This window comes from Prodigiosinella aquatilis (assembly GCA_030388725.1).
Taxonomy (GTDB): Bacteria; Pseudomonadota; Gammaproteobacteria; order Enterobacterales; family Enterobacteriaceae; genus Prodigiosinella; species Prodigiosinella aquatilis.
The window spans coordinates 3,399,880-3,630,565 of sequence record CP128857.1 but is presented as its reverse complement, the minus strand read 5'-3'; the positions used below and the strand labels follow the sequence as shown (position 1 = coordinate 3,630,565).

Below are 230,686 nucleotides of genomic sequence, written 5' to 3'. Positions count from 1 at the left end.
AGAATTCATTCCATGTCCAGATAAAGAGCAGCAGAGAAAGAGTGGAAAGCGTCGGCCAAATGGCGGGGACCAGAATACCCCACAATATTTTTTGTCGTTTGGCGCCATCCATCACCGCCGCCTCAATCAGTTCTTTAGGTACTTGCTGAAAGGCGGTTGCTACCATCAATGTGCTGAAAGGAATAGACAGTGCCACCTGTGGCAGGATTAACGCCAGATAAGTGTTGGTTAGTCCCATCCAGTGCAGTTCATGGTAGAGCGGAATAATAAAGGCTTCAGTGGGCAGTACCATGCCAAGTGACAGCAGGAACCCTAGCCATTTTTTACCCGGCAGACGTAAGAATGCAAAAGCAAAACCTGACAAGATGCCTGCCAGCATGCTGATGATAATCACGGGGAAGACCACCAAAACCGAGTTAAGGAAATACACCTCAAAATGGCCTTCACGCCAGGCGGAGAGATAATTGGCAATGTGAAAACTGCCTGGCAGCGTAAATACACCCTGAAACAGCTCGCTCTGGGTTTTGAATGAAGTAATCAAGGCCAGCAAAAACGGCAGGATGGTCATTATCGCGACAATCCAAATCACTGCACGTGAAAAACGCGATGTCTTATGCATCAGTGGCGCTCCCTGAGAACCAAATGAATCAATCCATTAAGAATAAACACCATCACCATACCGATAATGGCCACAGCGGAAGCGTAGCCAAAATGATGCAGGTCGAAGCCTTGCTGGTACATGTATATATTGGTCACCAGCGTTGATGTGCCTGGGCCGCCATGGGTCATTACATACACCAGATCAAAGGCTTTGATTCCTGCAATCACCGTAAGAAGAGTGGCGACACGAATTTCTGGACGAAGTGCCGGCAATGTAATGCGCATGAACTTCTGGCGTCTGCTGGAGCCATCCAACTCAGCCGCTTCCAGCAAAGAAGGATCCATGCGTTGCAGTCCTGCCATAAAGAGCACCAAACAAAAGCCGAAGAAATACCAGGTGGCAACCAGCCCTACCGCAGGGAGTGCCCAGTCAAAATCGCCCAACCAGGATAAGGCCAGCCAGGATTGACCCATGGCCCGCAAGATCTGATCGATAGGGCCGAAGGCGGGATTATAGAGCCAACGCCACACGACACCGAGCACGGCCATGGGCATGATGTATGGCAGGAAGAAAAGAATACGTAGCAGACTGCGTTCCACGCCACTGCGCGTATCGTTGAGAAAACTACAGAGTGTCAGACCAACGATGATCGGAAACAGGGTGTAAAACAGGAGCAACAGGGCGTTATTGCTGATGGATATCCAGAAGGTAGCGTCTGCAAACATATGCGCAAAATTCTGTAGCCCGACAAATATTGGCCATGAGGTTCCATCCCATGCCGTAAAGCTTGCCCATAACGAGAAAACCAGCGGCAGCAAAAGAAACACGGTATAGAGCGTCATTGAGGGCAAAATGAACAGCAGATTTCGCATCCTGGACTTATTAAGCATTAAACCGCCTCATTTCAGCATTCACTCTGAGTGCGCACGATGGCGCACTATTACAATGAAAAAGGTGAAATCTATTCGGTGCAACAGGTTATCTGGCACGTTATTAATGTTTGACTGACTTGAGATACTGCTGGTAATTACTGTCAAGTTTTTCAGTCAGCTGTTTCGGTGTCAGGCGATTGGCCAGCAAGAGCTGCACGTCGGCCTTGAGCGCATCACCCATTGTTGGTGTAGCCCAGTCGACATAATGGCCTAACCCATTATTGGCATTGACGTTGACCCACACGTGATAGACATCTGCCAATAGCGGATTATTGGTGGGTATTTTTGCATCCTTGTTTGTCGATGCAGGCAGGAATCCGGCTTTTAACCAGGCATTGGCGACCGTATCTGACACAATATAGTTAATGTATTTTGCAGCGATATCTCTCTGTGCCTTGGTTTTTGCAGTGACGGTAATGGAAAATGGGAGATCCGTTCCGCCTACCATCAACGGTGCTTTCACCCCATCGAAAGGCGGTAACGCCGCGAAGTGAATATCTTTATTGGTTTTAAATTGCCCCATATACCAGGTACCACTGATGAAAAATGCCGCCTGGTTGTTACGAAATAACGATGCGGCATCATCGCTCGCTATACCCTCATAGCCGGGAAAGAAGTAACCTTTTTTGTTCCAGTCCTGCATCATCTGTGCAGCTTTCTCGAGTTTTGCATCTTTAAATGTGCCGCCTACGTCATAGATCAAATTGTCCAGTGTCTTACGATCCGAGCTCTCAATCTGGTCTTCCCAGAGCGTAGACAGCAATTGTGGACCCACTGATCCAGCCAGTAGACCAAGCATCATGGGAACCGTGCCTTGTGCCTTGAGTTTGGCCATGGCAGCTTCCAGCTCCGTCATATCTTTGGGCACCGGTATGCCGGCTTTATCCAGCAGCGCCTTGTTATAATAAAGACCGACCATTTCGCCCAGGCTGGCGACGCCGTAAAGTTTACCGCTGCCAAAATCCTGTGTGTCAGACCAACGGTTGCGTTTGAGAATGGCACTTGGGAAGCGTGTGTCCCACCCATACTGTTTGGCATAGCTATCCATTGGGAACAGCAATTTTTCTTTGACCAGCGCCCCCATATCACCGCCGCCCTGGTTGACCTGTGCAACCTGAGGGCCATCTCCTGAGGAGAGCGCCAGTTTCAGTGGAATGCGAGTATCTTCAAACGCGTGTACAGAGCGGGTGATTTTCGCTCCAGGGTTTTGTGCCTCAAAGTTTTTAATGGCTTGTTCAATAACCGCCGTTTGTGCCGGATAGTTATAGATGTCCCAAACGGCGATATTTTCTGCTTGTGCACTGCCAATAGTAATTGCACTGGATAAGCTGACAGCCAGCAACGAGAAAACCAGGTGTAGTAGATGTTTGTTCCGTGGCGGGCGTGACATGTTCAAAACAAGCGTGGTTGTAGACATGGTGTATCTTTCCTCCAACACAGGGTTAGCATCCCTTTTTCTGGTGGCAAAAGCGTATCCTTTGCTTTGCAAAGAGGTGAATGTTTGAACACTACCCATCCACCATTCAATACTTACTTTATATATAAAATAAAGTCAAATGGCTTATTTGCTATGCTGGTAATGTTAATTTTCGCATCTAATCGCTGTTTTTAACTGAATTCTCAGTGTTAAATACCAGTTTGGTGAGCTATGTCATCAGGATGTGGTCTATCGGCCCTCGTAATCAGATAACTATTCTCTTTAATAATCTTATTTTAATCAACTATATGTTTTTAAATATGAAAATCTTATCCCTGAAAAGGATGTTAAATCTGACGCATCAATGGTTCAAGGAGAAGATAACGGGCCTGGCACGGTTTTTCTCATAAAGAGTGAGGAAAAATAATTCGTTTTTATTTTGTTCAGGAATGTGATCTGATACCAGGTTAAAAAAATGTGAATTGTTGGAGTTATTATATATTGCAAACTAAGTCATCATTCTTTAGTTTAGAAATTCGTATTTTTTGCTCATATTGGACGGGAGGTTACGATGGTCTCATCTTCTCTAGTGATACGACACGCCGAGGAAAATGATTGGGATGCACTCTATGACATTTGTCTCAAAACAGCAGATGCCGGACAGGATGCCACTGCGCTTTACAGTGATCCTCAATATCCAGGGTTACGTTTCTCAGTGCCTTATGCCGTTTTTGAGCCTGAACTGGCTTTTGTACTCTGTGAGGATGCTCAACCGTTGGGCTATGTGGTCGCGGCGCGCCATACCGTTCATTTTGAGCAGCGCCTTGAGGCGGAATGGTGGCCTCTGTTGCAGGAAAAATACCGTGACCGCCTGGCGACGAAACCTTTGGATGAAAATACTCTGGCGTTTATCCGCCAGCCTGAACGTGCTTCACCGCAACTCACTGATGCCTATCCTGCACATTTGCATATCAATATTCTACCCTCTGCACAGAAAAGCGGGCAGGGGCGAAAAATGGTAGAAACTGAACTTGATGCATTGCGAGCCCAGGGGGTGGCCGGTGTGCATCTGGGCGTAAGCCTAAGAAATGAACAGGTTTGTGCTTTTTACGAGAAGATGGGCTTTCGGATGCTGTTTCGCAGCAATGCCCTTTATATGGGACTCACCTTGTAAGCGGAAAGATTATGGCGAATGTAGCGCTCAACTCTATCAAAAAATCTTATGATAACGTCCATGTTATTCATGGTATCGATCTTGAAATTCAAAGCGGTGAGTTCATCGTTTTCGTCGGGCCCTCTGGCTGCGGCAAATCCACTCTGTTACGTATGATTGCCGGTCTTGAAGAGATAACCGCCGGTAAACTCAGCGTTGATGATGTCGATATGACCCATCAACCAGCGACGGAACGCGGCATCGCGATGGTATTCCAGTCTTACGCCTTGTACCCGAATATGACGGTGCGCGGTAACTTGAGCTATCCGCTGGAAGTCGCCGGGCGGCCTAAATCCGAGGTGAGACAACAGGTAGAAGCCACGGCGGAAAAATTGCATTTGACAGAGTTACTGGACAGGCTGCCAAGGGCCTTATCTGGTGGGCAGCGCCAGCGAGTGGCCATTGGCAGGGCGATTATTCGCCAGCCGCGTATTTTTTTATTCGACGAACCTTTGTCGAATCTTGATGCTGAACTGCGCTTACAGATGCGTATTGAGATCGCCAAACTCCATGAGTCGTTGGGTAATACCATGATTTATGTTACGCACGATCAGTTGGAAGCGATGACGCTGGCTGACAGAATTGTGGTGTTGCGATTAGGGAAGATAGAGCAGGTAGGCTCACCGTTAACGCTCTATCACGATCCGGATAATATGTTTGTGGCGGGATTCATTGGCTCGCCAAAAATCAATTTTATCAAAGCGATTGTCGCCTCGAATCATGAGAGCCATGTTGGATTACGGTTACCGGAGTTGAACATTGATAATTTGTTATTACCACTCAGCCATACTCTGCAAGAAGGACAGCATGTGTGGTTGGGTGTCCGACCTGAACATTTTGTCGAGCCGATGGGCGCCGATTGTCAGTTTACGGCATCGCTGACATTTGCTGAGCGATTGGGTCATACCAACTATCTGTATCTGGATATTGGTGTGGAGAACACGCTGGTTATTGAGCAACGAGAAGCCAAACGCTATGAAACCGGCGACAGCGTATCACTGGGGATCAACGCCAGTCAGTGCCTGCTTTTTGCAGACAACGGAGAGCGTGTTCGCTAAATATGATGCTGATTTTTCCCCTTTCAATCGGTCGAGAGGGGGAACCGTTTATTCTCCATCGGCATTTGCCGCCAGAATATCAATGAGTTTGTTAACCGCAAAACCAGCGGCACCCAATGCCCACATACGGTTTGACTCTGTCAGGAACATCAAGGGCGTCAATTGTGGCGTGAGCTTCAGGCGGTACGCCTGGAAACTCATCGTGACGCGTTCCAGTAATATCCGTGATGCCATTTGTGGCTCCATCGCTAGATAAACCACATCCGGATCCAGGGCTATCGACAGATTCGCCAATGATACACCAATGTGATGCCCGGCATTAGCCAGGACATCCAGCATGTGGGGGGATGGTCGTTGATCGACTTCGAGTAAGTTCTTCGGCGGTGTTTCGCCTGTGGGTGTCTGGTGTGCAATGGCATTCAAGATCGCGCGCGATGAGGCAATGTCTTCAAGATTTCCTGCCGTCCCGTCACCAATCAGCGCCATGCCTATTTCCCCCGCGTTACCGTGACGTCCGCGATACAACTGGCGCTCCAGGATAATACCTGCACCAATACCTTTACCGAAGGTGGCGATAATTGCTGATTGCGCACTGCCCAACTGACCAAATACGAGGGTCGCCAGTGCCATAGCATTAGCATCATTTTCGATATAGACCGGAATGTTAAAGCGCTCTTCCAGCATGTTGGCAATAGGTACATTGGTCCAGTCCAGTGCTTTAGAACGCACACAGTAGCCGTTTGCTGGGTCAACGATACCTGAGAGTGCTACACCGATAGCGCTGACTTTTGCGGCATCCACAGTCTTGAGGAACTTGGTCAGTGCATCACTTAACTGTTTAGGGGTTAATGCGCCGGTTGGGATCAGCTGTTCACCAATCAGTTTGCCATTTAGATCCGTCATAACGATCAGATTGCGTTCCGCATTAAGCTGAATACCCACGACAGTGGCATGATCGGGATTCAGACCCAACAGGATTTTGGGTCTGCCCATGGATTCCCGTCGAAGCCCGAGTTCATGAATGATTCCTTTGCTTAATAGTCTGTTCGCCGCCTGAGAAATGGTGGACATGCTCAGGCCGCTGCGTACTTTCAAGTCCGACTGGCTGATCGGAGAATTTTCAATAATAAGGCGCAAAATACGCGCTGAAACATTCGGAACAATCATAGGGTTTTGAATCATCTTATGGTTTCATGACAGAGAAATTGCTGCAATTATTGTCGATTATTGCGTCGCCAGACGCAATGCGCCTTGTAAAGCATCCGCTTTGGCGCTAACCAGACGTTCACGCGTCACTGTGGGCAAATAGGGTAATATCGGTTTAGCGATACCACCCATTAATGCCACGTCACCCTGACACGCCTTGAGTAACCAATTCAGCATTAAATCAATATCTTCGGCTAATTGACTAACCAGAGTGAGCCCTTGTGGGTCTGATGCCTGTGCGGCCTGGAAAATCTCAGGAGCAAAACGCCCCCAGTCTGCTGGCCTGGCGGACAGTGACCAGTTGAGCAGTGTTTCTGGTGAGTCAGAAAAGTGCGCCATCAGCGAGCGCGTGAGTGGGGTATGTGTGAGAATGTTGTCGTGCGCCAGTAGTGCTGAGCGCAATGCACTGCGACCAAGAATGGCCCCAGACCCCTGATCACCAAGGTTAAATCCCCAGCCACCGATAGCATGAAAGTGATGCCCGTCGAATGCGGCCCCCTGACTTCCTGTCCCGACAATGAGCACGGCACCCGGAGAACCAGAATGTGCACCAAGACAGGCAATCTCAACATCCGATGCGACGTGAACTGCTGCAAAAGGCAGTACTGACTGTGTGACGCGATGGCGAAGTTCAGTGATATTCGCCCCGGCAAAGCCAAAACCGGCCACGGTATCAGATAATGCGGAAAGTGGCAGTCCGGCATTATAAAACGTCTGTTCAACGGCAGACATCGCCGTAGACAGCGCACCGTTAAAATCTGAAAATAGATTAGCGGCGCCGAGGCACGCTTCAGCCAGAATGGTGCCTTTCTTGTCGGTCAGTCGAGCACGGCATCGTGTACCACCGCCATCCACACCCACGAAGTAATCTGGTTGCAACCTTGCCTCCTTCTGGCTCTGAATCACCGGCTTTTAACACCATCAAGTAACAGCCTAAACCTGTGGCTTTTCACTCCAATGAATGGTGTGACCGGTATAGAGCAAAAAAGATAGGGTAAAAAAACATAAATCGCAATGATAAAAAAATTAAGAAAAAATAAATTTATAAAAAATCATTAAAAACATAATGATAATAAATTATTTCATTTTAACTTGAGCTTCATTTATTGACATTAGTTTTGCTATCGTAATAAGTTCTTGATGATTGTCAGAGCAATGTAAGCCTGGTCAGGGCCGTGCATCATTACACCATTTCGCAAAGCATCTCTTTCAGAGACGGGCAGGGGACATAACATGAAAGTAGGCATTGTCGGACTCGGTTTTCGCATGTCAAATGTGGTTAACGAGTTCAGTAAAGTTGATCCGGATTTCAGCATTACCGGATATTTTGATCCTGCACCGGCAGGGTTACCGAATCTGAAAGCGTTCAATATCGATGCCGGTTACGCTTTCGACTCTTTTGATGCACTATTGCGGGCTGGTGGCTTTGATTTGCTGATGGTCGGCTCGCCAAATTATATGCATCTTGAGCATATCCGGGCGGGGCTGGCTGCTGGCGTGCGCGTCTTTACCGAAAAACCGGTAGTCATCGACGAAGCACAAAGCATGGCGTTGGCTGAACTGGTTAAAGAGTATGGGGCTGACAACATCATCGTCGGGTTGGTATTACGTTATTCGCCCTTGTATATCGATTTGCTCAAAGCGAAACAAGACAACCAACTGGGTGAAATCACTTCCATTGAGGCCACCGAGCATATCAAGCCTTATCACGGTGCTTTCTTCATGCGCGACTGGCGTCGCTATGAGAAATATGCCGGCCCTTACATTCTGGAAAAATGCTGCCACGATATCGATCTTTATCAGGGTTTGGTCGGTGAGCGACCTGTTCGGGTTGCCAGCTTCGGCGGGCGGAAATCCTTTACTCCGCAGCATGAGCCACAGGGAAAAATCACCACTGATTCCGAGGTGTATCACATCAAACCCAGTGGCTGGTCCAGCACCGATGCGGTATTTAACAGTGATGCGGATATTGTGGATTATCAGACAGCTATTATCGAATATGCAGGTGGTGCCACGTTAGCCTTCCATGCCAATCTGAACGTACCGGATGAATTTCGTCGTTTCTGCGTAATAGGATCCAATGGTATGGCGGAGGGCGATTTTGTCCGTAACTATTTTCGTGTACATGATGCCCGTACGGGGGACAAGCTGGTTTCTACCGAATATGAAGGTAATGCGTATGATGGTCATTATGGTGCGGATGCATTAATGGTCGAGGAGATTGTCAAGCATTTGAAAACTGGCAGTCCATTGAAAGTGTCTGTCGTTGATGCGCTGGAAGCCGGGTTAACGGCGATTAAAATTGATGAGGCGAGAAAACAGCGTACCGTTATCGATCTAACTGAATGTTGGCAACGTTTTGATCGGGCATTAGGCCGTGAGCTCTGTTAAACGTTCATTGCCTACCGGCGTTAATCGGTCATAAGTGGCAGTGTTAGATGTTAAAGGCGCATCTCTCAATACTACGGTATGACTGGGTATCCAGGGGATTAAACGCAATCTGGCATTAAATTTAAGGGAGCGTATATCCGCTCCCTTGTCATCAATAATACCAATACGGTTATTACAGGCTTTCTGTGAAAGTACGAGTAATAACGTCGCGCTGTTGTTCTGGTGTCAGTGAATTAAAACGTACAGCATAGCCAGATACACGGATAGTTAGCTGTGGATATTTTTCTGGATGTTTGACCGCATCTTCCAGCGTTTCACGGCGCAGAACATTCACATTCAGATGCTGACCGCCTTCAACGCGAACTGTTGGTTTGATATCTAACGGAATTTCGCGATATTCAAACTGGCCCAGCTCACTGACTGTCACGATTTGGTCTTCGCTATAGCCGGATTTTGCACATACACAGCGAGCCTGGGACTTCTCTTCATCCAACAGCCAGAAAGAATTAACCAGGGTATTGTTGTTTGCTTTGGTGATTTGAATACCAGTAACCATAATTGCCTCCGTAAAGCGGCGTTATATTATCTAAAATAAAAATGCGGGCAGTCAGTAACAAACCAGCGGTTTGTTTTTAACGATAAAGTAAAATTGACTGAATCTGTCTTCCTGTATACCAGCCAATTTACTGTGTCACTTTGATATAAATCAATTTTCAAAGAGCGCCGTGGTCACAGCTATTAGCAATTATTTGTTTTATATCAATTTTAGCCTCTTTTGGTAAATGCAAAAAAATTTGTAAATTTTCAATTATTTTTCAAGTGTGTGGTCGATAGCCACCAATATGTCGGTTATGGTTTTACCTGACAGTGATTGACCGGTAAGCTACATAATCAGGATTCACTGATTGGATAACGGATGCATGATGGAAAGCTCCTTTACCTGGCACGATGTGCTGGCCCAAGAGAAACAACAACCTTATTTTATTAATACGCTCAAATTCGTTAGTCAGGAACGCGCTACTGGCAAGGTGATTTATCCGCCGCAAAAAGATGTTTTCAACGCATTTCGTTTTACCGAATTTAATCAGGTCAAGGTCGTTATCCTGGGGCAAGATCCCTATCATGGACCTAATCAGGCGCATGGACTGTCATTCTCGGTCCGTCCTGGAGTACCTGCGCCACCTTCATTGATGAACATCTATAAAGAACTGGCGAATGACATGCCCGGATTTAAAATACCGACACATGGGTTTCTGCAAAGCTGGGCACAGCAGGGTGTGTTGCTCCTTAATACTGTTTTAACGGTTGAAGCGGGTAAAGCGCACTCCCATGCCAATCTGGGATGGGAAACATTTACCGATAAGGTGATTGAAGTATTAAATGCCCATCGGGAAGGGGTGGTGTTTTTGCTATGGGGATCTCATGCGCAAAAGAAGGGCAATATGATTGATTGCCAGCGTCATCATGTTTTGAAAGCGCCTCACCCGTCACCACTTTCTGCTCATCGTGGCTTCCTGGGGTGTCGACATTTTTCGCAAGCCAATCAATTTCTTGAGCAACAAGGCATTACGCCCATAGACTGGATGCCGAGTCTGTCTGAAAATCAGGAATGATTGATACCGCCTTCGGGTAACGAGGGCATTCTGATAGAAGTGTCGTGGTGGCAGACAGATAATTTAATGAGCAAGAGAGATACAACAAGGAATTGGTGGAGCTAAGCGGGATCGAACCGCTGACCTCTTGCATGCCATGCAAGCGCTCTCCCAGCTGAGCTATAGCCCCACATATGTGGATGGTACTTCAGGAAATCCAGACCGTGATTTGGTGGAGCTAAGCGGGATCGAACCGCTGACCTCTTGCATGCCATGCAAGCGCTCTCCCAGCTGAGCTATAGCCCCATTCCTGACACAATATCCGTGTGAACGGGCCGCATGATATGCAACCGCATGTATAGTGTCAACGGCTAAATCCATTTCTGCAACTGACCGCTGAAAAAGGCGTCAACGTTTTGTTTGCAGGCAATTTCATCCTTTGGTTTGAACTCACATAAAGGAAACACGAGGATAGTGTTTTTGAAAGACACCATTCCTCGTGTCAGGCACAACTGTATATTACGGCTTCTGGTCAAGCATGATGACGCAGCCAACTGAGTTGTTTAATCCGTTTTTATAACTGCGCTTCGCGTGCGGCGATAAAGTCCAATGCGCGGTCGATTCTCGCCAGAGTGCGCTGTTGTCCCACAGCATGAACCGTCACGTCTACGCCGGGAGACTGGCCTGCGCCCGTTACGGCCACACGCAGTGGCATGCCCACCTTTCCCATCCCCTGCTGCAATTCATCTGCCGTTCCCTGGATGGCATGATGAATGTGCTCTGGTGTCCATTCGCTGATCGCCGCCAGTTTGGCGCGTACCCGCTCTAATGGTTGACGTGCAACTGGGCGCAGATGTTTCTTGGCCGCGTCGGCATCAAATTCGTCGAATTCCTCATAGAAGTAACGGCATGAAGCTGCCATTTCTTTTAGTGTTTTGCAACGTTCGCCCAACAAGACCACCAGTTGGCTGAGTTGTGGACCGCTACGAGTATCAATCCCAGCTTGTTCGATATGCCAGGACAAATGTGTTGCGACATACTCTGGCGGTAGATGATTAATATAATGATGATTCAGCCACTGCAATTTCTCAGTATTAAATGCACTGGCGGATTTGCTTACCGCATCTAGCGAGAACAGTTGCTTCATTTCCTCAATGGAAAAAATTTCCTGATCGCCAGAAGACCAACCCAGGCGAACCAGATAGTTCAGCAGAGCTTCCGGCAAATAGCCATCATCACGGTATTGCATTACCCCAACCGCACCATGACGTTTGGATAACTTTTTGCCGTCGTCACCAAGAATCATGGAAACATGAGCATATTCCGGTACCGGTGCACCTAACGCTTTCAGAATATTAATCTGTCGAGGCGTATTATTGATATGGTCTTCACCACGGATAACATGGGTGATTTCCATATCCCAGTCATCAATCACCACACAGAAGTTATAGGTTGGCGATCCATCGGTTCGACGAATGATCAGATCGTCCAGTTCCTGATTACTAAACTCAATTGGCCCGCGAATGCGGTCATTAAAAATAACCGAGCCCTCTTGCGGATTGCGGAAACGAACAACGTGTGGCTCATGCTCATCATGATGTTGGTGAGAGTCACGACAACAACCGTCATAGCGTGGCTTTTCACCATTTGCCATTTGCTGTTCGCGTAATGCTTCAAGACGGTCTTTAGAGCAATAGCATTTATATGCGGTTCCATTTTCCAGCATCTGATCGATGACAGCATTGTAGCGGTCAAAGCGTCGAGTCTGATAGTACGGCCCTTCATCCCAGTCCAGGTTCAGCCAGTTCATGCCATCCATAATGGCATTAATTGCTTCCTGGGTAGAACGCTCCAGATCGGTATCTTCAATACGTAATACAAATTCGCCATTATGATGACGGGCAAAAAGCCAGGAATAAAGAGCGGTACGAGCACCGCCGACATGAAGATAACCAGTAGGACTGGGCGCGAAACGGGTTTTTATTTTCATTGGAATTACGGCCTTATTACGCGATGGCTGTTAGTGAATCGACACAAGTTCATAATTAAAAGTGAGCAATATTCTACCACTCTACCTTAATTCCTCAACGCTATAACACACCTGGGTGACGCCTATATTTGACAAAATAGGCGAGAATTCTACGGCAATGTCCAGAAATACGACATCTTGTTTAATTTTACAACGAACAGCTATTTTCGTTTTAAAAAGCGTTGACTCACTTTGAACTATCCCTATAATGCGACTCCACACAGCGAGGGTGATTAGCTCAGCTGGGAGAGCACCTCCCTTACAAGGAGGGGGTCGGCGGTTCGATCCCGTCATCACCCACCACACTTTTATAAAGTGTTCCCCCTGTGTAAGAGATTAAAAATATTGAGAAGTGGGTGATTAGCTCAGCTGGGAGAGCACCTCCCTTACAAGGAGGGGGTCGGCGGTTCGATCCCGTCATCACCCACCACTTCTCAAGCAGTTCAAATCTCTGAATGTATTATCAGAAGTGGGTGATTAGCTCAGCTGGGAGAGCACCTCCCTTACAAGGAGGGGGTCGGCGGTTCGATCCCGTCATCACCCACCATTTCTGCGGGTCGTTAGCTCAGTTGGTAGAGCAGTTGACTTTTAATCAATTGGTCGCAGGTTCGAATCCTGCACGACCCACCAATTCTATATGTGGCCTCTTTCGTTATAAATTCACTGTTATTCCATAGTGCACGTGTCGTGCGGGTGAGAAGCTGCGCTCAGGTTCGAGCCGAGCGGATGCGAGACAACAACGCGCCAGCGTTGGCCCGTAGGGTGAGGCCAGAGGCCGAATTATCCTGCACGACCCACCAATTCTATATGTGGTCTCTTTCGTTATAAATTCACTGTTATTCCATAGTGCACGTGTCGTGCGGGTGAGAAGCTGCGCTCAGGTTCGAGCCGAGCGAATGCGAGACAACAACGCGTTAGCGTTGGCCCGCAGGGTGAGGCCAGAGGCCGAATTATCCTGCACGACCCACCAGTGCCATATGTGATCCCTTTTGTTATCAATTCGCTGCCACCATTCTTAATGTTCTGTTTCCTGTCATTCTTTGTGTTTTTTCTCAGCGGCTATTTTTCAACTATTATTCTCTATGACACAGTTTTTTTGACTAGCTATATCAAATATATTGGTTTTTTATCTGAACAGGAAATGACGACACTAGTGCTGTTTATACAAACCCATTTCCCTCATAAAGGATATAAAAATGATTTCTCAAGCCAACAAGTGGTTCTCTCAGTTAACCGATCATCCTGATGCGGGGAAATTATTGCTGCGTTTAACTATTGGCATACTGCTGCTTTTCCACGGGGTTGCCAAGATTGAACACGGTGTGAGTTGGATTGTGGGAATGTTGCAGGAGAATGGTCTACCCGGCTTTATTGCTTATGGTGTTTATATCGGAGAAGTTGTTGTTCCGGTACTCATTATTCTTGGTTTGTTTACCCGTGTTGCGGGTGCTATTTCCGCTATAAATTTGTTAGTGGCCACGTTGTTGGTGGGGATGGGAAGATTTTTCACCATAACTCAGGTTGGTGCTTGGGGATTGGAAGTTGAAGCACTTTACTTCCTGGCCAGCCTGGTCATTATGCTGATGGGTAGTGGGCGTTACTCAATCACGTCAAACGAAGATTATCGATAGGCTGGATGAGGGAAACGCTCGTTTAGGCCGGTTTCTAATTGCTGACAAATGCGTAAGCGGATTATAAAACGTAGCAAGTACATCCTTGTAAGCTTAAGCCGCGCCATCCCTCTGGCGCGGATACTTTACTTCTATCACTCATTATCACCGTTCTGATTCGGCACATAGATTGATCAACGGTCTGAAGGGAGCATCGGCTCCCTTTTATTTTTATGGCTATAATGATCAACTTTCAGTCGGTTTTTCCATCTTGTCAGCGGGCTGACGACGTTTACCAACATTTTTACTATCGCGGTGGCGAATTTTTACCTTTACTTTCTGCTTATCTTTCTCTTTCTGTTCTTTGCGTTTGGTCAACACTTTTTTGGATGGCTTTCCGGTCACGTTGTCGTTTGGTGCCCGTGTGCTGGGACGTAGTTCATCCACCACGCGAGGCTTTAACGGTTCATTCAGATAACGACTGATTTTTCCCAGCAGCAGGTGATCGTGGGCTTCAACCAGCGATATTGCACATCCTTTGCGACCTGCACGGCCAGTTCGGCCAATGCGGTGTAGATAGGTATCTGCGGTGCGTGGTAAATCGAAGTTAAATACATGGCTGACATCGTTAATATCGATGCCTCGAGCAGCAATGTCAGTTGCAACCAGTACATTTACCCGCCCCTCGCTTAAACGCTTGATCGCCTCGTTTCTTTTGGCCTGGACCATCTCGCCTTCCAGATAACAGGACTGAATACCGGCTTCATGCAACCATCCAACCAGCTCATGAACACGTTCACGTTTGCGCACAAACACAATAGAACGAGTAACATCCGGTTGTTGCAACAAGTGGCGTAACAGGGCGGTTTTGTGTTCAAGATCATCGGCACGGTAGTACCATTGCAGAATCTTTTTACGTTCCCGGCGTGAAGGATCGGACTCTATTTCTATCGGATCATTCAGCAGACGTTCGGCAAAATCCTGAATGGCGTCGCCTTCCAGTGTGGCCGAGAACAGCAGCGTTTGCTTGCGCCAGCGTGTTTCACCGGCAATGTGCTCGATATCCTGTGCAAAGCCCAGTTCCAGCATGCGATCAGCTTCATCCAGGATCAGCGTTTCGACTGCCCGGCAGTCAAAATTTTCTTCTTTAATGTATTGCAGCAATCGCCCGGTGGTCGCAACCACAATGTCCTGATTTTCACTAAACACTTCGGCGTGGTTCATATAGGCGACGCCACCAGTGATCGTGGCTACATCCAGATGCGTATGTGCAGCCAGCAGGCGAGCCTGGTCAGCAACCTGCATCGCCAGCTCGCGGGTTGGCGTCAAAATTAGAACCCGAGGCGGCCCTGATTTTTTCCGTGGAAAATCGAGTAGATGCTGTAGAACCGGCAACAGATAGGCAGCGGTCTTCCCTGTACCTGTTGGTGCGGAGCCCAGTACATCTCGCCCTTCCATCGCTGGGGGAATAGCGGCAGCCTGAATTGCTGTCGGGCGCTGAAAGCCTATGTCACGCAAGGCATCAAGCAGGCTTTCGTCAAGATCAAACTCGGAAAAATTGGTTGCAGTCATTGTCTACCTCTGTTCGGGGCGGTGATTATAGACGCATTGGCCTGGTTGTTCATCTGTTTAAGCTGCGATGACTACTTTTCCTCGACTTGAGATTCTCTTATGCTACCCCGGTTTGGTACGGAATGACGAATAATGAAGCATCAAGACAGTAAATCAGGATTGCGGTCCGGTGGTTTTACCTTTAAGCAATTTTTTGTTGCGCACGATCGTTGTGCGATGAAAGTCGGAACCGATGGCATAGTCCTGGGCGCGTGGGCACCGTTGCGATCTGTGGGCAGAATATTGGATATTGGCTGTGGTTCTGGCGTGATTGCCTTAATGCTGGCTCAGCGTAGTGGGGGAGCCGTCCCTGTTGATGCAGTTGAACTGGATGCAGTGGCCAGTCAGCAGGCAATGGACAATGTATCTACATCACCGTGGTCTGACACGATTAATATTTATCATGCTGATATTACTCGTTTTATGCCTGCTACTACTGCGCCATATTCGCTGATTGTCAGTAATCCGCCGTATTTTGCCCCTGGTGTGTCCTGTCGAACGGAACAGCGTGCGCAGGCGCGTTATACCACAACGTTGACGCATGCAGACTTATTGAACTGTGCTCATCGACTCTTGGTTGATGACGGATTGTTTTGTGTCGTATTGCCCCACCAGGTTGTCGAGGAATTCCTGAATAATGCCCGTGATGGCGGCTGGTATCTCAGACAGCGCACGGATGTGGCGGAATATGCATCTCGGGCTGCTCATCGAGTGTTGCTGGCGCTCTCTCACCAGCCGGGTGCCGTGATAGAAACATCACTGGTCATCCGCGATGACCACCAATGTTATTCCGTCGCTTTCCGAACGCTGACCCAGGATTTTTATTTGTTTATGTAGGTTGAGAACAGCGAGGCTCAATGCCCCGCCTTTCTCTCTACAAGGGGATTATGGATGCAAAATCGTAGGTTGTGGTGTGTCTGAGCGCTCGGGGTAATCGAGCGTATAATGCAATCCGCGGCTTTCTTTTCTTTCCAGCGCACAACGGACGATCAACTCGGCAACCTGAACCAGGTTACGCAATTCCAGCAGGTTGTTGGAAATACGGAAATGTGCATAGTATTCATTAATTTCATGCTGTAACAGATTGATGCGGTGTAATGCCCGTTCCAGTCGCTTGGTGGTTCGAACAATACCGACGTAGTCCCACATGAAAAGCCGCAGCTCATGCCAGTTATGCTGGATAATGACCTGCTCATCAGAGTTGTCCACCTGACTTTCATCCCACGATGGCAGCTGATCGACTAATTGCTTGCTTGGCAGACGCTTAAGAATGTCTTCAGCCGCTGACCAGCCATAAACCAGACACTCCAGCAGTGAGTTGGAGGCCATCCGGTTGGCGCCATGCAATCCGGTGTAGCTAACTTCACCAATGGCATAAAGTCCGTTCAAATCGGTTCTGCCTTGCTGATCTACCACTACGCCACCACAGGTATAGTGTGCGGCGGGAACTATTGGGACCGGTTCTTTGGTCAGATCGATACCCAGTGACAGTAATTTTTCATAAATGGTTGGAAAATGATGAGTAATGAATTCCGCAGATTTATGGCTGATATCCAGGTACATACAGTCAGCCCCCAAGCGCTTCATTTCGTGATCGATAGCGCGGGCGACAATATCTCGGGGGGCCAGTTCGGCACGTGAATCAAAGTCGGGCATAAAGCGGCTGCCATCAGGACGTTTCAGGTAAGCACCTTCACCACGTAGGGCTTCTGTAAGCAAAAAATTCCTGGCTTGCGGATGAAACAGGCAGGTGGGATGAAACTGGTTGAATTCAAGATTGGCGACCCTGCATCCTGCACGCCATGCCATGGCGATACCGTCACCGGAAGAAACATCTGGATTGGTAGTGTACTGATACACCTTGGCGGCACCACCACTGGCCAGTACGACTGTTTTAGCCTGGCAGGACTCGACGACTTCCTTTTCCCGGTTCCAAATGTAAGCGCCTACCACCCGTTTATGGCCTGCTAGCCCCAGCTTGCTGGACGTGATCAGGTCAACCGCATTACAGCGCTCCATCAGCGTGATATTGGGATGTGCGAGAGCTTTACCAACCAATGTCGTTTCGACTTCTTTGCCCGTGGCATCGGCAGCGTGCAGAATGCGTCGATGACTGTGACCCCCTTCCCGGGTTAAATGGTAACGAGCTTCGCCATGAGGGGAGTTTTCAGTATCAAACAATACACCCTGGTCAATCAGCCATTGAACACAGTGTTTGGCGTTGTTGGCAATAAAGGATACTGCCTCGCGTTCACACAGACCATCACCAGCAATCAATGTATCTTCAATGTGGGAGTCGATACTGTCTGTTTCATCAAAAACAGCGGCGATCCCGCCCTGGGCATAAAAGGTGGCGCCTTCGTTCAATGGCCCTTTGCTGAGAACCATCACTCTGGAATGCGGGGCGAGGCGAAGTGCTAGCGAGAGTCCCGCTGCTCCGCTGCCGATGATGAGGACATCGCAGTCGTGTTCAGTAGTTGAATTCATGATGAGTGTTGTTTAGTTTATAAAACAGTAAAACGAATCCTAGCACTAGATAGGTTATTTATGCAGCCTTTTTGTTCATTTTGTTAAACATACTCTGAATGTGATGCTAACCCTCTATCGCAGCGTGACTTATGGTGCCAGAACTGTGGTTTTGGCGTATGATTCGCTCTGAAATGGGGTGCAAATGAGAAAAGATAGTGTGAACTATTGTGTATCCCAGAAAATTCAATGAAGTAGTCATTAAAATAAACGTCATAGCGCGGAACTTTATTATTCAATTACACTCCAAGCGTGAGCTTGCTCTGATTTCAGTGAATAGCTGGCAGTACTTAACATAGGCGTGGAGACGGGTTTGGGGAGATATTACCTCGGATGAGCGAGCAGTTAGCGGATCAGGTTCTGGTTGAGCGGGTCCAGAAAGGAGATCAGAATTCGTTCAATTTACTGGTTATTCGTTACCAGCATAAAGTGGCGAGTCTGGTATCCCGTTATGTTCCTCCGGGAGACGTGCCGGACGTAGTGCAGGAATCCTTTATCAAGGCCTATCGTGCGCTGGAGTCTTTTCGTGGCGATAGTGCTTTTTACACTTGGTTGTACCGTATCGCGGTGAATACGGCAAAAAATTACCTGGTAGCGCAGGGTCGGCGACCTCCCTCTAGCGATGTGGACGCCAACGATGCTGAAAATTATGAAAATGCCAGTGCATTGAAAGAAATATCGAACCCTGAGAATTTAATGTTGTCAGATGAGTTGCGAAGAATTGTTTTCCGTACCATAGAGTCACTGCCTGAGGATTTACGTTTGGCAATTACTCTGCGTGAACTGGATGGACTAAGCTATGAAGAGATAGCGTCCATAATGGATTGCCCGGTCGGTACTGTTCGGTCGAGGATTTTCCGCGCTCGGGAAGCGATTGATAATAAAGTACAACCACTTATTCAGCGTTAGCTTGTTCTTGGCGCTAACAATGGCGGGTTTGACAAGGTAAGGGTGTAAGTATGCAGAAAGAGAAACTTTCCGCTCTAATGGATGGCGAAGTAGTTGATAATGAACTGCTGAGTGCTTTGTCGAAGGATGACAAGTTACAGCAAAGTTGGCAGAGTTATCATTTGATCCGCGATACATTACGTGGTGATGTCTGTGATAACGTAGTGAACATTGACATTGCCGAACGGGTAGCCGCTGTGCTGAAAAAAGAGCCGCTGCGTCTTATTTCTCACACAGTACCTGATGTTCAACCACATCCACAAACCTGGCATCGATTGCCGTTCTGGCACAAGATTCGTCCGTTTGCCAGTCAACTGACTCAAATTGGTGTTGCCGCCTGTGTTTCTCTGGCAGTGATTGCTGGTGTGCAACACTATCAGCAAGGTAATGTGACGCCAGAAAGCACTGGAGGGACACCGGTGCTGAGTACGACACTGCCCATGTTAGGTGCCGCATCACCAGTAAGTCTAAGTGTCCCGGCTGAAAACGGTGTCGCACATGGCGGACAGCGTCAGATGCAGGCGCAGCATGAGCGTATTAATGCGCTGTTGCAGGATTACGAATTGCAGCGTCGGGTTTATTCCGATCAGCTTCAGCAACCTGACGTTCAGCAGGCCGCAGTGCAAGTACCTGGGACTCAATCATTAGGAATGCAACCGCAGTAATGAAGCGCTTTTGGTTTGTCGCATGCATTTTTTTTGGCAGTCTGTCTTATTCTTCTATCGCTCTGGCGCAGAATGACTCCAGAGCGATATTGCAGCAGATGAGCAGTGCCAGTCAGTCATTAAATTATGAAATGTATTTCATCAATGTTTCCCACTTGGGAATTGATTCCCTGCGTTATCGCCATATTATTCAAGACAAGGATACACTGGCACAATTGATCCACCTCGACGGCCCTCGTCGGGAGATTCTGCAACGTGGCAATAGTATTATCTATCACGAAGCTGATATGGAACCTTTCACGTTGTCGGGTGAACATATTGTGGATTCTCTACCTGCCTTGATGTTCGCTGATTTCCAGCATTTGTCCGGATACTATGATTTCATTCCCACTGGGCGTATACGGCTTGCTGACCGTCAAGGGGACGTTATTCGTATTGTATCCCGTGATGGTACGCGTTTTAGCTATGTAGTCTGCCTGGATTCTGAGACAAAATTACCTCTGCGTGTCGATTTGCTTGACCAGAATGGTGAGATGCTGGAGCAGTTCCGGGCCATTTCCATTGTCGTGGGTGACAATATTCAAAAACTCATGGCACCATTGAAAAATCTTAAGCAGCCACCATTACTTAGTCTATCGACTAAAACGTCGGCAAATTTTAACTGGGTGGCTGAATGGTTACCGATGGGAGTAGAAGAGATTTCTCGTAATCAACATCTGTTGTCAGGTGTTAATGTTCCTGTTGAGTCGCGGTTTTACAGTGATGGTTTGTTCAGTTTTTCTGTGAATATCAGTCCGGCTAGTGAAACAGCTCGCTCTGAGCGAAATGCATTCGTTGGCCGTCGGACAGTGCATACAGAAATCCGTGATAACCATGAAATTACCGTCATTGGTGAGCTACCGTTGGCTACGGCTAAACGTATCGCAGATAACATTATTTTTAAGGCACAGTAGTAATGATTAAAGAATGGGCGACTGTGGTTTCATGGCAAAGTGGTATGGCGCTTGTGCGTTGCGAACCGCGTTCTGGCTGCGGTAGCTGTCAGTCGCGCACGGGGTGTGAATCGGGGGCGTTGAAGGCACTGGAGAGTCCAGAGCACCAATTACTCATCCCTTATCAACAGCCGCTTCAGTCGGGACAACGCGTGGAAATTGGTGTCGCAGAGAGTAGTTTGCTTCGTTCCGCCGTATTGATGTACCTGTTTCCCTTGCTGGGATTAATGGTCGGTGCGGGTGTGATGCAAGCATTGTATGGCAATGACATACTGTCTATCACCGGAGCATTGGCAGGTGTGATGATGAGTTTTTGGGCAGTACGGCTCTGGGCTGACAAAATAGGTGAAAACAGCGATTATCAGCCGGTGATCCTGCAAGTCTCCTTGCCGGAATCTTTATTGCGGGTTGAATCTTTTCCCACCCTTTGAATACAAGAGATGGAATGCTTGTATGACATGCATCTTCGGTATTAATTTCAACAGCCGCTCAGTTTTTTACAGCTTCTTTCATCTTATAACTCGGGTATCTTCGATAAAGCAGTCATAATCGTGGGTAATACTCAGTCCATGACTAGGTTTTCTACCATCCGACATGTAGAATGCTGCGGTTCAGGTATAGGACAACGGCTATGGTTGTCACCTAATGCACGTGCCATCGGCAAGAATTTCAGGAATACCAAGGTAGAAAAACTTTTATAATGAAGCATATACGAAATTTCTCCATTATTGCTCACATCGACCACGGTAAGTCGACGCTATCTGACCGCATTATTCAAATTTGCGGTGGCTTGTCCGAACGAGAAATGGCGGCACAAGTACTGGATTCTATGGATCTGGAACGTGAACGTGGTATTACCATCAAAGCCCAGAGTGTGACGTTGGATTACAAAGCATCCGATGGTCAAATTTATCAGCTTAATTTCATCGATACGCCTGGACACGTTGATTTTTCTTATGAAGTTTCCCGCTCATTGGCAGCCTGTGAGGGCGCCTTGTTGGTGGTAGATGCCGGACAAGGGGTAGAGGCACAGACGCTGGCCAATTGTTACACGGCAATGGAAATGGATCTGGAAGTGGTTCCGGTCTTGAATAAAATCGATTTGCCTGCCGCCGATCCTGATCGTGTTAGTGAGGAAATTGAAGATATCGTGGGCATTGATGCTACCGATGCGATTCGTTGTTCTGCCAAAACCGGTGTGGGCGTACCTGAAGTGCTGGAACGTCTGGTGCGGGATATTCCCCCGCCAGAAGGTGATCCGGAAGCAGCGCTGCAAGCGCTGATTATCGACTCCTGGTTTGATAACTACCTGGGGGTAGTTTCACTTATACGCATCAAGAACGGTATGTTGCGTAAAGGTGACAAGGTCAAAGTGATGAGCACCGGTCAGGTTTATAACGCTGAACGGCTAGGGATCTTCACACCGAAGCGGGTTGACCGGGAAGTATTGAACTGCGGTGAAGTTGGCTGGCTGGTTTGTGCTATCAAAGATATTCTCGGCGCACCGGTCGGAGATACCCTGACTCTGGCCCGTAAACCGGCAGAAAAGGCACTGCCGGGTTTTAAAAAAGTAAAACCACAGGTTTATGCCGGACTTTTCCCAATCAGTTCCGATGATTATGAAGCTTTCCGTGATGCACTGGGTAAACTCAGTCTGAATGATGCGTCATTGTTCTATGAGCCGGAAAGTTCCACTGCACTGGGCTTTGGTTTCCGATGCGGTTTCCTCGGCCTTCTGCATATGGAAATCATTCAGGAACGTCTGGAGCGTGAATACGATCTGGAGTTAATTACTACGGCTCCGACCGTTGTTTATGAAGTTGAAACCACTGGTAATGAGGTCATCCACGTTGATAGCCCTTCCAAGTTACCGCCGGTGAACAATATCCAGGAATTACGCGAACCTATCGCCGAGTGTCACATGCTGCTGCCACAGGAATATCTGGGCAATGTGATCACATTGTGTATCGAGAAACGTGGTGTACAAACCAACATGGTGTACCACGGCACTCAGGTAGCTTTAACTTATGACATCCCGATGGCAGAGGTGGTGCTGGATTTCTTTGACCGTCTGAAATCAACCTCGCGTGGATATGCCTCTCTGGATTATAGCTTCAAGCGTTTCCAGGCCTCTGATATGGTGCGGGTGGATGTGCTGATTAACAATGAACGTGTGGATGCGCTAGCGTTAATTACCCATCGTGATAATTCTCAGTATCGGGGGCGCGAACTGGTGGAAAAAATGAAAGAACTCATTCCCCGCCAGCAATTTGATATTGCTATTCAAGCTGCAATCGGTAACCACATTATTGCGCGTTCTACGGTTAAACAGTTGCGTAAAAACGTGCTGGCCAAATGCTATGGTGGTGACGTAAGTCGTAAGAAAAAACTGCTACAGAAGCAGAAAGAAGGTAAAAAACGCATGAAGCAGGTCGGTAACGTTGAACTGCCGCAGGAAGCGTTTTTAGCCATTTTACATGTTGGTAAAGAAAGTAAATAAATTCTGAGGAGTTGGCATGGCCAATATGTTTGCCTTGATTTTGGCATTGGCGACACTGGTTACCGGTGTTATCTGGTGTTTTGAACGCTTTAGATGGGCGCCGGCGCGGCGTGCAAAAGTGGCGGCATTGAGCCATTCGTCCGATGGTACAATCGATCAGAAAACGTTATCAAACAACTTGAAACAGCCAGGTTGGATTGAAACTTGTGTGTCGGTCTTTCCTGTACTGGCATTGGTATTTATTGTTCGTTCATTTATTTTAGAACCGTTTCAGATCCCGTCAGGTTCGATGATGCCGACGCTGTTAATCGGCGATTTCATTCTGGTCGAAAAATTCGCTTATGGAATTAAAGATCCCATTACGCAGACGACATTAATTGAAACGGGTCATCCTAAGCGTGGTGATATTGCGGTTTTTAAATATCCCAGAGATCCTCGACTGGATTATATCAAACGAGTGATTGGTTTACCGGGTGACCGGGTTAGTTACGATCCGATTACCAAGCAGGTAACAGTACAGCCAGCCTGCTCTGGACAGCAACATTGTGACAAGGCGTTGGCAATTACATACAGCGATGTTCAGCCGAGCAATTTCGTTCAGACATTCAACAGTACCGATCATGAAGTAAGTAGCGGTTTCTATCAGATTCCTGTTGGTGAAAGTAGTGACGGTATTCGTATGAATACCCGTGAAGAAACGTTGGGTAAGGTAACGCACCATATCCTGACGGTGCCAGGTGCTCAGGATCAACTCGGCCTTTATTATCAGCAGCCACATCAGCCTTTAGGAACCTGGGTTGTTCCTGCCGGACATTATTTTATGATGGGCGATAACCGTGATGACAGTGCTGATAGCCGTTATTGGGGATTTGTGCCTGAGAAAAATCTGGTTGGCAAAGCAACGGCTATCTGGATGAGTTTTGAAAAACAAGAAGGCGAATGGCCAACGGGTGTCCGTTTAAGCCGTATTGGCGGTATTCATTAATTCAACGAGATAAACACACAGCATATTTGTGTGTTCCGTTGTAGAATATTCCGAATAAATAAACGCAGGCTCCCGGTCGGGAGCCAATGCAAACGAAACAGTTTTGATTATATATTCTCAGTAAAGCAGGATTGTTCCGTATGCTGTTGTTTTAAAAGTATTATTGAGCTATTGGTAACACATGAACCCCATCCTCATAAATCGTTTACAAAAAAAACTAGGCTATACTTTCCAACAATATGACTTGTTATTGCAGGCGTTGACTCACCGTAGCGCCAGTAGCAAACATAATGAACGGCTGGAATTCCTTGGGGATTCTATCCTGAGTTTTGTTATTGCCAATGCGCTTTATCATCGTTTCCCTCGTATAGATGAAGGGGATATGAGTCGGATGCGGGCAACATTGGTACGTGGTAATACACTGGCGGAGATTGCCAGGGAATTTGAATTGGGCGAATGCCTGCGTTTAGGCCCTGGAGAATTAAAAAGCGGTGGTTTCCGGCGTGAATCCATTCTTGCCGATACGGTTGAGGCACTGATCGGTGGTATATTCCTGGACAGCAGTATCCAGATGATAGAACAATTGATTCTTCAATGGTATCAGACCCGTTTGGATGAAATCAGTCCAGGTGATAAACAGAAAGATCCCAAGACCCGGTTACAAGAGTTTTTGCAGGGACGGCATTTGCCACTACCGACCTATCTGGTTGTGCAGGTACGTGGTGAAGCACATGATCAGGAATTCACCATTCATTGTCAGGTGAGTGGGTTTAGCGAGCCGGTGGTTGGCACCGGTTCAAGCCGCCGAAAGGCTGAACAGGCTGCGGCAGAGCAAGCGTTGAAAAAGCTGGAGATTGAATGAGTGAAGAACAGACATACTGCGGCTTTGTCGCTATTGTTGGACGACCCAATGTAGGTAAATCAACCTTGCTGAATCAATTATTGGGTCAGAAGGTGTCCATTACCTCGCGTAAGCCACAGACTACCCGCCACCGTATCATGGGCATTCACACCGAAGGCCCTTATCAGGCGATTTATGTCGATACACCTGGACTTCATATTGAAGAGAAACGGGCCATCAACCGTTTAATGAATCGTGCTGCCAGCAGCTCAATCGGTGATGTTGAGTTGATCATTTTCGTAGTGGAAGGTACTCACTGGACAGACGATGATGAAATGGTTATCAATAAGCTGCGTGATCAAAAAAATCCGGTAGTGCTTGCCATCAATAAAGTGGATAACGTGACGGATAAAACCAAACTGTTACCTCATATTCAAATGCTGAGCCAGAAAATGGATTTCCTTGATGTAGTACCGATTTCTGCGGAAAAAGGGACTAATGTTCAAAATATTGCCAGCGTTGTTCGTAAACACCTGCCAGTTGCTGAACACCATTTCCCTGAGGACTATATTACTGACCGCTCTCAACGTTTTATGGCATCAGAGATTATTCGTGAAAAACTGATGCGTTTTCTCGGTGAGGAGTTGCCTTATTCAGTTACGGTAGAAATTGAGCGTTTTGTGACGAATGAGCGAGGCGGCTATGACATCAATGGCCTGATTCTGGTAGAGCGTGAAGGTCAGAAGAAGATGGTGATTGGCAGCAAAGGTAGCAAGATAAAAACGATTGGTATTGAGGCTCGACAGGACATGGAACAGATGTTTGAAGCCAAAGTTCATCTGGAACTGTGGGTCAAAGTGAAGTCGGGCTGGGCGGATGATGAACGTGCGCTGCGCAGCTTGGGCTATACTGACGACCTATAAGGGCCTTGCCTATGGAGGGCTGGCAGCGCGCATTTGTCTTGCATGGGCGACCTTATAGTGAAACCAGTTTGTTGCTGGACCTGTTTGCTGAACATGATGGTCGAGTCCGGGTGTTGGCCAAAGGCGCTCGCGCTCGACGTTCAAATCTGAAAGGCTGTCTTCAGCCTTTCACTCCTTTATTGGCCCGTTGGAGTGGGAAGGGGGAAGTGAAAACGCTGCAAAGCGCCGAACCCGTTTCGCTGGGATTACCCTTGACTGGCAGCATGTTGTACAGCGGGTTATACGTTAATGAATTACTATCCCGTGTTTTAGAGCATGAAACTAATTATTCATCGCTTTTCTTCGATTACCTTCACTGTCTGCAACAATTGGCCTCATTAGCGGGGTCTCCCGAACCTGCACTTCGTCGTTTTGAATTAGCGCTATTAGAAAGTCTGGGATATGGTGTCGATTTCCTGCATTGTGCAGGAAGTGGCGAGTTTGTGGCAGAATCAATGACCTATCGTTATCGCGAGGAAAAAGGGTTTATTGCCAGCCTGATTATCGATAACGCTAGCTTTACCGGCAGAGAATTACAGGCACTGGCTGCAAGGGAATTTCCTGATATAGCGACGTTGCGTGCGGCAAAGCGTTTTACTCGTATGGCGCTAAAACCCTATTTAGGTGCTAAGCCGCTAAAAAGCCGGGAACTGTTTCGCCAGTTTATTCCCAGGTCTTCTACACCTCCTGTACATGGCGGTGAGGACGAGCAAAAGTGAACAGGTATTCTTGGTGTGCAACATAGGTGTAAACTCTGCTTTCTGTTATGTACTATTTTTCAAGGATAAATCATGGCTGAGTTGTTGTTGGGCGTAAATATCGATCATATTGCCACGTTACGTAATGCCCGGGGAACGCCTTACCCCGATCCGGTTCAAGCCGCTTTTATGGCAGAGCAGGCTGGTGCCGATGGTATTACTGTTCACCTGCGGGAGGATCGTCGTCATATATTGGATCGTGATGTTCATATTTTGCGGCAGACTATCCAGACCCGGATGAATCTTGAAATGGCTGTTACAGAAGAAATGCTGACTATCGCTTGTGAGCTGAAACCTCATTTTTGTTGCCTGGTGCCGGAAAAACGTCAGGAAGTGACAACTGAAGGTGGTTTAGATGTGGCTGGTCAGCAGGAAAAAATGGTTGATGCGGTAGCCAGACTGAGCTCCGCTGGTATCTTGGTTTCTTTGTTTATCGATGCTGATCATATGCAGATCGATGCAGCAGTTGCCTGTGGTGCACCTTACATTGAAATTCACACTGGTGCCTATGCGGATGCCGAAGAGGACGCAATACGTCAGCGTGAATTTGCAAGGATCCGCGAAGCGGCTACTTACGCTGCCAGTAAAGGATTAAAAGTGAATGCTGGCCATGGTCTGACTTACCATAATGTGCAGCCTATCGCCGCACTGCCCGAAATACATGAGCTGAATATTGGTCATTCAATTATTGGCCGTGCAGTGATGAATGGTTTGTCCGCTGCTGTGGTGGAAATGAAGACCCTGATGCGGGAAGCCCGTCGTTAATGGCTATTCTGGGACTGGGGACGGATATTGTTGAAATTTCGCGCATAGAGGCGGTAATTGCCCGTTCAGGTGACCGTCTTGCCCTGCGTATTCTTAGTGCGGAAGAGTTGAGTAATTATAAGACACATTATCATCCAGCCAGATTTCTGGCTAAACGCTTTGCTGTAAAAGAAGCAGCGGCGAAAGCATTCGGTACAGGAATTCGTAATGGGTTGGCATTCGCCCAGTTTGAAGTTTTTAATGATTCATTGGGGAAACCTGGGTTGCGCTTTCGTGATCGGGCCGCAGGCCTGGCGATACAAATGGGGATTAAGCAGGTTCACGTTTCATTGGCGGATGAGCGCCACTATGCATGCGCTACGGTAATTATTGAAGACTGACTGACGGATTGCCATTCTATATTTTATCTGCGTGATGTAACTGTACAAATTTTTCCCAGAGTTGCTCGTTACTTTCCTGATTAGCCGGATCTTTAAGGATGGTATTATCGATGGGGCATACTGTTTGACAGGTCGGTGTTTCATAGTGGCCTATGCATTCCGTACAGCGTTCAGCTGCGATTTCATAAATATCTACCCCCATAGAAATAGCTTGATTAGGGCACTCTGGTTCACACATATCACAATTGATACATTTCTTGGTAATCAGTAAAGCCATCTTTTTTCCCTTTCTTCGATCTGGGCGCAGATTATACTCTGCCTGAACCGGACTGCACACGTTGAACTTTGTTTACGGAATGAGTAGTGGTCGGTCAACGGAGGAAAGTAGTCATTATTTGCGCAACTAATATATGCATTATTCTGAATTGTTACTATGATTCGATGTATAACACATGCTTGTGTATAGCCGTTTGATATGGTTAACTAATTGTTTTACATGCAATGTGTCCGTCATGTTATCAATGTAATGTAAATCACATTATGGCTGTATCCTGAATCAAGTTTTTCAGAATAGGGTCGATAACTTTATATATTTATATAGTCTCTTTTTATAGTTAAAACGTATGTCTAATGGCGGAGTACATAGTGCGGCAAAAAAGTCATGTTGAGCAGGTAGGCTTATCTTTCTCTAATGTTGGGGAGGAAAATTTGGTCGATACTGATTGTTGGCGTTGCTGTGAAAGACAGTATACTTTTCAACCGATTTACCGAACTTCTGGAAGGTTGATGGGGATTGAATTACTTACCGCCGTTTTTTATCCGTCTACGCCACAACAGGTTATTTCTCCCGAAGCTTATTTTAAGACTCTTGATGTTGAAAAACGGTTGCAGGTTGTCATTGAACAGTTGCAACTATTAAATCAATGGAATCAGCGGTTTATACAGGATGATCTGTTGGCTTCTGTTAATATTGATGGCCTGACATTATTGGCTTTGCAGAAAAGTCGAAAGGCAAAAAAACTAATTACATCAATGCCATGGTTACGCCTTGAATTAGTTGAAAGTCTGGAAGGTCTTTCTAAAGATACATTGGTCAATTTGCCCGAAGCTCGAAGATTATGGCTTGATGATTTTGGCTGTGGTGTTGCCAATTTTTCATCTCTGGTGCTGACTAAATACGATTGCATCAAGATAGCCCGTGAACTGTTTGTCATACTGTTACAAACGGAAGAGGGCAGACAGCTTTTTCCTCTGCTTGTCACCTTGATAAGTCGTTACTGTAATTATGTTGTGATCGAAGGTGTAGAGACTAAAGATGAATGGACAGTAGTAAAACAATCCAATGCGACCGCAGCTCAAGGGTATTATCTTGCCCGGCCTCAATCGTTTGATCATTTCGATAGTCTACAACTGGAGCTGTAGACATCTCTCTCAAACTTCCTGCATCCCTGCAATTTCTCTCTCTATTTCGCATCTGGTATGCTTTTATGCCTGTTTGTGCTTATGCTACAAGGGCAAAAGTACAAAACTTCATTTGGATAACAATCAGATGATAATCTAGTAAGTACGCTAAATTAGTGTAATATCGATTTTTTTGGATTTAAATATTGTTTGTTTTATTTTTTCAGTATTTTATACCAAAAATAATGATATTTGCAAATTAAGATATATTTTGACATCTTATCAGCAAAATATCTCAATATTAAGCGATTAACTGTAATTATTTGTTTATAATTAGCTGATTATAAAAGACAAAAAAGAAAATCATTTGATTACAACGATCAAAAATCACTTAGTGATAGATTTTTTTGATTAAAACGGTACTGCTTATTGGTATAATTGATTTGCTTACGAAAATTTGGTGGTCAAAATACAACACACACAAAGTACGTAAGGCATTGTTTAAAATAGTAGACAGACTTATAACCAAACTAACTACTCATATAGTAAATAAGCTAACCCTATTGATTTTATTATCTTATTCTCACACAACGATATATGGAGGCGTTATGCTGGTGTTTCTATGTTTCTGAACTATCCTGCAGACCGGATAGGTTTTTCTTTCATTCAATCTACTCTCCGGAAATGCACCAGCCCTGAAAACTCAAGCAAGGGGATGTTATTACCGAGATTTTCCGTTTTCAGTGATGTGATTTGTACGATCAGGACCACATGGGCCTGAGGAGAGTATTATTGTGTATGAAATTATAATAACTCTGTTAGTCGTTCTTTTAGGGGTTTCTTCCGCTAGGAACAGGAAATATCAGCAGAAAGTCAGTATAGAGCAAAAAAAACAAGACTTTCTCAATATGGTTTTTTTCGCTACGGAATATAGTCCTGCATCAATTATGATTGCAGATGAGAATTGTGAAATTATCTATGTGAATCGACAGTTTATTACCATGTCAGGATATGATGCCGAGGAAGTGCTTGGCAATAATCCGAGAATGCTGAGTTCCGGCATGACGAACGCCAGTGTTTATGAAGATCTCTGGGCTACTATGAGTCGAGGGAATATATGGAATGGCGAATTTATTAACCGTAAAAAGAATGGGCAGTTATATTGGGAAAAATCCAGCATAGTTAAGATATATAATAAGGCTAGCAACTCTATTCAGTATGTTAGTGTGAAAATGGATATTACGGAAAGGAAAACACAAGAGCATCATGACAATTCTTATAATCGCGCGTTGGAACTATTATCCAGTGGGGCACCGCTGAAAGACATTCTCGATGCCATTGTATTTAGTATTGAAGAAAAAAATCCAGGCCGAATTGTTTGCTCTATTTTACTGGTTGATAAGGAAAAGAAATGTTTGACGCTAGGTTCTGCACCTAGCCTACCGGGTTTTTATAAAAATGCTATTCATAATGTGAAGATAGCAGATGGTGCTGCATCATTTGGTACAGCAGCTTATGCTGGTAATCGAGTAATTGCAGATGATATCTCTACACATCCACACTGGTCTCTTTATAAAGGTCTGGCATTGTATGCGGGTTTGCGTTCATGTTGGTCAGAGCCTATTTTTGGGCAAAATAAGGAAATATTAGGTGTCCTTAGTATTTATCACCGTAAAGTATATTCTCCGACCGAAGATGAAATTACTTCTATCGAAAAATCAGCTCAATTGGTGTCGGTAGCGATCGAGCGATATCGGGCAATTGATATGCTGCGCCGTAGCGAAGAGCATTATCGTCAATTGGCTCATTATGATTCCCTGACATCTTTGGCAAATGGCCTGACATTTGCCGAGCAGATGGAGCAGGCTATTCAATTATCCAAGCAAACAGGCAGAAAGATAGCTTTGATGTTTCTTGATCTGGATAAATTTAAACAAATCAATGATACCTTCGGCCATGCTGTTGGTGATTTACTCTTAAAAGAAGCCGCTTCCCGTATGCGTGCGGCCGTCCGGGATACAGATACGGTATATCGTCGCAGTGGTGATGAATTCATTATTTTACTGGAAGGAATTAAGGAAATCGCCAATACACTTTATGTTGCTGATAAAATTCACAACGCGCTGAATGAAACTTTTGAGATTGGGGGGAAAAAGCTCGATATATCCTGCAGCATCGGCATTGCGCTTTATCCGGAACACGGTACCGATTCATTAACACTGGCAATTAATGCCGATGCGGCCATGTATCAAGCCAAAGCATTGGGCCGTAGCCAAACGCAGATTTATCACGATTTAAACACCCATCAATAAATAAGGGTGTTTTTATCTTTCATGTTGTAACGCTATTGATTATTTCAACGGTTATCTTTCCCGTAATGCCTCTGCTCTGGCTCGCAGAATAGGTTTTAAAAGGTAGCTGAGTATCGTTTTCTTCCCCGTCATTATATCTACTGTAGCAACCATGCCTGGAATAATTAACAAGGGCTTTTTTGCTGTGCCCAAATAATTTTTATCAGTTCGCAACCGAATGATATAAAAGCTGTTTCCATCTTTATCCGTCACGGTGTCCGGGCTTATCTGCTCCAGATGTCCTTTGAGTCCGCCGTAAATCGTATAGTCATAAGCCGTAAATTTAATGACTGCATTCTGGCCTGGGTGCAAAAAAGCGATATCCCGAGGACGGATTCGAGCTTCAATCAGCAGCTTGTCATCCAAAGGAACAATTTCGACCAGATCGCTGCCTGGTTGAATAACACCACCAATCGTATTAACTAATATCTGCTGCACAATACCTTTCACTGGTGAAACCACCAGTGTGCGATTAACCCGATCTTCAAGTGCCTTACCAGTAGCTGTAATCTTGTTGAGATTAGTCTGCGCTTCATTTAGTTGTGATAACGCATCACTTATATAGCGACCTTGAGCTTCCTCGATTTTATTGTTCACCTCTTTGAATGCGGCTTCTGCCCGTGGAATGGAAAGTGTTACAGAGTTAAGTTGACCAAGGGTTTCTACTTCTGAACGGCGCAGGCGTAACACTTCTACTTTTGAAATCGCACCTTCGGCAATCAGGGGTTCCGACATCTTGATTTCCTGTTGCAGTAGCTTGAGGCTGTCACGGAACTGTTCCTGCTTGGCGATAAAATCGCGCAGTTCTTGCTGGCGTTGAATCTGTTGCTCTTTCAGGCCGGATATTTCATTGTGGAACTGTTTACGTCGGCTGTTATAGAGATTTTGTTCACCTCTGGCAACTTCAGGGGCATGTTGGATAACATCCTTTGGCAGATTAAGCTCTTGATTATTAATTTCCGCATTTAAACGTGCAATCCGGGCCACAAGAGTCAGTCTGTCGGCTTCGGTTTCACCTACGTTGGAAGCAAAACGGGTAGCGTCAAGTTGTAACAGCGGTTCTCCCTTGCTGACGATTTGCCCCTCATGAATAAACATCTTGCTGACAATACCACCTTCGAGGTTCTGTATTTTCTGCAATCGGGAAGAGGGGACCGCTTTACCTTCGCCCCGAGTGACTTCATCAATATTGGCCAATGCTGCCCAAAGAAAGAAAAAGATAAAGAAGGCCAGAATCGCCCATAGTGATAAGCGGATAATCCGAGGTGCGTCTTCTATCATGGCCCGACTAACTTCCGGCATGATTTGCTCTTCTTCTTCATTATGCGCAAAAAAATAGGCTAAAAGGCGTTTGGCGTTTTTAACGAGGTGCATTGATTTGCCCTTTTTTTAGTGCATCCATCACAATAGCCTTTGGACCGTCGGCAATGATGCGTCCTTTGTCGATGATCACCAGTCGATCGACCAAACCCAGCATTGATACGCGGTGAGTGACCAGTAACAACGTTTTATTCGATAGTTCGGGGAGTAATGCATGTTTGAGCCTATCTTCACTGCTGTTATCCATTGAGCTGGTGGGTTCATCCAGAACCAGGATAGGTGGATCCAACAATAGGGATCGGGCGATGGCTACAGCTTGACGTTGACCACCAGATAACTGCAGCCCTCTTTCACCCACTTGCAGGTTGTAACCGTCGGGATGAAGGCGGGCAAATTCATTTACGCCAGCAATTTCGGCGGCGCGCAGCATTGCTTCATCCTCAACATATCGGGCACCGGAGAGTAGATTATCACGCAGAGAACCACTGAGCAGTTGGACATCCTGCGGAACATAGCCAATGTTATGACGCAAATCGCTTACGTCGAGTTGGCGGATATCAACACCATCAATTAGTAAATTGCCGGATGTGGGCTGGTAAAGATTGACGACCAGCTTTTCCAGGGAGCTTTTACCAGAACCGCTGCGCCCGATAATACCGACCTTTTCACCCGGAGTGATGGAGAGATTAATTTCCTGAAGGGAATGGTTTTTTTGCTCAGGATAATGGAACGTTACATTGCGAAATTCAATGCCGCCAGAAATGCTTTCACGCTTGAGTGGACGCTCTTTATCGCTGCGTTCCTGCGGTAATTGCATCATCTGTTCGGTCGTCGCCATGGTGAGTTTGGCTTGCTGATAACGGGTTACCAGCCCGGATAATTGTCCCAACGGCATGAGAGCCCGGCTATTCAGCATATAGCTGGCAATCAGCGCCCCCATGCTGAGTTTTCCATTAATCAGGAGATAAACACCAAAAACGATCAGCACCACGCCGGAAAATTGCTGGAACCATTGTGTCAGGTTTACGGCCAATGAGGAGAGCGCTTTGGCCCGCATTTCCAGCCGGGTAAGGGTACCAATGGTTTGTTCCCAGTGGTATTGCTGTTCACTCTCTGCATTATTGACTTTAATGGCATCCAGCCCGCCCAGTGTTTCTATTAAGGTCGCCTGACGTTCGCTGGCGAGCTGCATTGTTTTTTCAATCGTTTCCGATAACGGTTTTTGTAGCGCCCAACTGAACAACAGTGCAACAGGGAAAGCCAGTAAAGGTACCCAGACCAGTGGGCCACCGATGATGCCAATCACGAGCAGCAATAATAAAGTGAACGGGAAATCAATCAGGGTAGTTAAGGTGAGAGAAGAAAGAAAGTCCCGCAGAAACTGAAATTCATGAATATTCTGCGCGAAATTGCCCACTCTGGCTGGCCGGGCTTTCATAGCCATGCCGGTAATACGTTCAAACAATGTGGCTGAAATAATCAGATCGGTTTTTTTACCCGCCATGTCTAAACATAAGCCGCGCAGGGTACGTAAAATCAAATCAAATATGAAAGCCCCTGTCACTCCTATCGCCAGCACCCATAAAGTTGATGTTGCCTGATTAGGCACCACCCGATCATAGACGTTCATGACAAACAGCGGGGTAGCTAGTGCGATAATATTGATTAAGAAACTGGCGATAACGGCATCCAGATACAGGAACCTGGAAAGCTTCAGGGTATCTTTAAACCAGGCATTGGTGCGTGGAATTAGCGAGTGTTGTTGTAATTCAAACCGATGACGCGGATGAGCAAACATCACCAGTCCCAGGTAATTCTGCTGTAATGTGTTGTGATCGATAGAAATCTCACCACCTTCTGTTTCACTGGGCATGATTTGTGCGCTGCCATCCTCGTTCCAGCTGAGCAGTATTGCCGCTCTTCCTTCCCGTAATAGCAGCATTGCAGGGAGCGACATCGCTGGAATACTGGACAGCGAACGTTTGAGTATTCGCGCCTGTAACCCTGCACGGGCCGCCGCTCTGGGGAGGAGCTTGATGGACATACGTTGTTCAACAAGAGGGAGGCCTGCCGTCAGGGTAGAACGACTGGCTGATTTGCCCTGTAATGAACACAATATTAATAGACTATCCAGTAGCGGATCATCATGACGGCTGCGTGGATCGTTGTGCAATGGTACAGTGGTACTTTCCTCGTTACTGGTTGGTTGTTCGCTATGTGAATTCATATAACCGAACTTTTCCTTACTTAAGATGGTTTCCGGCCTGCGTACGAAAAGCAATTAGCCGGTTAGTTTAAACTAGGCAGTTCGACTTGGGTTTTAACCTCACTCAGGCTTTGGCTTGCTGCAGGTGCGGGAATGGACAGGCTTGCTAATAAATTTCCCATACGGGCTTTTAAACGGTATTCGCTGAACATTTCAATAAACCGAATTTCAACCATGCGGCGCTGTGCGGTAAAAAGCTCATTTTCACTGTCCAGCACGTCCAGCAGAGTGCGTTCCCCCAGACTGAACTGTTTTTGATAGGCATTACGTACCTGTTGGCTACGTTCGGCGTATTCTGTCGCTATGGGCAACTGTTGTCGTGCATTATTTACTGCGGACCAAGCCAGCCGAAGCTCTTCATTCAGTAAACGAAGGGTATTATTACGCACATCCTGAGCTTCTTTTACCTGATAAGCTTTTGATTCCATATTGGCTTTATTGCTCCCGCCTTCATACAGGTTGTATCGCATTCTCAGCATAGCCTGCCATTCATTATCTGTCCCACGAGCACCATCAATGTTGTCACCCATCGAACGAGATAATTCAACGTTAACGCGGGGGTAAAACCCAGCTTTGGACGCCTGATACTGTTTCTCTGTGGCGATAATATCTGCTTCTGCTGATTTCAAAATTGGACTATTAGTCAGCATGATTTTACGGGCTTTATTCAAAGATGCAGGCAGTTGCAACGAACTCTGGGTTGGTATCTGTAGATTTTCCGGCTCTTTACCAATGGTACTGTAATAGGTTGTCTGGGAATCGGTAAGGTTGGTCTTTTCTGTCAAAACATTATTACGTGCCTGCGCCAACCTGGCTTCAGCCTGTTCCAAATCCGCCAGCCTTCCGACACCTTGTTCTGTCCGCAACTTGATTTGATCGTAGATACGTTCATGGCTGAGCAGATTTTCCTCCGCCAGGCGGACATATTCCTGACGTTGCAAGACATCCAGATATGCCTGGATAGCGTCCAACGCCCGGTTTTCACTGGTATTCAATACTTTATAAGCTCGGGAATTGACGGTGGCTTTTTGCCGGCCGACTTCACTGGACGTTGCAAAACCATCAAATACCATCTGGCTCAGACTAATACTGGATTCACGACGGTTGAGTTTATCTGAGTCAGTCCCTAACGCCCGGGTAGAAGCACTGTCTGTATTCTCTTTACCTATTCCAGCGTTAACAGAAATGTTGGGTAGATAACCACCTTCGGCTGAACGCATATCCTGCTCAGCAGATAGCCGGCTATTAATGGCAGCACTGACTTCGGGATGTGTATGCAGTGTATCCTCAACGGCCTCTCGCAGCGTGTCGGCGAAAGACATGGATGAGGCCATTAGTAAGGGTAGCAGAACAAACGAGTATTTATGTGGCATCAAAACTTTTTCCTCTACGTATACTTAGGTTAAAAATATCCTTACACTTTCAATAAATAGTTACAGAAAGTTATTCCTTAATTAAAAAATAAAACATATTAATATCAATGTATTGAGAGTTTATTGGAAATGATCGCTGCGAATATCGCGTGTTAGTTGTTTTAAAAAAGTAAATTTTAGTAAGAATATTCCGAATTTTTTATTATATTAGGCAGAGAGTCAAGTGGTTGACGCTGAGAAAATAGCATTACACATATTGAATTAATTAGTTTTTATTACCAATGTGCTGGTGTGACTTCTTGACTAAATCAAATTGTTCAAAAAATAATTGGATATATCAAGGGGATACTATGGCTAGTAGTGTTATCGGCACCATCAGATTTGTTATTGGTCAAGTATTCGTTGTCGCTTCAGATGGTACACAGCGCCAGTTAGTCGCAGGCGATCGTATTTACAATGGAGAAGAGGTTGTTACCGGAAATGCCGGTGCTGTTTCCATTTTGTTACCTGATGGCCATACGCTTGATTTAGGACGTGATAGTCGATGGGGAGATGGAACCGATATTACGCCACAACAGCCAGATCCCACTGCGGACGTAGCGGCGCTACAGGAAGCTATTGCTCAGGGCGCGGATCCTACACAGGTGTTGGAAGCCACAGCTGCTGGTGCCGGTAATGGGGATATCGGCGAGGCTGGTGATGGTGGTGGTGGACATTCAACAGCTGACATCATGCTGAACCTGACAGGTAAAATTGTCGATCCTACGGCTGGTTTTGATACGACAGGTATTACCAATCCTGCAACGGATATTCCCAGGCTGACTGATCCTAATTTGCTGGCTGCACAAATTCAGGGAACATCAATTCCCAGTGATACAACATCTCCTTCTGTTGTCATTACATTTAATCGCGATGGTTCCCTCAATTTTCAATTTACTGAAGCACCAGTCGGTTTTGACCTGAGTGATATTACCGTTAATAACGGTATTGTCTCTGATTTATTGCAGGATCCCAATGACCCAACGCACTGGACGGCAGTATTGACGCCGAGTTCCAATTTTGAAGGGTCGGTGACGGTAAGCGTCGCAGATGGCAGTTATACCGACCAAGCGGGAAATGTGGGAAGTGGCGGACAGGTAACCACGCAGGTAGATACATTACCACCGGAGGCCAGTATTACCATCGATACGTTGACCGCCGACAACACCATTAATGCCGCGGAAGCCGGACAGAACCAGACCGTCAGCGGCACGGTGGGCAACGATGTGCAGGTCGGCGATACCGTCACGGTGACCATCGGCAGCCAGAGCTACCAGACGCAGGTGACTACGGCCGGTGATGGCAGCCGGGTGTGGAGCGTCAGCGTGCCGGGCAGTGTATTGGCCGGACAGAGCGCCATTCAGGCCACCGTCACGACTGCCGATGCGGCAGGCAATCCCGCTACCGCGACGGCTGACCACAGTTATCAGGTCGATACCCGCGCGCCGGAGGCCAGCATCACTATTGATGCGCTGACCGCCGACAACACGATTAATACCGCCGAAGCCGGACAGAATCAGACCGTCAGCGGCACGGTGGGTAACGATGTGCAGGTGGGCGACACGGTCACGGTGACCATCGGCAGTCAGAGCTACCAGACCCAGATCACCAGCGCCAGTGATGGCAGCCGGGTGTGGAGCGTCAGTGTGCCGGGCAGTGTATTGGCGACGAATGCCGCGATTCAGGCGACGGTCACGACTGCCGATGCGGCGGGTAACCCGGCCAGCGCGAGTGCCGATCATGCCTATCAGGTGGATACCAGTGCACCGGAGGCCAGCATCACTATTGATGCGGTGACCGCCGACAACACGATTAATGCCGCCGAAGCCGGACAGAACCAGACCGTCAGCGGCACGGTGGGCAACGATGTGCAGGTGGGCGATACGGTCACGGTGACTATCGGCTCGGCGACCTACCAGACGCAGGTCACCAGCGCCAGTGATGGCAGCCGGGTGTGGAGCGTCAGCGTGCCGGGCAGTGTGCTGGCGACGAATGCCGCCATTCAGGCCACCGTCACGACTGCCGATGCGGCAGGCAATCCCGCTACCGCGACGGCTGACCACAGTTATCAGGTGGACACCAGCGCGCCGGAGGCCAGCATCACTATTGATGCGGTGACCGCGGACAACACGATTAATGCCGCCGAAGCCGGACAGAACCAGACCGTCAGCGGCACCGTCGGCAACGATGTGCAGGTGGGCGACACGGTCACCGTCACCATCGGTAGCCAGACTTACCAGACCCAGGTGACTACGGCCGGTGACGGCAGCCGGGTGTGGAGCGTCAGTGTGCCGGGCAGTGTGCTGGCGACGAACGCCGCCATTCAGGCCACCGTCACGACTGCCGATGCGGCGGGTAACCCGGCCAGCGCGAGCGCTGATCACGCCTATCAGGTGGACACCAGCGCGCCGGAGGCCAGTATTACCATCGATGCGCTGACCGCAGATAATGTTCTGAATCAGGCGGAAGCCGGACAGAACCAGACCGTCAGCGGCACCGTCGGCAACGATGTGCAGGTGGGCGACACGGTCACCGTCACCATCGGCTCGGCGACCTACCAGACGCAGGTCACCAGCGCCAGCGACGGCAGCCGGGTGTGGAGCGTCAGCGTACCGGGCAGCGTGCTGGCGACGAACGCCGCCATTCAGGCCACCGTCACGATTGCCGACACCGCCGGTAACAGTACCAGTGCGAGTGCCGATCATGCCTATCAGGTGGACACCAGCGCACCAGAGGCCAGTATTACCATCGATGCGCTGACGGCAGATAATGTTCTGAATCAGGCCGAAGCCGGACAGAACCAGACGGTGAGCGGCACGGTGGGTAACGATGTGCAGGTGGGCGACACGGTCACGGTGACCATCGGCAGTCAGAGCTACCAGACCCAGGTGACTACGGCCGGTGATGGCAGCCGGGTGTGGAGCGTCAGCGTGCCGGGCAGCGTGCTGGCGATGAATGCCGCCATTCAGGCCACGGTGACCACCAGCGACACGGCGGGTAACCCGGCTAGCGCGAGCGCTGATCACGCCTATCAGGTGGACACCAGCGCGCCGGAGGCCAGTATTACCATCGATGCGCTGACCGCAGATAATGTTCTGAATCAGGCGGAAGCCGGACAGAACCAGACCGTCAGCGGCACCGTCGGCAACGATGTGCAGGTGGGCGACACGGTCACCGTCACCATCGGCTCGGCGACCTACCAGACGCAGGTCACCAGCGCCAGCGACGGCAGCCGGGTGTGGAGCGTCAGCGTACCGGGCAGCGTGCTGGCGACGAACGCCGCCATTCAGGCCACCGTCACGATTGCCGACACCGCCGGTAACAGTACCAGTGCGAGTGCCGATCATGCCTATCAGGTGGACACCAGCGCACCAGAGGCCAGTATTACCATCGATGCGCTGACGGCAGATAATGTTCTGAATCAGGCCGAAGCCGGACAGAACCAGACGGTGAGCGGCACGGTGGGTAACGATGTGCAGGTGGGCGACACGGTCACGGTGACCATCGGCAGTCAGAGCTACCAGACCCAGGTGACTACGGCCGGTGATGGCAGCCGGGTGTGGAGCGTCAGCGTGCCGGGCAGCGTGCTGGCGATGAATGCCGCCATTCAGGCCACGGTGACCACCAGCGACACGGCGGGTAACCCGGCTAGCGCGAGCGCCGATCACGCCTATCAGGTGGACACCCGCGCGCCGGAGGCCAGCATCACTATTGATGCGGTGACCGCCGACAACACGATTAATACCGCCGAAGCCGGACAGAATCAGACCGTCAGCGGCACCGTCGGCAACGATGTGCAGGTGGGCGACACCGTCACGGTGACCATCGGCAGCCAGAGCTACCAGACGCAGGTCACCAGCGCCAGCGACGGCAGCCGGGTATGGAGTGTCAGCGTGCCGGGCAGCGTGCTGGCGACGAACGCCGCTATTCAGGCGACGGTCACGACTACCGATGCGGCGGGTAACCCGGCCAGCGCGAGCGCTGATCACGCCTATCAGGTGGACACCAGTGCACCGGAGGCCAGCATCACTATTGATGCGCTGACGGCGGATAACACCATTAATGCCGCGGAAGCCGGGCAGAACCAGACCGTCAGCGGCACGGTGGGCAACGATGTGCAGGTGGGCGACACCGTCACCGTGACTATCGGTAGCCAGACTTACCAGACCCAGGTGACTACGGCCGGTGATGGCAGCCGGGTGTGGAGCGTCAGTGTGCCGGGCAGTGTGCTGGCGACGAATGCGGCCATTCAGGCCACGGTGACCACCAGCGACACGGCCGGTAACAGTACCACCGCGACGGCTGACCACAGTTATCAGGTCGATACCAGTGCACCGGAGGCCAGCATCACTATTGATGCGCTGACGGCGGATAACACCATTAATGCCGCCGAAGCCGGGCAGAACCAGACCGTCAGTGGCACCGTCGGCAACGATGTGCAGGTGGGCGATACGGTCACCGTGACCATCGGCTCGGCGACCTACCAGACGCAGGTGACTACGGCCGGTGACGGCAGCCGGGTGTGGAGCGTCAGTGTGCCGGGCAGTGTATTGGCCGGGCAGAGTGCCATTCAGGCCACCGTCACGACTGCCGACACCGCCGGTAACAGTACCAGCGCCACCGCCGACCACAGCTATCAGGTGGATACCAGTGCACCGGAGGCCAGCATCACTATCGATGCGGTGACCGCCGACAACACGATTAATGCCGCGGAGGCCGGACAGAACCAGACGGTGAGCGGCACGGTGGGTAACGATGTGCAGGTGGGCGACACCGTCACCGTCACCATCGGTAGCCAGACTTACCAGACGCAGGTCACCAGCGCCAGCGACGGCAGCCGGGTGTGGAGCATCAGCGTGCCGGGCAGTGTATTGGCCGGACAGAGCGCCATTCAGGCCACCGTCACGACTGCCGATGCGGCGGGTAACCCGGCCAGCGCCACCGCCGACCACAGTTATCAGGTCGATACCACGGCGCCGGAGGCCAGCATCACTATCGATGCGGTGACCGCCGACAACACGATTAATGCCGCGGAGGCCGGACAGAACCAGACGGTGAGCGGCACGGTGGGTAACGATGTGCAGGTGGGCGACACCGTCACCGTCACCATCGGTAGCCAGACTTACCAGACGCAGGTCACCAGCGCCAGCGACGGCAGCCGGGTGTGGAGCATCAGCGTGCCGGGCAGTGTATTGGCCGGACAGAGCGCCATTCAGGCCACCGTCACGACTGCCGATGCGGCGGGTAACCCGGCCAGCGCCACCGCCGACCACAGTTATCAGGTCGATACCACGGCGCCGGAGGCCAGCATTACCATCGATGCGGTGACCGCCGACAACACGATTAATGCCGCGGAAGCCGGACAGAACCAGACCGTCAGCGGCACCGTCGGTAACGATGTGCAGGTGGGCGACACGGTCACGGTGACCATCGGCTCGGCGACCTACCAGACCCAGGTCACCAGCGCCAGTGATGGCAGCCGGGTGTGGAGCATCAGCGTGCCGGGCAGTGTGCTGGCGACAAATGCGGCCATTCAGGCCACCGTCACGACTGCCGATGCGGCAGGTAACCCGGCCACCGCGAGTGCCGATCACGCCTATCAGGTGGACACCAGCGCGCCGGAAGCCAGTATTACCATCGATACGTTGACGGCAGATAATGTTCTGAATCAGGCGGAAGCCGGACAGAACCAGACGGTGAGCGGCACGGTGGGTAACGATGTGCAGGTGGGCGACACGGTCACGGTGACCATCGGTAGCCAGAGCTACCAGGCGCAGGTCACCAGCGCCGGTGACGGCAGCCGGGTGTGGAGCGTCAGCGTGCCGGGCAGTGTGCTGGCCGGGCAGAGTGCCATTCAGGCCACCGTCACGACTGCCGACACCGCCGGTAACAGTACCACCGCGACGGCTGACCACAGTTATCAGGTCGACACCCGCGCGCCGGAGGCCAGTATTACCATCGATGCGGTGACCGCCGACAACATGATTAATGCCGTGGAAGCCGGACAGAACCAGACCGTCAGCGGCACCGTCGGCAACGATGTGCAGGTGGGCGACACCGTCACCGTCACTATCGGCAGCCAGAGCTACCAGACCCAGGTGACTACGGCCGGTGACGGCAGCCGGGTGTGGAGCGTCAGTGTGCCGGGCAGTGTATTGGCGACGAACGCGGCCATTCAGGCGACGGTCACAACTGCCGATGCGGCGGGTAACAGTACCAGTGCGAGCGCTGATCATGCCTATCAGGTCGATACCCGCGCACCGGAGGCCAGCATCACTATTGATGCGGTGACCGCCGACAACACCATTAATGCCGCGGAAGCCGGACAGAACCAGACGGTGAGCGGCACGGTGGGTAACGATGTGCAGGTGGGCGACACCGTCACCGTCACCATCGGCAGCCAGACTTACCAGACCGAGGTCACCAGCGCCAGCGACGGCAGCCGGGTGTGGAGCGTCAGCGTGCCGGGCAGTGTATTGGCGACGAATGCGGCCATTCAGGCCACCGTCACGACTGCCGACACCGCCGGTAACAGTACCACCGCGACGGCTGACCACAGTTATCAGGTCGACACCAGCGCACCGGAGGCCAGCATCACTATTGATGCGGTGACAGCGGATAACACCATTAATGCCGCGGAAGCCGGGCAGAACCAGACCGTCAGCGGCACGGTGGGCAACGATGTGCAGGTGGGCGACACGGTCACGGTGACTATCGGCAGCCAGACTTACCAGACCCAGGTCACCAGCGCCAGCGACGGTAGCCGGGTCTGGAGCGTCAGCGTGCCGGGCAGTGTGCTGGCGACGAATGCGGCCATTCAGGCCACGGTGACCACCAGCGACACGGCGGGTAACAGTACCAGTGCGAGCGCTGATCATGCCTATCAGGTGGACACCAGCGCACCAGAAGCCAGTATTACCATTGATGCGCTGACCGCAGATAATGTTCTGAATCAGGTCGAAGCCGGGCAGAACCAGACGGTGAGCGGCACGGTGGGTAACGATGTGCAGGTCGGCGATACCGTCACCGTCACTATCGGTAGCCAGAGCTACCAGACGCAGGTCACCAGCGCCAGCGACGGCAGCCGGGTGTGGAGCGTCAGCGTGCCGGGCAGTGTGCTGGCGACGAACGCCGCCATTCAGGCCACCGTCACGACTGCCGATGCGGCGGGTAACCCGGCCAGCGCGAGCGCTGATCACGCCTATCAGGTGGACACCAGCGCGCCGGAGGCCAGTATTACCATCGATGCGCTGACCGCAGATAATGTTCTGAATCAGGCGGAAGCCGGACAGAACCAGACCGTCAGCGGCACCGTCGGCAACGATGTGCAGGTGGGCGACACCGTCACGGTGACCATCGGCAGCCAGAGCTACCAGACGCAGGTCACCAGCGCCAGCGACGGCAGCCGGGTATGGAGTGTCAGCGTGCCGGGCAGCGTGCTGGCGACGAACGCCGCTATTCAGGCGACGGTCACGACTACCGATGCGGCGGGTAACCCGGCCAGCGCGAGCGCTGATCACGCCTATCAGGTGGACACCAGCGCGCCGGAGGCCAGTATTACCATCGATGCGCTGACCGCAGATAATGTTCTGAATCAGGCGGAAGCCGGACAGAACCAGACCGTCAGCGGCACCGTCGGTAACGATGTGCAGGTGGGCGACACCGTCACCGTCACTATCGGCAGCCAGAGCTACCAGACCCAGGTGACTACGGCCGGTGACGGCAGCCGGGTGTGGAGCGTCAGTGTGCCGGGCAGTGTGCTGGCCGGGCAGAGTGCCATTCAGGCGACGGTCACGACTGCCGACACCGCCGGTAACAGTACCAGCGCCACCGCCGACCACAGCTATCAGGTGGATACCAGTGCACCGGAGGCCAGCATCACTATCGATGCGCTGACCGCCGACAACACCATTAATGCCGCGGAAGCCGGACAGAACCAGACCGTCAGCGGCACCGTCGGCAACGATGTGCAGGTGGGCGACACGGTCACGGTGACCATCGGCTCGGCGACCTACCAGACCCAGGTGACTACGGCCAGTGATGGCAGCCGGGTGTGGAGCGTCAGCGTGCCGGGCAGCGTGCTGGCGACGAACGCCGCTATTCAGGCGACGGTCACGACTACCGATGCGGCGGGTAACCCGGCCAGCGCGACGGCTGACCATAGCTATCAGGTGGATACCAGCGCGCCGGAGGCCAGCATCACTATTGACGCGCTGACGGCCGACAACACGATTAATGCCGCGGAAGCCGGACAGAACCAGACCGTCAGCGGCACCGTCGGTAACGATGTGCAGGTGGGCGACACGGTCACGGTGACCATCGGCTCGGCGACCTACCAGACCCAGGTCACCAGCGCCAGTGATGGCAGCCGGGTGTGGAGCATCAGCGTGCCGGGCAGTGTGCTGGCGACAAATGCGGCCATTCAGGCCACCGTCACGACTACAGACACGGCCGGTAACAGTACCAGTGCGAGTGCCGATCATGCCTATCAGGTCGATACCAGCGCACCAGAAGCCAGTATTACCATCGATGCGGTGACCGCGGACAACACGATTAATACCGCGGAAGCCGGACAGAATCAGACCGTCAGCGGCACGGTGGGCAACGATGTGCAGGTGGGCGACACCGTCACCGTCACCATCGGTTCGGCGACCTACCAGACCCAGGTGACCAGCGCCGGTGATGGCAGCCGGGTGTGGAGCGTCAGCGTGCCGGGCAGTGTATTGGCGACGAATGCGGCTATTCAGGCCACCGTCACGACTGCCGATGCGGCGGGTAATCCCGCTACCGCGACGGCTGACCACAGTTATCAGGTCGACACCCGCGCGCCGGAGGCCAGTATTACCATCGATGCGGTGACCGCCGACAACACGATTAATGCCGTGGAAGCCGGACAGAACCAGACCGTCAGCGGCACCGTCGGTAACGATGTGCAGGTGGGCGACACCGTCACGGTGACCATCGGCTCGGCGACCTACCAGACCCAGGTGACCAGTGCCGGTGACGGCAGCCGGGTGTGGAGCGTCAGCGTGCCGGGCAGTGTGCTGGAGACGAATGCCGCCATTCAGGCGACGGTCACGACTGCCGACACCGCCGGTAACAGTACCAGCGCCACCGCCGACCACAGCTATCAGGTGGATACCAGTGCACCGGAGGCCAGCATCACTATCGATGCGGTGACCGCAGATAATGTTCTGAATCAGGCCGAAGCCGGACAGAACCAGACCGTCAGCGGCACCGTCGGTAACGATGTGCAGGTGGGCGACACGGTCACGGTGACCATCGGCAGTCAGAGCTACCAGACCCAGGTGACTACGGCCGGTGATGGCAGCCGGGTGTGGAGCGTCAGCGTGCCGGGCAGCGTATTGGCCGGACAGAACGCCATTCAGGCCACCGTCACGACTGCCGATGCGGCGGGTAACCCGGCCAGCGCCACCGCCGACCACAGTTATCAGGTCGATACCACGGCGCCGGAGGCCAGTATTACCATCGATGCGCTGACGGCAGATAATGTTCTGAATCAGGTCGAAGCCGGGCAGAACCAGACCGTCAGCGGCACCGTCGGCAACGATGTGCAGGTGGGCGACACGGTCACGGTGACCATCGGTAGCCAGACTTACCAGACCCAGGTGACTACGGCCAGTGACGGCAGCCGGGTGTGGAGCGTCAGCGTGCCGGGCAGCGTATTGGCCGGACAGAGCGCCATTCAGGCCACCGTCACGACTGCCGACACCGCCGGTAACAGTACCACCGCGACGGCTGACCACAGTTATCAGGTGGATACCAGTGCACCGGAGGCCAGCATCACTATTGATGCGCTGACGGCGGATAACACCATTAATGCCGCGGAAGCCGGGCAGAACCAGACCGTCAGTGGCACCGTCGGCAACGATGTGCAGGTGGGCGACACGGTCACCGTCACCATCGGCTCGGCGACCTACCAGACGCAGGTCACCAGCGCCAGTGATGGCAGCCGGGTGTGGAGCGTCAGTGTGCCGGGCAGTGTATTGGCGACGAATGCGGCCATTCAGGCCACCGTCACGACTGCCGATGCGGCGGGTAACCTGGCCAGCGCCACCGCCGACCACAGTTATCAGGTGGACACCAGCGCACCGGAGGCCAGCATCAGTATTGATGCGGTGACCGCGGACAACACCATTAATGCCGCGGAGGCCGGACAGAACCAGACGGTGAGCGGCACCGTCGGCAACGATGTGCAGGTGGGCGACACCGTCACCGTCACCATCGGTTCGGCGACCTACCAGACCCAGGTGACCAGCGCCGGTGATGGCAGTCGGGTATGGAGCGTCAGCGTGCCGGGCAGTGTGCTGGCGACGAACGCGGCCATTCAGGCCACGGTGACCACCAGCGACACGGCGGGTAACCCGGCCAGCGCCACCGCTGATCATGCCTATCAGGTCGACACCCGCGCGCCGGAGGCCAGCATCACTATTGATGCGGTGACCGCCGACAACACGATTAATGCCGCGGAAGCCGGGCAGAACCAGACCGTCAGCGGCACCGTCGGCAACGATGTGCAGGTGGGCGACACGGTCACGGTGACCATCGGCTCGGCGACCTACCAGACCCAGGTCACCAGCGCCAGTGATGGCAGCCGGGTGTGGAGCGTCAGCGTGCCGGGCAGTGTATTGGCGACGAATGCGGCTATTCAGGCCACCGTCACGACTGCCGATGCGGCGGGTAACCCGGCCACCGCGACGGCTGACCACAGTTATCAGGTCGACACCAGCGCACCAGAAGCCAGTATTACCATCGATGCGGTGACCGCCGACAACACGATTAATGCCGTGGAAGCCGGACAGAACCAGACCGTCAGCGGCACCGTCGGCAACGATGTGCAGGTGGGCGACACGGTCACCGTCACCATCGGTTCGGCGACCTACCAGACCCAGGTGACTACGGCCAGTGATGGCAGCCGGGTGTGGAGCGTCAGCGTGCCGGGCAGTGTGCTGGCGACGAATGCGGCCATTCAGGCGACGGTCACGACTGCCGATGCAGCAGGCAATCCCGCTACCGCGACGGCTGACCACAGTTATCAGGTCGATACCAGCGCACCAGAAGCCAGTATTACCATCGATGCGGTGACCGCGGACAACACGATTAATACCGCGGAAGCCGGACAGAATCAGACCGTCAGCGGCACCGTCGGCAACGATGTGCAGGTCGGCGACACGGTCACGGTGACCATCGGCTCGGCGACCTACCAGACGCAGGTCACCAGCGCCGGTGACGGCAGCCGGGTGTGGAGCGTCAGCGTGCCGGGCAGTGTGCTGGCGACGAATGCCGCCATTCAGGCCACGGTGACCACCAGCGACACGGCGGGTAACAGTACCAGTGCGAGCGCCGATCATGCCTATCAGGTGGACACCAGCGCACCGGAGGCCAGTATTACCATCGATCCAGTGACGGCGGACAATACGCTGAACGAGGCGGAAAGCGGGCAGACTCAAATCATCAGTGGTTCGGTAGGGAAAGATGTACAGGCGGGGGATACGGTTATTGTCACCGTTGGTGACCGGACTTACGCCACTATAGTGAATGCCGATGGTATCAGTTGGAGTGTTAGCATACTTGGCAGTGTGCTGGCAATGCATAGTCAGATTAGTGCCGCGGTAACCATACAGGATGAAGCGGGTAACACCATGACCGCTACTGCCGATCGATCTTATATGGTCGATACTACCGAACCCGATGTCGCTATTACTGAATTTGCTGGTAATGACGGTTATATCAGTCAGGGTGAATTGGCTAATACCGCAGTGGGTGGCACCAGTAGTGAGAGCGCCGTCGATCTGGTGTTTACCGATGCAAATGGTAAATCGGTGACAGTAAATAATGTACAGGTCGTAGAGGGGCAATGGAGTCTTCATGCTGATCTCAGCACGCTGGCTGAGGGTCAGGTTACCGTGATGGCGACAGCCACTAGCCCGTCAGGTAATCACGCTAGCGATACGGACAGTGCCACCCTGGATATTACCGGACCAGTGGGACATGACCAGATAGTAACGGGTACAGAAGATACCCCGGTCTCCATCAGTTGGAGTGATCTTGGTACGTCCGGTGATACCAGCAGCATTGTGATCTCTTCTCTTCCTGACGCCAGTACAGGAACGCTGTATTTTAACGATCATGGGCAATGGAAAGCGGTTTCTATCGGGCAGACCTTTACGTCGGCAGATTTTGAACTGCGATTTGTCCCTGCCGCCAATATTTCTGGTGCTGATCTGACGGGCATGGCGTATCAGCCAGTAGATGATGCGGGAAATCATGGGGATACGGCCACACTCTCCGTTAATATCACGCCGGTGGCCGATGCCCCGGATGTCTCTTTGACGATTACCAATGGTGATACCGTTGGAGAAACGCCGACTTACATCAAGGTTAATGGCGGCAGCGAACAACCCGGTGGTTTTGATGTACAGGATGGTGTGATTGTCAGAATCGGTGATGGGGTGCGGGTCTGGCTTTCTCCTGGTGATCCGGTGCCGGAAATTGTGGGCAATGGTGAAGTGGTTTACTACAACCAGGGGAATGTCAGTGGTAGCCGAGACTATACCGACATCTTTGTGGTGCATGAGGGTAGTGGATATGTGCAAGATGGCAATTATCGTACCTTAAATGCGGTGACAGGGAATACCGGGAGTGAGTCGTCAGGGGTCAAGTCGGACTATATTTTCATCCAAGGCACACAAGCTGACGGTTATAACGACACTGTCGGGACAAATAATAATGCCGATACGTCGGTGAACACTTTTGATTCCGTCAATGTGACTTATCACGATGTAGTGCTAATCGGTGGTGCTAATAAACTTGACGGTATTATTTATGGTGACGGTACTATCAAGAGCGCCGATGCTTCCTCGACTTCTGAGGAAACGGTAACGGGTCAGGCCGGCTATCAGGAACATGCCATCACGGTCTCTGCGGCGTTGACGGATACGGATGGCAGCGAGAGCTTGTCGGGAATCACATTGACAGGCATTCCCGAAGGAACGGTGTTAATTGATCATATCAATAACGTCACGGTAACGATCGGTGCTGATGGTGCCTATCTGATCCCCAACTCATTGCACGCCGATTCGCTTGCCGGCCAGATAACGCTACAGGTGCCGGTAGATGCGGGGCAATTTGATGTTGTTGCCCAGGCAACGGCAACTGAGCAGGCGAATTATGATTCCGCCACCGGCTATTCGTCTCAATCGGTAGAGCAATATGCTGTCACCGTAGGTACTTCCGGTAGTGATACCATAACTGGTACACACAGTAACGATATAGTTGTGGGTGATGTGTCCGGACTGCAAATCGTTGAGGGTCAGAATTACAATATTGCGTTTCTGGTGGATTCCTCTGGCAGCATGTCGACAGAGAACGTGGCTAAAGCTATCACATCATTAACCGATGTATTTAACAGCCTGATTCATAGTGCCAGCGGTAGTTCTGCGGGGACCGTCAATGTCTTTTTGGCTGATTTTGATTCGCAGGTCGGGCAAACGGTATCAGTAAACCTGGCTGATCCTAATGCGTTGTCCAGTCTTACGGCTGTGTTAGGTTCGATGGTTTCAGGCGGCGGGACCAATTATGAGGATGTGTTTAAAACCGCCGCCAATTGGTTCCTGAGTGATACGGTGACCCATAATCAAGGCACCAATCTGACCTATTTTATTACCGATGGTGAGCCAACATTCTATCAGAGTGGTGAAACGGATTCTGCTGTTGTCAGTAATAGCTGGTGGCAAACACAAACACTGAACATCGACAATATTGATTACCAGCAAGGGCAGTCCTATTCCATGAATATCATGGGGGCGGCCCGAGAAGTGATTGACACTAACGGCGATGTTTATTCGTACTCTCAGGGATGGGGTAACCAGGTCTATCGCTCGGTTATTGGTCATGTCAATGCCGAAGGAGATGGTACTTATGAAATATCTTATCTGGATGGCACCGGAAACAGCACGACGCATTCAACAATAACCAACTCTCAGGACGCATTTGCACTGCTGCAGAATGTCTCTACGGTAGAAGCGATCGGCATCGGGGATTCTCTGAATGCGGCTAGCTTGGTGAATTATGATTCGGATGGCGTAGTGCAGGATCACATTGATCCCACTCAGTTAAATGATGCGATTCTCGGTAGTAATCAGCCTGCAATGGCGGGCGATGATACGTTATCCGGTGGCAGCGGCAACGATATACTGTTTGGTGATTCGATTACCTTTGATGGGATTGAAGGAAATGGGCTGACGGCGTTGCAGCATTATATTGCTGGTAAGCTCAATACCTCCACGGGAGAATCATTGACGGTTCAGGAAATGCATAACTACATTTCCGGACATAGCGCAGAGTTCGATCTTTCATCATCACATGACGGTAATGACATTCTGAATGGTGGTGTGGGAAACGATATCCTGTTTGGTCAGGGTGGTAAGGATGTGCTTAATGGTGGTATGGGTAATGATATCCTTTACGGCGGCTCTGGGGATGATATCCTGATTGGCGGCTCCGGTAATAATATTCTGACCGGTGGTGCTGGCGCAGATACCTTTACCTGGCAATCTGGTGATACCGGCCATGATGTGATTAAAGATTTTAATCCTGGTGAGGGTGATCGGATTGATCTGAGTGATCTGGTAGGGGAACTGAAATCAGGAACTGATATTAGCCACTATATTCGTATTACAGAGAGTGATGGTTCACCTACCATTGAGGTGAGCACGCAAGGGCAGTTTAATGGAGCAAGTGGTGGTACGCCGGATGTCTCTATCACGTTGGATCACTATCATGGCGTACTGCCTTCAGTAGAGAGTTTGATTAGCAAACCAGAACCCAGTGCGGCTTGATTGTGCATTGGATACAGAGAGCATCGTACGGTATGTGCGGCGCTCTTCTCTGAAAATAAAAAAGGGTTGTCTATGTTCTATATTTTGCGAGACAGCAATAGCAATTTAATCAGGGTTGAAGAGTCACCGTTTCCTGAAATGAATGGCGAACTAGCGGAAGATTCTGTGGAAGCAATCGCATGGCTGAACAATCAGGAAGTCATTTTGTCCAGTCTACAGAAGTTGCGCAACAGCGATCTGGAAATGGTTCGTGTGCTGGAAGATTTAATTCAGGTCTTGATCAATAAGGGTCAAGTGAATATCACGGATTTTCCTGTCGCAGCACAGATAAAATTGATTAATCGATCGCAGGCACGTGAAGTGCTGGGTGGGTTGGATGCATTGATCCGTGAAGATGAAGATAAAATGTTTTGACGATATATGGCTGTATATTGAGACGGCTTGCCGGGGAAACCGACAGGCCGTTTTTATGTTGCTCTATTCTGCGGCAACCGGGCTACCCAAAAGGCGTCCCATCGCACCCTGAATACCCATTTCCTGCAATACCTGCAATTCTCCCTCTGTTTCGACACGCTCGGCAATGAGTGGGAGATCGATATTGTTGGTCGCACGATGCAGCGCTTCAATAAACATTTTTTTGTCTTCTTCTTGATCAATATCGCGGATGTAACTTCCATCAATTTTCAGATAGGCAAGTCCCCATTGAGATAGGTTGCCGATCATCATAAAGCGCCCGCCAAAGTGTTGTAGACCTAACTTGCACTTGTACTCGTTCAGCAGTTTTACCAACGACTCCATATGGGCGGGGTCTGGCAGTTGATTTTCATCGAGTTCCATAATCAGACGTTTGGCCAGTGCAGGTTTAGACTGTAACGGTTTTAGCAACTGTTCCATCACTTGCAGGTCCAGTACGGTACTACCGGATAAACTCAAAGCCAGAGTACCTTCATGTTTTTCCAGGTGGGCAAGTGCATGCTTCACCATGATTTGATCCAGCCGGGTACTCCAGCCAAAACGTTGTATCCACGACAGAAATTTTCCGGCGTTAATCTTATTGCCCCGTTTATCAGTAATGCGGGCCAGCACTTTTTGGTGCATCACCTGTTCAGGGTGCAGGCAGTTAACGACGGGTTGCAGGAAGAGCTGAACCTGTTCCTGGTCAAGCAGTGGTTTCAGCAAACTAAACCAATAGTGTTGATCCTCGACCCATTGCGGGGACTCCTGATTGTTATCTTCCGATCTGATATCGACATTATGCTCAGCACGGGTGAGTAATTGATCTCCCTGGATAAACAAGGATTGAACGGTATCTCCGGTGTGGAATGGAACCAATACAACATGTGCAACCGGTGATATATCGGTTTCGTCGGCTAAAAACAGGGCTTCAATGCTTCGGGATAACGTGTCGGCCAGTATAGCGGCTTCTTTTTTTATCAGACCGGGACAAAACAAAGCGAATTCACCACCACGGATACGGGCGGTAACGCTATCGGGGCCAATAGTGTGTTTTTTGCATTGATGGATAATATTCGCCACTGAAATCAGTAATTCATCGGTTCTGGTACCACCAAGACGCTGGTTCATCTTGCCCAGGTCTTGTAACCGAATCATGAGGAGATAACCGGGAGCTGTATCCTCAGCACTAAGTTTTGTTTTTAGTTGGGTATCGAATGCGCGGCGATTGGCCAGACCGGTCTGTGGATCCTGATAGGCTTCCTGTCGTAATTGTTCACTGCGCTGAGCTTCTTCTTCGAACAATGTTTTAAGCTTGGTGACCATGAAATTCATGGCCTCAACCACCCGACGTAGCTCCGGCGTTTTCGGCAGATCAGATAAACTTAAAAATTCGTGACGACTGATGGCCATTGATTGTTCCACCATGTAGTCCAGGGGACGTAACTGACGGCGCAGAAAGAGAGCTCCGAGAGTCAGACCAATGGCCCCGCAGGCTAGCAACCAGACAAATGTGGCGACTGTACTTTGCCAGAGACGGGCGACAGCAAACATCGGATGACTGATGACTTTAACCCGGGCTGCCTGTTCCCAGCCACGCATGATGGTAGCTTCCCCGATACCCGGCTGCAAATTCACCAAATGGACAAACCAACTGGGAACATCCGGGATTTCAGGTGATGCGGTACGTTCCAGTATCACTTTATGGGTTGCTATATTCAGGACACGAATGCTGGAAAAATAGCCACTGTCAAAGATAGAACTGACCATGAGTTCTACCATGACAGGATCGTCAATATTGGGTGTGAGTGCTAACCCCAACGCTGTTGCCGAATCTTGTGCATGTGAGTTCAACTGATTGTTATATTGCTCACGGGAGCTTTCCAGGTTGGCAATGAAACCGCCACTGAACAGCACCAGCATAAACAAGCAGATGGCTATCAATAATTGTTTAAATAGCGACATAGCCTCGTCCTACTCTTCAATTGAAAATCCTTCAGCGCGCATCTTGATGAGTAAATCCTGCCAGCGCGAAAGGCGTTTACTGTCTCCGGCGCGTTTGTTACCGCTTGCGCCAGGCAGCCATAATCCCTCACCATTGAATGAATAAACTGGTAATAAATCAGTGCGTTGTGTGGCTGGCTGAATCTTATTGATCAAGCTATCCAGCACCAATGGAATAGCATTCGGAGTAGGGTAGTAACTCAGCACCATATGTGCACGGTTTAAACGCAGCGCCTTAACATAAGTGATACGTAATTTTTCTCGATCAACACCCAGATGGCGCAGTGTTATATATTTGGCGATGGCATAGTCTTCACAGTCACCTTCGCCTTTACGCAATGCTTCAATCGGTGTGGCCCAATAATCCACCTGGTGCCAGACATCAATATCTTCCTGATAAATAATTTTGCTATTGAAGAACCGGTTAACGGCGTCCAACTTCTGGTTTTCGGTTGTATTCCGCTGATTCAGCAACAGCGACTGCCACTCTTTTATTCGTTTGCGTGCATCAGGTGTGGCGGGGCCGTAAAGCTGGTCGGTGCGCTGTTCAATAGTAGCGAAATTCCAATTGGCATACAGAGAATCGGCCAGCAGCAGGAATACGCCAGTAAATAAATACAGCAATACTCTAAGGCATGATTGACAACGCCACTGGTATTTCAATCTGGCTTCTCTGCTTACCCAAAGGAATATCATCTAGCATTATTGCCCTGATGAATCTGACATTATAGACCGTCGCAGAATATCTTACTTTTAACATGCTAAAAAGAGCGTGTGTGGTGAAAGGGACGAAGGGGATAAAAAGGGATTAATATGGCACCAACGACGATACCATCATGGTTAAAAAGTGGGAAGAATATGGAATTAGGGTCATTGGTTTCAGAAACTCGCAACCCGGCGACGATGAATTTAGACCAGTTGTCAACGCTGGATATGATGACGGTATTTAACCAGGAAGATCAAAAAGTACCCGAGGCGATCAGTCAGGTACTGCCGGCGATTGCCCAGGTCGTTGAGGTTACCGCGGCCTGTCTGAAATCTGGAGGACGGTTGATTTATCTTGGTGCGGGAACCAGCGGAAGGCTGGGTGTGCTGGATGCATCAGAATGTCCACCTACCTTTGGTGTGCCTCATGGGTTGGTAATCGGTCTGATTGCTGGCGGACCCGGTGCCTTGCTAAAGGCGGTGGAGGGCGCGGAGGACGATCCCGGGTTGGGTGAAGCCGATCTGGTTACTTTGTCCCTGCAACCGGCAGATATGGTCATCGGTCTTGCGGCCTCGGGTCGTACACCGTATGTGCTCGGTGCATTACGTTATGCGCATCAGCTGGGATGCCATACTGCCGCGATCTCCTGTAACCCCCAGTCTCCGATTGCTCGGGAAGCGGAAATCGCGATTTCACCACTGGTAGGTCCCGAAGCGTTGACAGGATCAACCCGGTTGAAGTCAGGTACGGCACAAAAGCTGATTTTGAATATGATTTCTACCGGTGTGATGGTGAAGCTGGGTAAGGTTTATCAGAATCTGATGGTGGATGTGAAGGCTACCAATATCAAGTTGATGGATCGCGCCTGCCGTATTGTCATGGAGACAACCGGCGTAAGTAGGGCAGAGGCGCAGTCGGTGCTGGAACAGACCGACTACGATGTTAAACCGGCTATTGTGATGATCCTGGTCGGTTGTGACGCTGAAGAAGCACAACGGAAGTTGAGCCATCATAATGGTTATCTGCGTGCAGCGATCAGCGATTGATCGGTGTGAGAGCCGTTGCCGGTTACCGCTGAAATATTTCCCGCCGGGATGGCGTGTGTATAATGCCGCCCTCGGTATGGTTGTAAACGGTATCAAGAGGAATTATGAACCGCATAGTAGACGATGAATACTGGATGCGTCATGCTCTGACACTGGCACAGAGAGCCCAAAATGAAGGGGAAGTCCCGGTTGGTGCGGTTCTGGTGTGCAATGACCAGGTGATTGGCGAGGGTTGGAACAGACCGATAGGCAAGCATGATCCTACCGCCCATGCCGAAATGATGGCGTTGCGTCAGGGCGGACAGGTGTTACAGAATTACCGGCTGTTAAATACGACACTATATGTCACTTTGGAACCGTGTGTAATGTGTGCGGGTGCGATGATCCATAGTCGTATTGGGCGATTGGTTTATGGCGCGGCAGATGAAAAGACTGGTGCCGCAGGATCGTTGGTGGATATTCTGCATCATCCAGGGATGAATCATCAGATACAGATCACCCGTGGTGTTCTGGCGGAGGAGTGCGCTGCTATGTTGAGCGCCTTTTTTCGTATGCGGCGGGAACAGAATAAAGCGCGCCGAGTTGCGGGAAAAAGAATACTTCCTGAGTAACGGCGATGAGAAACGTATCTACCGTGGAAGTTTTTCTGGCGGTATAACCGGATAAGCCTGCCCGGCCAGCTTCTGCTGTTGCAATTTACTCTCTTTTTCTGACAAGTACCCGACCAGGCTAACCATATAACGCCGGATATTCTCGACATAGTTATAGGCTTCGTGACCGCGGGCATACCCGTTGGCCGTCTGGGTGTAGTAGCGTTTCTGGCTTAGCATCGGTAGCCGCATTTTTACATCAGCCCAACTGTCCGGATTCCCTTTCTGTTTTTCTGTCAATTTACGGGCATCCATCAGGTGGGCATACCCCATATTGTAGGCTGCCAGCGCAAACCAGATTTTTTCATCTTCGGGAATGGTATCTGGCATTCTTTGCATCATGTTCGACAAATATTGAGCACCACCGCGGATGCTTTCTTCTGGATCGAGTCGATCAGATACGTTCAGACTCTCTGCGGTATTGCGCGTCAGCATCATTAAGCCACGAACGCCTGTGGGTGAGGTGGCCAGCGGATTCCAGTGCGATTCCTGATAGGAAATCGCTGCCAGGAGTTTCCAATCGATATTCGTTGCGTATTTTTCAAACAGTGAACGCAAGGCCGGTAGCGTGTCATCAATGGCGGAGAGGAACGTCGTGGTATCTACATAATCAAATTCTCCCACATGACCCAGGTATTTCTCTTGCAGACGAGCAAGGGTACCGTCTTCCTCTATCTGGCTGAAAAAATCAAGAAGTGCCGCTGACAGACTGTCGTCGTGAGTACGTCGCATATACCAGGTTACGGGTTCTTCATCACTGATATCGGCTGCTACTGCCAGTTGGGGATGAATCCGCTGCATTAAACCAATAGTGACCGAGTCTGCCAATGTGTAATCAAGCTTACCATCGGCCACTTGTTTGAGCAGGTCTTGTGTGGAGATATTCGAGGTAACTTCCCATTTCAATTGTGGGTATTTATGAGCCTTCAAATCGCGGAGGGTTGCTGCATGGGCGGAGCCGGACAGGACAACCAGCCGGCCCTGAAGTTTATTCAGTGACGTCGGACGAGGCGTTCCCAGTCGATACACGAGCTGTTGAGACACCGAATAGTAGGTCGGTCCGGCTTTGAAACGCTTCAGGCGTTCATGATTGTAGATCAGACCAGCGGCCAGCAAATCGGCATTACCGTTATCAAGATCGTTGAACAGACCGTCAATGTTCTGGCGTGTCGAAACCACCAGCTGAACACCGAGGTAATCGGCGAACCGTTTTGCCAGTTCGTAATCCAGTCCTGCGGGGGAACCATGATTAAGGTAGTACGTCAAGGGGGAGTTGATAGTACTGACTCGCAACTCACCACGTGAAAGAATCTGCCTGAGCTGGACGTCCTGGCTGCTACGCCAGGGAATATTTGGCCATAGTGCCAACATCAACAGCAGAGCGATTACCCCGATGAAAAAATAATTTATCGTTAGACGCTTCAAATAGTTGTCTCTCGGCGACCTGATGGTCGGTCTGTCTGTAGCGGCAGTTTTTTATACGAAAAACCCGAGTCGGGGCATTTTGCGTAACAAATCGTCACTGTGCAACTTTTATTGACTTGGTTACAAATTGAGCTTGTCCGGTCGTGGATGTTGAACAATAGCGACGCAAACGGTTTCGTCGCGCGTCAGGATTCACTATAATAACGTGCGTTTCCCCCCTGTAGCGCCCATGACGCACTGCGGTCAGTGCATCGAAGATGAGAGAATTTTAGATTATGGAAATACTGCGTGGTTCACCTGCTTTATCGGCTTTTCGTATCAATAAACTGTTGGCGCGTTGCAATGAAAACTATCTGCCTGTCAGTGACATTTATGCTGAATATGTTCATTTCGCCGATGTGAGTGCCCCGTTAAGTAGCGATGAACAATCACGACTGACCCTCCTGCTGAAATATGGCCCTTCTCTCACGGAACATGAACCTTCGGGACATCTGATTCTGGTTACGCCTCGCCCAGGCACTATTTCTCCCTGGTCTTCCAAAGCAACAGATATCGCCCATAATTGTGGTTTGCAGAAAGTCCTGCGGCTGGAACGCGGTCTGGCATTCTATATTCATGCCCCGACACTCAGCGAAGCACAGTGGCAGGAATTGGGTGCTCTGTTACACGACCGGATGATGGAAAGCGTGTTCGATGATTTGCAACAGGCGGCACAACTGTTCACCCACCATCAGCCGGCACCGCTAAAACGAGTGGAAATTCTGCTACAGGGACGTCAGGCACTGGAGGCGGCTAATGTTCGTCTTGGCCTGGCATTGGCTGAAGATGAAATTGATTACCTGATGGATGCGTTTACCACACTGGAACGCAATCCGACTGATATTGAGTTGTACATGTTTGCTCAGGCGAATTCAGAGCACTGTCGCCACAAGATTTTTAATGCCGATTGGGTTATTGATGGGATTAAGCAGCCGAAATCGCTGTTTAAGATGATCAAGAATACCTATGAGCATACCCCGGATCACGTGTTATCAGCTTACAAAGATAATGCGGCGGTCATGGAAGGTTCGGCAGTCGGTCGCTTTTTCGCCGATACGAAAAATGTGTATGACTACCATCAGGAAGAAACCCACATCCTGATGAAGGTCGAAACGCATAACCACCCCACCGCTATTTCACCGTGGCCAGGTGCCGCTACCGGCTCCGGTGGCGAAATCCGTGATGAGGGTGCGACCGGACGCGGTGCCAAGCCGAAAGCTGGTCTGGTGGGTTTTTCGGTTTCCAACTTGCGTATCCCTGGATTCGTCCAACCGTGGGAACATGATTTTGGCAAGCCCGATCGTATTGTCAACGCGTTGAATATCATGGTAGAAGGCCCGTTGGGCGGAGCAGCGTTTAACAACGAATTTGGCCGCCCGGCATTGACTGGCTATTTCCGGACTTATGAAGAGTCTGTTGATAGCCATAACGGGGTCGAAGTCCGGGGTTATCACAAGCCAATTATGCTGGCGGGTGGGATTGGTAATATCCGTGCTGATCATGTGAAAAAAGGTGAAGTCAGTATTGGCGCTAAACTGATAGTCCTGGGTGGCCCGGCGATGAACATCGGGTTAGGCGGTGGTGCCGCTTCTTCCATGACTTCCGGCCAGTCTGATGCTGATCTCGACTTTGCTTCTGTACAACGCGATAACCCGGAAATGGAGCGTCGTTGTCAGGAAGTGATTGACCGCTGTTGGCAGTTGGGTGAAGAAAATCCGATTTTGTTTATTCATGATGTGGGGGCGGGTGGTCTTTCCAACGCGATGCCGGAGCTGGTAAGTGATGGTGGTCGTGGCGGTCGTTTTGAATTGCGCGACATTCTCAACGATGAGCCGGGAATGAGTCCGTTGGAAGTGTGGTGTAACGAATCGCAGGAACGTTATGTCCTGGCGGTGGCACCGGAGCAACTGGCGCTGTTTGATGAAATCTGCCGTCGCGAGCGGGCACCTTACGCGGTTATTGGCGAGGCTACCGAAGAACAGCATCTGACCATGAATGACCGTCATTTCAACAATAGACCAATTGATTTACCGCTTGAAGTGCTGTTGGGTAAAGTGCCTAAAATGCAGCGTGACGTTGTGCATCAATCGGTGGAAGGCACACCGCTTGATCGCTCGGGAATCTATCTGGCGGAAGCGGTGGAACGTGTGTTGCACCTGCCTGTGGTGGCGGAGAAAACGTTCCTGATCACCATCGGTGATCGCAGTGTGACCGGTATGGTTGCGCGGGATCAGATGGTGGGACCGTGGCAGGTACCGGTAGCGGATTGTGCTGTTACTACGGCCAGTCTGGATAGCTATTACGGTGAGGCCATGTCCATTGGTGAACGGGCCCCGGTGGCGCTGCGTAACTTCGCCGCCTCAGCCCGTCTGGCGGTGGGTGAAGCGTTGACCAATATTGCTGGTACGCAGATAGGTGACCTGAAGCGCGTCAAACTGTCAGCCAACTGGATGGCTGCGGCGGGACATCCGGGTGAAGATGCCGGCTTGTATGATGCAGTCAAGGCGATTGGCGAAGAGTTATGCCCGGCTCTGGGGTTGACTATCCCGGTGGGTAAAGATTCCATGTCGATGAAAACCCGTTGGCAGGAAGGGGGTGAGGAGCATGCGGTAACGTCCCCAATGTCGCTGGTGATTTCTGCCTTTGCTCGGGTTGAGGATGTTCGTAATACCGTTACGCCGCAACTGCGTTCCGGTCAGGACAACGCGCTGCTGCTGATTGATTTGGGGGCCGGAAATCATGCGTTGGCTGCCACGGCACTAGCCCAGGTTTATCGTCAGCTGGGGTGCAAGACAGCGGATGTGCGTAATGCTGATCAACTCGCCGGCTTCTTTAATGCCATGCAGAAGCTGGTAGCGGATGAAGCGTTGCTGGCGTATCACGACCGATCAGATGGCGGCTTGCTGGTAACACTGGCAGAAATGGCCTTTGCCGGTCACTGTGGTGTGACGGTTGACATCAGCTCGATGGGTGAGGACGCACTGGCTGTCCTGTTTAATGAAGAGCTGGGGGCTGTTATCCAGATTGAGTCGTCACGCCGTGCTGAGGTTGAGCGAGTGCTGGCTGACTTTGGGCTGGCGGATTGCACCCACTATCTGGGTACGGCAGAACCGGGCGATCACTTCGTTATCGCTCAGGGGAGTGAGATCGTTTACCACGAGAAGCGCACCACGATGCGTAACTGGTGGGCAGAGACTACGTGGCAGATGCAGCGTCTGCGCGACAACCCGCAGTGTGCTGACCAGGAGCACAATGCCAAGGCTGATGATAACGATCCCGGCCTGAATGTAGTACTGACCTTTGAACCGCAGGAAGATATTGCTGCCCCATTCATCAGCAACCAGTGCCGGCCTAAAGTGGCGGTATTGCGTGAGCAAGGGGTTAACTCTCATATAGAAATGGCCGCCGCATTTCATCGTGCCGGTTTTGAAGCCATCGATGTGCATATGAGTGATTTACTGGCTGGTCGGTGTGATCTGCAAGATTTCCAGGCTTTGGTGGCCTGCGGTGGTTTCTCTTACGGTGATGTGCTGGGTGCCGGTGAAGGGTGGGCGAAATCGATTCTGTTCAACAACCGGGTGCGTGATGAGTTCTCTGCGTTCTTCCTGCGTCCACAAACCTTGGCGTTGGGGGTCTGTAATGGTTGTCAGATGATGTCCAACCTACGTGAACTGATTCCGGGAGCTGAACATTGGCCTCGTTTTGTTCGCAATAAATCTGATCGTTTCGAAGCTCGCTTCAGCCTGGTTGAAGTTACTAATAGTCCGTCGCTATTTATGCAGGATATGGTGGGTTCCCGCATGCCGATTGCGGTTTCTCATGGTGAAGGACTGGTAGAAGTGCGTGACGATGCCCATTTGGACGCTCTGGAACAGAGCCGGCTTATTGCGCTGCGTTATGTCAATAATTACGGTCAGGTAACAGAAGATTATCCCGCTAATCCGAACGGATCACCCAATGGCATTACTGCGGTGACCAGCCTTAGTGGCCGAGCAACAGTGATGATGCCGCATCCAGAACGAGTATTTCGTACCGTGAGCAACTCCTGGCATCCGGAAGAGTGGGGGGAAGACAGCCCCTGGATGCGCATGTTCCGTAACGCTCGCAGACAATTGGGGTGATGCCGGAAATCTGCTTTACAGGTCGAAATCAAGAGACTTCGGACTCTTGATTTCTGATCTGTCTCAAATTGGCGACATTGAGTACTTCGGTTGTCTCAAAAAAGAGACTATTAACTGTTTGATTTATAATAATTAATTTAATAACGCTCAAGAGTGTCTCCTTCTGGAGACGGAACAACAAGTTATCGTCAGCAAATACTGATGATTGTTAGTGTTATTCCATATTTTCTCGTGGCGTATTTTTATTTGTTATTATTATTCAATGTATTGTGTTCCATCTTTAGTGCTTGGCATGATTGATGCATTTAATCATCAGCTGCTCATTCAACTGGTTATGACTGCATTGCCAACTAGCATATTTTCGCTCATAACATCCAGAATGACGCCAAAAGAAAAGGTGCCTATCGTCCACCTCAGCGATAACTGTACGTGCAAGCGAACTTTATCAAACATCGGGCGACACGTTGAGTGAGGCACCACCTATTTCCAACCCGGTCAGGCAATTATGCTGGACCGGGTTTTCTTTTTTATCATCATGTGAATGCTGTTCTGTTACATGAACATCCCATTTCCGATGGTATTTCTCTGATAATCACATCGTTATTGCGAGCCGTTACGCACCGCGATGGCGAAAACATTGAACTTTTATCTGAGTCAGTTAGCATCTGAACGGATTGAAAGGTAACGAGATGATTTCCTTGAAACGATGGCGTTTATTCCCGCGTTCTCTGCGGCAACTGGTTATTATGGCTTTTCTGCTGGTGCTTTTGCCGCTGCTGGTATTGGCGTATCAGGCTTATAACAGTCTTGATACGCTCAGTGAGCAGGCGGCGGGAATGAACCGTACCATGCTGGCTGATATCCGCCGCAGTGAAGCGATGTCTAGAGTAGCCTTGGCAATGGAGCGTAGCTACCGTCAATATTGTGTTCTTGATGATCAAACCCTGGCTGATTTGTATCAAAACCAGCGTAAGCACTATGCCCAGATGCTTGATGTTCACGCGTCTATTCTGCCTGATCCCAGCTATTACCAGAATTTACGTCAGTATCTAACGCAACTTGCAGACATTCGTTGCCAAAACGGTGGCCCAGAGTCGACCGCATCGGCTTTGCTGGAAACATTTTCCCACACCAATGCACAAATGGTTCAGGCCACCAGAGACGTCGTCTTTTCCCGTGGTCAGCAGTTACAGCAGGCGATTGCGGAACGTGGCCGATTTTTTGGCTGGCAGTCGCTGTTGCTGTTCCTGGTCAGCCTGCTGCTGGTGGTGTTGTTTACCCGTATGATCATTGGGCCAGTAAAAGGTGTTGAACGGATGATTAACCGGCTGGGCGAAGGGCGTTCGCTTGGGAATACCAGTACCTTTAAAGGGCCGCGGGAAATTCGCTCATTGGCGCAGCGGATTATCTGGCTGAGTGAACGACTGTCATGGTTAGAAGCTCAACGACACGAGTTTTTGCGCCATATTTCCCATGAGTTAAAAACTCCGCTGGCCAGTTTGCGTGAAGGGACAGAATTGCTGGCAGACGAAGTCGTGGGACCATTGACGGACGATCAAAAAGAAGTTGTGACCATTCTGGACAGCAGTAGTCGGCATTTGCTCGAGCTAATTGAACAATTGTTGGACTATAACCGTAAACTGGCTGATGCTCCGATGGAGTTTGAGTTAGTCGATGTAGACGACATCGTCGACATGGTTGTGTCCGCTCACAGTTTGCCAGCACGGGCCAAAATGATGCAAACGCAGGTTGCATTGGATGTCACGCATTGCCGAGCTGAAACGACATTACTGATGCGGGTGATTGATAATCTCTATTCCAATGCGGTGCACTATGGACAGGAATCCGGTAACATTTGGGTTTATAGCCGTCAGGTAGGACAACGTATCCAAATCGATGTTGCCAATAGCGGTACGCCGATTCCCTGTGCAGAGCAAAACATGATTTTCGAACCTTTTTATCAGGGCGTCCATCAACGTAAAGGTGCGGTAAAAGGTAGTGGTCTAGGCTTAAGCATTGCTCAGGATTGTATCCGTCGTATGCATGGTGAACTGAATTTGGTTACGGTTGACTACGCTGACGTCTGTTTCCGTATTGAGTTACCATTAACTGCTGAGAGTTAGCTATGAATGCACGGCCTGTTTATTCTGTGTCCCAACTGCGTCCTGCTGTTTTGTTGTCAGCATCGCCGGGCCATGTATTTAAGCGTCCGATGCTGCTTCTCCTTTTGTCGCTGGTGGGTTGCACCGATAACGTTATTCACCGCACTGACACTCATGATGTGATAGATACTCCCCCTAAAGAGCAGGTAGCAGATTATCATAATGTCCCGTGTGTCCATCTTTGGCGAGTTGACAGCCAGGAGGCGATGAATAATGCCTTGTACTGGCTGCGTGTGATGGACTGTGCTGGGCAATTAACGCCGATTCAGGCCCGGGAAGCGTCACTACTGTTGACGGGACAAGACTGGGCCGTGACGTTCAAACAGGGCATTCTGCTGGATAACGCCGATGCTTCTCCAGCGGAACAACGTCAAATTCTCGAACATATTAATAGTAACCGACAGTACGTGCCGCCAGCAGTACTTCCTTTGCTGCAAATCTGGAGTGATAAACAGAACCTGAGGATTTCGTTGGCGGATGAGCAGTTGCGTGCTCAGCGGATACAGGATGTCAGTGACAAACAGATCGGTGAATTACATGAGCAGCAGGCTCAGTTGCAATATCAACTTGAAACAACGACCCGTAAACTGGAAAGCCTGACTGACATTGAGCGCCAGCTTTCGTCACGTAAGCAGACATCTGGTACGCTCTCGGATGGCGATGAACATCAAGTGATTTCCCCAGTGCAGCCAGGAACAGAAAAGGCAGTTAAAAAAGGGGCCGGAGACGAATGACGACACGGAAAGCTGCTAACCTACTGCTGGTAGACGATGATCCCAGTTTATTGAAATTACTTGGCATGCGTCTGACCAGCGAAGGATTTAGTGTAATTACGGCTACCAGTGGGCAGGAAGCACTGAGGTTGTTGGTGCGTGAAAAAATCGATCTGGTTATCAGCGATTTATTGATGGATGAAATGGATGGGCTGGCATTGTTTGCAGAGATCCAGAAAAATCAGCCCAGTATGCCGGTAATCATCTTGACGGCACATGGTTCCATTCCTGATGCCGTTGCTGCAACGCAGCAGGGCGTCTTCAGCTTTTTGACCAAGCCCGTTGATCGGGATGCATTATATAAGGCTATTGATGAAGCGCTGGCTTTGTCAGCACCCGTAGGTGATGACAGCTGGCGGAAAACGGTAGTAACGCGCAGTCCATTGATGTTGCGTTTACTTGAACAAGCCAAAATGGTCGCCCAATCTGATGTCAGTGTGCTGATTAACGGACAGAGCGGGACCGGGAAAGAGGTATTGGCACGAGCTATTCATGCTGCCAGTCCCCGGGCTAAAAGAGCATTTGTTGCCATTAACTGCGGTGCATTACCTGAGGCTTTACTGGAGTCGGAATTATTTGGTCATGCCAAAGGTGCATTTACCGGTGCGGTGAGTCAGCGCGAAGGGCTTTTCCGCGCGGCGGAAGGTGGTACGTTGTTTCTGGATGAAATTGGCGATATGCCGTTGTCATTACAGGTTAAACTGTTACGCGTTTTGCAGGAGCGTAAGGTTCGTCCGTTGGGCAGTAATCACGACCTGGATATCGATGTACGAATTATTTCAGCTACGCATCGTGATTTACCAAAAGAGATGGAAAAAGGGGAGTTTCGTGAGGATCTCTACTATCGTCTGAATGTGGTGAATATGAAAATCCCGACGCTGAATGAGCGTGCCGAAGATATCCCTTTACTGGCCAATCAGTTATTAAAGGAAACGGCAACCCGGCATAAACCGTTTGTACGCAGTTTTTCTACTGATGCGATGAAGCGGCTGATGACGGCTAGTTGGCCGGGTAATGTGCGGCAACTGGTAAACGTGATAGAACAGTGCGTTGCATTGACCAGCGCGCCGGTTATCAGTGAAGTGCTGGTGCAGCAGGCGCTTGAAGGTGAAAATACCGCACTGCCGACGTTTGTAGAGGCCCGTCATCAGTTTGAGCTGAATTACTTGCGTAAACTGCTGCAAATTGCCAAAGGAAATGTTACACAGGCTGCCAGAATGGCTGGGCGTAACCGGACCGAGTTCTATAAGTTGTTGGCACGTCATGAACTGGACGCCAGTGATTTTAAAGAATAATGTTAATTGACTGTAAACTATTTTAATCGCGTGTGTCGCAGTCTGTCTATTCACTACTGCCTGGCGCTAGCCGCTGTAAAGTTACTATTAAGTAAGGTTTCATCATGAAAAAAATTGACGCAATTATCAAACCATTCAAGCTGGACGATGTACGTGAGGCACTGGCTGAAGTAGGCATTACTGGCATGACGGTAACAGAAATCAAAGGGTTCGGTCGTCAGAAAGGCCATACCGAACTTTATCGTGGGGCTGAATACATGGTTGATTTTTTACCAAAAGTAAAAATAGAGATTGTGGTGGCCGACGATATTGTGGATACCTGCGTGGAAACCATTATGCAGACGGCACAAACCGGCAAGATTGGGGATGGTAAAATCTTTGTCTTTGATGTTGCACGTGTCGTGCGTATTCGCACCGGAGAAGAAGACGAGGAAGCGATCTGAAAGCCTGCAGTTTTCCTCGTTTGTAAAAGCCAGTCTTCGTGGCTGGCTTTCTGTTTTGAAATGGTATGACGCTGCGGCTACGGCAGCGTAGGTACCCAACCATCAAGCACTTTCAATTGTGTATACTCAGCCGCTTCCGCATTACTCAGTTGGCGACGCTGATCGCTCTTTTCTGCCCCGGCTCCATAGGATTTATATTCGAAGAAGCGTGAATCCTCCGGATAAAACCAAATGGTATTGCCATTTATGTCTTTACCGGACATTTTATCCCAGCCATAAATATGGTCATCCATGCTGGTGTTAATAAACACGGTTTGCCCGATCGCATTAGGATCAGCGTAGCGACCATCAGAAAACGTAGTCGTGGGGTGCCACGGGCGACCTAGGCCGTAGCTTTGGGTCGGAATGGCATCACTTTCTTTTATAACCCGGCTATTTGTGAAAATCAGTCCGTATTTCTTGTTAATATTAGTACTGGGGGCGGTCAGATAACCATAGACATTGCCGCTTTTGACATCCAGACGGTTGCGAGCAACCAGGTCGCAATTATCAAACAAGGCAGTCCCACTGCCAAAAATGAAATCCACCGTACCGCTGATTCGACAATCGGAGAAGAAGCTACGTACACCAGATACGTATAGCGTATCCTGATAGCTTATCAGGCTGACATCTTTGAAATAGGCTCGATCACTATTAGCCGTGACATACAGCGCTACGGCCTGAGTGCTGGTGATTTTCGTGCTATCGCTGTCACTTTTAGCCTGGTTGGCCGGGAAATCAAAATCGTTGCGAATAGTCAGTGATTGCGCGCTGAAATCGTTGGCATTGACTTTCACGGTGCTGCTGCCGGATGTTCCCGATTTAGTCCCATCTGATTTCAGTGTCCCTGCGGCGGTTGTGGCGGCGATAATGGTTCCGTCCCGACTTTGACCTTTTAGATGCAGGTTGGCGCGAGTGATAGTCAGGCGTTCGTGGTAAAGGCCATTTTTAATATAAATCACAAATGAGGTGTTATCTGCCGGGGCGCTGGCAATGGCATCCGCGATGGTCTTAAACGTTTTGCTGTCTCCCGGTGCAGTAGACACTACTGCATTATACGATTGAGCAGCCTCTACAGTGTGCCAGGGGGCTGCAATCAGGAGCGCTAGTGCTAACGTACCACAGGTTGTTTTCAGCATAAAAAATTCCTTATGAGTTAGTGTGTTCAGAGTTCAAGAGTTCTTCCTCCGCGGGAAACAACGGGCAGAAACCGCATCATTACCGAGCGTTATGAACAAGCTTTTCTGCCAGCGTGTGCAGTTCCGGCGTATGACGTATGGCATCTGCCACCATGGTGGATATTGCTATAGCGCCCCTCTGTTGGAAGTGGGTTGTGTCGGGTTTGCTTAGACTACCGCTTTGATCCTGATAATAGGGGTAGAGAATCGGATCAACGGCCAGCCAGTATTGCTGCCACTGCGTGCCATCATGCCGATTGGCTAACGCAATGGTTGCTGTTTCTATATCTAATAGCGGGATTTGAGTATCTTTGGCGGTATCTTTGATCGTTTGGCTGTAATCCCCAACGAAGGCATATCCGTCAGCGGCGTTTTGACGAGTAAAATGGTTGTGAACGACTGGCGTACCACTTTTGCCTGCCGCATTTTTTACTCGTGTCGTCGGTGTCAGTAGAACTGGCGTCATGTGATGTTGCTGTGCATAGCGGATATAGCGCTTTAGTGACATCTGGAACGACATATCGGGTTTCCCTGCGGGGTATTGCAGTTTGCCGGCCGCGTTATTGGGATAAGTGCACAAGTTCTCGACATCAGCTATGCCACGAACTGCTTTGCTGCCGTTACAGTTCTGATCGTTATGTCCCATATTGATGAACATGTAATCGCCGCGCCGCATGAACGGTTCCATCTGCCGGAACCAGTCTTCATTATAAAAATCACGAGAGCTACGGCCTGAACGGGCACCATTGACAACCTTAACGTTGCTGGCGGGACGAAATTGTTGTTCAAATACCTGTCCCCATCCCATACGTGGAAAGCGCGCCTTCTCATAAGTGGCCGCAGTGGAGTCACCGACAATAAAGATTCGCACGCTGGCTTTTTTGAGTGCATCGAGCCGCTGGTGTGCGAAAGTGTAATCCAGAGGTTCATAGCTACCCTGCGCGTTGAGGCCAACAATCGGGCGGAAGGCAATATCGGTTAATACGGTATGTCCGGCTTGTCCGGTATTGTTGTGGTAGTTACGGGCATGATTAATCACTTGCAGAACTCGTTTTACTGCCTGGCGTTGATCTGCTGTGTATTTCAGCGGGTCAAACTGTTCTGGTGCGGTAATACCTGCCTGTTTTAGTGCGTTATCAAATCCGTTATGAAATGCTAAATAGGCACTTTCCCATGCGCTGGTTTTGAGCGCTGGCAAGATGGCATCATCAATAAGTTGCTGTGGCCCGATATACCCCGTAGCGGTAGCGACATCTGAAGCAATGCGATCAGTCAGTGGATTGATATTAATGATATTTTCCTGACCTTCAATGGGAATGGGCACCAATGCGCTCAGGCAGATTGCTCGTGGTTTGTTACTCAGTAAACAATTTTCCCCTCCCGTTTCAATGGCAGACAGTCGTAATGGCGCCAACATATCAGAAACGTCTGCGTGGTAACGCCCGCGATTATTTGTCCTCACCTGGCGGATTTTTCCTTGCTGATCTTTGATAGTGACGGTAGCCGGATAAATCATGTTGCGATGTGCAACCATTCCACTGAGACGGGTATGCGGCTTTAGCGTTGTCGTAGGGAAAACGGCTTCGGAAGATAACGGGTTCTGCTGACTGGCTGATACTGGAATTGCTGTAGACGAGAGTATGTCTGCCTGAGCGAAATGGCTACAGGCCAGGATAAGCAAAGGGAATATTTGTTCACCTGAAACGTGTTTCAACATGATTATTGTTTTTCTCTTATGTTGTTCAGGATAAAAAAACGGCCGCTGATGGCAGTGGCCGTCTGTTGTACATGCTTATAATTTACCGTATCCGGCATTATTGTTGATGGTCGTCATCAAACTGGTGGTCATCGTTTTCGCCGTATAGCTGTAAGGAATTTTCGATGTGTAGGCGCTGAATCCACAGCTGGACAGCTCGACTGAGCTGCCGTTAAAGATAGAACCTTTATCTGAGAAAATGGTGCCATTAAAGTTTTTTACAATCTTGCATTTATCAGTGAGGTTACTGATATTAAATCCATTTTTTTCAGAAAGCAGACTGCCACTGGTACCGATGCCGAAGCTATAGAGATAAGGGTAGACTGCGTGTTTTTTGTCCCCTAAATAGACGTTGTTGAATGCATGGATATTCCCGAAGCGAACGCGTGGGGTACGCTCAGTCACACGGTCAAACACGTTGTTAAAGAAGGTAACGTGCAGTTTTCCCTTATCCTGTGAGGCGTTGCTATCGCTGTGGCCAATCAGAATGGTTTTGTCGTGTAATTCAAAGCGGCTATTGGATACGGTGATGTAGTCGGCCCCTTTTTTGATATCCAGTGAACCATCGTGCTGCACATAGGTTTCGCCGTTTTTCGTCGTATATTGATCATCTGTAAAGCTGCCATCAGTAATAGTGACATGGTCAACCCATACATGATCGGAGTTATCAATGTTCATGGCATCCCATTCAGCATTCCAGCCATCACCATCTTCATATTTCGGCGCGATATCGATCGGCGTTTGGATATAGATGTTACGTACGATAACGTTGCTGACGCCTTTGATAATTAACGAACCATTGGTGAATTTGCCTTTGCTGCCAATACCGATGATAGTGGTATTGGAGGGGATGCTGAGTTGGCTGCGGGATTTCTGATCTGATGAGCTGGTGTAGGCTGTGCCCCCACTGATATCAATTGGGCTGGTAATCTGGATGATTTTGGCCGTACTGCCTTTTGACAGTGCGGTTTTGAATTCAGAGATATTTTTGGCGGTATAGATATTGGATGAACTGGCTTTGGCACCTCCGGTGGTAGAACCACTCTGAGATGCCCAACCAGCGGAAGGCGCTGTAGTAAGGGCTTCGCTGGTAAGAACGCTGGCTGCATTTGCGCTTGATACCATTACGGCGGCTGTGATCATGGTAGCCAGCAAATGTTTTGAAGTGGTAAGCAGGCCACAGGAAAAAGAGGAACATCCTGTAGCTTTCATTTTAGAAACGGAAGTCATACTCGTGTTGTTCATGGTAATTTCCTTATATAGTCACGTAATTAAAATTATCTTTTACATAAAATGAAATAATATTTTATTAATGGAAATAATTTTTTTTGTGATCGAAACCTGCTTTATGGTTTGGCTTATGTTCAGCGTTACTAAACTGTGACTGATACCGGTAACGAGAAGTAACAATGGATGTAATAACATTCTCTTTTTATGAACAATAAAGAAGCCGCATAGCGGCTTATCAAAGGAAAATTCTGATGTGGGTGACGTTGTTGTTACTTAAAATTACTTTATGTGGGTCAACGCATTCGTGATGGATAAGTGTAACGAGAACATCTATTGCATTAACCGATGATAAAAGCACGCGGTGGGTGGTTATCTAACCGGGTGATGCTTCGTTAGTGTTGCCTCTTTTAACGTATTTTAAATGAGCTTTAATCAACTCGTGCAGCGCGGTAAATGTTCACTGATAAGGTGACCTTATTTTATAAAAGGGGTGACAATATGAAAAAATCACAGGTTGAAAATGAGGAAAACTCGGTTTGAAAGTGAAGCGGGAAAACAGTCACAAGCCTTGTGCTGTCTGTAGCTAATCGTTTGCGTAAAAACCTCTGTCAAGACCTATCTTCACCAGTCTAAAACGGTTTACACTATAGACCAGTGCCCAAAAGGGTGATTTCGTATAGCAAGTTAGCTGAGTCAGGAGATGCGGATGTTAAAGCGTGAAATGAACATTGCCGATTATGATGCCGAATTGTGGCAAGCAATGCAGCAAGAAGTGGTGCGTCAGGAAGAGCATATTGAACTGATTGCTTCAGAAAACTATACCAGCCCCCGCGTCATGCAGGCTCAAGGGTCTCAGCTGACCAATAAATATGCAGAAGGTTATCCGGGAAAGCGTTATTACGGTGGTTGCGAGTATGTTGATGTAGTAGAACAACTGGCGATTGATCGTGCAAAAGCGTTGTTCGGTGCAGATTATGCCAATGTTCAGCCACACTCCGGTTCTCAAGCCAACTTCGCTGTTTATACCGCGTTACTACAACCGGGCGATACGATTTTGGGGATGAATCTGGCACATGGCGGTCATCTGACCCACGGTTCGCCGGTCAATCTGTCTGGTAAGTTGTATAACGTGATTCCTTATGGTATCGACGACAATGGCAAAATTGACTACGACGAAATGGCTGAGCTGGCGCGTACTCATCAGCCGAAAATGATCATCGGTGGTTTCTCTGCCTATTCTGGTATTGTTGATTGGGCGAAAATGCGTGAAATCGCTGACAGCATCGGTGCTTATCTGTTTGTGGATATGGCTCATGTGGCTGGTTTAGTGGCAGCTGGCGTTTACCCGAGCCCGGTTCCGCATGCACACATTGTTACCACTACAACGCACAAAACCCTGGCGGGTCCGCGTGGTGGCCTGATTTTGGCTCTTGGTGGTAGTGAAGATCTGTATAAAAAGCTGAATTCTGCTGTATTCCCGGGCGGACAAGGCGGCCCGCTGATGCATGTTATCGCTGGTAAAGCGGTAGCACTGAAAGAAGCGATGGAGCCTGAGTTCAGGGTTTATCAGCAGCAGGTGGCCAAGAATGCCAAAGCGATGGTGGAAGTTGTGCTGTCCCGTGGTTATAACGTGGTCTCCGGTGGTACAGATAATCACCTGTTCCTACTGGACCTGGTGAGTAAAAATATCACCGGTAAAGAGGCTGATGCCGCACTAGGTCGCGCTAATATCACCGTGAACAAGAATAGCGTACCTAACGATCCGAAGAGCCCATTTGTGACGTCCGGTGTTCGTATCGGTACGCCTGCCGCTACCCGTCGTGGCTTCAAAGAAGCTGAAGTTCGCGAACTGGCTGGCTGGATCTGTGATGTACTGGATAACATCAATGACGAAGCCGTTATTGAACGTACTAAACAGAAAGTTCTGGATATCTGCGCCCGTTTCCCGGTTTACGCATAATCTTCTGATACCGGGGGTTTGCCCGGTCGCTATCTGAAAAACGCCAGCTGCGATGCTGGCGTTTTTTGTTCTCTCCTTCGCTTATGTATCACCATTGCACGATAGGGTGCACTCTGCCAGAGTAATCAGCCAAAATGGGAGGAGACATGATTCTGCAATCAACGCGTTGGCTGGCATTAAGTTATTTCACCTACTTTTTTTGTTATGGCATTTTCTTGCCATTCTGGGGAGGCTGGCTGAAGGGCGAAGGATGGTCGGCAGAAACCATTGGCATGCTGTTAGGGGCCGGACTGGTTGCCCGCTTTCTCGGTAGTCTCTTCATTACTCCCAGCGTAAGGGATCCATCACGGTTGGTTAGCGTGTTACGGCGACTCGCATTGCTGACGGGCCTATGTGTCACTGGGTTTTGGCTGGGTAATGACTGGTTGTGGCTGATGTTGGTGATGGTCGGATTTAATCTGTTTTTTGCACCATTAGTACCATTAACAGATGCACTGGCCGCAACCTGGCAAAAACAGATGACGATGGATTATGGTCGGGTTCGTCTTTGGGGTTCGCTTGCGTTTGTCATTGGTTCGGCCGTTACCGGTCAATTGGTCTCCGTATGGGGACATCAAGCCATATTGGTTGTGTTGTGCGCCGGATTGCTGGCAATGCTGTTGGGCATGATGCTACGCCCCAGCATTATGCCGATGGCATCTGCAAAATCGACAATGACAGATGCGGTGACGCCCTGGAAAATACTGTTGACTGAACCGCCAGTCTGGCGGTTGCTGATTTGTGTAGCACTGCTGCAAGGGGCTCATGCCGCTTACTATGGATTTAGCGTTATTTACTGGCAAGACGCGGGCTATTCAGCTTCGGTTATCGGTTATTTATGGGCATTGGGCGTTGTGGCGGAAATCGTTATTTTTGCTCTGAATAATCAGCTGTTCCGACGTTGGTCATCCCGTCAGCTTCTGTTGCTGTCTGCCATCTGCGGGGTTATTCGCTGGGGGTTGATGGGGGCTACTGTGGCGTTGCCCTGGTTGATTGTGATACAAATTTTACATTGTGGTACGTTTACGGTTTGCCATTTGGCGGCAATGCGGTTTATATCTGCCCGTAACGGGGGAGATGTGCTGCGCTTGCAGGCAGTCTATTCAGCGTTGGCGATGGGCGGTGGTATTGCCATTATGACCATGGTTTCTGGTTTTTTGTTTGAACATCTGCACGGCAAAACCTTCTGGGTGATGGCGTTGCTGGCGATTCCACCACTCTTTCTGCGCCCTTCGGTTAGCCCACAAGCGGCATAACGTGGAGGGGAAAATTGATATTAGGCCGTTGTCAGGATAAAGATGTCCTATTGTAATGTGTTTAATTTTACATCTCGTGGGATGACATATGCGCTTATGGCCGTGTTGATGCTGTTGTCCCGGCAGGCTTTGGCACATCCACACAGCTTTATTGATATGCAAACCACGGTGGAAGGTCAGGATGGGTACATCACAGGATTGCGCATGAACTGGACGATGGATGCCATTACTTCGGCCGATCTGCTGTACGATGCGGGAAATGCCACCAAGGACTCTGTCGTTTGGAAAAAGTTGGCTGCCCAAGTGATGGCGAATGTGCTGGGGCAACACTATTTTACCGATGTGTATCGCAATGGTAAACGAGTGAAATATGTTGCGGTGCCGACGGAGTACCGTCTTTCCCGCAAAGGCAATCAGGCGGTGCTGGAGTTTGTGCTACCGCTTGCCCATCCGCAGCCACTAGCCGGTAAACCGTTGCAAATATCAACCTACGATCCTACTTACTTCGTTGATATGTCATATAAAGATGGAAAAGCTATTACTGTGTCGCCATTACTGGCATCACATTGTAAAACCACGTTGTGGACACCCAAACCCAATCTCTCGCTACAAGCCTATGCACTGTCACTGGATAAACGTAGTAAACCGGTGGCTGATGTTTCGCTCGGTAAACAGTTTGCCCAACAGGTAACGCTGCAATGTCAATGAATATGACCGGAACAATTCGCCCAATCTCCCGTTTTAGATGGCTTCTCAATTTATGGCCGCTGGTGCTGTTTTTGTTGTTGTTAACGGTAGGATTACGCGAAGCTTTCGTTTATTGGCCCGAGGTCCTGATGAGAAGCGTTGTGTGGCAAAAATCCCTGCATCAGCAGATGTCCCAACTGATGGAGCTGGTGAAGGCTCAGCCACACCGTGCGGGGCTGAGCCTGATGGTATTCAGCCTGGTGTATGGTGTGCTGCATGCCGTAGGGCCAGGTCATGGCAAAGTTGTGATTGCTACCTATCTGGCGACGCATCCGTCTAAACTGAAAAACAGCCTGCAACTGACTTTTGCTGCCGCGATGCTGCAAGGTATGGTTGCAATTGTATTAGTGACGCTGGTGCTCACGGTGTTACAGCTTTCCAGTCATGCGCTACATATCAGTACGTTCTGGATGGAAAAAGGCAGCTTTATTCTGGTGATCGGATTAGGGTGCGTGCTTTGTCTGCGTGCGGGCAAAGGTCTCATCGGCGTTCTGGTTTCCGGTTATCGGAATCGGCCGGTCTTTCATATCCAACGCGTGACGTCAATCATGACGGAACGTGCTCCCAACAATATTCTCCGCCAGCCGGTATCCCCGGTGCATCATCATGATGCACATTGTGGTTGTGGGCATCGTCATATGCCTACCCCCGAAGAGCTGGAGCGTGATAGCGGCTTGCGTACCCGTTTACTGGTTATTCTGTCCATGGGATTACGTCCTTGCTCCGGAGCAATTATGGTGCTGCTGTTTGCCAAAGTGATCGGGGTGTTCGGCTGGGGGGTTGCTTCTGCGCTGACGATGGCGTTGGGCACAGCATTAACCGTCTCTGTGTTGGCGGTATTGGTATTTTATTGCCGACGGTGGGTTGAAAAATTGAACAGTCATAACACACCGGTCATTTGGCAACATATTGTCTGGTATACGCTGTCTCTGGCTGGTGGTGTAGTATTGGTTGGCTCTGGGGTGTTGCTTTATCTTATTACTCAGCCAGCATTGATGGGAGGGATCCGTCCATTTGCTGGTTAGTTCTCCCCGCCAATAAAATGTGAAACTGACGGGGTTAACACGGCTTTTAAATAGTGGGGGCTGAAACCAGACCGTCAATCATAACCTGTGGAATGCCTTGTGAGCAGCGTTCAATTCTTCCCCGCACACCATACACGGTGGCCAGACTCTCAGCATTAATGACCTCGTAAGGTTCCCCGCTAGCCACCAGTTTACCGTTTTTCAGCATCAGAGCATGGTCGCCGTGACGCAATGCAATATTAATATCATGCACTACGACCACAGTAATGATGTTGCGTCTACGGGTTTCCCGACGCACCAGATCCATCACGTGAAATTGATAGTTAAGGTCCAACGCGCTGAGTGGCTCATCCAGTAATAGCAGCGACGGCTGGCGGACCAGTGATTGCGCCAGGCCCACCAGTTGTTTCTGCCCACCGGATAGCTGGTCGAGATAACTCAGTGCCAGATGTTCAATACCGAGCTGTTTAAGTAAGGTCATGACTTCATCGTGATTCTCGGGATGATGATGCAGACCACCGGAAGCTCGCTGTGCAACAATAACCGATTCCAGCACATGCAGGTGAACCCCCGCAGGCAGCGATTGTGGTAGATAGACAACCTTTTCCGCCCGTTGGGAAAAAGGCAATTGCATCAGGTCAACATCGTCCAGCCGTAGTTCACCGCTAGCCGGGTTAAGTCCCGCCATTGAGCGCAGTAATGTCGATTTACCGCTGCCGTTCGGCCCCAGTAATACAGTGATTTTTCCCCGCGGGAGTAACGGAACTGACAGATCGGCAATAACCGGACGCTTCGGATAACCTGCATGGAAATGTGAAATGGCTAACCCATTATGTGGCTGACTCATACATTCCCCCGGTGGCGCAGGATAATACTCAGAAAGAAGGGAACCCCTACCAGTGATGTGACGATCCCAACGGGGATGATGGCCCCGGGGAGCAGATTCTTGGAAGCAATAGAAGCAAGGGAAAGCACTAACGCACCGATCAGTGCACTGGCTGGCAAATAAAAACGGTGATCTTCACCGAAAACCATGCGGGCGATATGGGGAGCAACCAGCCCAATAAAGCCAATAGGGCCAACAAATGCGACTGACAGTGCTGACAGAAAACTGATACGCAGCAGCGCAGAAAGGCGCAGACGTCGGACGTTAATACCAAAACTGATCGCCCGGTCTTCTCCCAGCCGTAATGCGGTCAGTTTCCATGAACTCATCATGGAAAGCGGCATGATAATGGCCAATGCCAGTAGCAAAATGCCCAGTTTTTGCCAGGATGATCGAGCCAGACTGCCCATAGTCCAGAACACCAGACCTTGCAGGGTATCTTCGTTGGCGACGAATTGCAGCATGGAAACCAGTGCATTAAAGGTAAACACCAGGGCGATACCGAATAATATTACGCCGGATGTGGCTACCTGTGTCCAGCGAGTAACACCATCAAGCAGTAGGGCAGCCAACAAGGCAAACAGAAACGCATTCGCGGAGATAAACCATTGCGTCGGAATGCCGGGAATACCAATACCTAGCACAATTGCCAGTGCCGCACCAAATGCTGCGGCAGAAGACACGCCGAGAGTGAATGGACTGGCCAACGGGTTGTTCAGAATAGTTTGCATTTCCGCACCAGCCAATCCCAGCGCCAAACCAACAGTAACGGCCATTAGCGCATATGGCAGACGGATATCCCAGACAATCACCCGAGTGCTGGCATCAGCGTTAGCTGGATGGGTCAGCGTCTGCCACAGTACGTCAAGCGAGAGCCCTGATGGTCCCATTACAAAATCCAGCAATAGTGATCCGATAATTGCTGCCAGTAGAATCGTCAGCAATATCAGTCGGTGACGGATAATGTGTCGATAGCTATTTATCACGCTGTTGCCAGTATGAATACCGCTGATATTGGGTTCGATAGTTACACTCATGAAAGGTTACTCAGCCAATTTCCATGTAAAGATAAAGTTGCTGTCAGGCAAGTTGGTAAAATGACGCACGATGTAGTGGTAGGTGTCATCTGGGTTCAGTGAAGAAAATTGTTTGGGATAGACATCTTTTGCCAGATATTCCATACCGACAATATTGTATGGATTGTTATAAAACTGATGATAAATACCATAAACGTGTTTGGCCTGAACGGCTGGGATTTGACGAATACCGGTACGGTTTAACAACATATCGGCCTGAGTTGTAATACTTGATTGAGTCGCGCCATAACCAAATGGCAGTATTCTGCTGGTACCGTTACCGCGTTTGGATCCAGTCATGATGTAAGTGTCGGGTTTTTCACTGATCACTTTTTCCAATGAAACGAAACCGGCTGCACCCGGAAGTATATCGGAACCAATATTGTCGGCACCGATAGCTTCAAGCAATCCGCCCCAGCCATTATGTGCATGGGTAAAACAGCAGGCATCACTGTTACCGGCAATCGGTTCGATAAACACCTTTGGTTTAGGATGAATTGTTGCCGTTTTCTTTTGGATATCAGTCAATTGTTGACGGTAGTAGTCGGTATAGGCTTTGGCGTTGGCTTCTTTGTTCAGTACCTTACCTAACAGGTCAATGCTGGGCGCTGTGTTTTGGGCTGGGTTAATTTCGTAATCAACAAAAACAATTGGGATATGCAGTGAGTGGAGCTTGTTGAGCACGCCATTTTCCATCAGTGCCGGTTTGGCCCGCAGTTGAGCAATCATCAAATCTGGCCGTTTGGACAGAATACTTTCCAGCTCAACGTTACCTTTATCACTAAATCCCATATCCAGGATGGCGCTGGATTGCGGCCATTTCCCTTTCAACAATTCCCAGGTGGCCGTGTCCTGTTTTTTGGGCAGGTTATTCCAGGCAACTACGCGGGTAAAGGGGTTATTCCTGTCCAATAGAGCCAGCGCCATGATATCGCGGCCATCCTGAAGCACAATGCGTTTGGGTTCTTGTTTTATAGTGACTTTTTGTCCGGCAATGTCGGAAATAGTGAGGGGGTATTGTGTGGCGTAACTGGCAAAAGAAGCGGTGAATGCAGCGACCAACAAGGCATGGCGCAATGATTTTTTTAGCATGGTTATTTCCAACGTCCTACTCTCACAAATGGAATGATTATAATAATTATTATCATATAAAAACAGGCATTCATTCAATAGCGATGAGATGTAAGGAGAAATAACGGGGATACATCATGCCAGCAGTGGCTGGCATGAAGAGAAGAGATTAGCGCTTTAATGCGTCACTGAGGCTATCACGAATGGTCGACAGTAGTGATTTAACCACTCGTGGATTGCCTGCAACAAGATTGCCGGAAGAGAGATAGTTATGGCCGCCAACAAAATCGGTCACGACACCGCCAGCTTCACGCACCAGCAGTTCACCGCCGGAGAAGTCCCAGGGTTTTAATCCAATTTCAAAGAAACCATCAACACGACCAGCTGCGACATAAGCCAGATCTAGCGCGGCAGAGCCGGTACGGCGGAAATCAGCACATTGACTGAACAGTGTTTCAAGGATACGAAAATAGCTGGCGCTATGCTGTTTGAGCTTAAATGGGAAACCGGTCGCCAGAATAGTGCCGTCCAGATCCCGGGCATTGCTGCTGCGTAAACGGTAGCCGTTCAATTGCGCACCCTGACCACGAGCAGCCGTAAAAAGTTCGTTGCGCATAGGATCATAAACCACAGCGACTTCAGTGCGGCCTTTAATGCGTACAGCGATGGAAACCGCAAAATGCGGCAGACGTTTGATGAAATTGGTGGTGCCATCCAGGGGATCGATAACCCATTGTACATCCTGATCCTCACCGGCCAGTTCCCCACACTCTTCACTAATGATGGTGTGCTGGGGATAGGATTTCTGGATGACGTCGATGATCAGTTTCTCTGCATCGCGATCAACGTTGGTGACAAAATCATTGTTGCCTTTTTGACTGGCCTCGATGGCATCGGGTGTTTCGTAATTCTTAGCTATCAGGTTACCGCCTTTACGCGCAGCGCGCACGGCGATGTTAAGCATCGGATGCATGGTATCGTCCACAAGAATGTTAAAGAACAGGAAGCGGCGCGCAGTATAGCAGAGGAAAGGAAGAATATCTAAGTTTGTGTTAATCTAATCCGATTTTCCGTTTTGCACTACTATAGAGTCCGTATGCTACAAAATATTCGTGTTGTTTTGGTTGAAACCTCTCACACTGGCAATATGGGGTCGGCCGCCAGGGCAATGAAAACAATGGGGCTAAGTAACCTCTATCTTGTTAATCCGCTGGTGAAACCAGATTCACAGGCCATAGCACTTTCAGCGGGTGCCAGCGATGTGATTGGTAAGGCGACCCTTGTCGATACACTGGGTCAGGCAATAGAAGGCTGTAGTCTGGTGGTGGGAACCAGTGCCCGTTCCCGAACATTGCCCTGGCCAATGCTGGAACCCAGAGAGTGTGGTGTTCGCAGCGTCGCTGAAGCGAAACATGCACCAGTTGCTATTGTCTTTGGTCGGGAGCGCGTTGGTTTAACCAATGACGAGCTGCAAAAATGCCATTACCATGTTGCTATCCCTGCGAACCCTGAATACAGCTCACTGAATCTGGCAATGGCGGTTCAGATTCTGGCGTATGAAATCCGCGTGGCTTATCTGGATAGTCTTCTGGTTAAAGAACCGGTTCATGAAGATAGCCCATATCCGCTAGCGGATGATCTGGAGCGTTTTTATCAGCATCTGGAACAGACATTGCATCAAACCGGATTTATTCGGCAGGCGCACCAGGGACAAGTGATGAATAAATTACGCCGTCTGTTTACCCGAGCCAGGCCGGAAAGTCAGGAACTGAATATTCTGCGTGGGATCTTGAGTTCGATTAACAAAACGCGTCCTGAAGAGTAGTTGAGTGGTTTACCCGGACAAATAGTTGACTAAAACACTCGGGAATGTCAAACTCGCGTTATGTTTTGACCATACATGTTTCTATAATACATGTTCATCTACGGGTACCACAAACATGAGACTGACATCCAAAGGCCGTTATGCCGTTACCGCCATGCTTGATGTGACGCTGCACTCAAAAGATGGCCCGGTTCCACTAGCTGATATTTCTGAGCGTCAGGGAATTTCGCTTTCTTACCTGGAACAGCTGTTTTCCCGTCTGCGTAAGCATGGTCTGGTGGCCAGTGTCCGCGGACCGGGTGGTGGTTATCTGTTGGGTAAAAGCGCCAGCGACATTGCAGTGGGGTCGGTGATTTCTGCCGTGGATGAATCGGTGGATGCCACTCGCTGTCAAGGACGTGAAGGTTGCCAGGGGGGAGATCGCTGTCTTACGCATACCTTGTGGCGTGACTTGAGTGATCGCATTACCGATTTCCTTAACAGCATTACGTTGGATGAGCTGGTCAATAACCAAGATATTCTGGACGTTGCGGATCGTCAGGATGCAGATACGCGTCGTACCTCCAACGGACGCGTACAAGACACCATTAACGTTAATTTGCGCGCCTGAAATAAAACAAGATGCTTTGCACGTTTTGAAGTGATGTACGGAGTTTAAGAGCAATGAAGTTACCTATTTATCTGGACTACTCAGCGACAACGCCAGCCGATCCGCGTGTAGCTGAAAAAATGATGCAGTTTTTGACCCTGGACGGAACTTTTGGCAACCCGGCTTCCCGTTCCCACCGTTTCGGTTGGCAGGCAGAAGAGGCGGTCGATATTGCCCGTAACCAGATTGCCGAGCTGGTTGGCGCGGATCCGCGTGAAATCGTATTTACTTCCGGTGCGACAGAATCCGATAATCTGGCTATCAAAGGTGCTGCCAATTTCTACCAGAAAAAAGGCAAGCATATCATTACCAGCAAAACTGAACATAAAGCGGTGCTGGATACCTGCCGTCAGCTAGAGCGTGAAGGTTTTGAAGTGACTTATCTGGCCCCTCAGCGTAACGGAATTATTGACCTGAACGTGCTTGAAGCGGCCATGCGTGATGACACCATTCTGGTTTCCATTATGCATGTTAATAACGAAATCGGCGTGGTACAGGATATTGCGACTATCGGTGAAATGTGCCGTAGCCGTGGTATCGTTTTCCATGTGGATGCTACTCAAAGTGTCGGCAAACTGCCTATCGATCTGAGTCAGTTGAAAGTTGATCTGATGTCTTTTTCCGGCCACAAAATTTATGGCCCGAAAGGGATCGGCGCACTGTATGTTCGTCGTAAACCGCGTATTCGCATTGAAGCGCAGATGCATGGTGGCGGCCACGAGCGCGGCATGCGTTCCGGCACGTTGCCAGTACATCAGATCGTTGGTATGGGTGAAGCTTACCGTATTGCCAAAGAAGAAATATCGACGGAATCTGCTCGTCTGCGAGCGCTACGTGATCGCCTATGGAATGGCATCAAAGATATGGAAGAAGTTTATCTGAATGGCGATCTGGAGCAGGGAACACCGAATATCCTGAATGTCAGCTTTAACTATGTGGAAGGTGAGTCCTTGATTATGTCGCTCAAGGATCTGGCGGTTTCTTCCGGTTCCGCCTGTACCTCAGCCAGCCTGGAACCGTCTTATGTATTACGTGCGCTGGGGTTGAGTGATGAACTGGCGCATAGTTCGATCCGCTTCTCGCTGGGTCGTTTCACTACTGAAGAAGAAATCGACTACACCATCAAGCTGGTTCGTAAATCTATTGGTCGTCTGCGCGATCTTTCTCCATTGTGGGAAATGTTCAAGCAGGGTGTAGATATTAGCAGCATCGAATGGGCCGCACATTAATTCGCAGGAATCAGGACTAAATTATGGCTTACAGCGAAAAAGTAATCGATCACTACGAAAACCCGCGCAATGTCGGATCTTTTGACAACGCCGATCCGAATATCGGCAGCGGCATGGTCGGAGCACCAGCTTGTGGTGATGTGATGAAGTTGCAGATTAAAGTCAACAATGACGGTATCATTGAAGACGCCCGCTTTAAAACCTATGGTTGTGGCTCGGCTATTGCCTCCAGTTCGTTAGTAACCGAATGGGTCAAAGGCAAAAGCCTTAGTGAAGCAGAAGCGATTAAAAATACCCAGATCGCTGAAGAACTGGAATTACCACCAGTAAAAATTCACTGCTCTATTCTGGCTGAAGATGCTATTAAAGCGGCTATTGCAGACTATAAAAGTAAACATGACGCTAACTAATTGTAATATAAGTTAAAATTTAGAGGTTGTTGTATGTCGATTACCCTGAGCGACAGTGCTGCACAGCGTGTTAATGCCTTTATGGTAAACCGGGGCAAGGGTCTGGGCCTGCGTCTGGGTGTGAGAACATCCGGCTGTTCTGGTATGGCGTATGTACTGGAATTTGTTGATGAACTGGACGCTGACGATGTGGTGTTCGAAGACAAAGGCGTTAAGGTCATTATCGATGGCAAAAGTCTGGTCTATCTTGATGGTACAGAACTGGATTTCGTCAAGGAAGGGCTGAACGAAGGTTTTAAATTCAATAATCCCAACGTTTCAAACGAGTGCGGTTGCGGAGAAAGCTTTAACGTTTAACCGTCATGCGGGTTATTGGTCGATCTCTGGTGGCTTCTCCGCTCTGCGGAGTTGCCACCCAAGCGTTAGTATCTCCAACTCTCAGAGTACGCTATGGATTACTTTACTTTATTCGGGCTGCCGATTCGCTATAACGTGGATGGCAGCCTGCTTGTTTCCCGGTATCAGGAACTGCAGCGTCAGTTCCATCCTGACCGTTTTGCCGCCAGTCCCGAACGGGAACGCATGATGTCGTTACAACAGGCGGCAACGATCAATGATGCCTACCAGACGCTGAAACATCCGCTGAAACGTGCCGAGTATATGTTATCTTTGCACGGTTTCGATTTAATGAATGAACAGCATACGCTCCAGGATACCGAGTTTCTGATGGAACAACTGGAATTACGCGAAGAACTGGATGCTATCGAGCATCAATCAGATATAGACATCGCGTTGTCGGTGTTCTCCGATCGCCTGAATGGTATGATCCATCAACGTAGCGAACAGATGCAACGCGAACTGGATGACGAGTCCTGGGCCGTGGCAGCGGACACCGTACGTAAACTACGGTTCTTTGACAAGCTTCAGCAGACGGTTGAACAGCTTGAAGAACATTTGCTGGAGCGATAAGTGTTAATCCCGGTGGGCAATCAATAGGCGACATAAGTTTATCGATCTTCCCACCAGCCAATTGATGGAAGCTCAATATGGCCTTATTACAAATCAGTGAGCCAGGACTCAGTACGGCGCCACATCAGCGTCGTTTGGCTGTTGGTATCGATTTAGGCACTACACATTCTCTGGTTGCGACAGTACGCAGCGGTGAGGCACAAACGTTACCTGATCCTGAAGGTAGAGAACTGCTGCCCTCGGTTGTGTATTACCATACGCAAGGACATCAGGTCGGCTGGGATGCTCGTAATCAGGCGGGCAATGATCCGGTCAACACTATCAGTTCGGTCAAACGATTGATGGGGCGTTCACTGGCTGATATTCAGCAACGTTATCCTCATCTTCCTTATCGTTTTATCGCCAGTGATAACGGGTTGCCCGTGATTCAGACGGCGTCGGGCAACCGAAATCCTGTTCAGATATCGGCAGATATTTTATCCGCGCTGGCGCAGCGGGCGGAAGTCGCGCTGGATGGCACGCCAGATGGCGTGGTGATCACCGTGCCGGCTTATTTTGATGACGCGCAGCGTCAGGGCACCAAAGATGCGGCTCGTCTGGCAGGATTGCATGTGCTGCGTCTGCTTAATGAACCTACTGCTGCCGCCATTGCGTATGGTCTGGACTCAGGACAGGAAGGTGTTATCGCGGTTTATGACCTTGGCGGTGGCACGTTTGATATCTCTATTCTGCGCCTAAGCCGCGGTGTGTTCGAAGTCCTGGCGACTGGTGGTGATTCTGCACTGGGCGGTGATGATTTTGACCATTTGCTGGTGGAGTGGCTGCGGGAACAGGCTGGTATAACCAATCGTGACGATCATCATCTGCAGCAATCGCTGATCAATGCTGCGATTAACGCCAAAATTGCTCTGAGCGAGAAGGACGCTGTTCCGGTATCTATTGCTGGTTGGCAGGGTGAAATTACGCGAAAACAGTTTAATCTGCTGATTGCGCCGTGGGTTAAGCGCACGCTGTTGTCTTGCCGTCGTACGCTGAGAGACGCGGGGATCAGCCTCGATGAGGTGCAGGAAGTGGTGATGGTCGGGGGATCGACCCGTGTACCACTGGTGCGTGAACAAGTGGGTGAGTTCTTTGGTCGAACACCGCTTACCTCTATCGATCCGGATAAAGTCGTGGCCATCGGCGCAGCTATTCAGGCTGATATTCTGGTGGGTAACAAGCCTGACAGCGAAATGCTGCTGCTGGATGTCATCCCATTATCCCTCGGTCTGGAAACGATGGGGGGGCTGGTGGAAAAAATTATTCCGCGTAACACCACGATCCCCGTTGCTCGTGCTCAGGAATTTACCACGTTTAAGGATGGTCAGAACGCCATGATGATTCACGTTCTGCAAGGTGAACGTGAGTTAGTGCAGGATTGCCGGTCGCTGGGGCGCTTTACGCTGCGAGGTATCCCACCATTGCCCGCAGGGGGGGCCCATATTCGTGTTACATTTCAGGTTGATGCAGACGGGTTGTTGAGTGTAACGGCGATGGAAAAATCAACGGGTGTGGAAGCCTCTATTCAAGTGAAACCATCTTATGGATTGAGTGATGATGAAATCGCCGACATGATTAAAGACTCCATGATGAACGCACAAGACGATATCAGTGCTCGTATGCTGGCAGAGCAAAAAGTAGAGGCAACACGTGTATTGGAAAGCCTGAACAGTGCGTTGGCATCAGATGCCGATTTGCTCACTGAAGACGAAAAAACAGCAATTGATGCCGCAACCCAGCACCTGCAACAGGTTGTAGAGGGAATAGATGCGGCAGCAATTGAGATCGCCATTAAAATATTAGATCAACAAACCCAGGAATTTGCCGCCCGCAGGATGGATATTTCCATTCGTCGTGCGCTGGCCGGGCATTCCGTGGATGGGGTATAAGTATGCCTAAGATTGTTTTTCTGCCACATCAGGACTTATGTCCAGACGGGGCGGTTTTGGAAGCAGAATGTGGTGAAACCATTCTCGACGTTGCATTACGTAATGGTATTGAAATTGAACATGCCTGCGAAAAGTCCTGTGCCTGTACCACTTGTCACTGCATTGTCCGTGAAGGATTTGATTCGTTGCCGGAAAGTACCGAGGATGAAGACGATATGCTGGATAAAGCCTGGGGGCTGGAACCAGAAAGTCGTTTAGGTTGTCAGGCTCGGGTCACCGATGAAGATCTGGTGGTGGAAATTCCACGGTACACGATTAACCACGCGCGCGAACATTAACAGGAGAAAAGTATGGGGCTGAAATGGGCGGATAGCCGCGCTATTGGTGAGGCGCTCTATGATCGTTATCCTGATGTTGATCCGAAAACGGTGCGTTTCACCGATATGCACCAATGGATTTGTGAATTAGATGATTTTGATGATCAGCCCGAGTCTTCTAGTGAAAAAATTCTGGAAGCGATTTTGCTGGTCTGGCTGGATGAAGCTGAATAACCAGTATGGCGGGCCGCTATCTGGCGGCCCGTTTTTTTCTTTTTCATTTTGGCAAAACTGGCCTGCTAAAAGAAGAGCCTAATTGGGAGCATTATTATGACAACCGAAACTATGCTGATAACCCTTTCCCACCAACCTGCTGATGCGCGCTGGGGCGAAAAAGCCACGTTAACTGCCAACGAACAGGGCTTTATCATTCATCTGTCAGGTGGTGCTCCACTGAATACTATTCAGTGCGCGGCACGAAAAATTGACGGACAGGGTATCAAACACGTCAAGCTGGCAGGTGAAGGCTGGGATCTGGAAAGTAGCTGGGCGTTTTGGCAAGGTTACCGCGGGCCGAAAGGGAAATGTATTGTCGATTGGGCTCCGTTGGATGAAACCGCGCAACTGGAACTGGATCGTCGCCTGAAAATTATCGACTGGGTGCGCGATACTATTAACCTGCCGGCAGAGAATCTTGGACCGGAACAATTAGCGACGCGAGCTATCGATCTACTGTGTGCCGTGAACTGTGATTCGGTGTCCTACCGCATTACCAAAGGTGATGATTTGCGCGAGCAAAACTATGCCGGCCTGCACACGGTCGGCCGTGGTTCTGATCGTTCACCAGTATTGCTGGCGTTGGATTATAACCCGACGGGTAACCCGGATGCGCCAGTGTTGGCCTGTCTGGTAGGGAAAGGAATTACTTTTGATTCCGGTGGCTATAGTCTGAAGGGCAGCAGCTTCATGGATTCCATGAAGTCTGATATGGGTGGTGCCGCGTTGGCGACCGGTGCGCTGGCGCTGGCGGCTTCCCGTGGTTTGAAACAACGGGTGAAATTGTTCCTGTGCTGTGCGGATAACATGGTCAGCGGTAATGCTTTCAAACTGGGTGATATTATCAGCTATCGTAACGGTAAAACGGTGGAAGTGATGAATACCGATGCGGAGGGTCGTCTGGTACTGGCCGACGGTCTGATTGATGCCTCTGAACAGAATCCGCAGTGGATTATCGACTGCGCGACGTTGACTGGTGCAGCAAAAACCGCATTAGGTAATGATTATCACGCGCTATTCAGTTTTGATGATGCGCTGGTGGACTCGCTGATGGGCAGTGCACGTGAAGAGAATGAACCGTTTTGGCGTCTGCCGTTGGCAGAGTTTCACCGTCAGCATTTGCCTTCCAGCTTTGCCGAGCTGAACAACGTGGCTGGGTCGGCACATACTGCTGGTGCCAGCACGGCTGCCGCTTTCCTCTCCTATTTTGTGAAAAACTATCAGCAAGGCTGGCTGCACATCGATTGCTCCGCCACTTATCGTAAAAGTGCCGTAGAACAGTGGTCGGCGGGAGCAACCGGTTTAGGGGTACGCACACTGGCCAACTTCCTGTTGAGTAAAGCGGATTAAATAAAATAGTGCCAGCTATGTGTGACTGGTCTTGATCTTGTTGGCAGAATGGCGTCGGAGAACCGTAGTATCATCACGGGTTATCTGGCGTTATTTTTTTATTGAGAAACAGCCTGATTGCCAACCGATGTTCGACTCGGTGGATAAGGTTGTTATTGTGAGGATTGTTATGGATTTTTCACCGCAGAATAAACTGGAAGAAGTCTTAACATTGGCAGCAACGGAGCCTGCGCATCGGCCTGAATTTTTCAGTGAGCTTATGGATGCAACGGTTTATGTTCTGGGCAGTAGCGATGAGAATGAGGTATTCGGAGAAAAAACGTTGCAGTCGGACAGTAACATCCAACTTCAGCATTGGGAAAAACCTGATGGTAGCTCAGTGATTCCTTTTTTCTCTTCACTGGAAGCGTTGCAACTGGCTGTGAGTGAAGAACAGGCATTTTTGGCGTTGCCAACCCGCACCCTGTTTGAATTTACCCAGGGAGTGGCCCTATTCTTGAATCCTAAATTACCCTATGGAAAAGAGTTCCTGCCGCAGGAGATTGAGCATCTGCTTTCTGGTGAAGGCAACAGTCTGATTCAGCAGAGCGTGATTGAAGACGACGCTGAAATACTGATTGGTCAACCAGCTGAAATGCCAGTACAGATGATTGACTCACTGACCCAGCTGTTTACCAAATATCCGCAGGTACATCGGGCGTTTCTGGTACAGATTCAGGAGCCAGATGAGGAACAGCCGCACCTGTTGATTGGTATTGATGCAGATAACGATGTCGAAGACATTATTCATGCGGCGGGTACGGTGGCCAGTGATACGTTACCGGATGATGGTTCAATCGATCTTTGCCTGGTACGGAACAATGAACCCGGTATCAGCCATTATATGACACAGCACACTACACCGTTTTATGAACGCAAATGGGGTAGTTTCCTGCGGGATTTCAAAAAGACGGTTCAGGCCTGAGACGTTAGCCCGACTGAGAATCACTCGTTTTTGAGTATCTGTCGAACGACAAGAGATCCGTGCTCATGCAGAACACGGATCTCCTGGGCGTTACGTCCGGGTGGTAACCGGCAGATCGTCTCTGGCACCCCATTCACTCCAGGAACCATCGTAAAGTGATACTTGTCTGGCATTCAGTGCTGTAAGCGCGAGAACGACTACTGCGGCAGTAACACCAGAACCACAGCTGGCGATGACTGGACGCTGAATATCTACGCCATGCTGGTGGAAAATGGCTATCAATTCTTCTGCCGGTTTTAATGCGCCGTCGGCAACCAGCTCTGTCCAGGGGACGTTAAGGCTACCGGGAATGTGGCCGCAGCGCAGCCCCGCCCGTGGTTCATTCGCTTCGCCGCTAAAGCGGGATGCCGACCGAGCGTCAACAATTTGTTCCGAATGATCGCGGCTGATAGCCAGCACCTCGTCACACTGGCGAATTTTTGTTGCATCAAGATGGGCATGGAACGTCGTTGCCGGACGGTTTATATCTCCTGTCTCCAGCGGAAACTGACGTTGCTTCCACCCAGCCAGGCCACCACTAAGAATAGACACCTGGTTTACACCAAATGTACGCAACATCCACCAAGCGCGTGGTGCGGAGAAAAGATTGCCTTCATCATAGACAACAAAATGTTGTTGCTCGCTGAGTCCTAGTTTTCCCATCTCCAGAGAGAATACGCCGGTATCCGGCATCATATGTGGGAAAGGACTTTGATGATCAGAAAATGCTTCAATATCGAAAAAAACGGCACCAGGCAGATGACCTGCGTTGTATTCATTATGCATATCGCCGGTCGTACTGCCTGCTGTCAGCATGCGGGCGTCAATCAGTGCTATATCAGGATCGTTCAGATGTGTGCTAAGCCAGGATGATGAAATAAAAATATCGGAACAGGATGTAGACATAAAACCTCCCACACTGGGGCTGATCTCGTTGCCCTTGAGTGACACAAGAGGTTAATTATCAGTGATTTTCCTGGGACCGGCAAGTCACGCTGTTATCGCTGGATCAACTCTTGTGTCCATCGTCCGAGATTGTTGTGTCAGTTATTCTCGTGCATTGCTGCGAAATACGGAAAATTTGAGAGGAAGAGGATAATGTTTTTTTAAAAAAATGTTATTACGCTGGTAGGCAAGCAGCGCCGGTGCCCCTATAATCGGCGCCACTTTCACTGGCCGGTATTATAACTTTTTCAACCGGCTGTTTCCGTTAGTTATTGAACGAGGTCACTATGACGGTAGAACGTACCTTTTCCATCATAAAGCCCAATGCTGTGGCAAAGAACGCTATCGGCGCGATTTATGCCCGTTTCGAAAGCGCTGGTTTTAAAATTATTGCAGCTAAAATGCTGCATCTGACCCGTGAGCAGGCAGAAGGTTTTTATGCCGAGCATAAAGGTAAACCCTTCTTCGACGGCTTGGTGGATTTCATGACCTCTGGCCCGATTATGGTGCAGGTACTGGAAGGTGAGAATGCTGTCCAGCGTAACCGCGACATTATGGGAGCGACTAATCCGGCTAACGCACTGGCAGGTACGCTGCGTGCAGACTATGCCGATAGTTTCACTGAAAATGCCGTTCACGGTTCCGATGCAGTCGCTTCTGCCGAGCGTGAAATTGCTTATTTCTTCAGTGCTGATGAAATCTGCCCGCGTTCTTGTTAATGGTGGCGAGTCTGGCGTGGCGCCTTAATAAAAAGTCGGCTACGGTAGCATCGTTGTTTTAAAGTTTGTACAATGTCACGCCCTGGATGAGCACGAGCTTACTGGGGCGTTTCTTCTATATATCACACCCTTTCGCGCCATAACGTGTAATAACGAGGCCATGAGTCATTATGTCTGAACAAACTGCATCCCCAATTTCTGTTGTATCTGACGCTATCGTCAAAAAAGACGCTGAAAAAATTAATCTGCTGGATTTTAACCGCCAACAGATGAGAACTTTCTTTGCCGAGTTGGGGGAAAAACCCTTTCGGGCCGACCAGGTCATGAAGTGGATGTATCATTACTGTTGTGACGATTTCACCCAGATGACCGACATCAATAAGGTCTTACGTAGCAAGTTGCAGGAAATTGCAGAAATTCGTGCGCCGGAAGTGGTAGACGAACAGCGCTCTTCCGATGGCACTATCAAATGGGCGATTCTGGTTGGCGGCCAGCGTGTGGAAACGGTGTATATTCCGGAAGAAGATCGCGCAACATTGTGTGTTTCATCTCAGGTAGGCTGTGCGCTGGAGTGTAAGTTTTGCTCTACCGGGCAGCAAGGGTTCAACCGTAATCTGCGAGTATCGGAAATTATCGGGCAGGTATGGCGGGCGGCAAAAATAATCGGTACGGCCAAAGTGACCGGGCAACGTCCTATCACCAATGTGGTAATGATGGGGATGGGGGAGCCGTTGTTGAATCTGAACAATGTTGTACCTGCAATGGAAATCATGCTGGATGATTTCGGATTCGGGTTATCCAAACGTCGCGTCACGCTCTCAACATCGGGCGTGGTACCTGCACTGGATAAACTTGGCGACATGATTGATGTGGCACTGGCTATTTCCCTGCATGCGCCAAATGACGAAATTCGTAACGAAATTATGCCGATTAATAAAAAGTATAATATCGAAACTTTCCTGGGAGCAGTACACCGCTATCTGGAAAAGTCCAATGCCAACCAGGGGCGCGTTACAGTGGAGTATGTGTTGTTGGATCACATCAATGATGATACCGAGCACGCCCACCAGCTGGCGGCATGCCTGAAAGATACGCCATGCAAGATCAATCTGATTCCATGGAATCCGTTCCCTGGCGCACCTTATGGACGTAGTTCCAACAGTCGTGTTGACCGTTTTTCCAAAGTACTGATGGAGTATGGCTTCACCACGATCGTACGTAAAACTCGTGGTGATGATATTGATGCCGCCTGCGGACAGTTGGCTGGGGAGGTTGTCGACCGGACTAAACGTACTTTGAAGAAAGCGATGGCTGGGGAACCTATCACCGTCAAGACGGTCTGATTGCTGACAATCTTTATCAGGTATGAAGGTGATAAATACTTTTTTGCGGCTTATCATACTATGCTGTCACTTGTGACAGATTCAGGTAACATACGACATACTGTTGGCCAGGATGGCACAAGGATAGTCAGGGATGAATCAGCAGTGTTGGCAGAGAGGCGCATGGTTGCTAGTTGCCATCCTCGTAGCAGGATGTAGTGATTTGTCACATAAGACGAATCCGCGGTTGGCACAAACGCGTTTACAATTGGGGCTGGCGTATTTGGCACGTAATCATCTGGATGCCGCCCGCGATAATTTGGAAAAAGCGGTACTGGCTTCACCGGGTGATTATCGTACTCAACTGGGAATGGCGCTTTATGAGCAACGTATCGGCGAAAATGGTGCAGCTGAGCAGCGCTATCGTCAGTTGTTACGGCAGGTACCCGGTAATAGTGACGTGATGAATAATTACGGTGCGTTTCTTTGTGGTTTAGGGCAGTATGTAGCAGCTCAGCAACAGTTTCGTGCGGCTATACAACTCTCTGATTACAGTCAGGTTGCTGATGCTCTGGAAAATGCGGGGTACTGCTTTTTCAAAGCTGGGCAGAATGAAGACGCACGTCAATTGATTAGCCGGGCGCTGAAGTACGACCCCGACAAAGGGGGGCGGTTGCTGTTGGAAGCGGACCATCAGTTCGTGACAGGACATTATGAACAGGCGCAATTGCTCCTGGATATTTATCAGCCGATTCTTCCGGCCAGTGCTGAAAGTTTATGGCTACAGATTCGTTTCGCCGCGCTGGCAGGGCATACTGACGAGGTTAATCGTTATGGTTTGTTGCTGGCGCAAGGTTTTCCACAATCTAAACGGTACCAGCAGTTTTTAGCTAATGAATACTGAAGCCACTCAAGATAACACAGCATCAACGATAGCTACACCGGGCGAACGCCTGCGTCAGGCACGTGAGCGTTTGGAATTTACGCAACAAGTTGTTGCCGAACGCTTATGTCTGAAAGTGTCTACTATTCGTGAGATCGAAGAAGACAATACACCCGCCAGCCTCTCTCCTACTTTTCTGCGTGGCTATATCCGTTCCTATGCCAAATTAGTCCATCTGCCCGAAGAAGAGCTGCTACCGATGCTGGAAAAGCATGTGGTTCCCAGCCGGACCTCCAATGTGGCACTGATGCAGACTTTTTCGTTAGGCAAGAGCCGTAAAAAGCGAGACGGCTGGCTGATGATGCTCACTTGGTTAATTCTGCTGGTCGTTTTAGGATTGACCGTCGCCTGGTGGTGGCAGAACCATCAGGCACAGCAGCAGGAAATCAATTCTATGGTGGATCACACTAGCGCAGCGCAGACGAGTGGTGGAGAGCAGTCTGTTGCCCTCGGCCATAGTGAGCAGGCGCCGGTAGATCCTGATGAAAGTGCCACTGCCGGAAGCGAAACCACTAATACAGCGGCACCTGCCGATAATACCGCCACTGATACAAAAAATCCTCCTGCCGCCGAGGTACAGCCATCGGTTCCGCCAGTAACGGTTCCGTCGGCAACGGCTCCATCGCAGTCGGCAACGGTTCCATCACAGACGCCAGCGGTTGTTTCACCCAGTCAGGCTCCGGTTCAGTCATTGCTGAGCCAGAGTGCTACTGCTGCTGCCAGCACCTCGCCTGGTAGTGTGACAACAGCGGCGAATACCATTGTTATGCATTTTACAGCGGACTGCTGGCTGGAAGTGGTGGATGCTTCTGGTAAGAAATTATTCAGCGGTGTTCAGCGAAGTGGCGGCTCACTTAACCTAAGTGGCCAAGCGCCTTATCGACTGAAAATTGGTGCACCTGCGGCAGTACAGATTGAATATCAAGGTAAACCAGTTGATTTGAGCCGGTTTGTAAGAAGCCATCAAGTTGCGCGCTTAACGCTTGCCGCACAGTAATACTCTGCAGTCAGCAGTAGTGATTTTGGAGAAGAAGTAATGCATAACGCAGCGCCCATTACCCGTCGAAAATCAACCCGGATTTACGTTGGTAAGGTGCCTGTAGGTGATGGGGCACCGATTGCTGTGCAATCGATGACCAATACCCGGACCACCGATGTCGATGCGACAGTTAAACAAATCGCTTCACTGGTGCGTGTCGGGGTTGATATCGTCCGTGTTTCCGTGCCAACGATGGATGCTGCCGAAGCATTCAAGTTGATTAAACAGCAAGTGGATATCCCTCTGGTGGCCGATATACATTTCGACTACCGTATTGCGTTGAAAGTTGCCGAATATGGTGTCGATTGCCTGCGTATTAACCCTGGCAATATCGGTAATGAAGCACGTATCCGTTCCGTAGTGGATTGTGCACGTGACAAAAATATTCCTATCCGCATTGGTGTTAACGCTGGCTCGTTGGAAAAAGATATACAGGAAAGGTATGGCGAGCCGACACCGGAAGCATTGGTGGAATCAGCCATGCGGCACGTGGATATTCTGGATCGTCTTAACTTTGACCAGTTCAAAGTTAGTGTGAAAGCCTCTGATGTTTTCCTGGCAGTGCAATCTTACCGTTTGCTGGCATCCCGTATTGATCAGCCATTGCATTTGGGTATCACGGAAGCAGGTGGTGCGCGTAGTGGTTCAGTCAAGTCGGCGATCGGGCTGGGTATGCTGTTGTCGGAAGGTATCGGCGATACACTTCGTATTTCACTGGCGGCAGATCCCGTAGAAGAGGTCAAGGTCGGTTTTGACATCCTGAAATCCCTGCGCATTCGCTCTCGCGGTATTAATTTTATTGCTTGCCCCACCTGTTCACGTCAGGAGTTTGACGTGATTGGTACGGTGAATGCGTTGGAACAACGTCTGGAAGATATCATCACCCCTATGGATGTTTCCATTATCGGTTGTGTGGTAAACGGTCCGGGTGAAGCACTGCTTTCAACACTGGGTGTTACCGGCGGTAATAAGAAAAGCGGTTTTTATGAGGATGGTACTCGTCAGAAAGAGCGTTTTGATAATGACCAGATGATTGATCTGCTGGAAGCGAAAATCCGTGCCAAGGCCACAATGCTGGATGAAAAACAGCGTATTGCGATCAACGTGGTTGATAAATAATCTTTGCGGCATGATTGGATGCAATTGTGCCTAAATCCTGAATTAATAGACCTGATGATGCCAGCACTACATTGAAGAAGTGGTGTCGTTCCTCCTATAATCGGACCTATTTTTTGACAAACGCATAGAGAACTGACGTGGCGAAAAATATTCAAGCCATTCGCGGCATGAACGACTACCTGCCAGCTGAAACGGCATTGTGGCAGCGTATTGAAGACAGTCTGAAACAGGTGCTCGGCAGTTACGGGTATGGTGAAATCCGTACACCTATTGTCGAGCAAACATCTCTGTTCAAACGAGCTATTGGTGAAGTGACTGATGTCGTGGAAAAAGAGATGTATACCTTTGAGGACCGTAATGGCGATAGCCTGACATTGCGTCCTGAAAATACTGCGGGTTGTGTCCGTGCCGGTATTGAGCACGGTATTCTGTACAATCAGGAACAGCGGTTGTGGTACGTTGGTCCAATGTTTCGCCATGAACGTCCACAGAAAGGTCGTTATCGTCAGTTTCACCAGCTTGGTTGCGAAGTCTTTGGGCTGAAAGGACCCGATATTGATGTTGAGCTAATGCTGATGACCGCTCGCTGGTGGCGAGTGTTGGGGATTGCGGAGCACGTAACACTGGAACTGAATTCCATTGGTTCATTGGACGCCCGTGCCCGTTACCGCGAAGCGTTGATCGCGTTTCTTGAACAGCATAAAGATCAACTGGATGAAGATTGTCTGCGGCGTATGTACACCAACCCGCTGCGAGTTCTTGATTCAAAAAATCCTCAGGTGCAGGCATTATTGGATGATGCGCCGATACTTACCGCTTATCTGGATGATGAATCCCGCACGCATTTCAATGAATTGTGTGAACTTTTAACGCAGTCGGGTATCCCATATAAGATTAATCCGCGTCTGGTTCGTGGTCTGGATTATTACAACCGTACCGTTTTTGAATGGGTAACCAACAGTTTGGGCTCCCAAGGAACGGTATGTGCCGGTGGTCGTTATGATGGCATGGTAGAGCAATTGGGGGGACCGGCCAATACACCAGCGGTTGGTTTTGCCATGGGACTTGAGCGTCTGATTCTACTGGTTCAGGCGATTAATCCTGAATTCGCCGCATTACCCAGTGTTGATGTTTACCTGATTTCTTCCGGTGTAGGCACGCAGAGTGCGGCGATGCAACTGGCCGAAAGACTGCGTGATGACATGCCGCAACTGAAAGTGATGACTAATTACGGCGGTGGTAATTTTAAAAAGCAATTTACCCGTGCGGATAAAAGTGGCGCACGTGTTGCGCTGGTGTTGGGGGAAAATGAAGTAGCTGCCGGTGAGGTTGTGGTAAAAAACCTGACCAGTGGTGAACAGGAAACACTGATGCAGGCCGACGTTGCCGCACGATTGGCAACGCTACTGGGTTGAGGAGAACGACACCGTGGAAGTCTATACCACAGAGAATGAACAGGTTGAGGTTGTTCGCCGTTTCTTTGCAGAAAACGGCAAGGCGCTTGTTGTCGGTATTGTGCTTGGTATTGGTGCACTGGCTGGCTGGCGTTTCTGGCAAAGCCATCAGGATGGCAATGCGATGGCGACATCAGCTGCTTACCAACATGTCAGTGACATGCTTACTGCTGGCAAATCTGATGCAGTTGCCGCGGTAGAGAAATTTTCTGCTGATAACAGTAATAATTACGGTGCACTGGCATCGCTTGAGCTAGCACACCACTTCGTGGAACAGAAAGATTTTGCTAAAGCTGATCAGCAGTTAAAACAGGCGCAGGGACAGACGAAAAATGATGATCTGAAAGCGTTGGTCAATCTGCGTTTGGCTCGTATTCAGTTGCAGGAAAATCAAGCGGATGAAGCGCTGAAAACACTTGATATGATCAAGCAGACCGGTTGGGAAGCGCTGGCTGCTGACGTTCGCGGTGATGCACTGGCTAGCAAAGGGGATAATAAAGGAGCGCGTGATGCTTACAACAAAGGCATGGCGGCAAATCCTCCCCAGGCATTGCAGTCTTTATTACGCTTGAAATTGAACAATCTGCCCAGCTAAGAGGAATTCCATGCAATTGCATAAAACACTTTTTGTAGGATTGATTTCTGTTGCCCTACTGAGCGGATGTTCCTTGTTCGATCACGAAGAAGATGTTGTCACTATGTCTCCGTTACCTCAGGTTGAGAATCAGTTCACACCAACCAAGGTCTGGAGCCGTTCTGTTGGCGATGGTACTGGCGATTTTTACTCTAATCTGGGGCCAACCTGGCAGAATAATCAGGTTTATGCCGCTGACCGTCATGGTGTGGTAAAAGCGTTAGACTTAACTAATGGCGAAGAAAAGTGGCGTGTCGATCTGTCAGAAAAAACGGGTCTGTTTTCCCGTAACCGTTCAGCCCTGTTATCTGGTGGGGTTTCTGTATCCGGTAATCGCGTGTATGTCGGCAGTGAAAGAGCGCAAGTCTTTGCTCTGAATGCAGATGATGGTGCCAAGGTATGGCAAACCAGAGCTGCGGGTGAAGTGCTTTCTCGTCCGGTCATCAGTGATGGTGTGGTACTGATACATACCAGCAACGGTATGCTGCAGGCATTAAATGAATCTGATGGTTCTATTAAATGGACGGTTAGCCTGGATATGCCAACGCTGTCGTTGCGTGGTGAATCTGCGCCAACCACAGCATTTGGTGCCGCAATTGTTGGCGGTGATAATGGCCGTGTTAGCGCTGTGATGATGAATCAAGGGCAGTTAATCTGGCAGCAGCGTATTTCTCAACCAAGTGGCGCAACAGAAATTGATCGCCTGAACGATGTGGATACGACACCGGTAGTTGTGGGCGATGTTGTGTATGCACTCGGCTATAATGGTAATATGACGGCATTGGATCTGCGTTCTGGCCAAATCGTGTGGAAACGTGATCTGGGGTCGGTAAACGATTTCATTGTTGATGGTGATCGTATCTATCTGGTAGATCAGAATGATCGGATTGTAGCGCTGAGTACCAGTGGCGGCGTTAATATCTGGCGCCAGAGTGATTTGCTGCACCGTAATCTGACGGCACCAGTTTTGTTTGATGGTTATCTGGTTGTGGGGGATGCGGAAGGTTATCTCCACTGGGTTAATACGGCCGATGGCCGTTTTGTTTCCCAACAGAAAGTGGATGGTTCTGGCTTTTTGAGCAAACCGGTGGTGGCCAGCGACAAATTGCTGGTACAGTCTAAAGACGGTGAGGTTTACGCTTTCACCCGCTGATACACCAACAGTATGCCGGATCAGAATGTTCATCATCACATGATCCTTTTAACGGCTCCTGACACTATCAGGGGCCGTTTCGTCTTTTATCATCAGCGAGTGATACTTGCTGTAACAAATTGAAATATAAGCAATGAGGTTGTAACAATGATACCTGTCGTCGCGCTGGTCGGGCGCCCGAATGTGGGTAAATCCACGCTGTTTAACCGCTTGACGCGTACCCGTGATGCATTGGTGGCGGATTTCCCTGGGCTGACGCGTGACCGCAAGTATGGTCGTGCTGAGGTAGAAGGGAATGAATTTATTGCCATTGATACCGGAGGCATCGATGGTAGTGAGGAAGGAGTGGAAACACGTATGGCAGGCCAATCACTGCAAGCTATCGAAGAGGCCGATATTGTCCTGTTCATGGTAGATGCCCGTGATGGTTTAATGCCGGCAGATCGCGGCATCGCCCAGCATCTGCGCAGTCGTGAAAAGCCCACCTTCCTGGTTGCCAACAAAATTGACGGGATTGATGCGGATACGGGTATTGCCGATTTTTACTCATTGGGATTAGGTGAAGTGTACCCTATCGCAGCATCTCACGGTCGAGGTGTCACTTCATTGCTGGAAAAGGCTCTACTGCCTTTTATTGGTGAGGCACCTGAACCGAAAGAACTGACGGAAGAAGAGGCTAATGCGGCCTATTGGGCGGAGCAATTGGCTGAGCAGCAGTCCGATAGCGAAAATAGCGAACCAAAGGATGATTTCGATCCCGAATCATTACCCATTAAACTGGCTATTGTCGGGCGGCCCAATGTTGGTAAGTCCACGCTTACCAATCGGATTTTGGGTGAAGATCGTGTGGTGGTTTACGATATGCCGGGAACCACCCGGGACAGTATCTATATCCCAATGGAACGTGACGGCCGTGAATATGTCTTGATCGATACTGCCGGAGTCCGTAAGCGTGGGAAAATAACCGAGACGGTAGAGAAGTTTTCGGTCATTAAAACTCTACAGGCGATTGAAGATGCGAATGTAGTCCTGTTGGTGATTGATGCCCGGGAAGGTATTTCTGATCAGGATCTCTCGCTGCTGGGCTTTATTCTCAATGCTGGCCGTTCTCTGGTGATTGTGGTCAATAAATGGGATGGGCTGTCACAGGAAGTAAAAGATCAGGTGAAAGAAACACTGGATATGCGCCTGGGCTTTATTGATTTTGCTCGTATCCATTTCATTTCCGCTTTGCATGGCAGTGGTGTCGGTAATCTGTTTGAGTCAGTCACTGAAGCTTATACATGCTCTACTCGTCGGGTGGGAACTTCCATGCTGACCCGTATCATGCAGATGGCGGCAGATGACCATCAACCACCGTTGGTGCGTGGTCGCCGAGTAAAACTGAAATATGCACATGCCGGTGGCTATAATCCACCGATTGTCGTTATTCACGGCAATCAGGTAAAAGATCTGCCGGATTCCTATAAACGCTACCTGATGAATTATTACCGTCGTTCACTGGATGTTATGGGAACACCAATCCGCATTCAGTTCAAAGAAGGTGAGAATCCCTTTGCGGATAAGCGCAACACATTGACGCCAAATCAGCTCCGCAAGCGCAAGCGTTTGATACAGCACATCAAGAAAGGTAAGTAATCACATACGGGGCAGAGTATATCTGCCACGTTGTTTTATGCCATTACCGTAGACCTGATATCGTTTGACATTAACGTGGAGGGAAATAATGGAAGCCGTTTGTCCTCAGTGTCAACATGAAATGCAATGGCGAAACGACGAACATTTTTACTGTGCCATCTGTCAGCAGGGGTATCTCCGCCAGATATTCTGTCCTGAGTGCCACCAGGTGTTACAAGTTCTGAAAGCGTGCGGTGCAGTTGATTACTTCTGTCAACATGGTCACGGGCTGATTTCGAAAAAGCAGGTTGAATGCCATTACCAACCGGAATGAGTGGCGATTATTCCGAAGGGCCGTTACGCCAGAGCGCCTCCAACTCCACTGGGGCATCGCATTCTGGAATGAGTAGCACAATATCCTGATGTGGGGCATTGTGCTGATTGCTGTAGCTGATATGAATGCGGTAATAAAACTGATCGCCACGACCCGGTGGGCTCTGTCGATCAGGTTCTCGTACCGTAGAGAAGATGTTGCGCAGTATTGTGCAGGTTTTTTCCCGCGCCGGAGACGGGATATCGGCCAGCGCAAAGCGCCGATGCCCCGCAAGTTTGGGTATCCAGGCAAAACCACCTTCACGTGCCAGTTCAATCACTGCATCATCAGTCAAAGCGGGCTGAATGTTCATTGGTTATTCCCGTTTCCACACCGACCTGATACCAGGCCTGAATGACAATATCGGCAACGACGGCATTAAAACGTTTTTCAGCATGTTCGACAGTGCGTTTGGCAAAAACGGAAAAATCGGCATTTTGGGGCAGTGATTTATCACATAGCGTGTCATACCAGATTTGCCCGGCTTTTTCCCAGGAATAGCCCCCCAACCCCATTGCCGTCAGATAAAATGCCCGGTTGGGAATGCCGGAGTTAAGATGGACTCCGCCATTATCTTCACGTGTATTGATATAGTCACGCATATGCGCTGGCTGTGGGTCGGTTCCCAGCAGTAAATCATCATAAGCTGTGCCGGGTCTGGCCATAGAGCGTAGGCCTTTACCGTCGATATTCTCTGCCAGCAGACCTTCGCCGATGATCCAGTCCGCTTGTTGTGCCGTTTGTTTATGGTAGAACTGTTTTACCATGGCGCCAAATACGTCGGACATCGACTCATTGAGCGCCCCAGACTGACGGAAGTAGATGAAGTTTGCTTCACTTTCAGTGATACCATGTGCCAGTTCATGGCCGACCACGTCAATCGCGGTAGTAAAACGGTTGAAAATCTTGCCGTCGCCATCACCAAAAACCATCTGCTGCCCATTCCAGAAGGCGTTCTGATAATTTTTGCCATAATGCACGGTCCCGGAAAGCGGTAACCCTTGGTTATCTAATGAATTACGGCCGAATATCTGCCAGAAAAAATCATAGGTGGCGCCCAGATAGTCGTACGCTTCATCGGCAGCGATATCACCATTACTGGCTTGGCCCTCGGTACGTACCTGGATTCCCGGCAGTTGCTGTTGATGTTCTGCATTATAGATTTTCCGATCAACCTGACCGCCAGTGTATATCTCATGTGGTGCGGGTTTGGATAACATCTCTACCATCAGAGATTGGACATGCATTAATGTTTGTTGGGCACAACGACGCTCTTCATCAGAACCATTGTTGATAATACGATGCAGAATATAGGGGGGGATTATGCTACGAATTAGCCTCATGCCTCATCTCCTTATGGTAGGTGAACATCATGTATGCAGATGCTCATCCCTGCTCATAGATAACCAGTAATGAAGCAATAAGTATAGTGTAGAGATCAGATCTTCTGTTTATAACGTTTTTTCACGACAGTTGCGGATTCTGAGCGAATTTCGGTTATCTGGCTTGCTACCCATCCATCCTGAAGGCGAGTTTTCAGGGTATCGCCGATGGACGCCTGAATAGTTCTTTTCATTACCTGGCCATCAGATGTCGATGTCACACTATAGCCGCGTGCCAGCGTTGCTAGCGGACTGACCGCTTCCAGGTGGGAACAGGTTTCACCAAAGCGCTGCTTATGCTGGTTTAGCTGTCGTTCCACGGTCTGTTGTAATTGATAACGCAGTTGTTGCAGACGCTGCTGAGCACGGTGAATCCGTGGTTGCTGCTGCTGCTGCATCAGACGTTGCAACTGTCGTTCATGCTGACGCGCAGCATGACGAAGCCGGATTTGTATTACATCGTCTAATCGCTGACGCAGTCGGATCAGCTGATTTTGCTGCCTTGCCAACCGTAGCTGTGGGTGTTGTTGCTGCAAGCGATGATAAAAGCGATTAAAGGTTTGTGCACGCTGAGCCAGATAGTAATCCATGCCCATTTCCAGCCGCTGACGCAAGGATTGGATCTGTCGTAGTAGTTCTGGATGATTACGGCTGACCAGTTCGGCGGCGGCTGAAGGCGTCGGCGCACGCAGGTCAGCGACGAAATCGGCAATGGTGACATCCGTTTCATGGCCTACGGCACTGACCACAGGAATGGCGCTGGCAAAAATGGCCCGTGCCACTCGTTCATCATTAAAACTCCATAAATCTTCCAGTGAACCGCCGCCGCGTCCAACAATCAGAACATCACATTCCTGACGCTGATTTGCCAGTTCAATGGCGCGGACAATTTGTAATGGCGCTTCATTACCCTGAACCGCTGTGGGGTAAATGACCACGGGTAAAGACGGGTCACGGCGTTGTAAAACTTGTAGGATATCGTGTAGTGCCGCACCGCTGGCAGAGGTGATAACGCCAACTTGTCTGGCGGGTTTAGGCAGGAGCTGTTTGTATTGCTGTTCAAACAAACCTTCAGCGGACAGACGCTGTTTCAGTTGTTCAAACTGTTGTTGCAGCAGGCCATCACCGGCGGGCTGCATACTTTCTGCCAGCAACTGGTAATCCCCGCGAGGCTCATACAGAGTAATGATCGCCCGGATAAGCACCTGTTGGCCATTCTGTGGGCGGAAGATTACCCGGCGATTGCTATTACGGAACATGGCGCAACGCACCTGTGCACGCTCGTCTTTCAGCGTAAAATACCAGTGGCCGGATGCAGGTTGCGAGAAGTTGGATATTTCACCGGAAAGCCAGATCTGACCCATTTCGCCTTCCAGCAGTTGTTTAACCGTCTGATTAAGGCGACTTACGGTGAAAATTGCAGAAGAAGGAAGTTGAGACATTGTGAGCCAGATCAAATTTTAAAACAGTGACTTAATTGATCGATACTACCTACCTGTAAAAGGTAATCAAGCATTTTAGTAAAAAAATGCTGGAGGCAACCGATTACGCTCTGTATAATGCCACGGCAATATTTTATCTAATCTTCCACCCACCCTTGGTGAGATATTGCCCATGCTACGTATCGCTAAAGAAGCACTAACGTTTGATGACGTTCTCCTTGTTCCCGCACATTCTACTGTCCTGCCTAATACGGCTAATTTAACCACTCGACTCACGAAAACGATCAGTCTGAACATTCCTATGCTGTCCGCAGCGATGGATACTGTCACCGAATCTGGTCTGGCGATTGCGCTGGCTCAGGAAGGCGGATTAGGTTTTGTTCACAAAAACATGTCTATTGAGCGTCAGGCAGAAGAAGTCAGCCGCGTAAAAAAACATGAAAGCGGTGTGGTTGTTGATCCACAAACCGTAACACCAACCACAACGTTGCATCAGGTAAAAGAACTGACCAAGCGTAATGGCTTCGCCGGTTACCCAGTGGTTACCGAAGGCAACGAGTTGGTAGGGATTATCACTGGTCGTGATGTTCGCTTTGTAACCGATCTTAACCGGCCGGTCAGCGATTTCATGACAACGAAAGAGCGTCTGGTAACGGTAAAAGAAGGCGAAGCACGCGAAGTCGTATTGCAAAAAATGCATGAACGACGCATTGAGAAGGCGCTGGTCGTGGATGATCAGTTCCATCTGGTTGGGATGATCACCGTTAAAGATTTCCAGAAAGCAGAGCGTAAACCAAATGCCTGTAAAGATGAGCATGGACGTCTGCGTGTTGGTGCGGCTGTTGGTGCTGGTGCGGGTAATGAAGAGCGTATTGATGCACTGGTCGCGGCGGGTGTTGATGTATTGCTGATCGACTCGTCTCACGGTCACTCTGAAGGCGTGCTACAGCGTATTCGTGAAACCCGTAACAAATATCCCGAGCTGCAAATTATCGGCGGCAACGTAGCGACTGGCGCAGGTGCGCTGGCGCTGGTTGAGGCGGGTGTCAGTGCGGTGAAAGTAGGTATTGGTCCTGGTTCTATCTGTACCACTCGTATCGTAACGGGTGTGGGTGTACCGCAGATTACCGCTATTTCAGATGCCGTGGAGGCACTGGAAGGTACGGGCGTTCCGGTTATCGCTGATGGCGGCATCCGTTTCTCCGGCGATATCGCCAAAGCCATCGCCGCGGGCGCAGCCTGTGTCATGGTGGGTTCCATGCTGGCGGGTACGGAAGAGTCTCCTGGGGAAATTGAACTCTATCAAGGGCGTTCTTTCAAATCTTATCGCGGTATGGGGTCGCTGGGTGCGATGTCCAAAGGGTCTTCCGATCGCTATTTCCAGTCTGACAATGCCGCAGACAAATTGGTGCCGGAAGGTATTGAAGGTCGTGTCGCGTACAAAGGGCGTTTGAAAGAGATCGTTCATCAACAGATGGGCGGCCTGCGTTCCTGTATGGGATTGACCGGATGCGGAACCATTGATGAACTGCGAACTAAAGCGGAATTTGTCCGTATTAGCGGTGCGGGTATTCAGGAAAGCCATGTCCACGATGTAACCATTACCAAGGAATCGCCGAATTACCGTATGGGTTCATAAGGTGGTTTGCAGGCGGATTTAACCCGTTAAACCCGGTAATCTTCACCGGGTTTAATCACTTTTAGCTTTTTGTATTTGGAATATATTTCCCATGACAGAAAACATTCATCAACACCGCATTCTTATTCTGGATTTCGGTTCTCAATATACGCAGCTGGTTGCACGGCGGGTTCGTGAACTGGGCGTTTACTGTGAGCTTTGGGCATGGGATGTCACTGAAGCGCAAATCCGCGAATTCAATCCAAATGGGATTATTCTTTCCGGTGGACCGGAAAGTACCACTGAGTTCAATAGCCCACGGGCCCCGGAATATGTCTTCCAGGCGGGCGTGCCTGTTCTGGGTGTGTGTTATGGCATGCAGACTATGGCGATGCAACTGGGTGGGGCGGTAGAAGGTTCCAATGAGCGTGAATTTGGTTACGCGCAGGTTGAAGTCAAGGTGGATTGCACGCTGGTTCGGGACATTCAGGATTCTATCAGCGGTTTTGGTGTTCCAGTGTTGGATGTGTGGATGAGCCATGGCGATAAAGTGACGGCGATTCCTCAGGATTTCGTGACTATTGCCAGCACGGATACTTGCCCGTTTGCCATTATGGCGAATGAAGAGAAACGTTTTTATGGCGTTCAGTTCCATCCAGAAGTGACACACACCCGTCAGGGGCAGCGCATATTAGAACGCTTTGTGCGTGATATCTGTCAGTGTGAAGCGTTGTGGACACCCGCCAAGATTATTGATGATGCTGTGGCCCGCCTTCGTGAGCAGGTAGGGAATGATAAAGTGATTCTCGGCCTGTCTGGTGGTGTGGATTCTTCCGTGACCGCCATGCTACTACATCGCGCGATTGGTGAGCGTCTCACCTGCGTGTTCGTGGATAACGGATTGCTGCGTCTGAATGAAGCTGAGCAGGTGCTGGACATGTTTGGCGACCACTTTGGTTTGAACATTGTGCATGTTCCGGCAGAAGAGCGCTTCCTGAGTGCGTTAGCGGGCGTGGATGAGCCGGAAGCGAAACGTAAAATTATTGGTCGTGTGTTTGTTGAAGTCTTCGACGAAGAAGCCAGCAAGCAGTCTGATGTGAAATGGCTGGCGCAGGGCACTATTTACCCGGATGTTATTGAATCTGCTGCTTCTGCAACGGGCAAGGCGCATGTCATTAAATCTCACCATAATGTCGGCGGTTTGCCGAAAGAGATGAAACTGGGTCTGGTTGAGCCGTTGAAAGAGTTGTTCAAGGATGAAGTCCGCAAGATCGGTCTGGAACTGGGTCTGCCGTATGACATGTTGTACCGCCATCCATTCCCGGGGCCAGGTCTGGGTGTGCGTGTACTGGGCGAAGTGAAGAAAGCGTATTGCGACCTGTTGCGTCGTGCGGATGCGATCTTCATCGAAGAGCTGCATAAAGCCGACTTGTACAACAAAGTCAGCCAGGCATTCACTGTCTTCCTGCCAGTGCGTTCGGTGGGCGTGATGGGCGATGGGCGTAAATACGATTGGGTGGTTTCGCTGCGTGCAGTAGAAACCATCGACTTTATGACCGCACGCTGGGCGCACCTACCGTATGATTTCCTCGGTCGTTGCTCCAACCGCATTATCAATGAAGTCGACGGCATCTCCCGCGTAGTTTATGACATCTCCGGAAAACCACCCGCGACGATTGAGTGGGAATGATCCAAGGTTCTTCAAGAACTATCGCCAACTATCGAAAAATCGTCATAACAGTTTGATTTATAATTAAATAGGTTGTGGCGACTATCGGTGACTATCGCCGGCCAGCAGAACAGGCTGGCGGTAGACGCGACGGTAAATCAAGAGACCCGGATTATGACCCTCCCGTTGATGATTGATTCTTTTTCGGTCATGACGGTAAAAATCCCCGCCAAAAGCTAGACGTGATGCGGCTTTTGGGGCATCTTCAGACTTCCTGACCCCTGACGGTAAAAACCGCCATTGAACAGGAGGAAAAGCGCGATGCTCACCGACACAGCACTACGCAATCTCAAGCCCAAAGCCAGACCGTACAAGGTTTCCGACCGGGATGGCATGTATGTCATGGTATCCGTCGCCGGTACCGTTACCTTCCGCTATGATTACCGTCTTAATGGACGGCGCGAAACCCTCACTATTGGCCGCTACGGCCCTGCCGGTATTTCTCTGGCGCTGGCCCGCGAAAAGTTGCTGGATGCCAAGCGTGCAATTAGCGAAGGGCGTTCCCCGGCACATGAAAAACAGCGTGAGAAACGCCGTTTGACCGCAGCCAAACATTTTGATGATATGGCGGCCCGCTGGCTGGTGGACGCGCGCATGGCCGATAGCACTCGCTCCATGCGCAAAAGCATCATGGAGCGCGATATCCTGCCGGTTTACCGTAACCGGCTACTCACCGAAATCAGCCCAGATGATTTACGTGCCTTGTGCAACAAGGTTAAGGCGCGTGGCGCTCCGGCGACGGCGGTGCATATTCGCGATATTGTTAAACAGATTTATGGTTTTGCCATTTTGCATGGGGAGAAGGTCACTAACCCGGCCGATGAGGTCAAAGCCGCCTCGATTGCCACTTTCGCACCGAAGGAAAGGGCGCTCTCGCCAACCGAGATCCGCCTGGCGTTCCATCAACTTGAGTCTGTGGCTTCTTACCCGACCATCCGTCTGGCTCTGCGTCTGGTTCTGTTGACCCTGGTACGCAAAAGCGAGCTGGTGGAGGCTACCTGGAATGAAATCGATTTCGAGAACGCTACCTGGACCATCCCTAAAGAACGGATGAAGCGACGAAACCCACATGTCGTTTATTTATCCCGACAGATGCTGGATATTTTTGTGGCGCTGCATACCTGTGCCTCCGGCTCAAGATTCGTGCTGCCTTCACGTTATGACGGTCATCGCAGCATGTCGCACGCCACGCTTAATCGGGTCACGCAGCTTGTGGTTCAGCGTGCTCAGGCCAACGGTTTACCATTGGATCCGTTTACCGTTCACGATTTGCGCCGCACCGGCTCTACATTGCTTAATGAGGTGGGGTTCAACCGGGACTGGATTGAAAAATGCCTGGCGCATGAAGAAGGTCGCTCCTCGCGCTCGATCTACAACAAGGCTGAGTATGCAGAGCAGCGTCGGCATATGCTGCAAGAGTGGTCCAACATGGTCGAAGCCTGGATTGATGGCCGGAACTACGTACCAACGCTGATGCCGGAAAATGTCACGGTGCCGGTATTGAGAGCATCGGTATGAAGCATTCAATATTATTGGGTTGTCATTTGACAACTACAGCATCGCGATCCATACTGGAGGTCAATAAATGACCCGTCCTTCACATCCGAAAAAAGAGGTTGAGGAAGCGCTCCGATATGCTGAAGAGCAGGGCTGGCGAATTGAAGTCGGCGGCAGTCACGCCTGGGGAAAGATATATTGTCCTTACAATGACCATGAGTGCCGTTGCGGAGAGTTTTGCATCACCAGCGTCTGGAGCACGCCGAAGAATTCGGGCAACCATGCGCGCGCGTTGCGCCGGGTAGTGGATAACTGCATCTCGCATCGTAAACAGCGTGATCCCGACGATGAGGAGTCATGATGGAATACATCTTTACCTTAAAATATCAGCTTGCCGCTGACGATAGTCAGCCAGATGCGATTGTCGAACGTCTTGGTGAGGCCGGATGCGACGATGCTCTGGTTGGCGTTGGATTGCCGGGCCGATTGGCGTTAGAATTTACCCGCGAAGCCGCCAGCGCTGAGGGCGCCGTATGCAGTGCGCTAGCAGATGTTCGACACGCAGTGCCTTCAGCGAAGTTGATCGAGGCTGCACCGGATCTGGTTGGGCTGACCGATGCGGCAGAGATTGTCGGCGTATCGAGGCAAAATATGCGCAAATTGATGCTGGCTTATCCGGACAGCTTTCCAGTGCCGGTTCATGAAGGCAGCGCATCAATCTGGCATCTGGCGGATATTTTGTCCTGGTTGCAGAACCGAGGAAATTACCGATTGCCGCAAGATGTGCTGGAAGTGGCGGAGATAGCGATGCAGGTTAATCTGGCAAAAGAAGCTCGCCGTTTACCGCCTCCTGAGACCAGAGATCTGGAAGCTTTAGTTGGCTAATGTTAACCAAGGCTGTCATTTTTGATGCGAACCCGCCCTTACTGAGCGGGTTTTTCGTAAACGGACATCAGGTTTTATTGCCGTTCTTGCTGAAGTTGTGGGCATCGCTTGTTTGCGGGCTTCGATCCATTTTTCTACTTCATCCAGATCCCATACAACGCAGCGCGGCGTCAGATTGAAACGCTGTGGAAATTCCCCACGACGTTCCATCTCGTAGATCGTTGTTTCCGATAACGGCACGATTTGACGTAACTCCTGGCGCCGGATAGTCCGGAGAAAGGGAAGGGGGCAATGCCGGGGATGTTGTGGCAGCGCTTCGTAGGCTTCAGTGCCAGGAAAGGGTGATGTGCTGTTGGAATGCCGTTCCGTGGTGCTTGCTGTCGCCTCGGGTGGTTGCGTAGGGTATTTCATCTTCGGCTCCTCCAAATCGCTAGACGGCGTAATAAGGGGATATGATGACTTTTGCTACCTATTGGGGCAACTTGCTGTGGCGTAGATTGGCGAAATGGGTCGAAAAATGAGAAATAGTGCTTTTAATTTTAATCTGTGCTGGCTCATACCTACTACTCCGAAAACCCTTGTGGAGGTTAATCGGAGGTGATTGTCAACTCAGTGCCAGAAGCGGACATCGAGCGAAAAGTCCCCCTCAGTTAATGCTTTTTAAAGAGGGAAACATTCAATATTTAACCCATCCTATTTTTCTTGGAACGTGAGATAGTTGGATCTGGCGATGGAGGGGAGATCAGATTTTCATAGCTATCCATTGGAATAAAGCTGCTGTCCAATTCAGGTTCGATTATACCTAGCATACTCGTGCTAGCATTAATAACATGTAATGGTTGTTCTGACGATTTTATAATTTCCTTCATCTTATTCACCGCATCTGGTGAGTAATCGAGACCAAAGCCGGAAAGATTTTCAGACAATGATTTCACCCAAGGATTGCCATAATGAGTCAATATACGTCCCGGTACAGCTAATGGTGCTTCACTTATTATCTTTTCAACGAAAACTGTAGGTAAGGAAAAAGCTCCAGCATTCTCTTTTTTAATATCCACATCATATAGCAGAATATTACTTGCGCTTGTAACTTCTTGAATTCTAATTAACTGCTCTAGTTTAATTGACTTAAATCCTAGTGGATCATATTTTTCATCGTAGTATTGCCTTTTAGCCTCATAAAAGACAACCCCCTCTAAATACAATTCAGATGTTAACATTATTTTTATAAAAAATGCGATGTCACCAAGTTCAGTTTCTTTCGCACCTTTTAATTTAAATGAATCCCATTTTATTCTCTGAGACATGGAGGTCCATTTAATATCTTGACCAAAACCTAGAAGTGCTATCAACATCCTAGTTGTTATATAGTTTTCACTCCATGAGTCTTGCTGCTGGTTTTGAAAGCTATCTGATAACTCTTTAACAATTGCTTTGTGAGCACTTATCACCCACTCATTTTTATTTATTTCTAGCATTGTCAGTTCCTTTCAAGGTTACGATAAGGGTATTAAACTAATTAATAAACTTTACATTATTTTGGATGGTAAGTAATGCTACCTTTTTAAGGCATATATTTTTTTATATTTTCCTGCATAGTCCGATTCTCGCTCAGATCGGACGTCATGACTTTTGGGGCTGTCCTCTTCGTGCCCAGGCTGTGTGAAAACTGCTGATCAGTTTTTGGTCTAAGCAGTGACTTAATATGATCAACCATTCTTGATAAACCCATGCGTCAACCCACTTTATTTATTAAAATTAGAAGGATACGATTACATATTGCGGGTGCAGATATGACCCATCACATTAAAGGTCAGGGCAGACATCAGGTGACGTTGCTGCCTGAAGTGCTGGATGATTTTGTCACCGAGGATAACCCAGTCAGAGTTATTGATGTCTTTGTTGATGAATTACAGCTTGATGTACTTGGCTTCGAGCGTGTTAATGCAAAACAAACCGGGCGGCCAGGATATCACCCCGCAACCATGCTGAAGCTGTACATTTATGGATACCTCAATCGCATTCAGTCATCCCGCAGGTTAGAAAAAGAAGCCTATCGTAACGTTGAATTGATGTGGTTACTTGAGCGATTAACACCTGATTTTAAAACCATTGCAGACTTCAGAAAAAACAATGGTAAAGGCATCAAAAATGCTTGCCGGGCTTTCATTGATCTGTGTCGGCAGATGCAGATGTTCACCGATGTGGTGGTTGCCATTGACGGTAGTAAGTTCAAGGCGATAAACAGCAAATCGAACAACTTCACGCCCCAGAAAACAAAATGATGAGAAGTGAGATAAATAATACATAACCTGCGAGATAATTATGGGATAAACCGGGGTGAGGTGGGAAGAGACTGGATGAACCTTGTAATTATCTTACCGTATGTGAAAAAATTAGGCCGTCGAAAAATTCAGAGAAAATTCGTGTTCGGCCTGTAAGTTTGAAGGTTATTTCTCGTCGTCATCGTCAAACAGCCTGCCTTGCATCCGCGCCAGTTCCTCTTTCCTGACCCGTTTCACAACGCTGTATACCCACTGTAGTGAGCATCCGAACTGGCGAGCCAGCTCATGATGATTATGTCCATTAAACGCTGAGAAAATCTGGAGATCGCGCTGGCTAACTCTCCACGCCATACCCATTGGGAAATAAACATTTTGCCCGCCCCATACCTGCATCATCTTATTTGCCACGGCTTCACCAATCTGCTCAGCGACTTCCTGGCTGATGGTATCTACGACTTCACGGGCTGTGATAGCGGTATGTTGCGCCAGTTCAATCAGTAATTCCGGCCCTTTGCTGCGGAACGTATTGGTGTCATTGCTCATGCGTGTTTCCTCGCTCTGCATTGCCACTTCTTCAATTTTTCGATCACCTGGCTGGCGTCTTCAGTACCAAGCCAACGCAGGCTATCAACGTCTGTTTCACGCTTTACCCAGCGCACCATCGCCGCTTCAGAACGGTCACGAATGATTCCTGTATCCGCCATTTCCAGCCATAATGCGCGGATTTTTCGGGACTGAGGGGCATCATCTAACGGGATAGTGCTGTTAGCCTTTCTCGCGGGCTTAATTTTAAACCCACGTTTTTTCATTGCTTTCATTACGTTGTCTAACTGCGGGACGTCCATATCCCGCGTTGACGTTTTAGTGGTGATCGTGGTCAACAACTGGCGATAGGTATCATCGTCCAGTCGTAGTTCACGTTTGGCCACATGGATCAGCTTAATTAGCTGGGTTCTGTTCATCACTATTCCCCCGCCAAACTTCACCACAGATAAGAACGGCATTTGGGCGGCGCTCATGGACGATATCCATCACCAACTGGCATGACTCCCGGTTCAGATAAATATCATCTGTCACAGGCAGGGCATCACAGAAACCAGTACCACAGGCTGATACCAGCAATACAAAGCCGATAATCATGCACCACCTCCGTAGACGACCGTGATATCACTGCGTTTCGGCGTTCTTGGCGCACACCATTTCAGCCATGCTTGCAATGCCGTCAATGCCGAGTCCCCATCTGGCGCTTCAGGTACACCGGGAACCAACAGTTTCCCAGCACTGACTCCCTTACCGTGGCGGGCAACAACCTCAAGCCAGCTTTTTAATGTGCATTTTGGCCCCATAGCTATCTGAATAGCGCCTGAGCCATTTGCTTTATCAGTGGGCAATGCATCGCCGACTTCAATCAGACCACTGGCCCAGCACCATGCGAACTGCGGCGTCAAATCGTAATAGTTTTTGCCACCACAGCGAGGACAGGTTGAGTCATAAGTTGGGAACGTTCTAACTTTGAAGTCACGTTTATTTACACGTTCCGATTCCAGATGTTTATTTCTGCATCGAGTGCATTTCACCAATAGGTTTCTATTTTTCGCTGACATTTTCCACCCCCAACCGTTCAGCCAGTCGCTTCAATTTATTGTATTTCGCAAACTCGATTAACTTATCCATTCCATTCAGCTTGAACTGTTCGATCATGATTTCGACATCAGCCATTTCCTCCGTTAAATCGACCTCGTTATCGAGGCCATTTAGGTTACGTGATGCTGACGCGCTCAATTCCGCCGCTTCTTCGATGAGTTTTAGCGCCTGGGAATCAGGGCCGAATTGCTTTAACGCCATGCGGTATAGCGTTGAGCGATTGTGTGCAATGCCTTTAATCATGTGATCTCCAAAATAGTGGTTATGCTGAATTAGGTGCGCAGAATTCCCTGGCGCTGACGCCGAAATAAAAGAAAAATCATGTTTAAATAATTAAATGGCAGCGATATCCAGTGGGATATTAATTAATTTTCCTGCGTCGTCTTTTTCCCGAAAATTAATATACGTTTTCGATACGGCAACCTGTAATGACTCAGAAATCGCCTCCATGGCTTTCAGCCAGCGTTCATCTGCAATTTTGATACGGCGTAACGATAAAATACGACCGGTGTTCAACTGCCCTTCTTTATCAACAGAGAACGCATCAGTAATTAATGCCCGCAAGTTGTCATTGGCATCCTGCGACCATTCGGTAACGCATTCATCGATCAGGTCTTTCGCTATCTGTAACTCAGGCCCGAACGTCAGTGAATCTTGCACGGCAATGCGGATTTGCAGGCTCCCGTCATAACTGCTGAATGTGACATTGCCTTTCGCTCCTCCGCGAGTTCGGCCATATTTCTCGGCAACCAGATCCAACCAGGCATAACATTCGTTGAAAGCCCGGTTCTTGAAATCACGCAGTTCAGTGCTTTTGACTTTTGCAGCGGCGACCTGTTCTTTTACAAACGTATCCATTGCCAGGTCATAGTCTGAAACCTGATTAATTGGGACTAATCGACCTTTGCGATCAGTCATATATTCTTCTTTATTAATGGCGGTCATTTGTCTACTCCTCAATGTAATGATTCTGACCAGATAATGCGGCAACCATATTGTTCAAATACTCCCTGACGAAAAAGTCCGGTACGTCCACATCCCACATGGGTATAACTGGCTTTACCGCTTTCAATTAATTTTGCGCAGTGGCCATTTCTGGCAATGCGGATAACTGGCTGTTTGCCGCACATCATGACACTCTGAACGGTAGCGTTCATGGCTTGCAGTGATACCATCGCCAACTGTAGGTCGGCTAACTGCTGGGTAATATTCGGGATAGATTTCATTGTTAAACCCCCTTAACCACATCGGCGTTCACCATCGGCACACCGATTTCAGCGGCCAGATTCATGGCGGCAATCACCAGATTGCTGACAGCCAGCGGATACAACAGGCTGACGACGCCTTTCCGACCACCAACCTGATTACTGAGACGGGCGCGAATGGCGTCCACCGCGCTGGCGTCCATAACGTCAGCCAGCTTCTTCCCGGTACGCTCCAGTTTGAATGTCAGGAATGCCTCCAGGCTGTTATCCAGTGGCAACAATTCTACAACCTCACAACGCTGGACAACTTCCCGCACCTCCATATTGCGTTCAGAGAGCTTAGTAGCCAGTTCCGGCTGTCCAATCAACACGATGGATAACAGCTTCTTAAACCCGCTTTCCAGCTCAAAAAAACGCTTGAGGTGCTTCAATGTCGGGATGGGCAGGCTGTGGGCTTCCTCAATCACCAGAACGTGGTTGTAACCCGCTGCACAGCTCTCTTTCAGTACACGATGCAGTTGACGGTAACGTGCGTCTTGCGAGCGTTTGACGCCCTCCAGCGGGGCGATGGTGTTGATAATCGCTTCTGCAATGGCGGTGGCTTTCAAAGTCTTCCCTTTAACGTCGTTGTCCTCCATCGCAATAATGTACGGCTCAATGACAATCACAGGCGCATTCTCGCGGTTGATTCGTTCGATAAGGTCACGGCGCAGTGTCGATTTGCCTGCGCCAGACTCACCAATAACCGCCATAAATCCACCGTGGCGGGCGGTCTGGTACAGCGCTTCGCGCACATAACGGATATCTGGCATTGTAAACACATCGTCTGCACCTTGCATGGCGTCGTCAGCGAACGGGTCACGGAACAGCCCGAATGCCTTTTTTGTCGCTGGAAACAGCACCTGTTTTTTGAGTAACATATTCTCCTCCGTTGTATCTGTGGTATCAGCAGTGCGGGGTGTGTCAGCATCCTGCACTGCGTCAAAACTCTTATCTGTATCAATCCCTTTTGCTGCCAGAAATCTTGTTAATCTCTGACGAACTTCCCCGGCGTTGGTGCGTGGCCACGTATTGTGATTAACAATCTGTGCCAGTGTGGCCTCTGACACAGCGATGCTTCTGGCGACAACGGCCTGTGACAGCTGCGCCTGTTTTAACTGTCCTTTCAGTACCAACATGCTCACCCCCTTTCTTTTAATTGCCGTTGACGATGTTGATAACGTTGGAAACCGGAGCCATCAGTGACTTTGCTACATCATCCAACAGGTCTTCAGGTACGCCGTCCGGGTACTGCGCCACCAACTGGCGGTAGTGTTCCGGCGTCCAGTTATGGCCGCTGGCAGAGAACTTCTCGCGCAGGGCTTTAGCCGCTTCAACGTGGGTAAGCGGGCGTTGCTCAATACGCGGCCCGCGTACCTCTGATGCCTGACCGCGACGCGGCATAAATGTTGGCAGCGTGGCGTCGTCGATGTGTTTATACGGGTCAAGTTTTCCACCGAACGGCAGCGCCTTCGCCTTGCGTGCTGCTACCGCGTCGGTGGCGTTATCTGTACCTGTCACCAACTGTTCCAGCGCCCTGGCTGCGGTCTGGGCGGGCGTGTCAGCCTGGGCTTTGTAGCGTTCGCCAATAACGGCAGCAGAATCAGCGAAACCGAATTCGTTCTTGGTGACCTCATCAACCAGGAAAAACGTCTCGCGACCATCTTCACCAGTCAGCACGACTTGTGCAGCGTCAGTGCGCCAGGGGTTGCGTGTGATCAGCATTTTTTCACCGATCATTACGCCGGGTACGGTAGACACATCGTATTCAATGCCCCTGAACGACACGCGCAGCTTCGGCGTGACTTTGCGTTCCTCCGGTGTCGCCACGGCAAGCTCGCGGCAGACTTCGACGGATGGCGCTTTTACCAGTTGCTCTGCGGTGATTTTCAGCCAGACGTCGGTGCGGGTTTTACCGTGGCGGCTGTGTTTTGCTGTGGCGTTAAAATGCCCCCGCCAGTTCTTTGCCAGGGTATTCAGCTCGTCAAGGCTAAATATGGGCTGGAACTTCAACCCCGGCTCTAACTTCCTCTCGATAATATCCCTGGCCTTTTCAACACTGCCTGTCGAACGGGCTGCGTGGGCCTTGTGCGCCATCAAATCAATGCCCAGCGCACGGCACAGGTTCTTTGTCATACCTGCGGTGTTGGCCGATCCGGGGTCGAGGTAGAGGATTTTCGGCACGCCATGCAGCACATCGGCACCGCTGCGCTCTTGCATGGCGTTAATCAGCACAGAACACAGGTTCTCGCCGGATTCTGCACCCATCACATACTCGACATAGATCCAGCCAGACGTATGGTCGGTGATTTCATAACTCCATACCCGATCACTGGCGATACGAGCCACATTACCCGGCTTGTTTTTGTAAAATTTGGCGCTGTCCATCACTTGCAAGCCGTTATGGCCGTTGCTGAGGTAGTACAACGTGCAGAGCGACGCGTCGATTTGCCACACATGATTGGGGTGGCGGCTGGCCAGCTCAGTGACCGGGGCGGGTTGGCTTAACTGGTCAGGGTGCAATCCATAGCCGCGCAGAGCGCGGCTGATAGCAGTTTCAGATAACGGGATAAACTCACCGGTGGATTCATCCAGGCGGCCTGCCGTAATCATGCCGTTGGCCCGCAGAGCTTCAACGGCATCCGCGATGGAATACAGCCGCTTGCCGTTCTTACGGGTGGCTTCCATCAGTGTGGCGGATATCACGGCGGCATCGTCACGCGTCAGCGTGCTTTGCCCTGCATCAGTGCGCTTTTTGCGTTTATCCGTCACTGTGACCTCCTTCAGCTTGCGTAACAGCGTGGCGCGGGACATGCCCAGTTCCACACAGGCAGAGTCATAAATAGCGCCACGTCCACCGTGCCCCGCCTCGCGGGCGGCGCGGGCAATGGCCACCAGTTTTTCGGTCATGGCAGCACTCATTTATGCGTCCTCGCTATCCATCCAGTCCGGTTTTTGTATCTGCGGCTCGGGTTCATCCAGAAAGGCAGGTCTGTCAGTTCCTGTGGGCGAATCGGGAAGGTCAAACGTTGCACGCAGAGAGCGCACCTGCGTTTCCAGCTCGCAGAGCAGCCCCGCCATAAAGTCTTTGGGGACATCAATGAAGTTTTCAGCGCAATAGGCGACCAGCGTTTCAAATGCATTGGAAAGGCGAACGGTAATCGCCGATTCGGCATCGGTAGCAACGCCTGCAACCTCGGTACGCAAGCGCTTGACTTCCTCGTCAGGCTTGGGTGGCTGGAGACGGGATTTCTTTTCCAGCTTTGTTGAAAGTGTGTCAATTTTTTCGTTTTTATCGGCCAGCACGCGCTGCTGTGCAGCGTTGGTTTCACGGGTTTCGCGCAGAGCGGCTTTCAGTTCCCGGCTGGTCATACGGTCGATATCGTCGAGTGTTGCACCCGCTATAGTGCCGCCATCAGCTAATGCAGCGAGTTCATCATCATCCTCTGTCATTAGCTCGAATAATTTTGTTTTACCTAAAACGGCAAGCGCTTGCCGTTTTGGCTCTAGTGCTGGGGATAAGTATTTGAGAGCAGCCTGCATCATCATACGTGCTGTGCGCTGTGCCAATCCTAGCTGGCTTTCTACAATCTCTGTAAAATCACCATGTGGTTCATTTTCTTTGAGAATAACCAGACGTTTACCTGCTTCCAGCATGGCCTCGGCTGATTGCGCCATATAAAAACGCGCTTCGTGAACGATGCGATCACGTTCATACGGCAGGCCATCACCAAATTGCTGCATAACCTGCATACGGTGCTCGGTCATTGCATTCAGTTTTACATTTAGTTCGCCCGATAACGGAGCGTCCTCCACTAATTGAGACGGTTCTTGTTTTGTGCGTGCCATCGTTCTTGATCCTTATTAGCGGCTGCCAGCAATGAGTCGTTGACTCATTTCATTGATTCTGTCCTGCGCCCGGGCGATTTCATTCGCGTGCGCGTGGGCTATTTGCAGTGTCTGCATGGAGAGGGCAAAACGTCCGTTGTCCAGTTTTTGCGCTAATCCTTCCTCGATCAGCGTATTCAGTGCACGGTTAATGTTGGCTGGCGAGTCGTCTAACGCAGCGGCTAACTCGCTGTTTGACAGCCCTGTTAACGTATGTCCTTTCAGGGCTTTAAACACCTTGAGAATGCGGGTGCCAGCGCTGGAAACGTTCAGTTTGCTCATGGTTATGCCTCCAGAATCAAAAATCGACGTGCGGCGTCATAGTCGGAATACGGCGTATCGCCCAGGTCGTCGGTCCCTCTTAATCCTACGAATTCGTCAACACGGATAATGCTGTGTGCCGGGTGGCCCGGTTGTCGTTTAACACGGCGGATAAACGTCCCGTTCAGCGTGTTACCTGATGGTGTTAGCGGAGTAATTAACACGCGCTGACCGGCTCGCAATGTGCTTGGTTTCATGCTGTTCACCGTTTTCGAATATGTGATAATCTGTTTCCTATAATGAAAGGTTGGTCAGGCAGCAGGCTTTAGACCGAGCGCTACAGCAATCTCATGGGACTTGCCGTACTTGGCTTTTACAAAGCCATTCAGTACGCGATAGACGGCTTGCCGTGGATAACCGTTTTGCGCCGCCCACTGTGTGACCGTGACACCGCGCTGATGCAGTTGCTGCTTAACCTGGTCTGGAGTCTTTTGCATGGTCTGGCCTCCTAAGTGGTCAATGATTATTGAATGATGATTGATTGATTTATGATTAATATTAGTCCCAAAAATGTCACATGTAAAGCTATGGAGGGACAAAAATGTCACAAGGGAAACGACTAAAAGGTGAGCGTGAGCGCTTAGGGTTTAGTCAGGCGGAGTTTGCGGAACTCGCAGGTGCATCACGCAAGACACAGATTCGCTGGGAGCAAGACGAATCATCGCCAGGCATTGATGCAATGCATCGTTGGTCTCAAAAAGGATTGGATGTTGCCTATGTTATTACTGGTCAGCATCAAGAAACGAAATCAGCTCATGGCGCGGATATAGATACAGAGTTGCTAATAAAAATTGTCCAAAAATTAGATTTGATTGCAAAATCTGCTGGACGGCGTTGGACATCTGACGAACTCATTTTGCAATCGTCCAGAATCTATAATTTTTTAATAAAAGAACGCTCGGTTGATGACGTGAAAATTGACAGCATTCTAAAACTGGTGGTTAACAATTAATATCGAAGGGAAAAAATGGATAGCCGAGAAAAAGAGCTTTCAGCTCTCAGTGCACAGATTGCTGATAGTTTGAAAGGATTGCCTTTTGATGACGGACAGGAAAGACAAATAACGATAACTGTAGGCGGGAGTAATCCTGGTTCTATTCACGTTGGTTCGGTTGTCAACATCAATCCTGCTCCCCAGCGTCCTCTTGAACTCCATGAAATGGATGATCATACTTTGCGCGTAATGCGCAAGAACCTCACTGTGAAAAAGAATGATGCAAAGCGTCGCTGTTATCTTAATGGCCCGACAATGATTAGCCTTGCTCTTATGCTTTCGGCCTTCTTTTCTGCTTTATTAAATGGCTATTTGTTGCTCAATAAAGAACCGCCAATCTTTATTCTGGGTGATAAAGTCTTTTTTGTTTTGATTGGATGGGCGTTTTTTTTATCTTTTTTTGTTAAGAAAATGGATAAGATTAGAAAGATAGAATCAATAATCATCAATGAAAATCAATCAATTATTGATGCGATAGACGTGATTTTACGCCGTAGAAATTCATGATTTAGATAAGGATATTGACTATGCGCAAATTTAAATTTGCCATTCCTATGGTACTGATACTGGCTGGATGCGGCGATGAACAAGAAAACAGTACCAAAACCGAACAGAAAAAGGCTCCAGCACCCACATTCTCAATAACAACCGATGATACTGATATCAATCGATTGTTACCCGCTATCCGCCAGTTACTCCCCGGTCTTGATAAATACGCTGAACAATTCCAGGAAAAGGCTGTTGAGCGTAACCGGTTTTTAACCATCAAGTTTCACATTCCTGATAATGCCACCATTCCTGCTGAATATGTTGCCACCGGGCATAACTGCTTCATTGAAATCAATAAAGAAGGCACGGCTATCAGGGTGCCAAAAAATGTTTGTAAATCCGTTGCTCTAAACAGAGTTGTACAGGGTTTAGATAGCGACTATTGGTTCTATCTCTATGCCGACCAATTAACGTATAAGCCGTATGATTTCGCAAAGTTAAATGACAAAGAGCGTATTGATATTGGCGTAACGTATCTGAAAAAAGTATGGGATACAGTGCAGGAAGTTAAGCAGAAAACAGACTGGCAGCCTGATGATTTCCCTAACTACGGCCGATTATTCAGACAGCTGGAAAATGAGGGTAAGCAGTTTGTCATGGAAGGCGATATGTTCCCGGCTTATGGTTCCTGTAGGATGACGGGTGCATATGCCCAGAGTTGGTGGTCAGAGCAAGTTAGCTCGCTTGACGATTTATCCTCAAATGAACCGCAAAAAATTAGCGCCGCCTTAAAACAAATTAAGCGTCAATATGACTTATATTATGAAAGCGCAGTGAGTTGTTCAAAAGGCATTAGACAAGCACCACCTAAACCGAAAAAAACAGTGACCCTACCACCCACGCCAGATAATAAGTCACCACGCCCTGGCTGTTTGGCTGTATTCAAGCCGGATGATACAACTGAGTGGACATGCCCAGCGAAATAGCAGCTATCTGGAGGTGTCAGCGGACGCTGAAGAGTGGCAGCAAGCATTGGAGGTAATTGCATTTGAAATACGGCAATCCCATCCGAATATTGAAGACATTCACTAAGTAATTTGTGAATTCCCGTATGAACCGTTGGTGAAAGGCAGTTCGCCAATTTAAAACTCAATGCGTGCATATTGTGATTCATGTTTCTCCCTAACGCGCTAAAATCGACAATGACCTGCTCCCGTCGTGGAGCTGGTTTTCTCCACCATACTGGTGTTTGCCTTCCTCTTGTTGCTATTAACGCTGTTTAAAATCCCCACGTAACACAATCCGTCATGCTGTCTCCACTACACAAGGAGACAGCTATGAACTTCACTAAAAAATTCCGCATCAAACGTCTGGAACGCCTGTTCGGCTGGCAGATTACTGCCGTTCTGCTGCTGGCCGTGATTGCACTGGTATCACCGCAACAGCTCCCCGTCGTTATCTACAAAATCGCCCTGATTACGCTGGCCGCTGTGCTCGGTTACTGGCTTGACCGCTCGCTATTTCCCAAAGCGGCATTGGGCCAGTACCTGAAGCATGAGCCATCTTTGATGGATGTTGGCCTGTATCCGGTCAAAACCGGCTATCACATGGTGTTTGCCGCCGCGCTGATTCGCCGGGCGATCATTGTGGCGGCTGTGTGCCTCGCTGTTGCGATGGGGCTGTAATCATGGGCTGGCCGCAAAGAATTTTATTAATCATTCTGCTGATAGTTTGCGGATATGCGATGGATAACCACGGCAAGCGCAAGACAGCTCGGCATGATGTACGGGTTACGCTGATCTCAGTTGGAGTATTGCTGTTACTGCTGTTCTGGGGGGGCTTTTTCAGCCAAGCTCATGCCGCGCAGCCGCCCGCTGCCGCACAGCAATATCGCAACGACGTGATACGTAATGCCCGCCTCGACTGGGGGCTGAATGCCCCGGTTGCTGACTTTGCTGCCCAACTGCATCAGGAATCCGGCTGGAACCCGCGAGCGGTGTCGCCCGTCGGCGCACGCGGTCTGGCGCAGTTTATGCCGTCAACCTCTGAGTGGATCAGCAATGCTATTCCTGATCTGGCAGCTAATCAGCCGTTTAACCCCGCATGGGCCATTCGGGCGCTGACCAGCTATGACCGCTGGCTATGGCAGCGCATCAATGTTGCTGATAGTTGCGAGCGGATGGCGATGGCGTTGTCCGGCTATAACGGCGGATTGGGCTGGGTACAGCGCGACCAGAAGCTGGCCGCACAACGCGGGCTGGATCGTCAGCGTTGGTTCAGCCAGGTCGCCACTGTCAACGCCGGGCGTAATTCAGCCACCTGGCGTGAGAACCGCCATTATCCGCAACGTATCCTGCTGGAACTGGCTCCACGTTATCTGACATGGGGAGGCGGCAGCTGTGTGGACTAGTCTGATAAAAAAACTACCGTGGCGCGGCATGCTGCTGGCCCTTGCTATTGCTGGTGTTCTGTATGGCCTTTACCGCTGGGGCTACCGCGAGGGACACGATAGTGCAGAGCGCGACGGGAATGTCTCGCTCAATCAGTTGCAATCGAAGTTTGACACATACCAGAGGGAGCAGGTGGAGCTGGAAAACGCTGCTCTGCGGGCCTGGTCGGAGCGCTATCAGGCACAAGTTGCCGCAGGTCACCAGGCCGAGGCCAGTTACCTTGAGCAGATGGCACAGCTTGAAAACCAGAATCAACAACTTAAAGAGAAAATTGATGATGTCACACAGCGCTGGATTGATGAAAAAGGCAAGAACCATCCCATTGAGTGCGTGTTTACTCGCGGTTTCGTGCGCCAGTACAACGCCGCACTCGGATATGCCGACGCATCCGTCGACAGCGGTCATGCAGGCAGCGCTACCGCCGCTATCCCCGGTACTGGCACAGCGCCCCGGCCTCCTGAATCCCCTGACGCCTGGCTACGCGACTCAGGCGTCTCCCAGCGTGACGTCCTCGCCAACATCATCGACAACGCGAAGCAGTGCCGCGTCTGGCGCAGTCAAATAAACGGTCTGCTGGACGAACGAGAAGGAGATTACAGAAATGACGTTGCAGGTTGAATTCTGGACGGTGGTGGGCTTTCTCATCACTTTTATGAGTTTTGTCGGCGGTATGGCCAAGTGGCTATTTAGCAAGGCGGAGGAGCGTCAGGCGGCGCGATTTGCCTCGCTTGAGCAGTCGCTGCAACAGTCAGCCTCAAACTGGGGCGAACTGGAAAAAGAATTTATGCGGTTTAAGGCGGATTTACCGCTGAACTACGTCCGCCGCGAGGATTACATCCGGGGCCAGACGGTCATCGAAGCCAAGTTAGACGCGCTCTACAACAAACTGGAACTGGTACAGCAGTACCGCCATACAGGAGGTCACCATGGTTGATATCACCCGCGTGCGCCGGGAATCCCTGCGCTGGAGTCTGCTGGTTGCTCTGAACAAAACCCGCCCGTATACCGCCAGCGAAACGCTGCTGCTGGATGTGTCCCGCGCCATCTACCCGGACACCACGCATCTTGAGCTGCGTCGGGAGCTTGACTATCTGGCTGACCGCAAGATGGTTGATCTGGAGAAGAAGCCTTCTGGCGACTGGTTTGCCGATCTGACCCGCCTCGGTGTTGACCTGGTGGAATATACCGTTGAATGCGGCCCCGGCATTGCCCGCCCGGAAAAGTACTGGAGTGAATGATGGCCAGACGCAGCACGATAGATAAGCTGCCGGAAAACGTGCGGCGCTGGCTTGAGCGGGCGCTGAATGAATCCGGCTTCAGCGGCTATTCCGAACTGGAATCCCTGCTGCGTGAGCAGGGGTACGTCATCAGCAAATCGGCTATCCATCGCTATGGGCAGAAGATTGAGCGCCGCTACGGCGCTATCCGTGCGGCCACCGAAGCGGCCCGTATGCTGACCGAAGGTGCGGCTGACGATCAGGATGCGCGTTCGGAAGCCGTCATCGCCCTGATCCAGACCGAGCTGTTCGAGAGCATCGTCCAGCTGCAGGAAGCGGAAGAAGGCGAAGTCGACCCCAAAGAGCGCGTGGCGCTGTTATCCAAAGTCGCCAAAAACGTGGCCACGCTGTCCCGCGCCTCCGTCAACCTGAAGAAATTTCAGAGCGAAGTCCGTGACCGCGCCCGGCTGGCGGCGGGTAACGCCGAGAAGATTGCCCGCAAGGGCGGCCTGTCTGCTGATGCTGTGCAGGCGCTGCGACGTGAAATTCTGGGGATTGCCACATGAGTCAGCTTGCGCCGGTAATACCTGACACTTCCGGTAATGACGCGCCACCTGTTCTGCTGCCTTATCAGCAGCGCTGGGTTGCTGATCCATCTCCGGTCAAGTTTATGGAGAAAAGCCGCCGTACCGGTATCACGTGGGCAGAAGCGTCCGATAACGTGCTGATTGCGGCATCGTCCATCGCAGCGGGCGGGATGAATGTATATTACATCGGTTACAACCAGGATATGACCATCGAATATATCCAGGCGTGTGCAATGTGGGCGCGGGTGTTCAACTATGCCGCCAGTGAAATTGAAGAAGGGTTCTGGGAAGAGGACGAAGACGATAAGCACATCAAGACCTACACCATCACGTTTCCTGACTCCAGTTTTCGTATCGTCGCGCTCTCCAGTCGCCCGTCTAATCTTCGTGGCCGCCAGGGCGTTATTGTCATTGATGAAGCCGCGTTCCATGAAAATCTGAAAGAGCTGCTTAAAGCTGCGATGGCGATGCTTATCTGGGGCGGCAAGGTGCGCGTTATCTCCACCCACGATGGTGATAAAAATGAATTTAACATTGAGATCACCGATATCCGTGCCGGGCGTCAGGGGGGCAGCGTACAGCGAATTGCCTTCAAAGAAGCCGTTGCGCAGGGTTTGTTTCACCGTGTCTGCCTGCGAACCGGGAAGGAATGGACGCAGGACGCTGAACAGGCGTGGATGGCGTCGGTGTACAAGTTCTACGGCACCGGCGCATCCGAAGAGCTTGACTGTATCCCGGCCAACGGCGGCGGTGCCTGGCTGTCCCGCGCTCTGATTGAGTCCCGTATGTCACCCGATACGCCGGTGCTGCGGCTGACCTGCCCGGAGGGCTACGAGCTGAAGCCCGATGCAGAGCGCTTCAGTGAAACGCAGGACTGGCTGGATGAGAATCTGAAGCCGCTGCTGGAGGCGCTCCCCGCTGATGCCCGCTCGTTTTTAGGGCGGGACTTTGGCCGCAGCGGTGACCTGTCGGTGGACTATCCACTGTTGCAGGAGAAGAACCTGGTACGCCGCGTACCGTTCGTGATGGAGCTGCGTAATGTGCCGTTCAAGCAGCAGGAACAAATCACCTGGTACCTGATGGACGGTCTACCAAACCTGATGGGTGCGGCACTTGATGCCCGAGGTAATGGCTCCTATCTGGCGGAGTATGCAATGCAGCGCTACGGCTCCAGCCGGGTGAAGCAGGTCATGCCTACCGAGAGCTGGTACCGGGAACATATGCCGCCGGTCAAGGCGGCGCTGGAGGATGGCAACCTGATTGATTTGCCGAAAGATGAAGACACGCTGGATGACCTGCGGGCCGTTCAGGTGGTTAACGGCGTTCCCCGCGTACCGGAACAGCGGTCAAAAGCGAAGTCGGACAGTGGCAAACGCCACGGGGACTCGGCTATCTCGCTGGCGCTGGCGTATTTTGCCAGCCGTGAAATTAACAAAGGGCCGGTGAAGGCAAGCTCCCGCCGCCGCCGTTCGTCCACCCGTTTACTGGAGAATTACTAATGGCACGAGGCATCTGGGTGTCCCCCACTGAATTTGTCAATTTTGCCGAGCCGAGCCAGTCGCTGACAGCGCAGATTGCCGGGCGTGAGCGGTCAATGGATTTCGCTGCATTCGGCATGTATCTGCCGAACCCCGACCCAATCCTGAAGGCGCAAGGGCGTGATATCAAAATCTATCGCGAGTTACGCACTGATCCGCTCGTGGGTGGCTGTATCCGCAGGCGTAAAGCAGCTGTCAAGTCGCTGGAGCGCGGGATGGAGCGCGGCACAGCCCAGGTGCGGGTATTTAATTTTGTGCGCGATATGCTCGCTGATTTGGATGTCTCGCGCATTATCGGCGAGATGACTGACGCCGTTCTCTACGGCTACCAGCCGTGCGAATTGATGTGGCAACGCAGTGCGAAATCCTGGTCTATTGCGGATGTTGTCGGCAAGCCGCCGGAATGGTTCATGTTCGATTCATCCAACCAGTTACGTTTCCGGGCGCGGGATGCCGGGCTGAACGGTGAAGCCGTACCGCAGTACAAATTCTTGCTGCCCCGGCAGGACGCCAGCTATGACAACCCCTACGGTTTCCCTGACCTGAGCATGTGTTTCTGGCCCGTGGCGTTCAAGAAGGGCGGCTGGCGTTTCTGGGTGCGGTTCGCGGAGAAATATGGGTCGCCGTGGGTCATCGGCAAACATCCACGAGGCACGGCGCAAAGTGAAATCAACACCTTGCTTGACTCACTGGAAGCGATGATTGAAGACGCCGTAGCGGCTATCCCGGATGACTCGTCAGTGGACATCAAAGAAGCGGCGGGCAAATCTGATTCCAGCGAGATTTTTCAGAACCTGATTCGGGAATCACGCAGTGAAATTGCGATGGCGCTGCTGGGGCAGAACCAGACGACCGAAGCCAGTAGCAATAAAGCCAGCGCCCAGGCCGGGCTGGAGGTGACGGCGGATATCCGCGACGGTGATGCTGATATCGTAACAGGTGCCATCAACCAGATGATCCGCTGGGTGGTTGAGCTGAATTTCGGCAACGTTGACAGCCCGGTTTACCAGTTGTGGGAACAGGAATCCGTTGATGATGTGCTCGCCACGCGAGACGAGAAGCTGAGCCGGGCCGGGGCGAAGTTCACCGCGCAATACTGGAAGCGGCAATACCAGCTTCAGGAAGGCGACATCGACGAAACGCCTGCTGCCGGGGTGGCCGGGGCACTCCGCCCCGAATTTGCCGAAGCCGTGGCCGCTGACCTGAACGTGCAGGATACGCTGGATGAGGCACTGGATATTTTGATGAACGGGGGCAAGTTGACTACGACGCTGGAGCCTGTGCTGGCCCCGCTGTTTGAGCGGGTTCAGGCGGGCGTTCGTCCGGTTGATTTGCTCGGTGATCTGACAGAGCTGTATCCGCAGATGGGCAGTGATGACCTGCAAGAACGTCTGGCCCGGATCCTGTTCGTGGCTAACATATGGGGGCGTCTGCATGAGCGCAACAGCGGCTGACCTGGCGTACTGCATGACCCTGCCGCCGAAGCGTGCAATGCAGTATCTGCGTAAAAAAGGGTTTGCGATTAGCTGGGACTGGGAAGAGGTCTGGCAGGAGGCCCACGCCAGGGCGTTCACCGTGGCCAAAGTCACCCGGCTGGATATCCTTGAAGATATCCGCGCCGCCTTACAACAGGCACTGGACGAGGGCAAGACCGGCAACTGGTTCCGCAAGGAGCTGGAGCCTGTTTTGCAGCGCAAAGGTTGGTGGGGGCCGCGAGACACGACCGACCCGGTCACCGGTGAACCGGTCACTATTCAGCAGGGTAGCCCGTGGCGGCTCGATACCATCTTCCGTACCAATATGTCGGTGCTCTATAGTGCAGGCCGCTGGGCCGAGCAGATGGAAAACGTCGATGACCGTCCGTTCTGGATGTATACCGGCATCAACGACAGTCATACCCGCAAAAGCCACCTGCAACTGCATGGCAAGGTTTTCCGGTTCGATGACCCGTTCTGGCAGGCGTTCTATCCGCCGAACGGGTGGCGCTGTCGCTGTAGCGTGATTGCGCTGAGTCGTGATCATATCCGGGCTCGTGGCCTGAAGGTTATTGAGTCTGCCAACATGATGGGCTGGTCGTTAAAACTGGTCAGCGAAAAAACCGGTGAAATGCAGCAGGTCGCTACTTTCAAAAGCGGCGGTCATGAGGTGTCAACGGATGTCGGCTGGTCATATGCGCCGGGTGCGGCTTACCGGCCTGACCTGGCACGGTATCGTGGCCCGTTGTCAGGGCTGGCAAAACAGGAGTTAACACAATGAGTACTGTCTCTGTCACTATCAATGACCGCGAGCTGCGGCGCGGGTTGCGTGCGCTGGAGATGGCGGCAACCGAGATGACCCCGGCGATGCGTAAAATTGCCGGCACGTTGCAGACGGAAACTGCACTGAATTTTGGCGATGAGGGGCGACCGAAGTGGGTGGTATCACTGGCCGCAGAAGACCGCAGTGGCCAGACGCTGAGAGAAACGGGCAGGCTGGCTGCGTCAGTATCGACAGACTATGATTCCAGTCATGCGACTATCGGCACCAATGTTGTCTATGCTGCTATCCATCAGTTCGGCGGCAAGACTGGCCGTAATGAGTCGGTCGAGTTACCCGCCCGTCCGTACCTGCCGATTGATGCCGACGGTGAGCTGCAACCTGAGACAGTCCGCTCGGTTCTCGATACGATACAGCGGCACCTTGAATCAGCGGCTCATAGTTGATTTTTCGCATTGCCGGTACGCAGATGTGCTGCGTGCGGGCGTAGTGGGCTGAAAATCCTTTATAAAGCCTTTACAGGCTGGCTTTCTGCCCACCTCTCACCTCGCCATGCGGCGGTGTTTTCTAAACGCCATTAAAATCCGTTTTTCTCACCATCGATGACACTGACCCTGTTTAACGAAAACAGGACAGTGTTATGCCTTTACACATCTTCAAATCTGGCACCCATACCGACATGCACGGCACGACGTTGCCGTTTACGCCTGCTGATTTGGTTGCGTGTGCTGCGGCCTATGACCCGGCGGTGCATGAAGCGCCGATTGTGGTTGGCCATCCCAAGACGGATGACCCCGCCTATGGCTGGGTCGCGTCACTGTCAGCAACGGGCAGTGACCTGCTGGCCGAACCGGCGCAGGTTGACCCCCAGTTCGCCGAACTGGTCACAGCCGGGCGCTATAAAAAAATCTCCGCGTCGTTCTATCTCCCCGACAGCCCGAACAACCCTAAGCCTGGCGTGCTGTATTTGCGTCACGTCGGGTTTCTTGGCGCACAGCCGCCGTCCATCAAAGGGCTGCGATCTGCGGCGTTTGGCGAACAAGAAGAAGGTGTTGTGGAATTTGCAGACTGGGGGCTGATGACCAGTGCCAGCCTGTTCAGCCGTTTGCGCGATTTCATCATCAGCAAGTTCGGGCTGGAAGACGCAGACACGGTGTTGCCGCCCTGGCAACTGGATGCCCTGCGCGATGAAGCTAGCCGTGACGACGCGAAAGTACCCCCGGCGGCGTTTAGTGAGCCGCCAAATTTACCATCACACAACGAGGATTCGACGGTGACAGAAGAAGAAATTAAAGCGATGCAGGCAGAGAACGCCCGGCTGAAAGCCGACGCGGAAGCGCAGGCGAAAGCCGATGCGCAGCGTCGTCAGGAAACGGTTCACACCACTAATGTGGCGTTTGCAGAAACCCTGGTGGCGGACGGCACGCTGGCACCGGCTGCACAGTCGGTGGTTGTTGCGCTGCTGGATGCGGTTTCAACGGGTGACAATCCGGTGGAGTTTTCTGAAGGCGACGTGACCCGTCCGCTGGCGACAGCGTTCAAAGACCTGCTGAGTGGCGCTGCGCCTGTGCTGCTTTTTGGTGAGAGCGCAACGAAAGCGCGGGTACAAAGCAACAATGACGTACCCGTCGAAGCCGAGTTCGCCGAAGCCGACCCGGCCCGTCTTGCCCTGCACAACAAAGCTAAGGCACTCGCTAAAGCTGAAGGCATCAGCTACGACGCTGCTGTCGCCCGCTGCCTGTAATTAAGGAAAGAACTATGTCTGACTATTTGAGAGGCAAACGCATCGTTGACCCGGTGCTGACATCCGTCGCACGCGGGTATCGCAATGCTGCGTATATTGGCGAAAACCTGTTCCCGGTCGTTCTGGCTGAGAAGGAAGGCATTATCGTGCCACTGTTCGGGAAAGGCGCGTTCGTCGAGTACGACACCGAGCGAGCTATCGGGGCGGAAAGTAACGTGCTGCTGCGCGAGAAATCCAGCTCGATGGATATCGTGCTGAACGAGCACGACCTGGCAGCACCGGTTGACTACCGTGAACAGGCGGAATCGCTGTTCAACGAAGAAGCGAAAGCGACCCGTCGGGCAACGAACGGTATCGACTTAAAGCGCGAGCTTTATGCGGCACGCCTGGCGCAAGACTCGAAAATCTACCTCGACAAGTCAAAAAAAGCGTTAATTGCGGCGGAGCGCTGGAAAGACGGAGGCGGTAAGCCGGTTGAGATGATTGAGGCGGGTATTGATGCGGTCAGAAACGCGATCGGTATGCGACCAAATGTAATGACGTTAGGGGCCAGTGTCATGTCTGCGCTGCGCTATCACCCGGCCATTCAGGCGCAGATTGGTGCCAATGAGCGCAAGCGTATCACCGAGCAGATTCTGGCTGACATTTTCAATATTCCGAAAGTGCTGGTTGGGGGGGCCGTCAGTTCCCCGGCTGTCGGGAAAGACCAGTCTGATATCTGGGGTGACTCACTGATGCTGCATTACGTCGCACCTGTTGCTGACGGTGCGGAAAGTGCTGATGAAAACGAACCCTCGTTTGGCTACACCTTCCGCCGCCGTGGTATGCCGGTGGTCGATAAATACCCTGGCACGGGCGGCAAAGTGAATTACTGCCGTTACACCGATATCTACAAAGTCGCAGTAGTCGGCGGTGATGCCGGGTATCTGATTACCAATATCCTGAAATAACGGGGGCGTCATGAGTGCAACACAGCAACCTATTTTGACCACCACCATCGTGGCCACCGCCGCGCTGACTGCGCAGCGGTTTGTCGGGGCAGATAATACCCCTTGTGCGGCCGGGGCGATTGCTCTCGGTGTTGCTGAGGTGGACGGTGACGCAGATACGGCAATACCGGTCAACGTGCTGGGGATTATTGCCGTTGAAGCGGGGGCGGCTATCGCACGCGGCCAGGCTGTCCAGTCCGACGCCAGCGCCCGCGCTATCCCGCAGGTCGCCGCAGCGGGTGAAACGCCTGCCGGTGTATCGAACGGCATCGCACTGGATGCGGCGACCGCCGAGGGCGACATCATACGTATCCTGCGTGGGGTGTGACATGTACTGTACGGGGGCGGATTTACTTGAACTGGTGCCGGAAGCGACGCTGATTCAGTTGACCAATGAAACGGTGGAATTTGATGCGCCACCACCGGTTAACATCATGGTAGTTGGCAGTTGCATTCGCTACGCAGATGAGCTGATCGACGCCCACCTGCGAGGACGATACACCTTGCCGCTGGCCGAAATTCCGACCGTGCTGCGCGACATTGCGGTGACGCTGACTCGTTATCGCCTGTATGCCCGTCGCCCGGAAGGCTCCATACCAGACCTGGTGAAAGACGATTGTAAAACGGCACTGAAACAGCTTGAGCAGATACGTGATGCAAAGCTGACGCTCGGGTTGCAGTCAACCGGTACGGATGCGCCGGAGCGTGGGGAATTCAGGGTGCGTGGGCGTCAGCCGACGTTTGGTGGACGTAACGGCGTACTGGATAAATTCTGATGGACGTTTCACCGATTGTGGATGCCGTGGTATCCCGGCTGCGCGAAAAACTGCCCACGTTGCACATTGAGTATTTCCCGGAGAAACCGGCGGACTACCGCCTGAATCACCCTACCGGGGCGGTTCTTGTGAGCTACGCCGGGTCAAAGTTCGGCAAGCCAGAAGACATCGGCGCGATGTTGCAGGCCCAAACCGTGACGTTTAACGCCACCGTGGTATTCCGACAGCTCAATGGTCGTCAGGGCGCAGTAGCCGTGCTCGATGTATTGCGGCGTGTGCTATGCGGTTACACGCCGCCCGGCTGTAACCGGAAAATCTGGCTTGTGCGGGATGTGTTTATCGGCAACGTCGCCGGTCTATGGCAGTACGCCCTCGATTTTGCGACCGTGGCTGTCCAGCTTGAGGATACAGAACTGCCTGATGGGCCGCTGTTGGCCGGAATTGAAACAGAGGAACAGGAAGAATGAAAAACTATCGCTACACCGGTCCGGCATCAGGCGTCACGCTGGCCGACGGTACTGAAGTGCTGCTGTGGCCAGGCAAAGACGTCTCGCTGCCGCCGGATAACGACTACGTGAAAACGCTGGTCGCCTTGCAGCACCTGACACCCATTGATGACCAACCTGTCGTTACTCCGGCGAAAACCCGGCAGACAGCAGACAAGAAAAACGAGGTGAACAATGGCAGCTAACTATCTTCACGGTGTCGAAACCACAGAGGTCGAAACCGGCGCTCGCGTCGTCAAAGCCGTGAAGTCAGCCGTGATTGGGCTGATTGGCACTGCGCCGATGGGGCCGGTCAATACCGTCACGCTGTGCACGTCTGATACCGCTGCGGCGAAATTCGGCGGTCAGTTGACAGGGTTCACGATACCCCAGGCGCTGGATGCCATTTATGACCATGCGGCAGGCACGGTGTTGGTTATCAACGTGCTCGACCCGGCAGTGCATAAAACGCATGTGGACAATGAGCCGGTAACGTTCGACAGCAACGGTTCTGTAACCCTGGCTAATCCCGTCGTGGCCAGTCTTGAGCTGAAGAAAGACGCCGGTTCGGCACTGTATGTACTCGATACGGATTACACGCTGGATCAACAGACGGGCGTCATTACACGGCTGAATAAAGCGCTCGGTGATACGGTGCTGGCGAGTTACGACTACGCCGACCCGACAAAAGTGACCGCCGCCGACATCATCGGTGCCGTCAACGCAACGGGAAATCGCACCGGCATGAAGTTGCTGCACGATACCTATAACCAGTTTGGATTCTTCGCCAAGATTCTGATCGCCCCGGTGTACTGCACACAGAACAGTATCCGCGTCGAGCTGCAAGCGCTGGCTGAGAAGCTGGGTGCGATGGCATATGTGGATGCGCCGATTGGCACGACCTATGAGCAGGTGGTCACTGGTCGCGGCCCCACTGGCACCATCAATTTCAACACCAGTTCTGCGCGTGTCAGACTGTTTTATCCGCACGTCAAAGTGTACGACTCAGCGACTAATGCCGAACGGCTGGAGCCACTGAGCCAGCGGGCGGCTGGTTTGCGTGCCAAAGTTGACCTGGAAAAAGGATTCTGGTGGAGCAGTTCTAACCAGGAAATCCAGGGTATTACCGGCGTTGAACGCCAGTTGTCAGCGATGATTGATGACCCGAGCTGTGAAGTGAACCTGCTGAACGAGCAAGGCATTACTACCGTGTTCAATTCCTACGGTACAGGGTTACGCCTGTGGGGTAACCGGTCAGCAGCGTGGCCAACCGTCACGCACATGAAGAACTTTGAGAACGTGCGCAGGACAGCAGATGTGATCAATGAGTCGATACGGTATTTCAGCCTGCAATATATCGATATGCCGATCACCCAGGCACTTATCGACTCACTGACCGAATCGGTCAATGCCTATGGACGTAAGCTGATTGGCGACGGCGCATTGCTGGGATTCAAATGCTGGTATGACTCGACCCGGAACGAAGAAACCGAGCTGTCATCCGGGCATCTGCTACTCAGCTATAAGTTCACACCGCCGCCCCCGCTCGAACGCCTGACGTTCGAGACGGAGATCACCTCAGAATACCTGGCTAATTTAACTTCCGGGAGTGACAGCTAATGGCCAAGATTGAAGTTAACCGCATCACCAATGCGAACATTTACCTGAACGGCACGAACCTGCTGGGCCGTGCCGAAGAAGTGAAATTGCCGGATGTCACTATGACCATGCAAGAGCACAAAGCATTGGGCATGGTAGGTAAAGTGGAACTGCCATCCGGGTTTGATAAGCTGGAGGGCGAAATCAAGTGGAACTCGTTCTACCGTGACGCGATGCTGTCTGCCGCCAATCCGTATAGCTCGCTGTCGTTACAGTGCCGTTCTAACGTTGAGCGTTACAGCTCGCAAGGTCGTATCGATGAAGTGGCACTGGTCACATACCTGACCATCATGTTTAAAAAAAATCCGTTAGGGACATTCAAACCGCATGAGAACGCTGAGTTCTCCAGCTCGTTTACCTGCACGTACATTAAGCAGGTATTGGACGGCGAAGAACTGCTGGAACTCGATTACCTGGCGAATATCTTCCGCGTTGGCGGCGTTGACCAGTTGACGGACTACCGCATCAATATTGGGGGGGTAGTCGTGACGGTAAGGGGCTGCGGCCCCTTTCTTCTTTAATCCCGTTTACTATCTGCTTTCCTCCTCCATATTCATACTGCTCCTGAACCCACCTATAAAGAGGAGCACATCATGTCTGACACATTTCAAGAAACATTTCAGCTATCCGTACCGTATTCCACCGCTGCCGGTGTTCCCATTGAAACCCTGACGTTACGCCGCCTGCTGGTCAAAGACCTGAAGGCCGTTCAGCGCATCAGTAAACAGCCAGAAGACTGGGACGATTTGCTGCTGTCCCGCTCGTCGGGTTTGGTGCCGGAAGATTTGGATGGGATGGATTTGGGGGACTATCTGGCACTACAGAAACGATTTCAGGCCATTACAGGGGTGGTTGCACAATCCCAGGGTACTGATGGAAGCGCAGTCGATGCTGGCCCGGTGGTGGCGGTGGCAACCGAGTGAGCTGGACGCATTGCCGGTGGATGAGTTGGAAGACTGGCTGGACATCGCCAGCATTCAGATTAAGCGTGAGAACGGCGATAGCGACTAAGTAGTGCGCCAACGCCAGCGAACAGCGCAGCTAACAAATAAACGGCGGGTTGCAGGATAAATGAGGCCAACACCAGGGCAATCGACAATAACACGGTACCGCCGCCAATCATCAATACCCAGACCAATGCATCGCTGCTGCTGTTAACCGTATAGATAACCAGTTTCGTCAGCAGATAAAGATAGATACTGCCGACTACCATTATCAGCAGCCCTTTACATACCGTCAGCGCGTTTCCCATATCTGTCATCCCGTATCAACTGAATAATTGGAGTGTAGACGGTGGCCACTGAGTTCTCAATAGGTATCATTATCGGCGGGGCAATTTCGGGGGCCTTTCGCTCGGCTATTTCCGGTACCCGCCATACGCTGGACTCGATTGGTGAAACCACCCGCCGTTTACAAGAACGGCAAAACGGGCTGACACGGGCAATGGAGCGCTACGGACAAATTGGCTCTCGTGCCAGCCAGCGCATGAATAGTGATTTACAGCGTGTCGGTCGCACAATGGAGCAGCTTCAGCGCCAGCAAAATCGCCTCGCTTCAGCTTCTGCCATCAGTGACGCGGCACGGGCCAACCGGATGTCACTCTATGCCAAAGGGGCGGAAACCTACGCGGTAGCCAGAACAGTAGCCGCTCCCATTATCAGCTCAGTGACGCAATACGCCAGTTTTGAGTCTGGATTGAGGGATATTGCAGTGACGGGGGATCTGGATAAATCGCAAGAACAAGCTATTGGGACGGTTATTCGACAGGCGGCACTGAGAGTCAATCAGACACAGGAAGCGCTGCTGGGTGGCGTCGGGCAGTTGGTTGCCGATGGGATGAATCCAGAACAAGCATCAACGTTTGCTGGAATGCTGGGGAAAACAGCCACCGCGACTAAAGGGAATATGACCGAGCTTGCAAAGATGACGTACGCCTTCAGTTCTGCGTTACAAATTACTGATCCCAAAGAAATGGAACGGGCATTCGCAATGGCAGCGACCGGTGCAAAACTGGGTTCTTTTGAATTGAAGGATATGGCAAAAGCGCTGCCAGGACTGGCGAAGTCGTTTGCTGCTAAAGGGATTGTAGGTAAAGAAGCCATTAGCCAGATTGTTGCCAGTCTGGAAGTCGCTAAGGGATCTGGCTCAGCCGACGAGGCGGTGACCAATATGACTAACTGGCTGGCAGCGATGAACCGCAGCGACACTATTCAGAAGTATGAGAAGGCGGGCATTAACTATAAAGAGTCCATGCTGAAGTACAACCAGCAGGGTTTTTCCCAGTACGAAGCATCACTTATGATTGCCAATCAATTTATTGATAGCAAGGGCAAGGCATTTGCCGCGCAATGGGAAAAAGCGGGTGCGATTGGGGATAAAGAAACTCAGCAAAAGCTGTTTGAATCGTTCGGGATGGCGGAAGTGTTTACTGATATTCAGACCGCCCAGCATTTGATTTCGATGCGTCAGAACTGGGGAAAATACCAGTCAAATAAGCAGGAAATGAATAGTCCAGATGCTCAGCAAACATTAGATAAAGACGCAGCAAAACAAAATGACACGTTAGAAGCCAGGTGGCGACAAACAAAAATTAGAATGAATGAAGCGGCGATAGGAATCGGAGAGTCATTAAAGCCAGCGCTGCTGTCATTGGGTGAAACCATTATTCCGCTGCTGGATAGCACAGCAAAATGGATCGCCGCCAACCCGGAAATCGTCAACGGTGTGGTGACAGCCGCCGCCGGATTACTGGCATTTAAGACGGCATCTATTGGAACCAAACTGGCACTGAATTTGTTGTTATCTCCTGTCGTTGACCTCTGGAAAGGTGCGGTGCTGCTGCGCTCCAAATGGCTATTACTCCGTGAATCGTTTGGGGTTGGAGGACGAGCTCGTCGGTGGATCACGTTGTTCGGCAATATTGCTAAAGGGGCCGCAAATCTAGGCAGAATTTTAGGCACTTCATTACTGAGAGGAATTATGTTAGTTGGGCGTTCCATTATCCTGATGGGACGTGCATTGATGTTAAACCCCATTGGCCTGTTAATCACGGGGATCGCTATTGCGGCCTATTTGATTTATCGCTACTGGGAACCTATCAGCAATTGGTTTAAACAGCGCTGGGCGGATATTAAGACTGCGTTTTCAGGCGGCATCAGCGGTGTGACGCGGTTAATTCTGGACTGGTCACCCCTCGGCTTGTTTTACAGAGTCTTTGCCGGGGTGATGAAATATTTTGGCGTTGACATACCGGCTAAGTTCAGTGAGTTCGGCAGCAATATCATCAGCGGGTTTGTGAACGGTATACGCAATAAATGGGAGGAAGCCAAGGCCAGCGTCGGCGAACTGGGCGACAACATCAAAGGCTGGTTTGCTGAAAAATTAGGTATTCATTCTCCCTCGCGTGTTTTTATGGGGTTTGGTGACAATATCGCCCAGGGTGCCGCGATTGGTATCAGTCGTAGCACCCCGTTGGCGGCAGCGGCGGGTCAGCGTCTGGCTACAGAACTAACACCTGAGGTGCCGAAAATCCCCGGAGTCGGTCAGTCATTCAACCCGGCCAGCCTGCGCCGGGGCAATACCGCTACAGGTACAGAATTAGCGCCTGGCCTCCATGTGTCATACTCACCAACAATCAATATCAACGGCCAGACGCAAAATGGCAGCCCGCCTGATATTGCAAAAGCCCTCAATCTGTCAATGCACGAACTGGAAAAAATGTTGCAGCGCATCGTCACAGAACAACAACGCCGGGGGTACGCCTGATGTTTGCCGTGCTGGGCGATATTGAGTTTGAGCTGATCACCTACTGGGACGGGTTCGAGGCCCAGTTCGGTGTGGACTATGCCGAACATGCGTTGATTCAAGGCAAACCCCGCCTGCAATTCATCGGTGAGAAGCTGGACGAAATCAGTATCAGCCTGGTGTTTAATTGGCTGTACTGCACCCCGGAAACTGAACTGGCCCGCTTGCGCAATCTGATGCACACTCATAACGCTCAGGCGCTGGTGTTCGGCAACGGAGACTATCGTGGCTGGTTTGTGGTAACCGACGTCCAGGCAACCAGCGAACAGACTGACCGCTCAGGCAATGTGCTGGCCCTGAATGCACAGGTGACGCTGCGTGAGTACGTCGGCGATCCGAAAAAGCCGCTCACCGCCCCCGCTATCGCGCAAACAGTGCCGAATACAAAAGCAGTAGCAAAGTCTACTGCGGCGGCACCCTCTGGCATGGCATCAATGGTTCGCTCTGCCGTCGGTTATGCGCGTAATGCCCAGTCGGCACTACAGACTGCAACCAGCACCGTTCGTCTGGTGCAAAAGATGGCTACGAATCCAACTGTGGCTCTGTCTCGCGTGCCGGGGCTGATGACTCAATTGGGCGGCGTGGCGACGCCACTAACAAACGCCATTCCTGCGCTGTCGTCTGTCACCAGTGCGTTCCCCGATGCTGCTCGTGCCGTCCGTTCGTCCAGCCAAGCGCTGTCATTCGTCAACAATGCACGGTCATCTTTGCTCGGCGTTGGCAGCGGGAACATCGAGGCGGCGATGAACGAAGTCAGCACGCAACTGGGGGCAGCGACCAGCATGATGAGCCAGTCGTCACCTGCCGTCAGCAAAATGGCCGCAGCAATTTCCACCCGGAGGATCTGACCGATGTTTATTGAACACATCACCAAAACTGGTGAGCGCTGGGATACCATCGCCAACCATTATTATGGTGACCCTCTCGGATATGACCGGATTGTCGCCGCCAACCCTCACGTTGCCATCACGCCGGTATTGCCGTCTGGCATCGTGCTGACCATCCCCGTTATCGAACCGATTGAGATCAACAATGTGGAGGATACGCCGCCGTGGCTACGCTGACGACCACACCGCAGCAGCCGGTTGTCGCTCAGGATGTTCTGACGCCGATGTTCAGCCTTGTGTATCTGAAAAAGAACATCACTCAGGATATTGCGCCCTATGTGCTGCGCATGACCTATACCGACAACATCAAAGGCGAATCGGACACGGTGGAAATCGAGCTGGAGGACACGGACGGGAAATGGGAAAACCAGTGGTATCCGGGTAAAGGCGATACGGTGATCCTGAAGATGGGCTATCTCGGTGAACCGCTGCTGGATTGCGGCACCTTTTCGATTGATGAGATTGAAAGCCGTGGCCCGCCATCCACGATCTCAATAAAGGGGGTAGCGACGTCGGTGAATACAGCGTTGCGCACAAAATCCAACCGGGGATTTGAAAACACAACGCTCGGCGCGATTGCCAGCCGCATCGCCAAAAAGCACAAGTTAAAGTTAGTCGGCAGCATTGAGCCAATCAAGTTAGATCGTGTGACGCAGAATAATGAAACAGACGTCGCGTTCCTCAAGCGGCTCGGCAAAGAGTACGGCTACGCAGTCAAAGTGACCGCGACACAGCTGATTTTCTCACATCTGGATACGCTGCGTAGTCTACCCAGCGCAATGACGCTGGCCAGAACGGATATCAGCAGTTATTCACTGCGTGACACGATAAACCGGGTGTACAAATCCGCAAAACTGAAGCATCAGAAAGCCAGCGATAAGAAGCTGGTAGTGTATGAGGCAGACGGTTCTGTGTCGCAGAGTACCCAAACAGCCAAGACGGCGACGCACGCTGACACCACGAGCGCCGACACGCTGAAAGTCAATGGGCGAGCCAGTAGCAGTGATACGGCGGAGCGGAAAGCCACCGCTGCGCTGAATGCACACAACGAATATCAGGAACAAGGTCAGATTACGCTCATGGGCATGGCCGGACTGGTAGCAGGCAATAAAGTCACGCTGACCGGGTTTGGCAAATTTTCCGGGGACTGGCTGCTGAATGCTGTGCGTCACACCATGACGCGCAGCAACGGTTACGTCACTGAAATGGAGATCGTGAGAGGCCCATTGACAAAAGGCACGAAGAAGAAGAAAAAGACCACGACACTGACCGTGTATCACCCTGACGGTACGACCTCCACCACGGTGAAGGAGCAAAAATGACCCTGCATACCGGTACTGTTAGCGCTGTTGACCCGGCTACCGTTCGCGCCCGTGTCCGTCTGCCTGAGCTTGATAACATGCGTACCGGCTGGCTGGATGTGGTGCAGCGCAATACGCGAAACAATAAAGACTACTGGCTCCCGGATGTTGGCGAGCAGGTTAAAGTGCTACTGGATGAACATGGCGAAGACGGCGTGATTCTCGGCTCAGTCTATTCAAGCGTCGATACGCCGCCAGTCAATAATCCTGATGTGCGTGGCACGACGCACGCCGACGGCGGGGCTTTCTACTATGACAGGCAGACGCACACGCTCACGATTAGCGGCGGCATTGAGCATATCGTGATTGAGTGTGCCGCTGATGTAACGGTCAGAACGCAGAAAGTCACACTCGATGCAACCGAAACCGAAGTGACAGGAAATATGCTGGTGAAAGGGAGACTGACATACCAGGGCGGGCTGGCCGGTTCCGGCGGCAGCGGTGCTGCGGCGGTTATTCAGGGGAACGTCAGCGTAGACGGCAATATCGATGCCACAGGTAGCATCATGGATACCGGCGGCAACTCAAACCACCATTCTCATTAAAGTCGTTTAATATCCGGCTTTCTCTCCGGGGGCGATACTGCCCCCATGAATACGAACTCTGTTTTTTGGCAACCGAAGCTCAAAAACCCCGGCGAACTGGTCGAGGGAGCTGACGATATTGCCCAGGCCATCAGCATTATTCTGCGCACACCACGCGGCAGTGATCCACATCGCCCAGAGTTCGGCAACAATCTCCATCTTTATATTGATTACCCAATTGACCGCGCTATTCCGCATGTTGTCCGCGAATCCGTCGAAGCTATCAAACGGTGGGAGCCGCGTTGCAAGCTGTTGGCCGTCAAACCGACGGTGGATGGTGAACACCTGACGTTGCGCGTGCAGTGGCAAACCACGACAGGTACTGACACTGAAACGGAGATTGTATGGCGGTAACGACAGAACCGGTTTTCATCGAACGCGATGCAGACGCAATCACTGCCGAGATGATTGCGAAGTATGAAGCGGACAGCGGTAAAACACTCTACCCGGCCCAGGCTGAAAGGCTATTGCTGGACATTATCGCATATAGAGAAATGTTGTTGCGCAGCGCCATTCAGAATGCTGCCAAGCAGAACCTTGTGCGGTATGCCGATGCACCAATGCTTGATTACCTCGGCGAACTGGTTGGCACATACCGCCTGTCGGCTAGCCCGGCCATTATCAAACAACTGCAATTTACTGTTGAAACAGCGCTGCTAACAGATGTGCTTATTCCTGCTGGGACTCGCGTCAGCGCGTCCGACAGCGTGATATTTGCTACAGACACTGACGTGATGCTGAAGGCTGGTCAGCTCTCCGTCACTGTATCAGCGACATGCACGGACGCTGGAACCGTCGGCAATGGCTGGCAACCGGCGCAGATCAGCACGCTGCTTGATGAAGTTGATGATGTGGATTTCACGGTCAAAAACCTGACAGCCAGCAGTGATGGGTCGGATGACGAGTCAGATTATCATCTGCGTGAGCGCATACAGCTCGCGCCTGAAGCGTTCAGCACCGCAGGTTCAAGGCTGGCCTATCGTTATCACGCAATGAGTGCGCACCCTGACATTGTCGATATAGCCGTGGTTTCGCCGGAGCCTGGCACCGTGGCGTTGTATCCACTGATGTCAGATGGTGTGCCGTCTGACGCGGTACTCGCGCTGGTTGACAGCATTTGTTCTGACGAAAAAGTCAGACCGCTCACCGACACGGTTACTGTCTCCGCACCGGCTGCTGTTAATTACGAAATCCGCGCAGAGCTGGTTATCCGTCGGGGTGAGCTGGCCGACACAGTGAAAACGGCAGCAGAAAGCGCGGTGACGGCCTGGGCAACAACGAAAGGCGCAACACTGGATAACGATGTCGTACTCAGCCAGTTGATCGCAGCCCTGTCTGTAACCGGGGTGTATGACGTTGTTGTTGCGTCACCTGTCGCCTCGTTGGCCGTAGAAGAGCATCAATGGGCCAATTGTACAAGCATCACGATTAACGTCAGCGGGGTGTCTGATGACTGATATGCAACTACCGCCGGTCATTGCGTCTGACGTCAGCTTGTCGGCGCTGGCCAAGCTCACAAGACGATTTGATGACCTGAATCTTGATGCGCTGATGGTGTATCTGGTCGATATCGTTAATGAGAGTGCGCTGGATGCACTGGCCGAACAGTTCTCGCTGAAGGGCGATGGCTGGGAACTGGCTGAATCAGATGATGCACGACGTGCGATGATCAAGACCGCTATCGAACTGCATCGCTACAAAGGCACACCCTGGGCGATACGCCAGGTTTTTCGCAGCCTCGGATTCGGCGATGTTGAGTTGATTGAACACATTGGCCGGCTGAATTATGACGGTCAGCGCAATTACAACGGGATTATGGTTCACGGCGATAAATCAGCGTGGCCAATTTATCGCGTGCTAATGAGTCAGCCCATTACGAACGACCAGGCACAGCAGCTTCGCAACACGCTCAACATGATTGCTCCAGCACGCTGCAAACTGGCCAGCATCGAATATACCGCAGCACCGATTCGCTACAACAACAGTGCAAATCACGATAACAGCTACAACTACGGGAGCGCCTGATGGCCGAGTTAACAGAAAAGACAGAGTGGGTAGATGGCATCTATCAGCTCGAAACTTCGGATCCCGTCATGGGTGGGCCGGGGGGATTTCTAACCGGCAGGCCAATCAGTTGGCTAACCGGACGGTGTATCTGAAACAACAACAGGAACAGACAGGGAGCACGATCAGTCAACATGTCGCTGCAGCAAATCCACATCCGCAATACGCCCCGATTAACAGCCCAGCATTGACCGGAACACCGACAGCACCGACCCCGGCACAAGCGACAAACAGCACACGGATTGCCACCACGGCCTTTGTTACCGCTGCAACAACCAGTCTATCGGCTAGCGTCACATCGGAACTGGCGTTAAAACTGGGTATCCGCGAACTGGTGGGAATCCCGCTACCCTGGCCGCAGGCCACCGCGCCAACTGGCTGGCTAAAATGCAACGGTCAGACATTCAATACAGCGTTATATCCAATGCTGGCCATGACGTATCCGTCCGGCACCTTGCCCGACCTGCGCGGCGAGTTTATTCGCGGTTGGGATGATGGTCGGGCGGTTGATAATGGACGCACACTATTATCTCAACAATCCCATGCGATGCAGCAAATGACAGGCAGTGTACCCGGGGTACATGCGCAAACGATAGGGGCTCAATTCGGCGGCCTCGGTGTTTTGGGAATGAATCATGTTGACAGCACAATACCCCCAGCAGAGGGAGGCGCGGATTATGGAGGATTCGTCATGACGTTTGATAACAATATTCCAGGTATAAATACATCAACAGAAAATAGACCACGCAACGTGGCATTTAACTACATTGTGAGGGCTGCATAATGAGTGATTCAATTCAGGCACAAACACACCTTAATAATACCGGGCTGGCCGTAAACGCGGGCTGGATAACGGTTTACCATGTTGACCCACAGACCCGCGAATATTGCGGGGCCAGTGATGAATACCTGATGCAGGGCGTCGGTATTCCCGCCGACAGCTACGCCGATGAACCCACATCACCCGAAGCCGGTCAGGCGCTACGCCGCACGACAGACGGTAGCGCATGGGAACAGGTGCCCGATTATCGTGGACAGACGGTATACGGCACGCAAACTGGCCAGGCGCAAACAGTCACCGCCCTCGGTAATTTACCAGATGATGTGACACTGATGGTGCCGGCAACACCGTATGATAAATGGGATGGCAGCGCGTGGGTAACTGACACCGACGCCCAACACGCCGCCGCCGTCACTGTCGCACAGCAGCAACTGGCAACACTCCGCCGCACCGCCAATGACCGTATCAATGAATTAACCTATGCAGTGGATCTGGCTCTGGCAACCGACGAAGAAAAAACGGCCTTGACCGACTGGAAAACCTACGTCGTACTGCTGAGTCGCATCAATACCGCTACAGCGCCGAATATCGACTGGCCGACGGTGCCAACAAAGTAAAAATGTAATTTGTTTTCAATTATTGAAATGTTACGCGCCGCTATTTATCGCGCAGATTGTGTTAAATTTATCGCGCCGCGCATCAACAAAAGGCCACATCGAAAGGGTTGAGCAAAGTATCGCTCTTTACTTGAATAAGCTCGATGAAGCTGACAAGGCTGCGGAGCCCGAAAAAAATGCAGGTTTAACCGCTGCAAAACTGGCATGGCTGCAAAAGCGTTTGAAAGAACTCAAGCAAATCCAACAGGCCGTTGTGCAGCACCCTGATAAGCAGTTGTCACTGACAGATCCTGATTCCCGGCTAATGAAGATAAACAATGTTAACCGCCAGGTTAGCTATAACGTTCAGACTGCCGTTGATGCTAAATATCACCTGATTGTTGCGCATGAAGTAACGAATACACCAGACCGTGGGCAGCTAACAGCGGTGACAAAATTAGCGCAGGACGCTGTTGGCAAAGCGGAGATTACCGTACTGGCTGATAAAGGTTATTACAGCCGGGGTGATATTAAAGCAACGCAGGATTTAGGTGCCGTAGCCTTAGTACCAAAAGGCGATACCTCTGGCTCTGACCGCAAAGGTCTTTTCAATCGTTCATTGTTCAAATATGACCAGGAAAAAGATATCTATATTTGTCCGATGGGTAGCGAGCTTCAGAACCGATTTACGGTGGTTGAGGATGGTTTAGAGCAGCAAATGTACTTTAACAATATTGCTTGTCGCGATTGCAGTCAGCGGTCAAGGTGCACCACATCAAAACGCGATCCGAGACGTATAAGGCGCTGGGTTCATGAAGCAGAAATGGAAGACATGCAAGCCAGGCTTAACGCCTCACCACAAACAGCTGTCGTGCGAAAGCAAACGGTAGAGCATCCGTTCGGGACAATTAAAATGTGGATGGGAGCGACTCACTTCCTGACGCAACGGTTTAAAAACGTCAGCACCGAAATCAGTCTGCATGTGCTGGCTTATAACCTGAAAAGGATGATGTCCATCTGGGGTACCGAAGGATTGGCCATTAAGCTGCGAGAACAATGCAACTAGCGGGAGTGGCCGCTTTAGCCCCTAATAACAAGCCATTAGCACTCCATATCAAGCCACAAAAGCCTCGTTCTGCCTCTACATACAAATCACAGCGAATACAGTCAATATCAGGAATATCTTGCATCCCTGACTGAGGATAGTACTCAGATACTGCAAAAACCGAGTTTTCACACAGCCTGTGCCACAAGCAGACGTTGCTTATATTTGTCTGTGTTAATCAATGGGGAGCAGGTCAGTGTTAATGAAAACCGGCCATGTTGACCGGTTTTTTTATGAGTTACTTGCTAATACGCTTAGCTAGGATAGAGGTGATTAAAGGAATGGTTTGAGCTGGTTTGCCCTCGTTAAAATTGGGGTTTTTCGCGTTTGCATAGGGGAAAACGCTTTTATCAACTTCCCATACGAACGAGTCAACAGCGATAACTTCAAAACCAGCCTGACTAAATACAAATTGATCGAAGTTTTCCTTTGTATCAGTGAAGTCACGTTCCTTGTCCGAGTTGACAAGACCAAAACCGCGCATACCTAACTGAATGTACTCAACTGACTCTATGCAAACATCTCGAGACACAATGATATCTTCTATCTTTTCACGATAAGACTTCATAAGTTCAGTTGGGTTTGGTTGGTTGGGAATACGCAGAATTTGATCTTCACCGCTACCACCAATAAACCAGCCAGTTATTACTTTTGGTTCGAAGTCGCGTATAGCCTGCTTGTCATCGTCACCCAAAGCATAAAAATCGCATTTGCGAATGTTGGGGCTGAATCCCAAACCGAGCAGATAATCGGTTGCCATCTGAATCAAATACTTATTGTTTTCGAGTGACAGAACGGCGTGGGACTTAAGCAGATGGCCGGTGCTTTGACCCGCGCCACAGCCGAATTCCAACACGTTACCATCAGGGGTAAACGCGGCCAGTTTTTTATATACATCAGATTTGTCTAACGAGTCTGACTCTTTCTTCCAAAGATCGGAATACGTCTTGTGTGTTGATAATTCAGGGATCATTTTGTTCTCTCTGTTGTGAAATGTGAATCGCCACTGATTCAATATACATGTCAGAGGTCAATATAGATGGCTTTGGTATGCTAACTCACAGTTTACACTAACTTCCGCACCTCGCTCATAGCCGCCTGATGGAACTCTTGCGGGCAACTCAGTGCCAAATATAGTCATTCGAACCCTGAGAGTTACACTCCTTAGTGATTCAGGGTATGCGCTTACTGGTTACGAATATTGTGCCAGAATCATGTGACTTGATGATTGCCGCTTTTCTTTCGAGCCAGTAGGTGCTCCACGTTCGCTAACGAATACTCAGGGCATGCAGATAAACTGCTGACTATATTTCTTTCGAAGAACGTGGAATGCATACCAATCCCCGATAAAAAGGAGTTGGTTATGACTGCGATAGATCAGTTTGCTGCTCATGTTGGTCTTGACTGGGCGGATAAAAAGCACGATGTCTGCGTTCAGTGTAAAAACGGTGAGCGCACATTCCATATAATTGAACACACGCCGGAAGCGCTTGATACCTGGCTCATCGGGTTGCACCAAAAGGTGAAAGGCAGGATCGCCATCGCCCTTGAGTTGAAGAAAGGCCCGGTGGTGTACGCTCTCCAGAAGTACCCTTTTGTCACGGTCTTTCCCGTGCACGCGCTATCGCTGGCCCGTTATCGGCAAACCTTATGGCCAAGTGGTGCGAAGGATGATCCACAGGATGCTGAGTTAGCTTTAGAGCTAATGCTACGTTATCCCCAAAAGATAAAAGCCATAGAACATGACAATGCGGATATTCGGTTACTTCAGCAGTTAGTTGAGTAGCGTCGACTGCTGGTCGAAGACAAACGTCGCTTTGTGAACAGGCTCATCAACACGCTTAAGCAGTATTATCCTCAGCCGCTGGAGTGGTTCTCACACCGGGGCAGCTTGCTGTTGTGTGAACTGATTATACGGTGGCCTAGTCTGCAGCAACTGAAGCGTGCCAGACGCGACACGGTCCGCAACTTTCTGAATGCCAAAGGTGGTCGCGCAATGGTCCTTACCGGGCAGCGCATTGCGAGTATTGATAACGCTACCCCATTGACTACAGATCAGAGTGTTATAGAGGCTAATGCTCTGATGGCAACAGCACTGGCGACACAAATTAAAGTTGTGAGTGAAATCATCAAAACCTATGACGAACGAATCGAAAGGCTGTTTGACACATTGCCAGATTCAGGGTTGTTCAAATCACTTCCGGGTATGGGGCCGTGCATGGGCCCACGGATGCTTGCTGCGCTTGGTGATAACCGTGACCGGTTTAACAGCGCTGAAGAAATTCAAAACTACGCAGGTATTGCACCGGTGACAGAACGAAGTGGCCAGAAATCCTGGGTTCACTGGCGATGGCAGTGTGCCAAGTTCGTCAGGCAAACATTTATCGAATGGGCTGCCAAGACGGTTAACTCATCATACTGGGCCCGGCTGTATTATCAGGGGTTGCGAGAAAAAGGAAAATCTCATCAGTCAGCGATCCGGGCTCTGGCATTCAAGTGGATAAGGATCATTTACCGCTGCTGGAAGACCAGAACCCAGTACGACGAAGCCAAATATTTGCTGGCTCTTGAAGCGCGAAAATCGCCCTTACTGAAGGCATAAAAAGCTTGTCGAATGTCTCAGGGCGTGAAGCGGACAGTATGCATATCAACGGGGCAGGTCAAAACAAGTGCTTTATGTAGTCTAACTGCCTATTATCAATTTTATGCCAAGCTCCGTCTCTATCATTAAATCAATTTAAAAATCAATAAGTTATATTTTTTGGGTATTTCTTAAACAATTGCTGATAGCAAGATTTGATAGCTACTATCGTTCAAAAAAATCCTTGGTTGTGATAAAACATCTAGAACTAGAATGTTCCAAAGATAAACTCGCATGAAAGATCATTTTTGTGCTTATTTAATATAATCGAAGAAATAATTGAGGTAGTGAAATGTCTGACTATTGTTTCTATACACATGACGGATTAGCTTTAGCAGAACGAGTAAATATAAAAGAACTAATCGATGATTTTGCTGAAAGGTATAAAAAGCAGACTTATGTTTTGTGCAAGCCTTTATCAAAAGAAGATGCATCATATGAATACAATGATGCCTTAGCTATTTTCTCCAGTGGAATGAAACCATGTTTAATAAACGCAGGGCATGATGAAGATAAATTTAATTATTACCTTGATGATTTTTTGGAGGATGTGTCATTCCTAGCCGAAAAATTCAAGTATAGGGAAAAAATAGGAAGAAAAAGAGACTGGGAAAAATATTTCCAGATAGTTGAACCTGAAAATTTAGATTTATCTTCATACCTAGTTGATAAAGTGCTAGCGAGACGTGTTGATCTTATTACATCATTAATTGTTGGTAGCATTAATGATGTGTCTAAGATAAAGTTAGAAACAGATAACCTACTTGATAGTGTCAAATCTAAAATAATTCTCTTCGATACAGATCAAACTAGTTTTGTATTTAAAACAGGTGCTGAGAAAAAATACGTAATCCAAGGTTTAGCTGGTTCAGGGAAAACTGAGTTATTACTACATAAAGTCAAAGAGATTTTTGCAAATGATTCAGAATCAAGAATAGCATTTACTTGTTTTAACAAAATTCTAGCATCCACCATGAAAAGCAGAATTCCTGAATTTTTCGATTTCATGAGGGTTGAACGGCAAATTGAGTGGAATACGAAACTTTTCTGTTTCCAGTCTTGGGGGAGTGGAAAGGATCCATACTCAGGAATGTATCGGTATATTTGTCATTTTTACAACATACCATTTGGTACTTATGGCTCAGGATCTTTAGATTATCACAGTCAAAAAGCAGTTGAATTTTTATCGAAACAAGATGTGAGTGATAAAGCATTTGATTATGTCTTCATAGATGAAAGTCAGGATTTCCCTGCTAGTTTTTTACAATTATGTGAAATGGTAACCGCCAAAAAGGTCTTTATCGCAGGTGATGTGTTTCAGAATATATTCAGGCCGATTGATGATGGCGTCAGTACAGCCAATATGGTGTTAAAAAAGTGCTATAGAACTGATCCTAAAAATTTAATGTTCTCCCATGCATTAGGTATGGGATTGTTTGAAAAACCTGTGTTGAGATGGTTGAAGCCCGAGGAATGGGATGCCTGTGGTTATAATTATAATGATAATGATGGAAGAGCACATCTGACACGTGATCCCTTACGACGATTTGAAGATATTCCAAATAACTACCCAAGTACTTCAATGCATTTATTAGAAGGTGACACTGACATCTCTGATGAAATTATTTCAATGATTCAAAGCATCAGAGATAGATATCCTACAACCGAGCAAGGCGACATTGCTGTTATTTTTATAGATAAGGCTAATTATATTTACGATGAGATATCAACACTAAGATTTAAAATAAAAAAACAATACGGCTGGGACTCCAACGTATCTTTTGAGACAAAAAACAGACTAACTGACAAGCTATTTATATCGAATATTAATAATGCTAAAGGATTGGAATTTCCTTTCGTTATTTGTTTTGCAAAACAATTACAATGTTATCCTGGTTTCAGAAATGCTCTTTACACAATGATGGCTAGGTCATTTTTAGAAAGCCATTTATTACTTAGCAATGATACAGATTCAAAAGTATTTAATGCTGTATCAACAGGTTTAGAAAAGTTGATATCAGATAACGAATTAAACGTCAGAATACCAACAGCTGAAGAAATTGAAAAACAGAAAGATCTGTTTATTCTAGCTGAGGGGATTTCTATTGAGAAATCTGTTAAACGTTACTGCGAGTCACGGAAAGCCACGCCTCGATTGGTTGCTAAAATTATCAGCACGGTATCTTCAATGTTAGAAGGAATAGATGATTATTCAGAAGAATATTTACTATCAATAATTGAGGCTGAATATATTAGGAATAAAAAACTATGAGTGTTTATTTATTCGCTAATATACCTAATTATCATCTTGCTGGCTTTGTGCCGGTAAGAGATTCGTATGACAATTTTCTTAATGTGCTGACTTTTATAGAGACAGTCAGCAGTTGCGGACATTGCCGCATAGAAAACGAAGCTGATTCGCAGTTTGCAATATTTACAGGTAATACTACTCGCATTTTAATTAAAAAAGAATTTGGCTATTATACTATGTTTCTGCCGTTTCAAATAATCGACTATGGGGGAAATATTAGTTTCAATTATGATGAATGTAACATGCCAGTAACTTCTCTTTTTATTTCTATAATGAGAAGTTGTGTTGAAGCTTGCCGTGATTATGGATATTCGCATGAGGATATTTTAGAAAATATCATGGTGAATTATAATGCTGACTTCAGGGAGGCTGTAAATTATTGTGATATATTCACGACTTTGATAACTGAAGATCATGGGTATTTTAGATTCGATGATGATGAAGCGAATGAAAATGGTCGAGTTCATCCAAGATATCATTTTGACTTCTATTACAAGAACACTTCCTCGATTAAGGTTGGAATTGATAGAAATATCAACTTTGATTTTTTTAAAAATTTGTTTGATCGTGAAGCCGAAAGGCCGTATGTCATTTAACCATTTGAAAGCAGAAGTCGTTGTAATTATTTTAAACACATTAAATAATGTTCTTTTCCGGCCCAGTTTACTGGGCCTTATTGTTAAATGTTTCAGATTTGGTTTTCATGATTATACTCATTTACTCAAAGTAGCACGCCCGCATATTCCAATCATATATAGTTCATCTTTCTTATATATCATCAAGTAGATTCCCTGTGTTTTTATTAAATTTGAGGGTCCGAACTTCACTCATGCCAACCTTTTAAATCGCAATAACAGAAATGGGAATAATTTACTGGGTAGATTGCAATCTAATCCAAAATATTATTTAAGTCGTCTATGTTTTTTCTCATTTCAGAAGTGCTCTCCTCTGATTGAAATGGTACGGGTTTTAGCATTCCAGAAATTTCTTTCGTTGTATCCCAAGTACCATAGTCAATACACTTAATGGTTTGTTTGTCAGACGTCATATCATAGTTTCTTGCATGCGGATCGTCTATCTCAACTGGCACCTGAGCGCCTGATTTTAGGGCGGGATCTAACTGTGTACATAATTTTTCCATAATCAGATATTTCCCTGACTTACTAATACTTAGAACCTCTGCAATGCAGTCGGTCACCCTAGAAAGTCCGTTTATAATGCTAGTAAAGTAAAAAGTTGCTTCATTTTCATTATTGTCCACTCCCCCTAAAATGAGACATCTATAATTAGATTTTCTGCTTTAACATTTGCAGAGGTCCGCATGAAAAAAGCACGTTTTACTGAAACCCAGATCGTTAACATCCTAAAACTGACTGATTCTGGTCTTAAAGTTGAAGAAATCTGCCGTCAGAACGGAATGAGTAATGCAACTTATTACAATTGGAAATCTACGTACGGTGGTATGGAAGCCAATGATGTTAAAAGATTAAAAGAACTTGAAGATGAAAATGCCCGATTAAAAAAGCTATTTGCTGAAGTCAGCCTGGAAAATCATGCCATGAAGGAGCTTTTCGCAAAAAAGGGTTGGTAATAACCGAGAAAAAATCCTGTGCCGAACTGTTAACGGCCTCAGGGCTGTCGGTTATTACAGCCTGTAAACTGACCTCATTATCCCGGGCATCTTTTTATCGACGTAGCACTGACTGGCGGGAAAAAGGTAAGGCGGTGATTGATGCCATTCAGACCGTTTTGGCTAACTCTCCTCAGGCGGGTTTCTGGAAATGCTATTACCGTCTCAGATTTAAGGGAGTTATCTTCAATCATAAACGTGTATATCGCGTCTATTGTCGGTTAGGCCTGAACCTTAAACGCAGAATTAAAAAAACGTTGTCAAAACGTGAAAATAAGCCGTTATCTGTTGTGAATCAGCCGGATATTCAGTGGGCACTGGACTTTATGCATGATGCACTTTATTGCGGTAAGCGATTCAGAACGCTGAATATTATTGACGAAGGAACCCGTGAATGTCTGGCGATTGAAGTCGATACCTCATTGCCTGCAGACAGAGTTATCCGTGTACTTGAGCGGCTGAAAGAAGAACGAGGACTGCCTGAGCAAATCAGAGTCGATAACGGACTACCGTTTGAATCAACAGTTTTTGCACGCAAGGATCCTGCCATCTAATACAAAGACGATGGGTCATTTTGTATCCGATATCGCTCATCTCCTTTCGGCTTATAAATATGCTTACCATGACATACAAGGGTCCGAATGGCCCGACAGGACTTAACACAGCATTTTGGGAAACCATGGGCGTTGAGCATTATCTAATGGTCGCGATGCGCCTTACGGCCCGTTGAATCACGTCCCATGGCTTATTTCATAATACCCTTTGTAATCAATATTCTGCTTTACAATTGCATGCGCCACTCTGGCGACTTTTGTTGCTACAGCCGTCATGGTGTAGTCCCTCCGGTTTTTAGTACCACCGCCAATGAGGATCTCCGGCCAGTTTTTGCCTCGCATAGATAACGGGTGGCATATCACCCAGTGAGCTATGCGGACGTTCTTCGTTATATTCTGCGCGCCAGTCTTCTGTTAGCACACGGACTTCTGACAGTGTTCTGAACAGATACATATCGAGTATTTCTGTTCGTAGCGTTTTGTTAAATCGCTCAATAAATCCGTTCTGCATTGGCCTGCCTGGCTGAATAAAATCGAGTATCACGCCGTGCAACTCTGCCCATTCAGCTAAAGCAGCGGCTGTAAGTTCTGGCCCGTTATCGCTGCGTATAAATGCCGGATAGCCTCTTTCAGCACTTAACCGCTCCAGGATGCGTACAACGCGATGAGCTGGTATATTCAAATCAACCTCGATTGCCAGCGCTTCCCGATTAAAATCATCGACGACGTTAAATAACCTGAATCGCCGCCCGTCGATCAAGGCATCACTCATAAAATCAACTGACCAACAGTGGTTCATTTTATGCGGAATAACCAACGGCTGTGGATGCCTGTTAGGTAAGCGTTTTTTTCCTTTACACCGAAGGTTCAGTTTTAATAATCGGTAGATCCGGTAAACCCGTTTTGCATTCCACGATAATCCTGCTTGACGTAACTTATTGAACATAAGGCCAAAACCATAGGCCGGATGCTGATGTGCAAGTTTTTGTAATGCCTCGACCACGGGCAGATCCCGCGCCGTGTTCGGGCAATAATGCAACAGGCTTCGACTAATACCGATAATCCGGCACCCGCGTCGTTCGCTGGCCTGATGTTCCGTCATGACGTAACGCACCAGCTCACGCTTCTCAGGCACCGTTAAAGTTTTTTTGATACAACATCCTTAAGAATTTCATGATCTAAACTAAGGGATGCGTACATTTGCTTTAACCGGCGATTTTCCTCTTCCAGCTCTTTCATTCGTTTGATATCAGAGGATTCCATGCCACCATATTTGGCTTTCCAATTGTAATAGCTGGCTTCCGACACACCGTTTTCTCGGCACACATCCTTCACATGCCGACCACCTTCAACCTCTTTCAGAACACGTAGGATCTGAGTTTCAGTGAAACGCGCTTTCTTCATGATGAGCCTCCGTTGGTTGTATTTTAACCAGAGAACTCCATTGTGCGGTAAGACTAAATTCAGGAGGGACTACAATGGCACGACACTTAGACCGAATACTAGGCTACGCATCGCTGTCATATGGGTACCCAAAGAAAAACGCTAAAAGGTGCAGGTTTTGGCGGGACGGATTTTCAATTTTTGCCGAGCAGGATAATACGGCGCTGAGCACAGTATTAGGGAAGAAAATGGAACGGCTTCATACCGAAAATGATCTTGAGAAATTCTTACTTAAACAATGCGGACGAAGCATCACAATCGTCTCCGCATTTGCCTCCGGCACCGTTAGACTCCTGAAATCTATCGCCGCTGAGAATGATGTCGAAGTGATTGTGGGTACGATCAACGCGTTTACCTCTCCGACATTTATTGACGACGCTCGAACGCTGCTCCGCCGGCGGCTTTGGGTGGATTTTTGGGGCAACACTAGCATCCACTGGAAGCTCTATCTCGTCTCGCCTGATATCGTGGTCATCGGAAGTGCAAACTTCACTAACCAAGGCATTGGGATGGGGCGAGACACTTGTGTGGTGATCCAGGACGGTCATCTTTTTGAGGAATATCAGCAACAACTGAAAATCCTAAAAAGGGAGAGTGAAGTAATGGATGGGGGATCTTTCGGCTTTGATGACGCCCTTGAGCGTCACCGCAAGCAGCACAACCGCAATCAAGCAGCCTTACAAATAGCTCAGCAAGGATCACAGTCCAGAAGCCGAACTCGCAAAGTGCCCACCTTTGATGAATGGGCAAAGCAGGGTTTCCTCACGATCCCGTTGTTTGTCTGGGATGAGACCCATACCCTGACAAGAAAGGTTGAGGCAGCCCGAATCATGTACGACCAAGATGGTGTAACCGAGCATTTCGCTGGAAATACAAGCAAACCTGTCGATCCCAAGGTATGGCCTTATCGAGACTTCCTTACTGAGGCGAGCTATGGCTCAAAACCTCCATTTGATCCGAATACGGTAGTACTCGCCACAAAAGCGAATGGTGCGTACATGCGCTTTATGCAGCTTGACGTTATTGTCCGAAAGGATGACCTCGGGCTTGACTTCATGATAGAACGCCGCAAGGGTCGATACGCACATCCTTTCGAGATTACTTCAGCAATCAAGGCTGCCATCGTGCGTCTCATCGAAAAGGGAATGTGTAACCACTACGCAATTCCAGTCGAGGCGCTTCAGGAGGAGTTGCTCTTACCCTGAGCAGAGCCTACGAGCGAAGGCTTTCAAAGCAAAGCGGTCGCTCACCAAGGGCTGAAAACGACCCTCAGCAGGTGGTTAGCTAGCAAACAAGCTAAGCCGCCTGCCACCCTCAGTGTCAGCTACCGTGTTAAGTCAAGAAAAAATAGATTCAACTTTTGGTGAATCGCACCCTGTGCACTGAGGGACCGTCAGCAAACTGCCTGCGCTATCTTTTGATTTATCGTAGGCACCTATCTAATCGGCTACCACTGATTTACGTTAATGAATCCAGTGCCACATGGAACCATCGCATCATGTCACTTTGCATGCATCGTGCTCATCAGAAAAGCGGTATTCTGCATCGAACGGTTTTTGTGTTTTCAGTACACCATAGCACCAGTGAACAAGTTTTCGCATCAGGGCACCAATGGCACACATTTTTGCCTTACCACGCTGGCATAATCGCTCATACATTGCCTTCATCGCCGGGTTAAATCTCATGCCGCACAACGAAGCCAGATAGAGTTTTGCACGGATCTCCGGCGGCCCGATTTTTGACAACCGTCCCCGTCCTCTGACTGAAGTACCTGAGTTCTTTTCAACAGGCACTACACCGAGAAAGGCAGCGACCTGTTGCGCTGTTTCGAAGTGATGGCTACCCAGGATAACCAGCATATTCAGACCCAACAGAAAACCTACGGATTTTATTGATGTCAGCAGGTCAAAATTCTTTTTTAATTCAGGATCCTGATCGAGATGACTTTGTATGAGAGCGTCCAGGTGCTTCAGTTCTGCACCTAAACTTCGGAGCATGTTTTCTATAGATGCAGTAATAACAGCGGGGGTATCAGTTGCCCTTGCATTTTCCAGCCTGTTTTTTTCGCGGATACTGTCTGCGACAAGAGCATCGCGACGATGCAAAAGCGCACTGAGATGGAGGATGTTGTCCGGCGGCGGGCTCCACGCTTCAGGTGCTTTAAGCGCGCCGTAACAGGCAAGCATATAAGCATCAACCCTGTCATTTTTCGTCAGGATCCCCATACCACGGGCAAATTCTCTACTGCGGTATGGATTGGCAAGCGATATCATCGCACCGGCCTTGTGAAGGCCATATGCTAATGATTCGTGATAAACGCCCGTGGCTTCCATAATGATATGAACATTTTTCAACCCGACGTTCTGTTTGCAGAGCCAACTAATTACAGCAATGACCGCATTAAAATCGTTTTTAAGCTTGCGCGTTTTCACCTTGCCTTTTACGCCATCACACAGCAGACACAAATCCAGGGTTTTCTTGCTGACGTCAACACCTAACTGAAACATAGCCGTTTCTCCTTTCACAGAACCATCACGCCTATTACCCTTGTACATGCAGAGTCATCGCTCTTGGCAACCGTTCAATGTTAATGCTGGCGTGAAAGGTGAAGCGGAGGGTTTTAGCTGACACCGAAGGTCGTAGCCTTAAGGATAGTTACTGACTCACTCCGCCTCATGTGCTGGTAGCTAACCACCACATTGTTATTACATACAAGGATAGTTGTCACCCCCTTCTAAAAATGGATCCAGAGGGCGATGGAGTGACAGATGAAACGAATTTCCCCTGAACGAAAGGCCAGCGTATTGGCAAAATTGCTACCCCCTTACAACATGACCGTCGCGATGGTTGCACAGAGGGAAGTGAGGTGGTCACTGGATTTGTGCCAGGGAAGGTGCGAACAAGTTGGTTATATTATATTGTAGTCCTGCCAATATTTAGCCCTGATGAGTAGCGATGCTATCTGACAAATACTCTGACAGAAACGCTCCAGTTACTGACTGATTGTCCTTTACCATTCCGAAGGGACTTCCTTGATAGACGATCTTTCCCCCATGCTTTCCTGCACCGGGACCCATCTCAATCACATGGTCAGCAGCGGCAATTATATCGAGATTGTGTTCGACAACGATGAGGGTCACTCCTTGATCCGCTAGCGAACCGAACAACTGTATCAGGCGTTCCACGTCTGCCATGTGAAGACCGGATGTAGGTTCATCGAACAGATATATTCCTCCGGTTCGGCCGAGTTCTGCCGCCAGTTTCAATCTCTGTCTTTCGCCACCTGACAAGGTAGAAAGCCGCTGGCCGATCTGCACATAGCCGAGCCCTACCTGCTCCATGCGCGCAAGTGCATCTGAGATTGTAGTTTCGCCCTCGAACAGATGTCGTACTTCTGGTGCGCACATGTTCATTATCTCGGCTATGGAGTGGCCCACAACTCGGGCTGAGCGCGCTTCCGCGCTATAACCGGAACCGTCACAGACTTCGCAAACCGCCTCAACCGCATCGAGGAATGCGAGATCGGTACGGATGACACCGCGTCCTTTGCAGAGAGGGCAGGCTCCGGCAGAATTCGTGCTGAACAGTCCAACATGCTTGCCGCTCCGCCGCGCGAAATAGTGACGAATGTCGTCGAGAATACCAAGGTAACTGGCTGGTGTTGAACGAAAAGAGCCGCGAAGCTCAGTCTGATCAATAACGACGACATCAGAACGAAGCCGGGGCAATATCCGGTTAACAAGTGTCGATTTTCCGGACCCCGCAACACCCGCGACCACCGTCATTACCCCAAGCGGGATTTCGACGGACACGTTATGTACATTGAACATCGATTGATTATGGATGCTGATCCACCCGGACGGAGTGCGAGGCTTTTTGCTGAAGTGCCGCAGCTTGCGAAAGGCTCGACCTGTCTCCGTATCAGCTAATTTCAGGTTCGCCACCGATCCCTGATAGACAACCTCTCCACCGCTTTGTCCTGCCTGAGGCCCCATGTCGATTACATGATCGGCGATGGCGATGATATCGGGGTCGTGTTCGACCAGAAGAATGCTGTTCCCCTTGTCCCTCAAGCGGATAAGCAACTCACCGAGATGGCGAACATCGCGGGCGTGCAGACCAACACTCGGCTCATCGAATACATAGGCAATATCCGCAAGACTGCTGCCAAGATGACGGATCATCTTGATCCGTTGGGATTCGCCGCCGGACAGACCGGATGTTCCCCGATTCAAACTGAGATAGTCGAGCCCTATATCGATCATGCTTTCGAGTTTTTCTACCATGGATGATACGACTGGGAGCATCTCCTTCTCTTTTATTCCACGAACAAAATCGAGCAGTTCGCTTGCCTCCATCTCAGCACATTCCGCAATGTTGTGGCCAGCGATCTGGCAGGAAAGCACTTGAGGATTGAGACGGCCGCCTCCGCAAACCGGACATGGCCCGCTTGTCGTCACACGTGCCAGTGCTTCCAGTTCAACGGTGCTAAGATCCGCCTCTTCGCGTTCCAGAAATGAGCGGCGCAGCCGAGGCAAAACACCTTCATAGACCGTGCTTTTCGGCCAGCCTGGCTTGGGGTGAGTTACGGGCGTACCTTCCTCAATGGTCAGACGTCGCCACTCTATCTCGCTATACGTACCAAGAGGCTTTGCTGTATCGAAGAAGCCTGACAAAGCGTAGCGTTTCCAACGCCATGAAGACGGCTCGAATCCTGGGAAACGGATAGCTCCTTCGTTAAGTGAACGCTCCCGGTCGAACAGCGCTTTCTCGTCGATCATCCTGATCGTTCCTAATCCCTGACACTCCGGACACATACCATTGGGATTATTGAATGAGAAGAGGCTGGATTCTCCGATATGAGGCTTGCCAATGCGCGAGAAAAGCAGACGCAGGAGAGCGTAAATCTCCGTCACGGTTCCGACTGTGGAGCGAGCGTTGCCACCTAGCCGACGCTGATCAACGACAATCGATGCCGGTAGATTTTCGAGACGGTCCGCTTCCGGGTGTCCCTGAGGCTTTAGCCGGTTGCGAACGAAGGTCGAATAAGTTTCGGCCAATTGGTGTTGCGACTCAGCGGCTATGGTATCGAACAGAAGCGACGATTTCCCACAGCCGGAAACCCCTGTGAAAACGACAATCTTATGCTTTGGGATCTCGAGGGTTACATTCTTCAGATTGTTCGTTCGAGCGCGGATAATTCGCATCGGCAAATCAGGCATTTTCAGATGCCTCTGCCTGCAATCCCTTAACGGCTTTGCAGCAGAGTTCGGCGAACATCGCTTGTTCTCCCGCCGTCATGACCAACGCTACCAGCCGCGCCGCATCGCATCGTTGGAGCGCTGCTCTTTCCATGAAGGCTTTGCCCTTGGCGCTAAGTCTGGTTTCCTGCGCACGGCGGTCGGTATCGTCGGACGATTGCTCGATTAATTCGAGATCTTTGAGCACGCGCAGTGCCTTTGACAGTTGGGTGCGGGAAACACCTAAGCGCTCGCTAATGATCGACGGTCGCAAAGCACCGTCGACGCGCAGGACTTCCAGTACATCATATTGTGCCCATGTTACCGCTTCTGGCGTGAAACGGTGGCGACGGGCGACCAGTTCACATTGCAGAAGAGATAGTGAGTTTTCAAGATTTATAGTTTCCATTCGGAAACTATAAATCTTGTTGGATTGCCAATCAATCAGATTCGATGAACTTATTGATAACCTTTTGGATATAACGTGTTAGCTTGGCTAGATTCCCTCTCATCCGAGCATTTGTGCTTTGGGTGTGTGCTATGCCCCATCGATGGATGGTGGACAAAAGGGCGGTTAAACACCGCCCTGACAATCAATGTTGTTTAATATAGATATTGCGAGTCAGATAAAATCCGAGAGGCGAAACAACAAATCCACCGATAAAGGGTTTCACCAACTGGTTCTGGACATAGTAATAGACCGGAATGGCGGGAACATCCTTGCTCAGAATGTCGCTGGCTGTTTGGTATTCTTGCTTGATTTTTCCGGCATCGGTCGTTTCACTGGCTGTCTGAATGGCGGCATCAAAATGACGATTACTGTACTTAGTGGTGTTCTGCGTATCCCCGGTGCGGAAGGTATTAAAGAATGTAGAGGGTTCGTTGTAGTCGGCAAGCCAGGTATAACGCACCAGATCGAAATTCCCCTGACGCATGGTTTCAAGCATGGTTTTCCATTCCTGATTTTTCATAGTGACATCGGCCCCCAGATTCTTTTTCCACATGGATGTCGCCGCAATAGCAATACGTTGATGATCCTGAGAGGTGTTATAAAGCAGATTCAGTTTCAGGGGATGTGCCGGGGTGAAACCGGCCTCAGCCAGTAATTTTTTCGCCTCAGCGTTACGTTTACTCTGAGACCAGGCGGCATATGCCGGTGGGGTGAACGTCATTCCACCAATTTTTAATGGCATCAGTGTGTCAGCCGGTTTTTGCCCTTGTCCCACTACTTTATCAGCGATAATGCTTTTATTCAGGGCAAGATTAAGCGCCTGGCGGACACGAACATCGTTGAACGGGGCTTTAGCCGTATTGAACTTGTAATAATAGATGCCGAGCAAATCAGTATTATGAATCTGTCCGCCGAGTTCGGCTTTGAGCTGCCGGTACTGAATTGTTGGAATAGTATCGGTAATATCGATTTCGCCAGCCCGGTAGCGGTTAACCATGGCCGCCTGGTCTGCGATGGGCAGGTAAGTGACTTTGTTGATTACGGTTGCTTTATTATCCCAGTATTTAGGATTGCGCTGGGCCACAACTTTTTCGTTTACCACCCACTGAACAGGGGTATACGCACCGCTGGTGACGATATTGCCTGGCTGCGTCCATTTGTCGCCGAATTTCTCGACAACAGCTTTGTTGACCGGGAACAACGATATATGGCCCACGAACTGGAGAAAATAAGAAACGGGTTGGGAAAGCGTTACCTGGACGGTATGGTCATCCAGAGCTTTTACACCAAGCTGGCTGACGGGCATTTTGCCATCGGCAATGGCCTGCGCGTTTTCAATATGGGCATTCGAGGCAAAAGAAGCGTAGGGCGACGCGGTTTTGGGATCCACCAGTCGCTGCCAACTAAACACCACATCCTGGGCCGTGATGGGTTTCCCATTGGACCAGACGATGCCAGGGCGTAAATGAAATGTCCAGACCGTGTTATTCTGGTTTTCCCATTTTGCAGCAAGATCCGGGTGGATTTTGCCAGCTGCGTCAATACTGACCAGTCCGCTGAAACAATCCAGAATGATATTGAAGGATTCGTTACTTTCGGCGAGCTGCGGATCCAGCGTCGCAGGTTCGGCGCCGTTGCTGCGGACCAGTTCCTGTTTACTGGCTAGTGTGACCCCGCTGGGCACAATGGCTGCCTGTACCAACGGAACTTGCAAACCCATAAGCGCAAGCGCTGAAAGTATGATTATTTTCCTGTTGTTTATTTTCATAAGTATTTCCTCTTTATTATTTCCCATGCTGAATATTCAGCTGTGACGAGTTGTGTGTTTGCATTTGTTTTTTTTGCAAAACGGATATATTCCGTTCGGTTTCTATACTATGGAGGTGAAATGTAGAAATGTGCTACAAATAATGAAAAGGTATTTATTTTGTTGTGTGCCATTTCAGGCATAAGAAAAAACAATTTTTGCTATGATCTCTATTGAATATATAGGGAAAAATGGCCTAAGGAATACACTGTGAAAGTATCTGAAAAGCAGAAATAGTGTAGAACCACATTTTGTATCACTATTTCCTATACGACGTTTAACCAGTGTGTCGGCCATTTATTCATCGCAATGTATTGTTCTACAATCTTAATCAGAGAAGTTAAAAAGCGGGTTAAAATGTGTGACTTTTAGATTGATTTTTCCGAGATGGCATTAGCCAGTGTGGATTTACCGCTGTTTGATGGCCCTATGGTACATATTCTGCGACCGGGATCTGAGCGTTTCATTACAACTCTATTTATAAATATACTTCTGATTAATAACATGTAAATAATCAGGGGTGACAATTTAAAAGGGAGGGAATTTTGTCAGCTATTTCTATTGAAAAGAAATCCCGGCGGTTTCAACTTCGGCGCTGCGCCCTTTTCATATCGGTATAGGGCTCGCCAGGATCGATTACCTCTTCAGCACTCAATCAGTGGCCTTTCTTGTTCTTTAATTCGCTAGCCGTAAATTGTAGCAGCTTATCAATACTCTCGCGAACATGGTCAGTCATTTCTCTCTTCATGATCATCCGCAAGGGAACTTACCGCACGAGGTTTTACGGTTGATGTTGACCTCTGTCTGGAGGTCGATGTGAGCAGGATAGGATGCCGTTTAAATGACGCTTTTTACATGGCCGTTTAAACCCGGCCATAGGTCCGCTTTGGATGTTATGGTATACCTCAATCTGATATTAATCAGTTGAAATCAACACCGAGGGTCAGCCTGAAAACTATCCTATCTTGTAATATTGTGTGGCCTTGAGGTGTGACATTCGCTCAGGTGACGACCTTGGTGAAAGCCAGGGATGCACCCAGCACGATCAGCACGATGCCGATGCTCTTGTCGACCACACCTTGCCGCTTGAGTAGCCGCCGACGCATGGTGGGTGCGGCAAAGAATAGCGCAACGATGCTGAACCAGACCCAGTGAGCTACCGACATAAACAGGCCGTAGGCGAAGTTATGACTCAAAGGGCTACCTGGCTGGACGACCTGGCTATAGGTGGCCACCACGAAAAGCATGGTTTTTGGGTTGAGCGCATTGGTGAGAAAGCCCATACGAAAGGCTGCAAACGGTGATGGAACAGTGCCAGCGGCCTCCTCAAGTGTCAGTACGGCCTTGTTGGTTAGCGACTTATATCCCAGATAGATAAGGTACGACGTGCCCAGGATTTTCATGGTCATGAAAAGGACGGGGGAGCCAGCTATCAGCACGGCAATACCAAACACGGTGTACATCACATGGACCTGTACACCGCAGGCAATGCCCAGGGCTGAGAGCAGTCCGGTACGCGAGCCGAAGGCATAGCTGTTGCGGGTAACCATCGCGAAATCTGGGCCGGGGCTGATGACGGCCAGAATGGTGATGGTGGCAACGGCGATCAATTCATTCATCAATCAAACTCCAGTGAACAAAGCAGGTCGACAGCCCGCCAGCGCTTTCAGCGCTTGTTGAAAGTAATAAAGAGAACGTCCCGATAACCCTGCCGGGTAGGGGTGTCCGCCAGCATGGGTGTTATGTATGCCATGTAGGGTTCTTTCATCGTTGGTGATGGCTGCCTTATTGGGGGAACGGATGGGCTCTTGTTGTTCCTGGTTGTCGAGGGTGGTCGGGTAGAATTGCGAAATCCTATTTGACGACGATTTCGCACAGATTGATGGCATCGTTATGAGCAGTTGGATACATAACTAACTGCTTTGATAACATCATCAGCGATAATATATTCTCCATAATGTTTCCTTAGCTATATGTTTTTACGTTATTTATCTTGTCGAGATGGTCCGATTATTGAATGCTTGCGCGATTCAAAAAAGCGATTTATCGTGAAGCAAATCTGATAAATTTCATCGTGTATATGAAACTCCCCTCTCTTGCTTCATTTCGCTTCTTTGAAGCGGCAGCCCAAACCGGCAGTTTCGTCAAAGCTGCCGAGTCTTTGCATGTGACACACGGTGCTGTCAGCCGGCAGGTCCGACTGCTGGAAGAGGCCTTGGGGATAGAACTGTTCGAGCGGCGCAACCGGGCGATCTTTCTGAACGCGGCTGGCCGTTCTCTGCATGCGGTCACTCAGTCGGTCTTCGAGCAACTCGACGGTGCGGTGTACCGACTACAGCAAACAGCACCGGATGAGGTGCTGACACTGTCTTGTGAGCCCACGATTGCCATGAAGTGGTTGATCCCTCGGTTACCTGCTTTTCACCAGGCTCATCCTGATATCAATCTTCATCTGGTTGCGGCGGGCGGTCCGATTGACTTCTCACGCAGTGGGGTGGACCTCGCATTACGGCGCGACGATTTTCATTGGGATCAGGAAATTCATGCCGTGAGGGTTTGCGACGAATGGGTAGGGCCGGTGAGCCGAGATAGGCGAGGCCGCATGGATACTCTGGAGGACGTGCGCTTACTGCATTCTGGCTCGCGGCCGAAAGCCTGGTCGACGTGGCAACGCTTGGCGAAGGTTTCAACCAAAGGCAGTATTCGGATGGACTATGAGCACTTCTATCTGTGCATTCAGGCTGCCGTCTCAGGCCTGGGCATGGCGATGGCTTCCTTTCTGATGGTGCAGGACGAACTTGAGAATGGACAATTGCACGCGCCGTATGGGTTTGTACGGGATGGTTCGGCTTACTATCTGTTATCACCAGGACCGCTTGAGCAGGATGAAAAACGCACACGTTTTCAAACCTGGCTGGTGCAAGAAGCGGCAGGTTGCCTTCCCGTGATCAAGGGCCAAGATAGCGAAAAATAGTGTTGCGTTATGGTGGAAGTGGCCTGCGCTATATCGATCGCTAAAGTACAGAGGGCAGGGCGACCGGGATACATAATAAGCATCGATAGTCAACACGACCGTACGGTCTTGCGCCATACCGGCGGTGCCTGAAACAGACGCTTGCCCGGCACGCCGGGAGACGATGGGGAAAGTAATAACTCTATGATGGCGTTCGCCATATCGGTCAGAGGTTGGGCAAAGGTTGTCAGCTGATAGCCGACCCAGCCAGCCTGTTCGATGTTATCAAAACCGATAACGCAGATATCCTCGGGAATACGCAAGCCAAACTCGTGGCGCGCCACGTCGATAAAGCCGCAGGCAACCAGATCCGTGACGCAAAATACTCCATCCGGACGATGGCGACCCGCCAGCAGTTCCCGTGCCGCAGTCGCGCCGGTGTCATAACTGGCCGGCCCCGAACGGACTAACTGGCACGCTCCTCCGGCATGACTGGCGGCTTCGAGAAACTTGGTTTCCCGGATCACCATACTGGGTGATCGGACGGAAGAAGAAATCATCGTGATGTGCTGACAACCGGCTCGTGAGAGCATGTGATAAGCATCGGTCATGGTCGAGGTGTAATCGATTTCGATGTTGTCGGCACCGGCGAATTGCCCCATGCGGTTAATCAGAATCACCTGCTGACCGCTTTGCAGGCAAGTTTCAACCAGTGAAGCCTGCGGTGTGCCTGACAGTACGATGGTGGCGGCGGCGCGATAATTGAGCGTCTGGCGCAATGCGGCATCGGAACTCTCTTCACCGCCGTCAGTGTTGATCACCATGACCGCACGCTGTGCCTGATGTAGACGGCGGGTGATCTGATCGAGCAGACTTGCCTGGTAGGGGGCGCTGAGATTGCCCCCGAGAATGCATACCGGACGACAGGCTTCTTTGGACAAGCTGCGCGCCAGATGATTAACGTGGTAGTTAAGCGCTTCGGCGGCGGCCAGAACTTTACGGCGTGTTTCGGCTGATACGCTGCTGCCGGAGGTAAACGTGCGCGAAACCGCCGAACGAGAAACCCCTGCCAGACGTGCTACTTCCGCCGCACTGGCCATACTTTTACCTGACAAAGCAGACATCTCTTTACCTCTTAACAACTGGTTACTTAACGTCTGGTTGCCCAATGTCCAAACCCGCGGCCTTTAATACCTGTTCCATCTCAATAGCTTGCTGCGCCAGAGAAATTAGTATCGGTTTCGGTGTTTCGTGCCACTCATCCGGATGCAACTGGCGTTTATCCCGGATATGGGCGATAGCCGATGCTAACGTCGGATAGCGTTCCGGACATTCCAGATGCATAAATAAGGCGACGAGTGCGACAGAGCGACTGCGACCGCCGCGGCAGTTGACCAGAATATTGCCCGGCTCCCGGTTACGGTAAGACGGCTTGTCGGGGATTTGCTGTAGCAGAGCGGAACGCATCAGGTGATAGCCAGCATGCAGCATGGTCGCCGCGTTGCCTGAACCGTCGACGAGGCCGAGTTTGTAGTAGCGAATGGGGCCTGAACCGTGATTGATCAAGTGGGAGGACATATTCGGTTCTGGAGAGGAAACCCAGTCGATATCGAGGTTGACCGCGCAGTTGATGATGGTTCTGATGTTGTGCTGTTCCAGCAGTGCCAGATCGGTCGCTCCAGCGGAACCCCCGATGTAAATGTCCATGCCCCAGCCGGGAAAGTCGGATTCTATCAAGCTGATAGCGGGTCGGGCGTAGCGCGGTGCTTTTGTTTCGTCGTCGGCCGGCTCTTCGGCGGGAGGAGCCTCTGTCGTGGCGACAGGGATCCCTGTCGCGCGGGCCAATGCATGTGCCACACCGGGTGTGGCGGCTAAAACCGGCTGGCCGTTGAATATCTCAGCGGTGCTGATGGGGGAATATCCGGTACTGCCGCCAGCTTCCCGTACCAGCAATAAACCCGCCAGACAATCCCAGGCGTTCATATGTAATTCGGCGTAACCATCAGTGCGGCCTTCGGCGACCCAGGCCAGCGCCAGCGCACCAGATGCCCCGCGACGTACATTTGCTCCCTGACGCAGTATCGCCGCCATGACATCCAGATAACGTCGCTGGGTAGACCGCGGAGACCAACCAAGTTCGAATGTGGCGTTGCGTACGTCATCTGTTTTGGCGGTATGCAACGCCTGACCGTTTTTCTGCGCGTAGTGGCCGCGACGCGCCATATACAGTTCCTGAGTCGCCGGGTTGTAAATCGCTCCCAGTTCAGTGACGCCTTGAGCAATGAAGGCGATAGCGACGCAAAAGTGTTCGATGCCGCGCGCGAAATTGGCGGTGCCGTCAATAGGATCGACCACCCACAGGCTGGATGCGTCATTGGCGCTGCTGCCGGTTTCCTCGCCCAGCAGGGCATCTTCAGGAAACGCATCGGCAATGGCTTGTCGGATCTGTTGTTCTACCAGGGTATCGGCTTCGGTCAGGAAGTCCTGATGGCCTTTAAGCGAGAACTCCCCGGTTGACGAGCACGAAAGTGCCGGAGTGCGGTATTGCCAGCGTCGAGAATAATACGTTTTAAAGCAGCTTCACGCCGCTCCAGGTTAATTAGAGTCAAAAGTTTGCTCCCAGTACGAAAACAATGAAGAGCGCAGTAGCAGGCGCTCTCCCGTTGATAGTTCTATTTCCGGTAATTCAGATTCCAAAGGTCTTGCCAATCCTGGCGGCTCTGCCAGTCTATTTTCGCTGTTGAGGTTTTGTATACCATCAATTCATCGCGATATTTTTCGATGCCGGAGGCTTCATCTGCCGGCAGTTTTACCGTCTGGTTGGTAGACATCTTGCCGTCAACGCCTTGCGGTGCGATGCCCTTGGCGGTCATCAGGTAATGCATAAACAGTTTAGCGGTGTTCGGACTGTGGCTACCGGTAGTAATGACGCCGAGACTTGGGTAATTCCAACCGATAAATGGCTTCATGCCGTGGCAGAGACCCAGTTTCATGCCTTGTTTGTTTTCACGGAATTTCGCGGTAGAAACCAGACCGACGAAATCGTCTTTGCCATCTGGCGCACCAATGGCTTCTGCCGCATCGGTGTCGGAATGGGTCAGCAGTGGGCCGTTCGCCGCCAGCGCTTTAACGAATGCCGCCATTGCCGATTTCTCTTCCGTTTTCAGCGGCTTGCCAAACTCTTGTCGATAGGCATCGCGTACCGTTTGATCGTAATTGGTGGCCATTTGACTGAACCAGTCGGTGTAGGCTGGCTTACCGGTTGGATCCTGCATCGCCACTTTGCCACGCCACTTTGGTTCGGTCAGTTGCCAGATGTTAGTGATCGGGCAACTGCTGTGATGCACCGTATTATAGGCAAAAACATTCGGTGCCAATACCACCGTCAGCGGATCTTGATAGTGCGCTGGAATAACGGTTTTCATGTCTCCTGGCACCCAACTTTTGACATAACCTTTGTCCAGAAGCTGCTCTATGCCAGCGGGAGCGTCTTCTATGATTGCGACATCAGATTTGACATTGTGCGCCAGCGCTTCTCGGCTGAGAATTTCGATAATTTGTGGTGCATTAGCCTTAATACCAACTGCTTTAACGCCGTATTGCTGGCTAAATTCCTTCGCCTGTTGAACGATCTTGCCGGTTGAGGCGTAGACGGTGATAGGGGCTTCTTTTTTCGCTGCGGCGATCAATGATTGCAGATCGAAAGACTCCGCTGCATGAGCACTGGCGGTAGCAGTAGCGCACGTCGCGAGTATGACCAGGCTCGTTATCAATTTGCGGTTCATGATATTTCCTTTGGTTGCGAGTTTTTGTTGGCCTTGAATGGATAGTTTTTTTCGGCTTTCAGTAGGTCGTTTTTGCTGGCCTGTTGTTAGCTTACAAAGCGTTCCTGACGTTGCCCCTGCTGGTTGAAAAAGTGTAGCGAGGCGGCAGGCAACTGACAGTGCACTTGCTGATTCGCCTGCCAACGTGGACGCAGTTGTGTGGAGTGGAACAGGTGATCGCCGCCCCTTACCAGTTCAATCACCCAACTGCCGCCGGTTGGCATGATGTTGTCGATGATCATTGGCACGCTATCGGTCTGTGGCTGTTCGGATAGCATGATCTCTTCGGGACGAATGCCGCAGACATGCATTTCGTCCTGTAGGGAAAAACGCTGTTGGATGTGGCTCGCCAGCACACTGGATGGCTGATTGAGCGAGATCATGTTCAGTTTGGGCGTGCCGATAAACTCGGCGACAAAGCGGTTCGCGGGTTTGGCGTAAATCTCGTCTGGCGTCCCGACCTGCTGTAAATGTCCGGCACTCATGACCGCGATGGTGGTGGCGAGGGTCATCGCTTCCCATTGATCGTGGCTGACAAAGACGATGGTCGTGGCAAAGGTTTCGTGTAAGCGTCGTAACTCGGCACGCATCTCCAGACGCAGGGTGGCATCGAGATTGGATAACGGTTCGTCGAGCAGCAGTACTCCGGGATTAACCGCCAACATGCGGGCCAGCGCGACACGCTGTTGCTGACCGCCGGAAAGCTGAGTCGGGTAGCGGCTGGCGTATTCGGCGATGCGCAGCTTTTCCATAACATCCTGGCAGCGGGCGATACGCTTTGTGGTCGGTACTTTCTGTAAGCGCAGCCCAAAATCAACGTTTTGCGCAACTGTCATATGTGGCCACAGGGCGTAGCTCTGAAAGACCAGGCCGACGCGGCGCTGCTCCGGTGGAATAAACGTTGCCCGGGCAACGGAATCCATCACCTTATCGCCAATCGCAATTTCGCCGCCGCTGGCGGATTCAATGCCAGCAATCATACGCAGAATGGTCGTTTTACCGCAGCCGGATGGACCAAGCAGACACATGAACTCGCCATCTTTGACCGTCAGGCTGAGGTTGTCCACCGCAGGTTTCTGACCACCGGGGTAGATTTTTATCAGGTTGGTTAAGGTAATCGCAGGCATATCAATTCTCCAGACCTTCAGCCAGACCGGTACCAGAAATCTTCTGGATCAATATTGTGCCGGTCCATGAAATCAGCGCGATCATCAACACCACCGCGTTGGCCGCTTGCTGGTAGTTGTAATCAATCAAACGCAGGGAATAAGTGGTGAGGACGTCAGTGGCGGGTATCGCCAGAATGATGAACAGGCTGACGCCCTTAATACCAGAAATAAACGGCAGCAAAATGCCGGTTGTCAGCGGTGCCGCCTGGATAGGGATCACAATTCGCCCGATACGAGTAAACCAACCGGCGCCAGCGACGCGAGCCGCCTCTTCCGGCTCTCTGCCCAGTTGTGTCATCGCTGCGATACCCGAACGGCTGGCATATGGCATTTTCTCCGCAATGAGCGCAATGACCAGCAGCATGGGTGTACCGTACAGGGCGGGTATCGGCCCGTGAGCCACTGCAAACAGAGACAGGAAGGCCGCGGCAAACGCAATGCCGGGAACCAGATAGGGCAGGAAAGTAATCTGACGTAAAAATCCCCCGACCCAGCGGATGGAGCAGCGCATCACCGCATAGCCGACCAATAGGCCCAATACGCCGGCAGCGAGTGAGGCGGAGCCGACAATAATGATGGTATTCCATACCGCGTGCCAGAAATCAGGTGTGAGCAGAATCCCGTTATGCAGGGCGACCGTATCCAGGTTATGACCAATCCAGAAATCAAAGGTGAAGTTATCGGCGGTAAAGCGTCCGGGTAATTTCATGATGGTGGAAAAAAACAGGGTGAGGATCGGAATGGCAACCCCCAACAGCACAAATGTGAGGGCTATGCCGAAAGCGGCGAAACCCCACCGGCCGAGATGGCGACGGCGATCCATTCCACTTTTGCCTCCCACCGTCACAAAACGTCTGGCTTCACGCAACATCCGCATATCCAGCAGCAGGGTGATCATGCCCATCAGCATAATGACTGCGGCGATCACTGCGGCAACACCATTCTGGCGCGATCCCAGTGCGCGGTACAAACCGGTGGACAGCGTCTCAAAATGTACCGGTAAACCGAGAATATAGGGAATGGCGAACTCGCCAATACAGTCGGCAAAGATCAGCAGCGCAGCTGACAACAGGGCCGGACGAACCAAGGGGGCAATAATACGAAACGCGATGACCTTGCGCGACGCGCCGAGGACTCGCGCGCAATCTTCTAACTGCACGTCCATTCGCTTTAGCGCGTTACCCACAATCAGGATAACCAGCGGCGAGTAGTGGATCATCATAATCACTACAATCGGGAAATAGCCATAAGCCAGCCAGTTCGGCGTATGAATGCCGATCACTTCCAGCCAGCCAGGTTGACCGCCCACCGTGTGGTTTTTAAAGATCGTGGTCCAGGCCAGGGCAAAAGTCCAGGATGGCAACATGAATGGCACAATCAGCGCGGTAGCGAACCACTTCCGCCCGGCCATATCGGTACGGTTGACCAACCAGGCTAAGGTTACGCCGATAAGCAGTGCACCTGATACGCTACTTATCGCCACTGAGAGGGTATTGATCAGCGGTGTCCAGAGTAGTAGGTCAGACATCCGCGACACCAGGGTACGCAGCAGATAGTAATAGGTAAAAGCGCCTTCGGTAGCATGTACGCGCACACTATCACCGTTTTGTACCACGACGGCGTCGAACAAAATGGACAATACCGGCGCCAGAATAATCCAGGCAAACAGCAATATCAGCCCGATACCAATTAAATTAGCCGGCTCGTGGCGAGCGATTGCAAGCATGTGCCGTAACTTGCACCACCATGAAGGTTCTACACGGTTAACCGCTTCAGGTATCACTTGGCTTATCCCTTTTCTGGTTTTAGACAGAAAGGACTATATAGAGGCTTTATGACGATTCAGTGACTACTTTGCACCTATGTGCATTATTTTTGCAGCCTAGAACGAGCTATTTCAGGTAAGGAGATCTCTGCCGCATGTGGTCGATTTTTCCACCATTTCGCCAGAGATCCAGGGTTGGATATTATTGACCGACACTGGTTGATGCCCGCCATAATGGAGCTTACATAGCGCGTCACTATAGCGGTGCTATCGTCACTCTCTGTGTGCCAAAAAGCCAGATTGACCCGGCGCAATCTCTGTTTTTAGCGTGAGCTCCGGAATAGTGTACTCCCCTGCATTTTGTGCTCGGAAAGGGATGGGTGTTGCACTCTCCAGGTTATCCAGACGCACACTGAGTTCATTACAGGTCTGTGAAAACCGATCGGCGTCCATACGGCTGGTACGGTAGACCATAAAGGGGGGAAGAACGTCAAAACCAGGGTAGTACAATATTCCATGCTGGATGGGAAACAAGAGATCTTCCATCGGGCCATTGATACCCCGTTGGCTGTAATGGGATTCCCATCCACCAGTAGTAACAACCAACATGGCCCGTTTCCCTGTCATTACACCTTCTCCATAACGATTGCCCCAACGGGTATCTGAATGTTCTCCAACGCCATAGGCAAAACCATATGCGTAGACACGGTCTACCCATCCTTTGAGAATCGCTGGCATGGAGAACCACCACAGGGGAAATTGCAGAATAACCATATCCGCCCAACGTAATTTCTCTTGCTCGCGTGCGATGTCCTGGCTCTGTGTTCCTTGTTCGAATGCGTGTTTAGAATCGAGTGAAGGATTAAAAGGGGCGTCTTCTTGTCTGTCAGTACGATCGTCGGCATCAAGCACCGCTTTCCATTTCATGGCATACAAATCCGATACCTGGACAGTATGTCCAGCATCTTCGAGATGTTTGACCGTAAAGTCTTTTAGCGAGCCATTTAAAGAGTGAGATTCAGGATGGGCATAAACAATAAAAATATTCATAGTGGTATCTCCATGGTGTGATGTGCGCAGAGTAAATCGCTATCAGGTATCATAGAAATGAATTTAAAACATACCAGGTATTGCCATGACTAATATCAGAAGGCTGGATCTCAACCTGTTACTGACTCTTGATGCATTGCTTGAGGAACATAATGTGACCCGGGCGGCGTTGCGTTTGAATCTCTCCCAGCCATCGGTCAGTGTTCAACTTGCCAAATTGAGAGATATCTTTGGGGATCCCTTGTTGTTACCGGGTCCACGGGGGATGAAGCCAACCGCCAGAGCGGATGAATTACGCCAACCCCTGCGGCAAGCGCTGGAGTCCCTTGAGCACGCCATATTACCGTCCGCGCCCTTTGATCCCGCAATGGCCACACAGACATGGTGTGTGGCCGCCTCTGATTACAGCGAATCGACAATTCTACAGCCTGCATTGAGCGGATTACGTTCAGCGGCACCTGGCACCCGGTTGGCCATTGTTGAAACGGTACCGTCACGTATTGCCAGGCAAGCAGAGCAGGGAGAGATTGCGCTGGCCTTTCACTCCAGTGGGGGCGCACCCTCCGGTTTGCGCCGTCGTGTGCTGTTTGCGGAACGTTATGTGTTGGTCAGCCGAGCTAACCATCCGCGTCTGGAAAAACGGCCTTCGCTTGAGCAATTCTGTGCGCTTGACCATGTGATCGTATCGCCGGATGGCGGCGGATTTCAGGGTATTACAGATAATATGCTCTCGACGATGGGTCTGACGCGCCGGGTTGTGCTCTCTGTACCTCACTTCCTGTTTGTTCTGTCAGTGTTGGCGAATACTGATCTTGTGGCGATGTTACCTTCACGTCTGGTGAGGAATAACTCGCTGCTACAGGTTGTTGAACCGCCACTTGAGGTACCCGGTTTCGAGATGTTTATGCTTTGGCATGAACGTTTACATCGCGATCCCGGGCATCAATGGTTACGGGAGTTTATCGCTGCTTCGGTGTGATATTTGAACGATCATTCTGCCTGAATTTGATTATGCAACTTCATGATATCTCCGCCTGAATGCGGTATCCCACCTTGAGCCAGACGGTATCCCTTAATTGGGTAATCGTCTGATAAATAGCCGAATATAGCCCAGTATCACTATCGCCAGACAGTTCCTCGCGTTCTCTTACTACTGTCGTCTACGCTGGTGGGCGCAGTTAATAAAAAGTCACTTTTACTGAATAACTAAGCGTTATCTTATAGATCTGGATCATACTTTCCCGTTGGGAACACGACTATGTTGGTTATTCCGCTCAACCTGTCGTTATTTGCAGTGAGTGAGGGAAAATCATTGGATTGCGTCGTCAGGGGGGAAACATGCTGGATCATTTGAGTATTCCGGTGTCGGATCTGAGCCGTAGTCGGCGGTTTTATGGACAGGCGTTGCGGCCATTAGGGTACGAGCTGGTCAAGAATATGAAATTTGCCGTTAGCTTCGGTGTGCTGACGGGGTACGGTTGTTCATCTGATCCTGGTGGTGAATTCTGGATTTTCCACGGCGAGGTTCTCACTCGCCCACGAGTGCATTTCGCCTTCAGCGTCGCGTCCCAGGAGCATGTAGATGCCTTTTTTGCCGCAGCGATAGCGGCGGGTGGCGTCGACAATGGCCAGCCTGGTTTGCGTACCCAGTATCATCCCAACTATTACGCCGCGTTTGTCCGTGATCCGGACGGGTACAACGTAGAAGCGGTATACCATCGGACCGACGATGGCCGACGGATATGCCGTCCGTTTGATGATTTCCCGGCACAATGCCAGATTTAACGCTATAACATCTAGCACCATTGGTAATGATAAAAAATAATTATGATTGTTATTTTTTGATTTATAAGGATTTTAGTGTTATAGCCGGTGGTGTAGACAACTATTGACCTTTATCTTTTCACTTTCAATAATACGTTGCTGACTCGGGGTGCCTTTGCATTAACTGCGGTGGCTGAGAATTTACCCGTATAACCTGAACTGGATAATGCCAGCGTAGGGAAGTCACGGTATCTCATCGGTTACCGCCTTCTTGACATGCTGGTTGGGAGATTTATGAACGCTCGACCTGTGCTTTTGTCTGCCGCTGTTGCCGCAGATTCCCTGACTCAATTCCACCATCGGGCGCCGTTAGTCCACTGCCTGACCAATGATGTAGTACAAAGTTTTACAGCCAACGTCTTATTGGCGCTGGGCGCCTCGCCCGCGATGGTGGTTGATCCCGGTGAAGCGGCGCAATTCAGCGCGGTGGCCGATGCGTTGCTCATCAATGTAGGTACGCTGGAGCGCGATCGCGCGGATGCTATGCTGGCTGCGGTGAACAGTGCCAATCAGGCCGGAACACCGTGGGTGTTCGATCCGGTGGCGGTTGGCGGGCTGACTTTTCGTACTGAATTTGCCCGTGAACTACTGCAACTCAAACCGGCCGCTATTCGGGGAAATGCTTCAGAAATCATGGCGTTATCCGGGCTAAACATTCAGGGGCGCGGTGTGGACAGCGCCAACGATTCATTAACGGCATTGCCTGCCGCGCGTGAGCTGGCGCGTCGTATTGCTACCGTTGTCGCGGTGACGGGCGAAGTGGATTACGTGACGGACGGTGACCGTGACTGGGCGATTCCCGGCGGGGATAAAATAATGACACGGGTTGTAGGAACCGGTTGTGCGCTATCTGCGGTGGTTGCGGCCTTTTGTGCGCTGGCTGGCGACCGTCTGCCGCATGTGGCGACGGCGTGTCATGTGATGGCACTGGCTGGAGGACGAGCATCAGTACAGGTACAAGGGCCGGGAAGTTTTATCCCGGCGTTTCTTGACCACTTATATCACCTGCGTGCGGAGGATCTGGCATGAGACGCATCAACGCACTGACCATCGCCGGTACGGACCCCAGCGGTGGTGCCGGTATTCAGGCCGATTTGAAAACGTTCTCCGCACTGGAAGCTTACGGCACCAGTGTGATCACCGCACTGGTGGCACAGAATACGTGTGGTGTGCAGTCGGTTTACCGGATTGATCCTGATTTTGTCGCTGCTCAGCTGGATTCTGTATTGAGCGATGTACGCATTGATAGCGCCAAAATAGGTATGCTGGCTCAGACTGATATTGTCGAGGTGGTGGCCGAGCGTCTGCGGCGCTATGTCGTGCCGTATGTGGTGCTGGATACGGTAATGCTGGCGAAAAGCGGTGATCCATTACTGGCGGCTGACGCGGTCGACGCCATTCGGCAGATGTTGTTACCACAGGTCTCACTGATCACTCCCAATTTACCGGAAGCGGCGGCTTTGCTGGCGTGTTCTCCCGCAGCCAATGAGCAGGAAATGCGTCAGCAGGGGGAAGCACTGTTAGCGATGGGATGTCCGGCGGTACTGATGAAGGGGGGTCACCTGAGTGATGAGGAGAGTCCGGACTGGTTATTCTCGGTACAAAGTGAGCCGGTGCGTTTCACCGCGCCCCGCATCCATACCCGTCATACTCACGGTACTGGCTGTACTTTGTCGGCAGCACTGGCGGCGCTACGTCCGCGTTATAACGACTGGTCAGCCACCGTCATGGCCGCCAAAGCCTATCTGCAAGGGGCGCTGGAGCAGGCGGATTCACTGGAGGTTGGGAAGGGAATTGGTCCAGTACACCATTTCCACCGCTGGTGGTAACCTATGGTATTTAAGGTGTAATAAAATCAGATAGATACTAAAAAAAGATCTAGACAGCGTTGATGACACCCACTATTTTTGTGATCTTTGTCAAATTATCGTTACACTGATGTGCCAACAATTTAAGTTGCGGTAGGCAGACGATAATCGTCCATATTATTTGGCGCAGTTTGGGTAAGGAGTAGATGAATGGTGGGTTCAACACGTGTGGTGATGATTGCCCAAGGATTGCAGATGATACTCAGCGTGGGATTGCTGTTATTGGCTGTTATTCTGGTGGTGTTCCTCGGTAAGGAAACTCTCCATCTGGCGACAGCGTTAATGATCAGCAATGAGAAAGACTCTTCCTACATGCTGATTGACAGTTTGGTAGTCTATTTTCTGTACTTTGAATTTATTGCGTTGATCGTGAAGTATTTTCAGTCGGGATACCATTTTCCGCTACGTTATTTTCTTTACATCGGTATCACCGCTATTGTGCGCTTGATTATTGTCGATCATGACAATCCTTCCTATACCCTGGTTTATGCCGCGTCGATTCTGATATTGGTGGTAGCCCTTTATCTGGCTAATAGCCAACGTTTGAAGCGTGAGTAGTTGAAGAACGCGCTTTCGATTTCTATCGATGAAAATCCGGTAGGTCGGTTTGGTCAAATGCGGTTGTCATTGGTCAGTGCTGAAACGTAGATGTGGCGATAAGTCGAAAAAGAAAAGCCAGCTCAAGGGAGATTGAGCTGGCCAAGGAGGTGGTTCCTAGTAGTATTTACTACGCTTATTTTTCGTTCTGTATTTTCTCAGCGCCGCAATAGTAACCAGTCGTCAGGCCAATTGATGTGATCTGATTCTAATAAATGTTAAAAGTCATGCCGTTTACACTTTATGTTTGTTATTTCGCATGCGGATTGCGGGTGGTTGTTCCTGGCAGATTGCGCAGCAACAGAGCATATTCCAGCGAGATATCTTCCGGTACGGGCAGATAAACGATATGACCATTACCAGGTGCGACATCAATAGCCTGACCTTTGGCATTCTGCATCGCTTCCACGGTAAATTGTATATTGCCGCCCGGCGTCATCATTTCCACACTGTCACCGCAGGTAAACTTATTTTTCACTGCCACTTCAGCCAACCCGTTACGGCGTTCACCCGTGAATTCACCAACGAACTGCTGTTGGTCCGAGACCGAGTAACCATAGTCGTAGTTCTGATAATCCTCATGGACATGGCGACGAAGGAAACCTTCGGTGTAACCGCGGTGTGCCAGCCCTTCCAAGGTTTGTAGAAGGGTGGGATCAAAAGGTTTTCCGGCGGCGGCGTCATCAATGGCGCGGCGGTAGACTTGTGCGGTACGGGCGCAGTAGTAGAAGGATTTGGTGCGCCCTTCGATTTTCAGGGAGTGAACCTGCATCTGGGTTAAGCGCTCCACATGCTGAATCGCACGTAAATCGCGGGAATTCATGATGTAAGTGCCATGCTCGTCTTCAAAGGCACTCATGTATTCACCAGGACGTTGGCTCTCTTCCAACATGAAGACTTTATCGGTTGGTGCACCAATGCCCAATGTCGGCTCCACATTGGTTACAGCGATCGGTTGGTGGATATGCACGATATTACCGGCATCGTCCTCTTTGCCTTCCTGTACCTTGTATTCCCAACGGCAGGCATTGGTACAGGTTCCCTGATTCGGATCGCGTTTGTTGATATAACCGGAAAGCAGGCAACGTCCGGAATAGGCCATGCAAAGCGCGCCATGGACGAAAATTTCCAGCTCCATGTCTGGAACCTGGGTACGTATTTCAGCAATTTCTTCCAGCGATAGTTCACGAGACAAAATCACGCGGCTAAGTCCCATCTGCTGCCAGAATTTCACCGTCGCCCAGTTTACCGCATTGGCCTGTACGGAAAGATGAATCGGCATGTGTGGGAAGTTTTCCCGTACCATCATGATAAGTCCCGGATCAGACATGATCAGCGCATCCGGGTTCATTTCAATTACTGGCTGCAAATCTCGCAGAAAGGTTTTGATCTTGGCGTTGTGAGGGGCGATGTTCACCACTACATAGAATTTCTTACCCAGCAGGTGGGCTTCATTGATCGCCTCGGCCAACGTCTGATGGTTGAATTCGTTATTACGAACACGCAGGCTGTAACGGGGTTGACCGGCATAAATAGCATCTGCGCCGTAAGCAAAGGCGTAACGCATATTTTTCAGCGTACCGGCCGGAGAAAGTAATTCCGGTTTAAACATGATGTCTCTCAAGTCTGATCACAAGTCAGGCTGCCCCCGGACGGGAGCAGTAAAGGCGGCGATTCTAACGCTTATGCGGTAAAAAATCAGCAGATGGTACACAGAAAGTCGGCTGACAAGCGGATAAATCCACGCCATGCAGGGGGGATCGTGAAAACGGCAGCTTAACGTCCCACTCCGGCACGATTGTGGGGGCGTTCAAGATCAATGTGTGGTCCCTGTGGCACTATCCCGGTGGGATTAAGCCACAGAATGCTGTAATACCCAATTTTGATATGCTCAAGATTGACGGTGTCGCGGACACCCGGCCACTGATACAGTTCGCGCAGATAGTTTGACAAATGCGGGTAGTCTTCAAGCCGGCGAATGTTACATTTGAACGCGCCATGGTAGGCGGTATCAAACCGTACCAACGTCACGAATAACCGCCAGTCAGCTTCGGTCAGTGTATTGCCAGTAATATAGCGATGCGTCGCCAACTGGGTTTCTACCTTATTCAACGTGTCAAACAGCGCCACGACGGCTTGATCGTAGTGGTGCTGTGTTTTGGCAAAGCCGGTTTTATAGACGCCGTTATTGATGTTGTCGTAAATCAACGAATTCCAGGCATCAATGTCTTCTCGCAACGCCGGAGGGTGAAAATCCAGTGAGTTGCCGGTCAATCCATCAAAGGCGCTGTTCAGGATACGAATAATGTCTGCCGATTCATTGTTGACGATACGTCCTTCCTGACGATCCCATAACACAGGCACGGAAACTTTACCGGTGTAACGCGCATCACTGGCGGTATACAGTTGATGCAGATAATGGATGGGCGCTATCTGATCTCCGACATCTTGTGGCGTATTGAATTCCCAGCCTTGCTCACCAATACGGGGTTCGGCGACGGAGAGGCTAATCACTGATTCCAGCGCTTTCAACTTACGGAAAATCAGGGTACGGGATGCCCACGGGCAAAGATAGGAAACAAACAATTGATAGCGTCCTGCCTGTGGGGTGATGTCAGTTTCCCGAAACGTCGTTGTCTGACGATGGAACGCGCCATTTTTGATCTCTTCTGCCGCGATCTCACCATTAACCCACTGACCGTTGACTAAACCTGACATGATTTTCCCCACTTCAATTGTTATTGCCGATGTGGCAATGCTAACCGTTGTGGAGAAAGATAAAACCGTAAATTTTTAAATGAATTGAGCAATTTATTTGACAGCATAAAGAGAAACTGGTGCATGTCGCTGATATTACGTACAGATGATTGAGTGATTTTTTTATCTGCACGGCGTGTATCGGACATTACGTCTCCTGGCCGACGGCGGCTTCCCAACGATAACCGATGCCGTATACCGTGCGAATGAAAGAGGTTTCCTGATCGAGTTGTTCCAGCTTACGCCGTAGATTCTTGATGTGGCTGTCAATGGTCCGGTCAGTTACCACCCGGTAGTCATCATAAAGGTTATCCAGAAGTTGTTCGCGGGAGAACACTTTACCCGGTTCGGCAGAGAGCGTTTCCAGCAGACGGAACTCCGCCGGGGTGAGATCCAGATGGCGTCCGAGATAACTGGCCTGATGGCGGCGCTTATCAATCAGTAAGTGAGGCTTCTCTCCTTCTGGAAGCGGTTCGTTTTGCCAGCGGCAACGGCGCAGCAGTGTTTTGACTCGCACGACCACTTCTCGTGGGCTGAAAGGTTTACAGATGTAGTCATCTGCGCCGATCTCCAGTCCCAGCAGTCGGTCTATCTCCTCCGTTCGGGCGGTGACCATAATAATCGGGATATTGGAAAATTGCCGGATGTCGCGGCAAATGCTCAAACCGTCACAGCCGGGCAGCATCAGATCAAGCAGTATCAGCGAAGCAGAATGCTGTTTTACCCAGGGTTGTACGTCATTACCATTGGTGAACCAGTGTGTTTGGTAACCCGCGGCCTGAAGGTAATCGACCAGCAATTGTCCCAGTTTGGGCTCGTCTTCAACGATTAAGACAGGCAGCGTTTCGGTACTTGAAAACTCGGTAGTTGTCATAGTGTTTCTACATGGCTGCGTGTAAAGGAAGCTTAATTGTCATTAGCAGGCCTCCCAGTGGAGAATGTTCAGCATACAGGTGTCCGCCATGGGCCTCAACGATATTGGCGCAGATAGCCAAACCAAGGCCGGAACCACCACTGGCACGATTACGGGAACTGTCGGCTCGGTAAAACCGTTCAAAAATGAGTGACAGCTGTTCATCGGTGACGCCGGGGCTGCTGTCTTGCCAACGAATCAGCAACTGTTCCCGGGTGATTTCCGCGTCTACGTGGAGTTGACCGCCATTATCGGTGTAGCGCAGACTATTTTCCAATAAGTTATTAAATAGCTGACTTAGCCGGTGTGGGTCACCAAATATCCATGCTTCAGACGGGAAATGTGTCACCAGCGTTATCCGTTTATGCTGTAGCCGATCGGTAAAGGACGCGACTGATACCTGAAGTAATTTCACCATATCGATCGGTTTTTTACGGTAGGACAACGTCCCCAGATCAGAGAGTGACAATTGGTGCACATCATCTACCAGTTTGGTCAGTACTGCGACTTCCGCCTGCAATGAACGGAATGAATCAGCGCTGGGTTGACGGATGCCATCTTGTAACGCTTCTAATTCGCCTTGCAGGATGGCTAACGGCGTTCGCAATTCATGGGATACATCGGCCATAAAGTCCCGGCGTGACTGCTCATTTTTTTCCAGCGCGGCGGCAAGATGGTTGAAATCCTGCGCCAGCATGCCAAGTTCATCACGACTGGTGACCATGACACGGGCGCTGAAATTACCTGCGGCCAACTGATGAATACCATTGACCAGGCGTTTCACTGGGGCCAGTAAACCCCGAGACATCAACCAGGTGACGATGATTGCCAATAAGGTGGATAAGCCGACGATAAGCCAGCTGGTACGCTGTTGTTGATGATCAAAACTGATATCGGCGTTACGTGTCAGCCTCTCCAGCGGTGCTGCCACAATCCAGCCAATAGTTTGGTTTTTAATGGTGAGTGGTTGCCATTGGCTGTCTTCAGGGGGTGTCATTGGTGAACCAATCAGTTTGTTTTTCTGCTGGTCAAATACCCATAATCGGGTATGCCAGCTTTGCAGGCTTTCCTCCCCGTTTTGCACCATGGGCCGTCTCATTCTGAACATTCCCTGGTCTCTGTTACGCAAGAAACCCCAATTGCCATATTGCTGATATTGGTCTTCCAGCGTTTCCCGTAGCTGTAATATTCGTTGTTCGTTTTCATTTTTAATGTAGTCGATAAACCCGTGCTCGAAGCTGAGGCGTATACCCAAGTGCATGGTGATCACCACCAGCATGCAGGTGGCGAAAATGGCCAGAAAGAGTTTTACGGTGATACCGAATTTCATGATGACCTCACTAACGGCGCGGCAATGTAGCCTGCTTGATGTTGTCGCCCGGCGCCTGGCTAAAAATCAACGTCGGAAGAATCATGACGGCCATCATGCTCAGATAGGTATAAAGAAAAACAATATGGTTTTCCGGCGCACCCGGTACCAGATGCTGGTGGGCAAAGACGCCCAGCAACAGGCCGGCTATGCTGACGCCTATACTGGTGGACAGTTGCATTGACATTGAAAGCAAACTATTACCGCTGCTGGCGAGTTCATCAGGCAAGTCTTTCAGTGTCAGGGTATTCATGGTGGAGAAACGAATACCGTTGGTCATCCCCACGATAAACAGCACCAGAGGCATTAGCCAGCGCCAGTTCATCAAGGCGACCAGGGCGAACAGAAAAGTGGCTAGCGCCAGTGACAGTGTAGATGAGATCAGTATGGTGCGATAACCAAAACGATTGACGATGTTCACCACCAGCCGTTTTATGCCCATATTCCCGAGCACCATCGGAATCATCATCAATCCCGCATGAAACGGAGAGTATCCCAGCCCCAATTGTAGAAATACTGGCGTCATGAAAGGCAACATACCACTACCGATGCGAGCTACCCAACCGCCCAGTATACCGATGGTAAAGCTGTTGGTCTGAAAGAGTTGCAGAGTGAACAAGGCATGCTTATTGTTCCGTGCGTGCAGCCAATAACCAAATAAAGACAGACTGCCGGTGATCACCAGACCGATCAGCAGTAAGGATGACATATCCAGGCTTTTCTGGCCGTCCAGTGCCAGGGTTAGTGTGGCCATCCCAATGACCAGGCAGAGAAAACCGTGTATATCGAAACGTCGGGTCTGCATAGTGTAATTGGGCATCAGCATCAGCGTGGCAATAGCGCCGATAATGCCTATCGGTAGATTGATCAGAAAAATCCAGTGCCAACTGGCATATTCCACCAGTATGCCGCCTAATGTCGGCCCCATCAGCGGACCGATTTGCCCCGGCAATGTCACGAACGTCATGGCTGCCATGTATTGATCGCGCGGCACTATTTTCATGACGGTCAGGCGCCCGATGGGAACCATCATAGCGCCGCCAATCCCTTGAACCATTCGTGACAACAGCAACTCATTGAGGGTTTCTGAACGAGCGCATAACAACGAACCACAGGTAAAAAGGATGATGGCTGAAAAGAAAATATTGCGTACGCCAATACGATCTGCCAGCCAACCGCTGGCCGGTAAGACAATTGCGACAGTCAGTACATAGGCCACAATCACCGAGTGCATATGCAATGGGCTTTCATTCAGGCTGATGGCCATAGACGGCAGCGCGGTGTTGACGATGGTGGTATCCAGCGTTTGCATAAAAAAACCGAAAGCCACAATCCATAGTTGCCAGCGGACGGACGCGGGCTGATTCATCATCTTTCGGGGTACTCCTTGAGATTATCCAGTTACAACATGTTTTCGATCACGAGGATACTGTGCTGATTACCGGTGCTTTCCGTCGACGCAGATGCAATCGGTCAAAAAACAGGTACACCACCGGTGTGGTATAGAGCGTTAGCAATTGGCTCATTACCAGACCGCCTACGATAGTTATCCCCAGCGGCTGGCGCAATTCCGAACCATCGCCACTGCTGAGTACCAGCGGCAGCGCACCAAACAGAGCCGCCATTGTGGTCATCATGATGGGGCGAAAACGGAGCATACATGCCTGAAAGATGGCATCTTTGGCGCTGAGATTACCCGATCGTTGCGCCACCAGGGCGAAGTCCACCATCATGATGGCATTTTTCTTCACAATACCAATCAGCAGCATGATGCCTATCAAGGCAATCAGGCTGAAGGGCTTGTTGAATGCTTCCAGGGCCAGCAGTGCCCCAACCCCAGCTGAAGGTAGGGTTGAGAGGATGGTCAGTGGATGTACATAGTTTTCGTACAAAATTCCCAGCACAATATACACCGTGACAATTGCTGCGATGATCAACACAACCTGTGAATGTTGGGATTGCTGGAAGGCCAGCGCTGTACCGGCAAACTGTCCCCGTATGCTGGAAGGGACACCTAGCGATACCATCGTATGTTCAATGGCGGTAGTGGCTTCGGATAGTGTAGCGCCTTCCGGCAAGTTAAAGGCGATGGTTGCTGCGGCAGACAATCCCTGATGATTGACCGCCAGCGGTGTATTGGCCGGTTGCCAGTGCGCGAAGTAGGACAATGGGATAGGTTTGCCTGCATTGTTGATGATGAACATTTTTTTCAGTGTGCTGACATTCTGTGTATAGGCAGGATCAACGGTCAGTACCACCTTGTACTGATTCATCGGCTGATAAATGGTTGATATCTGACGCTGGCCAAACGCATTGTTCAGTAGAGCGTTAGCACTGGAAACACTGATGCCCAGACGTGCCATGGTGTCCCGGTCATAAACCAGCGCCATTTCTGCGCCTTTATCCTGCTGATCAGAACTGACGTCCGCGAGTTGTGGCAGTTTACTGAATGCGGCGCGAATTTTAGGTTCCCAGGTTCGCAGTGCGTTTAAGTCGTCGGAGAGCAGTGAATACTGATAGCTGGCATTTGCCTCACGGCCACCGATACGCACATCCTGTACGGCGGCCAGGAACAGGCTGGCACCCGGTTCCTTGGCGAGTTTTACCCGCAATCTGGCAATGACCTGCTGGGCACTGGCATTACGTTGGGACAAGGGTTTCAGGCTGATAAACATATAGCCACCGTTGGTTCGCGTTCCACCGGTAAAGCCGGTAACGTTATCCACGGCCGGATCGGACCTGATAATGGACATGAAATCCTGTAGCTTGGTTTTCATGGCCTGAAACGAAATGCTTTGATCAGCCTGCACGAATCCCATTATCCGGCCAGTATCCTGCTCGGGGAAAAAGGTTTTCGGAATACTGATATACAGCCAGACGCTGAGACTGATGGTCGCCAACAATAGCAGCATGATCCAGCGAGTATGGTGCAGCACCCACATCAGCGATCGGCCATAGCCTTGTTGCAGCGCCAGTAGTAATCGGCCGAATCCTTGTTTGCGTGGCTGACTGTGACGACGATGAGAATGTAACCAGTGGGCACACATCATTGGTGTCAGCGTCACAGAAACCAGTAACGAAATGAGGATAGCCACGGAAAGCGTGACGGCAAACTCCCGGAATAGCCGACCTGGCAATCCATCCATCAGCAAAAGGGGAATGAACACGGCAATCAGGGAGCAACTCATGGACACCACGGTGAAACCGACTTCACGTACCCCTTGCAGCGAGGCCTCCAGGGGCTTCATTCCCGCCTCAATATGGCGGGAGATATTTTCCAGCACCACAATCGCGTCATCCACCACAAACCCGGTGGCGATGGTCAACGCCATCAGCGAAAGGTTATTCAGGCTGAAACCACACAGATACATGGCCGCAAACGTTCCTATCAACGATACCGGCACGGCAATCGCCGGGATCAGTGTCGCGCGACCGGAACGCAGGAACAGGTAGACCACCAGAATCACCAGTAAAACCGCAATCACCAATGAACGTTCGACTTCCGACAGAGACGCACGGATGGTCGGGGAACGATCCTGCGCAATCTTGAGTGAAATCGCCGCTGGCAGGCTGGCCTGAAATTCCGGCAATGCTGCGCGGATGCTGTCGACGGTGGCAATGATATTGGCGTCAGGCGACCGACGGATGATCACCAGAATAGCGGGTTTCCCATTGGTCATCCCGGCATTCAGGGTGTTTTGGACCGAGTCCTTAACCGTGGCGACATCGCTGAGTCGAACGGGGGAACCGTTGTTATAATGAATAATCAATGGCCGGTATACTGCCGCTGTTTTCAGCTCATCATTGGTTTTGATCTGCCAGTTCTGCACGGCGTTATCAACATTCCCCAACGGTCGATGTACATTCGCCTGACTAATGGCCAGCCTGACGTCATCCAGCGAGATGCCCTGGTTAAACAGCGCCAGTGGATTGAGCGCGACCCGCACGGCAGGCAGTGAGCTACCGCCGATAGTCACATCGCCAACCCCGTCCAACTGAGAAATACGCTGCGCCAACTGTGTCGAAGCAAAGTCATAGAGCTGACCCAGACCATAGGTTTCCGATGTTAACGTCAGGATCATGATCGGCGCGTCCGAGGGGTTAACCTTACGGTAAGTCGGACGGCTGGGAAGACTGCTGGGGAGCAGGTTCTGCGCCGCATTAATAGCGGCTTGTACATCGCGCGCCGCGCCATTGATATCGCGGTTCAGATTAAATTGCAAAATAATGCGCGTGTTACCCAGAGAGCTCATGGATGTCATTTCATTGAGACCAGAAATGGCGCCCAATGCGTGTTCCAGAGGCGTCGCTACCGAGGAAGCCATGGTTTCTGGCGATGCTCCCGGCAGGGATGCAGAGACTGAAATCACCGGAAAATCAACCTGCGGCAAGGGCGAAACCGGCAGCAGCCGGAAGCCCATGATGCCGCAGAGTGTAATAGCCAAGGCCAGCAGGGTTGTCGCTACGGGACGGTGGATGAACAGCGCAAAAAACTTCACTGTGCTTCCTCCTCCTGAAGCTGAGGCTGGCGGAAGCGGTGAGCCAAACGGTCAAACAGCAGATAGATTACCGGGGTGGTAAATAGTGTTAGCACTTGACTCATAAGCAGCCCACCCACCATGCAGATGCCGAGTGGACGCCGCAGCTCGGCACCAACACCGGTACTCATCATTAATGGTAGCGCGCTCAGCAGTGCCGCCATTGTCGTCATCAGAATAGGGCGGAAGCGCAGCAAACAGGCCTGATAAATGGCCTGATAAGGCGACATCCCTTGTTCACGTTCGGCCGCCAGTGCGAAGTCGATCATCATGATCGCGTTTTTCTTCACGATCCCAATGAGCAGAATAATACCGATGATGGCGATGATATCCAGATCGCTGCCAGACATCATCAGTGCCAACAGCGCACCGACACCGGCTGTTGGCAGGGTGGACAGAATAGTCACCGGGTGGATGAAACTTTCATATAACACGCCGAGCACGATATACATCGCCACTACTGCCGCGACGATCAGCCACACGGTGCTGGTCAAGGCAGATTGGAATGCCAGTGTGCTGCCCTGAAAACGGGTGGTGATGGTGCTGGGCAAATGCATCTGCTGTTGTGTCTGGGTGATGGCTTTCACCGCATCACCCAAGGCATAGCCATTCGCTAAATTGAAGGAAATGGTGGTGGACGGAAATTGGTCGATATGATTAATCGCCAACGGTCCCTGACGCTCCTCAATGGTTGCAAATGTATCCAGCGGGATGCTGTCGCCGTCAGGGCTGATAAACCGGATATCGTGCAAGGCATTCAGTCCGGTATTGGTGGTCTTGTTCTCCAAAACGACCCGGTACTGATTGGATTGAGTGTAGATAGTGGAAATCAGGCGTTGGCCGAATGCATCATACAGGGCGTTATCAATCTGTGACATGGTGATACCCAGACGGCTGGCACTGTCACGATTGACATTGACATAGGCGACAGCAGCATGGTCTTGCCAGTCGCTGCTCACATCTTTCAATTGCGGCAGTTTCTGTAGCTCACTCATTAAGGTTGGGACCCAGGTACTCAGTTCTTCCTGAGACATGGCTTGCAACGTGAACTGATATTGTGTCCGGCTGATCTGGGTATCGATAGTCAGATCTTGCACCGGCTGTAGATACAGCTGTACGCCGGGAAGCTGTGCTGTTTGCTGCTGTAGTCGGGCGATAATGGCCGGAATACGGTCATGTCGCTCACTGAGTGGTTTAAGGTTGATTTGCAGCCGTCCGCTGTTCAGCGTCGGGTTAGTACCGTCAACACCAACAAAGGAAGAAATACTCTGTACAGCAGGATCCTTCATGATGATGGCGGTCACTTGTTGTTGCTTCTGAGCCATGTTGCTGAAGGAAATGGACTGGGCGGCTTGCACGGTGCCTTGGATAATGCCGTTGTCCTGTATTGGGAAGAACCCCTTGGGAATGATTAAATAGAGTCCGATGGTTAACCCCAACGTACTCAATGCCACGCTTAGCATCAGCCAGGGATGATTGAGCACTTTGGTCAATGCGCGGCCATAAGCCGCGATAATACGGTTAAAAAAGCGCTCGCTGGCCTGAGTAAGCCAGTTCTGATGGTGCAGTGACTGAGGGGTGAGCATTCGTGCGCACATCATGGGTGTCAATGTCAGAGAAACAATGGCGGAGATGAGGATCGATACGGCCAGCGTAATGGCAAACTCGCGAAACAGACGCCCGATGATATCACCCATAAATAACAATGGAATGAGGACGGCAATCAGTGAGAAGGTGAGTGAAATAATAGTAAAACCAATCTCACCAGCACCTTTCAGGGCGGCATTAAGCGGTGTTTCTCCTTTTTCGATATAGCGTGAGATGTTTTCAATCACCACAATCGCATCGTCTACCACGAAACCCGTGGCAATGGTGAGCGCCATCAGTGTCAGATTGTTGATGGAAAAACCCAGGAAATACATGGCGGCAAACGTGCCAACCAATGACAAGGGAACCGCAATACTGGGGATCAGCGTCGCGACAGCGTTGCGCAAGAACAGATAAATCACCATTACTACCAACGCAATAGCCAGCAACAGCTCAAACTGCACATCGTCGACCGAAGCCCGAATATTGGTGGTGCGATCAGTTAATAGCGTGATATTCACTGACTTGGGCAGGCTGGCTTTTAACGCCGGCAATAAATTGCGGATGTGATCAGCTGTGGCGATGACATTGGCGCCGGGTTGGCGTTGAATATTAAGAATAATGGCCTGCTGCTGGTTTGCCCACGCGGCAAGATGGGTGTTTTCAGCGGCCCGTTCCACGGTGGCGACATCCTGTAGACGAACTGGCGCCCCATTTTTAAAGGACACGATCAGTTGTCGATAGTCCTCAATCGAGTGCATTTGATCGTTGGCGGAAAGTGTTACCGCCCGGGCGGGACCATCAAAACTCCCCTTGGGGGAATTAACGTTGGCTGCCGTGATGGCGGTACGTATTGACTCGCCGGTCAGCCCGTAGGCTGTCAATGCGCCGGGGTTCAGTTTTATCCGCACAGAGGGGCGCTGACCGCCTGCCAGCGAAACCAGACCGACGCCTTCAACCTGAGAGATTTTCTGGGCAAGACGGGTCTCAACCATATCCTGCACCTGCGTCATTGGCATGGCGCTAGATGTGACGGCTAATGTCATGATCGGCGGATCAGCCGGATTCACCTTGCTGTAGATGGGTGGATAGGGCAGATCAGACGGTAGTAGATTGCTGGCGGCGTTGATGGCAGCCTGGACATCTTGCTCGGCGACATCCAGCGAGAGTGCCAACTGGAACTGGAGTGTGATGACTGATGCGCCGCCGGAGCTTTGGCTGGACATCTGTTTTAGCCCGGACATGGTGCCGAACTGGTGTTCCAGTGGCGCAGTGACCGATGAGGTCATTACGTCCGGGCTGGCGCCTGGATAGAGTGTGACAACCTGTATGGTGGGATAGTCCACTTCCGGCAAGGCGGATACCGGCAAGGCCCGGTAGCCAATAATTCCTGCCAGTAAAATAGAAATCATCAATAGCGTGGTAGCAACTGGCCGCAGAATAAATAACCGTGATGGGCCACCACCCTTTATTGGTGTGGTGTCTTGCATCAAGATTTCTCCGCGCTTTTAGCCGGATGTTTGTTGTCAGAAGCAGCGGTGGTGTTTTGTTTGACGTCAGAAGATGACAGCACTTCAACATGTGCACCTTCTGTCAGGCGGTCGATACCATCGGTAACCACCCGAACACCCGCATTCAGGCCGGTTTTCACTACAGTTTGCTGACCATACTGTATGCCTGTGGTGATCAGATGTTTGCTGGCCTGATTTTTATCATTTAACACCCATACAAAACTGCCTTCATTGCCCATCTGGATGGCTGCCGATGGTGCAATAACCACGTTTTGCAAGGTATCCACTTTCATCCGGATGTTGACAAACTGGTTGGGAAACAGCGCGTCATCGTTGTTTGCAAAACGCGCTTTCAACTTAATCGTGCCGGTAGTGCTATCAATCTGGTTATCCATGCTGAGCAAATACCCTTGCGATAGTTTCTGCTGATTAGTGCGATTCCAGGCTTCTACCAGTACCGATCCGGATTTCTGTGCGGTCTGTATGGTGGGGATATCCCCTTCCGGCAGAGTAAATACCACATCAATGGGTTGCGTTTGCGTTAATACGACAATGCCATTGGTATCACTGCTGGTGACGTAGTTTCCGACATCGATCTGTTTTAAACCAACCCGACCGCTGATAGGAGCAGTCGTACGGCTATAGTCCAACTGTAGCTGGGAACTTGCGACCGATCCCAGATCGGATTTGACCGTTGCCTCATACTGCCTGACCTCCGCTTCCTGCGTGTCGAGCTGTTGACGGGAGATCAGATTGGTTTTCACCAACTGCTGATAACGTGCCAAATCCTGTCGTGCATTGGCTGCAATAGACTGATCTTTGGCTAACTGTCCCTGAGCTTGAATCAGCTCTACCTGAAAAGGCCTGGGATCAACTTCAGCCAGCAGATCGCCGGCTTTTACTTGTTGCCCTTCCTTAAAATTCAGTGCTATTAGCTGTCCGCTAACCCGGCTGCGCACGGTCACGGTATTGGCGGCAGTCACTGTGCCCAATCCAGAAAGATAGTAGGGTACGGAATCTTTCTGGGAGAGTGCGACCTGAACCGGTGGTAGTGGCATCTGTCGGCGTCGTCCGCCACCACTCTTACCGCTGGATGACGAAGGCGTTGCGCTTATTCCATTTATCGCGGCGGTCGGCGGCGCTGTTGTAGTTTGTGGTTGATGGAAATAACGCCAGATAAAAAAAGCAGCAGTAACGACAACAAGCAGAGTCAATAAGCGAAAGGCGCGTTTGGCGTTCATATAAGAGTTGAGATCCCCATAAAACACGAGCTGGCGTAACTACATAGAAGAATGTGCATAGGGTACTAGTTTAAACAGTTATCAGAGGATAAAAATGAAGGAAATATGGAAGATATGTCAGAGATTGTAGAGAAAGAAAATCTCTGATTATTCACATACAATCAGAGATTCTCCATAAAGGTCCAACTGAGATTAACGACGAGTCATAAAACCAGGCCGGCAATGGAAGCAGAAAGCAAACTGACCAGTGTCGAACCATAAACCAGTTTCAAACCAAAACGGGAAACGACATTTCCCTGTTCTTCATTCAGGCCTTTAATCGCCCCCGCGACAATACCAATAGAAGAAAAATTGGCAAAAGACACCAGAAAAACAGAGAGAATGCCTACGCTACGCGGGGATAACTGGCTGGAAACCTTTTGCAGTTCCATCATGGCGACAAATTCATTGGAAACCAGTTTGGTTGCCATGATGCCGCCGACCTGTAACGCTTCTGCTTTGGGAATACCCATTATCCAGGCAAACGGATAGAAGAAATACCCCAGAATCTCTTGAAAACTCAGTCCAAAAATAGCGCTGAACAGGGCGTTTATTGCGGTAATCAAGGCAATAAAACCAATCAGCATCGCTGCAACAATGATCGCCACTTTGAAACCGGCCAGAATGTATTCCCCCAGCATTTCGAAGAAACTCTGTCCTTCATGCAGATTGCCGAGATGAAGCTCTGGTTCTTCACCGACGCGATAGGGATTGATCAATGACAGTACGATGAAGGTACTGAACATGTTCAACACCAGCGCAGTGACCACATACTTGGCATCCAGCATGGACATATAGGCACCAACAATCGACATGGAAACCGTCGACATCGCGGTGGCTGCCATGGTGTACATGCGTTTTTCCGACATCTTGCCCAGAATATCCTTATAGGCAATGAAGTTCTCTGACTGCCCCAGAATCAGGGAACTGACGGCGTTAAACGACTCCAGTTTTCCCATGCCATTAATCTTGGAAAGCACGGTACCAATCAGACGAATAATCAATGGTAATAGCTTGATATATTGGAGAATACCGATTAAGGCGGAGATAAAGACGATTGGGCAGAGTACTTTCAGGAAGAAGAAGGCCAGACCTTTATCACTCATATTGCCAAAGACAAAGTTGGTGCCTTGGGCTGCATAACTGAGCAGTTTATCAAACAGCTCTGCAAAGCCTTTTACAAATCCCAACCCTACATTGGAGTAGAGGAAAAAATAGGCTAACAATATTTCAATTATCAGTAATTGAATAATAAATCTGATGCGAATGCTTTTGCGGTCGCGGCAAACCAGTAGTGATAAGCCAGCAATAACAATTAATGCTAAAACGAATTGCGCAATGTGAGACATTTTTGCTCCAAGTATGATGCAGACCGATTTCGGTTGTCATTTTATGTAACGCATGCGCTAAAAATAAGATTAAACGCGCAGAATGCGAATTATATATTCGAAAAGAGCCTAAACTGAAGCCCGGGTCTCATAGCATTTACGTTTTTGTGGATCACTTTCATGGGAAGTACGGTTCGATTGATATGCAAGAGGCAAATGACGCATGCTATGGATTCTTCCGTGTAGTGCGAGAAATGGTGTGGGTTTTTTAATAAAGGAGATGATTTATGTCGGCGTCAGAATCATTACGTGAGCTTGGGCAATCAGGAATTCGGGTTCCGTTATTAACATTTGGTGGCAATGTTTTTGGGTGGACTATCGATCAATCCGCATCGTTCAGCATACTTGATGCTTTGTTGGATCAAAAACTTAATTTTATTGACACTGCTGACGTTTATTCGATCTGGGCTGCGGGTAATAAAGGGGGAGAGTCAGAAACCATTATAGGTAACTGGCTCAAAAAGACCGGTAAACGAGATCAGGTGATTATTGCCACCAAAGTGGGTAAAGATATGGGCGAAGGTAAAAAGGGGTTATCAGCGCACTATATTCGCCAGGCGGTTGAGGATTCATTACATCGACTACAGACAGATTATATCGATCTCTATCAGTCCCATGACGATGACAACGAAACGCCTCTTGAGGAAACGCTGTCCACCTTTGATGCTCTGATTAAGGAAGGAAAGGTACGAGCTATCGGGGCTTCAAACTATGAAGCAAACAGGTTACAGCAGGCACTCCGTGTCAGTAAGGAAAATCATCTGGCGCGTTATGAAACCCTGCAACCGGAATATAATCTCTACGATCGCCAACATTATGAAACTACGCTGGAGCCACTGGTAAAAGAGCATGGACTGGGGGTTATTGGCTATTATTCGTTGGCTAGTGGATTTTTGTCTGGCAAGTATCGTTCACCGGAAGATATGGTAAAAAGTAAGCGTGGGCAGAGCGTCGTCGAGCATTATCTCAATGACCGGGGCATGGGGATTCTGTCCAAACTGGATGCTATCGCTGATGCTCATCAGACTACACCGACTCAGGTTGCGTTGGCCTGGTTGATTGCCCGACCAGGGATAACTGCTCCCATTGTCAGCGCGACATCGGTGCAGCAAGTACAAGAATTGGCCGATGCCACCAGATTAAAACTGATAGCAGAAGACATTGATGCTTTGAATAAAGCTAGTGCTTACTGCTGATTACCGACTCTGATGTGAAATTCTGCTTTTTGCCTTCTGACCTGAACGGTATTTCAAGTCATGGGAAGGTCGTCACTGTGCTGGATCTCAACCATAAAAAAACAGCCCCGGAACGAACCGGGACTGTTTTCTGTGACTCAACACGTCATACGCAAAGATTTATCAATGTGCATGCGCTGAGTTGTGTAACTTAAGCCTGAGGCTGAGTTACAACGTCTTTGATGCCTTTAACTTCGATTTCTACGCGACGATCCGGTGCCAGGCAGCTAATCAGCGCGGCACGTGGTTTCACGTTATTACAAGTAGAACCGGTAACCGGGTTAGATTTACCAAGACCACGGGCAGAAATCTTGTTGGCCGGGATACCTTTGGAAATCAGATAGTCAACAACACTCTGCGCACGTTTGGTAGACAGAACCTGATTGTACTTATCAGAACCTAGGCGGTCAGTGAAGCCCAGAACAGCAACAGAACCATCTTTAGGATCCATTGAACTCAGTTGAGAGTACAACTGGTCAAGAGAACGCTTCCCTTCCGGTTTCAGCACTGCTTTGTCGAAGGTGAACAGAACGTCGGATCTCAGTGTAAAATGTTTGGTGTTAACAACGGGTGCCGGAGCTGGCTCAACAGCGGGGGCTGGAGCCGGAGCTGGAGCGGCAGTGTCCTGACCAAAGCGATAAGAAACACCGACACTTAACATACCGTTATCAGGACGTCCGCCAACAGTGGACGCGTCGCCGATGTTGTTAATCCATTGGTAATCCAAACGGGTTGCCCAGTTTGGGGTTATTGCGTACTCAACGCCGATAGCCGCTAATGGGGAAACACCGGTATCATGACCGCTGTTGCCAGTCACGTCATCGCTGCTATCAGCACGCCATACAAAACCCCCAAGACGAGTGTAGACGTCTAGATCGCTCATTATTGGGTAGCTCAACTTCGCTGCCAACTGAATACCTTGAGCTTTGAAATTGCCACGGTTTGCACCGACATATTTCATACGACCCAACCAGTCGTAACCCATTTCAAAACCTAAATAAGGGTTAGCCTGATAGCCTGCAAAAACACCCGTGCCCAGTTGATCTTTCTGCGCATCGTTAGTCGTTTGATAACCGTTGCCATTCATGCCAGCATCGTGATACTGGGACCAGCCCAGTTTACCACCTACATACCATGTATTATCGTTAGGTGCGGCTTGTGCTACTGTAGCAAAGCCAGCCAGTGCCACTGCAATAGCGATAGCTGTTTTTTTCATTTTACGCCTCATTATCATCCAAATCGGTTACTAGCGCTAAAGGCTAATAACCTTTGGTTAGAATCCCTCGTTGGAGCCATTGCCCTTATGTTTTCTATTCACAACCAATTAAGTGATTTTTTATCCCATTAAGTGGTGTTATCAGAAGAGCAACTCCAGCGAAGTAAAGTCTACAACGTGATGTGAAAGTTACAAGTATGATGTGATGCAGCTCATAAAAATACCAGCTGTCCATACATACTTATTAACAAATAATAGCTGATTGTAGCTGTTTATATGGCGAAGTCATTATATTTAAAACCGACCAATCAGTTCTTAACATCAAGCATAGCGCGGGGATTCGCTTTATGTAGTGTTTTTCCTGGTGAGAAAATTCTGAATTTGCTTAATGATATAATCTTGAGTGAATCTTTAGCGTAGAAAATAGTCTATCAATAGTTTTATCCTCTGAACGCATGATAAATCCATAGGTGTTTCCACTCTGTGCAGCATGTTGCAGTCGTATCTTTTCCTCATTACTCAATTCTTCTGACAACCAGCATAGTACGGCGCTGTAATTTCCAGTAAGCAGTGCTTTTTCCATAGCATCAACGGTGTTCACTGGGCTGAGGTGGTGCAACTGGATTGTTTTATTCAGAGGTAACCCGGCCTGTTGTAACCAGTGACGACTGATTTTTTTCTGCGGAGAAAGCCATAGTAACCAGCGGGATTGCATTCCCAATTGCCGTAAGAGAGGAATCAGAAGATGTTCAAGCACTGGTTGATCCGGAGCGTAGACAATTTCACTGATAATACCGCCATTTGATGCGCTGGACGGTGCTTCATGTCCTGGCAATGAGGAATGACAGAAGTTGCGAGAATTAACGGATTGAGTGCGCATAATGTGTTCTACCCACAGCGTTACTGTATGGGTGTACAGTATCTTTTGTGCGAACAAAGATCAACCCGAATTTTTTGAAAGCGCCTCGCATAATTCATATGCAATTTCAGTCAACTCTATTTTGTATTTGAAGCTACCGCCCTCCATGTGTTTAATTAATGATTCCTGTTACATAGTCGTTAAATCAAACAGGGAAGATCTTTCACTACTAAGGGTAAAGTAATGAAACAACTATGCGAAAAAAGGATTTTACAGTCGAAATGTGTTTTTGCTCCTTTGGGACACATAAGCTCTCGTTCTCAGTTTGGTGGCTACAGTATTGCCGCTGATCAGATTATTTTTGCGTTGGTCTCGGGGGGAGAGCTTTATCTTAGAGCGACGAAACACCTTGAAAACTATTTTCTGGCACTCAATGTGCCCAATCTTATCTATACCAAACGAGGCATGCCTGTCCCGCTAAGTTATTATCTGGTAGACGATAGACTTTGGGATAATCATGAGAAATTGCTTGGGTTGGCGCGGAGATCGCTACAGGGTGCCAGACAGGATAAAACAGCCAGGAGTCAATGCTGTCGTTTAAAAGATTTGCCTAATCTCAATCATGATCTTGAACGACTATTATGGAAAGCGGGTATCAAGAATATTGCGGATTTACATGAGCTTGGTGCTAAATTGAGTTACCTTAAACTCCGGACAGTGAGCCAACATCTCAGCGTCAATATCTTGCTGGCTCTGGCTGGGGCTATCTGTGGAATTCATTTAGCCGCGTTGCCTCACGGTATGCGTAATGAGTTGATAGAGTGGTTCGAACATAACGCTCCAAGTATTAGCCAACCGCATAAACATTAAAGATTTATCAAGATAATTCAGCAAGATAAATACTGCTTACTCATCTTGAGCAAGCAGTATCCTGCATTCAATGGTTCGCAAATCATTAACATCAATAGCCCTGTTAATCGTTCACATAGCTGTATTTGCTGCGCTGCGAGCTGTTCTCCCATCTTTGCTCATCAGATTATCTGGTCAATGTGCAATTATGCCACCGACTCAGGCAGTGGGGCGGTTATTGATGCTTGATTCAAACATCTGATTTTTCAATTGCGTTAATTCGGGTAACAAGCTAATAAGCAAGCCTATCTGTTGGAGAACCAAGGGCTCTTTGCTATCTGGGTCAGGTGACAGGGATTGAATACGAGATCCCAACACATTGAGTTCCTGTGTAACGCGTGGCTGATCGCTTGCATTGTGATGGAGAGCATCATCGACATAACAAACTGCATCATCCAGAAGTTGCAATATCTCTGGCGCTGCTATTTTTTCTCGGTGTGCACCCAGCGTAGAGATATAACTTAATAGCGTATGATTAAGGCACATCAGACGAAATACGCCTTCCATTGTTTCGCGGGTGGCGTGGGGTTCTGCTGACATATTGGATATAACTGAAGCCAGTTCCGCATCGCAGTTATGCGCATCACGGCGCGCAATACGGTAGATAAGGCCATTATCTTTACCCTGATGGTATTGCACCATAATGGCATCCAGATAACGGCAGTTTGCATCTAGCGTTTTATTAATCACCGCTGGTAATCCCCGGAAACGCCAGTCAGGCCAGATAAAATTCACTGCCATCCAGGCGATCGCACATCCCAGTAATGTATCCACCACGCGTGGTACAGCGACTTCAAATCCTTCACCCAAAAGATTAAAACAGAGCAACACCAGCAGAGTGATAAACATGGTGGCATGAGCATACTGCACATTACGAAAAGCGAAGAATAATACGCCGCTGATGACGATCAACACCAGTTGCCCTTCAATTGAAGGGACGAAGTAAAGGATCGGGAGCCCGAGCAGAATTCCGCTAAGCGTGCCAATAATGCGCAGTGCAAGACGGCGACGGGTCGCATTGTAATTTGGCTGACACACGAACAGGCTGGTCAGCAATATCCAGTAACCGTGCTGTAACCCGGTTGTCTGAATAAATATATAACCGGCGCAAAGCAGTACAGACATGCGCACGGCATGGCGAAACAGGGCAGATTTTGGTGTCAGGTGGCGGCTGATGCGTAAGCGAACATCACTCCAGCCGGTGATTTTATCATCAGATAGACTGTTTTCCTGATGATTGTTCAGTTCAATAGTCTGTTCGGATTCGATGGTGGATAACTGGGCGTCAATAGCGCGCAGATTGTTAAGAAGATAACGCAGCGCCTTGATCTGACCTGCATCGACGCCTTGCTGAGCCAGATTATCAAGGGTTGATCCAAGATACACGAATGCTTTTTCAATGCGGGTGTCATGCTGGTACTTCTGATGCAACAAAATAGATTGAGCCAGTTGCTGACAGGCTCGAGCCTGCATGGAAAGCAGCCGTTGGAACCGAAACAACACATCACTGTAGCGCAGCGTTTCACGCAATTGCTCATATTGCACATGTGAAGAGCTGGCTCGTTCGTGAATGTCCTGCGCCACAAAATAGTAATGCAATGTGCGGCGAGTGCCTCGTTGACCACGATCTCCCCGTAGCCGGGTAAGTAGTGACGACTTTGCCTGATTTAACGTTGAAACCAACTGACTGTTGGCCAGAGCAACGTCGATCAGTGGTTGGTTAGTATCTTCACTATCAGGATCGAATAGATTGGCTTTTGCTTCCAGATAGTAGGCCAATTGTTGATAACAACGCGCCAGATTGTCCTGCAATGGTCGGATAGGGAAAATAAGATGACCAAGTAGTGTAAGCAAGTTGTACCACAGTGCGCCAACGAGCAGCATCAGTGGCTGTTGATACCAATTATCATAAAGGGAAATGCCCAGCATGGTGTAAATGGCAATGAGCAGCGCGCCAAAGGCGATGGTGGCATAACGCTGCCCCAAGGCACCTAGCAGAATAAAAGCGCAGGTAGAGAGAGTGAGTCCGATACCGAACAACCACGGATAAGGAAAGAGCAGTTCAATTGAGACGGAAGCGATCAGAAAGCAGCTTAACGTGATCAGCAAATTCACAAGACGACCAGAAAGACGATCATCAAGATCGGTTAGTGCAGCGGCGACAACTCCCAATGTTACTGGAATAGTCGTGGTTGACTGTCCCAGCCACCAAGGTATGGCAGCCGCACCTGCCAGCGCCAGAAAAATACGGATATTGTACAACCAACTGCTATTGTAGATATGGCGGCGCATGCCGGGTGAAATGGTGAGCAGCACAATATTATTCTCCTGCCCCAGGGCTATTGGTAACGTCTACGGGCGTTGGCTTCTCTGGCAGCCTGAGCCTCTTCAACTGAAACTACGCGCCGTCCAATCGGCCAGAGTGCAATAGCTGCAATCTTGAAGTTGGCAATACCTACCGGAATACCAATGATGGTCAGGCATTGCACAATGCCGCTGATGATGTGTGACAGGCATAACCACCAGCCAAAAAAGATAAACCAGAAGAGGTTCAGCAGTGTCCCGCCAGCATTGAGAAGAGGATTTTTCCTTTCAGGATATAATTCATCGATATGGATAGCTTCATTGCCGTAAGGTAGCAGGGAGAGTTTAGTGATTTCCCAGCATGATCGGGTTAGCGGTAAGGTGAAAATAAGCACGATACTGATGCCGGTTGCCAGCAACCAGGCAAGGGTGGTGAAGAATCCACCCAGCACAAAATTCAGGATATTAAGCACAGCACGCATAGTTTCTCCATGATTCCTGTTTAACCAAACTCTATGATGAAGAACGAATTATCACATTAACAGTCAGGATATCCTAACCTGTTTTTATGGCTATAGCGTGAAGTGATATACCGGTTAAACTACAGCCATGAACGACACAATGTCTCACAAGGTATAGCGCAGAGGTTATGGAACTTAAATCAACTTCTTTAGGTAAGCATCTGGCGCAGCATCCCTATAATCGGGTGAGATTGCTTAATGCAGGTGTGAAAGTCAGCGGTGATAAGCATGAATACCTTATTCCGTTTAATCAGCTATTGGCAATTCGATGCAAAAAGGGTGTGATCTGGGGAGAGCTGGAATTTGAAGTGCCTGATCATCAGGTTGTGCGCCTTCATGGTACTGAATGGCAGGAAACCCAGCGGTTTTATCGCTACGTTTTGCAGGCCTGGCAGTGCTGGAGTGACGATATGAGTCAGGTCAGTGCTGGCGTGTTGCAGCAACAGGTCGATGTTATTCAAACATTGGAAACGCGTGACCGGTGGTTGACTCGTAAGGCGCTGGTGCAGTTACAGAACACAATTCGCCAGGCATTTTCTTCTTTACCTATCCCGTTGGAGCGACTGAGTGAATTTGATTCGTGTCGGGAAAGCTACTTGTGCTGTCAACAATGGCTGGAGAAAGGGTCGCAACAACGAGAGAAAGCCAACCAGCGCTGGGTACAACGTATGCTGGAACAGCAGAAATCCTTTTTTGACACGGTTGAAACATCTCCGTTGAATATTATGCAGTGCCAGGCTGTTGTAAATGGCGAGGAGGCGGTACTGGTGCTGGCGGGGGCCGGTAGCGGAAAAACATCGGTATTGGTAGCCCGTGCAGCCTGGTTGATGCACCGTGGCGAGGCATTACCGGAACAGATATTGTTGCTCGCATTTGGTCGACAGGCGGCGCAAGAGATGAATGAACGTATTCAAACTCGTTTGCATACTGAGGATATTCAGGCCAAAACGTTTCATGGGTTGGCATTGCATATTATCCGACAGTGCAGCCGTAATGTACCGACGATCAGTGAATTGGAGACGAACGGTGTACGTCGCCGAGAGTTTTTGATTCAGCACTGGCAGCAACAATGTGCTGAGAAAAAAGTGCAGGCTAAAGGATGGCGTCAATGGCTGACAGAAGAACTGAGTTGGGAAATACCGGAAGGTGATTTCTGGCACGATCGCGTGCTGGCTGAGAGGTTGGCGGGGCGTCTGGAACGTTGGCTGGGATTAATCCGTATGCATGGCGGCACGCAAAGTGACATGGTTGCACAGGCCAATGAGGAAATCAGACCCTTGTTCCAACAGCGAATGCGTTTGATGGCGCCTTTACTTAAGGCCTGGAAAAAAGCGCTGAAAGAACAAGGTGCGGTAGATTTTTCCGGATTAATTCATCAAGCGGTAAATTTTCTGGATAAAGGCCGTTTTATCAGTCCCTGGAAGCATATTCTGGTCGATGAATTTCAGGATATTTCGCCTCAGCGGGCTCAACTGTTATCGGCATTCCGGCGCCAGAACAGCGAAACCTGCCTGTTTGCTGTAGGGGATGATTGGCAGGCTATTTACCGTTTCAGTGGCGCTGAACTGGCATTAACCACCGCATTTGAAACGCATTTTGGTATTGGAGCACAGTGTGCTCTGGATACCACTTACCGTTTTAATCGCCGAATTGGTGAAATGGCCAACCAGTTTATTCAGCAAAATCCCGGTCAGATTAAAAAATCGCTTAACAGCCTGAGAGACGGCAACAAGAAGGCTATTACGCTGTTACCTGATGGGCAGTTTGAGGCATTGTTGGACAAAATGAGCGGTTACGTGAAAAGTGACGAACGTATTCTTGTACTGGCTCGTTACCATCATTTACGTCCTGCTGTATTGTCAAAAGCAACGACGCGTTGGCCTAATCTGTCGATAGATTTTATGACCATGCATGCCAGCAAAGGACAACAGGCTGACTACGTTATCATCGTTGGGCTGCATGAAGGTAAAGACGGGTTTCCTGCGCCAGATCGTGAGTCGGTGCTGGAAGAAGTTTTGTTGCCCAAACTCGAAAGTTTTCCACATGCGGAAGAACGACGGTTACTGTATGTAGCACTGACACGCGCCAGGCATAAAGTATGGTTGCTATATGATCGCGATAATCCGTCGTTATTCGTCGAACAGCTCCATCAATTGGGCGTACCTTTGCAACGAAAGGCTAGTTAATGGACAGATGGGCGGCAAACAACAGATGTCGCCCATTTGCTTCAGGCCGTTATTTCAAGCGTTCTTGCAAGTAGCGTTGGTAATCGGGAATAGCTATTGTTACTTGTTTCTTGAACAGATCTGAGTTGATTAAAAAATCCGCTGTAGAACGGTTGTTGGCTACCGGAATGTTCCACACTGTCGCCAAACGAAGTAATGCTTTGACGTCTGGATCGTGCGGAACCGCGTTGAGAGGATCCCAGAAGAAAATCATCATGTCGATTTTACCCTCAGAGATCAATGCACCTACTTGTTGATCTCCACCCATCGGCCCGCTCATCATGCTTTTTACTGGCAGGCCAGTATGCAGTTGAACCAAGTGACCAGTGGTGCCAGTAGCATACAGGTGGTGTTCAGCCAGTTGGGTTTTATTGGTGCTGACCCAATCCAGCAATGCTTGTTTACAGTGATCGTGCGCAACCAGCGCAATGTGCTTATGCGCTTCGATTGTGCGGGTAGTGAACTCCATGGTGACATCCTTAAAGCAGTATAGTTTGCACAGATTACGGAAACAGGGTTTTAGTTCAAAGAGGTAAACAAAAAAAATGAGAACATCTTTCCAAAAACAGTAATTTTTGCCTGCAAAATCAGCAAGCTTATTGATTATCTTTTTTCTTTATTCATATCAGGAGACGCCGTCGGGTATTTATAGGTCACCGGCCGAGATCTCAATATCTTAAATTTGAATCCATAAGTAATTTCAGGATGGTTTTTCAACCCAATGCATTATTGTTATCAACACTTAGTACCCGCTAATCCGCGCCCTGGATCCGGGGTTGTAAGATACACTTAATATCTGTTGACGCTATAGCACGGAGTAAACATGAAAGATCACGATATTGAATTGGTACTCAAAACAGTTAAAACTATCGCTCTGGTCGGCGCCAGTCATAAAACAACGCGTCCAAGCTATGGTGTTATGGCTTACTTGCTTGGTCAGGGGTATCAGGTTATTCCGGTAAATCCCATACTGTCTGGTCAAGAATTGCTGGGACAACCTGTTTACGCCAGTTTAGATGAGATACCCCAGCCCGTTGATATGGTGGATGTCTTTCGTCAGTCAGAGGCAGCCTATGAGATAGTCAAAGAAGCGATTGCTATCCGTGCTAACGTGTTATGGTTGCAGATCGGGGTAATCAATGAACAAGCGGCGATCTTGGCGCAAGATGCAGGGATGACGGTAATTATGGATCGTTGCCCTAAAATCGAAATTCCGCGTCTGGGGTTAGAAAAATAACTGACAGTATTTGATGGCTGACAGGACAGTGATCAATAAGATGGTCAGATTATCAATGCAATAAATGTGGCGCCTGGCGTTTTATGGTTTCGGCCAACTCATCCAGAGAGGGATGTTCTTCCTGTTCGGGCCCCTCGCTAATCAACTGAGCCTCCGCCAGATAGGTGTGAATAGGCCGACCAAACTCATCTTCCATCACCACATGATACCAGGGCGCCGTGCGCAATGTGTCATTGGCGGCAATTTCTTCCCACGCTGGTTTTTTCAGCGAGTATTCGGGATCGATATCGATCACTACGCCGGGATATCCCAGTAGCCTATGACGAATCTGCTGTCCGATGGTAAATTTACAGTTAATCATATAACCTCCTGAGGAACGTATTACCTACCTTAAGTGGGGGATGGTACGTATTTTTCAAGTCATCAGGTGTTGGGTTCTTTTCTCTACCTGGACAGCTTTTGCCAACGAACCCATTCTATTTAGTAGTATGACTCATGACGTTATAAATGCGTGAACAGTGCGTTATTTTCCGATGATGTGGGGGGCAATATGTCAACAGTAGCAGTTATCGCTTATGTTTATGGCATGGTGCAGGGGGTTGGGTTTCGTTATCACACTCAGATGCAGGCTCAGCATCTAGGTATAGCGGGTTACGCCAGGAATTGTGATGATGGCAGTGTGGAAGTTGTCGCCTGCGGTGAGCGAAAAGCGGTGGAAGAATTCATCGAATGGCTTCAGCAGGGAGGGCCTCGCCACGCACGCGTTGATAAAGTGTTAACTGAACCGCATGGCAAAGTGGATTACTCGGGTTTTAAAATTCGTTATTAAGATCAGATACATTTGACTGGTTTCGGCAATCCGGCAATTTTTGTGGCTTGCTTGGCTGGACCTTTGGGAAACAGTCGATAGAGGTAACGGCTGTTGCCTTTTTCTTCATCATATTTTTGTGCCATTGCCTTAACCAGCATACGGATGGCGGGCGAAGTATTGAACTCCTCATAGAAGGTGCGAACAAAACGCACCACTTCCCAGTGTGCATCAGTAAGCGCAATACCCTCTTGTTCTGCCAGTATTGGCGCTAACGCTTCCTCCCAGTCACCACTGTTCTTCAGATAACCTTGAGCATCAGTTTCAATCACACGGTTTTCAAACGTTAGCATATGACCTCTGCATGGCATTAAGACGCGGTTAGTCTAGCAAACTTTTATTCACCTCAACATGATTGATGAAAACAAACGAAAAACCCCACCGAAGTGGGGCCGTATATCATTTGATAATTGAGTTAGTTGCTTCGTGACATTCCCAGCAGACTCAGCAGGCTGACAAAAATGTTATAAATGGACACATACAAGCTGACTGTGGCGCGGATATAATTTGTTTCACCACCATGAATAATGTTACTTGTTTCCCAAAGGATAGCCCCTGCGGAGAACAGAATAAACATTGCGCTGATAGCCAGATGCAATGCCGGAATATGCAAGAACAGATTGGCGATAACAGCAACCAGCAGCACGACGAAACCGGTCATCATCATTCCTGACAGGAATGACATATCTTTCCGGGTTGTCAGTACATAGGCGGAGCAACAGAAGAACACTAGTGCGGTTCCTCCCAATGCCAGCATGATAATGTCGCTGGCACCTGCCGCAATCAGTGTACTGAGCAATGGGCCTAAGGTGTATCCCATGAAACCGGTCAAGGCGAAGGTGGACAAAATTCCTGCTGGGCTGTTAGCTAGTCTGTAGGTTAAAAATATCAGTCCGTAAAAACCGACCAGCATTAATAGAAAACCCGGTGCGGGGAGGTTGAAAACGGTACTGAGTGTTGCGGTGATCGCAGAAAAACCCAGTGTCAGCGACAGAAGAAAATAGGTGTTACGCAACACCGTGTGAGTGCTGAGCAGTGAGCGTTCACGTTTTGAAGATACAATAATACGTTCCATAGTAGCGGCTCTCTTGCAGGGTGTTATTGTTCAATTCTGAAAGAGTAGATAGTTGCTCTGAGTTATCAAAGCCGTTTTACCCTTCTTTACGCTGCATTCCGCTATAAATATGACCACTGTGGTGATTTTACACTCGGTTAATGCTTGATAGGCTATTTTTCAGACAATTAAACCGGTTGTGACTTTACAATATCCGGCACTCTGTTTATAGTTCGCCTCGTTGCGGAGGAGTGGCCGAGTGGTTGAAGGCACCGGTCTTGAAAACCGGCGACGCGAAAGCGTTCTAGAGTTCGAATCTCTACTCCTCCGCCAAAAAATTCAACGGGTTAGCTTAGGCTAGCCCGTTTTCGTTTTGGGTTTTTGAGTGGGTTTGGAGTATATGCCTGAAGTGATTCAGAACCTGTAGCAGCCAGTCATCGCGGATGTATTTTTGGTTCCGGGGCGGATTTCTTCAATGCTATTGGTGATAACTACCACTTGAGATTTTGGCGATTGGCTTACATGAGATAATGCGGATTTTCTGGCAGACTGAGAACGATAATATTGTTCGACCAGCGAAAATAAATCACTTCCATGAAATATAAAAAAGTATCCGATGCTTCCAATGACTGAATCAACGGTTTCGTCCTTTTCATAACCTGTTTCCCAGCGGGAATTTGAGAGGAAAGGTCTAAATCGGTCGAAAGGACGGCAAAAAGGATAGCGCTCAAGGTCGTGTCTCCGTAGTTAGTCCACGATGGTGTCATCAGAATAATAATGCAATCGGTCTGTTTAATGCGTGGATGGAGCGAGTGTTGAAAATAGGTTCCTTCTACCGCTCCATGCCGGTTCGGTTAAAATATGACGGACAGATTTTTCGTGAGTAGTATCTGGTTGTCTCTGGTTTCTTTGTCCCCTTTGGATTATTCCAGACAATTGACGTGTAAAAAGAGGTTAATGACCCCCCAGGCACTGAAATAACTCAGCAAATGGGGGATTGCCTATCATTACTTGATCAGCACGGTTTTAGGGTAAAGACCTTTCAAAGCTCGTCATGTATCGCTTTGGCAACCACAGGATCCATCAGATATTCCCGGATTCCATGGCGATTATTACTGGTATTACGGACACCATTATAGTTGGTGACGATGGGTGATCCATGGTACCTGGCGGCTGGAATCTCATAAAGTGCCACTACATCGCGCTCATCTCGTGCATTGAACCAGCAGGGAACGCCCGCTGGTGCTTTGCGAGGAGGGCTGTCAGAGGGAAGACGTTGTAAGACCGCTTCAATTCCAAGTGGGGAGCCGACCGTAATGAGCTTGCGTATATTGCTTCTGTCATGGCGATCCATCAATACATTGTAGGCAACGATGGTGCCAAGTGAATGAGCCACGATAATACAGGGTTCGGTCTTGGGAATGGCATCATCCACGATACTATTCACCGTTCTACGGGCACCGACGTTGGTCAGGTAGCACCAGACATCACGGGTAATTAGTTCGATTGAAGCCGATGCAATGCTGGGGACATGATCGAGTAGTCGTAATGCAGCCAATACCGACCGCCAGTTCTGAATCCCTTTATCAACCAGCTCTCCAGTGGTTTCTTCCGCAATTTGTTGGTGTGAGATGCCTTGTCGTGCGGCAATCTCAAATACTAGTTCACGAATGAATTGCTCTTCTTCGCTGCCAGGCAGTGGCGCATTGTCGCCTTTATCCAACAATTCATGGAACCTTTTCTGGGTAATCCCTTCTGTGTCTTTGAACAATTGCTCACCATAATAAGGGAATAGGATATCGGACGATTGAGGAGACTTGGAGCCGATTTTTTTCAGGCCAATTAACATAGCCTCAGTCCAGTCTTTTTTGAGTTTGTCCGGATACTTATGGTGCTGACTTTGATCTTGTGAACGACCGTGTATGAAGACAATTTTCATGATAACTCTCCTCCGATGAACGCTTCGATAAGAGATGTTGAGTCCTTTATCAGGAATGTTGACCATTCTGCATTTAGCCGATGTTTCCCGGCGTCAAGAACTACGGATGGAAGTGGTGAATTGTCTGTGTCGGTATCAAACAAGGACCAGCCCAGGCTCATCATGGGGCAGAAAGGTGCATAGTGACTTGATGGAGCTGATGTCGCTCCAAATGCCCCGCCCAATAACCCACAATCGAAAGGGATAGGGGACGATGGGGTAAAGTTCATCTGGTATCGCTGGAAAGACCGTAAAATGGATTTTGCATTTGCGTCATGTCCCGCCAGTACATAAGCGTAGGACGCGTAGATACCCAGCGTGGGGTCAAGATGTTTGTCAACACGGGACACTCGAGCCATATTCTGTGCGCTGCTTTTGCCGAGAAGTCGAAGTTTTCCGCTGCTGGCGAGCGCGGCTACGATAGCCTGTCTTTGTTCAATAAGCGGCTGGTACCCCCGCCGTAAGGATTCGTAGAGAGGATTTAGCCTGGATATTCTGAATGTCAGGGTATTAATCAGTCCATCAGTTACGCTGATAGTTCCTATATACCCAGACATGATAGGTAGTACTGCCATCGTTCCGGTACGAAACATGATGATAACGGAATAAGGGGCTCTGACAGTTGCTTCTTCCAGATTAATCACACTATGTAAGGCATGGTCAATGGTCTGAATTGAGAGGGAACGTCCACTACAATCCAGTACCTGAGTCACTTCTGCGCCAGTAATATAATAGCCAGTCATAAATTGGAGCGAGTGTGATGCGCGGGATGTTTTCAGATTCCGTTGTACTTCTTCATTGATTCCCACCTCATCGAGTAGGTTATCAGGAATGACACGGTTTTTATTCAGAGAACTCGTCAGTTTCACGAATGCTTCGCTACGCCTGCGTGCAGGGGAAGGTTTGAGATTTTTCAGGCCAATGATTTTGCGATATTCACCTGTATTGGCGAGATTGGCCCTTTTTGTGGGGAACTCATTATCATGAAGCCGGTTCTGTTTCTCTGAATGAAGAAACATGTCGACATCCTCACCTTGCTTGAGAAAATCAGCATTAAATTGATCCGGGATACCGACTGATACTGGAGAGTCCGCCTGTTTTGGCATTGGATAACCCAGGAAAAGAGGTTGTCTGGACGAGGTATCAATTTGGGGAAATTGATCAAAACTTGGCATATGCTGATGCGCACGGGTCGGTACCAGCTCATAGAGATAATCTTCCAGCCGCCAGGTAGGTATGACGGGCGTGGAAAATCCTGGCCACTGCTCACATACATCTGGGGGGCTTTCAATTAGCGCCTCAAGCAGGACCTGGGTAAAAAATCCGTTACCTTTGTACTCTTTCGCGGTTTGGGAGGGCTCTGTTGCATAAAATACATCTACTTTTGGTCTTCTCACCCCTTTGAACGACGTTGATAAAATGGCCGTTTTGCCAGAGACTTGTCCAAGCGGACCAAATGGATCAACTGCATTACGGCATGCATCACTGATAATGACAATATGGGGAATGCGGAGCTTTTGCGCCTGTTTGATAGTCGCGGTGATGTCAATGGCTTCATCAGGATACTGACTGACTTCGGATAACAGAACCTGTTCACTATCACCATTTTTTACGATGCCATGCCCTGAGAAATAGAGGATCATCAGATCGAGCCCACCGTCGTTGATCATCTCCTGGACGGCATTCTGAATATTGCGCGATGTCACTGACCCTTCGTCGTCAGTGATTACCTTTATTATCGGTTCGACACCGAATAAAGTCTGTTGCCTCAGCCAGTCAGCAAATTCATGGGCTCCTGCAGCTGCACCTTTAAGCTCTTCAAGCGTAAGGACGCCTGTTCGATTGACACCCACAGCAACTAATCCGACGCGACGATCTCCGGGCATATTGCTCCCTTATCATTACCCATTCTTATGTTTTTAATTATGGCACAAGGAGAGGATTTAATTGTCAGACCTAACATACTGTAATTTGGGTATGAATGAGGAAATGCAGAATGGGTGGTATTTTAACAAGTTGAGTACCATTCAAGGGGGCTTTTGTTCGTCCAATGATGCTGACTGGATTGGCCACAGACAATCCAGCCTTTTCGGTACTGTGTCGTTGATCTTCAAGGCCAAAGACGAGGGAAAGGCCATCGCCAACGACTCACTGTTTGGCTGCGATGGTTCAGTGTCCACCCAGGACATCGCGCGCGGTGACGTGGACAGGAAAATCTCCACTGGCATGGTCTACATTACCCTCGACCCCATGCTGCCTGCTCTTCACTCAGCAGACGCGCTAACAGCATGAAGCATGCAGTTTATGTATACATGCCGGTGATATGTCACATCAATCGTTTCTGCTGGATGATATTCCTCTCAGATCGCATGCCATATCCGGAGTATCAGGTGCCTGGAGTATAAATCCACTTGACGGCCCGACTTCGATTTCGCATATTCCCAGTCCAAGCTGAAGGCTATCATTTGGAGCGGCTGGGGTAATCGTTTTGGTGCAATCAAAAAGACCAATGGAACATGGATTATTCTCGCGGATGTGCAACGAAAGTATTTATACTCGTCATACTTCACGTTGTATGCGTGTTGGCTGTACTCAATTATTCGATCCGTGCTTGGGCCTCGCCCCTAGGGCCGTTGCCAGCAGCATTCAAATCTGCTCCCGGCAGATTTGTTACCTGAATCACTTACACCTGAGTAAGCTCATCGGGATTCCTTCGCTTGCAGCCTTCCTGCAACTCGAATTATTTAGTGTATATTTCATTATTTAGGGGGGAAAATGCAGGTATTGCTTGTGATTGATATGCAAAATGCGGTGTTCTCCACGCCTCGTTATCATCAGACCATCGTTGTCGGCCGAATAAATCAGCTTATTGATGCGGCTGAACAAACCATTTTTGTTCAGCATGCGGAAGACGGTATGTTGCCTGGTAGCCATGAATGGGAACTCTTACCTGAAATTCGCCAACCGGAAAACGCAATTTATGTCACTAAAACTGCCTGTGATGCGTTTTACCGCACTACACTGAGTGATGAACTGGCTCAACGTGGTATCACTCATCTGACAGTGTGTGGCTGCGCTACAGATTACTGTGTGGACGCCACAATTAAAAATGCTGCCAGTCGTGGTTATGCAATGACGGTTGCTGGTGATGCCCATACTACTGCCGACCGACGGGCTGTTAGTGCCGAGCAATTAATTGCTCAACATAATGATGTCTGGCGCGATTTTATTATTCCTGGGAATACTCTGTTGGTAAAAGATACCTGGCAGATTCTGGCGGAGTGGGAGGCGGAAGCACAGTAAGTTATTTTCGGTCAATTGAGTCGTGCTGCAGGTCGTTTTCAATCCATTGCAGAATGACCGAGACGATGTAGCGCTGTTCTTCGTCGCTTAAAGGATGATGTTGACTAATATTGTGCCATTTGCACAGGCATCCCCGACAGCAGGTTGCCGTGGCATGTTGGGCAATAAAAACCGGATGTCCGCGCATTGGGGTTTGTTTGCCGTCATTGTCGGGTTCAGCCGGTGCCAAGCGTTTGGCAATGAAATCTGCCGCATGTTCGGCTATAACGCTTTTACCCTTAACATAGCAATAAGTTGTCTCTTTAGTACCAAGATGAAAACGCTGGCGAAATGTAGAACGAGACAGGCGAAGAAAAAGGTCGTCAGTATTTTTGGGCATAATGGAGTGGCTCAGTTAATGTCATCAGCATTGTTACAGGAATTTTATTCCTGGGTAAGCCTAAATCTCTTTTTGCCGCTTATCAAATTATATCATCATAACTATTTGTTTTTTATTTATTATTAATTTTATTCTGAATGTCGAGCCGCTTCACAAATGCATGATGAAGTGGTTTTGCCGCAGTAAAAGTGGGGATAATCTGTCTCTGTAAGTGTTAACAACGAAGGGGGCTGTTATGTATAAGACCATTTTAGTGCCCATAGATCTTGAAGAAGAAGAACTGACCCAAAAAGCGCTTTCCCATGCGGTTATGCTGGCGAAAATCGCTGGTGCAACACTGCATCTTTTCCACGCGCTTCCTGATGCTTCCGCATTTATGTCCGCTTACTCCTTTGGTATCAAGGAGTTTGAAAATGAAGCGGTAGTCAAAGCTGATGAAAAGTTACATGCCATTATGAAGACAATAGATCTGCCACCTGAACATCTGTCTCATAGCCTCAGTTTCGGTACGCCCAGAGATGAAGTGCTGGAATTGGCTGATGAGATAGAAGCAGACCTTATTGTGGTCGGTTCACGGCGTCCCAATGTAAAAACCTATCTATTGGGTTCCAATGCGGCGGCTATCGTCCGTCATGCAAAAACTACCGTGCTGGTGGTGCGCTAATGGGGTAAATAGATGTTCAAGACGCTGTTTCATAAAGAGATAGCGTTTTGGGCGAACTATCTCAGTTGGCTGTCTTTGCTGCCGCGCCGGTTATAGCCGCTGTTCAAACGTTGCTTTTTATCAATCAGTGCCTGGCAGTCAATACAATATCGGACGCCAGGTAGTGCCTTACGGCGTGCTTCAGGGATCGGTTGACCACATTCGTCACAGTGCTGTGCACTTTCCCCGTGGTGAAGCTGATTGCGTGCATGAGCAATAGCATCATCAACGGTGGCATCAATTTGCTCCTGAACCGCACCATCATTAGACCAGCCGCTAGCCATGCTATTTACCTCTATCTTGAGATAATTAATTTATAGCAGGTGCGGAGTGGGTGATCCAACGGTGATTATTCAGAACAGTCCGTTTGATCCGACCTGGTTGGTATCAATACTTTTCCGGACTGGGAAAAGTTGGACGATATTCATTGCTGGAAGAGAAGAAATATCACGCAGCACAAAACCATGGGCTGATGCACAGGCAACACCGCAGTTGGAGTCAGCATTGAAAAACGATCGGTATTTATTCTCGTTTGGGAGGAGTAGTCGCGTTGTCAGCAGTAATAAGAGATTGTTCAACTAACTCTTGCTGCTTGTCCTGATGGAGGAAAAATGCGCCAATGGCAGAATAGGTGACGCGGCCTAGAAGAATGATAAAACTTATCATGAGTACTGTACGAGCAACACTGCTACTCCTTCGTCGATGACGGATTGATATTCGTCGTCTATAGGTAATCGTGGACATTAACCTTTTATTCTCCAGATGAAAGCGAACATTCGCTGTTATTAATTTAGGCACAAGCTTGAGGTGTGGTCAATGTATGTTGAGTAAAAGCGTGGTAGTTATGAGGGAACAGCACCGATAGATCGCACTTTGTGAACAAAACCCAGATAAAATGAAGAATCACGAGGCCCGGAGATGGGCCACGTAACTGAAGATGCCTGCACCTCTGCAACGTGAAAGATGAAGGAGATATGGACTTCCTTTGCTGATGGGCGTCGGGTTACCTGGTTACTGCATTGTCAGCCAGGCAGTTTTGTCAGGCTGGTTCTTCTTCGATCTGTAGTCTCCAACCATTCACGCCTTGCCAGTATTCCTGTTCCCGTTCCAGATCAAGCTGTATCAGCGTGTTCTGTGTAAAAAATCCATTGGGGAAAAACAGTTTCCAGATATTGTCACTGACTATAAGACGCAGTGTTTTCGGCGTGGTAGTGGCTTGTCGTTGATTGTTTAGCAATGTAGCTAAACGAAGCAGCTGCACCATCGGCAGGTACTGTTTCTTTTTGAAAAGGTTGAAGCGGGGCAACTCTTCCAGTTTGATGGCTTTGCGATGCAAACGTACTATCAGCGATAACAACAGTTGTTGTTCCTGATTAAATCCTGGCAAGTTTGTGTTTTGTAGAATATAGGCTGAATGGCGATGCATGCCGCTATGGTTAATACCCAGACCAACTTCGTGCAGCATGGCGGCCCATTTAAGAATAGCTTCCAACTGTGGGTTGGCCAGCGTTGCACTTTGTCCGGCCCACTGGGCATATAGCAGATCGGTAGTTTCCCGTACTCGTCGAGCCTGTTCGCGGTCGATATTGTAATGGCTGGCAAGGCTTTGAGCAGTACGAATCCGGATATCCTGATGCCGGAAACGACCTTCCATTTCATACAGGACGCCTTCGCGCAGAGCACCGTCGGAGAGACGAAGTTCCTTAATAGCGAGCGCATCAAAAATCCCGCATAGAATAGCCAAGCCGGGCACCAGTACAGTTTGACGATCTTCCATGAGTCCGGGCAAACTGAGGGATTTGAAATTTTTAAACTGCAGGATATGAGTGCGTAACATTTCTAGCCGATCCGGCGTGATTAATCCGTCTTTTTCTCCCATGGCGATCAGAATTTCATGCGTTGCCTTGATGGTGCCAGAGGCTCCCAGTGCGTAATCCCAACCATAAATACGGTATTCCCAGGATAACGTTTCCAGCTTTTGCGCTGCGGACAAACGGGCTCGTTTAAAATTGTTTTCGCTTATCTCGCCATTCGGAAAGAATTGCCTGGCAAAACTGACACAACCCATTCGCCGGCTTTCCACCAGTATTGGCTCGAAATCTTCACCGATCACCAGCTCTGTCGAACCACCACCGATATCGAGTACCAGCTTACGACCTTTTTCCGGCTGGGTATGCTCCACGCCCATAAAAATCAGACGGGCTTCTTCATGACCAGAAATGATTTCAATGGGATAAGGGATTATTTTAGCCGCACGATGCAGAAATTCTTGTGAGTTGGCTGCCTGACGCAGGGCATGAGTGCCGACAATTGACACATTGGGTGCTGGAAAGCCTTGTAACCGTTCGGCAAACAAGGCCAGCGTGCTGAGACCGCGCTCGATAGACTCTTCACTCAACATGTTATTACTGTCCAGTCCGCCGACCAGATGCACGCGCTGTTTTAAACGGCTTAGTACCTGTAGCGCTCCATTGACAACGCGGGCCACTACCATATGGAAACTATTGGAGCCAAGATCGATGGCAGCGAATTCCTGAGGTTGCTCGGTATTACTATTCATTAACGGCATGGGTCAGGCTTACTCTCCGGATTGCTCAAGCGATTTGATATAATCATAGATGGCACTTTGGGCGCGTACTTTGCGCCGGTTACCACGGGTAACATATTGATTGCTCATTTCTTTATCGATCACGCGGGCTTTGACCGTATCGCTGAACAGCAGCTCTAAAATCTTCAGCACGCGTTCCTTGAGTGTCTGATCAAGGATTTCTACCGCGACTTCGATACGGTAATCAATATTACGTGTCATCCAGTCAGCAGAAGAGAGAAATACCTTCTTATCGCCGCCATTGTGGAAAACATAGACGCGATCATGCTCCAAATAGCGGTCCACAATACTGATAACGCGGATATTATCGCTGATTCCGGGGAGTTCTGGAATCAAAGAACACATTCCGCGTATCAATAAATTGATTTTGACACCCGCGCTGGAAGCTGCATATAGACGGTCTACCAGCCCTTTATCCACCAGATTGTTGATTTTCAGAGTGATGCCGGACTCAATACCTGATGCCGCATTGGCTATTTCATGATCGATTAATTGATATAGCCGGGCGCGGGAATTCTGAGGTGAAACCAATAGATGGTCAAAACTGACTGGGCGATAAGGGTTTTCGATGAAGTTAAATACCCGGCGAACCTCGTTGGTGATACGCTCGTCGGCGGTCAACAACGAATAATCGGTGTATAAGCGGGCCGTTTTTTCATTAAAATTACCGGTACCAATATGGGCATAGCGCACAATATTTTCCCCTTCCCGACGGGAAATCAGAAATAACTTGGCGTGAATTTTTAGCCCCGGTACGGAGAAAATGACGTGCACACCGGCTTCAGTCAGACGCTTAGCCCAGTGGATATTGGCTTCTTCATCGAAACGTGCCTGCAATTCTACGACCACCGTGACCTTTTTGCCGTTGTGTGCGGCATGAATCATCGAATTAATAATACGGGAGTTCTTTGCCACCCGGTAAATATTGATTTTTATGGATAACACGTTGGGGTCGAATGACGCCTGACGCAGCATTTCCAGCACATGTTCAAAGGTGTGATAAGGGTAATAAAGCAGTATGTCTTGCTCACGAATGGCATCAAATCCGTTGCGGAACTTGCTGAACCAGACATGACGCAACCGTGGTAGCGGTTTGTTAACCAGATTGGCCCGGCCAACATTTGGAAACCCGATGAAATCCTTGAAGTTATGGTAACGTCCGCCTGGGATTACCGAGTCATAAGAGGATATACCCAGCTTGCCCAGCAGGCATTCCACCATCGCGTCCGGCATGTCACGCTGATAGACAAAACGTACTGGTTTGGCTGTAAGTCGCTGTTTCAAACTGGAAGACATTAGTTCCAACAGGCTGGATTCCATCTCCGTGACCAAATCGTATTCGGCATCACGCGTCATTTTCATGGAGTAGGCGTTGAGCGTGTCGTAATCGAAAAAGCCCTTGAAGATATCATTCAGACAGTAACGCAGAATGTTATCAATCAGGATCATGGTTTTTCGGCGCCGGGGAGCTTCCGGCGGCAAATCGACAAAACGAGGAACTTTATCCGATGGGATCTCCAGCAACGCATAATTGGTATGCTCGCCACGAATGATTTCAACCGCCAGATAGGTGTAATCATCTTTCAGAAACTGTACCAGATTGGTTTCGGGCAAGATCAGAATCGGCGTAATGTGCGGGCGTAGATGTTGCCTGAAATAATCCCGTAGCCACTCTTGCTGAGTGGGCGACACCTGACGTTCATTCACCAGGAAAATTTGATTGCGGGCCATCTCCAGCAGGAGTTCATTGTAAAGATTGTCAAATAGCTGGTCGGTTTTTAGTACGCGAGCCTGAATTTTCCCTAACAGGTGACGCATCCCACTGGCTGAGCCGGTTTCTTCGCTAATCAGAATCTGGCGTTTAAGATCGGCAAAGCGAACTTTATAAAATTCATCCAGATTGTTGGAGTAAATACCAAGAAAACGCATGCGCTCAATCAAAGGATTGGTTTTATCCGCAGCTTCCTGAAGTACACGTTCATTGAAAGATAACCAACTCAACTCTTTATCTAGGCAGAGTTTGTCCTGACTCATTATTACCCCGTTAAACTATTTTTACTGATATGGTTCTACTATCTATTTGTATTGTGGCGGATTTATGACGATAAGAACGAAAGTGTAAACAGACTTACCATTGTCATATTATGGGTGTAAAGGCAACATATGTTACCCGATTTTATCCCAGGATCAGGATAACTCACCCACAATGGCGAAAACAGAGATGACAGAGATAAACAACAGATTACTGAATCGGGATCGGTGTCAGGCGTGAATTGATCACCTGACACATCGTATTGTGATAGAAAGCAGTTGATGGAAAGTCGTGGCGTTCATTTTTCATTCCTTGTGGTATTACATCATCAGACGTTTCGGATAGCCGTCATACATTTTTCTTATGAATACTTGATGTACATCCAATATCTGTCAGGTTGTTGGGTAATTGTCAGTACCATTTGCGGCGTTGATGATAAAATGTGCGTGTTTTCAACCTTGGCGACAAATGGCGGGCAGCATGAGATTTAACACAATGAATGAAGGCGAAATTATTACCGAGCTTTGCCGGAGGATAAAAGATGCCCGCATCCAGCAACGTCTGTCTCAGGTCGATCTGGCTGAACGGGCCGGTCTGGGTATTGCCACGATCAAGCGCGCTGAAATGGGTGAATCCATTACGCTGAGTAGTTTGTTGTGTATTTTGCGTGGATTAAATCGTCTGCATCAGTTGGACGGTGTTTTGTTTGATGCCGAGGTGGAGTCATTCAATGCGCAACTGAGTGGTGGGAAACAACGCGCCCCACTGCGTATCCGCAAGAAAGCCCCGGTTTTTCCGGCCAAAATCATTAAAAGTGAACCGATTGTACCGCCTTCCAGTAACACAGTGGATTGGTATGTTTCTGCGGCTGAAAACAATATCATCTGGTCCAGGCCGGATAGCGAAAAGAAGTAACTCCCCGTTTCCGCTAATAAAAGATGGCTAATGCTTTTAAACATTAGCCATCTTTTATTTAGACTGTTGACAAACCTATCTACAGCGTCAGAACGGTGATAATGAGTAGAAGCGTAAAACACCCGGGCCAGATATGGCGAGGTTAGAGCTTATAGGGAGCGCTTATCGCGTTTTTACGATCTCTCCATTATCGCTGCGATATGCACTTTGTCGTCAAACTCATTTTTATGGTTGCTAAAACCTGATCAACAGTAGAAAGCGCGGCCTTGTAAAGACCAGATAATATCCTCCTTGCCAGTCTGAATTGCGCCATCCCTGGCGCGGGTACTTTCCTTACTTTCCTGCCGTTACACAACTTCCCTGGTGTTATTCACACAACACGACTTTGATCGCCAGTCCACCGCGTGATGTCTCGCGGTATTTGGCGTTCATGTCTTTCCCGGTTTCGTACATGGTTTCAATCACTTTATCGAGAGAAACGCGTGGTTCGCTGGTACGACGCATTGCCATCCGGGCGGCATTGATCGCTTTTACTGCGGCAATCGCGTTACGCTCAATGCAAGGCACTTGTACCTGGCCGGCTACCGGATCACAGGTCAGCCCCAGATTGTGTTCCATACCGATCTCTGCGGCGACGCAGACCTGTTCCGGATTGGCTCCCAGCAGCTCGGCCAGACCTGCCGCTGCCATGGAGCAGGCCACACCAACTTCTCCCTGACAACCGACTTCTGCACCGGAAATAGAAGCATTCATTTTATACAGTAGCCCGATGGCGCCTGCCGCCAGGAAATAGCGTAGATACGCTTCGGGTGTGACGGGTTGAATAAAGTGATCGTAATAGGCCAGCACGGCGGGAACGATTCCACAAGCGCCGTTGGTCGGTGCGGTGACTACCCGGCCACCGGCGGCGTTCTCTTCCGCAACGGCCATGGCAAACATATTGACCCAGTCCATCCCGTCCATCGGATCGTTGGAGAAACGATCATTGATGAACAGTAAGCGATGCAGGGCAGAAGCCCGGCGGGGAACTCGCAGCGGGCCCGGCAGTACGCCTTCGGTATTCATGCCGCGATGAATGCCGTTCTGCATGGTTTGCCAAACCTCGGCAAAATAGTGCTCAATGGTTTCACGTCCATGCAGGGCAATTTCATTTTTCATCACGATAGCGGAGAGTGACAGGCAGTTATCATGACAATGACGCAACAGTTTTTGTGCGGAGTAGAACGGGTAAGGAACGCTCTCTTCCGTGGTGACGACTTTACCAAAATTTTCCTGGTCGACCACAAAACCACCGCCAATGGAGTAATAAGTTTTGCTGTATAACAGCTCCTGCTGGGCGTTAAAGGCACGGACAGTCATACCATTTTCATGTAATGGCAGATTTTCCGCCTGGAATCGCAGGGCGGTTTCCAATGGGAAGCTGACGTCGTACTGACCATTGAGTAATGGCAATCGCTGGGTTTGCTGTACTTGCTGAATAAACGCCGGAATAGCATCAATATCGACACTGTCGGGCAAGTTCCCCGCCAGCCCCATAATGATGGCGATATCGGTGTGGTGGCCTTTGCCAGTTAGTGACAGCGAACCATAAACGTCAACTACAATACTGGAAACCGATGAAATAAGTGATTTACTGACCAGATCATCCGTGAACATGTTGCCAGCTTTCATCGGGCCAACGGTATGCGAACTGGAAGGGCCGATACCAATTTTGAAAATATCAAATACGCTGACCATGGGGGTATTCCTTTGAGAAACGCCGGTCTGATTACCGGCGTTGTGGTACATACATCAGTAACGGTGGAAAATGGTCTTTCCGGTTAGCCGAACAGGGTATAAACAATAGCGGTGATAGCAATCAGCCCCATGATGGTGACGAACACGTTGCTTATTTTGCCGCTGTATTTTTTCATGGCGGGTACTTTCTGAATGGCATACATCGGCATCAGGAACAGTAAGCAGGCAATAACCGGGCCACCCAGTGTTTCGATCATACCCAGAATGCTGGGGTTCATTGTTGCCACCAACCAGGTTGTGGCCAGCATGAACAGTGTTGTTAACCGGTTCAGTTTTACTGAGGAGATGGTTTTGTTTCTGCTGCGCAGTGATTTTACAACCATGCCGTTAAAGCCTTCACTGGCCCCGAGGTAGTGACCGAGAAACGATTTAGAGATGGCAATGGTCGCGATAACCGGCGCCAGATAGCCCATCACCGGGTTATTAAAATGGTTTGCCAGGTAGGACAAAATGGAGATGTTCTGTATTTTGGCTTCCATCAGTTCGGCCGGAGACAGCGTCAGTACGCAACTGAACACGAAGAACATGACTGTCAGTACCATCATGATGTGGCTGTATGAGAGAATGCGTGAGCATTTCTTTTCAGCGCCTTCGCCGTATTCCTTGCGTTTTGCTACTGCAAAGGAAGAAATAATCGGTGAGTGGTTAAAGGAGAACACCATCACCGGAATGGCTAGCCACAAGGTTGCCAGTAAACCATTGCCTGTGGTGCTATTGGTTAAGGAAATATTTTCAAAAACTGAGGTATTCCAGTGCGGAACTAAATATACCGCCAGCCACATCAGAATAACAACAAATGGATAAACCAGCACGCTCATTGCTTTAACAATCATCGCTTCGCCAAAACGAACAATGAACATTAATGCCAGAATTAATACTAACGATAAAATAGCTCGTGGCGGTGAAGATAAATGCATCTGATGCGTAATAAAACTCTCTACCGTATTGGTAATAGCAACACTATAAACCAGCAGTATCGGATAGATGGCGAAAAAATAAAGCAGAGTGATTAATTTACCAGCGCCGACGCCGAAATGTTCTTCAACGACTTCCGTAATATCTTCGCCTCCTTTTTTTCCGGATAAGACAAAACGGCATAAAGCGCGGTGAGAAAAATAGGTCATTGGGAAAGCAATAATAGCCATGATAATGAGTGGAATTAAGCCGCCAATACCCGCATTGATGGGCAGAAATAACACACCTGCACCAATAGCCGTACCATACAGGCCAAGCATCCAGACAGTATCGCTCTTGCGCCAGCTGGAAGCCTGCTCAAGCACCTGGCTGCTTTCTTGAATCGTGCTCATGTTTGTTTCTCCTCGGTGAACACAGACTATAAAAAGTACAGTATCGGCCTATCGCCAATACAGGGATAAGTTATGAACAAAAGATAAAAATCATGTTGATTGAGTGAATCTGTTGTGTGGCGGCATTCTATATCGTGGCGGTCAGTAAATAATATTGTGGTGATCACATAAATGAATTGAAGGGAATTATTTTAATTAAACCATATTAAAAATAAAACATCAACAATGATACTTTAAAATATTTATTCCTAACGTCTCTTTGTTGATGCGTTAATTAAGTGTTTTCGGTGGAAAGTAACTAAATAAATAATCAATTCGTTTTAAGTAAGATTATGTTTTTAAGAAATCACTTATTAAGCGAATAAATAATAGCCCCAAATTTCATGATGTCACGTTAAAAAAATAGTGTTAATCACATCTGGTGGTTTAACACACAACCGTAAGCTGCGTTTTCCGATACGGGCTGATTTTTAGATAGTATCGAGCGTCACAAAAGCGGGTACCGTTTGTACCCGCCTTTTTATGCTATGAGATTACGTTGATAATGATTGCTGTGCCCACTGTAATCCGGGTTGGTACTCTTCTGGCAGTAAAGGTGCTAGTAACTGTAAGGTCTGGCACAATTGGGTACTGTCAGGATGGTTGAGATTCAGGTGACCGACTTTACGCCCCGGACGGACCTCTTTCTCATACCAATGTAAATGTACCAACGGTAAGGCCAGCCAATCAGTATTCACTGCCGTGCCAATCAGATTGACCATCACGGAAGGTGCGGTGATTACCGGTAACGGAAGTGGCAGATCCAGAATGGCGCGCAGATGCAGCTCAAACTGACTGATAGAAGCCCCGTTTTGTGTCCAGTGTCCGCTATTGTGCACCCGTGGCGCCAGTTCATTAATTAACAGCCGTTCTCCGACAATAAAGCACTCCATTGCCATCACGCCAACATAACCAAGCCGATTCATAATGGCTGAAAGCATCTGTTCCGCTTGTTGTTGCAGATGCGGCTGTGGTGTGGGTAATACGACGCTGGCACGCAGAATGCCGTCCTGATGCAGGTTGTGGGTCAGAGGATAGAATACACATTGACCTTGTGTGTTGCGGGCACCAATCAGTGACACTTCACCTGAAAAATGAATACCCTGTTCAACGATGCACTCTCCATAGCAGTCGGCCGGCAGAGCGGTTTCTTCACCGGGGTGCAGGCGCCATTGACCCCGGCCATCGTAGCCGCCCACACGGCGTTTGACGATGGCCAGTTCACCGAGATCTGAATAAATGGATGACCATTCATCACTACTGGCAAGTAATTGCCAGGGAGCGGTGGAGAGTTTCAGTTCGTCCAGCAACTTCTTCTGGGTATAACGGTCGGCCAACAAAGGGAAAATATCCCGATTGACGAAAGCAGTGTGTCGGGCTAATTCTCTGGTCAGTGCCGTTTCCGGCCAGCGCTCTATTTCCGCGGTAATGACACTGTGTTGAAACGGTACTGATTCTGGTTCGGCATCCAGGCCAACCGGATAAACGGCAATACCTAACGGCTCTCCAGCCTGACGTAACATGCGGCCCAACTGGCCGTTGCCAAGAACGCAAACAGGCTTCATGCATCCTCCCGTGGATCGGGATGGTTGAGGACGTCATCGGTCTGGCTCTGACGCCAGACAGTCAGCCGGGATGCCAGAGCACTGTCGTGCAGAGCCAGAATCTGGGCGGCCAGCAGTGCTGCATTAGCGGCACCTGCTTTACCGATCGCCAGCGTTCCAACTGGAATACCTCGCGGCATCTGCACGATAGAGTAAAGACTATCCACGCCATTCAACGCAGCGCTTTGTACCGGTACACCGAGTACGGGAAGTAGTGTTTTGGCTGCCAGCATACCCGGTAAATGAGCTGCACCACCCGCGCCAGCGATAATGACATCAATGCCGTTTTCCGCGGCCTGTTCTGCAAAACGGAACAGTTTATCGGGTGTACGGTGTGCAGAGACGATTTCAACGTGATAGGGAAGATGCAGTGTAGTGAGGATTTCCGCAGCAAACTGCATGGTGGCCCAGTCACTCTTTGAACCCATAACGATGGCGATTTTGGCCGGGGCGGCGTTGGATGACATGCCTGTAATGCTCCTGTGATTGTGCATGGCGCTTATAGATTGCGCATGGTGATGTGCAGCATCGCCAGCCAGCCATATGGGCTCTGCCAGCGAGGGCGTAGAGCATACCATGAGCCCATAGCAAGGAAAACGATTGCGTAACGATGAAAAAGAGCGTTTCAGTGAAAACGACGCTAAAACGTCAGATTAGAAAGGAAAAGAAATCAGTTCGATATTCTGCGGGGTAACTTTGATCATTGATCCCTGATGATGCCAGGCACCGAGCACGGCCCGCTGCGCGGTGATGCCTTCCGTCTTGATGACGTGAATCTCCGGGCGATGAGTATGGCCATGAATCATGCCGTCAACCTGATAGTGCCGCAGGCGCGCTATTACCTGCTGTGGATTGACATCCATAATCTGCATAGACTTGGTTTGGTTGGCTCGTTGGCTGGCTGCCCGCATATTGGCGGCAATACGCAGACGTATACGTAATGGTAGCAGCAGAAACAGACGTTGTATTAATGGGTTGTGTACCCGACGGCGAAAGCGTTGATAATCCTGATCGTCGGTGCATAATGTATCGCCATGCAACACGAGAAAACGACGACCATACAGTTCTATCATGTTTTCTTCCGGCAACAATGTGATACCGCTCTGGCCAGCGAAAACCTTGCCCAGCAGGAAATCCCGGTTGCCATGAATGAAATAGCAGGGAACGCCTTGTTGGTGCAATGACTGCAAAGCCTGTGCAACAACCAGGTGTAGAGGTTGTGGGTCATCATCACCGATCCAGGCGTCAAATAGATCGCCAAGAATATAAAGTGCATCCGCCTGAGAAGCATCCTCACGTATAAAACGCAGAAAACCGGCAGTAACCGCCGGTTCATGAGTGCTTAAATGCAGATCGCCAATAAATAACGTTGCCATGCAGCGGGAATTACTCACTAATAGTCACGTGAGTAATCACAACGTCTTCTTTTGGCACATCCTGATGCATACCGCTACGACCTGTTGCTACGGTTTTGATCTTTTCAACGACGTCCATACCGTCGACCACTTCGGCAAACACGCAGTAACCCCAGCCATCGGCCTGCTCTGAACGGAAGTTCAGGAAATCGTTATCCACGACGTTGATGAAAAACTGTGCGGTGGCGGAATGCGGATCATTCGTCCGTGCCATCGCCAGTGTACCACTGGTGTTTTTCAAGCCATTGTTGGCTTCGTTTTTGATGGGGTCGTTGGTCTTTTTTTGCTCCATGCCCGACGTAAAACCACCACCTTGAATCATGAAACCATTAATCACGCGATGAAAAATGGTGTTGTCATAAAAACCGCTACGGCAGTAATGCAGGAAATTTTCTACGGTAATCGGTGCTTTATCAGCGAAGGTGTTGATGACGATATCGCCGTGGTTAGTATGAAACGTGATCATAGTAATAAATCCTACTTGGTCATAGGTAGATAGATATGGAAAGATGCTCTCATCATGGTGGTGAGTCATCAAGAGCGCTCTTATAACATAACTGAATGGTTGCGTCAGCAGCAGAGGGAGAGATAACGCCGGAAATGGCGCCAGAGTAATCCATTAATAAATATTGATTCAAATTATTTGCAGTAAAATTGTTAATTGAAATAATTAAATTGAATAAAATATTAGCCATGCAATATTAAATTTTAGTTAAGCACTACTATTTTTTACATTTTTGAAGCTGTAACCTATATGCTATTGAAATTGACTCTCGTTAACATTAACTGACTGGGATGAATGAATTATGATTGACCGGATTAATAGCTTATTAAACCGACCGGATTGCGGAAAACTGATTCTTCGTTTGTCATTCAGTATCCTGATGCTGTTTCATGGCACGCATAAATTGTTGGAGGGAATCAGCGGTATTCAGGGCATGTTGACTGCGCATGGTTTGCCAGCCTTTATCGGTTATGGCGTCTATCTGGGAGAGGTTGTTGCCCCTCTGTTCATGATTTTGGGAATACTGACCCGTTTGTCTGCATTGGGGTTCTGTTTCACGATGGTGGTGGCACTATTGCTGGCTGAACCAGAGTCTCTTTTCATGTTGTCAAACGTCGGGGCCTGGGGCGCTGAAGATGTGGCGGTTTATTTCTTTGCCGGGATTGTTATCGCATTACTTGGCAGCGGTAAATATTCTGTGATGTCGAATCCTCGCTGGCGTTAATTTTCTGTCTGGAACAGAAGGTATTTACATCAGGCCTGATCATGTGATCAGGCTTTTTTTATCTCTGTTATGATCAGTTTTGCTAAAGATTAAGTATTTTACGCTCAATAGGAAATAGCGCGCCGACAAGGTGTCGGTCTTGCACTTGTACGCTTGCAATAGAGTAGGGTTCAGGTTTCAATACACTGTTGGGTAATATACCCAGAAAGCGTTTATTTTTTTCTCACTGAGAACCAACAGTGATTTTCATATCCTGCGAATATCATGGAATACCCCGATGCTAAAGATTTTTAATACCCTGAGTCGCCAAAAAGAGGAATTCAAACCCATCCACGCTGGCAACGTCGGCATGTATGTGTGCGGGATAACGGTTTATGACCTGTGCCATATCGGTCATGGACGTACCTTTGTCGCGTTTGACGTCGTGGCTCGTTATCTGCGGTATCTGGGGTATTCGCTGAAGTATGTCCGAAATATCACGGATATTGATGACAAAATCATCAAGCGCGCCGCAGAAAATGGCGAATCTTATGAGCAGTTGACCAACCGAATGATCGCTGAAATGCATGCGGATTTTGACGCACTTAATATTCTGCGCCCTGATGAAGAACCCAGAGCCACACGCCATATTGCCGAAATTATTGCGCTGGTTGAGAAACTGATTGCTCGCCGACACGCTTATGTTGCGTTAAATGGTGATGTCATGTTTTCGGTGGATACCGCACCGGGCTATGGTGTTTTGTCCCGTCAGGATCTGGAACAGTTGAAAGCGGGAGCGCGGGTCGAAATCGCTGAAGTTAAACGTAATCCGATGGATTTTGTGTTGTGGAAGATGTCCAAGCCGGGTGAACCAAGCTGGTCTTCCCCGTGGGGAGACGGTCGTCCAGGTTGGCATATTGAGTGTTCCGCCATGAACTGCAAACAGTTGGGCGAGCATTTTGATATTCATGGCGGTGGCTCAGACCTGATGTTTCCACATCATGAAAACGAGATTGCCCAGTCCACCTGTGCACATGGCGGCGAGTATGTGAATTACTGGATGCATTCCGGCATGGTGATGGTTGATCGGGAAAAGATGTCCAAATCCCTGAATAATTTCTTCACCGTGCGTGATGTGCTGGCGTATTACGATGCGGAAACCATCCGTTATTTTCTGATGTCCGGTCACTATCGCAGTCAACTGAATTATAGCGAAGAAAATTTAAAGCAGGCCCGCGCCGCGCTGGATCGTCTGTACACCGCATTGCGTGGTACGAATGCTGATGCAGAGGCGAAAGGCGGCGATGTCTTTGAAGCCCGTTTTCGTGATGCGATGAATGATGACTTTAATACGCCGGAAGCGTATTCGGTGTTGTTTGACATGGCACGCGAGGTTAACCGACTGAAAACGGAAGATCCGCAGGCCGTTGATGCGATGGCAGCTGAGTTGCGTAAACTGGCTAAAGTTCTTGGGCTGCTGGAACAGGATCCGGAACTTTTCCTGCAAAATGGCGTTGGGGCTGGGGTTGACACGAATGAAGTCAGTGAAATCGAAGCGTTGATCAAGCAGCGTAATGATGCGCGTCAGGCTAAAAACTGGGCACTGGCTGATGAAGCCCGTGATCGGCTTAACGACATGGGGATTGTGCTGGAAGATGGGGCGCAGGGAACCATTTGGCGGCGTAAGTAGCTGATGATATTGATGGATCGTGTCTTACCCGTTCATTGCCGCGCAATGAACGTTATCCTTGATGTGTGAAGTTATTCAGGATGTTTCGGAAATAACGGTATAGAACGATAAAAGGTTTGTCATCCAGATCTGGAGCCCGGTTTATTGACCGGGCTTCTTTTTACGCTTTGATTTCTACCGTCTCGTCATTGAAACAGACGGTTTGTCCGGCCACGATTTTGCAGCGTTTACGTGTTTCTGTGTGTCCATCGACACTGACTTCACCTGCCGCAATGGCCAGTTTTGCAGCAGCGCCGCTTTCACTCCAGCCCAGTAATTTCAGCAAATCGCACAGTTCGACATGCGGGTGATTTTCCAGATGAAAAATTTCCATACTTTCCTGCTTAAGGTTTTAGGTTAACGCGTTGTGTTATCGTGAAATTCTTCACAGGCCTGCAAGGTATTTTGAATCAAGGTCGCTACCGTCATCGGGCCAACACCTCCTGGTACGGGAGTAATGTAGGAAGCACGTGACTGCGCCTGTTCAAAATCGACGTCGCCGACGACTTTCCCATTTTCCAGACGATTAATCCCAACATCAACGACGATCGCGCCGGGTTTAATCCAGTCACCGGGAATAAATCCGGGTTTACCCACCGCGACGACCAGCAAGTCGGCGTGTTCGATATGGTGGCGTAAATCTTTGGTAAAGCGATGGGTTACGGTAGTGGTACATCCTGCCAGCAGCAATTCCATACTCATAGGGCGGCCAACGATATTGGATGCACCGACGACGACGGCGTTTAGCCCGAAGGTATCAATATTATAACGCTCCAGCATGGTCACGATGCCGCGTGGGGTGCAGGGGCGAAGTAATGGCGCACGCTGACACAGGCGGCCCACGTTATAAGGATGGAAGCCATCCACATCTTTGTCGGGAGCGATGCGCTCAATCACTTTGGTATTGTCAATGCCTGCCGGCAGGGGTAACTGAACCAGAATACCGTCAATGGTTTTATCGGCGTTTAATTGGTCAATCAACCCCAGCAGTTCAGGCTCGGTGGTTGTGGCCGGTAAATCATAAGAGCGGGAAACGAAGCCCACTTCCTCACAAACCCTACGTTTGCTGGCGACATAAATCTGTGAGGCCGGATTCTCACCCACCAGCACGACTGCCAAGCCCGGAGCGCGTTTTCCTTCAGCTAGTCGCTGTTTTACCTGCACAGCGACTTCGTCTTTGACCTGCTGCGCAATCGTTTTACCATCAATAATCGTTGCTACCATCAGAAAGAAAATCCATCATTTTTAAAACGGAGGAGAATGTCGGCTATTTTGTCAGAACCTGCACGTGCTGTCAGGCATTGTGTCAACATAATTGCTTTTGATGGTCGCTGCTGAACAATTTTTCCCTACCGGTGAAAATGCGCGATGCTGCGAGAAAGACGCGATCGATCGCTTTATTGTGATTTTATCGTTCGGACTCAGTCATTCCGCGGGTTTGTCATCGCCGCGGAATGACTAACGTGATCAATGGTAAAGGCGTTCAGCTGTTGTCATGAATGTCGTGATTATTTTTTTCAGCATGGTCTGTAAGGCACGGGCTTTTTCTTCCTGCCAGTCGAACGGCAACGTCTCACGCATATAATTACATTGGGCCAGCTCCAGTTGTAGCGCATGTTGGTGCTGTGCCGGCAGTCCGTAAGCGCGAGTGATGTAGCCGCCTGTGAAACGCCCGTTAAGCACCCAACGCCACTGCTCCTGTGTTTCACAAACCGTAATCAATGCCTGCTCAATATTCGCGTCACAACTAACGCTGTTATTGGTGCCCAGATTTAAATCCGGCAAGGTGCCGTCGAACAGTCGGGGGATGCATGAAGCGATAGAGTGGGCGTCAAACAGCAATGCATAGCCATGCCGTTGTTTAATTTGGGCCAGCTCCTGCTGAATTTTCTGGTGGTAAGGGTGCCAGATGGTATCGAGATACGCCTTGCGTTGTGCTGGCCGGGGTTCTTTCCCCGGTTGAAAGGCTGGCGTGCCGTCAAACAGGACGTCTGGATATAAACCGGTGGTTGTGGTGGTATACAGCGGCTGATCATCTGCTGGTCGATTAAGATCGATAACAAACCGCGAATAGGTGGCAGCCAGCATGCTGGCACCAAGCGAGTGAGCAAAGGCATACAGTTGTGGAATATGCCAGTCGGTATCTGGCAAGGGACGTGCGGCGTCACTCAGCCCGTCGGCAACCTCGGGAGTGAGTGCGATCCCGGCGTGAGGAATACTGATCAGCAGCGGGCTATCGCCAGCAGTAAAAGAAAAAGGTTCCATCATCGTATTACTCCTCTGAAAACTGTCGTACAGGCGAGCTGCCCGCCCAACCAGTACACCACTTCTGCCGGACGCGACAGTGGCCAGTGCACAAAATCCGCCACTTTACCGCTTTCAAGAGAGCCGTGGCTGTGTTGCAGTCCCAGCGCCTTGGCTGCATGCAAAGTGACGCCCGCCAGCGCTTCTTCCGGTGTCAGACGAAACAGAGTGCAGGCCATATTTAGCATCAACCGCAGAGACAGCGCGGGTGAGGTGCCGGGATTGCAATCGCTGGCAATAGCCATAGGCACACCATAGCGGCGAAACAAATCGACTGGCGGTGTTTGCGTTTCCCGTAACAGGTAATAGGCACCTGGCAGCAGAACGGCGACTGTACCGGCTGCCGCCATCGCAGCGACATCGTCTGGTGTGGCATATTCAAGGTGATCGGCAGACAGCGCGGTGAATCTGGCCGCCAGTTGACTGCCATGTAATGATGAGAGCTGTTCTGCATGCAACTTGACCGGTAGTCCGTGTGCTTTCGCCGCCTCAAAAAGACGTGCCACCTGTGGTGGACTGAACGCCAGATGTTCACAGAACGCATCCACGGCGTCGGCCAGATTTTCGCGGGCCACGGCGGGCAGTAGTTGATTACAGGCGATATCAATCCAGGTATCGGCCTGTCCCTTCAGTTCGGGGGGGATAGCGTGTGCCGCCAGACAGGTAGCGAGAATCTGTGCTGGTGTTTCCTTGCCCAGCGCCCGGATAACGCGCAGCATTTTCAGTTCGCTGTCGAGATCCAGACCATAGCCGGATTTTATCTCTATCGTCGTCACGCCTTCTGCCAACAACGGTTGCAGACGAGAGCGGGCCGAGCGTACCAGACTTTCACTATTGGCGGCACGAGTGGCGGTGACGGTAGCGAGAATGCCGCCGCCCTGGGCTGCGATATCCGCATAGCTGACACCGTTCAGACGCTGTTCGAACTCACCGCTGCGATCACCACCAAAAACCAGATGAGTATGACAGTCGATCAAGCCAGGGGTGATGATGCCACCACCAAAATTGGTAGCGTGTGTGGGAGAAAAGGATGACATATCGCGGCGTTCGCCCAGCCAGACGATACGCCCATCCGTTACGGCCAGCGCACCATCTTTGATGATGTGATACTGGCCATCACGCAGAGTGACCAGATCAGCCCCGAACCACAGGCTGTCGCAGTGCTGCGTCATAGCGTGCTCCACTAGTGTTATAGTCTTGTATAGACAAGTTATACGCCAGCAGTTTGTTTCGGCAAGCCACACAGCAATAGGAATTTCTTATTTTCGTTGCAGGTCACACGGTAGAGGTGATTAAGCCATAAAAAAGCATTATGTTATTTACCGTGGGCTTTGGTGTATGTATATGTATATACAATGGCACTGACAGGATATGTGACATGCCCGCTTATTTTGCTTCCCGTGCGCTGTTGCCTGATGGTATGGCGCGTAATGTACGTTTTGATGTTGATGAACAGGGTTGGTTTTCGACCGTGACGCGGGATGCTTCCGCTGGCGAAGCCACCCGCCTGTCGGGGATTGTGGTACCTGCCATGACCAACCTGCATTCTCATGCTTTTCAGCGGGCGATGGCCGGAATGGCTGAAGTGGCGGGGGATCCACAAGACAGTTTCTGGACCTGGCGCGATCTGATGTATCGTATGGTGGCACGTTTGACGCCAGAGCAGGTCAGGGTGATTGCTACGCGGCTTTATATCGATATGCTCAAAGGCGGATATAGTCAGGTAGCTGAATTTCACTATCTGCACCACGACCCAAAAGGCAAAGCGTACCCGGGCGATGCCATGCTGTGCCATCTGCTGGCGGCGGCGGAACAGTCCGGTATCGGCCAGACCATGCTACCCGTGCTTTACAGCCATAGCGGTTTTGGTGCGCAGCCTCCATTGGCCGGGCAAAAACGGTTTATTCAGGATGTCGACCACTATCTACGTCAACAACAACACCTGGCTGCACAGGTACGCCACCATCCGCGGCTTAGTCATGGCCTCTGTTTTCACTCACTGCGTGCGGTTACCCAGAACCAGATGGAAGATGTTCTGGAAGCTACTGGTAGCGATTTACCAATCCATATTCATATTGCCGAACAGCAAAAAGAAGTGGATGACTGTCTGGCCTGGAGTGGTGAACGTCCGGTGAGCTGGCTATTCAACCGTTTTGCCGTTGATGCGCGCTGGTGCCTGGTGCATGCGACACATCTTGATGATCATGAAATTAAACAGCTGGCACATAGCCAGGCGGTAGCGGGCTTATGTCCGACCACCGAAGCCAACCTTGGCGACGGCATTTTCCCTCTGGATCGTTATGTCGATCTTGGCGGGCGCTGGGGAATCGGTTCTGACAGCCATGTGTCCCTGAATGTGGTGGAAGAACTTCGCTGGCTGGAGTATGCCCAGCGTCTGCGTGACCGACGTCGAAACCGGGTAGTAACCGCCCAGCAACCGTGCGTCGGAACAGTGTTGTATCAGCAGGCATTGGGTGGTGGCGCGCAGGCGTGCCGTGTGCCTGTTGGTGCATTGGCGATGGGCTGGCGTGCGGATTGGCTGGTGTTGACTGAAGATGCGATGCTCAGCGCCATCAGTGATGAAACACTGCTTAACCGCTGGTTATTTGCTGGCGGGCAGCAGCAGATCCGTGACGTCTGGGTGGCGGGAAAACAGGTTATTGATCATGGACATCATGCGTTGGACGAGGAGTTTGACCGGTTGTTTATTGACGTAATGAAAGCGTGGCAGGAGGCGTAATGCACTTTTTCTCTTTGCCGGATTTACCGGTCAGCTCCTGGAAAAACGGCGGCGGAGAAACCCGTGAGATTTGCCGCATTCCGCCTGCGCCGGGGGATTTTTTCTGGCGGGCCAGTATCGCCACCATTGCCCGTGATGGTGACTTTTCCTGTTTCCCCGGTGTGGATCGTATTATTACCTTGTTATCCGGCGACGGTGTTGAGCTGAGCGGTAAGGATTTTTACCATCGGCTCAGTCTTCATTCCCCTTTTCATTTTGCTGGCGAGCAAACCCTGGTTGCCCATTTGTGCGGCGGCGTCAGTATGGATTTCAACATCATGACGCAGCGTGACAGCCATCGGGCCACGGTCACGGTGGTGGCAAAAACGCAGGTTCCTGCTGTGGTTACTGATGGTGTGGTGTACGTTCTGCGCGGTCGATGGCAGACAGCCAATCGGATGCTCTCTGTAGGTGAGGGCATGTGGTGGCAGTCTCATGCACCAGCGATCATTCCCCAGAGTGATGATGCATTGTTGCTCTATGCGGCCATTATTGTGCGGTGATGCCCAACTGGGTAGACCGATCTCTTATGTATATTACAACCACTGCCGATGAGAAGTATCGGTGAACGAAACGGGCTAAATTACCTTATAAAATCGTTGGTTACTTATGGTGCGCGACGCACCGTTTTTGCGCAGTGTGGGCCCCGATAACTGGCTGTGTCGAGTATGCCGAGAGCGATTGCGCCAGCTAAAGAAAGCTGGCACAACCATTGCTTGTATAGACAAGACTATACACTTGAGTTTTCGAGCCACTCTTTATCGACAGGAGCAGGAAAATGAGTACACCACTACACCGCGCCAGTTGGAAAATATCCCTGATGATAGCCTGCCTTTCGGTTGCATTTGTTACCCGTGCCGCAGAGATACCGGTTGCGATTGGCATCTCTGGCTGGACGGGCTTCGCGCCGCTGACGCTGGCTGATAAAGCCGGGATCTTTAAAAAACATGGTCTGGATGTGGATATGAAAATGATTCCGCAGAGAGATCGCCATCTGGCGGTGGCGTCAGGCGCTATTCAGTGTGCGGCGACTACGGTGGAAACCTATGTTTCCTGGGCGGCCAGCGGTGTGGTACTCAAACAAATCGTTCAACTGGATAAATCTTATGGTGCGGATGGTCTGGCGGTACGCAATGACAT

The 230,686-nt window shown here is 49.8% G+C and carries 207 protein-coding genes, 7 tRNA genes, 2 other RNA genes, 5 pseudogenes and 1 riboswitch (2 of these 222 running past the window's edge); of the genes and pseudogenes, 126 read left to right on the top strand and 95 right to left on the bottom strand.

Features of this window, described 5'->3' with window-relative positions; translation table 11 throughout:
• From PCO85_16860 to PCO85_16850, 3 genes are all read right to left on the bottom strand, one after another.
• Nucleotides 1–619 carry the 5' portion of a carbohydrate ABC transporter permease gene (locus tag PCO85_16860; GenBank protein WJV52865.1) on the bottom strand. The gene continues 197 nt to the left of window position 1, outside the view, so the window shows 619 of its 816 coding nt (coding positions 1–619); the start codon lies at nucleotides 617–619; its stop codon lies off the left edge, out of view.
• On the bottom strand, nucleotides 619–1,491 hold the full coding sequence (locus PCO85_16855) for a sugar ABC transporter permease (GenBank protein ID WJV52864.1): 873 nt from the start codon (nucleotides 1,489–1,491) through the stop codon (nucleotides 619–621). Before PCO85_16855 ends, PCO85_16860 begins: the two co-directional genes overlap by 1 nt.
• A 103-nt stretch (nucleotides 1,492–1,594) precedes the next feature.
• Nucleotides 1,595–2,950 (bottom strand): extracellular solute-binding protein, encoded by a 1,356-nt coding sequence (locus PCO85_16850; protein ID WJV52863.1) that lies wholly within the window; start codon nucleotides 2,948–2,950, stop codon nucleotides 1,595–1,597.
• A gap of 571 nt (nucleotides 2,951–3,521) precedes the next feature.
• Here PCO85_16850 and PCO85_16845 point away from each other — a divergent pair.
• Together PCO85_16845 and ugpC are read left to right on the top strand one after the other, a co-directional pair.
• Nucleotides 3,522–4,124, top strand: a complete 603-nt coding sequence (locus PCO85_16845) for a GNAT family N-acetyltransferase (protein WJV52862.1) — start codon at nucleotides 3,522–3,524, stop codon at nucleotides 4,122–4,124.
• Between the two features lie 11 nt (nucleotides 4,125–4,135).
• On the top strand, nucleotides 4,136–5,221 hold the full coding sequence (gene ugpC / locus PCO85_16840) for a sn-glycerol-3-phosphate ABC transporter ATP-binding protein UgpC (protein ID WJV52861.1): 1,086 nt from the start codon (nucleotides 4,136–4,138) through the stop codon (nucleotides 5,219–5,221).
• A 48-nt stretch (nucleotides 5,222–5,269) separates the two neighbouring features.
• Here ugpC and PCO85_16835 read toward each other — a convergent pair whose 3' ends face one another.
• A complete protein-coding gene (locus PCO85_16835) occupies nucleotides 5,270–6,388 on the bottom strand; it encodes an ROK family transcriptional regulator (GenBank protein WJV56118.1) in 1,119 nt (372 codons plus the stop codon).
• 57 nt (nucleotides 6,389–6,445) lie between these two features.
• Entirely contained in the window at nucleotides 6,446–7,306 is an 861-nt protein-coding gene (locus PCO85_16830; GenBank protein ID WJV52860.1) for a BadF/BadG/BcrA/BcrD ATPase family protein, read from the bottom strand.
• Nucleotides 7,307–7,660: 354 nt separating this feature from the next.
• Here PCO85_16830 and PCO85_16825 point away from each other — a divergent pair, with 354 nt between their 5' ends.
• Nucleotides 7,661–8,818 (top strand): Gfo/Idh/MocA family oxidoreductase, encoded by a 1,158-nt coding sequence (locus tag PCO85_16825; GenBank protein ID WJV52859.1) that lies wholly within the window; start codon nucleotides 7,661–7,663, stop codon nucleotides 8,816–8,818.
• Between the two features lie 172 nt (nucleotides 8,819–8,990).
• Here the strand turns inward: PCO85_16825 and grcA are convergent, their stop codons facing one another.
• Nucleotides 8,991–9,374 carry an autonomous glycyl radical cofactor GrcA gene (grcA, locus tag PCO85_16820; protein ID WJV52858.1) on the bottom strand — a complete coding sequence of 128 codons (384 nt, stop codon included), beginning with the start codon at nucleotides 9,372–9,374 and terminating at the stop codon, nucleotides 8,991–8,993.
• A 367-nt stretch (nucleotides 9,375–9,741) separates the two neighbouring features.
• Between grcA and ung the strand changes: the two genes are divergently transcribed.
• On the top strand, nucleotides 9,742–10,431 hold the full coding sequence (gene ung / locus PCO85_16815) for a uracil-DNA glycosylase (protein ID WJV56117.1): 690 nt from the start codon (nucleotides 9,742–9,744) through the stop codon (nucleotides 10,429–10,431).
• Between the two features lie 93 nt (nucleotides 10,432–10,524).
• Here the strand turns inward: ung and PCO85_16810 are convergent.
• From PCO85_16810 to gltX, 3 genes are all read right to left on the bottom strand, one after another.
• Nucleotides 10,525–10,600: transfer RNA gene (locus PCO85_16810), tRNA-Ala, on the bottom strand.
• Between the two features lie 40 nt (nucleotides 10,601–10,640).
• Nucleotides 10,641–10,716, bottom strand: a tRNA-Ala gene (locus tag PCO85_16805).
• Nucleotides 10,717–10,984: 268 nt separating this feature from the next.
• Nucleotides 10,985–12,400, bottom strand: a complete 1,416-nt coding sequence (gltX, locus tag PCO85_16800; GenBank protein ID WJV52857.1) for a glutamate--tRNA ligase — start codon at nucleotides 12,398–12,400, stop codon at nucleotides 10,985–10,987.
• Between the two features lie 266 nt (nucleotides 12,401–12,666).
• Here gltX and PCO85_16795 point away from each other — a divergent pair.
• The 7 genes from PCO85_16795 (at nucleotide 12,667) to PCO85_16765 (ending at nucleotide 14,070) form a co-directional block, all read left to right on the top strand.
• A tRNA-Val gene (locus tag PCO85_16795) sits at nucleotides 12,667–12,742 on the top strand.
• A 51-nt stretch (nucleotides 12,743–12,793) separates the two neighbouring features.
• Nucleotides 12,794–12,869 (top strand) — tRNA-Val (locus PCO85_16790).
• Nucleotides 12,870–12,910: 41 nt separating this feature from the next.
• Nucleotides 12,911–12,986 (top strand) — tRNA-Val (locus PCO85_16785).
• 7 nt (nucleotides 12,987–12,993) lie between these two features.
• Nucleotides 12,994–13,069 (top strand) — tRNA-Lys (locus PCO85_16780).
• Between the two features lie 43 nt (nucleotides 13,070–13,112).
• A non-coding RNA gene (locus PCO85_16775) (RtT sRNA) lies at nucleotides 13,113–13,239 on the top strand.
• Nucleotides 13,240–13,282: 43 nt separating this feature from the next.
• Nucleotides 13,283–13,409: non-coding RNA, RtT sRNA (locus PCO85_16770), on the top strand.
• 226 nt (nucleotides 13,410–13,635) lie between these two features.
• The gene (locus PCO85_16765; GenBank protein WJV52856.1) at nucleotides 13,636–14,070 is read left to right on the top strand and encodes a DoxX family protein; all 435 of its coding nucleotides are present in this window, start codon (nucleotides 13,636–13,638) and stop codon (nucleotides 14,068–14,070) included.
• A gap of 225 nt (nucleotides 14,071–14,295) precedes the next feature.
• On the opposite strand, the gene srmB is transcribed toward PCO85_16765, so the two are convergent.
• Nucleotides 14,296–15,621, bottom strand: coding sequence for an ATP-dependent RNA helicase SrmB (srmB, locus tag PCO85_16760; protein WJV52855.1), 1,326 nt, complete (start codon nucleotides 15,619–15,621; stop codon nucleotides 14,296–14,298).
• A 132-nt stretch (nucleotides 15,622–15,753) separates the two neighbouring features.
• Between srmB and PCO85_16755 the strand changes: the two genes are divergently transcribed.
• Nucleotides 15,754–16,497, top strand: a complete 744-nt coding sequence (locus tag PCO85_16755) for a tRNA1(Val) (adenine(37)-N6)-methyltransferase (protein WJV52854.1) — start codon at nucleotides 15,754–15,756, stop codon at nucleotides 16,495–16,497.
• Nucleotides 16,498–16,545: 48 nt separating this feature from the next.
• On the opposite strand, the gene nadB is transcribed toward PCO85_16755, so the two are convergent.
• Nucleotides 16,546–18,147, bottom strand: coding sequence for an L-aspartate oxidase (gene nadB, locus PCO85_16750; GenBank protein WJV52853.1), 1,602 nt, complete (start codon nucleotides 18,145–18,147; stop codon nucleotides 16,546–16,548).
• A 372-nt stretch (nucleotides 18,148–18,519) separates the two neighbouring features.
• Between nadB and rpoE the strand changes: the two genes are divergently transcribed.
• The 11 genes from rpoE to acpS all read left to right on the top strand — a co-directional run bounded on the left by rpoE (nucleotide 18,520) and on the right by acpS (nucleotide 27,982).
• Nucleotides 18,520–19,095, top strand: coding sequence for an RNA polymerase sigma factor RpoE (gene rpoE / locus PCO85_16745; protein ID WJV52852.1), 576 nt, complete (start codon nucleotides 18,520–18,522; stop codon nucleotides 19,093–19,095).
• Between the two features lie 50 nt (nucleotides 19,096–19,145).
• Nucleotides 19,146–19,799, top strand: a complete 654-nt coding sequence (rseA, locus tag PCO85_16740) for an anti-sigma-E factor RseA (GenBank protein ID WJV52851.1) — start codon at nucleotides 19,146–19,148, stop codon at nucleotides 19,797–19,799.
• The gene (gene rseB, locus PCO85_16735) at nucleotides 19,799–20,752 is read left to right on the top strand and encodes a sigma-E factor regulatory protein RseB (GenBank protein ID WJV52850.1); all 954 of its coding nucleotides are present in this window, start codon (nucleotides 19,799–19,801) and stop codon (nucleotides 20,750–20,752) included. Before rseA ends, rseB begins: the two co-directional genes overlap by 1 nt.
• 2 nt (nucleotides 20,753–20,754) lie before the next feature.
• Entirely contained in the window at nucleotides 20,755–21,222 is a 468-nt protein-coding gene (rseC, locus tag PCO85_16730) for a SoxR-reducing system protein RseC (GenBank protein ID WJV52849.1), read from the top strand.
• A gap of 269 nt (nucleotides 21,223–21,491) precedes the next feature.
• The gene (gene lepA, locus PCO85_16725) at nucleotides 21,492–23,291 is read left to right on the top strand and encodes a translation elongation factor 4 (GenBank protein ID WJV52848.1); all 1,800 of its coding nucleotides are present in this window, start codon (nucleotides 21,492–21,494) and stop codon (nucleotides 23,289–23,291) included.
• A 16-nt stretch (nucleotides 23,292–23,307) separates the two neighbouring features.
• The gene (gene lepB, locus PCO85_16720) at nucleotides 23,308–24,276 is read left to right on the top strand and encodes a signal peptidase I (GenBank protein ID WJV52847.1); all 969 of its coding nucleotides are present in this window, start codon (nucleotides 23,308–23,310) and stop codon (nucleotides 24,274–24,276) included.
• 181 nt (nucleotides 24,277–24,457) lie between these two features.
• Complete coding sequence (gene rnc, locus PCO85_16715; GenBank protein ID WJV52846.1) at nucleotides 24,458–25,138, top strand: ribonuclease III; 681 nt, start codon at nucleotides 24,458–24,460, stop codon at nucleotides 25,136–25,138.
• Complete coding sequence (gene era, locus PCO85_16710; protein ID WJV52845.1) at nucleotides 25,135–26,040, top strand: GTPase Era; 906 nt, start codon at nucleotides 25,135–25,137, stop codon at nucleotides 26,038–26,040. The genes rnc and era overlap by 4 nt, the downstream gene beginning before the upstream one ends.
• Before the next feature lie 11 nt (nucleotides 26,041–26,051).
• The gene (gene recO, locus PCO85_16705; protein ID WJV52844.1) at nucleotides 26,052–26,798 is read left to right on the top strand and encodes a DNA repair protein RecO; all 747 of its coding nucleotides are present in this window, start codon (nucleotides 26,052–26,054) and stop codon (nucleotides 26,796–26,798) included.
• A gap of 72 nt (nucleotides 26,799–26,870) precedes the next feature.
• Nucleotides 26,871–27,602, top strand: a complete 732-nt coding sequence (pdxJ, locus tag PCO85_16700) for a pyridoxine 5'-phosphate synthase (protein ID WJV52843.1) — start codon at nucleotides 26,871–26,873, stop codon at nucleotides 27,600–27,602.
• Complete coding sequence (gene acpS, locus PCO85_16695; protein ID WJV52842.1) at nucleotides 27,602–27,982, top strand: holo-ACP synthase; 381 nt, start codon at nucleotides 27,602–27,604, stop codon at nucleotides 27,980–27,982. The genes pdxJ and acpS overlap by 1 nt, the downstream gene beginning before the upstream one ends.
• 16 nt (nucleotides 27,983–27,998) lie before the next feature.
• Here the strand turns inward: acpS and PCO85_16690 are convergent, their stop codons facing one another.
• A complete protein-coding gene (locus PCO85_16690; GenBank protein ID WJV52841.1) occupies nucleotides 27,999–28,259 on the bottom strand; it encodes a YfhL family 4Fe-4S dicluster ferredoxin in 261 nt (86 codons plus the stop codon).
• A 353-nt stretch (nucleotides 28,260–28,612) separates the two neighbouring features.
• Here PCO85_16690 and pdeH point away from each other — a divergent pair, with 353 nt between their 5' ends.
• Together pdeH and PCO85_16680 are read left to right on the top strand one after the other, a co-directional pair.
• Entirely contained in the window at nucleotides 28,613–29,404 is a 792-nt protein-coding gene (gene pdeH, locus PCO85_16685; GenBank protein WJV52840.1) for a cyclic-guanylate-specific phosphodiesterase, read from the top strand.
• A gap of 773 nt (nucleotides 29,405–30,177) precedes the next feature.
• On the top strand, nucleotides 30,178–31,695 hold the full coding sequence (locus PCO85_16680) for a diguanylate cyclase (GenBank protein ID WJV52839.1): 1,518 nt from the start codon (nucleotides 30,178–30,180) through the stop codon (nucleotides 31,693–31,695).
• 51 nt (nucleotides 31,696–31,746) lie between these two features.
• Here PCO85_16680 and PCO85_16675 read toward each other — a convergent pair whose 3' ends face one another.
• From PCO85_16675 to PCO85_16665, 3 genes are all read right to left on the bottom strand, one after another.
• A complete protein-coding gene (locus PCO85_16675; protein ID WJV52838.1) occupies nucleotides 31,747–33,108 on the bottom strand; it encodes an HlyD family type I secretion periplasmic adaptor subunit in 1,362 nt (453 codons plus the stop codon).
• Nucleotides 33,095–35,281 carry a type I secretion system permease/ATPase gene (locus tag PCO85_16670; GenBank protein WJV52837.1) on the bottom strand — a complete coding sequence of 729 codons (2,187 nt, stop codon included), beginning with the start codon at nucleotides 35,279–35,281 and terminating at the stop codon, nucleotides 33,095–33,097. Before PCO85_16670 ends, PCO85_16675 begins: the two co-directional genes overlap by 14 nt.
• 62 nt (nucleotides 35,282–35,343) lie before the next feature.
• On the bottom strand, nucleotides 35,344–36,693 hold the full coding sequence (locus tag PCO85_16665; protein ID WJV52836.1) for a TolC family outer membrane protein: 1,350 nt from the start codon (nucleotides 36,691–36,693) through the stop codon (nucleotides 35,344–35,346).
• 350 nt (nucleotides 36,694–37,043) lie between these two features.
• Between PCO85_16665 and PCO85_16660 the strand changes: the two genes are divergently transcribed.
• Together PCO85_16660 and PCO85_16655 are read left to right on the top strand one after the other, a co-directional pair.
• On the top strand, nucleotides 37,044–51,593 hold the full coding sequence (locus PCO85_16660; GenBank protein ID WJV52835.1) for an Ig-like domain-containing protein: 14,550 nt from the start codon (nucleotides 37,044–37,046) through the stop codon (nucleotides 51,591–51,593).
• A 72-nt stretch (nucleotides 51,594–51,665) separates the two neighbouring features.
• Nucleotides 51,666–52,007: a tryptophan synthase subunit beta gene (locus PCO85_16655; protein ID WJV52834.1), complete on the top strand. Its 342-nt coding sequence runs from the start codon at nucleotides 51,666–51,668 to the stop codon at nucleotides 52,005–52,007.
• A 63-nt stretch (nucleotides 52,008–52,070) separates the two neighbouring features.
• Here PCO85_16655 and PCO85_16650 read toward each other — a convergent pair whose 3' ends face one another.
• Together PCO85_16650 and PCO85_16645 are read right to left on the bottom strand one after the other, a co-directional pair.
• Nucleotides 52,071–54,011 (bottom strand): EAL domain-containing protein, encoded by a 1,941-nt coding sequence (locus PCO85_16650; GenBank protein WJV52833.1) that lies wholly within the window; start codon nucleotides 54,009–54,011, stop codon nucleotides 52,071–52,073.
• Nucleotides 54,012–54,020: 9 nt separating this feature from the next.
• On the bottom strand, nucleotides 54,021–54,674 hold the full coding sequence (locus PCO85_16645) for a transglutaminase-like cysteine peptidase (GenBank protein WJV56116.1): 654 nt from the start codon (nucleotides 54,672–54,674) through the stop codon (nucleotides 54,021–54,023).
• 234 nt (nucleotides 54,675–54,908) lie between these two features.
• On the opposite strand from PCO85_16645, the gene murQ reads away from it, so the two are divergent.
• Nucleotides 54,909–55,802, top strand: coding sequence for an N-acetylmuramic acid 6-phosphate etherase (gene murQ / locus PCO85_16640; GenBank protein WJV52832.1), 894 nt, complete (start codon nucleotides 54,909–54,911; stop codon nucleotides 55,800–55,802).
• A gap of 104 nt (nucleotides 55,803–55,906) precedes the next feature.
• Nucleotides 55,907–56,413, top strand: coding sequence for a tRNA adenosine(34) deaminase TadA (tadA, locus tag PCO85_16635; GenBank protein WJV52831.1), 507 nt, complete (start codon nucleotides 55,907–55,909; stop codon nucleotides 56,411–56,413).
• Nucleotides 56,414–56,431: 18 nt separating this feature from the next.
• Here tadA and mltF read toward each other — a convergent pair whose 3' ends face one another.
• Nucleotides 56,432–57,877: a membrane-bound lytic murein transglycosylase MltF gene (mltF, locus tag PCO85_16630; protein ID WJV52830.1), complete on the bottom strand. Its 1,446-nt coding sequence runs from the start codon at nucleotides 57,875–57,877 to the stop codon at nucleotides 56,432–56,434.
• A 275-nt stretch (nucleotides 57,878–58,152) separates the two neighbouring features.
• On the opposite strand from mltF, the gene purL reads away from it, so the two are divergent.
• The 5 genes from purL (at nucleotide 58,153) to glnB (ending at nucleotide 66,710) form a co-directional block, all read left to right on the top strand.
• Nucleotides 58,153–62,037 (top strand): phosphoribosylformylglycinamidine synthase, encoded by a 3,885-nt coding sequence (gene purL, locus PCO85_16625; GenBank protein WJV52829.1) that lies wholly within the window; start codon nucleotides 58,153–58,155, stop codon nucleotides 62,035–62,037.
• Between the two features lie 689 nt (nucleotides 62,038–62,726).
• Complete coding sequence (locus PCO85_16620; protein ID WJV52828.1) at nucleotides 62,727–64,160, top strand: HAMP domain-containing sensor histidine kinase; 1,434 nt, start codon at nucleotides 62,727–62,729, stop codon at nucleotides 64,158–64,160.
• 2 nt (nucleotides 64,161–64,162) lie between these two features.
• The gene (gene qseG / locus PCO85_16615; GenBank protein WJV52827.1) at nucleotides 64,163–64,933 is read left to right on the top strand and encodes a two-component system QseEF-associated lipoprotein QseG; all 771 of its coding nucleotides are present in this window, start codon (nucleotides 64,163–64,165) and stop codon (nucleotides 64,931–64,933) included.
• The gene (gene glrR, locus PCO85_16610) at nucleotides 64,930–66,267 is read left to right on the top strand and encodes a two-component system response regulator GlrR (protein ID WJV52826.1); all 1,338 of its coding nucleotides are present in this window, start codon (nucleotides 64,930–64,932) and stop codon (nucleotides 66,265–66,267) included. The genes qseG and glrR overlap by 4 nt, the downstream gene beginning before the upstream one ends.
• Before the next feature lie 104 nt (nucleotides 66,268–66,371).
• Entirely contained in the window at nucleotides 66,372–66,710 is a 339-nt protein-coding gene (glnB, locus tag PCO85_16605; protein WJV52825.1) for a nitrogen regulatory protein P-II, read from the top strand.
• A gap of 77 nt (nucleotides 66,711–66,787) precedes the next feature.
• Here the strand turns inward: glnB and PCO85_16600 are convergent, their stop codons facing one another.
• The 3 genes from PCO85_16600 to PCO85_16590 form a co-directional block, all read right to left on the bottom strand.
• Nucleotides 66,788–67,888, bottom strand: a complete 1,101-nt coding sequence (locus tag PCO85_16600; GenBank protein WJV52824.1) for a pectinesterase family protein — start codon at nucleotides 67,886–67,888, stop codon at nucleotides 66,788–66,790.
• A 79-nt stretch (nucleotides 67,889–67,967) separates the two neighbouring features.
• Nucleotides 67,968–69,644 carry a GDSL-type esterase/lipase family protein gene (locus tag PCO85_16595; GenBank protein ID WJV52823.1) on the bottom strand — a complete coding sequence of 559 codons (1,677 nt, stop codon included), beginning with the start codon at nucleotides 69,642–69,644 and terminating at the stop codon, nucleotides 67,968–67,970.
• Nucleotides 69,645–69,719: 75 nt separating this feature from the next.
• Nucleotides 69,720–70,928 (bottom strand): polysaccharide lyase, encoded by a 1,209-nt coding sequence (locus tag PCO85_16590; GenBank protein WJV52822.1) that lies wholly within the window; start codon nucleotides 70,926–70,928, stop codon nucleotides 69,720–69,722.
• Nucleotides 70,929–71,619: 691 nt separating this feature from the next.
• Between PCO85_16590 and glyA the strand changes: the two genes are divergently transcribed.
• From glyA to PCO85_16570, 4 genes are all read left to right on the top strand, one after another.
• Nucleotides 71,620–72,873, top strand: coding sequence for a serine hydroxymethyltransferase (gene glyA / locus PCO85_16585; protein WJV52821.1), 1,254 nt, complete (start codon nucleotides 71,620–71,622; stop codon nucleotides 72,871–72,873).
• Nucleotides 72,874–73,019: 146 nt separating this feature from the next.
• Nucleotides 73,020–74,168, top strand: a complete 1,149-nt coding sequence (locus PCO85_16580; protein ID WJV52820.1) for a 3-phenylpropionate MFS transporter — start codon at nucleotides 73,020–73,022, stop codon at nucleotides 74,166–74,168.
• A gap of 81 nt (nucleotides 74,169–74,249) precedes the next feature.
• A complete protein-coding gene (locus PCO85_16575; GenBank protein WJV56115.1) occupies nucleotides 74,250–74,876 on the top strand; it encodes a DUF1007 family protein in 627 nt (208 codons plus the stop codon).
• Nucleotides 74,867–75,940, top strand: coding sequence for a nickel/cobalt transporter (locus PCO85_16570; protein ID WJV52819.1), 1,074 nt, complete (start codon nucleotides 74,867–74,869; stop codon nucleotides 75,938–75,940). Before PCO85_16575 ends, PCO85_16570 begins: the two co-directional genes overlap by 10 nt.
• Before the next feature lie 46 nt (nucleotides 75,941–75,986).
• Here PCO85_16570 and PCO85_16565 read toward each other — a convergent pair whose 3' ends face one another.
• From PCO85_16565 to suhB, 4 genes are all read right to left on the bottom strand, one after another.
• Nucleotides 75,987–76,787, bottom strand: coding sequence for an ABC transporter ATP-binding protein (locus tag PCO85_16565; GenBank protein WJV52818.1), 801 nt, complete (start codon nucleotides 76,785–76,787; stop codon nucleotides 75,987–75,989).
• Nucleotides 76,784–77,863, bottom strand: coding sequence for an iron ABC transporter permease (locus PCO85_16560; GenBank protein WJV52817.1), 1,080 nt, complete (start codon nucleotides 77,861–77,863; stop codon nucleotides 76,784–76,786). The genes PCO85_16565 and PCO85_16560 overlap by 4 nt, the downstream gene beginning before the upstream one ends.
• Nucleotides 77,864–77,869: 6 nt before the next feature.
• Nucleotides 77,870–78,994 (bottom strand): ABC transporter substrate-binding protein, encoded by a 1,125-nt coding sequence (locus PCO85_16555; GenBank protein WJV52816.1) that lies wholly within the window; start codon nucleotides 78,992–78,994, stop codon nucleotides 77,870–77,872.
• Between the two features lie 148 nt (nucleotides 78,995–79,142).
• Entirely contained in the window at nucleotides 79,143–79,946 is an 804-nt protein-coding gene (gene suhB, locus PCO85_16550) for an inositol-1-monophosphatase (protein ID WJV52815.1), read from the bottom strand.
• A gap of 123 nt (nucleotides 79,947–80,069) precedes the next feature.
• On the opposite strand from suhB, the gene trmJ reads away from it, so the two are divergent.
• From trmJ to sseB, 11 genes are all read left to right on the top strand, one after another.
• The gene (gene trmJ, locus PCO85_16545; protein WJV52814.1) at nucleotides 80,070–80,798 is read left to right on the top strand and encodes a tRNA (cytosine(32)/uridine(32)-2'-O)-methyltransferase TrmJ; all 729 of its coding nucleotides are present in this window, start codon (nucleotides 80,070–80,072) and stop codon (nucleotides 80,796–80,798) included.
• A 115-nt stretch (nucleotides 80,799–80,913) separates the two neighbouring features.
• Nucleotides 80,914–81,408: a Fe-S cluster assembly transcriptional regulator IscR gene (gene iscR, locus PCO85_16540; protein ID WJV52813.1), complete on the top strand. Its 495-nt coding sequence runs from the start codon at nucleotides 80,914–80,916 to the stop codon at nucleotides 81,406–81,408.
• Nucleotides 81,409–81,461: 53 nt separating this feature from the next.
• Nucleotides 81,462–82,676, top strand: coding sequence for an IscS subfamily cysteine desulfurase (locus PCO85_16535; GenBank protein ID WJV52812.1), 1,215 nt, complete (start codon nucleotides 81,462–81,464; stop codon nucleotides 82,674–82,676).
• Between the two features lie 23 nt (nucleotides 82,677–82,699).
• Entirely contained in the window at nucleotides 82,700–83,086 is a 387-nt protein-coding gene (gene iscU, locus PCO85_16530; GenBank protein ID WJV52811.1) for a Fe-S cluster assembly scaffold IscU, read from the top strand.
• A gap of 33 nt (nucleotides 83,087–83,119) precedes the next feature.
• Nucleotides 83,120–83,443, top strand: coding sequence for an iron-sulfur cluster assembly protein IscA (gene iscA / locus PCO85_16525; GenBank protein WJV52810.1), 324 nt, complete (start codon nucleotides 83,120–83,122; stop codon nucleotides 83,441–83,443).
• A gap of 93 nt (nucleotides 83,444–83,536) precedes the next feature.
• Nucleotides 83,537–84,055 (top strand): co-chaperone HscB, encoded by a 519-nt coding sequence (hscB, locus tag PCO85_16520; GenBank protein WJV52809.1) that lies wholly within the window; start codon nucleotides 83,537–83,539, stop codon nucleotides 84,053–84,055.
• A gap of 77 nt (nucleotides 84,056–84,132) precedes the next feature.
• On the top strand, nucleotides 84,133–85,983 hold the full coding sequence (gene hscA / locus PCO85_16515; protein ID WJV52808.1) for a Fe-S protein assembly chaperone HscA: 1,851 nt from the start codon (nucleotides 84,133–84,135) through the stop codon (nucleotides 85,981–85,983).
• A 2-nt stretch (nucleotides 85,984–85,985) separates the two neighbouring features.
• Nucleotides 85,986–86,321: an ISC system 2Fe-2S type ferredoxin gene (gene fdx / locus PCO85_16510; GenBank protein WJV52807.1), complete on the top strand. Its 336-nt coding sequence runs from the start codon at nucleotides 85,986–85,988 to the stop codon at nucleotides 86,319–86,321.
• A gap of 12 nt (nucleotides 86,322–86,333) precedes the next feature.
• On the top strand, nucleotides 86,334–86,534 hold the full coding sequence (gene iscX, locus PCO85_16505) for a Fe-S cluster assembly protein IscX (GenBank protein ID WJV52806.1): 201 nt from the start codon (nucleotides 86,334–86,336) through the stop codon (nucleotides 86,532–86,534).
• Nucleotides 86,535–86,630: 96 nt separating this feature from the next.
• Nucleotides 86,631–87,926, top strand: coding sequence for an aminopeptidase PepB (gene pepB, locus PCO85_16500; protein ID WJV52805.1), 1,296 nt, complete (start codon nucleotides 86,631–86,633; stop codon nucleotides 87,924–87,926).
• 169 nt (nucleotides 87,927–88,095) lie between these two features.
• Complete coding sequence (sseB, locus tag PCO85_16495; protein WJV52804.1) at nucleotides 88,096–88,890, top strand: enhanced serine sensitivity protein SseB; 795 nt, start codon at nucleotides 88,096–88,098, stop codon at nucleotides 88,888–88,890.
• 90 nt (nucleotides 88,891–88,980) lie between these two features.
• Here sseB and sseA read toward each other — a convergent pair whose 3' ends face one another.
• Nucleotides 88,981–89,835 carry a 3-mercaptopyruvate sulfurtransferase gene (gene sseA / locus PCO85_16490; protein WJV52803.1) on the bottom strand — a complete coding sequence of 285 codons (855 nt, stop codon included), beginning with the start codon at nucleotides 89,833–89,835 and terminating at the stop codon, nucleotides 88,981–88,983.
• A 326-nt stretch (nucleotides 89,836–90,161) separates the two neighbouring features.
• Between sseA and ndk the strand changes: the two genes are divergently transcribed.
• The 10 genes from ndk to PCO85_16440 all read left to right on the top strand — a co-directional run bounded on the left by ndk (nucleotide 90,162) and on the right by PCO85_16440 (nucleotide 100,208).
• The gene (gene ndk / locus PCO85_16485; protein ID WJV52802.1) at nucleotides 90,162–90,593 is read left to right on the top strand and encodes a nucleoside-diphosphate kinase; all 432 of its coding nucleotides are present in this window, start codon (nucleotides 90,162–90,164) and stop codon (nucleotides 90,591–90,593) included.
• Nucleotides 90,594–90,763: 170 nt separating this feature from the next.
• Complete coding sequence (locus PCO85_16480; GenBank protein WJV52801.1) at nucleotides 90,764–91,936, top strand: bifunctional tRNA (adenosine(37)-C2)-methyltransferase TrmG/ribosomal RNA large subunit methyltransferase RlmN; 1,173 nt, start codon at nucleotides 90,764–90,766, stop codon at nucleotides 91,934–91,936.
• Nucleotides 91,937–92,138: 202 nt separating this feature from the next.
• On the top strand, nucleotides 92,139–92,819 hold the full coding sequence (pilW, locus tag PCO85_16475; protein WJV52800.1) for a type IV pilus biogenesis/stability protein PilW: 681 nt from the start codon (nucleotides 92,139–92,141) through the stop codon (nucleotides 92,817–92,819).
• Entirely contained in the window at nucleotides 92,809–93,855 is a 1,047-nt protein-coding gene (rodZ, locus tag PCO85_16470; GenBank protein WJV52799.1) for a cytoskeleton protein RodZ, read from the top strand. Before pilW ends, rodZ begins: the two co-directional genes overlap by 11 nt.
• 39 nt (nucleotides 93,856–93,894) lie before the next feature.
• Nucleotides 93,895–95,016, top strand: coding sequence for a flavodoxin-dependent (E)-4-hydroxy-3-methylbut-2-enyl-diphosphate synthase (gene ispG, locus PCO85_16465; GenBank protein WJV52798.1), 1,122 nt, complete (start codon nucleotides 93,895–93,897; stop codon nucleotides 95,014–95,016).
• 137 nt (nucleotides 95,017–95,153) lie between these two features.
• Entirely contained in the window at nucleotides 95,154–96,431 is a 1,278-nt protein-coding gene (hisS, locus tag PCO85_16460) for a histidine--tRNA ligase (GenBank protein ID WJV52797.1), read from the top strand.
• A gap of 13 nt (nucleotides 96,432–96,444) precedes the next feature.
• A complete protein-coding gene (locus PCO85_16455) occupies nucleotides 96,445–97,065 on the top strand; it encodes a YfgM family protein (protein ID WJV52796.1) in 621 nt (206 codons plus the stop codon).
• A 10-nt stretch (nucleotides 97,066–97,075) separates the two neighbouring features.
• Complete coding sequence (gene bamB, locus PCO85_16450) at nucleotides 97,076–98,257, top strand: outer membrane protein assembly factor BamB (protein WJV52795.1); 1,182 nt, start codon at nucleotides 97,076–97,078, stop codon at nucleotides 98,255–98,257.
• 147 nt (nucleotides 98,258–98,404) lie between these two features.
• A complete protein-coding gene (gene der / locus PCO85_16445; GenBank protein WJV52794.1) occupies nucleotides 98,405–99,895 on the top strand; it encodes a ribosome biogenesis GTPase Der in 1,491 nt (496 codons plus the stop codon).
• An 88-nt stretch (nucleotides 99,896–99,983) separates the two neighbouring features.
• Nucleotides 99,984–100,208 carry a zinc ribbon domain-containing protein gene (locus PCO85_16440; GenBank protein WJV52793.1) on the top strand — a complete coding sequence of 75 codons (225 nt, stop codon included), beginning with the start codon at nucleotides 99,984–99,986 and terminating at the stop codon, nucleotides 100,206–100,208.
• Between the two features lie 7 nt (nucleotides 100,209–100,215).
• On the opposite strand, the gene PCO85_16435 is transcribed toward PCO85_16440, so the two are convergent.
• The 3 genes from PCO85_16435 to xseA all read right to left on the bottom strand — a co-directional run bounded on the left by PCO85_16435 (nucleotide 100,216) and on the right by xseA (nucleotide 103,071).
• Nucleotides 100,216–100,560, bottom strand: coding sequence for a hypothetical protein (locus PCO85_16435; protein WJV52792.1), 345 nt, complete (start codon nucleotides 100,558–100,560; stop codon nucleotides 100,216–100,218).
• Nucleotides 100,535–101,590 carry a M4 family metallopeptidase gene (locus PCO85_16430; protein ID WJV52791.1) on the bottom strand — a complete coding sequence of 352 codons (1,056 nt, stop codon included), beginning with the start codon at nucleotides 101,588–101,590 and terminating at the stop codon, nucleotides 100,535–100,537. The genes PCO85_16435 and PCO85_16430 overlap by 26 nt, the downstream gene beginning before the upstream one ends.
• 95 nt (nucleotides 101,591–101,685) lie before the next feature.
• Nucleotides 101,686–103,071, bottom strand: coding sequence for an exodeoxyribonuclease VII large subunit (gene xseA, locus PCO85_16425; GenBank protein ID WJV52790.1), 1,386 nt, complete (start codon nucleotides 103,069–103,071; stop codon nucleotides 101,686–101,688).
• A gap of 172 nt (nucleotides 103,072–103,243) precedes the next feature.
• On the opposite strand from xseA, the gene guaB reads away from it, so the two are divergent.
• The 5 genes from guaB to PCO85_16400 all read left to right on the top strand — a co-directional run bounded on the left by guaB (nucleotide 103,244) and on the right by PCO85_16400 (nucleotide 108,800).
• Nucleotides 103,244–104,710, top strand: a complete 1,467-nt coding sequence (gene guaB, locus PCO85_16420; GenBank protein WJV52789.1) for an IMP dehydrogenase — start codon at nucleotides 103,244–103,246, stop codon at nucleotides 104,708–104,710.
• Nucleotides 104,711–104,801: 91 nt separating this feature from the next.
• Complete coding sequence (guaA, locus tag PCO85_16415) at nucleotides 104,802–106,379, top strand: glutamine-hydrolyzing GMP synthase (GenBank protein WJV52788.1); 1,578 nt, start codon at nucleotides 104,802–104,804, stop codon at nucleotides 106,377–106,379.
• A gap of 300 nt (nucleotides 106,380–106,679) precedes the next feature.
• Nucleotides 106,680–107,936, top strand: a complete 1,257-nt coding sequence (locus tag PCO85_16410; GenBank protein ID WJV52787.1) for a tyrosine-type recombinase/integrase — start codon at nucleotides 106,680–106,682, stop codon at nucleotides 107,934–107,936.
• A gap of 67 nt (nucleotides 107,937–108,003) precedes the next feature.
• Nucleotides 108,004–108,276, top strand: coding sequence for a hypothetical protein (locus PCO85_16405; protein WJV52786.1), 273 nt, complete (start codon nucleotides 108,004–108,006; stop codon nucleotides 108,274–108,276).
• Nucleotides 108,276–108,800, top strand: a complete 525-nt coding sequence (locus PCO85_16400; protein ID WJV56114.1) for a DNA-binding protein — start codon at nucleotides 108,276–108,278, stop codon at nucleotides 108,798–108,800. Before PCO85_16405 ends, PCO85_16400 begins: the two co-directional genes overlap by 1 nt.
• A gap of 15 nt (nucleotides 108,801–108,815) precedes the next feature.
• On the opposite strand, the gene PCO85_16395 is transcribed toward PCO85_16400, so the two are convergent.
• Entirely contained in the window at nucleotides 108,816–109,211 is a 396-nt protein-coding gene (locus PCO85_16395) for an AlpA family phage regulatory protein (GenBank protein ID WJV52785.1), read from the bottom strand.
• A gap of 272 nt (nucleotides 109,212–109,483) precedes the next feature.
• Nucleotides 109,484–110,278 carry a hypothetical protein gene (locus PCO85_16390; protein ID WJV52784.1) on the bottom strand — a complete coding sequence of 265 codons (795 nt, stop codon included), beginning with the start codon at nucleotides 110,276–110,278 and terminating at the stop codon, nucleotides 109,484–109,486.
• Between the two features lie 315 nt (nucleotides 110,279–110,593).
• Here PCO85_16390 and PCO85_16385 point away from each other — a divergent pair.
• Nucleotides 110,594–111,067, top strand: a pseudogene (locus tag PCO85_16385) (transposase).
• 183 nt (nucleotides 111,068–111,250) lie between these two features.
• Here PCO85_16385 and PCO85_16380 read toward each other — a convergent pair.
• The 13 genes from PCO85_16380 to PCO85_16320 form a co-directional block, all read right to left on the bottom strand.
• The gene (locus PCO85_16380; protein WJV52783.1) at nucleotides 111,251–111,628 is read right to left on the bottom strand and encodes a Mor transcription activator family protein; all 378 of its coding nucleotides are present in this window, start codon (nucleotides 111,626–111,628) and stop codon (nucleotides 111,251–111,253) included.
• A complete protein-coding gene (locus PCO85_16375; GenBank protein WJV52782.1) occupies nucleotides 111,625–112,047 on the bottom strand; it encodes a regulatory protein GemA in 423 nt (140 codons plus the stop codon). The genes PCO85_16380 and PCO85_16375 overlap by 4 nt, the downstream gene beginning before the upstream one ends.
• Nucleotides 112,025–112,225 carry a hypothetical protein gene (locus PCO85_16370; GenBank protein ID WJV52781.1) on the bottom strand — a complete coding sequence of 67 codons (201 nt, stop codon included), beginning with the start codon at nucleotides 112,223–112,225 and terminating at the stop codon, nucleotides 112,025–112,027. Before PCO85_16370 ends, PCO85_16375 begins: the two co-directional genes overlap by 23 nt.
• Entirely contained in the window at nucleotides 112,222–112,689 is a 468-nt protein-coding gene (locus PCO85_16365; protein ID WJV52780.1) for a hypothetical protein, read from the bottom strand. Before PCO85_16365 ends, PCO85_16370 begins: the two co-directional genes overlap by 4 nt.
• The gene (locus PCO85_16360; GenBank protein ID WJV52779.1) at nucleotides 112,673–112,972 is read right to left on the bottom strand and encodes a hypothetical protein; all 300 of its coding nucleotides are present in this window, start codon (nucleotides 112,970–112,972) and stop codon (nucleotides 112,673–112,675) included. The genes PCO85_16365 and PCO85_16360 overlap by 17 nt, the downstream gene beginning before the upstream one ends.
• Nucleotides 112,973–113,062: 90 nt before the next feature.
• Entirely contained in the window at nucleotides 113,063–113,674 is a 612-nt protein-coding gene (locus PCO85_16355; protein WJV52778.1) for a DUF3164 family protein, read from the bottom strand.
• Nucleotides 113,675–113,685: 11 nt separating this feature from the next.
• On the bottom strand, nucleotides 113,686–113,955 hold the full coding sequence (locus tag PCO85_16350; protein WJV52777.1) for a hypothetical protein: 270 nt from the start codon (nucleotides 113,953–113,955) through the stop codon (nucleotides 113,686–113,688).
• A 2-nt stretch (nucleotides 113,956–113,957) separates the two neighbouring features.
• Entirely contained in the window at nucleotides 113,958–115,112 is a 1,155-nt protein-coding gene (locus tag PCO85_16345; protein WJV52776.1) for an AAA family ATPase, read from the bottom strand.
• Between the two features lie 16 nt (nucleotides 115,113–115,128).
• Nucleotides 115,129–116,895 carry a DDE-type integrase/transposase/recombinase gene (locus PCO85_16340; protein ID WJV52775.1) on the bottom strand — a complete coding sequence of 589 codons (1,767 nt, stop codon included), beginning with the start codon at nucleotides 116,893–116,895 and terminating at the stop codon, nucleotides 115,129–115,131.
• On the bottom strand, nucleotides 116,896–117,822 hold the full coding sequence (locus PCO85_16335) for a DUF3102 domain-containing protein (GenBank protein ID WJV52774.1): 927 nt from the start codon (nucleotides 117,820–117,822) through the stop codon (nucleotides 116,896–116,898).
• Between the two features lie 15 nt (nucleotides 117,823–117,837).
• Nucleotides 117,838–118,143, bottom strand: coding sequence for a helix-turn-helix domain-containing protein (locus PCO85_16330; GenBank protein ID WJV52773.1), 306 nt, complete (start codon nucleotides 118,141–118,143; stop codon nucleotides 117,838–117,840).
• Between the two features lie 2 nt (nucleotides 118,144–118,145).
• The gene (locus PCO85_16325) at nucleotides 118,146–118,379 is read right to left on the bottom strand and encodes a hypothetical protein (protein ID WJV52772.1); all 234 of its coding nucleotides are present in this window, start codon (nucleotides 118,377–118,379) and stop codon (nucleotides 118,146–118,148) included.
• A 54-nt stretch (nucleotides 118,380–118,433) separates the two neighbouring features.
• The gene (locus tag PCO85_16320) at nucleotides 118,434–118,619 is read right to left on the bottom strand and encodes a DNA-binding protein (GenBank protein ID WJV52771.1); all 186 of its coding nucleotides are present in this window, start codon (nucleotides 118,617–118,619) and stop codon (nucleotides 118,434–118,436) included.
• A 104-nt stretch (nucleotides 118,620–118,723) separates the two neighbouring features.
• Here PCO85_16320 and PCO85_16315 point away from each other — a divergent pair, with 104 nt between their 5' ends.
• From PCO85_16315 to PCO85_16205, 23 genes are all read left to right on the top strand, one after another.
• Nucleotides 118,724–119,134, top strand: a complete 411-nt coding sequence (locus tag PCO85_16315) for a helix-turn-helix transcriptional regulator (protein ID WJV52770.1) — start codon at nucleotides 118,724–118,726, stop codon at nucleotides 119,132–119,134.
• Between the two features lie 15 nt (nucleotides 119,135–119,149).
• Nucleotides 119,150–119,683 (top strand): hypothetical protein, encoded by a 534-nt coding sequence (locus PCO85_16310; GenBank protein WJV52769.1) that lies wholly within the window; start codon nucleotides 119,150–119,152, stop codon nucleotides 119,681–119,683.
• 20 nt (nucleotides 119,684–119,703) lie between these two features.
• Nucleotides 119,704–120,651, top strand: coding sequence for a hypothetical protein (locus PCO85_16305; protein WJV52768.1), 948 nt, complete (start codon nucleotides 119,704–119,706; stop codon nucleotides 120,649–120,651).
• Nucleotides 120,652–121,002: 351 nt separating this feature from the next.
• Nucleotides 121,003–121,350, top strand: a complete 348-nt coding sequence (locus PCO85_16300) for a putative holin (protein WJV52767.1) — start codon at nucleotides 121,003–121,005, stop codon at nucleotides 121,348–121,350.
• Between the two features lie 2 nt (nucleotides 121,351–121,352).
• Nucleotides 121,353–122,075, top strand: coding sequence for a transglycosylase SLT domain-containing protein (locus PCO85_16295; GenBank protein WJV52766.1), 723 nt, complete (start codon nucleotides 121,353–121,355; stop codon nucleotides 122,073–122,075).
• Nucleotides 122,065–122,733 carry a hypothetical protein gene (locus PCO85_16290; protein WJV52765.1) on the top strand — a complete coding sequence of 223 codons (669 nt, stop codon included), beginning with the start codon at nucleotides 122,065–122,067 and terminating at the stop codon, nucleotides 122,731–122,733. The genes PCO85_16295 and PCO85_16290 overlap by 11 nt, the downstream gene beginning before the upstream one ends.
• Nucleotides 122,717–123,049 (top strand): hypothetical protein, encoded by a 333-nt coding sequence (locus PCO85_16285; protein WJV52764.1) that lies wholly within the window; start codon nucleotides 122,717–122,719, stop codon nucleotides 123,047–123,049. Before PCO85_16290 ends, PCO85_16285 begins: the two co-directional genes overlap by 17 nt.
• The gene (locus tag PCO85_16280) at nucleotides 123,042–123,353 is read left to right on the top strand and encodes a hypothetical protein (protein WJV52763.1); all 312 of its coding nucleotides are present in this window, start codon (nucleotides 123,042–123,044) and stop codon (nucleotides 123,351–123,353) included. The genes PCO85_16285 and PCO85_16280 overlap by 8 nt, the downstream gene beginning before the upstream one ends.
• Nucleotides 123,353–123,898 carry a DUF3486 family protein gene (locus PCO85_16275; GenBank protein ID WJV56113.1) on the top strand — a complete coding sequence of 182 codons (546 nt, stop codon included), beginning with the start codon at nucleotides 123,353–123,355 and terminating at the stop codon, nucleotides 123,896–123,898. The genes PCO85_16280 and PCO85_16275 overlap by 1 nt, the downstream gene beginning before the upstream one ends.
• On the top strand, nucleotides 123,895–125,418 hold the full coding sequence (locus PCO85_16270) for a hypothetical protein (GenBank protein ID WJV52762.1): 1,524 nt from the start codon (nucleotides 123,895–123,897) through the stop codon (nucleotides 125,416–125,418). The genes PCO85_16275 and PCO85_16270 overlap by 4 nt, the downstream gene beginning before the upstream one ends.
• Nucleotides 125,418–126,911, top strand: a complete 1,494-nt coding sequence (locus PCO85_16265; protein ID WJV52761.1) for a DUF935 domain-containing protein — start codon at nucleotides 125,418–125,420, stop codon at nucleotides 126,909–126,911. The genes PCO85_16270 and PCO85_16265 overlap by 1 nt, the downstream gene beginning before the upstream one ends.
• On the top strand, nucleotides 126,892–127,713 hold the full coding sequence (locus PCO85_16260; protein WJV52760.1) for a phage minor head protein: 822 nt from the start codon (nucleotides 126,892–126,894) through the stop codon (nucleotides 127,711–127,713). The genes PCO85_16265 and PCO85_16260 overlap by 20 nt, the downstream gene beginning before the upstream one ends.
• On the top strand, nucleotides 127,710–128,159 hold the full coding sequence (locus PCO85_16255) for a phage virion morphogenesis protein (protein ID WJV52759.1): 450 nt from the start codon (nucleotides 127,710–127,712) through the stop codon (nucleotides 128,157–128,159). The genes PCO85_16260 and PCO85_16255 overlap by 4 nt, the downstream gene beginning before the upstream one ends.
• 194 nt (nucleotides 128,160–128,353) lie before the next feature.
• Nucleotides 128,354–129,457, top strand: a complete 1,104-nt coding sequence (locus tag PCO85_16250) for a peptidase (GenBank protein WJV52758.1) — start codon at nucleotides 128,354–128,356, stop codon at nucleotides 129,455–129,457.
• A 14-nt stretch (nucleotides 129,458–129,471) separates the two neighbouring features.
• Nucleotides 129,472–130,407: a major capsid protein gene (locus PCO85_16245; GenBank protein WJV52757.1), complete on the top strand. Its 936-nt coding sequence runs from the start codon at nucleotides 129,472–129,474 to the stop codon at nucleotides 130,405–130,407.
• 10 nt (nucleotides 130,408–130,417) lie between these two features.
• Entirely contained in the window at nucleotides 130,418–130,774 is a 357-nt protein-coding gene (locus tag PCO85_16240; protein ID WJV52756.1) for a DUF2190 family protein, read from the top strand.
• A gap of 1 nt (nucleotide 130,775) precedes the next feature.
• Complete coding sequence (locus tag PCO85_16235) at nucleotides 130,776–131,222, top strand: DUF1320 domain-containing protein (GenBank protein WJV52755.1); 447 nt, start codon at nucleotides 130,776–130,778, stop codon at nucleotides 131,220–131,222.
• A complete protein-coding gene (locus tag PCO85_16230; protein ID WJV52754.1) occupies nucleotides 131,222–131,689 on the top strand; it encodes a Gp37 family protein in 468 nt (155 codons plus the stop codon). The genes PCO85_16235 and PCO85_16230 overlap by 1 nt, the downstream gene beginning before the upstream one ends.
• The gene (locus tag PCO85_16225; protein ID WJV52753.1) at nucleotides 131,686–131,913 is read left to right on the top strand and encodes a hypothetical protein; all 228 of its coding nucleotides are present in this window, start codon (nucleotides 131,686–131,688) and stop codon (nucleotides 131,911–131,913) included. The genes PCO85_16230 and PCO85_16225 overlap by 4 nt, the downstream gene beginning before the upstream one ends.
• Entirely contained in the window at nucleotides 131,903–133,327 is a 1,425-nt protein-coding gene (locus tag PCO85_16220; protein ID WJV52752.1) for a phage tail sheath subtilisin-like domain-containing protein, read from the top strand. Before PCO85_16225 ends, PCO85_16220 begins: the two co-directional genes overlap by 11 nt.
• Nucleotides 133,327–133,887, top strand: coding sequence for a phage major tail tube protein (locus tag PCO85_16215; GenBank protein ID WJV52751.1), 561 nt, complete (start codon nucleotides 133,327–133,329; stop codon nucleotides 133,885–133,887). Before PCO85_16220 ends, PCO85_16215 begins: the two co-directional genes overlap by 1 nt.
• Before the next feature lie 72 nt (nucleotides 133,888–133,959).
• Entirely contained in the window at nucleotides 133,960–134,289 is a 330-nt protein-coding gene (locus tag PCO85_16210; protein ID WJV52750.1) for a phage tail assembly protein, read from the top strand.
• Nucleotides 134,240–134,377 carry a GpE family phage tail protein gene (locus tag PCO85_16205; GenBank protein ID WJV52749.1) on the top strand — a complete coding sequence of 46 codons (138 nt, stop codon included), beginning with the start codon at nucleotides 134,240–134,242 and terminating at the stop codon, nucleotides 134,375–134,377. The genes PCO85_16210 and PCO85_16205 overlap by 50 nt, the downstream gene beginning before the upstream one ends.
• Here the strand turns inward: PCO85_16205 and PCO85_16200 are convergent.
• Nucleotides 134,349–134,618: a hypothetical protein gene (locus tag PCO85_16200; protein WJV52748.1), complete on the bottom strand. Its 270-nt coding sequence runs from the start codon at nucleotides 134,616–134,618 to the stop codon at nucleotides 134,349–134,351. The two genes, PCO85_16205 and PCO85_16200, sit on opposite strands and share 29 nt — an antisense overlap.
• 41 nt (nucleotides 134,619–134,659) lie before the next feature.
• Between PCO85_16200 and PCO85_16195 the strand changes: the two genes are divergently transcribed.
• The 11 genes and pseudogenes from PCO85_16195 (at nucleotide 134,660) to PCO85_16145 (ending at nucleotide 144,509) form a co-directional block, all read left to right on the top strand.
• Nucleotides 134,660–137,131, top strand: coding sequence for a phage tail tape measure protein (locus tag PCO85_16195; GenBank protein ID WJV52747.1), 2,472 nt, complete (start codon nucleotides 134,660–134,662; stop codon nucleotides 137,129–137,131).
• Complete coding sequence (locus PCO85_16190) at nucleotides 137,131–138,018, top strand: phage tail protein (GenBank protein WJV52746.1); 888 nt, start codon at nucleotides 137,131–137,133, stop codon at nucleotides 138,016–138,018. Before PCO85_16195 ends, PCO85_16190 begins: the two co-directional genes overlap by 1 nt.
• A 3-nt stretch (nucleotides 138,019–138,021) precedes the next feature.
• On the top strand, nucleotides 138,022–138,234 hold the full coding sequence (locus PCO85_16185) for a tail protein X (protein WJV52745.1): 213 nt from the start codon (nucleotides 138,022–138,024) through the stop codon (nucleotides 138,232–138,234).
• A gap of 47 nt (nucleotides 138,235–138,281) precedes the next feature.
• The gene (locus PCO85_16180; GenBank protein WJV56112.1) at nucleotides 138,282–139,379 is read left to right on the top strand and encodes a contractile injection system protein, VgrG/Pvc8 family; all 1,098 of its coding nucleotides are present in this window, start codon (nucleotides 138,282–138,284) and stop codon (nucleotides 139,377–139,379) included.
• On the top strand, nucleotides 139,376–139,963 hold the full coding sequence (locus PCO85_16175; GenBank protein ID WJV52744.1) for a phage baseplate assembly protein V: 588 nt from the start codon (nucleotides 139,376–139,378) through the stop codon (nucleotides 139,961–139,963). Before PCO85_16180 ends, PCO85_16175 begins: the two co-directional genes overlap by 4 nt.
• Nucleotides 139,964–140,008: 45 nt before the next feature.
• The gene (locus PCO85_16170; protein WJV52743.1) at nucleotides 140,009–140,356 is read left to right on the top strand and encodes a GPW/gp25 family protein; all 348 of its coding nucleotides are present in this window, start codon (nucleotides 140,009–140,011) and stop codon (nucleotides 140,354–140,356) included.
• A complete protein-coding gene (locus tag PCO85_16165) occupies nucleotides 140,347–141,459 on the top strand; it encodes a baseplate J/gp47 family protein (GenBank protein ID WJV52742.1) in 1,113 nt (370 codons plus the stop codon). The genes PCO85_16170 and PCO85_16165 overlap by 10 nt, the downstream gene beginning before the upstream one ends.
• On the top strand, nucleotides 141,452–142,027 hold the full coding sequence (locus tag PCO85_16160; protein ID WJV52741.1) for a phage tail protein: 576 nt from the start codon (nucleotides 141,452–141,454) through the stop codon (nucleotides 142,025–142,027). The genes PCO85_16165 and PCO85_16160 overlap by 8 nt, the downstream gene beginning before the upstream one ends.
• Nucleotides 142,027–142,850: pseudogene (locus PCO85_16155) on the top strand (phage tail protein). The gene PCO85_16160 and the pseudogene PCO85_16155 overlap by 1 nt, the downstream one beginning before the upstream one ends.
• A complete protein-coding gene (locus PCO85_16150; protein WJV52740.1) occupies nucleotides 142,850–143,464 on the top strand; it encodes a tail fiber assembly protein in 615 nt (204 codons plus the stop codon). Before PCO85_16155 ends, PCO85_16150 begins: the two are co-directional and overlap by 1 nt.
• Nucleotides 143,465–143,552: 88 nt before the next feature.
• A pseudogene (locus PCO85_16145) lies at nucleotides 143,553–144,509 on the top strand (transposase).
• Between the two features lie 277 nt (nucleotides 144,510–144,786).
• Here the strand turns inward: PCO85_16145 and PCO85_16140 are convergent.
• Nucleotides 144,787–145,521, bottom strand: a complete 735-nt coding sequence (locus PCO85_16140) for a hypothetical protein (GenBank protein WJV52739.1) — start codon at nucleotides 145,519–145,521, stop codon at nucleotides 144,787–144,789.
• 390 nt (nucleotides 145,522–145,911) lie between these two features.
• On the opposite strand from PCO85_16140, the pseudogene PCO85_16135 reads away from it, so the two are divergent.
• The 3 genes and pseudogenes from PCO85_16135 (at nucleotide 145,912) to PCO85_16125 (ending at nucleotide 150,096) form a co-directional block, all read left to right on the top strand.
• Nucleotides 145,912–147,150 (top strand): annotated as a pseudogene (locus PCO85_16135) (IS110 family transposase).
• A gap of 331 nt (nucleotides 147,151–147,481) precedes the next feature.
• Nucleotides 147,482–149,461 carry an AAA family ATPase gene (locus PCO85_16130; protein WJV52738.1) on the top strand — a complete coding sequence of 660 codons (1,980 nt, stop codon included), beginning with the start codon at nucleotides 147,482–147,484 and terminating at the stop codon, nucleotides 149,459–149,461.
• A complete protein-coding gene (locus PCO85_16125; GenBank protein ID WJV52737.1) occupies nucleotides 149,458–150,096 on the top strand; it encodes a hypothetical protein in 639 nt (212 codons plus the stop codon). The genes PCO85_16130 and PCO85_16125 overlap by 4 nt, the downstream gene beginning before the upstream one ends.
• Nucleotides 150,097–150,389: 293 nt before the next feature.
• On the opposite strand, the gene PCO85_16120 is transcribed toward PCO85_16125, so the two are convergent.
• On the bottom strand, nucleotides 150,390–150,761 hold the full coding sequence (locus tag PCO85_16120) for a hypothetical protein (GenBank protein WJV52736.1): 372 nt from the start codon (nucleotides 150,759–150,761) through the stop codon (nucleotides 150,390–150,392).
• Between the two features lie 60 nt (nucleotides 150,762–150,821).
• Here PCO85_16120 and PCO85_16115 point away from each other — a divergent pair.
• A pseudogene (locus PCO85_16115) lies at nucleotides 150,822–151,636 on the top strand (IS3 family transposase).
• A gap of 343 nt (nucleotides 151,637–151,979) precedes the next feature.
• Here the strand turns inward: PCO85_16115 and PCO85_16110 are convergent.
• Nucleotides 151,980–153,088 (bottom strand): IS3 family transposase gene (locus tag PCO85_16110; GenBank protein ID WJV52735.1). Its coding sequence is split into 2 segments (ribosomal slippage): nucleotides 151,980–152,836 and nucleotides 152,836–153,088, totalling 1,110 coding nucleotides; the frame shifts between segments, so codons are not numbered across the junction.
• 74 nt (nucleotides 153,089–153,162) lie between these two features.
• Between PCO85_16110 and PCO85_16105 the strand changes: the two genes are divergently transcribed.
• Nucleotides 153,163–154,332 (top strand): phospholipase D family protein, encoded by a 1,170-nt coding sequence (locus PCO85_16105; protein WJV52734.1) that lies wholly within the window; start codon nucleotides 153,163–153,165, stop codon nucleotides 154,330–154,332.
• Between the two features lie 291 nt (nucleotides 154,333–154,623).
• On the opposite strand, the gene PCO85_16100 is transcribed toward PCO85_16105, so the two are convergent.
• Entirely contained in the window at nucleotides 154,624–155,634 is a 1,011-nt protein-coding gene (locus PCO85_16100; protein ID WJV56111.1) for an IS110 family transposase, read from the bottom strand.
• A gap of 261 nt (nucleotides 155,635–155,895) precedes the next feature.
• Here PCO85_16100 and PCO85_16095 point away from each other — a divergent pair, with 261 nt between their 5' ends.
• Nucleotides 155,896–156,051: a hypothetical protein gene (locus PCO85_16095; GenBank protein WJV52733.1), complete on the top strand. Its 156-nt coding sequence runs from the start codon at nucleotides 155,896–155,898 to the stop codon at nucleotides 156,049–156,051.
• 12 nt (nucleotides 156,052–156,063) lie between these two features.
• Here the strand turns inward: PCO85_16095 and PCO85_16090 are convergent, their stop codons facing one another.
• The 4 genes from PCO85_16090 to PCO85_16075 all read right to left on the bottom strand — a co-directional run bounded on the left by PCO85_16090 (nucleotide 156,064) and on the right by PCO85_16075 (nucleotide 162,244).
• Entirely contained in the window at nucleotides 156,064–158,349 is a 2,286-nt protein-coding gene (locus PCO85_16090) for an excinuclease ABC subunit UvrA (protein WJV52732.1), read from the bottom strand.
• Complete coding sequence (locus PCO85_16085; GenBank protein WJV52731.1) at nucleotides 158,342–158,776, bottom strand: MarR family transcriptional regulator; 435 nt, start codon at nucleotides 158,774–158,776, stop codon at nucleotides 158,342–158,344. The genes PCO85_16090 and PCO85_16085 overlap by 8 nt, the downstream gene beginning before the upstream one ends.
• 184 nt (nucleotides 158,777–158,960) lie before the next feature.
• Nucleotides 158,961–160,586, bottom strand: coding sequence for an ABC transporter substrate-binding protein (locus tag PCO85_16080; protein ID WJV52730.1), 1,626 nt, complete (start codon nucleotides 160,584–160,586; stop codon nucleotides 158,961–158,963).
• Nucleotides 160,587–161,626: 1,040 nt separating this feature from the next.
• Nucleotides 161,627–162,244, bottom strand: coding sequence for a LysE family translocator (locus PCO85_16075; protein WJV52729.1), 618 nt, complete (start codon nucleotides 162,242–162,244; stop codon nucleotides 161,627–161,629).
• 461 nt (nucleotides 162,245–162,705) lie between these two features.
• On the opposite strand from PCO85_16075, the gene PCO85_16070 reads away from it, so the two are divergent.
• Nucleotides 162,706–163,599 carry a LysR substrate-binding domain-containing protein gene (locus tag PCO85_16070; GenBank protein ID WJV56110.1) on the top strand — a complete coding sequence of 298 codons (894 nt, stop codon included), beginning with the start codon at nucleotides 162,706–162,708 and terminating at the stop codon, nucleotides 163,597–163,599.
• Between the two features lie 89 nt (nucleotides 163,600–163,688).
• Here the strand turns inward: PCO85_16070 and PCO85_16065 are convergent, their stop codons facing one another.
• The 6 genes from PCO85_16065 to PCO85_16040 form a co-directional block, all read right to left on the bottom strand.
• Entirely contained in the window at nucleotides 163,689–164,702 is a 1,014-nt protein-coding gene (locus PCO85_16065; GenBank protein ID WJV52728.1) for a substrate-binding domain-containing protein, read from the bottom strand.
• Between the two features lie 22 nt (nucleotides 164,703–164,724).
• The gene (locus PCO85_16060) at nucleotides 164,725–166,023 is read right to left on the bottom strand and encodes an inositol monophosphatase family protein (protein ID WJV56109.1); all 1,299 of its coding nucleotides are present in this window, start codon (nucleotides 166,021–166,023) and stop codon (nucleotides 164,725–164,727) included.
• Between the two features lie 227 nt (nucleotides 166,024–166,250).
• Nucleotides 166,251–167,363 (bottom strand): ABC transporter substrate-binding protein, encoded by a 1,113-nt coding sequence (locus PCO85_16055; protein WJV52727.1) that lies wholly within the window; start codon nucleotides 167,361–167,363, stop codon nucleotides 166,251–166,253.
• An 86-nt stretch (nucleotides 167,364–167,449) separates the two neighbouring features.
• On the bottom strand, nucleotides 167,450–168,529 hold the full coding sequence (locus PCO85_16050; protein ID WJV52726.1) for an ABC transporter ATP-binding protein: 1,080 nt from the start codon (nucleotides 168,527–168,529) through the stop codon (nucleotides 167,450–167,452).
• A 1-nt stretch (nucleotide 168,530) separates the two neighbouring features.
• Nucleotides 168,531–170,297: an iron ABC transporter permease gene (locus tag PCO85_16045; GenBank protein WJV52725.1), complete on the bottom strand. Its 1,767-nt coding sequence runs from the start codon at nucleotides 170,295–170,297 to the stop codon at nucleotides 168,531–168,533.
• A 312-nt stretch (nucleotides 170,298–170,609) separates the two neighbouring features.
• On the bottom strand, nucleotides 170,610–171,386 hold the full coding sequence (locus tag PCO85_16040) for an NAD(P)H-dependent oxidoreductase (protein ID WJV52724.1): 777 nt from the start codon (nucleotides 171,384–171,386) through the stop codon (nucleotides 170,610–170,612).
• 85 nt (nucleotides 171,387–171,471) lie between these two features.
• Between PCO85_16040 and PCO85_16035 the strand changes: the two genes are divergently transcribed.
• From PCO85_16035 to psiE, 5 genes are all read left to right on the top strand, one after another.
• Complete coding sequence (locus tag PCO85_16035) at nucleotides 171,472–172,365, top strand: LysR family transcriptional regulator (protein WJV52723.1); 894 nt, start codon at nucleotides 171,472–171,474, stop codon at nucleotides 172,363–172,365.
• 359 nt (nucleotides 172,366–172,724) lie between these two features.
• Nucleotides 172,725–173,171, top strand: coding sequence for a VOC family protein (locus PCO85_16030; protein ID WJV52722.1), 447 nt, complete (start codon nucleotides 172,725–172,727; stop codon nucleotides 173,169–173,171).
• A 134-nt stretch (nucleotides 173,172–173,305) separates the two neighbouring features.
• Nucleotides 173,306–173,408: riboswitch (TPP riboswitch) on the top strand.
• Between the two features lie 36 nt (nucleotides 173,409–173,444).
• Complete coding sequence (thiM, locus tag PCO85_16025; GenBank protein ID WJV52721.1) at nucleotides 173,445–174,239, top strand: hydroxyethylthiazole kinase; 795 nt, start codon at nucleotides 173,445–173,447, stop codon at nucleotides 174,237–174,239.
• Nucleotides 174,236–175,039 carry a bifunctional hydroxymethylpyrimidine kinase/phosphomethylpyrimidine kinase gene (thiD, locus tag PCO85_16020; GenBank protein ID WJV52720.1) on the top strand — a complete coding sequence of 268 codons (804 nt, stop codon included), beginning with the start codon at nucleotides 174,236–174,238 and terminating at the stop codon, nucleotides 175,037–175,039. Before thiM ends, thiD begins: the two co-directional genes overlap by 4 nt.
• Before the next feature lie 189 nt (nucleotides 175,040–175,228).
• Nucleotides 175,229–175,636 (top strand): phosphate-starvation-inducible protein PsiE, encoded by a 408-nt coding sequence (gene psiE / locus PCO85_16015; GenBank protein WJV52719.1) that lies wholly within the window; start codon nucleotides 175,229–175,231, stop codon nucleotides 175,634–175,636.
• Nucleotides 175,637–175,925: 289 nt separating this feature from the next.
• Here the strand turns inward: psiE and yegQ are convergent, their stop codons facing one another.
• From yegQ to PCO85_15965, 10 genes are all read right to left on the bottom strand, one after another.
• The gene (yegQ, locus tag PCO85_16010) at nucleotides 175,926–177,287 is read right to left on the bottom strand and encodes a tRNA 5-hydroxyuridine modification protein YegQ (GenBank protein ID WJV52718.1); all 1,362 of its coding nucleotides are present in this window, start codon (nucleotides 177,285–177,287) and stop codon (nucleotides 175,926–175,928) included.
• Nucleotides 177,288–177,451: 164 nt separating this feature from the next.
• On the bottom strand, nucleotides 177,452–178,393 hold the full coding sequence (locus PCO85_16005; protein WJV52717.1) for a glutathione S-transferase C-terminal domain-containing protein: 942 nt from the start codon (nucleotides 178,391–178,393) through the stop codon (nucleotides 177,452–177,454).
• Between the two features lie 20 nt (nucleotides 178,394–178,413).
• Nucleotides 178,414–178,581: a hypothetical protein gene (locus PCO85_16000; protein WJV52716.1), complete on the bottom strand. Its 168-nt coding sequence runs from the start codon at nucleotides 178,579–178,581 to the stop codon at nucleotides 178,414–178,416.
• The gene (gene baeR / locus PCO85_15995; protein WJV52715.1) at nucleotides 178,581–179,306 is read right to left on the bottom strand and encodes a two-component system response regulator BaeR; all 726 of its coding nucleotides are present in this window, start codon (nucleotides 179,304–179,306) and stop codon (nucleotides 178,581–178,583) included. Before baeR ends, PCO85_16000 begins: the two co-directional genes overlap by 1 nt.
• Before the next feature lie 7 nt (nucleotides 179,307–179,313).
• Entirely contained in the window at nucleotides 179,314–180,675 is a 1,362-nt protein-coding gene (baeS, locus tag PCO85_15990) for a two-component system sensor histidine kinase BaeS (GenBank protein ID WJV52714.1), read from the bottom strand.
• Between the two features lie 10 nt (nucleotides 180,676–180,685).
• Nucleotides 180,686–182,086 carry an MFS transporter gene (locus PCO85_15985; GenBank protein ID WJV52713.1) on the bottom strand — a complete coding sequence of 467 codons (1,401 nt, stop codon included), beginning with the start codon at nucleotides 182,084–182,086 and terminating at the stop codon, nucleotides 180,686–180,688.
• Nucleotides 182,087–182,132: 46 nt separating this feature from the next.
• Nucleotides 182,133–185,213 carry a multidrug efflux RND transporter permease subunit MdtC gene (gene mdtC, locus PCO85_15980; protein WJV52712.1) on the bottom strand — a complete coding sequence of 1,027 codons (3,081 nt, stop codon included), beginning with the start codon at nucleotides 185,211–185,213 and terminating at the stop codon, nucleotides 182,133–182,135.
• On the bottom strand, nucleotides 185,210–188,329 hold the full coding sequence (locus tag PCO85_15975) for an MdtB/MuxB family multidrug efflux RND transporter permease subunit (protein ID WJV52711.1): 3,120 nt from the start codon (nucleotides 188,327–188,329) through the stop codon (nucleotides 185,210–185,212). The genes mdtC and PCO85_15975 overlap by 4 nt, the downstream gene beginning before the upstream one ends.
• Nucleotides 188,329–189,591, bottom strand: coding sequence for an MdtA/MuxA family multidrug efflux RND transporter periplasmic adaptor subunit (locus tag PCO85_15970; protein ID WJV52710.1), 1,263 nt, complete (start codon nucleotides 189,589–189,591; stop codon nucleotides 188,329–188,331). Before PCO85_15970 ends, PCO85_15975 begins: the two co-directional genes overlap by 1 nt.
• A 203-nt stretch (nucleotides 189,592–189,794) precedes the next feature.
• Nucleotides 189,795–190,979, bottom strand: coding sequence for a NupC/NupG family nucleoside CNT transporter (locus PCO85_15965; protein WJV52709.1), 1,185 nt, complete (start codon nucleotides 190,977–190,979; stop codon nucleotides 189,795–189,797).
• A 266-nt stretch (nucleotides 190,980–191,245) separates the two neighbouring features.
• Between PCO85_15965 and PCO85_15960 the strand changes: the two genes are divergently transcribed.
• Entirely contained in the window at nucleotides 191,246–192,214 is a 969-nt protein-coding gene (locus tag PCO85_15960) for an aldo/keto reductase (protein WJV52708.1), read from the top strand.
• Between the two features lie 190 nt (nucleotides 192,215–192,404).
• Here the strand turns inward: PCO85_15960 and ompA are convergent, their stop codons facing one another.
• Nucleotides 192,405–193,469 carry a porin OmpA gene (gene ompA, locus PCO85_15955; protein ID WJV52707.1) on the bottom strand — a complete coding sequence of 355 codons (1,065 nt, stop codon included), beginning with the start codon at nucleotides 193,467–193,469 and terminating at the stop codon, nucleotides 192,405–192,407.
• 385 nt (nucleotides 193,470–193,854) lie between these two features.
• Nucleotides 193,855–194,349 (bottom strand): SOS-induced cell division inhibitor SulA, encoded by a 495-nt coding sequence (gene sulA, locus PCO85_15950; protein WJV52706.1) that lies wholly within the window; start codon nucleotides 194,347–194,349, stop codon nucleotides 193,855–193,857.
• A 222-nt stretch (nucleotides 194,350–194,571) separates the two neighbouring features.
• On the opposite strand from sulA, the gene PCO85_15945 reads away from it, so the two are divergent.
• Entirely contained in the window at nucleotides 194,572–195,198 is a 627-nt protein-coding gene (locus PCO85_15945; protein WJV52705.1) for a TfoX/Sxy family DNA transformation protein, read from the top strand.
• Nucleotides 195,199–195,396: 198 nt separating this feature from the next.
• Here PCO85_15945 and yccS read toward each other — a convergent pair whose 3' ends face one another.
• Together yccS and PCO85_15935 are read right to left on the bottom strand one after the other, a co-directional pair.
• Entirely contained in the window at nucleotides 195,397–197,550 is a 2,154-nt protein-coding gene (gene yccS, locus PCO85_15940; GenBank protein WJV56108.1) for a YccS family putative transporter, read from the bottom strand.
• A gap of 26 nt (nucleotides 197,551–197,576) precedes the next feature.
• Nucleotides 197,577–198,023: a YccF domain-containing protein gene (locus PCO85_15935; protein ID WJV52704.1), complete on the bottom strand. Its 447-nt coding sequence runs from the start codon at nucleotides 198,021–198,023 to the stop codon at nucleotides 197,577–197,579.
• A 167-nt stretch (nucleotides 198,024–198,190) separates the two neighbouring features.
• Between PCO85_15935 and helD the strand changes: the two genes are divergently transcribed.
• Nucleotides 198,191–200,248: a DNA helicase IV gene (gene helD, locus PCO85_15930; protein WJV52703.1), complete on the top strand. Its 2,058-nt coding sequence runs from the start codon at nucleotides 198,191–198,193 to the stop codon at nucleotides 200,246–200,248.
• Between the two features lie 49 nt (nucleotides 200,249–200,297).
• On the opposite strand, the gene PCO85_15925 is transcribed toward helD, so the two are convergent.
• Entirely contained in the window at nucleotides 200,298–200,756 is a 459-nt protein-coding gene (locus tag PCO85_15925; GenBank protein WJV52702.1) for a methylglyoxal synthase, read from the bottom strand.
• Nucleotides 200,757–201,110: 354 nt separating this feature from the next.
• Here PCO85_15925 and PCO85_15920 point away from each other — a divergent pair, with 354 nt between their 5' ends.
• Nucleotides 201,111–201,524 carry a CoA-binding protein gene (locus PCO85_15920; protein ID WJV52701.1) on the top strand — a complete coding sequence of 138 codons (414 nt, stop codon included), beginning with the start codon at nucleotides 201,111–201,113 and terminating at the stop codon, nucleotides 201,522–201,524.
• A gap of 52 nt (nucleotides 201,525–201,576) precedes the next feature.
• On the opposite strand, the gene hspQ is transcribed toward PCO85_15920, so the two are convergent.
• Nucleotides 201,577–201,885, bottom strand: a complete 309-nt coding sequence (hspQ, locus tag PCO85_15915) for a heat shock protein HspQ (GenBank protein ID WJV52700.1) — start codon at nucleotides 201,883–201,885, stop codon at nucleotides 201,577–201,579.
• 189 nt (nucleotides 201,886–202,074) lie between these two features.
• Here hspQ and yccX point away from each other — a divergent pair, with 189 nt between their 5' ends.
• The gene (yccX, locus tag PCO85_15910) at nucleotides 202,075–202,353 is read left to right on the top strand and encodes an acylphosphatase (protein ID WJV52699.1); all 279 of its coding nucleotides are present in this window, start codon (nucleotides 202,075–202,077) and stop codon (nucleotides 202,351–202,353) included.
• A gap of 2 nt (nucleotides 202,354–202,355) precedes the next feature.
• On the opposite strand, the gene tusE is transcribed toward yccX, so the two are convergent.
• The gene (tusE, locus tag PCO85_15905) at nucleotides 202,356–202,685 is read right to left on the bottom strand and encodes a sulfurtransferase TusE (protein WJV52698.1); all 330 of its coding nucleotides are present in this window, start codon (nucleotides 202,683–202,685) and stop codon (nucleotides 202,356–202,358) included.
• Between the two features lie 122 nt (nucleotides 202,686–202,807).
• Nucleotides 202,808–203,467, bottom strand: a complete 660-nt coding sequence (gene yccA, locus PCO85_15900) for an FtsH protease modulator YccA (protein ID WJV52697.1) — start codon at nucleotides 203,465–203,467, stop codon at nucleotides 202,808–202,810.
• Nucleotides 203,468–203,691: 224 nt separating this feature from the next.
• Here yccA and PCO85_15895 point away from each other — a divergent pair.
• Nucleotides 203,692–203,779, top strand: a tRNA-Ser gene (locus PCO85_15895).
• A 185-nt stretch (nucleotides 203,780–203,964) separates the two neighbouring features.
• On the opposite strand, the gene PCO85_15890 is transcribed toward PCO85_15895, so the two are convergent.
• The 3 genes from PCO85_15890 to PCO85_15880 all read right to left on the bottom strand — a co-directional run bounded on the left by PCO85_15890 (nucleotide 203,965) and on the right by PCO85_15880 (nucleotide 207,310).
• The gene (locus PCO85_15890; protein WJV52696.1) at nucleotides 203,965–204,102 is read right to left on the bottom strand and encodes a hypothetical protein; all 138 of its coding nucleotides are present in this window, start codon (nucleotides 204,100–204,102) and stop codon (nucleotides 203,965–203,967) included.
• A 386-nt stretch (nucleotides 204,103–204,488) separates the two neighbouring features.
• Entirely contained in the window at nucleotides 204,489–205,385 is an 897-nt protein-coding gene (locus tag PCO85_15885; protein WJV52695.1) for a hypothetical protein, read from the bottom strand.
• The gene (locus PCO85_15880; protein WJV52694.1) at nucleotides 205,382–207,310 is read right to left on the bottom strand and encodes a caspase family protein; all 1,929 of its coding nucleotides are present in this window, start codon (nucleotides 207,308–207,310) and stop codon (nucleotides 205,382–205,384) included. Before PCO85_15880 ends, PCO85_15885 begins: the two co-directional genes overlap by 4 nt.
• Nucleotides 207,311–207,371: 61 nt before the next feature.
• Here PCO85_15880 and PCO85_15875 point away from each other — a divergent pair, with 61 nt between their 5' ends.
• Both PCO85_15875 and PCO85_15870 read left to right on the top strand, forming a co-directional pair.
• On the top strand, nucleotides 207,372–207,716 hold the full coding sequence (locus tag PCO85_15875; protein WJV52693.1) for a hypothetical protein: 345 nt from the start codon (nucleotides 207,372–207,374) through the stop codon (nucleotides 207,714–207,716).
• A 483-nt stretch (nucleotides 207,717–208,199) separates the two neighbouring features.
• Entirely contained in the window at nucleotides 208,200–208,727 is a 528-nt protein-coding gene (locus PCO85_15870; GenBank protein ID WJV52692.1) for an isochorismatase family protein, read from the top strand.
• Between the two features lies 1 nt (nucleotide 208,728).
• Here PCO85_15870 and PCO85_15865 read toward each other — a convergent pair whose 3' ends face one another.
• Nucleotides 208,729–209,106 (bottom strand): DUF4186 domain-containing protein, encoded by a 378-nt coding sequence (locus PCO85_15865; protein WJV52691.1) that lies wholly within the window; start codon nucleotides 209,104–209,106, stop codon nucleotides 208,729–208,731.
• A gap of 235 nt (nucleotides 209,107–209,341) precedes the next feature.
• On the opposite strand from PCO85_15865, the gene PCO85_15860 reads away from it, so the two are divergent.
• Complete coding sequence (locus PCO85_15860) at nucleotides 209,342–209,770, top strand: universal stress protein (GenBank protein ID WJV52690.1); 429 nt, start codon at nucleotides 209,342–209,344, stop codon at nucleotides 209,768–209,770.
• Between the two features lie 56 nt (nucleotides 209,771–209,826).
• On the opposite strand, the gene PCO85_15855 is transcribed toward PCO85_15860, so the two are convergent.
• The 4 genes from PCO85_15855 to ppk1 all read right to left on the bottom strand — a co-directional run bounded on the left by PCO85_15855 (nucleotide 209,827) and on the right by ppk1 (nucleotide 214,451).
• Entirely contained in the window at nucleotides 209,827–210,093 is a 267-nt protein-coding gene (locus PCO85_15855; protein ID WJV52689.1) for a DksA/TraR family C4-type zinc finger protein, read from the bottom strand.
• Between the two features lie 238 nt (nucleotides 210,094–210,331).
• Entirely contained in the window at nucleotides 210,332–210,553 is a 222-nt protein-coding gene (locus tag PCO85_15850; GenBank protein ID WJV52688.1) for a YfgG family protein, read from the bottom strand.
• Nucleotides 210,554–210,848: 295 nt separating this feature from the next.
• A complete protein-coding gene (gene ppx / locus PCO85_15845) occupies nucleotides 210,849–212,378 on the bottom strand; it encodes an exopolyphosphatase (protein ID WJV52687.1) in 1,530 nt (509 codons plus the stop codon).
• A 9-nt stretch (nucleotides 212,379–212,387) separates the two neighbouring features.
• Nucleotides 212,388–214,451 (bottom strand): polyphosphate kinase 1, encoded by a 2,064-nt coding sequence (gene ppk1, locus PCO85_15840; protein ID WJV52686.1) that lies wholly within the window; start codon nucleotides 214,449–214,451, stop codon nucleotides 212,388–212,390.
• Between the two features lie 478 nt (nucleotides 214,452–214,929).
• Between ppk1 and PCO85_15835 the strand changes: the two genes are divergently transcribed.
• Nucleotides 214,930–215,364, top strand: coding sequence for a helix-turn-helix transcriptional regulator (locus tag PCO85_15835; GenBank protein ID WJV52685.1), 435 nt, complete (start codon nucleotides 214,930–214,932; stop codon nucleotides 215,362–215,364).
• A 366-nt stretch (nucleotides 215,365–215,730) separates the two neighbouring features.
• Here the strand turns inward: PCO85_15835 and PCO85_15830 are convergent, their stop codons facing one another.
• From PCO85_15830 to ppiB, 6 genes are all read right to left on the bottom strand, one after another.
• Nucleotides 215,731–217,101 (bottom strand): L-serine ammonia-lyase, encoded by a 1,371-nt coding sequence (locus tag PCO85_15830; GenBank protein WJV52684.1) that lies wholly within the window; start codon nucleotides 217,099–217,101, stop codon nucleotides 215,731–215,733.
• 83 nt (nucleotides 217,102–217,184) lie between these two features.
• Complete coding sequence (locus tag PCO85_15825; protein ID WJV52683.1) at nucleotides 217,185–218,468, bottom strand: HAAAP family serine/threonine permease; 1,284 nt, start codon at nucleotides 218,466–218,468, stop codon at nucleotides 217,185–217,187.
• Between the two features lie 533 nt (nucleotides 218,469–219,001).
• Complete coding sequence (gene purK, locus PCO85_15820) at nucleotides 219,002–220,072, bottom strand: 5-(carboxyamino)imidazole ribonucleotide synthase (GenBank protein ID WJV52682.1); 1,071 nt, start codon at nucleotides 220,070–220,072, stop codon at nucleotides 219,002–219,004.
• Nucleotides 220,069–220,578 carry a 5-(carboxyamino)imidazole ribonucleotide mutase gene (purE, locus tag PCO85_15815; GenBank protein WJV52681.1) on the bottom strand — a complete coding sequence of 170 codons (510 nt, stop codon included), beginning with the start codon at nucleotides 220,576–220,578 and terminating at the stop codon, nucleotides 220,069–220,071. Before purE ends, purK begins: the two co-directional genes overlap by 4 nt.
• Nucleotides 220,579–220,764: 186 nt before the next feature.
• The gene (lpxH, locus tag PCO85_15810) at nucleotides 220,765–221,487 is read right to left on the bottom strand and encodes a UDP-2,3-diacylglucosamine diphosphatase (GenBank protein ID WJV52680.1); all 723 of its coding nucleotides are present in this window, start codon (nucleotides 221,485–221,487) and stop codon (nucleotides 220,765–220,767) included.
• A 10-nt stretch (nucleotides 221,488–221,497) separates the two neighbouring features.
• Nucleotides 221,498–221,992: a peptidylprolyl isomerase B gene (ppiB, locus tag PCO85_15805; GenBank protein WJV52679.1), complete on the bottom strand. Its 495-nt coding sequence runs from the start codon at nucleotides 221,990–221,992 to the stop codon at nucleotides 221,498–221,500.
• Between the two features lie 340 nt (nucleotides 221,993–222,332).
• Here ppiB and PCO85_15800 point away from each other — a divergent pair, with 340 nt between their 5' ends.
• Together PCO85_15800 and cysS are read left to right on the top strand one after the other, a co-directional pair.
• Entirely contained in the window at nucleotides 222,333–222,755 is a 423-nt protein-coding gene (locus tag PCO85_15800; GenBank protein WJV52678.1) for a DoxX family protein, read from the top strand.
• 277 nt (nucleotides 222,756–223,032) lie between these two features.
• The gene (gene cysS / locus PCO85_15795) at nucleotides 223,033–224,424 is read left to right on the top strand and encodes a cysteine--tRNA ligase (GenBank protein ID WJV52677.1); all 1,392 of its coding nucleotides are present in this window, start codon (nucleotides 223,033–223,035) and stop codon (nucleotides 224,422–224,424) included.
• A 160-nt stretch (nucleotides 224,425–224,584) separates the two neighbouring features.
• Here cysS and ybcJ read toward each other — a convergent pair whose 3' ends face one another.
• The 4 genes from ybcJ to hutI all read right to left on the bottom strand — a co-directional run bounded on the left by ybcJ (nucleotide 224,585) and on the right by hutI (nucleotide 227,939).
• The gene (gene ybcJ / locus PCO85_15790) at nucleotides 224,585–224,797 is read right to left on the bottom strand and encodes a ribosome-associated protein YbcJ (GenBank protein WJV52676.1); all 213 of its coding nucleotides are present in this window, start codon (nucleotides 224,795–224,797) and stop codon (nucleotides 224,585–224,587) included.
• Between the two features lie 23 nt (nucleotides 224,798–224,820).
• Nucleotides 224,821–225,687 carry a bifunctional methylenetetrahydrofolate dehydrogenase/methenyltetrahydrofolate cyclohydrolase FolD gene (gene folD, locus PCO85_15785; protein WJV52675.1) on the bottom strand — a complete coding sequence of 289 codons (867 nt, stop codon included), beginning with the start codon at nucleotides 225,685–225,687 and terminating at the stop codon, nucleotides 224,821–224,823.
• Between the two features lie 243 nt (nucleotides 225,688–225,930).
• On the bottom strand, nucleotides 225,931–226,728 hold the full coding sequence (gene hutG, locus PCO85_15780; GenBank protein WJV56107.1) for an N-formylglutamate deformylase: 798 nt from the start codon (nucleotides 226,726–226,728) through the stop codon (nucleotides 225,931–225,933).
• Entirely contained in the window at nucleotides 226,728–227,939 is a 1,212-nt protein-coding gene (hutI, locus tag PCO85_15775; protein WJV52674.1) for an imidazolonepropionase, read from the bottom strand. Before hutI ends, hutG begins: the two co-directional genes overlap by 1 nt.
• Before the next feature lie 206 nt (nucleotides 227,940–228,145).
• On the opposite strand from hutI, the gene PCO85_15770 reads away from it, so the two are divergent.
• The 3 genes from PCO85_15770 to PCO85_15760 form a co-directional block, all read left to right on the top strand.
• Nucleotides 228,146–229,507, top strand: a complete 1,362-nt coding sequence (locus tag PCO85_15770) for a formimidoylglutamate deiminase (protein ID WJV52673.1) — start codon at nucleotides 228,146–228,148, stop codon at nucleotides 229,505–229,507.
• Nucleotides 229,507–230,049: a HutD family protein gene (locus PCO85_15765; protein ID WJV52672.1), complete on the top strand. Its 543-nt coding sequence runs from the start codon at nucleotides 229,507–229,509 to the stop codon at nucleotides 230,047–230,049. Before PCO85_15770 ends, PCO85_15765 begins: the two co-directional genes overlap by 1 nt.
• A 275-nt stretch (nucleotides 230,050–230,324) precedes the next feature.
• Nucleotides 230,325–230,686, top strand: the beginning of a protein-coding gene (locus PCO85_15760; GenBank protein WJV52671.1) for an ABC transporter substrate-binding protein. Its footprint extends 601 nt past the window's final position; the window shows 362 of its 963 coding nt (coding positions 1–362); its start codon is at nucleotides 230,325–230,327; the stop codon falls past the right edge of the window.

What these genes read in the sequence shown, in the direction of transcription:
- PCO85_16855 (WJV52864.1), bottom strand. Translation starts at nt 1,491, where the DNA reads ATGCTTAATAAGTCCAGGATGCGAAATCTGCTGTTCATTTTGCCCTCA.
- PCO85_16850 (WJV52863.1), bottom strand. Translation starts at nt 2,950, where the DNA reads ATGTCTACAACCACGCTTGTTTTGAACATGTCACGCCCGCCACGGAAC.
- PCO85_16845 (WJV52862.1), top strand. Translation starts at nt 3,522, where the DNA reads ATGGTCTCATCTTCTCTAGTGATACGACACGCCGAGGAAAATGATTGG.
- ugpC (WJV52861.1), top strand. Translation starts at nt 4,136, where the DNA reads ATGGCGAATGTAGCGCTCAACTCTATCAAAAAATCTTATGATAACGTC.
- PCO85_16835 (WJV56118.1), bottom strand. Translation starts at nt 6,388, where the DNA reads ATGATTGTTCCGAATGTTTCAGCGCGTATTTTGCGCCTTATTATTGAA.
- PCO85_16825 (WJV52859.1), top strand. Translation starts at nt 7,661, where the DNA reads ATGAAAGTAGGCATTGTCGGACTCGGTTTTCGCATGTCAAATGTGGTT.
- grcA (WJV52858.1), bottom strand. Translation starts at nt 9,374, where the DNA reads ATGGTTACTGGTATTCAAATCACCAAAGCAAACAACAATACCCTGGTT.
- ung (WJV56117.1), top strand. Translation starts at nt 9,742, where the DNA reads ATGGAAAGCTCCTTTACCTGGCACGATGTGCTGGCCCAAGAGAAACAA.
- gltX (WJV52857.1), bottom strand. Translation starts at nt 12,400, where the DNA reads ATGAAAATAAAAACCCGTTTCGCGCCCAGTCCTACTGGTTATCTTCAT.
- PCO85_16765 (WJV52856.1), top strand. Translation starts at nt 13,636, where the DNA reads ATGATTTCTCAAGCCAACAAGTGGTTCTCTCAGTTAACCGATCATCCT.
- srmB (WJV52855.1), bottom strand. Translation starts at nt 15,621, where the DNA reads ATGACTGCAACCAATTTTTCCGAGTTTGATCTTGACGAAAGCCTGCTT.
- PCO85_16755 (WJV52854.1), top strand. Translation starts at nt 15,754, where the DNA reads ATGAAGCATCAAGACAGTAAATCAGGATTGCGGTCCGGTGGTTTTACC.
- nadB (WJV52853.1), bottom strand. Translation starts at nt 18,147, where the DNA reads ATGAATTCAACTACTGAACACGACTGCGATGTCCTCATCATCGGCAGC.
- rpoE (WJV52852.1), top strand. Translation starts at nt 18,520, where the DNA reads ATGAGCGAGCAGTTAGCGGATCAGGTTCTGGTTGAGCGGGTCCAGAAA.
- rseA (WJV52851.1), top strand. Translation starts at nt 19,146, where the DNA reads ATGCAGAAAGAGAAACTTTCCGCTCTAATGGATGGCGAAGTAGTTGAT.
- rseB (WJV52850.1), top strand. Translation starts at nt 19,799, where the DNA reads ATGAAGCGCTTTTGGTTTGTCGCATGCATTTTTTTTGGCAGTCTGTCT.
- rseC (WJV52849.1), top strand. Translation starts at nt 20,755, where the DNA reads ATGATTAAAGAATGGGCGACTGTGGTTTCATGGCAAAGTGGTATGGCG.
- lepA (WJV52848.1), top strand. Translation starts at nt 21,492, where the DNA reads ATGAAGCATATACGAAATTTCTCCATTATTGCTCACATCGACCACGGT.
- lepB (WJV52847.1), top strand. Translation starts at nt 23,308, where the DNA reads ATGGCCAATATGTTTGCCTTGATTTTGGCATTGGCGACACTGGTTACC.
- rnc (WJV52846.1), top strand. Translation starts at nt 24,458, where the DNA reads ATGAACCCCATCCTCATAAATCGTTTACAAAAAAAACTAGGCTATACT.
- era (WJV52845.1), top strand. Translation starts at nt 25,135, where the DNA reads ATGAGTGAAGAACAGACATACTGCGGCTTTGTCGCTATTGTTGGACGA.
- recO (WJV52844.1), top strand. Translation starts at nt 26,052, where the DNA reads ATGGAGGGCTGGCAGCGCGCATTTGTCTTGCATGGGCGACCTTATAGT.
- pdxJ (WJV52843.1), top strand. Translation starts at nt 26,871, where the DNA reads ATGGCTGAGTTGTTGTTGGGCGTAAATATCGATCATATTGCCACGTTA.
- acpS (WJV52842.1), top strand. Translation starts at nt 27,602, where the DNA reads ATGGCTATTCTGGGACTGGGGACGGATATTGTTGAAATTTCGCGCATA.
- PCO85_16690 (WJV52841.1), bottom strand. Translation starts at nt 28,259, where the DNA reads ATGGCTTTACTGATTACCAAGAAATGTATCAATTGTGATATGTGTGAA.
- pdeH (WJV52840.1), top strand. Translation starts at nt 28,613, where the DNA reads ATGGCGGAGTACATAGTGCGGCAAAAAAGTCATGTTGAGCAGGTAGGC.
- PCO85_16675 (WJV52838.1), bottom strand. Translation starts at nt 33,108, where the DNA reads ATGCACCTCGTTAAAAACGCCAAACGCCTTTTAGCCTATTTTTTTGCG.
- PCO85_16670 (WJV52837.1), bottom strand. Translation starts at nt 35,281, where the DNA reads ATGAATTCACATAGCGAACAACCAACCAGTAACGAGGAAAGTACCACT.
- PCO85_16665 (WJV52836.1), bottom strand. Translation starts at nt 36,693, where the DNA reads ATGCCACATAAATACTCGTTTGTTCTGCTACCCTTACTAATGGCCTCA.
- PCO85_16660 (WJV52835.1), top strand. Translation starts at nt 37,044, where the DNA reads ATGGCTAGTAGTGTTATCGGCACCATCAGATTTGTTATTGGTCAAGTA.
- PCO85_16655 (WJV52834.1), top strand. Translation starts at nt 51,666, where the DNA reads ATGTTCTATATTTTGCGAGACAGCAATAGCAATTTAATCAGGGTTGAA.
- PCO85_16650 (WJV52833.1), bottom strand. Translation starts at nt 54,011, where the DNA reads ATGTCGCTATTTAAACAATTATTGATAGCCATCTGCTTGTTTATGCTG.
- murQ (WJV52832.1), top strand. Translation starts at nt 54,909, where the DNA reads ATGGAATTAGGGTCATTGGTTTCAGAAACTCGCAACCCGGCGACGATG.
- tadA (WJV52831.1), top strand. Translation starts at nt 55,907, where the DNA reads ATGAACCGCATAGTAGACGATGAATACTGGATGCGTCATGCTCTGACA.
- purL (WJV52829.1), top strand. Translation starts at nt 58,153, where the DNA reads ATGGAAATACTGCGTGGTTCACCTGCTTTATCGGCTTTTCGTATCAAT.
- PCO85_16620 (WJV52828.1), top strand. Translation starts at nt 62,727, where the DNA reads ATGATTTCCTTGAAACGATGGCGTTTATTCCCGCGTTCTCTGCGGCAA.
- qseG (WJV52827.1), top strand. Translation starts at nt 64,163, where the DNA reads ATGAATGCACGGCCTGTTTATTCTGTGTCCCAACTGCGTCCTGCTGTT.
- glrR (WJV52826.1), top strand. Translation starts at nt 64,930, where the DNA reads ATGACGACACGGAAAGCTGCTAACCTACTGCTGGTAGACGATGATCCC.
- glnB (WJV52825.1), top strand. Translation starts at nt 66,372, where the DNA reads ATGAAAAAAATTGACGCAATTATCAAACCATTCAAGCTGGACGATGTA.
- PCO85_16600 (WJV52824.1), bottom strand. Translation starts at nt 67,888, where the DNA reads ATGCTGAAAACAACCTGTGGTACGTTAGCACTAGCGCTCCTGATTGCA.
- PCO85_16595 (WJV52823.1), bottom strand. Translation starts at nt 69,644, where the DNA reads ATGTTGAAACACGTTTCAGGTGAACAAATATTCCCTTTGCTTATCCTG.
- PCO85_16590 (WJV52822.1), bottom strand. Translation starts at nt 70,928, where the DNA reads ATGAACAACACGAGTATGACTTCCGTTTCTAAAATGAAAGCTACAGGA.
- glyA (WJV52821.1), top strand. Translation starts at nt 71,620, where the DNA reads ATGTTAAAGCGTGAAATGAACATTGCCGATTATGATGCCGAATTGTGG.
- PCO85_16580 (WJV52820.1), top strand. Translation starts at nt 73,020, where the DNA reads ATGATTCTGCAATCAACGCGTTGGCTGGCATTAAGTTATTTCACCTAC.
- PCO85_16575 (WJV56115.1), top strand. Translation starts at nt 74,250, where the DNA reads ATGACATATGCGCTTATGGCCGTGTTGATGCTGTTGTCCCGGCAGGCT.
- PCO85_16570 (WJV52819.1), top strand. Translation starts at nt 74,867, where the DNA reads ATGTCAATGAATATGACCGGAACAATTCGCCCAATCTCCCGTTTTAGA.
- PCO85_16565 (WJV52818.1), bottom strand. Translation starts at nt 76,787, where the DNA reads ATGAGTCAGCCACATAATGGGTTAGCCATTTCACATTTCCATGCAGGT.
- PCO85_16560 (WJV52817.1), bottom strand. Translation starts at nt 77,863, where the DNA reads ATGAGTGTAACTATCGAACCCAATATCAGCGGTATTCATACTGGCAAC.
- PCO85_16555 (WJV52816.1), bottom strand. Translation starts at nt 78,994, where the DNA reads ATGCTAAAAAAATCATTGCGCCATGCCTTGTTGGTCGCTGCATTCACC.
- suhB (WJV52815.1), bottom strand. Translation starts at nt 79,946, where the DNA reads ATGCATCCGATGCTTAACATCGCCGTGCGCGCTGCGCGTAAAGGCGGT.
- trmJ (WJV52814.1), top strand. Translation starts at nt 80,070, where the DNA reads ATGCTACAAAATATTCGTGTTGTTTTGGTTGAAACCTCTCACACTGGC.
- iscR (WJV52813.1), top strand. Translation starts at nt 80,914, where the DNA reads ATGAGACTGACATCCAAAGGCCGTTATGCCGTTACCGCCATGCTTGAT.
- PCO85_16535 (WJV52812.1), top strand. Translation starts at nt 81,462, where the DNA reads ATGAAGTTACCTATTTATCTGGACTACTCAGCGACAACGCCAGCCGAT.
- iscU (WJV52811.1), top strand. Translation starts at nt 82,700, where the DNA reads ATGGCTTACAGCGAAAAAGTAATCGATCACTACGAAAACCCGCGCAAT.
- iscA (WJV52810.1), top strand. Translation starts at nt 83,120, where the DNA reads ATGTCGATTACCCTGAGCGACAGTGCTGCACAGCGTGTTAATGCCTTT.
- hscB (WJV52809.1), top strand. Translation starts at nt 83,537, where the DNA reads ATGGATTACTTTACTTTATTCGGGCTGCCGATTCGCTATAACGTGGAT.
- hscA (WJV52808.1), top strand. Translation starts at nt 84,133, where the DNA reads ATGGCCTTATTACAAATCAGTGAGCCAGGACTCAGTACGGCGCCACAT.
- fdx (WJV52807.1), top strand. Translation starts at nt 85,986, where the DNA reads ATGCCTAAGATTGTTTTTCTGCCACATCAGGACTTATGTCCAGACGGG.
- iscX (WJV52806.1), top strand. Translation starts at nt 86,334, where the DNA reads ATGGGGCTGAAATGGGCGGATAGCCGCGCTATTGGTGAGGCGCTCTAT.
- pepB (WJV52805.1), top strand. Translation starts at nt 86,631, where the DNA reads ATGACAACCGAAACTATGCTGATAACCCTTTCCCACCAACCTGCTGAT.
- sseB (WJV52804.1), top strand. Translation starts at nt 88,096, where the DNA reads ATGGATTTTTCACCGCAGAATAAACTGGAAGAAGTCTTAACATTGGCA.
- sseA (WJV52803.1), bottom strand. Translation starts at nt 89,835, where the DNA reads ATGTCTACATCCTGTTCCGATATTTTTATTTCATCATCCTGGCTTAGC.
- ndk (WJV52802.1), top strand. Translation starts at nt 90,162, where the DNA reads ATGACGGTAGAACGTACCTTTTCCATCATAAAGCCCAATGCTGTGGCA.
- PCO85_16480 (WJV52801.1), top strand. Translation starts at nt 90,764, where the DNA reads ATGTCTGAACAAACTGCATCCCCAATTTCTGTTGTATCTGACGCTATC.
- rodZ (WJV52799.1), top strand. Translation starts at nt 92,809, where the DNA reads ATGAATACTGAAGCCACTCAAGATAACACAGCATCAACGATAGCTACA.
- ispG (WJV52798.1), top strand. Translation starts at nt 93,895, where the DNA reads ATGCATAACGCAGCGCCCATTACCCGTCGAAAATCAACCCGGATTTAC.
- bamB (WJV52795.1), top strand. Translation starts at nt 97,076, where the DNA reads ATGCAATTGCATAAAACACTTTTTGTAGGATTGATTTCTGTTGCCCTA.
- der (WJV52794.1), top strand. Translation starts at nt 98,405, where the DNA reads ATGATACCTGTCGTCGCGCTGGTCGGGCGCCCGAATGTGGGTAAATCC.
- PCO85_16440 (WJV52793.1), top strand. Translation starts at nt 99,984, where the DNA reads ATGGAAGCCGTTTGTCCTCAGTGTCAACATGAAATGCAATGGCGAAAC.
- PCO85_16435 (WJV52792.1), bottom strand. Translation starts at nt 100,560, where the DNA reads ATGAACATTCAGCCCGCTTTGACTGATGATGCAGTGATTGAACTGGCA.
- PCO85_16430 (WJV52791.1), bottom strand. Translation starts at nt 101,590, where the DNA reads ATGAGGCTAATTCGTAGCATAATCCCCCCCTATATTCTGCATCGTATT.
- xseA (WJV52790.1), bottom strand. Translation starts at nt 103,071, where the DNA reads ATGTCTCAACTTCCTTCTTCTGCAATTTTCACCGTAAGTCGCCTTAAT.
- guaB (WJV52789.1), top strand. Translation starts at nt 103,244, where the DNA reads ATGCTACGTATCGCTAAAGAAGCACTAACGTTTGATGACGTTCTCCTT.
- guaA (WJV52788.1), top strand. Translation starts at nt 104,802, where the DNA reads ATGACAGAAAACATTCATCAACACCGCATTCTTATTCTGGATTTCGGT.
- PCO85_16410 (WJV52787.1), top strand. Translation starts at nt 106,680, where the DNA reads ATGCTCACCGACACAGCACTACGCAATCTCAAGCCCAAAGCCAGACCG.
- PCO85_16405 (WJV52786.1), top strand. Translation starts at nt 108,004, where the DNA reads ATGACCCGTCCTTCACATCCGAAAAAAGAGGTTGAGGAAGCGCTCCGA.
- PCO85_16400 (WJV56114.1), top strand. Translation starts at nt 108,276, where the DNA reads ATGGAATACATCTTTACCTTAAAATATCAGCTTGCCGCTGACGATAGT.
- PCO85_16395 (WJV52785.1), bottom strand. Translation starts at nt 109,211, where the DNA reads ATGAAATACCCTACGCAACCACCCGAGGCGACAGCAAGCACCACGGAA.
- PCO85_16390 (WJV52784.1), bottom strand. Translation starts at nt 110,278, where the DNA reads ATGCTAGAAATAAATAAAAATGAGTGGGTGATAAGTGCTCACAAAGCA.
- PCO85_16380 (WJV52783.1), bottom strand. Translation starts at nt 111,628, where the DNA reads ATGAGCAATGACACCAATACGTTCCGCAGCAAAGGGCCGGAATTACTG.
- PCO85_16375 (WJV52782.1), bottom strand. Translation starts at nt 112,047, where the DNA reads ATGAACAGAACCCAGCTAATTAAGCTGATCCATGTGGCCAAACGTGAA.
- PCO85_16370 (WJV52781.1), bottom strand. Translation starts at nt 112,225, where the DNA reads ATGATTATCGGCTTTGTATTGCTGGTATCAGCCTGTGGTACTGGTTTC.
- PCO85_16365 (WJV52780.1), bottom strand. Translation starts at nt 112,689, where the DNA reads ATGTCAGCGAAAAATAGAAACCTATTGGTGAAATGCACTCGATGCAGA.
- PCO85_16360 (WJV52779.1), bottom strand. Translation starts at nt 112,972, where the DNA reads ATGATTAAAGGCATTGCACACAATCGCTCAACGCTATACCGCATGGCG.
- PCO85_16355 (WJV52778.1), bottom strand. Translation starts at nt 113,674, where the DNA reads ATGACCGCCATTAATAAAGAAGAATATATGACTGATCGCAAAGGTCGA.
- PCO85_16350 (WJV52777.1), bottom strand. Translation starts at nt 113,955, where the DNA reads ATGAAATCTATCCCGAATATTACCCAGCAGTTAGCCGACCTACAGTTG.
- PCO85_16345 (WJV52776.1), bottom strand. Translation starts at nt 115,112, where the DNA reads ATGTTGGTACTGAAAGGACAGTTAAAACAGGCGCAGCTGTCACAGGCC.
- PCO85_16340 (WJV52775.1), bottom strand. Translation starts at nt 116,895, where the DNA reads ATGAGTGCTGCCATGACCGAAAAACTGGTGGCCATTGCCCGCGCCGCC.
- PCO85_16335 (WJV52774.1), bottom strand. Translation starts at nt 117,822, where the DNA reads ATGGCACGCACAAAACAAGAACCGTCTCAATTAGTGGAGGACGCTCCG.
- PCO85_16330 (WJV52773.1), bottom strand. Translation starts at nt 118,143, where the DNA reads ATGAGCAAACTGAACGTTTCCAGCGCTGGCACCCGCATTCTCAAGGTG.
- PCO85_16325 (WJV52772.1), bottom strand. Translation starts at nt 118,379, where the DNA reads ATGAAACCAAGCACATTGCGAGCCGGTCAGCGCGTGTTAATTACTCCG.
- PCO85_16320 (WJV52771.1), bottom strand. Translation starts at nt 118,619, where the DNA reads ATGCAAAAGACTCCAGACCAGGTTAAGCAGCAACTGCATCAGCGCGGT.
- PCO85_16315 (WJV52770.1), top strand. Translation starts at nt 118,724, where the DNA reads ATGTCACAAGGGAAACGACTAAAAGGTGAGCGTGAGCGCTTAGGGTTT.
- PCO85_16310 (WJV52769.1), top strand. Translation starts at nt 119,150, where the DNA reads ATGGATAGCCGAGAAAAAGAGCTTTCAGCTCTCAGTGCACAGATTGCT.
- PCO85_16305 (WJV52768.1), top strand. Translation starts at nt 119,704, where the DNA reads ATGCGCAAATTTAAATTTGCCATTCCTATGGTACTGATACTGGCTGGA.
- PCO85_16300 (WJV52767.1), top strand. Translation starts at nt 121,003, where the DNA reads ATGAACTTCACTAAAAAATTCCGCATCAAACGTCTGGAACGCCTGTTC.
- PCO85_16295 (WJV52766.1), top strand. Translation starts at nt 121,353, where the DNA reads ATGGGCTGGCCGCAAAGAATTTTATTAATCATTCTGCTGATAGTTTGC.
- PCO85_16285 (WJV52764.1), top strand. Translation starts at nt 122,717, where the DNA reads ATGACGTTGCAGGTTGAATTCTGGACGGTGGTGGGCTTTCTCATCACT.
- PCO85_16280 (WJV52763.1), top strand. Translation starts at nt 123,042, where the DNA reads ATGGTTGATATCACCCGCGTGCGCCGGGAATCCCTGCGCTGGAGTCTG.
- PCO85_16275 (WJV56113.1), top strand. Translation starts at nt 123,353, where the DNA reads ATGGCCAGACGCAGCACGATAGATAAGCTGCCGGAAAACGTGCGGCGC.
- PCO85_16270 (WJV52762.1), top strand. Translation starts at nt 123,895, where the DNA reads ATGAGTCAGCTTGCGCCGGTAATACCTGACACTTCCGGTAATGACGCG.
- PCO85_16265 (WJV52761.1), top strand. Translation starts at nt 125,418, where the DNA reads ATGGCACGAGGCATCTGGGTGTCCCCCACTGAATTTGTCAATTTTGCC.
- PCO85_16260 (WJV52760.1), top strand. Translation starts at nt 126,892, where the DNA reads ATGAGCGCAACAGCGGCTGACCTGGCGTACTGCATGACCCTGCCGCCG.
- PCO85_16255 (WJV52759.1), top strand. Translation starts at nt 127,710, where the DNA reads ATGAGTACTGTCTCTGTCACTATCAATGACCGCGAGCTGCGGCGCGGG.
- PCO85_16250 (WJV52758.1), top strand. Translation starts at nt 128,354, where the DNA reads ATGCCTTTACACATCTTCAAATCTGGCACCCATACCGACATGCACGGC.
- PCO85_16245 (WJV52757.1), top strand. Translation starts at nt 129,472, where the DNA reads ATGTCTGACTATTTGAGAGGCAAACGCATCGTTGACCCGGTGCTGACA.
- PCO85_16240 (WJV52756.1), top strand. Translation starts at nt 130,418, where the DNA reads ATGAGTGCAACACAGCAACCTATTTTGACCACCACCATCGTGGCCACC.
- PCO85_16235 (WJV52755.1), top strand. Translation starts at nt 130,776, where the DNA reads ATGTACTGTACGGGGGCGGATTTACTTGAACTGGTGCCGGAAGCGACG.
- PCO85_16230 (WJV52754.1), top strand. Translation starts at nt 131,222, where the DNA reads ATGGACGTTTCACCGATTGTGGATGCCGTGGTATCCCGGCTGCGCGAA.
- PCO85_16225 (WJV52753.1), top strand. Translation starts at nt 131,686, where the DNA reads ATGAAAAACTATCGCTACACCGGTCCGGCATCAGGCGTCACGCTGGCC.
- PCO85_16220 (WJV52752.1), top strand. Translation starts at nt 131,903, where the DNA reads ATGGCAGCTAACTATCTTCACGGTGTCGAAACCACAGAGGTCGAAACC.
- PCO85_16215 (WJV52751.1), top strand. Translation starts at nt 133,327, where the DNA reads ATGGCCAAGATTGAAGTTAACCGCATCACCAATGCGAACATTTACCTG.
- PCO85_16210 (WJV52750.1), top strand. Translation starts at nt 133,960, where the DNA reads ATGTCTGACACATTTCAAGAAACATTTCAGCTATCCGTACCGTATTCC.
- PCO85_16205 (WJV52749.1), top strand. Translation starts at nt 134,240, where the DNA reads ATGGAAGCGCAGTCGATGCTGGCCCGGTGGTGGCGGTGGCAACCGAGT.
- PCO85_16200 (WJV52748.1), bottom strand. Translation starts at nt 134,618, where the DNA reads ATGGGAAACGCGCTGACGGTATGTAAAGGGCTGCTGATAATGGTAGTC.
- PCO85_16190 (WJV52746.1), top strand. Translation starts at nt 137,131, where the DNA reads ATGTTTGCCGTGCTGGGCGATATTGAGTTTGAGCTGATCACCTACTGG.
- PCO85_16185 (WJV52745.1), top strand. Translation starts at nt 138,022, where the DNA reads ATGTTTATTGAACACATCACCAAAACTGGTGAGCGCTGGGATACCATC.
- PCO85_16180 (WJV56112.1), top strand. Translation starts at nt 138,282, where the DNA reads ATGTTCAGCCTTGTGTATCTGAAAAAGAACATCACTCAGGATATTGCG.
- PCO85_16175 (WJV52744.1), top strand. Translation starts at nt 139,376, where the DNA reads ATGACCCTGCATACCGGTACTGTTAGCGCTGTTGACCCGGCTACCGTT.
- PCO85_16170 (WJV52743.1), top strand. Translation starts at nt 140,009, where the DNA reads ATGAATACGAACTCTGTTTTTTGGCAACCGAAGCTCAAAAACCCCGGC.
- PCO85_16165 (WJV52742.1), top strand. Translation starts at nt 140,347, where the DNA reads ATGGCGGTAACGACAGAACCGGTTTTCATCGAACGCGATGCAGACGCA.
- PCO85_16160 (WJV52741.1), top strand. Translation starts at nt 141,452, where the DNA reads ATGACTGATATGCAACTACCGCCGGTCATTGCGTCTGACGTCAGCTTG.
- PCO85_16150 (WJV52740.1), top strand. Translation starts at nt 142,850, where the DNA reads ATGAGTGATTCAATTCAGGCACAAACACACCTTAATAATACCGGGCTG.
- PCO85_16140 (WJV52739.1), bottom strand. Translation starts at nt 145,521, where the DNA reads ATGATCCCTGAATTATCAACACACAAGACGTATTCCGATCTTTGGAAG.
- PCO85_16130 (WJV52738.1), top strand. Translation starts at nt 147,482, where the DNA reads ATGTCTGACTATTGTTTCTATACACATGACGGATTAGCTTTAGCAGAA.
- PCO85_16125 (WJV52737.1), top strand. Translation starts at nt 149,458, where the DNA reads ATGAGTGTTTATTTATTCGCTAATATACCTAATTATCATCTTGCTGGC.
- PCO85_16105 (WJV52734.1), top strand. Translation starts at nt 153,163, where the DNA reads ATGGCACGACACTTAGACCGAATACTAGGCTACGCATCGCTGTCATAT.
- PCO85_16100 (WJV56111.1), bottom strand. Translation starts at nt 155,634, where the DNA reads ATGTTTCAGTTAGGTGTTGACGTCAGCAAGAAAACCCTGGATTTGTGT.
- PCO85_16095 (WJV52733.1), top strand. Translation starts at nt 155,896, where the DNA reads ATGAAACGAATTTCCCCTGAACGAAAGGCCAGCGTATTGGCAAAATTG.
- PCO85_16090 (WJV52732.1), bottom strand. Translation starts at nt 158,349, where the DNA reads ATGCCTGATTTGCCGATGCGAATTATCCGCGCTCGAACGAACAATCTG.
- PCO85_16085 (WJV52731.1), bottom strand. Translation starts at nt 158,776, where the DNA reads ATGGAAACTATAAATCTTGAAAACTCACTATCTCTTCTGCAATGTGAA.
- PCO85_16080 (WJV52730.1), bottom strand. Translation starts at nt 160,586, where the DNA reads ATGAAAATAAACAACAGGAAAATAATCATACTTTCAGCGCTTGCGCTT.
- PCO85_16075 (WJV52729.1), bottom strand. Translation starts at nt 162,244, where the DNA reads ATGAATGAATTGATCGCCGTTGCCACCATCACCATTCTGGCCGTCATC.
- PCO85_16070 (WJV56110.1), top strand. Translation starts at nt 162,706, where the DNA reads ATGAAACTCCCCTCTCTTGCTTCATTTCGCTTCTTTGAAGCGGCAGCC.
- PCO85_16065 (WJV52728.1), bottom strand. Translation starts at nt 164,702, where the DNA reads ATGTCTGCTTTGTCAGGTAAAAGTATGGCCAGTGCGGCGGAAGTAGCA.
- PCO85_16055 (WJV52727.1), bottom strand. Translation starts at nt 167,363, where the DNA reads ATGAACCGCAAATTGATAACGAGCCTGGTCATACTCGCGACGTGCGCT.
- PCO85_16050 (WJV52726.1), bottom strand. Translation starts at nt 168,529, where the DNA reads ATGCCTGCGATTACCTTAACCAACCTGATAAAAATCTACCCCGGTGGT.
- PCO85_16045 (WJV52725.1), bottom strand. Translation starts at nt 170,297, where the DNA reads ATGCTTGCAATCGCTCGCCACGAGCCGGCTAATTTAATTGGTATCGGG.
- PCO85_16040 (WJV52724.1), bottom strand. Translation starts at nt 171,386, where the DNA reads ATGAATATTTTTATTGTTTATGCCCATCCTGAATCTCACTCTTTAAAT.
- PCO85_16035 (WJV52723.1), top strand. Translation starts at nt 171,472, where the DNA reads ATGACTAATATCAGAAGGCTGGATCTCAACCTGTTACTGACTCTTGAT.
- PCO85_16030 (WJV52722.1), top strand. Translation starts at nt 172,725, where the DNA reads ATGCTGGATCATTTGAGTATTCCGGTGTCGGATCTGAGCCGTAGTCGG.
- thiM (WJV52721.1), top strand. Translation starts at nt 173,445, where the DNA reads ATGAACGCTCGACCTGTGCTTTTGTCTGCCGCTGTTGCCGCAGATTCC.
- thiD (WJV52720.1), top strand. Translation starts at nt 174,236, where the DNA reads ATGAGACGCATCAACGCACTGACCATCGCCGGTACGGACCCCAGCGGT.
- psiE (WJV52719.1), top strand. Translation starts at nt 175,229, where the DNA reads ATGGTGGGTTCAACACGTGTGGTGATGATTGCCCAAGGATTGCAGATG.
- yegQ (WJV52718.1), bottom strand. Translation starts at nt 177,287, where the DNA reads ATGTTTAAACCGGAATTACTTTCTCCGGCCGGTACGCTGAAAAATATG.
- PCO85_16005 (WJV52717.1), bottom strand. Translation starts at nt 178,393, where the DNA reads ATGTCAGGTTTAGTCAACGGTCAGTGGGTTAATGGTGAGATCGCGGCA.
- PCO85_16000 (WJV52716.1), bottom strand. Translation starts at nt 178,581, where the DNA reads ATGTCCGATACACGCCGTGCAGATAAAAAAATCACTCAATCATCTGTA.
- baeR (WJV52715.1), bottom strand. Translation starts at nt 179,306, where the DNA reads ATGACAACTACCGAGTTTTCAAGTACCGAAACGCTGCCTGTCTTAATC.
- baeS (WJV52714.1), bottom strand. Translation starts at nt 180,675, where the DNA reads ATGAAATTCGGTATCACCGTAAAACTCTTTCTGGCCATTTTCGCCACC.
- PCO85_15985 (WJV52713.1), bottom strand. Translation starts at nt 182,086, where the DNA reads ATGATGAATCAGCCCGCGTCCGTCCGCTGGCAACTATGGATTGTGGCT.
- PCO85_15975 (WJV52711.1), bottom strand. Translation starts at nt 188,329, where the DNA reads ATGCAAGACACCACACCAATAAAGGGTGGTGGCCCATCACGGTTATTT.
- PCO85_15970 (WJV52710.1), bottom strand. Translation starts at nt 189,591, where the DNA reads ATGAACGCCAAACGCGCCTTTCGCTTATTGACTCTGCTTGTTGTCGTT.
- PCO85_15965 (WJV52709.1), bottom strand. Translation starts at nt 190,979, where the DNA reads ATGTCTCACATTGCGCAATTCGTTTTAGCATTAATTGTTATTGCTGGC.
- PCO85_15960 (WJV52708.1), top strand. Translation starts at nt 191,246, where the DNA reads ATGTCGGCGTCAGAATCATTACGTGAGCTTGGGCAATCAGGAATTCGG.
- ompA (WJV52707.1), bottom strand. Translation starts at nt 193,469, where the DNA reads ATGAAAAAAACAGCTATCGCTATTGCAGTGGCACTGGCTGGCTTTGCT.
- sulA (WJV52706.1), bottom strand. Translation starts at nt 194,349, where the DNA reads ATGCGCACTCAATCCGTTAATTCTCGCAACTTCTGTCATTCCTCATTG.
- PCO85_15945 (WJV52705.1), top strand. Translation starts at nt 194,572, where the DNA reads ATGAAACAACTATGCGAAAAAAGGATTTTACAGTCGAAATGTGTTTTT.
- PCO85_15935 (WJV52704.1), bottom strand. Translation starts at nt 198,023, where the DNA reads ATGCGTGCTGTGCTTAATATCCTGAATTTTGTGCTGGGTGGATTCTTC.
- helD (WJV52703.1), top strand. Translation starts at nt 198,191, where the DNA reads ATGGAACTTAAATCAACTTCTTTAGGTAAGCATCTGGCGCAGCATCCC.
- PCO85_15925 (WJV52702.1), bottom strand. Translation starts at nt 200,756, where the DNA reads ATGGAGTTCACTACCCGCACAATCGAAGCGCATAAGCACATTGCGCTG.
- PCO85_15920 (WJV52701.1), top strand. Translation starts at nt 201,111, where the DNA reads ATGAAAGATCACGATATTGAATTGGTACTCAAAACAGTTAAAACTATC.
- hspQ (WJV52700.1), bottom strand. Translation starts at nt 201,885, where the DNA reads ATGATTAACTGTAAATTTACCATCGGACAGCAGATTCGTCATAGGCTA.
- yccX (WJV52699.1), top strand. Translation starts at nt 202,075, where the DNA reads ATGTCAACAGTAGCAGTTATCGCTTATGTTTATGGCATGGTGCAGGGG.
- tusE (WJV52698.1), bottom strand. Translation starts at nt 202,685, where the DNA reads ATGCTAACGTTTGAAAACCGTGTGATTGAAACTGATGCTCAAGGTTAT.
- yccA (WJV52697.1), bottom strand. Translation starts at nt 203,467, where the DNA reads ATGGAACGTATTATTGTATCTTCAAAACGTGAACGCTCACTGCTCAGC.
- PCO85_15890 (WJV52696.1), bottom strand. Translation starts at nt 204,102, where the DNA reads ATGAAAAGGACGAAACCGTTGATTCAGTCATTGGAAGCATCGGATACT.
- PCO85_15885 (WJV52695.1), bottom strand. Translation starts at nt 205,385, where the DNA reads ATGAAAATTGTCTTCATACACGGTCGTTCACAAGATCAAAGTCAGCAC.
- PCO85_15880 (WJV52694.1), bottom strand. Translation starts at nt 207,310, where the DNA reads ATGCCCGGAGATCGTCGCGTCGGATTAGTTGCTGTGGGTGTCAATCGA.
- PCO85_15870 (WJV52692.1), top strand. Translation starts at nt 208,200, where the DNA reads ATGCAGGTATTGCTTGTGATTGATATGCAAAATGCGGTGTTCTCCACG.
- PCO85_15865 (WJV52691.1), bottom strand. Translation starts at nt 209,106, where the DNA reads ATGCCCAAAAATACTGACGACCTTTTTCTTCGCCTGTCTCGTTCTACA.
- PCO85_15860 (WJV52690.1), top strand. Translation starts at nt 209,342, where the DNA reads ATGTATAAGACCATTTTAGTGCCCATAGATCTTGAAGAAGAAGAACTG.
- PCO85_15855 (WJV52689.1), bottom strand. Translation starts at nt 210,093, where the DNA reads ATGGCTAGCGGCTGGTCTAATGATGGTGCGGTTCAGGAGCAAATTGAT.
- PCO85_15850 (WJV52688.1), bottom strand. Translation starts at nt 210,553, where the DNA reads ATGTCCACGATTACCTATAGACGACGAATATCAATCCGTCATCGACGA.
- ppx (WJV52687.1), bottom strand. Translation starts at nt 212,378, where the DNA reads ATGCCGTTAATGAATAGTAATACCGAGCAACCTCAGGAATTCGCTGCC.
- ppk1 (WJV52686.1), bottom strand. Translation starts at nt 214,451, where the DNA reads ATGAGTCAGGACAAACTCTGCCTAGATAAAGAGTTGAGTTGGTTATCT.
- PCO85_15835 (WJV52685.1), top strand. Translation starts at nt 214,930, where the DNA reads ATGAGATTTAACACAATGAATGAAGGCGAAATTATTACCGAGCTTTGC.
- PCO85_15830 (WJV52684.1), bottom strand. Translation starts at nt 217,101, where the DNA reads ATGGTCAGCGTATTTGATATTTTCAAAATTGGTATCGGCCCTTCCAGT.
- PCO85_15825 (WJV52683.1), bottom strand. Translation starts at nt 218,468, where the DNA reads ATGAGCACGATTCAAGAAAGCAGCCAGGTGCTTGAGCAGGCTTCCAGC.
- purK (WJV52682.1), bottom strand. Translation starts at nt 220,072, where the DNA reads ATGAAGCCTGTTTGCGTTCTTGGCAACGGCCAGTTGGGCCGCATGTTA.
- purE (WJV52681.1), bottom strand. Translation starts at nt 220,578, where the DNA reads ATGTCATCCAACGCCGCCCCGGCCAAAATCGCCATCGTTATGGGTTCA.
- lpxH (WJV52680.1), bottom strand. Translation starts at nt 221,487, where the DNA reads ATGGCAACGTTATTTATTGGCGATCTGCATTTAAGCACTCATGAACCG.
- ppiB (WJV52679.1), bottom strand. Translation starts at nt 221,992, where the DNA reads ATGATCACGTTTCATACTAACCACGGCGATATCGTCATCAACACCTTC.
- PCO85_15800 (WJV52678.1), top strand. Translation starts at nt 222,333, where the DNA reads ATGATTGACCGGATTAATAGCTTATTAAACCGACCGGATTGCGGAAAA.
- cysS (WJV52677.1), top strand. Translation starts at nt 223,033, where the DNA reads ATGCTAAAGATTTTTAATACCCTGAGTCGCCAAAAAGAGGAATTCAAA.
- ybcJ (WJV52676.1), bottom strand. Translation starts at nt 224,797, where the DNA reads ATGGAAATTTTTCATCTGGAAAATCACCCGCATGTCGAACTGTGCGAT.
- folD (WJV52675.1), bottom strand. Translation starts at nt 225,687, where the DNA reads ATGGTAGCAACGATTATTGATGGTAAAACGATTGCGCAGCAGGTCAAA.
- hutG (WJV56107.1), bottom strand. Translation starts at nt 226,728, where the DNA reads ATGGAACCTTTTTCTTTTACTGCTGGCGATAGCCCGCTGCTGATCAGT.
- hutI (WJV52674.1), bottom strand. Translation starts at nt 227,939, where the DNA reads ATGACGCAGCACTGCGACAGCCTGTGGTTCGGGGCTGATCTGGTCACT.
- PCO85_15770 (WJV52673.1), top strand. Translation starts at nt 228,146, where the DNA reads ATGCCCGCTTATTTTGCTTCCCGTGCGCTGTTGCCTGATGGTATGGCG.
- PCO85_15765 (WJV52672.1), top strand. Translation starts at nt 229,507, where the DNA reads ATGCACTTTTTCTCTTTGCCGGATTTACCGGTCAGCTCCTGGAAAAAC.